This is a genomic window from Nocardia speluncae NBRC 108251 (genome assembly GCF_001613245.1).
Taxonomy (GTDB): Bacteria; Actinomycetota; Actinomycetes; order Mycobacteriales; family Mycobacteriaceae; genus Nocardia; species Nocardia speluncae.
The window spans coordinates 1-228,375 of sequence record NZ_BDBZ01000036.1; the positions used below are offsets into that span (position 1 = coordinate 1).

At 67.2% G+C, this 228,375-nt stretch carries 225 protein-coding genes, 3 pseudogenes and 1 riboswitch (1 of these 229 only partly in view); of the genes and pseudogenes, 140 read left to right on the forward strand and 88 right to left on the reverse strand.

What is annotated here, in order from left to right; all coding sequences use genetic code 11:
- Nucleotides 1-412 precede the first annotated feature (412 nt).
- The 7 genes and pseudogenes from NS6_RS36500 to NS6_RS26490 form a co-directional block, all read left to right on the forward strand.
- Nucleotides 413-1,579, forward strand: a pseudogene (locus tag NS6_RS36500) (tetratricopeptide repeat protein); the annotation flags it as partial.
- An 832-nt stretch (nt 1,580-2,411) separates the two neighbouring features.
- Complete coding sequence (locus NS6_RS26465; RefSeq protein ID WP_068047074.1) at nt 2,412-3,293, forward strand: HAD-IIA family hydrolase; 882 nt, start codon at nt 2,412-2,414, stop codon at nt 3,291-3,293.
- Nucleotides 3,294-3,306: 13 nt separating this feature from the next.
- A complete protein-coding gene (locus tag NS6_RS26470) occupies nt 3,307-3,570 on the forward strand; it encodes a hypothetical protein (RefSeq protein WP_068047077.1) in 264 nt (87 codons plus the stop codon).
- A 1-nt stretch (nt 3,571) separates the two neighbouring features.
- On the forward strand, nt 3,572-4,393 hold the full coding sequence (locus tag NS6_RS26475) for a TlyA family RNA methyltransferase (RefSeq protein ID WP_068047088.1): 822 nt from the start codon (nt 3,572-3,574) through the stop codon (nt 4,391-4,393).
- Nucleotides 4,390-5,364 (forward strand): NAD kinase, encoded by a 975-nt coding sequence (locus NS6_RS26480; protein WP_068047683.1) that lies wholly within the window; start codon nt 4,390-4,392, stop codon nt 5,362-5,364. Before NS6_RS26475 ends, NS6_RS26480 begins: the two co-directional genes overlap by 4 nt.
- Nucleotides 5,342-7,114 carry a DNA repair protein RecN gene (recN, locus tag NS6_RS26485; RefSeq protein WP_068047091.1) on the forward strand — a complete coding sequence of 591 codons (1,773 nt, stop codon included), beginning with the start codon at nt 5,342-5,344 and terminating at the stop codon, nt 7,112-7,114. The genes NS6_RS26480 and recN overlap by 23 nt, the downstream gene beginning before the upstream one ends.
- Before the next feature lie 159 nt (nt 7,115-7,273).
- Complete coding sequence (locus NS6_RS26490) at nt 7,274-7,948, forward strand: hypothetical protein (protein WP_157112962.1); 675 nt, start codon at nt 7,274-7,276, stop codon at nt 7,946-7,948.
- Nucleotides 7,949-8,049: 101 nt separating this feature from the next.
- On the opposite strand, the gene NS6_RS26495 is transcribed toward NS6_RS26490, so the two are convergent.
- Entirely contained in the window at nt 8,050-8,469 is a 420-nt protein-coding gene (locus NS6_RS26495) for an SRPBCC family protein (protein WP_068047094.1), read from the reverse strand.
- Nucleotides 8,470-8,650: 181 nt separating this feature from the next.
- Here NS6_RS26495 and steA point away from each other — a divergent pair, with 181 nt between their 5' ends.
- The 10 genes and pseudogenes from steA (at nt 8,651) to der (ending at nt 19,961) form a co-directional block, all read left to right on the forward strand.
- Nucleotides 8,651-9,862 carry a putative cytokinetic ring protein SteA gene (steA, locus tag NS6_RS26500; RefSeq protein ID WP_068047097.1) on the forward strand — a complete coding sequence of 404 codons (1,212 nt, stop codon included), beginning with the start codon at nt 8,651-8,653 and terminating at the stop codon, nt 9,860-9,862.
- A 395-nt stretch (nt 9,863-10,257) separates the two neighbouring features.
- On the forward strand, nt 10,258-11,991 hold the full coding sequence (pyrG, locus tag NS6_RS26505; protein ID WP_068047102.1) for a CTP synthase: 1,734 nt from the start codon (nt 10,258-10,260) through the stop codon (nt 11,989-11,991).
- The gene (locus NS6_RS26510) at nt 11,988-12,644 is read left to right on the forward strand and encodes an NUDIX domain-containing protein (protein WP_068047105.1); all 657 of its coding nucleotides are present in this window, start codon (nt 11,988-11,990) and stop codon (nt 12,642-12,644) included. Before pyrG ends, NS6_RS26510 begins: the two co-directional genes overlap by 4 nt.
- Nucleotides 12,645-12,656: 12 nt before the next feature.
- Nucleotides 12,657-13,604 carry a site-specific tyrosine recombinase XerD gene (locus NS6_RS26515; protein WP_068047112.1) on the forward strand — a complete coding sequence of 316 codons (948 nt, stop codon included), beginning with the start codon at nt 12,657-12,659 and terminating at the stop codon, nt 13,602-13,604.
- A gap of 248 nt (nt 13,605-13,852) precedes the next feature.
- Entirely contained in the window at nt 13,853-14,728 is an 876-nt protein-coding gene (locus tag NS6_RS26520; protein ID WP_068047689.1) for a ParA family protein, read from the forward strand.
- Nucleotides 14,725-15,618, forward strand: a complete 894-nt coding sequence (locus tag NS6_RS26525; protein ID WP_068047114.1) for a segregation and condensation protein A — start codon at nt 14,725-14,727, stop codon at nt 15,616-15,618. Before NS6_RS26520 ends, NS6_RS26525 begins: the two co-directional genes overlap by 4 nt.
- Before the next feature lie 40 nt (nt 15,619-15,658).
- Nucleotides 15,659-16,315: an SMC-Scp complex subunit ScpB gene (gene scpB, locus NS6_RS26530; protein WP_068047117.1), complete on the forward strand. Its 657-nt coding sequence runs from the start codon at nt 15,659-15,661 to the stop codon at nt 16,313-16,315.
- A gap of 402 nt (nt 16,316-16,717) precedes the next feature.
- Nucleotides 16,718-17,758, forward strand: a pseudogene (locus tag NS6_RS36370) (pseudouridine synthase); the annotation flags it as partial.
- Between the two features lie 80 nt (nt 17,759-17,838).
- On the forward strand, nt 17,839-18,537 hold the full coding sequence (gene cmk, locus NS6_RS26540; RefSeq protein WP_068047694.1) for a (d)CMP kinase: 699 nt from the start codon (nt 17,839-17,841) through the stop codon (nt 18,535-18,537).
- Between the two features lie 11 nt (nt 18,538-18,548).
- Nucleotides 18,549-19,961: a ribosome biogenesis GTPase Der gene (gene der, locus NS6_RS26545; protein ID WP_168443420.1), complete on the forward strand. Its 1,413-nt coding sequence runs from the start codon at nt 18,549-18,551 to the stop codon at nt 19,959-19,961.
- Nucleotides 19,962-20,094: 133 nt separating this feature from the next.
- Here the strand turns inward: der and NS6_RS35495 are convergent, their stop codons facing one another.
- Nucleotides 20,095-20,463 carry a hypothetical protein gene (locus NS6_RS35495; protein WP_210746827.1) on the reverse strand — a complete coding sequence of 123 codons (369 nt, stop codon included), beginning with the start codon at nt 20,461-20,463 and terminating at the stop codon, nt 20,095-20,097.
- 92 nt (nt 20,464-20,555) lie between these two features.
- Here NS6_RS35495 and NS6_RS26555 point away from each other — a divergent pair, with 92 nt between their 5' ends.
- From NS6_RS26555 to mbp1, 5 genes are all read left to right on the forward strand, one after another.
- Nucleotides 20,556-21,467 carry an alpha/beta hydrolase fold domain-containing protein gene (locus NS6_RS26555; protein ID WP_068047124.1) on the forward strand — a complete coding sequence of 304 codons (912 nt, stop codon included), beginning with the start codon at nt 20,556-20,558 and terminating at the stop codon, nt 21,465-21,467.
- Between the two features lie 147 nt (nt 21,468-21,614).
- Entirely contained in the window at nt 21,615-22,982 is a 1,368-nt protein-coding gene (locus NS6_RS26560) for a hypothetical protein (protein WP_068047127.1), read from the forward strand.
- Nucleotides 22,983-23,075: 93 nt separating this feature from the next.
- The gene (locus NS6_RS26565) at nt 23,076-23,594 is read left to right on the forward strand and encodes a DnaJ family domain-containing protein (protein WP_068047129.1); all 519 of its coding nucleotides are present in this window, start codon (nt 23,076-23,078) and stop codon (nt 23,592-23,594) included.
- 45 nt (nt 23,595-23,639) lie between these two features.
- A complete protein-coding gene (locus NS6_RS26570; protein WP_068047132.1) occupies nt 23,640-24,065 on the forward strand; it encodes a nuclear transport factor 2 family protein in 426 nt (141 codons plus the stop codon).
- Nucleotides 24,066-24,177: 112 nt separating this feature from the next.
- Nucleotides 24,178-24,456, forward strand: a complete 279-nt coding sequence (mbp1, locus tag NS6_RS36050; protein WP_068047697.1) for a microaggregate-binding protein 1 — start codon at nt 24,178-24,180, stop codon at nt 24,454-24,456.
- 132 nt (nt 24,457-24,588) lie between these two features.
- On the opposite strand, the gene NS6_RS26580 is transcribed toward mbp1, so the two are convergent.
- The 7 genes from NS6_RS26580 to NS6_RS26610 form a co-directional block, all read right to left on the reverse strand.
- A complete protein-coding gene (locus NS6_RS26580) occupies nt 24,589-25,344 on the reverse strand; it encodes a metallophosphoesterase family protein (RefSeq protein ID WP_068047135.1) in 756 nt (251 codons plus the stop codon).
- Between the two features lie 48 nt (nt 25,345-25,392).
- Nucleotides 25,393-25,671, reverse strand: a complete 279-nt coding sequence (locus tag NS6_RS36505; protein ID WP_068047138.1) for a BON domain-containing protein — start codon at nt 25,669-25,671, stop codon at nt 25,393-25,395.
- On the reverse strand, nt 25,672-26,256 hold the full coding sequence (locus NS6_RS26590; RefSeq protein ID WP_068047141.1) for a nucleotidyltransferase family protein: 585 nt from the start codon (nt 26,254-26,256) through the stop codon (nt 25,672-25,674). It abuts the gene before it with no gap.
- 119 nt (nt 26,257-26,375) lie between these two features.
- On the reverse strand, nt 26,376-26,606 hold the full coding sequence (locus NS6_RS26595) for a DUF6480 family protein (RefSeq protein WP_068047143.1): 231 nt from the start codon (nt 26,604-26,606) through the stop codon (nt 26,376-26,378).
- A 182-nt stretch (nt 26,607-26,788) separates the two neighbouring features.
- Nucleotides 26,789-27,055 carry a CDGSH iron-sulfur domain-containing protein gene (locus NS6_RS26600; protein ID WP_157112963.1) on the reverse strand — a complete coding sequence of 89 codons (267 nt, stop codon included), beginning with the start codon at nt 27,053-27,055 and terminating at the stop codon, nt 26,789-26,791.
- Nucleotides 27,036-27,686, reverse strand: coding sequence for a HemK2/MTQ2 family protein methyltransferase (locus NS6_RS26605; protein ID WP_174552638.1), 651 nt, complete (start codon nt 27,684-27,686; stop codon nt 27,036-27,038). The genes NS6_RS26600 and NS6_RS26605 overlap by 20 nt, the downstream gene beginning before the upstream one ends.
- A gap of 2 nt (nt 27,687-27,688) precedes the next feature.
- Nucleotides 27,689-28,699, reverse strand: coding sequence for an iron-containing redox enzyme family protein (locus NS6_RS26610; protein WP_068047706.1), 1,011 nt, complete (start codon nt 28,697-28,699; stop codon nt 27,689-27,691).
- Between the two features lie 405 nt (nt 28,700-29,104).
- Between NS6_RS26610 and NS6_RS26615 the strand changes: the two genes are divergently transcribed.
- The 3 genes from NS6_RS26615 (at nt 29,105) to NS6_RS26625 (ending at nt 31,094) form a co-directional block, all read left to right on the forward strand.
- Nucleotides 29,105-29,512 carry an STAS domain-containing protein gene (locus NS6_RS26615; protein WP_068047146.1) on the forward strand — a complete coding sequence of 136 codons (408 nt, stop codon included), beginning with the start codon at nt 29,105-29,107 and terminating at the stop codon, nt 29,510-29,512.
- 321 nt (nt 29,513-29,833) lie between these two features.
- A complete protein-coding gene (locus NS6_RS26620) occupies nt 29,834-30,289 on the forward strand; it encodes an anti-sigma factor (protein ID WP_307648511.1) in 456 nt (151 codons plus the stop codon).
- Nucleotides 30,279-31,094 (forward strand): SigB/SigF/SigG family RNA polymerase sigma factor, encoded by an 816-nt coding sequence (locus NS6_RS26625; RefSeq protein WP_068047152.1) that lies wholly within the window; start codon nt 30,279-30,281, stop codon nt 31,092-31,094. Before NS6_RS26620 ends, NS6_RS26625 begins: the two co-directional genes overlap by 11 nt.
- Before the next feature lie 54 nt (nt 31,095-31,148).
- On the opposite strand, the gene NS6_RS26630 is transcribed toward NS6_RS26625, so the two are convergent.
- Nucleotides 31,149-31,679: a mycothiol transferase gene (locus NS6_RS26630; protein ID WP_068047153.1), complete on the reverse strand. Its 531-nt coding sequence runs from the start codon at nt 31,677-31,679 to the stop codon at nt 31,149-31,151.
- Between the two features lie 128 nt (nt 31,680-31,807).
- Nucleotides 31,808-32,422 (reverse strand): TetR/AcrR family transcriptional regulator, encoded by a 615-nt coding sequence (locus tag NS6_RS26635; protein ID WP_210746826.1) that lies wholly within the window; start codon nt 32,420-32,422, stop codon nt 31,808-31,810.
- Between the two features lie 140 nt (nt 32,423-32,562).
- Here NS6_RS26635 and NS6_RS26640 point away from each other — a divergent pair, with 140 nt between their 5' ends.
- Nucleotides 32,563-34,791, forward strand: a complete 2,229-nt coding sequence (locus NS6_RS26640; RefSeq protein WP_068047158.1) for an MMPL family transporter — start codon at nt 32,563-32,565, stop codon at nt 34,789-34,791.
- Between the two features lie 94 nt (nt 34,792-34,885).
- Nucleotides 34,886-35,368, forward strand: coding sequence for a nuclear transport factor 2 family protein (locus tag NS6_RS26645; protein ID WP_068047161.1), 483 nt, complete (start codon nt 34,886-34,888; stop codon nt 35,366-35,368).
- Between the two features lie 3 nt (nt 35,369-35,371).
- Here the strand turns inward: NS6_RS26645 and NS6_RS26650 are convergent, their stop codons facing one another.
- Nucleotides 35,372-36,412, reverse strand: a complete 1,041-nt coding sequence (locus NS6_RS26650; protein WP_068047164.1) for an NAD(P)-dependent alcohol dehydrogenase — start codon at nt 36,410-36,412, stop codon at nt 35,372-35,374.
- A gap of 173 nt (nt 36,413-36,585) precedes the next feature.
- Here NS6_RS26650 and NS6_RS26655 point away from each other — a divergent pair, with 173 nt between their 5' ends.
- The 6 genes from NS6_RS26655 (at nt 36,586) to NS6_RS26680 (ending at nt 42,101) form a co-directional block, all read left to right on the forward strand.
- Nucleotides 36,586-37,929 carry a flavin-containing monooxygenase gene (locus tag NS6_RS26655; protein ID WP_068047167.1) on the forward strand — a complete coding sequence of 448 codons (1,344 nt, stop codon included), beginning with the start codon at nt 36,586-36,588 and terminating at the stop codon, nt 37,927-37,929.
- Nucleotides 37,929-38,588, forward strand: a complete 660-nt coding sequence (locus tag NS6_RS26660; RefSeq protein ID WP_068047170.1) for a TetR/AcrR family transcriptional regulator — start codon at nt 37,929-37,931, stop codon at nt 38,586-38,588. Before NS6_RS26655 ends, NS6_RS26660 begins: the two co-directional genes overlap by 1 nt.
- Entirely contained in the window at nt 38,566-39,561 is a 996-nt protein-coding gene (locus NS6_RS26665; RefSeq protein ID WP_068047175.1) for an alpha/beta hydrolase, read from the forward strand. Before NS6_RS26660 ends, NS6_RS26665 begins: the two co-directional genes overlap by 23 nt.
- Before the next feature lie 348 nt (nt 39,562-39,909).
- Nucleotides 39,910-40,134 (forward strand): hypothetical protein, encoded by a 225-nt coding sequence (locus tag NS6_RS26670; RefSeq protein ID WP_068047178.1) that lies wholly within the window; start codon nt 39,910-39,912, stop codon nt 40,132-40,134.
- Nucleotides 40,131-41,429: a hypothetical protein gene (locus NS6_RS26675; RefSeq protein ID WP_068047181.1), complete on the forward strand. Its 1,299-nt coding sequence runs from the start codon at nt 40,131-40,133 to the stop codon at nt 41,427-41,429. Before NS6_RS26670 ends, NS6_RS26675 begins: the two co-directional genes overlap by 4 nt.
- A 171-nt stretch (nt 41,430-41,600) precedes the next feature.
- Nucleotides 41,601-42,101: a L,D-transpeptidase gene (locus NS6_RS26680; protein WP_068047711.1), complete on the forward strand. Its 501-nt coding sequence runs from the start codon at nt 41,601-41,603 to the stop codon at nt 42,099-42,101.
- 238 nt (nt 42,102-42,339) lie between these two features.
- Here NS6_RS26680 and NS6_RS26685 read toward each other — a convergent pair whose 3' ends face one another.
- Complete coding sequence (locus tag NS6_RS26685) at nt 42,340-42,591, reverse strand: hypothetical protein (protein WP_068047184.1); 252 nt, start codon at nt 42,589-42,591, stop codon at nt 42,340-42,342.
- A gap of 10 nt (nt 42,592-42,601) precedes the next feature.
- Nucleotides 42,602-44,332 carry a sodium:solute symporter family protein gene (locus NS6_RS26690; protein WP_068047187.1) on the reverse strand — a complete coding sequence of 577 codons (1,731 nt, stop codon included), beginning with the start codon at nt 44,330-44,332 and terminating at the stop codon, nt 42,602-42,604.
- Nucleotides 44,333-44,689: 357 nt separating this feature from the next.
- On the opposite strand from NS6_RS26690, the gene NS6_RS26695 reads away from it, so the two are divergent.
- Nucleotides 44,690-47,260: a hypothetical protein gene (locus NS6_RS26695; protein ID WP_157112964.1), complete on the forward strand. Its 2,571-nt coding sequence runs from the start codon at nt 44,690-44,692 to the stop codon at nt 47,258-47,260.
- Between the two features lie 29 nt (nt 47,261-47,289).
- Here the strand turns inward: NS6_RS26695 and NS6_RS26700 are convergent, their stop codons facing one another.
- The gene (locus NS6_RS26700) at nt 47,290-48,171 is read right to left on the reverse strand and encodes an alpha/beta fold hydrolase (protein WP_068047196.1); all 882 of its coding nucleotides are present in this window, start codon (nt 48,169-48,171) and stop codon (nt 47,290-47,292) included.
- Nucleotides 48,172-48,355: 184 nt separating this feature from the next.
- On the opposite strand from NS6_RS26700, the gene NS6_RS26705 reads away from it, so the two are divergent.
- Nucleotides 48,356-49,111: an SDR family oxidoreductase gene (locus tag NS6_RS26705; protein ID WP_068047714.1), complete on the forward strand. Its 756-nt coding sequence runs from the start codon at nt 48,356-48,358 to the stop codon at nt 49,109-49,111.
- Nucleotides 49,112-49,135: 24 nt separating this feature from the next.
- Here the strand turns inward: NS6_RS26705 and NS6_RS26710 are convergent, their stop codons facing one another.
- Nucleotides 49,136-49,957, reverse strand: a complete 822-nt coding sequence (locus NS6_RS26710) for an alpha/beta fold hydrolase (protein WP_068047198.1) — start codon at nt 49,955-49,957, stop codon at nt 49,136-49,138.
- Between the two features lie 57 nt (nt 49,958-50,014).
- Here NS6_RS26710 and NS6_RS26715 point away from each other — a divergent pair, with 57 nt between their 5' ends.
- The gene (locus NS6_RS26715) at nt 50,015-50,380 is read left to right on the forward strand and encodes a MerR family transcriptional regulator (RefSeq protein ID WP_068047717.1); all 366 of its coding nucleotides are present in this window, start codon (nt 50,015-50,017) and stop codon (nt 50,378-50,380) included.
- A gap of 69 nt (nt 50,381-50,449) precedes the next feature.
- Here the strand turns inward: NS6_RS26715 and NS6_RS26720 are convergent, their stop codons facing one another.
- The 7 genes from NS6_RS26720 to NS6_RS26750 form a co-directional block, all read right to left on the reverse strand.
- Nucleotides 50,450-50,908 (reverse strand): MarR family winged helix-turn-helix transcriptional regulator, encoded by a 459-nt coding sequence (locus tag NS6_RS26720; protein ID WP_068047201.1) that lies wholly within the window; start codon nt 50,906-50,908, stop codon nt 50,450-50,452.
- 14 nt (nt 50,909-50,922) lie between these two features.
- Complete coding sequence (locus NS6_RS26725) at nt 50,923-51,558, reverse strand: type 1 glutamine amidotransferase family protein (RefSeq protein WP_068047204.1); 636 nt, start codon at nt 51,556-51,558, stop codon at nt 50,923-50,925.
- Nucleotides 51,559-51,598: 40 nt separating this feature from the next.
- Entirely contained in the window at nt 51,599-54,067 is a 2,469-nt protein-coding gene (locus NS6_RS26730) for a CaiB/BaiF CoA-transferase family protein (protein WP_245669521.1), read from the reverse strand.
- A gap of 65 nt (nt 54,068-54,132) precedes the next feature.
- The gene (locus tag NS6_RS26735) at nt 54,133-55,158 is read right to left on the reverse strand and encodes an enoyl-CoA hydratase/isomerase family protein (RefSeq protein ID WP_084471471.1); all 1,026 of its coding nucleotides are present in this window, start codon (nt 55,156-55,158) and stop codon (nt 54,133-54,135) included.
- A gap of 53 nt (nt 55,159-55,211) precedes the next feature.
- Nucleotides 55,212-56,336 carry a M24 family metallopeptidase gene (locus NS6_RS26740; protein WP_068047207.1) on the reverse strand — a complete coding sequence of 375 codons (1,125 nt, stop codon included), beginning with the start codon at nt 56,334-56,336 and terminating at the stop codon, nt 55,212-55,214.
- The gene (locus NS6_RS26745) at nt 56,326-57,561 is read right to left on the reverse strand and encodes a M24 family metallopeptidase (RefSeq protein WP_068047210.1); all 1,236 of its coding nucleotides are present in this window, start codon (nt 57,559-57,561) and stop codon (nt 56,326-56,328) included. Before NS6_RS26745 ends, NS6_RS26740 begins: the two co-directional genes overlap by 11 nt.
- 31 nt (nt 57,562-57,592) lie before the next feature.
- Complete coding sequence (locus tag NS6_RS26750) at nt 57,593-58,762, reverse strand: amidohydrolase family protein (protein ID WP_068047213.1); 1,170 nt, start codon at nt 58,760-58,762, stop codon at nt 57,593-57,595.
- Nucleotides 58,763-59,195: 433 nt separating this feature from the next.
- Here NS6_RS26750 and NS6_RS26755 point away from each other — a divergent pair, with 433 nt between their 5' ends.
- From NS6_RS26755 to NS6_RS26805, 11 genes are all read left to right on the forward strand, one after another.
- A complete protein-coding gene (locus tag NS6_RS26755; protein WP_068047215.1) occupies nt 59,196-59,798 on the forward strand; it encodes a TetR/AcrR family transcriptional regulator in 603 nt (200 codons plus the stop codon).
- The gene (locus tag NS6_RS26760; protein WP_068047727.1) at nt 59,798-60,304 is read left to right on the forward strand and encodes a hypothetical protein; all 507 of its coding nucleotides are present in this window, start codon (nt 59,798-59,800) and stop codon (nt 60,302-60,304) included. The genes NS6_RS26755 and NS6_RS26760 overlap by 1 nt, the downstream gene beginning before the upstream one ends.
- Nucleotides 60,305-61,070: 766 nt before the next feature.
- The gene (locus tag NS6_RS26765) at nt 61,071-61,865 is read left to right on the forward strand and encodes an MlaE family ABC transporter permease (protein ID WP_068047217.1); all 795 of its coding nucleotides are present in this window, start codon (nt 61,071-61,073) and stop codon (nt 61,863-61,865) included.
- 13 nt (nt 61,866-61,878) lie between these two features.
- Complete coding sequence (locus NS6_RS26770) at nt 61,879-62,736, forward strand: MlaE family ABC transporter permease (protein WP_068047219.1); 858 nt, start codon at nt 61,879-61,881, stop codon at nt 62,734-62,736.
- A gap of 11 nt (nt 62,737-62,747) precedes the next feature.
- Entirely contained in the window at nt 62,748-63,989 is a 1,242-nt protein-coding gene (locus NS6_RS26775) for an MCE family protein (RefSeq protein WP_245669522.1), read from the forward strand.
- Complete coding sequence (locus NS6_RS26780) at nt 63,986-65,002, forward strand: MCE family protein (RefSeq protein ID WP_068047227.1); 1,017 nt, start codon at nt 63,986-63,988, stop codon at nt 65,000-65,002. The genes NS6_RS26775 and NS6_RS26780 overlap by 4 nt, the downstream gene beginning before the upstream one ends.
- Nucleotide 65,003: 1 nt before the next feature.
- Nucleotides 65,004-66,038 (forward strand): MCE family protein, encoded by a 1,035-nt coding sequence (locus NS6_RS26785; protein ID WP_068047229.1) that lies wholly within the window; start codon nt 65,004-65,006, stop codon nt 66,036-66,038.
- Nucleotides 66,035-67,282 (forward strand): MCE family protein, encoded by a 1,248-nt coding sequence (locus NS6_RS26790; RefSeq protein WP_068047231.1) that lies wholly within the window; start codon nt 66,035-66,037, stop codon nt 67,280-67,282. Before NS6_RS26785 ends, NS6_RS26790 begins: the two co-directional genes overlap by 4 nt.
- A gap of 4 nt (nt 67,283-67,286) precedes the next feature.
- The gene (locus NS6_RS26795; protein WP_068047233.1) at nt 67,287-68,549 is read left to right on the forward strand and encodes an MCE family protein; all 1,263 of its coding nucleotides are present in this window, start codon (nt 67,287-67,289) and stop codon (nt 68,547-68,549) included.
- A 2-nt stretch (nt 68,550-68,551) separates the two neighbouring features.
- Nucleotides 68,552-70,003, forward strand: a complete 1,452-nt coding sequence (locus tag NS6_RS26800; RefSeq protein ID WP_068047732.1) for an MCE family protein — start codon at nt 68,552-68,554, stop codon at nt 70,001-70,003.
- 417 nt (nt 70,004-70,420) lie between these two features.
- On the forward strand, nt 70,421-71,422 hold the full coding sequence (locus tag NS6_RS26805) for a hypothetical protein (RefSeq protein WP_157112965.1): 1,002 nt from the start codon (nt 70,421-70,423) through the stop codon (nt 71,420-71,422).
- Between the two features lie 52 nt (nt 71,423-71,474).
- Here NS6_RS26805 and NS6_RS26810 read toward each other — a convergent pair whose 3' ends face one another.
- On the reverse strand, nt 71,475-72,650 hold the full coding sequence (locus NS6_RS26810; RefSeq protein ID WP_068047237.1) for an acyl-CoA dehydrogenase family protein: 1,176 nt from the start codon (nt 72,648-72,650) through the stop codon (nt 71,475-71,477).
- Between the two features lie 186 nt (nt 72,651-72,836).
- Here NS6_RS26810 and NS6_RS26815 point away from each other — a divergent pair, with 186 nt between their 5' ends.
- From NS6_RS26815 to NS6_RS26845, 7 genes are all read left to right on the forward strand, one after another.
- Nucleotides 72,837-73,496, forward strand: coding sequence for a TetR/AcrR family transcriptional regulator (locus NS6_RS26815; protein ID WP_068047734.1), 660 nt, complete (start codon nt 72,837-72,839; stop codon nt 73,494-73,496).
- Between the two features lie 133 nt (nt 73,497-73,629).
- Nucleotides 73,630-75,132: a class I adenylate-forming enzyme family protein gene (locus NS6_RS26820; protein ID WP_068047251.1), complete on the forward strand. Its 1,503-nt coding sequence runs from the start codon at nt 73,630-73,632 to the stop codon at nt 75,130-75,132.
- Nucleotides 75,133-75,158: 26 nt separating this feature from the next.
- Nucleotides 75,159-75,464, forward strand: a complete 306-nt coding sequence (locus NS6_RS26825; protein ID WP_068047253.1) for a hypothetical protein — start codon at nt 75,159-75,161, stop codon at nt 75,462-75,464.
- Between the two features lie 20 nt (nt 75,465-75,484).
- Complete coding sequence (locus tag NS6_RS26830) at nt 75,485-76,591, forward strand: Rv1363c family protein (protein ID WP_068047255.1); 1,107 nt, start codon at nt 75,485-75,487, stop codon at nt 76,589-76,591.
- Nucleotides 76,588-77,097: a twin-arginine translocation pathway signal gene (locus tag NS6_RS26835; protein WP_068047257.1), complete on the forward strand. Its 510-nt coding sequence runs from the start codon at nt 76,588-76,590 to the stop codon at nt 77,095-77,097. Before NS6_RS26830 ends, NS6_RS26835 begins: the two co-directional genes overlap by 4 nt.
- Complete coding sequence (locus NS6_RS26840) at nt 77,067-77,309, forward strand: hypothetical protein (RefSeq protein WP_068047260.1); 243 nt, start codon at nt 77,067-77,069, stop codon at nt 77,307-77,309. Before NS6_RS26835 ends, NS6_RS26840 begins: the two co-directional genes overlap by 31 nt.
- A gap of 233 nt (nt 77,310-77,542) precedes the next feature.
- Nucleotides 77,543-78,712: a macrolide family glycosyltransferase gene (locus NS6_RS26845; protein ID WP_068047264.1), complete on the forward strand. Its 1,170-nt coding sequence runs from the start codon at nt 77,543-77,545 to the stop codon at nt 78,710-78,712.
- Nucleotides 78,713-78,748: 36 nt separating this feature from the next.
- On the opposite strand, the gene NS6_RS26850 is transcribed toward NS6_RS26845, so the two are convergent.
- Nucleotides 78,749-79,702 carry a TetR/AcrR family transcriptional regulator C-terminal domain-containing protein gene (locus NS6_RS26850; protein ID WP_068047266.1) on the reverse strand — a complete coding sequence of 318 codons (954 nt, stop codon included), beginning with the start codon at nt 79,700-79,702 and terminating at the stop codon, nt 78,749-78,751.
- Nucleotides 79,703-79,936: 234 nt separating this feature from the next.
- Here NS6_RS26850 and NS6_RS26855 point away from each other — a divergent pair, with 234 nt between their 5' ends.
- The gene (locus NS6_RS26855; RefSeq protein ID WP_210746825.1) at nt 79,937-81,256 is read left to right on the forward strand and encodes a carotenoid oxygenase family protein; all 1,320 of its coding nucleotides are present in this window, start codon (nt 79,937-79,939) and stop codon (nt 81,254-81,256) included.
- 222 nt (nt 81,257-81,478) lie between these two features.
- Here NS6_RS26855 and NS6_RS26860 read toward each other — a convergent pair whose 3' ends face one another.
- Nucleotides 81,479-82,246 carry an SDR family oxidoreductase gene (locus NS6_RS26860; protein ID WP_068047737.1) on the reverse strand — a complete coding sequence of 256 codons (768 nt, stop codon included), beginning with the start codon at nt 82,244-82,246 and terminating at the stop codon, nt 81,479-81,481.
- Nucleotides 82,247-82,420: 174 nt separating this feature from the next.
- On the opposite strand from NS6_RS26860, the gene NS6_RS26865 reads away from it, so the two are divergent.
- Entirely contained in the window at nt 82,421-83,311 is an 891-nt protein-coding gene (locus NS6_RS26865) for an RNA polymerase sigma-70 factor (protein ID WP_084471450.1), read from the forward strand.
- Between the two features lie 97 nt (nt 83,312-83,408).
- Here the strand turns inward: NS6_RS26865 and NS6_RS26870 are convergent, their stop codons facing one another.
- Together NS6_RS26870 and NS6_RS26875 are read right to left on the reverse strand one after the other, a co-directional pair.
- Complete coding sequence (locus NS6_RS26870; RefSeq protein WP_068047273.1) at nt 83,409-83,675, reverse strand: ferredoxin; 267 nt, start codon at nt 83,673-83,675, stop codon at nt 83,409-83,411.
- Nucleotides 83,672-85,000, reverse strand: a complete 1,329-nt coding sequence (locus NS6_RS26875; protein WP_068047275.1) for an NADH-ubiquinone oxidoreductase-F iron-sulfur binding region domain-containing protein — start codon at nt 84,998-85,000, stop codon at nt 83,672-83,674. Before NS6_RS26875 ends, NS6_RS26870 begins: the two co-directional genes overlap by 4 nt.
- A 133-nt stretch (nt 85,001-85,133) precedes the next feature.
- Here NS6_RS26875 and NS6_RS26880 point away from each other — a divergent pair, with 133 nt between their 5' ends.
- Nucleotides 85,134-85,607, forward strand: a complete 474-nt coding sequence (locus tag NS6_RS26880) for a hypothetical protein (RefSeq protein ID WP_068047277.1) — start codon at nt 85,134-85,136, stop codon at nt 85,605-85,607.
- A 17-nt stretch (nt 85,608-85,624) separates the two neighbouring features.
- Here the strand turns inward: NS6_RS26880 and NS6_RS26885 are convergent, their stop codons facing one another.
- The 7 genes and pseudogenes from NS6_RS26885 to NS6_RS26910 form a co-directional block, all read right to left on the reverse strand.
- Nucleotides 85,625-86,494, reverse strand: coding sequence for an alpha/beta fold hydrolase (locus NS6_RS26885; RefSeq protein ID WP_068047280.1), 870 nt, complete (start codon nt 86,492-86,494; stop codon nt 85,625-85,627).
- Nucleotides 86,495-86,587: 93 nt separating this feature from the next.
- Nucleotides 86,588-87,001, reverse strand: a complete 414-nt coding sequence (locus tag NS6_RS26890; protein ID WP_068047286.1) for a Rieske (2Fe-2S) protein — start codon at nt 86,999-87,001, stop codon at nt 86,588-86,590.
- Nucleotides 87,001-88,146 carry an amidohydrolase family protein gene (locus tag NS6_RS26895; protein ID WP_068047289.1) on the reverse strand — a complete coding sequence of 382 codons (1,146 nt, stop codon included), beginning with the start codon at nt 88,144-88,146 and terminating at the stop codon, nt 87,001-87,003. The genes NS6_RS26890 and NS6_RS26895 overlap by 1 nt, the downstream gene beginning before the upstream one ends.
- A 57-nt stretch (nt 88,147-88,203) precedes the next feature.
- A pseudogene (locus tag NS6_RS34275) lies at nt 88,204-88,357 on the reverse strand (IS200/IS605 family transposase); the annotation flags it as partial.
- Between the two features lie 6 nt (nt 88,358-88,363).
- On the reverse strand, nt 88,364-89,455 hold the full coding sequence (locus NS6_RS26900; protein WP_068047297.1) for an amidohydrolase family protein: 1,092 nt from the start codon (nt 89,453-89,455) through the stop codon (nt 88,364-88,366).
- A gap of 64 nt (nt 89,456-89,519) precedes the next feature.
- Nucleotides 89,520-90,884, reverse strand: a complete 1,365-nt coding sequence (locus tag NS6_RS26905; RefSeq protein WP_068047740.1) for a cytochrome P450 — start codon at nt 90,882-90,884, stop codon at nt 89,520-89,522.
- 165 nt (nt 90,885-91,049) lie between these two features.
- Nucleotides 91,050-91,910 (reverse strand): mycofactocin-coupled SDR family oxidoreductase, encoded by an 861-nt coding sequence (locus tag NS6_RS26910; protein WP_068047301.1) that lies wholly within the window; start codon nt 91,908-91,910, stop codon nt 91,050-91,052.
- An 865-nt stretch (nt 91,911-92,775) separates the two neighbouring features.
- Between NS6_RS26910 and NS6_RS26920 the strand changes: the two genes are divergently transcribed.
- The 14 genes from NS6_RS26920 to NS6_RS26985 all read left to right on the forward strand — a co-directional run bounded on the left by NS6_RS26920 (nt 92,776) and on the right by NS6_RS26985 (nt 107,911).
- The gene (locus NS6_RS26920; protein ID WP_371859365.1) at nt 92,776-94,425 is read left to right on the forward strand and encodes an FAD-dependent oxidoreductase; all 1,650 of its coding nucleotides are present in this window, start codon (nt 92,776-92,778) and stop codon (nt 94,423-94,425) included.
- Between the two features lie 79 nt (nt 94,426-94,504).
- Nucleotides 94,505-95,368, forward strand: a complete 864-nt coding sequence (locus NS6_RS26925; protein WP_068047746.1) for an alpha/beta fold hydrolase — start codon at nt 94,505-94,507, stop codon at nt 95,366-95,368.
- 1 nt (nt 95,369) lies between these two features.
- Nucleotides 95,370-97,040 carry a bifunctional 3-(3-hydroxy-phenyl)propionate/3-hydroxycinnamic acid hydroxylase gene (locus NS6_RS26930; RefSeq protein ID WP_068047310.1) on the forward strand — a complete coding sequence of 557 codons (1,671 nt, stop codon included), beginning with the start codon at nt 95,370-95,372 and terminating at the stop codon, nt 97,038-97,040.
- Nucleotides 96,997-97,944: a 3-carboxyethylcatechol 2,3-dioxygenase gene (locus NS6_RS26935; protein WP_068047312.1), complete on the forward strand. Its 948-nt coding sequence runs from the start codon at nt 96,997-96,999 to the stop codon at nt 97,942-97,944. Before NS6_RS26930 ends, NS6_RS26935 begins: the two co-directional genes overlap by 44 nt.
- A gap of 48 nt (nt 97,945-97,992) precedes the next feature.
- Complete coding sequence (locus NS6_RS26940; protein WP_068047314.1) at nt 97,993-99,774, forward strand: FAD-binding protein; 1,782 nt, start codon at nt 97,993-97,995, stop codon at nt 99,772-99,774.
- Nucleotides 99,771-101,072, forward strand: a complete 1,302-nt coding sequence (locus NS6_RS26945; protein WP_068047317.1) for an LLM class flavin-dependent oxidoreductase — start codon at nt 99,771-99,773, stop codon at nt 101,070-101,072. Before NS6_RS26940 ends, NS6_RS26945 begins: the two co-directional genes overlap by 4 nt.
- A gap of 28 nt (nt 101,073-101,100) precedes the next feature.
- Complete coding sequence (locus tag NS6_RS26950; protein WP_068047320.1) at nt 101,101-101,985, forward strand: coniferyl-alcohol dehydrogenase; 885 nt, start codon at nt 101,101-101,103, stop codon at nt 101,983-101,985.
- A 22-nt stretch (nt 101,986-102,007) separates the two neighbouring features.
- Complete coding sequence (locus NS6_RS26955; RefSeq protein WP_068047322.1) at nt 102,008-102,997, forward strand: cyclase family protein; 990 nt, start codon at nt 102,008-102,010, stop codon at nt 102,995-102,997.
- 10 nt (nt 102,998-103,007) lie between these two features.
- Nucleotides 103,008-103,421 (forward strand): NADPH-dependent FMN reductase, encoded by a 414-nt coding sequence (locus tag NS6_RS26960; protein ID WP_084471451.1) that lies wholly within the window; start codon nt 103,008-103,010, stop codon nt 103,419-103,421.
- Nucleotides 103,418-104,308, forward strand: a complete 891-nt coding sequence (locus NS6_RS26965; RefSeq protein ID WP_068047325.1) for an alpha/beta fold hydrolase — start codon at nt 103,418-103,420, stop codon at nt 104,306-104,308. The genes NS6_RS26960 and NS6_RS26965 overlap by 4 nt, the downstream gene beginning before the upstream one ends.
- Before the next feature lie 51 nt (nt 104,309-104,359).
- Nucleotides 104,360-105,187 carry an SDR family NAD(P)-dependent oxidoreductase gene (locus NS6_RS26970; RefSeq protein ID WP_068047326.1) on the forward strand — a complete coding sequence of 276 codons (828 nt, stop codon included), beginning with the start codon at nt 104,360-104,362 and terminating at the stop codon, nt 105,185-105,187.
- Between the two features lie 43 nt (nt 105,188-105,230).
- Complete coding sequence (locus NS6_RS26975; RefSeq protein WP_068047327.1) at nt 105,231-105,428, forward strand: ferredoxin; 198 nt, start codon at nt 105,231-105,233, stop codon at nt 105,426-105,428.
- A gap of 68 nt (nt 105,429-105,496) precedes the next feature.
- On the forward strand, nt 105,497-106,678 hold the full coding sequence (locus NS6_RS26980) for a cytochrome P450 (protein WP_068047752.1): 1,182 nt from the start codon (nt 105,497-105,499) through the stop codon (nt 106,676-106,678).
- Between the two features lie 105 nt (nt 106,679-106,783).
- The gene (locus NS6_RS26985; RefSeq protein WP_157112981.1) at nt 106,784-107,911 is read left to right on the forward strand and encodes a cytochrome P450; all 1,128 of its coding nucleotides are present in this window, start codon (nt 106,784-106,786) and stop codon (nt 107,909-107,911) included.
- 83 nt (nt 107,912-107,994) lie between these two features.
- On the opposite strand, the gene NS6_RS26990 is transcribed toward NS6_RS26985, so the two are convergent.
- Nucleotides 107,995-108,372, reverse strand: a complete 378-nt coding sequence (locus NS6_RS26990; RefSeq protein ID WP_068047331.1) for a hypothetical protein — start codon at nt 108,370-108,372, stop codon at nt 107,995-107,997.
- A complete protein-coding gene (locus NS6_RS26995; RefSeq protein WP_157112966.1) occupies nt 108,369-108,836 on the reverse strand; it encodes a hypothetical protein in 468 nt (155 codons plus the stop codon). Before NS6_RS26995 ends, NS6_RS26990 begins: the two co-directional genes overlap by 4 nt.
- A 68-nt stretch (nt 108,837-108,904) precedes the next feature.
- On the opposite strand from NS6_RS26995, the gene NS6_RS27000 reads away from it, so the two are divergent.
- Nucleotides 108,905-109,111: a zinc-ribbon domain-containing protein gene (locus NS6_RS27000; RefSeq protein WP_068047333.1), complete on the forward strand. Its 207-nt coding sequence runs from the start codon at nt 108,905-108,907 to the stop codon at nt 109,109-109,111.
- Between the two features lie 93 nt (nt 109,112-109,204).
- Here the strand turns inward: NS6_RS27000 and NS6_RS27005 are convergent, their stop codons facing one another.
- Complete coding sequence (locus NS6_RS27005; protein ID WP_068047336.1) at nt 109,205-109,783, reverse strand: TetR/AcrR family transcriptional regulator; 579 nt, start codon at nt 109,781-109,783, stop codon at nt 109,205-109,207.
- A gap of 90 nt (nt 109,784-109,873) precedes the next feature.
- Between NS6_RS27005 and NS6_RS27010 the strand changes: the two genes are divergently transcribed.
- A complete protein-coding gene (locus tag NS6_RS27010; protein ID WP_068047339.1) occupies nt 109,874-110,710 on the forward strand; it encodes a class I SAM-dependent methyltransferase in 837 nt (278 codons plus the stop codon).
- A 109-nt stretch (nt 110,711-110,819) separates the two neighbouring features.
- On the opposite strand, the gene NS6_RS27015 is transcribed toward NS6_RS27010, so the two are convergent.
- A complete protein-coding gene (locus NS6_RS27015; protein ID WP_068047342.1) occupies nt 110,820-111,650 on the reverse strand; it encodes an SDR family oxidoreductase in 831 nt (276 codons plus the stop codon).
- Between the two features lie 75 nt (nt 111,651-111,725).
- On the opposite strand from NS6_RS27015, the gene NS6_RS27020 reads away from it, so the two are divergent.
- The 4 genes from NS6_RS27020 (at nt 111,726) to NS6_RS27035 (ending at nt 115,943) form a co-directional block, all read left to right on the forward strand.
- Nucleotides 111,726-113,303 (forward strand): methylmalonyl-CoA mutase family protein, encoded by a 1,578-nt coding sequence (locus tag NS6_RS27020; RefSeq protein WP_068047347.1) that lies wholly within the window; start codon nt 111,726-111,728, stop codon nt 113,301-113,303.
- Nucleotides 113,303-113,704: a cobalamin B12-binding domain-containing protein gene (locus NS6_RS27025; protein WP_068047348.1), complete on the forward strand. Its 402-nt coding sequence runs from the start codon at nt 113,303-113,305 to the stop codon at nt 113,702-113,704. The genes NS6_RS27020 and NS6_RS27025 overlap by 1 nt, the downstream gene beginning before the upstream one ends.
- Nucleotides 113,705-113,792: 88 nt before the next feature.
- Nucleotides 113,793-114,749, forward strand: a complete 957-nt coding sequence (locus NS6_RS27030) for a TIGR03564 family F420-dependent LLM class oxidoreductase (protein WP_068047757.1) — start codon at nt 113,793-113,795, stop codon at nt 114,747-114,749.
- 132 nt (nt 114,750-114,881) lie between these two features.
- Nucleotides 114,882-115,943, forward strand: coding sequence for a CaiB/BaiF CoA transferase family protein (locus NS6_RS27035; protein ID WP_371859366.1), 1,062 nt, complete (start codon nt 114,882-114,884; stop codon nt 115,941-115,943).
- Between the two features lie 39 nt (nt 115,944-115,982).
- Here NS6_RS27035 and NS6_RS27040 read toward each other — a convergent pair whose 3' ends face one another.
- The 3 genes from NS6_RS27040 to NS6_RS27050 form a co-directional block, all read right to left on the reverse strand.
- Nucleotides 115,983-116,381, reverse strand: coding sequence for a type II toxin-antitoxin system VapC family toxin (locus tag NS6_RS27040; protein ID WP_068047350.1), 399 nt, complete (start codon nt 116,379-116,381; stop codon nt 115,983-115,985).
- On the reverse strand, nt 116,378-116,653 hold the full coding sequence (locus NS6_RS27045; protein WP_068047354.1) for a hypothetical protein: 276 nt from the start codon (nt 116,651-116,653) through the stop codon (nt 116,378-116,380). The genes NS6_RS27040 and NS6_RS27045 overlap by 4 nt, the downstream gene beginning before the upstream one ends.
- A gap of 74 nt (nt 116,654-116,727) precedes the next feature.
- Complete coding sequence (locus tag NS6_RS27050) at nt 116,728-117,411, reverse strand: TetR/AcrR family transcriptional regulator (protein ID WP_068047359.1); 684 nt, start codon at nt 117,409-117,411, stop codon at nt 116,728-116,730.
- 89 nt (nt 117,412-117,500) lie between these two features.
- Between NS6_RS27050 and NS6_RS27055 the strand changes: the two genes are divergently transcribed.
- Nucleotides 117,501-119,006, forward strand: coding sequence for an MFS transporter (locus tag NS6_RS27055; protein WP_068047362.1), 1,506 nt, complete (start codon nt 117,501-117,503; stop codon nt 119,004-119,006).
- Between the two features lie 40 nt (nt 119,007-119,046).
- Here the strand turns inward: NS6_RS27055 and NS6_RS27060 are convergent, their stop codons facing one another.
- Nucleotides 119,047-119,787 carry a FadR/GntR family transcriptional regulator gene (locus NS6_RS27060; RefSeq protein ID WP_068047365.1) on the reverse strand — a complete coding sequence of 247 codons (741 nt, stop codon included), beginning with the start codon at nt 119,785-119,787 and terminating at the stop codon, nt 119,047-119,049.
- A gap of 312 nt (nt 119,788-120,099) precedes the next feature.
- On the opposite strand from NS6_RS27060, the gene NS6_RS27065 reads away from it, so the two are divergent.
- The 8 genes from NS6_RS27065 to NS6_RS27100 all read left to right on the forward strand — a co-directional run bounded on the left by NS6_RS27065 (nt 120,100) and on the right by NS6_RS27100 (nt 130,487).
- Complete coding sequence (locus NS6_RS27065; RefSeq protein ID WP_068047368.1) at nt 120,100-122,181, forward strand: hydantoinase/oxoprolinase family protein; 2,082 nt, start codon at nt 120,100-120,102, stop codon at nt 122,179-122,181.
- On the forward strand, nt 122,178-123,995 hold the full coding sequence (locus NS6_RS27070; RefSeq protein WP_084471453.1) for a hydantoinase B/oxoprolinase family protein: 1,818 nt from the start codon (nt 122,178-122,180) through the stop codon (nt 123,993-123,995). Before NS6_RS27065 ends, NS6_RS27070 begins: the two co-directional genes overlap by 4 nt.
- Nucleotides 123,996-124,066: 71 nt before the next feature.
- Nucleotides 124,067-125,260, forward strand: a complete 1,194-nt coding sequence (locus tag NS6_RS27075) for an amidase (RefSeq protein ID WP_245669523.1) — start codon at nt 124,067-124,069, stop codon at nt 125,258-125,260.
- Between the two features lie 366 nt (nt 125,261-125,626).
- Nucleotides 125,627-127,096 carry a serine/threonine-protein kinase gene (locus tag NS6_RS27080; protein ID WP_068047370.1) on the forward strand — a complete coding sequence of 490 codons (1,470 nt, stop codon included), beginning with the start codon at nt 125,627-125,629 and terminating at the stop codon, nt 127,094-127,096.
- Nucleotides 127,097-127,306: 210 nt separating this feature from the next.
- On the forward strand, nt 127,307-127,876 hold the full coding sequence (locus NS6_RS27085) for a DUF3558 domain-containing protein (protein WP_068047372.1): 570 nt from the start codon (nt 127,307-127,309) through the stop codon (nt 127,874-127,876).
- A 51-nt stretch (nt 127,877-127,927) separates the two neighbouring features.
- Nucleotides 127,928-128,422: a hypothetical protein gene (locus NS6_RS27090; protein WP_068047379.1), complete on the forward strand. Its 495-nt coding sequence runs from the start codon at nt 127,928-127,930 to the stop codon at nt 128,420-128,422.
- 40 nt (nt 128,423-128,462) lie between these two features.
- Complete coding sequence (locus NS6_RS27095) at nt 128,463-129,638, forward strand: hypothetical protein (protein ID WP_068047381.1); 1,176 nt, start codon at nt 128,463-128,465, stop codon at nt 129,636-129,638.
- Nucleotides 129,639-129,725: 87 nt separating this feature from the next.
- Nucleotides 129,726-130,487: an ESX secretion-associated protein EspG gene (locus tag NS6_RS27100; protein WP_068047383.1), complete on the forward strand. Its 762-nt coding sequence runs from the start codon at nt 129,726-129,728 to the stop codon at nt 130,485-130,487.
- A gap of 295 nt (nt 130,488-130,782) precedes the next feature.
- Here NS6_RS27100 and NS6_RS27105 read toward each other — a convergent pair whose 3' ends face one another.
- Together NS6_RS27105 and NS6_RS27110 are read right to left on the reverse strand one after the other, a co-directional pair.
- Complete coding sequence (locus tag NS6_RS27105; RefSeq protein WP_068047385.1) at nt 130,783-130,971, reverse strand: hypothetical protein; 189 nt, start codon at nt 130,969-130,971, stop codon at nt 130,783-130,785.
- Nucleotides 130,972-131,136: 165 nt separating this feature from the next.
- Nucleotides 131,137-131,280, reverse strand: a complete 144-nt coding sequence (locus NS6_RS27110; protein ID WP_245669524.1) for a hypothetical protein — start codon at nt 131,278-131,280, stop codon at nt 131,137-131,139.
- A gap of 340 nt (nt 131,281-131,620) precedes the next feature.
- Here NS6_RS27110 and NS6_RS27115 point away from each other — a divergent pair, with 340 nt between their 5' ends.
- The 3 genes from NS6_RS27115 to NS6_RS27125 all read left to right on the forward strand — a co-directional run bounded on the left by NS6_RS27115 (nt 131,621) and on the right by NS6_RS27125 (nt 133,747).
- Entirely contained in the window at nt 131,621-132,505 is an 885-nt protein-coding gene (locus tag NS6_RS27115; RefSeq protein WP_068047396.1) for a helix-turn-helix domain-containing protein, read from the forward strand.
- Nucleotides 132,502-132,708, forward strand: coding sequence for a DUF397 domain-containing protein (locus NS6_RS27120; RefSeq protein WP_068047398.1), 207 nt, complete (start codon nt 132,502-132,504; stop codon nt 132,706-132,708). The genes NS6_RS27115 and NS6_RS27120 overlap by 4 nt, the downstream gene beginning before the upstream one ends.
- A 142-nt stretch (nt 132,709-132,850) precedes the next feature.
- Nucleotides 132,851-133,747 (forward strand): aldo/keto reductase, encoded by an 897-nt coding sequence (locus NS6_RS27125; protein ID WP_281211467.1) that lies wholly within the window; start codon nt 132,851-132,853, stop codon nt 133,745-133,747.
- A gap of 210 nt (nt 133,748-133,957) precedes the next feature.
- On the opposite strand, the gene NS6_RS27130 is transcribed toward NS6_RS27125, so the two are convergent.
- The 6 genes from NS6_RS27130 to NS6_RS27155 form a co-directional block, all read right to left on the reverse strand.
- The gene (locus NS6_RS27130; RefSeq protein WP_068047400.1) at nt 133,958-134,797 is read right to left on the reverse strand and encodes an alpha/beta fold hydrolase; all 840 of its coding nucleotides are present in this window, start codon (nt 134,795-134,797) and stop codon (nt 133,958-133,960) included.
- Nucleotides 134,794-135,765, reverse strand: coding sequence for a DODA-type extradiol aromatic ring-opening family dioxygenase (locus NS6_RS27135; protein ID WP_068047402.1), 972 nt, complete (start codon nt 135,763-135,765; stop codon nt 134,794-134,796). The genes NS6_RS27130 and NS6_RS27135 overlap by 4 nt, the downstream gene beginning before the upstream one ends.
- A complete protein-coding gene (locus NS6_RS27140; RefSeq protein WP_068047404.1) occupies nt 135,762-137,078 on the reverse strand; it encodes a M20 family metallopeptidase in 1,317 nt (438 codons plus the stop codon). The genes NS6_RS27135 and NS6_RS27140 overlap by 4 nt, the downstream gene beginning before the upstream one ends.
- Before the next feature lie 136 nt (nt 137,079-137,214).
- Nucleotides 137,215-138,027 (reverse strand): alpha/beta fold hydrolase, encoded by an 813-nt coding sequence (locus tag NS6_RS27145; RefSeq protein WP_068047407.1) that lies wholly within the window; start codon nt 138,025-138,027, stop codon nt 137,215-137,217.
- A gap of 10 nt (nt 138,028-138,037) precedes the next feature.
- Nucleotides 138,038-139,273: a Rieske 2Fe-2S domain-containing protein gene (locus NS6_RS27150; protein WP_084471456.1), complete on the reverse strand. Its 1,236-nt coding sequence runs from the start codon at nt 139,271-139,273 to the stop codon at nt 138,038-138,040.
- Nucleotides 139,274-139,337: 64 nt separating this feature from the next.
- Nucleotides 139,338-140,279 (reverse strand): PDR/VanB family oxidoreductase, encoded by a 942-nt coding sequence (locus NS6_RS27155; RefSeq protein WP_245669525.1) that lies wholly within the window; start codon nt 140,277-140,279, stop codon nt 139,338-139,340.
- A gap of 153 nt (nt 140,280-140,432) precedes the next feature.
- Between NS6_RS27155 and NS6_RS27160 the strand changes: the two genes are divergently transcribed.
- The 3 genes from NS6_RS27160 (at nt 140,433) to NS6_RS27170 (ending at nt 143,706) form a co-directional block, all read left to right on the forward strand.
- A complete protein-coding gene (locus NS6_RS27160) occupies nt 140,433-141,125 on the forward strand; it encodes a TetR/AcrR family transcriptional regulator (protein ID WP_068047414.1) in 693 nt (230 codons plus the stop codon).
- Nucleotides 141,126-141,455: 330 nt separating this feature from the next.
- Nucleotides 141,456-142,793 carry an MFS transporter gene (locus NS6_RS27165; RefSeq protein WP_068047772.1) on the forward strand — a complete coding sequence of 446 codons (1,338 nt, stop codon included), beginning with the start codon at nt 141,456-141,458 and terminating at the stop codon, nt 142,791-142,793.
- A 100-nt stretch (nt 142,794-142,893) separates the two neighbouring features.
- Complete coding sequence (locus tag NS6_RS27170; RefSeq protein WP_068047417.1) at nt 142,894-143,706, forward strand: alpha/beta fold hydrolase; 813 nt, start codon at nt 142,894-142,896, stop codon at nt 143,704-143,706.
- A gap of 5 nt (nt 143,707-143,711) precedes the next feature.
- Here the strand turns inward: NS6_RS27170 and NS6_RS27175 are convergent, their stop codons facing one another.
- On the reverse strand, nt 143,712-144,599 hold the full coding sequence (locus NS6_RS27175) for a MerR family transcriptional regulator (RefSeq protein WP_068047420.1): 888 nt from the start codon (nt 144,597-144,599) through the stop codon (nt 143,712-143,714).
- A gap of 82 nt (nt 144,600-144,681) precedes the next feature.
- On the reverse strand, nt 144,682-145,287 hold the full coding sequence (locus tag NS6_RS27180) for a TetR/AcrR family transcriptional regulator (protein ID WP_068047422.1): 606 nt from the start codon (nt 145,285-145,287) through the stop codon (nt 144,682-144,684).
- Nucleotides 145,288-145,316: 29 nt separating this feature from the next.
- Between NS6_RS27180 and NS6_RS27185 the strand changes: the two genes are divergently transcribed.
- Nucleotides 145,317-145,664: a DUF6463 family protein gene (locus NS6_RS27185; protein WP_068047425.1), complete on the forward strand. Its 348-nt coding sequence runs from the start codon at nt 145,317-145,319 to the stop codon at nt 145,662-145,664.
- Nucleotides 145,665-146,259: 595 nt separating this feature from the next.
- On the opposite strand, the gene NS6_RS27190 is transcribed toward NS6_RS27185, so the two are convergent.
- The 3 genes from NS6_RS27190 to NS6_RS27200 all read right to left on the reverse strand — a co-directional run bounded on the left by NS6_RS27190 (nt 146,260) and on the right by NS6_RS27200 (nt 148,646).
- Nucleotides 146,260-146,910 (reverse strand): Uma2 family endonuclease, encoded by a 651-nt coding sequence (locus tag NS6_RS27190; protein WP_068047428.1) that lies wholly within the window; start codon nt 146,908-146,910, stop codon nt 146,260-146,262.
- 70 nt (nt 146,911-146,980) lie between these two features.
- Nucleotides 146,981-147,640, reverse strand: a complete 660-nt coding sequence (locus tag NS6_RS27195; RefSeq protein ID WP_068047431.1) for a GAP family protein — start codon at nt 147,638-147,640, stop codon at nt 146,981-146,983.
- Between the two features lie 28 nt (nt 147,641-147,668).
- Nucleotides 147,669-148,646 carry a sigma-70 family RNA polymerase sigma factor gene (locus tag NS6_RS27200; protein WP_084471475.1) on the reverse strand — a complete coding sequence of 326 codons (978 nt, stop codon included), beginning with the start codon at nt 148,644-148,646 and terminating at the stop codon, nt 147,669-147,671.
- A 283-nt stretch (nt 148,647-148,929) separates the two neighbouring features.
- Between NS6_RS27200 and NS6_RS27205 the strand changes: the two genes are divergently transcribed.
- From NS6_RS27205 to NS6_RS27225, 4 genes are all read left to right on the forward strand, one after another.
- Complete coding sequence (locus tag NS6_RS27205; protein ID WP_068047434.1) at nt 148,930-150,102, forward strand: serine hydrolase domain-containing protein; 1,173 nt, start codon at nt 148,930-148,932, stop codon at nt 150,100-150,102.
- A gap of 39 nt (nt 150,103-150,141) precedes the next feature.
- A complete protein-coding gene (locus tag NS6_RS27210) occupies nt 150,142-150,585 on the forward strand; it encodes a DoxX family protein (RefSeq protein WP_068047437.1) in 444 nt (147 codons plus the stop codon).
- 261 nt (nt 150,586-150,846) lie between these two features.
- The gene (locus NS6_RS36375; protein ID WP_068047444.1) at nt 150,847-151,137 is read left to right on the forward strand and encodes a hypothetical protein; all 291 of its coding nucleotides are present in this window, start codon (nt 150,847-150,849) and stop codon (nt 151,135-151,137) included.
- A gap of 237 nt (nt 151,138-151,374) precedes the next feature.
- Nucleotides 151,375-151,893 carry an anthrone oxygenase family protein gene (locus NS6_RS27225; protein WP_068047447.1) on the forward strand — a complete coding sequence of 173 codons (519 nt, stop codon included), beginning with the start codon at nt 151,375-151,377 and terminating at the stop codon, nt 151,891-151,893.
- 109 nt (nt 151,894-152,002) lie between these two features.
- Here NS6_RS27225 and NS6_RS27230 read toward each other — a convergent pair whose 3' ends face one another.
- Nucleotides 152,003-153,070: a ferredoxin--NADP reductase gene (locus NS6_RS27230; protein ID WP_068047449.1), complete on the reverse strand. Its 1,068-nt coding sequence runs from the start codon at nt 153,068-153,070 to the stop codon at nt 152,003-152,005.
- Nucleotides 153,071-153,321: 251 nt separating this feature from the next.
- On the opposite strand from NS6_RS27230, the gene NS6_RS27235 reads away from it, so the two are divergent.
- The 5 genes from NS6_RS27235 (at nt 153,322) to NS6_RS27255 (ending at nt 157,918) form a co-directional block, all read left to right on the forward strand.
- Entirely contained in the window at nt 153,322-154,710 is a 1,389-nt protein-coding gene (locus NS6_RS27235) for a class I adenylate-forming enzyme family protein (protein WP_068047453.1), read from the forward strand.
- Nucleotides 154,688-155,593 (forward strand): acyl-CoA dehydrogenase family protein, encoded by a 906-nt coding sequence (locus NS6_RS27240; RefSeq protein ID WP_068047456.1) that lies wholly within the window; start codon nt 154,688-154,690, stop codon nt 155,591-155,593. Before NS6_RS27235 ends, NS6_RS27240 begins: the two co-directional genes overlap by 23 nt.
- Entirely contained in the window at nt 155,580-156,668 is a 1,089-nt protein-coding gene (locus NS6_RS27245; protein ID WP_068047459.1) for an acyl-CoA dehydrogenase family protein, read from the forward strand. Before NS6_RS27240 ends, NS6_RS27245 begins: the two co-directional genes overlap by 14 nt.
- 1 nt (nt 156,669) lies before the next feature.
- Entirely contained in the window at nt 156,670-157,437 is a 768-nt protein-coding gene (locus tag NS6_RS27250; RefSeq protein WP_068047462.1) for an enoyl-CoA hydratase/isomerase family protein, read from the forward strand.
- An 82-nt stretch (nt 157,438-157,519) separates the two neighbouring features.
- On the forward strand, nt 157,520-157,918 hold the full coding sequence (locus NS6_RS27255; RefSeq protein WP_068047465.1) for a RidA family protein: 399 nt from the start codon (nt 157,520-157,522) through the stop codon (nt 157,916-157,918).
- 103 nt (nt 157,919-158,021) lie between these two features.
- Here the strand turns inward: NS6_RS27255 and NS6_RS27260 are convergent, their stop codons facing one another.
- Both NS6_RS27260 and NS6_RS27265 read right to left on the reverse strand, forming a co-directional pair.
- Nucleotides 158,022-158,819 carry an SDR family NAD(P)-dependent oxidoreductase gene (locus NS6_RS27260; protein ID WP_068047467.1) on the reverse strand — a complete coding sequence of 266 codons (798 nt, stop codon included), beginning with the start codon at nt 158,817-158,819 and terminating at the stop codon, nt 158,022-158,024.
- Entirely contained in the window at nt 158,816-159,580 is a 765-nt protein-coding gene (locus NS6_RS27265) for an SDR family NAD(P)-dependent oxidoreductase (protein ID WP_068047470.1), read from the reverse strand. Before NS6_RS27265 ends, NS6_RS27260 begins: the two co-directional genes overlap by 4 nt.
- Before the next feature lie 100 nt (nt 159,581-159,680).
- Here NS6_RS27265 and NS6_RS27270 point away from each other — a divergent pair, with 100 nt between their 5' ends.
- Both NS6_RS27270 and meaB read left to right on the forward strand, forming a co-directional pair.
- Nucleotides 159,681-160,829, forward strand: a complete 1,149-nt coding sequence (locus NS6_RS27270) for a thiolase family protein (RefSeq protein ID WP_068047473.1) — start codon at nt 159,681-159,683, stop codon at nt 160,827-160,829.
- A gap of 265 nt (nt 160,830-161,094) precedes the next feature.
- A complete protein-coding gene (meaB, locus tag NS6_RS27275) occupies nt 161,095-161,994 on the forward strand; it encodes a methylmalonyl Co-A mutase-associated GTPase MeaB (RefSeq protein WP_068047775.1) in 900 nt (299 codons plus the stop codon).
- Nucleotides 161,995-162,093: 99 nt separating this feature from the next.
- Here meaB and NS6_RS27280 read toward each other — a convergent pair whose 3' ends face one another.
- Genes NS6_RS27280 through NS6_RS27295 form a run of 4 tightly spaced genes read right to left on the reverse strand, consistent with a single transcriptional unit; the run spans nt 162,094 to nt 165,185 of the window.
- Nucleotides 162,094-162,528: a nuclear transport factor 2 family protein gene (locus tag NS6_RS27280; RefSeq protein WP_068047476.1), complete on the reverse strand. Its 435-nt coding sequence runs from the start codon at nt 162,526-162,528 to the stop codon at nt 162,094-162,096.
- Nucleotides 162,529-162,531: 3 nt separating this feature from the next.
- The gene (locus NS6_RS27285; RefSeq protein ID WP_068047479.1) at nt 162,532-163,593 is read right to left on the reverse strand and encodes an NAD(P)H-dependent amine dehydrogenase family protein; all 1,062 of its coding nucleotides are present in this window, start codon (nt 163,591-163,593) and stop codon (nt 162,532-162,534) included.
- A gap of 32 nt (nt 163,594-163,625) precedes the next feature.
- Nucleotides 163,626-164,480: an acyl-CoA thioesterase gene (locus NS6_RS27290; protein ID WP_068047482.1), complete on the reverse strand. Its 855-nt coding sequence runs from the start codon at nt 164,478-164,480 to the stop codon at nt 163,626-163,628.
- A gap of 48 nt (nt 164,481-164,528) precedes the next feature.
- Complete coding sequence (locus NS6_RS27295; RefSeq protein ID WP_068047486.1) at nt 164,529-165,185, reverse strand: TetR/AcrR family transcriptional regulator; 657 nt, start codon at nt 165,183-165,185, stop codon at nt 164,529-164,531.
- Nucleotides 165,186-165,370: 185 nt separating this feature from the next.
- Between NS6_RS27295 and NS6_RS27300 the strand changes: the two genes are divergently transcribed.
- From NS6_RS27300 to NS6_RS27310, 3 genes are all read left to right on the forward strand, one after another.
- On the forward strand, nt 165,371-166,369 hold the full coding sequence (locus NS6_RS27300; RefSeq protein WP_068047489.1) for an acyl-CoA dehydrogenase family protein: 999 nt from the start codon (nt 165,371-165,373) through the stop codon (nt 166,367-166,369).
- Between the two features lie 141 nt (nt 166,370-166,510).
- Complete coding sequence (locus tag NS6_RS27305) at nt 166,511-167,299, forward strand: enoyl-CoA hydratase (protein WP_068047778.1); 789 nt, start codon at nt 166,511-166,513, stop codon at nt 167,297-167,299.
- Nucleotides 167,300-167,583: 284 nt separating this feature from the next.
- On the forward strand, nt 167,584-168,135 hold the full coding sequence (locus NS6_RS27310) for an MTB12 C-terminal domain-containing protein (protein WP_068047492.1): 552 nt from the start codon (nt 167,584-167,586) through the stop codon (nt 168,133-168,135).
- A gap of 18 nt (nt 168,136-168,153) precedes the next feature.
- Here the strand turns inward: NS6_RS27310 and NS6_RS27315 are convergent, their stop codons facing one another.
- The 7 genes from NS6_RS27315 to NS6_RS27345 all read right to left on the reverse strand — a co-directional run bounded on the left by NS6_RS27315 (nt 168,154) and on the right by NS6_RS27345 (nt 174,058).
- Nucleotides 168,154-168,999 (reverse strand): acyl-CoA dehydrogenase family protein, encoded by an 846-nt coding sequence (locus NS6_RS27315; RefSeq protein WP_157112983.1) that lies wholly within the window; start codon nt 168,997-168,999, stop codon nt 168,154-168,156.
- Nucleotides 169,000-169,050: 51 nt separating this feature from the next.
- On the reverse strand, nt 169,051-170,166 hold the full coding sequence (locus NS6_RS27320; protein WP_157112968.1) for an acyl-CoA dehydrogenase family protein: 1,116 nt from the start codon (nt 170,164-170,166) through the stop codon (nt 169,051-169,053).
- A 146-nt stretch (nt 170,167-170,312) separates the two neighbouring features.
- Nucleotides 170,313-170,729, reverse strand: a complete 417-nt coding sequence (locus NS6_RS27325) for a nuclear transport factor 2 family protein (RefSeq protein WP_068047499.1) — start codon at nt 170,727-170,729, stop codon at nt 170,313-170,315.
- Nucleotides 170,713-171,927 (reverse strand): metal-dependent hydrolase family protein, encoded by a 1,215-nt coding sequence (locus NS6_RS27330; RefSeq protein WP_068047503.1) that lies wholly within the window; start codon nt 171,925-171,927, stop codon nt 170,713-170,715. The genes NS6_RS27325 and NS6_RS27330 overlap by 17 nt, the downstream gene beginning before the upstream one ends.
- A 2-nt stretch (nt 171,928-171,929) precedes the next feature.
- Nucleotides 171,930-172,271, reverse strand: coding sequence for a hypothetical protein (locus NS6_RS27335; protein WP_068047506.1), 342 nt, complete (start codon nt 172,269-172,271; stop codon nt 171,930-171,932).
- Nucleotides 172,261-173,523: an aromatic ring-hydroxylating oxygenase subunit alpha gene (locus NS6_RS27340; protein WP_068047509.1), complete on the reverse strand. Its 1,263-nt coding sequence runs from the start codon at nt 173,521-173,523 to the stop codon at nt 172,261-172,263. The genes NS6_RS27335 and NS6_RS27340 overlap by 11 nt, the downstream gene beginning before the upstream one ends.
- Before the next feature lie 4 nt (nt 173,524-173,527).
- Entirely contained in the window at nt 173,528-174,058 is a 531-nt protein-coding gene (locus tag NS6_RS27345) for a carboxymuconolactone decarboxylase family protein (RefSeq protein WP_068047512.1), read from the reverse strand.
- A gap of 346 nt (nt 174,059-174,404) precedes the next feature.
- Here NS6_RS27345 and NS6_RS27350 point away from each other — a divergent pair, with 346 nt between their 5' ends.
- From NS6_RS27350 to NS6_RS27405, 12 genes are all read left to right on the forward strand, one after another.
- Nucleotides 174,405-175,769: an ABC transporter substrate-binding protein gene (locus tag NS6_RS27350; protein ID WP_068047515.1), complete on the forward strand. Its 1,365-nt coding sequence runs from the start codon at nt 174,405-174,407 to the stop codon at nt 175,767-175,769.
- A gap of 6 nt (nt 175,770-175,775) precedes the next feature.
- Nucleotides 175,776-177,902, forward strand: coding sequence for a branched-chain amino acid ABC transporter permease (locus tag NS6_RS27355; RefSeq protein ID WP_068047518.1), 2,127 nt, complete (start codon nt 175,776-175,778; stop codon nt 177,900-177,902).
- Nucleotides 177,880-178,593, forward strand: coding sequence for an ABC transporter ATP-binding protein (locus NS6_RS27360; protein ID WP_068047520.1), 714 nt, complete (start codon nt 177,880-177,882; stop codon nt 178,591-178,593). Before NS6_RS27355 ends, NS6_RS27360 begins: the two co-directional genes overlap by 23 nt.
- Nucleotides 178,590-179,297: an ABC transporter ATP-binding protein gene (locus NS6_RS27365; RefSeq protein ID WP_068047523.1), complete on the forward strand. Its 708-nt coding sequence runs from the start codon at nt 178,590-178,592 to the stop codon at nt 179,295-179,297. The genes NS6_RS27360 and NS6_RS27365 overlap by 4 nt, the downstream gene beginning before the upstream one ends.
- A complete protein-coding gene (locus tag NS6_RS27370; RefSeq protein WP_068047526.1) occupies nt 179,294-179,671 on the forward strand; it encodes a hypothetical protein in 378 nt (125 codons plus the stop codon). Before NS6_RS27365 ends, NS6_RS27370 begins: the two co-directional genes overlap by 4 nt.
- A 147-nt stretch (nt 179,672-179,818) precedes the next feature.
- A complete protein-coding gene (locus NS6_RS27375; RefSeq protein WP_068047529.1) occupies nt 179,819-180,985 on the forward strand; it encodes an acyl-CoA dehydrogenase family protein in 1,167 nt (388 codons plus the stop codon).
- Nucleotides 180,985-181,752 (forward strand): SDR family NAD(P)-dependent oxidoreductase, encoded by a 768-nt coding sequence (locus tag NS6_RS27380; RefSeq protein ID WP_068047532.1) that lies wholly within the window; start codon nt 180,985-180,987, stop codon nt 181,750-181,752. The genes NS6_RS27375 and NS6_RS27380 overlap by 1 nt, the downstream gene beginning before the upstream one ends.
- Complete coding sequence (locus NS6_RS27385) at nt 181,752-182,987, forward strand: CaiB/BaiF CoA transferase family protein (RefSeq protein WP_068047535.1); 1,236 nt, start codon at nt 181,752-181,754, stop codon at nt 182,985-182,987. Before NS6_RS27380 ends, NS6_RS27385 begins: the two co-directional genes overlap by 1 nt.
- Nucleotides 182,984-183,841, forward strand: a complete 858-nt coding sequence (locus tag NS6_RS27390) for an enoyl-CoA hydratase/isomerase family protein (RefSeq protein ID WP_084471461.1) — start codon at nt 182,984-182,986, stop codon at nt 183,839-183,841. Before NS6_RS27385 ends, NS6_RS27390 begins: the two co-directional genes overlap by 4 nt.
- A 379-nt stretch (nt 183,842-184,220) precedes the next feature.
- The gene (locus tag NS6_RS27395; protein WP_068047538.1) at nt 184,221-185,384 is read left to right on the forward strand and encodes a thiolase family protein; all 1,164 of its coding nucleotides are present in this window, start codon (nt 184,221-184,223) and stop codon (nt 185,382-185,384) included.
- A gap of 9 nt (nt 185,385-185,393) precedes the next feature.
- Nucleotides 185,394-186,542, forward strand: a complete 1,149-nt coding sequence (locus NS6_RS27400; RefSeq protein WP_068047541.1) for an acyl-CoA dehydrogenase family protein — start codon at nt 185,394-185,396, stop codon at nt 186,540-186,542.
- 94 nt (nt 186,543-186,636) lie between these two features.
- The gene (locus NS6_RS27405; protein ID WP_084471462.1) at nt 186,637-187,260 is read left to right on the forward strand and encodes a hypothetical protein; all 624 of its coding nucleotides are present in this window, start codon (nt 186,637-186,639) and stop codon (nt 187,258-187,260) included.
- Nucleotides 187,261-187,330: 70 nt separating this feature from the next.
- Here the strand turns inward: NS6_RS27405 and NS6_RS27410 are convergent, their stop codons facing one another.
- The 3 genes from NS6_RS27410 to poxB all read right to left on the reverse strand — a co-directional run bounded on the left by NS6_RS27410 (nt 187,331) and on the right by poxB (nt 190,949).
- Entirely contained in the window at nt 187,331-188,191 is an 861-nt protein-coding gene (locus tag NS6_RS27410) for a TIGR03619 family F420-dependent LLM class oxidoreductase (RefSeq protein ID WP_068047544.1), read from the reverse strand.
- 241 nt (nt 188,192-188,432) lie between these two features.
- Complete coding sequence (locus tag NS6_RS27415; protein WP_068047547.1) at nt 188,433-189,023, reverse strand: dihydrofolate reductase family protein; 591 nt, start codon at nt 189,021-189,023, stop codon at nt 188,433-188,435.
- Between the two features lie 186 nt (nt 189,024-189,209).
- Nucleotides 189,210-190,949: a ubiquinone-dependent pyruvate dehydrogenase gene (gene poxB / locus NS6_RS27420; RefSeq protein WP_068047550.1), complete on the reverse strand. Its 1,740-nt coding sequence runs from the start codon at nt 190,947-190,949 to the stop codon at nt 189,210-189,212.
- A gap of 185 nt (nt 190,950-191,134) precedes the next feature.
- Here poxB and NS6_RS27425 point away from each other — a divergent pair, with 185 nt between their 5' ends.
- The 7 genes from NS6_RS27425 to NS6_RS27450 all read left to right on the forward strand — a co-directional run bounded on the left by NS6_RS27425 (nt 191,135) and on the right by NS6_RS27450 (nt 198,713).
- A complete protein-coding gene (locus NS6_RS27425) occupies nt 191,135-192,715 on the forward strand; it encodes an adenylate/guanylate cyclase domain-containing protein (RefSeq protein WP_068047554.1) in 1,581 nt (526 codons plus the stop codon).
- Between the two features lie 344 nt (nt 192,716-193,059).
- Nucleotides 193,060-193,524, forward strand: a complete 465-nt coding sequence (locus NS6_RS27430; RefSeq protein WP_157112969.1) for a MarR family winged helix-turn-helix transcriptional regulator — start codon at nt 193,060-193,062, stop codon at nt 193,522-193,524.
- 148 nt (nt 193,525-193,672) lie between these two features.
- Nucleotides 193,673-194,518, forward strand: a complete 846-nt coding sequence (locus NS6_RS27435) for an ABC transporter permease (protein WP_210746822.1) — start codon at nt 193,673-193,675, stop codon at nt 194,516-194,518.
- On the forward strand, nt 194,515-195,243 hold the full coding sequence (locus NS6_RS27440; RefSeq protein WP_068047560.1) for an ABC transporter ATP-binding protein: 729 nt from the start codon (nt 194,515-194,517) through the stop codon (nt 195,241-195,243). The genes NS6_RS27435 and NS6_RS27440 overlap by 4 nt, the downstream gene beginning before the upstream one ends.
- A gap of 29 nt (nt 195,244-195,272) precedes the next feature.
- Nucleotides 195,273-196,340 (forward strand): ABC transporter substrate-binding protein, encoded by a 1,068-nt coding sequence (locus NS6_RS34955; protein ID WP_068047563.1) that lies wholly within the window; start codon nt 195,273-195,275, stop codon nt 196,338-196,340.
- Entirely contained in the window at nt 196,337-197,911 is a 1,575-nt protein-coding gene (locus NS6_RS34280) for an MFS transporter (protein WP_168443419.1), read from the forward strand. Before NS6_RS34955 ends, NS6_RS34280 begins: the two co-directional genes overlap by 4 nt.
- Entirely contained in the window at nt 197,793-198,713 is a 921-nt protein-coding gene (locus NS6_RS27450; protein ID WP_068047566.1) for an ABC transporter substrate-binding protein, read from the forward strand. The genes NS6_RS34280 and NS6_RS27450 overlap by 119 nt, the downstream gene beginning before the upstream one ends.
- A gap of 154 nt (nt 198,714-198,867) precedes the next feature.
- Here NS6_RS27450 and NS6_RS27455 read toward each other — a convergent pair whose 3' ends face one another.
- Complete coding sequence (locus NS6_RS27455) at nt 198,868-199,314, reverse strand: 6,7-dimethyl-8-ribityllumazine synthase (protein WP_068047568.1); 447 nt, start codon at nt 199,312-199,314, stop codon at nt 198,868-198,870.
- A gap of 76 nt (nt 199,315-199,390) precedes the next feature.
- A riboswitch (FMN riboswitch) is annotated at nt 199,391-199,549 on the reverse strand.
- Between the two features lie 218 nt (nt 199,550-199,767).
- Between NS6_RS27455 and NS6_RS27460 the strand changes: the two genes are divergently transcribed.
- Nucleotides 199,768-200,655 carry a bile acid:sodium symporter family protein gene (locus tag NS6_RS27460; RefSeq protein ID WP_068047571.1) on the forward strand — a complete coding sequence of 296 codons (888 nt, stop codon included), beginning with the start codon at nt 199,768-199,770 and terminating at the stop codon, nt 200,653-200,655.
- Nucleotides 200,656-200,744: 89 nt separating this feature from the next.
- On the opposite strand, the gene NS6_RS27465 is transcribed toward NS6_RS27460, so the two are convergent.
- From NS6_RS27465 to NS6_RS27485, 6 genes are read right to left on the reverse strand one after another with little or no spacing between them, the layout of a single operon-like run.
- Entirely contained in the window at nt 200,745-201,431 is a 687-nt protein-coding gene (locus NS6_RS27465; protein ID WP_210746821.1) for a dihydrofolate reductase family protein, read from the reverse strand.
- The gene (locus NS6_RS34960) at nt 201,418-201,573 is read right to left on the reverse strand and encodes a hypothetical protein (RefSeq protein WP_157112971.1); all 156 of its coding nucleotides are present in this window, start codon (nt 201,571-201,573) and stop codon (nt 201,418-201,420) included. Before NS6_RS34960 ends, NS6_RS27465 begins: the two co-directional genes overlap by 14 nt.
- A gap of 60 nt (nt 201,574-201,633) precedes the next feature.
- A complete protein-coding gene (locus tag NS6_RS27470) occupies nt 201,634-202,620 on the reverse strand; it encodes an NADPH:quinone oxidoreductase family protein (protein ID WP_068047574.1) in 987 nt (328 codons plus the stop codon).
- Entirely contained in the window at nt 202,605-203,381 is a 777-nt protein-coding gene (locus NS6_RS27475) for an enoyl-CoA hydratase-related protein (RefSeq protein WP_068047576.1), read from the reverse strand. Before NS6_RS27475 ends, NS6_RS27470 begins: the two co-directional genes overlap by 16 nt.
- On the reverse strand, nt 203,378-204,364 hold the full coding sequence (locus NS6_RS27480; protein ID WP_068047794.1) for a phosphotransferase family protein: 987 nt from the start codon (nt 204,362-204,364) through the stop codon (nt 203,378-203,380). Before NS6_RS27480 ends, NS6_RS27475 begins: the two co-directional genes overlap by 4 nt.
- Before the next feature lie 26 nt (nt 204,365-204,390).
- Nucleotides 204,391-205,692 (reverse strand): acyl-CoA dehydrogenase family protein, encoded by a 1,302-nt coding sequence (locus NS6_RS27485; RefSeq protein ID WP_068047579.1) that lies wholly within the window; start codon nt 205,690-205,692, stop codon nt 204,391-204,393.
- A gap of 36 nt (nt 205,693-205,728) precedes the next feature.
- On the opposite strand from NS6_RS27485, the gene NS6_RS27490 reads away from it, so the two are divergent.
- From NS6_RS27490 to NS6_RS27520, 6 genes are all read left to right on the forward strand, one after another.
- A complete protein-coding gene (locus tag NS6_RS27490) occupies nt 205,729-206,412 on the forward strand; it encodes a TetR/AcrR family transcriptional regulator (protein WP_245669526.1) in 684 nt (227 codons plus the stop codon).
- A gap of 39 nt (nt 206,413-206,451) precedes the next feature.
- The gene (locus NS6_RS27495; protein WP_084471465.1) at nt 206,452-207,687 is read left to right on the forward strand and encodes an acyl-CoA dehydrogenase family protein; all 1,236 of its coding nucleotides are present in this window, start codon (nt 206,452-206,454) and stop codon (nt 207,685-207,687) included.
- 781 nt (nt 207,688-208,468) lie between these two features.
- Nucleotides 208,469-209,413, forward strand: a complete 945-nt coding sequence (locus tag NS6_RS27505) for an acyl-CoA dehydrogenase family protein (RefSeq protein WP_068047800.1) — start codon at nt 208,469-208,471, stop codon at nt 209,411-209,413.
- Nucleotides 209,414-209,418: 5 nt separating this feature from the next.
- Nucleotides 209,419-210,198: an enoyl-CoA hydratase/isomerase family protein gene (locus NS6_RS27510; protein ID WP_068047585.1), complete on the forward strand. Its 780-nt coding sequence runs from the start codon at nt 209,419-209,421 to the stop codon at nt 210,196-210,198.
- A 1-nt stretch (nt 210,199) separates the two neighbouring features.
- The gene (locus NS6_RS27515; protein ID WP_068047588.1) at nt 210,200-211,408 is read left to right on the forward strand and encodes an acyl-CoA dehydrogenase family protein; all 1,209 of its coding nucleotides are present in this window, start codon (nt 210,200-210,202) and stop codon (nt 211,406-211,408) included.
- Complete coding sequence (locus tag NS6_RS27520) at nt 211,405-212,514, forward strand: acyl-CoA dehydrogenase family protein (RefSeq protein ID WP_068047590.1); 1,110 nt, start codon at nt 211,405-211,407, stop codon at nt 212,512-212,514. The genes NS6_RS27515 and NS6_RS27520 overlap by 4 nt, the downstream gene beginning before the upstream one ends.
- Before the next feature lie 139 nt (nt 212,515-212,653).
- Here NS6_RS27520 and NS6_RS27525 read toward each other — a convergent pair whose 3' ends face one another.
- The 6 genes from NS6_RS27525 to NS6_RS27550 all read right to left on the reverse strand — a co-directional run bounded on the left by NS6_RS27525 (nt 212,654) and on the right by NS6_RS27550 (nt 220,094).
- The gene (locus NS6_RS27525) at nt 212,654-213,364 is read right to left on the reverse strand and encodes a histidine phosphatase family protein (protein WP_245669527.1); all 711 of its coding nucleotides are present in this window, start codon (nt 213,362-213,364) and stop codon (nt 212,654-212,656) included.
- Between the two features lie 226 nt (nt 213,365-213,590).
- Entirely contained in the window at nt 213,591-215,288 is a 1,698-nt protein-coding gene (locus NS6_RS27530) for a class I adenylate-forming enzyme family protein (protein ID WP_068047806.1), read from the reverse strand.
- A 132-nt stretch (nt 215,289-215,420) separates the two neighbouring features.
- The gene (locus tag NS6_RS27535) at nt 215,421-216,614 is read right to left on the reverse strand and encodes an FAS1-like dehydratase domain-containing protein (RefSeq protein WP_068047593.1); all 1,194 of its coding nucleotides are present in this window, start codon (nt 216,612-216,614) and stop codon (nt 215,421-215,423) included.
- 13 nt (nt 216,615-216,627) lie between these two features.
- A complete protein-coding gene (acuI, locus tag NS6_RS27540; protein WP_068047596.1) occupies nt 216,628-217,611 on the reverse strand; it encodes an acrylyl-CoA reductase (NADPH) in 984 nt (327 codons plus the stop codon).
- Nucleotides 217,612-217,698: 87 nt separating this feature from the next.
- Nucleotides 217,699-218,550, reverse strand: a complete 852-nt coding sequence (locus tag NS6_RS27545; RefSeq protein WP_084471466.1) for an SDR family NAD(P)-dependent oxidoreductase — start codon at nt 218,548-218,550, stop codon at nt 217,699-217,701.
- Nucleotides 218,547-220,094: a class I adenylate-forming enzyme family protein gene (locus NS6_RS27550; RefSeq protein ID WP_245669528.1), complete on the reverse strand. Its 1,548-nt coding sequence runs from the start codon at nt 220,092-220,094 to the stop codon at nt 218,547-218,549. The genes NS6_RS27545 and NS6_RS27550 overlap by 4 nt, the downstream gene beginning before the upstream one ends.
- 80 nt (nt 220,095-220,174) lie before the next feature.
- Between NS6_RS27550 and NS6_RS27555 the strand changes: the two genes are divergently transcribed.
- From NS6_RS27555 to NS6_RS27570, 4 genes are all read left to right on the forward strand, one after another.
- On the forward strand, nt 220,175-221,506 hold the full coding sequence (locus NS6_RS27555; RefSeq protein WP_084471467.1) for a CaiB/BaiF CoA transferase family protein: 1,332 nt from the start codon (nt 220,175-220,177) through the stop codon (nt 221,504-221,506).
- On the forward strand, nt 221,503-222,771 hold the full coding sequence (locus NS6_RS27560; protein ID WP_068047599.1) for an acetyl-CoA hydrolase/transferase family protein: 1,269 nt from the start codon (nt 221,503-221,505) through the stop codon (nt 222,769-222,771). Before NS6_RS27555 ends, NS6_RS27560 begins: the two co-directional genes overlap by 4 nt.
- Nucleotides 222,771-223,538: an enoyl-CoA hydratase/isomerase family protein gene (locus NS6_RS27565; RefSeq protein WP_068047603.1), complete on the forward strand. Its 768-nt coding sequence runs from the start codon at nt 222,771-222,773 to the stop codon at nt 223,536-223,538. The genes NS6_RS27560 and NS6_RS27565 overlap by 1 nt, the downstream gene beginning before the upstream one ends.
- Before the next feature lie 72 nt (nt 223,539-223,610).
- Complete coding sequence (locus NS6_RS27570; protein WP_068047606.1) at nt 223,611-224,039, forward strand: hypothetical protein; 429 nt, start codon at nt 223,611-223,613, stop codon at nt 224,037-224,039.
- A gap of 583 nt (nt 224,040-224,622) precedes the next feature.
- On the opposite strand, the gene NS6_RS27580 is transcribed toward NS6_RS27570, so the two are convergent.
- Both NS6_RS27580 and NS6_RS27585 read right to left on the reverse strand, forming a co-directional pair.
- Nucleotides 224,623-225,030, reverse strand: coding sequence for a hypothetical protein (locus tag NS6_RS27580; protein ID WP_068047612.1), 408 nt, complete (start codon nt 225,028-225,030; stop codon nt 224,623-224,625).
- 119 nt (nt 225,031-225,149) lie between these two features.
- A complete protein-coding gene (locus NS6_RS27585; RefSeq protein WP_307648559.1) occupies nt 225,150-226,079 on the reverse strand; it encodes a LysR family transcriptional regulator in 930 nt (309 codons plus the stop codon).
- Nucleotides 226,080-226,275: 196 nt separating this feature from the next.
- Here NS6_RS27585 and NS6_RS27590 point away from each other — a divergent pair, with 196 nt between their 5' ends.
- The 3 genes from NS6_RS27590 to NS6_RS27600 all read left to right on the forward strand — a co-directional run.
- A complete protein-coding gene (locus NS6_RS27590) occupies nt 226,276-227,346 on the forward strand; it encodes an LLM class flavin-dependent oxidoreductase (RefSeq protein WP_068047617.1) in 1,071 nt (356 codons plus the stop codon).
- A 77-nt stretch (nt 227,347-227,423) separates the two neighbouring features.
- Nucleotides 227,424-227,816 (forward strand): GNAT family N-acetyltransferase, encoded by a 393-nt coding sequence (locus tag NS6_RS27595; protein WP_068047620.1) that lies wholly within the window; start codon nt 227,424-227,426, stop codon nt 227,814-227,816.
- A gap of 122 nt (nt 227,817-227,938) precedes the next feature.
- Nucleotides 227,939-228,375 carry the 5' end (the start) of a glutaminase gene (locus tag NS6_RS27600; protein WP_068047623.1) on the forward strand. Its footprint extends 871 nt past the window's final position, so the window shows 437 of its 1,308 coding nt (coding positions 1-437); it begins with the start codon at nt 227,939-227,941; the stop codon falls past the right edge of the window.

Sequence of the window (228,375 nt, forward strand, 5' to 3'; positions counted from 1 at the left end):
TTCACGAAAGGGGACCCAGATACTGGGTCCCCTTTCGTCGTTTCTGGACGGGATTTCGACCCGTTAGACTTGGGCTGAGTACATGCTCACCAATATCGATTCACCTGATTTCCATTTGAGAAAGGGATCCGCCGTGCCGGAACAGAGCGATGGCCGGAAACCGTTCCGGCGCAATTCTTCCGGGGCGGGGAACGGGTTCCGGCGCGTCGGCGAGGGCGACGCCGCGCCTCGTGCCGACGGTGCGAAATCCGGGGACGGCCGATCGGCCGGAGGTGGACAAGGAACTTTCCGGCGTGAGGGTGGTACGTCCGGCGCATCCCGAGGTGATCGTGGCGCCGAGCCGCGGGACCGTCGCGACAGGCCCGGAGCCGGCGGCGGGGGCGAGGACAATCGCGGTTCATTCCGCTCCGATCGCGGTTTCCGTGGCGACCGGGGGCGCCCGGACCGGGCGGGATCGGCGGGAGAGCGCGGAAACAGGGCCGGCGGATCCGATGATCGCGGTCGTTCCCGTGCCGATGATTCGCGCGGTGGGAAATACGGCGAGAATTCGCGCGGCGGACGTGACGAACCGCGGGGTTTCGGGGCCCGCGGCTCCCGGCCGGGTGGAGAGAAGCCCGACCGGGGATATCGGGAGCGAAGCGATAACCGATCTCCGAACCGTTCCGGCACCGACAATGCCGGCGGCGATCGGGGCCGGCGCGACTTCGGCGGACGCGGCGGACCGCGGGCCGATTCCGATGATCGCAGGTTCGGATCCCGTGGCGGGGCAGACCGCGCTGACCGCGGAGCCGGCCGAGGTTACGAGACGAGCACGTCGTCGAACCCTTCCCGCCCCGGCGGGTCGGGCGATCCGCGCCGCCGGGGCGGTGAGGGCGCTGCCCGGGGAGCCGATCGGCGGCCACCGCGTCCGGACGAGCCGGACCTGCCCGAGAACGTCCAGGCCAGTGATCTGGATACGACCATCCGGCGCGACCTGCTGAGCCTCGACAAGGGCAATGCGGAAACCGTGGCACGCCATCTGGCCATGGCGGCACAACTACTCGACGACGATCCACGGTTGGCTCTGGCGCATGCGCGGGCCGCACGGCAACGGGCCGGACGGATCGCGGTGGTCCGAGAGACGGCCGGTGTGGTGGCTTATCACGCCGGTGAGTGGGCCGAGGCATTGTCGGAACTGCGTGCTGCGCGGCGGATGGCGGGCGGTGCCGGGCTGCTCGCAGTCATGGCCGACTGCGAACGCGGTCTGGGCCGCCCCGAGCGCGCGATCGAGATCGGCCGCAGTGACGAGGCCCGGTCGCTGACCGGGGACGACGCTATCGAGCTGCGCATTGTCGTCGCGGGTGCGCGGATGGACCTGGGAGAGTACGACCAGGCCGTAGTGACCCTGCAGGCCTCCGATCTCGATCCGGCCCGCACCGGGTCCGGGCCGGCGCGCCTGTTCTATGCCTACGCCGACGCACTGGTCGCGGCCGGGCGTACCGACGAAGGCCTGACCTGGTTCTTCAATGCCGCGGCGGCTGATCTCGATGGTGAAACCGATGCCGAAGAGCGTGCAGCGGAGTTGACCGGGGGTCCCTGACAACTGTGTGAGCGCAGCGCAGTGCTCGACCGTTGGGATTTCCGCACGCGGGAGCCTGCCGAACGAATGGCCGGATCGAGCAGCTGGGGGTGCAGTGCCGCTCAACTTTTCGGCACGGAGACGGCCTATCGACAGGGCGACGGCCGTTCAGCGTTCCTCCGCGTCGGGCGCGGGATCGTGCCCGTGTGATGGACCAGTTGAGTTCGGTGCGCAGATCGGCGCGGTTCATAGGGGGCGGCTCGGTGATGTAGATCTCCCACCTGGTGCTGCCCAGGGGGAGGTCTCGGGCAGTGATCCAGGAGTGCAGCCTGTCCCAGCTCTGGTCCAGGCAGTCGAAGGACCCACGGTGCACGAAACGAGCCGTTCGCCCGGGACGGGAGCACTCCGGACTACCTCTGCCTCCGGCTGAATCAGGCGGTCGACCGGGGCCGACGGTGATATCCATGGCTTGCTCGCAGGCGGTGCCGTAGGGCCGGTGATATTCGCACCCTGGGTATCGAGTACAGCGGCGAGCCGTTCGAATGAGGTATCGAAGAAGTGTGGATCTCATCCGGGGATACTCGGCCGTGGACCACCGCGAGATCCACCTCGGTGACGTCCAGAAGTTCCGGTTCGGTGCCCTGAGCAACGGGTTCGTCGACCACATCTCCTCCGCGCTGTGCGGCGGTCGCACGGATCGCGACCGCTTCGCTGGTCTCCGCGCATCTGTGCGGGACGCCGGATTTGCGCCCCGCGGGTATCCGTGCGTCCGTGCGTCCGTGCCTGTGGAGTGCCCGTTGGGGGCCGGAGTGGGACGACGACGTAGGGTCCGAGTGTGCGGGATGCGAGCGGAATGCGGTTGCGGGACGGGTACGAGGCGCTACTGCTGGATCTGGACGGGACGCTGTATCGCGGGTCCGTGGTGATCGAGGGCGGGCCCGCAGAACTTGCCGGTGGGGGGCAGCGGCTGGTTTACGTCACCAATAATGCGAGCCGCGCGGCGGGGGCGGTGGCCGCTCATCTCGCCGAAATGGGATACCCGGCTACGGAAGCCGAGGTGGTGACCAGTGCGCAGGCGGCGGTGCGGCTGCTCGCCGACCTGGTCGATCACGGGGCGGAGGTCATGGTCGTCGGTACCGACGATCTGGCGGCCGAGGTGAAGGCGGCGGGGTTGCAGCCGGTGCGGCGGGCCACGGTATCCGTGGCGGCGGTGGTGCAGGGTCATTCTCCGCAGACCGCGTGGCCCGATCTTGCCGAGGCTTCGTATGCACTGCGGGCAGGTGCAGTGTGGGTGGCTGCGAACACTGACCGGACCTTGCCGAACGAACGTGGTCTGGCGCCCGGTAACGGAGCCATGGTCGCGGCCTTGCGCGCCGCTACGGACCGGGAGCCGCTGGTGGCAGGTAAACCCTGTGCTCCGCTGCTGGAGAACGCCTTGGAGCGGGCTGGAACTCGGGCCGCGCTGGTGGTGGGTGACCGGCTCGACACCGATATCGACGGCGCGGCGAATGTGGCGGTGGACTCACTGCTGGTCCTGACCGGTGTCAGTACGATCGAGGAACTGACCGGGTTGCCCACGGACAGGTGGCCGACCTACATCGCCGGCAGCCTGGCCGCGCTGAACAGTGCGCCGGTCCCCTTCGATATCGACGACCCCGCAGCCGTTCGGCGGGAGCTGGAGGCACAACCGGGCCGGGCGCTCAGGGTACGCGCGCCCCGTTCGGAAATCCGATAGCGTTGACCGCACGATGACTACCCCGACTCCTCGCCCGAACCACCCCGGTGCCGCCCGGGTGCCGCTGCCCGGTCGGCATCTCCCCGGGGCCGCCGGCCACAGCGACCTCGCCGATCCGGACAGTATCCGCACCGAAGTTCGCGAACTGCTCGCCGAACTCGCCGGTGGCGCAGCGGGGGACGAATCCGCCGGAACCGACCTGGCCCGCCGGGCGCATATCCTGGAGCAGGCACACGAGGTGCTGGTCCAGGCTCTGGCGACGGTGGACAAGATCTGAGGTGGCCAGGCGGGCGCGGGTGGACGCGGAACTGGTCCGCCGCGGATTGGCGCGGTCACGCGACCATGCCGTGGAACTGATCGGTGCCGGGCGGGTGCTGATCAACGGTGCGGTGGCGGTGAAACCCGCGACCGCGGTGGAAACCGGGACACCCCTGGTGGTCAAGGAACAGGCCGACGAGGTGGCCTGGGCGTCCCGGGGGGCACATAAACTGTTGGGCGCACTGGAGGCTTTCGAATCTCGGGGCCTGGCGATCCAGGGCCGGCGCTGCCTGGATGCCGGGGCGTCCACCGGCGGGTTCACCGATGTGCTGCTCAGTCGTGGGGCGCGGGAAGTGGTGGCCGCCGATGTCGGCTACGGGCAGCTGGTGTGGCGATTGCGGACCGACGATCGGGTGCATGTACTCGACCGGACCAACGTTCGTTCACTGACCCCGGAAGGGATCGGGGGGCGGGTGGACCTGGTGGTCGCCGATCTGTCGTTCATTTCGCTGGCCCTGGTCCTGCCCGCGCTGGCGGCGTGCACTGCCCCCGGCGCCGATCTGGTGCCGATGGTGAAACCTCAGTTCGAGGTCGGTAAGGAACGCGTGGGTGCGGGCGGCGTGGTACGCGACCCGCAGTTGCGGGCGGAAGCAGTATGCGCGGTGGCCATGACGGCCGCCGAACTCGGGCTGCGGACGGTGGGGGTGGTAGCCAGCCCGCTACCGGGGCCCTCCGGGAATGTCGAATACTTTCTGTGGCTGCGCCGGGGGGAAATTCCCGGCGACCCGGCCGGTGAGGTGGCGGAGATGGTGCGGCTGGCGGTCGAAGAAGGTCCGCAATGAGCGTTGATACGCCCCGGACCAGGGAGATTCTGCTGGTATCGCATCCGGGTCGCGCCGAGATCAGCGAAACGGCGCATCGGGTGGCCAAGATCTGCGCGGAAGCCGGGATCGGGCTGCGGGTGCTCGCCGACGAGGCCTACAGCACCCGTTTCGAGTCCGGTGCCGCACCGGTCACCGAGCCCGGATGCTATCCGGCGCAGGTGGTGGCGCATGAGCCGGACGCGGCGCTGGGCTGCGAGATGGTGCTCGCACTCGGCGGTGACGGCACGCTGCTGCGGGCGGCGGAACTGGCCCGGCACGTCACGGTTGCGGTGCTCGGCATCAATCTGGGCCGCATCGGTTTTCTCACCGAGGCCGAGGCCGAACACCTCGACGAGGCGCTCGCGCAAGTGGTGCGTCGCGACTACCGCGTCGAGGAGCGGATGACCATCGATGTCAGCGTCCGGCTCGACGACGAGATCATCGAGCGCGGCTGGGCGTTGAACGAGGCCAGTATCGAGAACGCCGCGCGGATGGGCGTCCTCGAAGTGGTTCTGGAAGTCGACGGGCGGCCGGTGTCGTCCTACGGGTGTGACGGAATTCTTGTTGCGACCCCTACCGGTTCCACGGCCTACGCTTTCTCCGCCGGTGGGCCGGTGGTGTGGCCGGAACTGGAAGCGCTGCTGGTGATTCCGAGCAATGCGCATGCCCTGTTCGCTCGGCCGCTGGTGACCAGCCCGGACTCCAGAATCGCGGTCGAATCCGTTGCCACCGGCCCTGATGCGATAGTTTTCCTGGATGGCAGGCGCACCCTCGCCTTGCCGCGAGGTGGCCGGGTCGAAGCGATCCGTGGTGCCGAGCCGGTCCGGTGGGTGCGCCTGGATTCCGCGCCGTTCGCGGATCGGATGGTGCGCAAGTTCGAGCTGCCGGTAACTGGTTGGCGGGGCCGGCGGCGAACGGAGGGCACACGTGCTGACAGAGATACGAATTGACGGACTGGGCGTTATCTCCACGGCCACCGCACAATTCCACGAAGGGCTGACGGTGCTCACCGGCGAAACCGGTGCGGGCAAAACGATGGTGGTCACCAGTCTGCACCTGCTCAGCGGGGCACGGGCGGATGCCGGCCGGGTGCGGCTCGGCGCGAACCGCGCGGTGGTGGAGGGCCGGTTCACCCTCAACGAGGTGAACGCGACCGCACGCGGTGAAGCGGAACGGGTCCTGGAAGCGGCGGCGGCCGTTGCGGATGACGACGATACGGTGATCGCGATCCGCACGGTGGGCAGCGACGGCCGGTCCCGGGCGCATCTGGGTGGTCGCGGGGTTCCGGCGTCGGTGCTGGCGGATTTCACCGCACCGTTGCTGACCGTGCACGGGCAGAACGACCAACTGCGGTTGCAGCGGCCCGAACAGCAGTTGCGGGCGCTGGACCAGTTCACAGACGCGGCAGTGGGGCCGTTGCTGCGCGAATACACCGAGCAGCGGCGGGCCTGGCTGGATGCGCGGAACGCGTTGCTGGAACGTACAGCACGCAGCCGGGAGCTGGCAGCCGAAGCGGAACGTCTCACGCACGCGCTCGCGGAAATCGATGCGATCGCACCCGAACCGGGTGAGGACGAACGCCTGGTGGCGGAGATCCGCCGGCTCAGCGATCTGGATTCGCTGCGGGAAGCGGCGGCCACGGCGCACGAGGCGCTGGCCGGACCGGAGGACGACCCGGGGGAGAACGCCGGAGCCCTGGACGCGCTGGGGGTCGCACGATCGCGGGTCGAAGGCTCCGAGGATCCGGCGCTGGCGGCGCTGGGGCCGCGCCTGGCCGACGCTATCGCCGTGGTGGTGGACTTGACCACGGAATTGAGCGGGTACCTGTCGGATCTGCCGTCGGACCCCGGTGCGCTGGATTCCATGTTGACCCGGCAGGCCGAACTGAAATCGCTGACCCGCAAATACGCACCCGATATCGACGGGGTGCTCGCCTGGGCCGACGATGCGCGGAAGAAGCTGGAATCGCTGGATGTGTCGGAGGAGGCCCTGGCGGCGCTGGTCGCGGAGGCCGAGGCGGGCGCGGATCGGGTGCGGGCCGTGGCGGTGAAGCTATCGCAGGCGCGTACTACGGCGGCCGGTGAGCTGGCCGCGGCGGTGAGCGAGGAACTCGGCGGGCTGGCGATGGGGAAGGCGCGGCTGGACGTCGAGGTACGCCCGGTACCTGCCGGGCCGCAGGATTCGGCACCGCTGCTGATCGACGGCACCGAACTCCATGCCGGGCCCGCCGGGGTGGACGAGGTGGAGTTACGGCTGGCCGCACATTCCGGCGCGCAGTCGCTACCGTTGAACAAGAGCGCCTCCGGTGGTGAGCTTTCCCGGGTGATGCTGGCGCTCGAGGTGGTGCTGGCGGGTAACGAGCACGGGGTGACCATGGTGTTCGACGAGGTCGACGCCGGCGTCGGCGGCCGGGCGGCGGTCGAGATCGGGCGCCGGCTGGCCCGGTTGGCCCGCACCCATCAGGTGATCGTGGTGACCCATTTGGCGCAGGTCGCGGCGTTCGCCGATACGCATCTGGTGGTGAACAAATCCGACGACGGTGCGGGCGCCGTGGATTCGGGTGTCCGGGCGCTGACCCAGGACGAGCGGATCGTGGAACTCGCGCGGATGCTGGCCGGGCTCGACGACACCGAAACGGGTCGCGCACACGCTTGGGAACTGCTCAATATCGCCCGGGCCGAACGGATGGCGGCACGCTGATCCACCCGGCCGTCACGATCGGTGCCGGAGAGTGCGTGTGTCCGGCGCGGTAACAGCAATGAGGGGTGCTTCAGGCCGTCGGGTTCCGGTCTGTCGCACCGCAGTCCGGCGGGTGGATCCGATGTCGAACCGCGTGCGCGGTCGAGGTGATCTGCTTACGTGCACGACGTGGCCGGGGATAATTCGCTCGGCCGCCCACCGCTCGACAGGAACCGGGCGGCTGCCAGTAGGGGGCACGATTCGATGATCACCGCCAAACCCGATGACGGGCCGTGCCGGCGAGGTGAACCCGCTCGGACGGCGTCCCGGTGGTGGCGCGCGTCGATCGCGGTGATCACGCTGTCGGTAAGCGTGTGTTGCGTAGCGATGCTGTGGTTGCTGATGTCGGACGCCGGGTTTCCCGCTCTCGTTGTCACCGGCTGGGCACTGGTGCTGCTGGGGGCGCTGTGGCTGATGATCGGGCTGTTCGGTGCGATCCGCTACCGCCGCTACCGGTCGCTGCTGTTCGCGCCCGGCGCGGTCGTCCTGACCTGCGCGCTCGCGTGGGCCGGTATTCCCGGCAATCTCGGCTGGCGGATTTCCGGCGGCAGCCTCGAACGCCTCGCCGCCGGCTGCGAGGCTTCGGCCCCCGGACGGTACGGCGTCTACACCATTACTTCGGTGGTGAAACGCGCCGATGGTTGCCTGCTCTACACCGACGGTGGCCTCATCGATCCGGTCGGATTCGCCTATTTCCCGCGCGGTGCACCCGGGCAGGGCCCACCCCGCCACGACGGCGATATCGGCTACACGCCCCTCGAAGGCAGCTGGTACCGGTTCGTTCAACGGTTCTGAACCACCTCGACAACCGGGGCCTGCGCAGCCGGTTCGAGGACGGATCCGGTATCCGTGTCCGGCAGGTCGTGGTATCCGGTGCGGTCAGCTGCTGTGGCCGGTCAGCGGACGGCTTTGCGGGCGGCGGCGATGAACTGGTCGATCAGTCCCTTCAAGCCGATCTCGAGCGCCTTGGCGGGGACAGGCAAGGAGGGGTCGGAGGTCATGGTGTAGGTGACGCGGGTGCCGTCTCCGGCGTCGGCGAAGGTGATGACGCCGGTATGGCTTTTCACCGGAGCGCCCTTGACGATCTTGTATTCCACCCGTTCGTTCGGCACCAGGGCGGTGATCTCCTCGACCACGCCGACCGGTCCGGCACCGATCTTGTGCTGGGCACCCACACCCTCGCGTTCGGTCGTGCCCGGTCGTACGAGCGTGACGTTCACGGCGAGGTACGGGCTGATGCTCTCGCGGTCGGCGAACAGCCGGTACACGGTCGCCCGCGGGGCGGCGATCACGGTGTCGACGGTGGTGCTGGCCATGGCGTCTCCTCTTCGATTAGCTGTGCCCGGCAGCATACGGCGCGCCCGGCCCGGCTTCCGCGCGCAGCCGGCCGGTGGCCGCACCCGCGGGTAGCTGATCGATTGCTCGGGCGGGTGAATGGATGGCCGGTCAGCGGCGTGTCTCCACCGAAGGTTGAGGGTTTACCGACATCATCGCTACATGAGGATGCTGGCGCTGCTGTCGAAGAACTCCGAGGCACTGCCCGGTCGAACGGGGAACGCCCGGGTCGACCGTGATACCCGGCGGCTACTTGCCCGGATCGGGCCAGGTGATATAGCCGTTCTCGATGAAATGGATATCGATCAGCCCCTCGCCGACAAGCTCGTCGCCGCGGGGGTGACGGCGGTGGTGAACACCTCGCCTTCGATCTCCGGCCGGTACCCGAACGTCGGTCCCGAAGTTCTGGTCGCAGGAGGTGTGCTGCTGCTCGACACCGTGAGCTCGGATGCTTTCGGCCGTATCAAGGACGGCGCCCGGGTGCGGATCGCGGACGGTGTCGTCTACGCCGATCGGTTCACCCGCAAGGAACCCGAGGCGCTGGTCGAATGCCTCGAACTGGACGAGGACGCGATCGCCGAACGGATGCAGGAAGCGCGTAACGGGCTCGCCGAGCACCTGGAATCGTTCGCCGGTGACGCGCTGGAGTTCATCAGGACCGAATCCTCGCTGCTCATGGACGGTATCGGCGTACCGAAACCTGATCTGGAACTGAGCGGCCGGCAGGTCGTGGTGGTCGGAGTGGGGCCGGGGCACGCCGAGGACCTGAAGAAACTCGGGCCGTTCATCAAGGAGTACTCGCCGGTCTTGATCGGTGTGGGTGCCGGTGCCGAGACACTGCGGCGGTCGGGATACCGGCCGGACCTGATCGTCGGCAACCCCGACGAACTGACCACCAAGACGCTGACCTGCGGCGCCGAATTGATCATCCCGGCGGACCTCGACGGCCGGGCCGAGGGATTGGAGCGGGTGAAAGAACTGGGACTGGGGGCGATCACCTTCCCGGGCTCCGGGGCACCCGCCGATCTGGCGCTGCTGCTCGCCCACCATCATGGGGCGGCGCTGATCGTGACGGCGGGCGCGAGTGCCTCGCTGGAGGAATTCTTCGATCGTGGCCGGCGCGACAGCAACCCGGCGACATTCTTGACCCGGTTGAAGGTCGGCGAATCGATCATGGACGCATCCGCGGTGGCCACGCTGTACCGCAACCGTTTCTCGGGTGTGCTGGCGGCACTGCTGGTGCTGGCGGTGCTCGGCGCGGCGATTGTCGCGATCCTGGCGGTCGGGCAGGGCAGTGAAATGCTCGCGGGGGCGCAGGACATGCTGACCCGGGCCGAGCTCTGGGGCCGGGAGGTCCTCGGCCGGTCCGAATAGCCGGGTCGCGCCGGGCAGGCCGTGCTGCGACGGGGTCGCGGCGGCCGGCCCGAAGGTCCTCGGATGGTCGCGGCATGGTCCTACGGCTCGTGTAGGTGGCCGTTCAGGCAGCACTCCGGGGTCGGGGCTGTGTGTTGCCACGTAGGTGAGCAGTCCAGTGTTCGGGTGCGGTGCGCAACCCTCCAGCACTCGGGACACGCGTGGGTGCGGTGGGGTGGAAAACCCGGTGCGGGCCATTCGGTGGGGAGGAAGTGGCCGGTGGTGCCGCCGGGACGGGAGTGAGACCGCGTGGGTGCCGCGGGTGCGATATCCGAGTGGATCGGATGGGCGATCGGGTAGTTAACGGGGGAGTGGCGGTCGTTCGCCGGGGCGGTCTCGTGTTACTGTGAAGACCCGTGGGTCATACACGGATTCAGGCGCGCACAGCCACCAAGCACATCTTCGTGAGCGGTGGTGTCGCCTCTTCACTCGGTAAGGGTCTCACCGCCTCCAGCCTCGGTCAGTTGTTGACCGCGCGGGGACTACGAGTCACCATGCAGAAGCTCGACCCCTATTTGAACGTCGATCCCGGCACCATGAACCCGTTCCAGCACGGTGAGGTGTTCGTGACCGAGGACGGCGCCGAGACCGATCTCGATGTGGGGCATTACGAGCGGTTCCTCGACCGCGACCTGTCGAAGGACGCCAACGTCACCACCGGCCAGGTCTACTCTTCGGTGATCGCCAAGGAACGGCGCGGCGAGTATCTCGGCGATACGGTGCAGGTGATCCCGCATATCACCGACGAGATCAAGGCGCGTGTCCTGGCGATGCGCGGCCCCGACCTGCAGGGGCAGGAACCGGATGTGGTGATCACCGAGATCGGCGGCACGGTCGGCGATATCGAATCACAGCCGTTTCTCGAGGCCGCCCGGCAGATCCGGCACGATGTCGGCCGCGACAATGTCTTTTTCCTGCACGTTTCCCTCGTGCCGTATCTGGCGCCCTCGGGTGAGCTCAAGACCAAACCCACCCAGCATTCGGTGGCGGCGCTGCGCAGTATCGGTATCCAGCCCGACGCGCTGATCCTGCGCTGCGATCGCGAGGTGTCGGCCGGCCTGAAGAGCAAGATCGCGCTGATGTGCGATGTGGAGGTCGACGCGTGCATCTCCACCCCGGACGCGCCGTCGATCTACGACATCCCGAAGGTGTTGCACCGGGAAGGCCTCGACGCGTATGTAGTGCGCAAACTCGGGTTGCCGTTCCGCGATGTCGACTGGACCGTCTGGGGTGATCTGCTCGACCGCGTGCATACGCCGCGGGAAACGGTGGAGGTCGCGCTGGTCGGCAAGTACGTCGACCTGCCGGATGCGTATCTGTCGGTCACCGAGGCGCTGCGGGCGGGTGGTTTCGCGCACCGCGCGAAGGTGAAACTGCGCTGGGTGCAGTCCGATGATTGCGAAACCCCGGCGGGGGCGCAGGCCGCGCTGCGCGATGTGGACGCGGTGCTGATTCCGGGCGGATTCGGGATCCGCGGGATCGAGGGCAAGGTCGGTGCGATCCACCACGCCCGGACTCGAAAACTGCCGTTGCTCGGGTTGTGCCTGGGATTGCAGTGCATGGTGATCGAGGCCGCGCGTTCGGTGGGACTCGACGACGCCAACTCCGCCGAATTCGAACCCGAGACAGAACACCCGGTGATCTCCACGATGGCCGATCAGGAACAGGCCGTGGCAGGCGAGGCCGATTTGGGCGGCACCATGCGGCTCGGCGCCTACCCCGCGGTGCTGGAGAAGGGGTCGGTGGTGGCCCGGGCCTACCGCGCCGCCGAGGTTTCCGAGCGGCACCGGCACCGGTACGAAGTGAACAACAGCTACCGCGACAAGATCGCCACCAGCGGGCTGCGGTTCAGCGGTACGTCGCCGGACGGGCATCTGGTGGAGTTCGTCGAACTTCCCGGTGAGGTCCACCCGTTCTTCGTGGGCACCCAGGCGCATCCGGAACTGAAGAGCCGGCCCACCCGGCCGCATCCGCTGTTTGCCGAGCTGATCGCCGCCGCGCTGCGGTACAAACTGGCCGAACGGCTCCCCGTGGATATCCCCGGTGAGCAGGACGAGCAGGAAATGGCTGCTGCCGAGCAGGCCTCATGACCGGCGCGCAGCCGGCGCCGGGCAGCCACGCCTTCCGTACGGTCGACAGCCGGCTGGTCTACAACGGGGCTATCGTGGCGCTGCGGCTGGATCAGGTGGAGATGCCGGACGGCCGGGTCGTGGAACGCGAGGTGGTCGAACATCACGGTGCGGTCGCGGTGGTCGCGTTGGACGACGACGGGCAGGTCGTGCTGATCCGCCAGTACCGGCATCCACTCGGGGAGCGGCTGCTCGAACTGCCGGCCGGATTGATCGATATCGCTGGGGAGGATCCACTCGCGGCGGCGCAACGGGAACTGGCCGAGGAAACCGGGCTGGCCGCGCACGAATGGTCCGTACTGGTGGATGTGGCGTTGTCGCCGGGGTTCACCGACGAAGCGTTGCGGGTGTATCTGGCACGCGGGCTGACCGATACCGAACGGCCCGCACCCGAACACGAGGAAGCCGACCTGGAACTTGTGCGGATGCCGCTCGGTGTGGCTGTGCGGGCGGCCTTGGCAGGCGAGATCGTGAACGCGACCGCGGTCGCCGGACTGCTTGCGCTGAGCGCTGCCGACACCGCGGAACTGCCGCTGCGCCCGGCCGACGCGCCGTGGCCCGGACTACCGAGCGCGCTGTTACGGCGCCAGACGGCGCAACGGAACACGGACTGAGGGCGGGGTGCGGTGCGCGAGGCCGATGTCTACCTGGACCATCTCGCGGTGGAGCGGGGAGCCGCCCGCAGCACGCTGTCGGCGTATCGGCGCGACCTCGGGCGGTACCGTGAATATCTGAAAGACCGGGGCATCGCCGACCTCGAGGCGGTCCGCGAAACCGATATCGGAGAATTCGGGATCGCCCTGCGCGCGGGCGACGACCGGCATCCGCCGCTGGCACCGGGATCGGTCGCGCGGGCACTGATCGCGGTCCGCGGACTGCACCGATTCGCCGCCGCCGAGGCGATGATCAGCACCGATGTCGCCCATGCGGTGAAACCACCGATGGTGGGGCAGCGGCTGCCCAAGGCGCTGCCCGTGGATCAAGTGCTGCGGCTGCTGGATTCGGTCGGTGCGGATACGGGGGCCGGTGGCGACGCGGGTGCCCGCGGGCTTCGCGATCGGGCCCTGCTGGAGCTGCTGTATTCGACCGGCGCGCGGATCTCGGAAACCGTCGGCCTCGATCTCGACGATCTCGACCTCGAGGGGCGCGCCGTCGTACTGCGGGGGAAGGGCGGTAAACAGCGGATCGTCCCGGTGGGGCGGCCCGCTCTGTCGGCCGTGGACGCCTACCTGGTGCGCGGACGGCCGGTATTGGCGTCGCACGGTCGCGCCGGGGTGCGGGCCCCGGGTTCGGCGGCCGCGTTGTTCCTCAACGTGCGGGGCGGCCGGTTGTCCCGGCAGAGTGCCTGGCAGGTATTGCAGCGCGCGGCGGAGCAGGCCGGGATCACGGCGACGGTTTCACCGCACACCCTGCGGCATTCGTTCGCCACCCACCTACTCGACGGCGGCGCCGATGTGCGGGTGGTGCAGGAACTACTGGGGCACGCGTCGGTCACCACCACCCAGATCTACACAATGGTCACCGTGGGGACCTTACGAGAAGTCTGGGCCACCGCCCACCCCAGGGCACGATGAGCGGACCCTGATCCGCCGGTTCCGCAATATCACAGAACACGCCGGTTGACACACTGGGCACTGGAGTGCTGTCAACAGGTAGCGTCTAGAAGGAGCCGGACCGTGGCGAAAGCGAGACCGTGCCTTGATCGGCCTCGTTACGCTCTACGAGGTGACGGGCAGGAACGTATAAGGAGCAGCGGATCGTGACGACAGCCGGAGCGGCGGGACCGCCCAAGGGCGCCGAGAACGACGAGCGCGCCACATCCGTGTGGGGGGCGGGCCCCGAACCTCCCCCCGCCGACGCCGCATTGGGTCCGACGGGCCGTCCGCTACGCCCGGTACCGGATCCGACCGAACCGTCGGAGCGGGGCAACGCGCTCATCGTGGCGATGTGTAATCAGAAGGGCGGGGTCGGCAAGACCACCTCGACCATCAATCTGGGTGCCGCGCTGGCCGAATACGGCCGCCGGGTGCTGCTGGTGGATCTCGACCCGCAGGGCGCGTTGTCGGCGGGGCTGGGTGTTGCGCACCACGATCTGGATCTGACCGTGCACAACCTGCTGATCGGCGCACCGGTCGCGGTCGACGATGTGCTCGCGCAGACCAAGGTCGAGAACCTGGATCTGCTGCCGAGCAATATCGATCTGTCCGCGGCGGAGATCCAGTTGGTGAACGAGGTCGGCCGGGAGCAGTCGCTGGGGCGGGCGCTGGAACCGGTCCGCGACCGCTACGACTACATCCTCATCGATTGCCAGCCTTCGCTCGGCCTGCTCACGGTGAATGCGCTGGCGTGTGCGGACGGCGTGATCATTCCGATGGAATGCGAATACTTTTCGTTGCGCGGCCTCGCGTTGCTCAACGATACGGTGGAGAAGGTACGGGACCGGTTGAATCCTCGGCTGAGCCTCTACGGCATCGTGGTCACCATGTTCGATGCCCGGCTGTTGCATTCCCGTCAGGTGATGGCGCGTGTGGTGGAGGTGTTCGGGGAACTGGTGTACGACACGGCGATCGCGCGGACCGTCCGGTTCCCGGACGCGAGCGTTGCCGGTGAACCGATCACCACGTGGGCGCCGAAATCCAGTGGCGCCGAGGCGTATCGCGCGATGGCACGGGAAGTCATCCACCGGTCGGGTCGGTGAGCGCAGCAGCACCCGCACCTGCACCGTCGAGTACCAGCGAGCCCGGCGACACCGCGGACGCGGCTCGTGAGAAAACCGGTTTCCATCTGCGGCTCAGTAATTTCGAGGGCCCGTTCGACCTGCTGTTGCAGTTGATTTCGCAGCGCCGCCTGGATGTGACGGAGGTGGCGCTGCACCGGGTCACCGACGAATTCATCGCCTACACCAAGGCACTTACCGCCGGGCTGGCCCAGCCCGGGAATTCGCTGCGCACCGATAAGATCCTGGATCAGACCACCGAGTTCCTGGTGGTCGCCGCGACTCTGCTGGATCTGAAGGCGGCGCGGCTGCTGCCCTCGGGGGAAGTGACCGATCCCGACGATCTGGAACTCCTCGAAGCGCGGGATCTGCTGTTCGCCCGGTTACTGCAATACCGGGCGTTCAAACAGGTCGCCGAACTGCTCGGCGAACTCGAGGCCGCCGCGCTGCGCCGGTACCCGCGGGCGGTGGGCCTGGAGGAGCGGTTCGCCGGGCTGCTGCCGGAGGTCAGGCTCGGGGTGGATGCGGCCGGATTCGCGGAGATCGCCGCGGCCGCGTTCCGGCCGCGGCCGGTACCTACGGTGGGCCTGGACCATTTGCACGCGCACACGATATCGGTCGCCGAACAGGCCACGCTGGTGCTGGAACGCCTGCGCGCTCGTGGTGCCGGCACCTGGACCACGTTCGCCGAACTGGTGGCCGATTGCGCAGCCCCGATTCAGATCGTGGCGCGATTCCTGGCGCTGCTCGAGCTGTACCGGAGTAGGTCGATCGAGTTCGATCAGCCCGATCCGCTGGGGCCGCTCGCTGTCCGCTGGATCGGGGGCGAAGCCGAGGCCGCCCCTGTCGCTATCGAGGAGGACTACGGGTGAGGGACTACGAAGGGCCGCATTCGGCGGCGGAGGGAGCAGTATGAGCGAGAGTGTGACCGAATTCGCGCCCGAGCCGCTCGACGATGCCGAATTCCGGGCGGCGCTCGAGGCGATCCTGCTCGTGGTGGACACTCCCGCGCCGGTAGAGCAGTTGGCGACCACCTTGGACGAGCCCGCGAACCGGGTCGAACAAACCCTGCGGGAGATGTCGGCGGAGCTGGCCGCGCAGCGTAGTGGGATCGATCTGCGTTTCGCCGGGGACGGGTGGCGCTTCTATACTCGCAGCGAGTACGCACCGTATGTGGAGCGTATGTTGCTCGACGGCGCCCGGTCGAAGTTGACCCGGGCGGCACTGGAGACGCTGGCGGTGGTGGCATATCGGCAGCCGGTGACCCGGGCCCGGGTCAGCGCGGTGCGCGGTGTCAACGTCGACGGTGTGATGCGTACCCTGCTGGCCAGGGGACTGATCACCGAGGCCGGCACCGACCCGGAAACCAACGGCACGCTCTACGGCACCACCGAACTGTTCCTGGAACGTATCGGGCTGGCGTCGCTGAACGACCTGCCGGAACTGGCGCCGCTGCTGCCGGGCGTCGACCTGATCGATGAGATCAACGACAGTCTGGAGACGGACCCCCGCTACACCAGACTGCGCAAACCCGCCGAGGACGATCTGAACCTCGGCGCCGAGGATTGACAGGAAATCGTGAATACACCCGCTCGCCGAGATGGCACACCGGATCGTAGACAACGCGCAGACCAGCCCGCCCGGGCCGGTCGCGGACGCGGCGCCCCCCGAGGAGCGGGCGATACCCGCCGTGGCGGTGAATCCCCCCGCAACGGCCGTGGCAGTGAACCATCGCGGACCGGCCGTGGTGGCGGAACCCGCAGTACCGAGCGCGGGGCGCGCAGTGACCAGGCGCGGACCGGGCGGACCGGAGCTGCGGATGCGCCGGCGCGCAGGGGGGCGCGGCCCGTCGCCGGCCGGAGTGGCTTCGCTTCCGCCGGGGGGAGCGCCGCGGGCGGACGCAGCGGGGCCGGCGCCTCGGGTCGTACCGGCTCCGGCGCGTCGGGGCGCGGCGGATCGGCCCCGGCCGGTCGCGGCACGACTGCCGGGCGAGGCGGCTCTACTGCGGCAGGGCGCGGTGGTGCCGGTTCCACGGGGCGCGGCGGCCCCGCTGTCGCCGGGCGGCCCGGTTCCGCTGCCGCGGGGCGTGGTGGGCCGTCTACCGGACGCAGCGGTCCTGCCGGTGGCTCGCGGACAGGTGGGCGCCCCGGTGGCGGTACGCCGTCCCGCAAGACCCCGGCCGCTCGGTCCGGTGGTGCACCGCAGCTGAACAACGCCAAACCCGCTCGCCGTCAGCATGTGGAATCGGAGGAACCCGGCCACGAGAAGATGCCCTGGGGCGAAGGTGAACGCCTGCAGAAGGTGCTGGCCAAGGCCGGTGTCGCCTCCAGGCGCGCGGCCGAGGAGATGATCGACCGAGGACGGGTCGAGGTGGACGGCATCATCGTGCGCGAACAGGGGTTGCGTATCGACCCGGAGAACGCCGTGGTGCGGGTGGACGGTATCCGGGTGGTGGTGCGCGAGGAACTGGTGCATCTGGCGCTGAACAAACCCAAGGGCTGGCAGTCCACCATGTCCGACGATCTGGGCCGCCCGTGTGTGGGCGATATCGTCGCCGAGCGGGTCGCCGCGGGGCAGCGGTTGTTCCATGTCGGCCGGTTGGACGCCGATACCGAGGGATTGTTGCTGCTCACCAACGACGGCGATCTGGCGCATCGGTTGATGCACCCCTCCTACCAGGTGTCCAAGACCTATCTCGCGACCGTGCAGGGCGAGGTACACCGTTCCATCGGCAAGATTCTGCGCGACGGCGTAGAACTCGAGGACGGGCCCGCCGGCGTCGACAAATTCCAGGTCCTGGAAGTCGACGCGGGACGATCCCTGGTGAAGGTCGTGTTGCACGAGGGGCGCAAACATATCGTGCGGCGGTTGCTGGACGCGGTCGGTCACCCGGTGAGCCGGTTGGTCCGCACGCATGTCGGCCCGGTGGTCCTGGCCGATCAACGGCCGGGCACCCTGCGGGTACTGGGCCGCGACGAAATCGGCAAACTCTACGAGGCGGTGTCATTGTGAACGGGGCCGAGGTGTTCGGTAGGCAAGCTCCGGTCGGGGTCGTCGCGAACCCGGCGGGCGACCGGTCGCTGGTGGTGGCGATGGACGGGCCCTCGGGCACCGGTAAGTCCAGCGTTTCGCGTCGGCTGGCGACCCGGCTGTCGGCTCGTTACCTGGACACCGGCGCGATGTACCGGGCCGCGACTCTGCAAGTGTTGCGCGCCGGGACCGACCCGGACGATTCCGCCGCCGTGACCGCGACGGTCACCGATATGCCGCTGCGGATCGGCACCGACCCCGAGAGCGAACTGATCGAACTCGACGGTGACGATGTGCGCGCGGAGATCCGCGGCCCGGAGGTCACCGCCGCGGTATCGGCGGTATCGGCAGTACCGGAGGTCCGCGAACAACTGGTGGCGCTGCAGCGCGAAATCGCGGTGAGCGCCGGGCGCATCGTCGTCGAAGGGCGGGATATCGGTACCACGGTGCTGCCCGACGCCGATGCCAAGATCTACCTGACCGCCTCCGCGCCGGCGCGGGCGCACAGGCGTAATCAGCAGAACATCGCCGAGGGCCGCGGGGACGACTACGCCGGCGTACTCGCCGATGTCGAACGCCGCGACCGCCTCGACTCGACCCGGGCGGTTTCGCCGCTGCGGCGTGCCGAGGACGCGGTGCAGGTCGACACCAGCGAGCTGACCATGGACGAAACGATCGAGGAGTTGTACCGGGAAATCGCCCGGCAGCTGGATCGGTCGCATGAGCGGTCCGCGCTACGCCGTCGGGGCGCGGCCGGATGAGCGGGGAGACGATGAGTGACGTACTGGCCGGCGACGGCGTGTGGAACGACGAAACCGACTGGGAGATCACCGATCTGGCAGGCGACCCGGAGGCCGCCGACCACTCGCCGATGCCCACGCTGGCCGTGGTCGGCCGCCCGAACGTCGGGAAATCTACGCTGGTCAACCGGATCCTGGGGCGCCGCGAAGCGGTGGTCGAGGATGTACCCGGGGTGACCCGAGACCGTGTCTCCTACGACGCGAGCTGGGCGGGCCGCCGGTTCTGGGTGCAGGACACAGGCGGCTGGGAACCGGACGCCAAGGGGTTGCAGCAGTCGGTGGCCCGGCAGGCCGAGCTTGCGATGAATACCGCCGACGCGATCCTGCTCGTGGTGGACGCCGTGGTCGGCGCCACTGCCGGCGACGAGGCCGCGGTGAAGGTGCTGCGGCGCGCGAAAACGCCGGTGATCCTGGTGGCGAACAAGGTCGATGACCAGCGGGTCGAAGCCGATGCGTCCGCGCTGTGGTCACTGGGGCTGGGCGAGCCGCGGATGGTGTCGGCGGCGCACGGCCGCGGAACCGGCGATCTGCTCGACATTGTGCTCGAAGTGCTGCCCGAGACCCCGCGCGAGGGCACCGGCGGCACCGGTGGGCCGCGCCGGGTGGCGCTGGTCGGGAAACCGAACGTCGGCAAGTCCAGCCTGCTGAACAAGCTCGCGGGCGACGAACGGTCGGTGGTGCACGATATCGCCGGTACCACCGTCGACCCGGTGGACTCGCTGGTGGACCTGGGCGGCAAGGTGTGGCAGTTCGTCGACACCGCCGGACTGCGCCGTAAGGTCGCCAACGCGAGCGGTACCGAGTTCTATGCGTCGCTGCGCACGAAATCGGCGTTGGAGGCCTCCGAGGTCGCGATCATGCTGATCGATGCTTCCCAGCCGATCACCGAACAGGACCTGCGGGTGATCAGCCTGGTCGCCGATTCCGGGCGGGCACTGGTTCTGGCGTTCAACAAATGGGATCTGGTGGACGAGGACCGCCGCCTGCAAATCGAGCGCGAGGTGGACCGCGACCTGAACCGCGTGCCGTGGGCGCAGCGGGTGAACATCTCCGCACACACCGGGCGGGCGGTACAGAAACTGGTACCGGCCATGGAGACCGCGCTCGAATCCTGGGACAAACGGATCCCGACCGGCCGGTTGAACACCTGGCTGAAGGACGTGATCGCCGCGACCCCGCCGCCCATGCGCGGTGGCCGGCTGCCCCGGGTCCTGTTCGCCACCCAGGCGACCACCCGGCCGCCGACCTTCGTTCTGTTCACCACGGGCTTCCTGGAGGCCGGCTACCGGCGGTTCCTGGAGCGGCGGCTGCGCGAAGAATTCGGGTTCGACGGGTCGCCGGTGCGCATCTCGGTGCGAGTTCGGGAGAAGCGCCCCAAGAAGTGAAGCCGGTGCATGGCGCGTCGTCCGTGGAGCGGATGAGTGGTCCGCTCGGGTGCGGGGCCTGTCCTTCGGCGTGCCGGCCGCTGGAAAGATAGGTGGGCGGGCCCGCCTCTCCGCCGATGAGCACACCACAGCCTCACAGGTGGCGGGCCGACAGTGCCTCGGCCGGTGGGAGCTGGTGGCGGCCGGCGTGTTCACGCCGGTTGCGTACTTCGGCACGGGTGCGCGGCCGGAATTTCGGTTCGCGGCTACAGCCGCAGGGCTCGTAACCCTCGTAGCGCAGGCCGGCGGCCAGGACCGCCGCGACCACCGACCAGCCCGCGCTGTCGTGCTGTCGTGGGGCGGCGAAATCGTGGCCGGCGTTGCGCATCTCTGTCGAACAGCGGGGACAGCGGGGTGGATCGGTGTGGCCGTTGCGGGACCCGGGTGCCCACCGTTTCTGCGAAATCCGGCATGGCGGGCATACGTAGTGGGTGCGGTAGCGGTGGTCCCTGTTGTCGCACATGGGGTGACGGTAGCGTGGCCGGAGAGTGGGCCGCACCGCGCGATGAGGTCCGGCCGTTCGGGGAGTGCTGGTGCGCCGAGCGAGGAGAGTTGATGGTCGGTCGTCGTAGCCGGGCGGTGTCGGTATATCTGCGGCTCACCCGTAAGCGCGGGATGGGCTCTGCCGAGCGGGCGCGGGCGGCGATGGCCGGGCCGCCGGGAGATCACGCGCCGCCGCGAGGGCTGCGGAGACGTTACTCGATCGCCTGCCGTACGGTCGGCGATTTTCCGAGCTATACGGTGGTCCCGCGGCCGGGCCGGGAATCGGGCACCGTGGTGATCTATCTGCACGGTGGCAGTTTCTTCCGGGAGATCAGCTGGTGGCATTGGCGGTTCATCGGACGGCTGGCCGCAGCGGGGCATCGGGTGGAGGTGCCCATCTACCCGCTGGCTCCGCGCTACACCCACCGGGACGCACGCCCATACCTGACCGAGATCTACCGGGGTGTGCTGGGCGAATTCGATCCCGCGCGGGTGGCGGTCGCCGGGGATTCGGCCGGCGGGACCCTCGCACTCACGCTGGCCCAATCGCTGCCGGAGGCCGGGCTGCCGGCACCGGCGCGATTGATCCTGTTGTCGCCGTGCCTCGATATGCGGTTGTCGAACCCCGAGATCGATCGGGTCGAAGCCGCGGATCCGTGGTTGGCGCGCCCCGGCCTGCTGGAGGCGGGCCGGGTCTGGGCCGGCGGGGATGATCTCGGTCTCCCCGGGCTGAGCCCGATCAACGGCCCGCTGGACGGTCTACCACCGACCGATATCTTCATGGGCACGCACGACATCCTGCACCCCGATGCGCGGCTGTTCGCCGAACGTGCGGGTTCGGCAGTGCGTTTCACCGAGGTGACCGGTGCCTTCCACGTATATCCGCTCGTGCCGGTCCCCGAGGCAGGGCCCGCGGTGCGGGCGATCCTGGCCGCTGTGGCGCAATGTGACGGGCATTCGGCGGCCCCGGAGCCGGAACCGTGACCCCGCCACGGGAACTCGTGAACGGCCTGTGAACGACCATGGAAACCGGTTGTTTCGACCGTGACGGTGCATCGCGCGGCAAAGGGCGGTACCGTACCCCGGCGTGACTACTTGTCTGCCATCGAATCACCCGAGGCGGGAGCCGTAATGACTGTCGAGCCGCCGATCGAGGACGATGTCACGCAACTGGCCCAACGCGTCGAACACGCCCGCAACCGACTGGCCTACCAGTTCGATCCCGCGCTCACCGAGGCGCTGTCGGAAACGGAACTGCACGCCGAACGTGAACTCGCCGAGCGTATCCGCGAGCAGGAGCGCGGACAACGCTGGAAGGAGATCCAGGCGGCCGCCGGGGCGAACGACCGGGCCAGACAGACCACCGAGCAGATCGAGAAGGCGGATATGCGCGACCTCTTGCTCGCCCGTAAAGCCATCGCTGCGCAGCGCCGGGAATCCAGCCCGCACGCCAAGCTGGCCTCGCTGTACCGGCATCGGGCCTGGTCGTTGCGCGCACTGGCCGGTGTGGTCGGCGCGGGCATGTTGTGGTCGGCGGTCAACGTCCAGCAGAACATCGCGCCCACCGGTCCCAGCGACCCCCTGTTCTGGTTCAGCTACCTGCTGGAGGGGATGATCAGCGCCTGCCTGATCATCATCATGATCGGCACCAACAAGGTGGCCGAATGGGGTGTGGTCAACAACCGGCGCCAGACTGCGGCCGCCGAGGTGGCGCTGCTGGCCCTGACCGTCGGGCTCAACACGTATCCGTATCTGCGGGTGGGTAACTGGTACGACGTGGGTGTGCACGCCGTCGCGCCGGTGATGATCGGTGTCGCACTACTCATCCACGACGCGGCCAGCGCCCGCTACGGTATGGCGATTCTGCGGGCCACCGAACAGGTCCGGGGGCTGCCCGATCCGGCCGCGCAGATCCGCAACAGCCTCCCGCGGGTCAGTATGAAACTCGATCCCAATGCGGGGGAGCCGCGGGCTCTTCCGGTCGGCGATACCACCGCGGCGCAACCGGCGGCGCTGGAATCGGGCGCGAAGACTGCCGGTGCCGGGACGGCTTTTCGCGCGGAGGGCAAGTCCGGTGAGGCGGGAAAGAAGCGGGCGAGCGATCTCGCCGATGTGACCTCCGGCCTGATCGGGCGGACGAGTTCCCTGCTGGACGAGCTCGCCACGAATTCTCCGCTGTTCGACGAGTCCACGGCGAAGAACGCCGAGGTCACCGACAAACTGCCGATCAGCAATTCGGCCAGCGCTGCCGTCAAGAAGCTGGGCCAGGCCAAGCAGGCCGGCGTGGCGGGTAACGGCTCGGAATCGGGTGGTAAGGGAAAAATGTCGGGTGACAAGGAGACCGACGAGTTCCTCGAGGTCGTGCGGTCCTCCGACGGATACGACACCGGCCAGTTCCGAGTCGCCGACATCCTCGAGCAGGAACTCGCCGAGCTCCAGGCCGAACGGCGCAAGGCCCGGTCCGGGCGGGCTCGTAGCGGCTCCACCAACGGGGCCTGAGCGGGCCCGCACCGTGATCCTTGTGCGGCCGCCGCACGGGGGCGTCGCGCCGTGGGGTGCGCGCTACCGTGAAGGTGACGGTGAGGAGGTACGATGTCGGAGCGCAAACCCGCGGGAGTCGACTTCGAATCCTGGGTCGACCGTAAGATCCGCGAGGCCACCGAACGTGGCGAATTCCGGAATCTCCCCGGCGCCGGGAAACCACTGCCGGGCGCGGGGAGCCGGTACCATGACGAAAACGCCTGGTTGCGGGATTATCTGCGGCGTGAAGGGGTGAGCGGGGACGCGGCGCTGCCACCGTCGCTGCAACTGCGCCGCGAGGTGGAGCGGCTGCCCGAGAAGGTGCGTGAGCTCACCACCGAGGAGCAGGTGCGGGCCACCGTCGCCGAGCTCAACCGGCGCATCGTGGACTGGTTGCGGGTGCCGACCGGCCCGCAGTTGCCGGTCGCCCCGGTCGACGTCGAGGAAACGGTCGCCCGCTGGCGTGCTGCGGCCGGCGCCGCCGATCGGGAGACCGCGGCGCAACCATCCGCGCCGGAATCGGAGCGTGGCCGGGCGAGCCGGGCGGAGCCCCGGCGCCCGTGGTGGCGCCGGATCCGCCGGAACAGCTGAGTCGATCCCACCCGGCGCGCGGCCCCGGTGCGGTTGTATGGGGGTATGGATTCACGCACGCTCGCCGACCGGATCGAGATCACCGATCTGCTCACCCGCTACGCCACCGCCGTCGACGACAAGGACTGGCCGCTGTATCGCTCGGTGTTCACCGCCGACGCGCAGATCGACTACAGCACGGCCGGCGGGCCCACCGGGGACGTGGACGCGGTCGTCGCCGGGCTCACCGAACAGTTGGCGCTGTTCTCCCGGACCCAGCATTTCATTTCCAATATCGCGGTGGAACTGGATGGTGATATCGCGAAGGTCCGCGCCATGTTCTTCAATCCGATGATTGTCTCTCCGGGTAAGCAGTTCACCTGTGGTGGCTGGTACAACCACGATCTGGTGCGCACCCCGGACGGCTGGCGCAGCGCCCGGCTGGTCGAGGATGCGGCCTGGTTCGACGGGCTGGAGGCCGCTTTCACCTGACCGGCCCGGTGAGCAGGCGCACTCGATCGTGCGTTCCCGCCGGATTGAAGACTCCGGGGCCGGGTACGCGGCCGCTATCCGACCGAGCAACCGAGATTCGGAGGTGGATATCGTGGCCGAGCACAACACCGCACGTGAGGGCATAGAAGGTGCCGTCGAGGGCGTGAAGGGCAAGGTCAAGGAGGCCGCGGGAGCGGTTCTCGACAACGACTCCTTGCGCACCGAGGGCAAGGCACAGCAGGACAAGGGCGAATCGCAGCGGGCCGCCGCCGAGAAGGAGAACGAGGCGCGGCAGCAACGCCTCGAGGCCGCCGATGCCGAACAGCGGCAGCGGGCCCAGCAGGATCCGGGCCACGGGCAGACGGTGGCGCCGACGCCGCGCGACGTCTGAGCCCGATAATCCGGCGCGTGGTGCGCCGGGCCGGAATGGACTACGGCGACCTCACCGGAGGTCGCCGTAGTCTTGCGGGGTGGTTGCGAGGGCATGGGAGCCCCCCTCGCCAGGGCGGTTGGGCGGCCGATGTCAACCGGATACGGCGGTCCGGTCGCGGGTCGCCGTGCTGTCCGTGCCGGGCTGTAGTTCGTAGACCGCGAAAGCCTTACCGATCACCGGCTGGGCGACATTACGTACCCGGATACCGCCCGGTGTGCTGCCACGCTCGGTGCCGGCATGAGCATGGCCGTGTACGGCCAGATCGGCTCCGTGGGTGTCGATGGGTTCCCCCAGGAGATACGAGCCCAGGAACGGGTAGATCTCGCGCGGCTCCCCGTGCAGAGTGTCGCTGATGGGGGAGTAGTGCGTGAGCGCCACCGTGATATCGGTATCGAGTTCGGCCAGCGCGGTATCCAGCGTCGTCGCCAACTCGATGGTGTGGCCCGCGAATTCGCGCATCAGCCGCTCCCCGAACACGCTCGCGCATTTGCCGGCGAAACCCCCGCCGAAGCCCTTGGTTCCGGCGATACCGAGGGTCGTGCCGTCGATATCGAGCGTGGTGGCGCTGCCCTCCAGCACAGTGATTCCGCAGGCTTCCAGCAGATCGGTCATTTCGGCTGCGGCATCGCTGTGATGGTCATGGTTGCCCAGCACGGCCACCACCGGGACCCCCACATCGGCGAATTCGCGGGCGACCACCTCCGCTTCGGCCGGTGTCCCGTGCTTGGTCAGGTCGCCGGCCAGTAGTAGAACATCGGCCAGCGCGGGTAATTCGCGCAGCGCGGGCCGCAACAGTCCGCGTGAATCGGTTCCCAGATGGACGTCTCCGACAGCGGCGATCCGCATCTGCCCTCTCCCTTCTGTTCGGCGCCGGGCACCGAGCTCCGCTCGATATCAAGCACCGAGGTCTTCGCTTCCGCCCGGCCGGGCTGCCGCGGTGACGTGCACATCGTTGTGGATCGGCAGGTCCGGGGCGATATCGTGCACCACGTCCTCGAGCGTCCGCCGCCGCTGCGCGGTACTCACCTCCCCATCCAGAACGACAACATCGCCACGGATCCGGACCTGCACGCCCTGTTCGGCGGTGCGCGGATCCTCGGCAAGCGCCCGATGGAGTTCGGCGGCCAGATACTCCGGCGGCCGCTGCCGGGACGAGTGCGGGTTACCGGGCATCTACTGTGCCTTTCCGGAGGTGGGTGAGGGTGCGGTGGTTTCGGCGATACCGAGATCGTCGATCAACCCGAGGAATGCTTTCGCGTACGGCGAATGTTCGGTCTGTGCGCGCACCGCGGGCCAATCCACCTGTTCGCGGAGATCGCGGGAGATCCGCAGCAGCGGGCTGAGATCGAGGCGGTGCGCGTCGAAGACGAGCAGTTTGTCGACCAGCAGATCGGTGGCGCCGACTACAGGCGCCACGGCAGGACCCACCCGCATGATCTCGGCCCGGCCAAGCAGCGCATCGTCGACTTCCCGGTCGTTGGGGCGGTGGATGATATCGATCAGGGTGTCGCCGTCGTAGGCCTTCGTCAGCCAATCTTCGGCCGCATCCGCCAGCCGCAGCCCGGCGCGCGCCAGTTCGCTGCGCGCCCGGGAGCTGTCCTCGGGTTTGACGAACAGATCGACATCGTGGTCGGAGGGCGGTCCGCCCCGCGCGTACACGGCGCAACCACCCGCCACGGCGAAAGGTATGCCCTCCTGTTTCAGGGCGTTCGCGGCCCGGGTCAAAGCGTGCAGCAGCTGTTCCTCCGTCGGAACCATATTCGGCGGCTACCCGGGCATCGCGTTGCTAATCAGCCGGTGATCGGCTGATGCTGCCGGTGATCGGCTGATGCCGCCGGCTGTCACCGTGGCGGGAATCCATCGGACCCGCCGCCATCTCAGCCCAGGGACGCGATCAGCACAATCGCCACTATCGCGAACACGGCCACGAGAGCGATCACGGCGATCACCGCGGCGACACCGGTCGGCGGGAAACGATGGCTGGTCCGGGGTTCGGGTGCCGAAAGCCCGGAGGTCTGGGCGGTATCCGGCGGGGTGGAGCCCGCGGGCACCCCGCCACCGGCTTCCAGGTCCGGCGTGGCAGCCGGATCGGGGTCCATCGAACTCATGAGCGCTTCCCCACTTTCGGTTGCCGCCGGACGCGCCCGGCGGGGGTCGGGTCGCCTTCGGCCCGGTTCGTGGACAACAAGTGATGCGGGCCGATGAGACGGCGGCGCTGAACGTGCGTTCGCACCGTGGCGGCGCGTACCCGTTGCTCTGCCGCCCAATCGGGTTACGCAGGGGAAAAGGGTCAGCGGTCGCAGCGGCGGTGCCGGCGATGGCTCGTATCGCACAGTGGGTAGGTCCGCGACCGTTTGCACAGGCAGATCGCGACGAGAAATCGGTCCGCGCGGATTACCGCGCCGTCGGCGGTCACCAGCTCCACCGGGCCGTCGACCAGCGCGGGCCCGTCCTCGGTGAAAACAATCCGGGTCGATTCGGTTCCCGCCGGCTGAGCCGGGCGGTCGCGGACTGCTGCCGCGGGGGCGGCCGGTTTCTCATCGTGTTCGGTCGGCACGGATCACCACCAACTCCTCATGCTGCTGCCCGGGCCGGATCAGGCCGTGGTCGCGGAGCCAGCCGCTGCGGCGGGCCAGTACCGGACCGAAGGGGATCACCGTCCGCGCGACCACGGTCGCCTTCAGGCCGCCCCCGCGTAGTTGGCGCAGGCTGGTCGCGGTCCCGGAGAGTGCTGAATGGACCATCAGGGCCGTGCCGCCTGTTGCCAGCAGGCACGGCATCATCGCGCACAGCGGATCGAGCAGGGACCGCCCGCGCCGGCCGGCATCCCAGGCGCGGGCCGCCCGGCCGGTGGGCCGCGGTTCTTCGCTCGGCACATACGGCGGGTTGGCGACGATGACATCGAATGTCCGGCCGGAGACCACCTCGGTGACATCCCCGCACAACAGCTCCAGCCGCACCCCGTGCAGCCGGCTGTTCAACCAGGCCGAGGTCACCGCGGCCCGGGACAGGTCCACCGCGGTCACCGCCGCCGCACCTGTGCGGGCGGCGTGGATCGCCAGCGCGCCGGTCCCGGTGCACGCATCGAGCACCCTGGCTCCAGGCGGCAACGCCGCCTCGGTCATCGCGCGGGCCAGCAGCCAGGTATCGGGCTGCGGTCGATACACCCCTGGAGTGCGAACCAGCATGGTCACCGGACCTCGGACCGCAGCGAACTGTCACCTGCCCGCCAGCAGCTCAGCGTGGCCTCGGTACAGCGAGTTTCGAGCAGGTCGGTGGCCTGGATTCCGAATACCACCGATTCGGCGAGTTCGGGTTCGCGGGCGAGCAGATCGGCGAGTACATCGCGTCGTACGACCTGTTCGTGCACGGCATCCGCGGTGACGTGCTCGGCGTAGAACCGTACGCAGTCCGGGTGCGCCGAGAACCGTTGCAGTGCCTCGACCATGACGGTGGAAGCAGGCGAGGAGCTGATCTCCACGGCCGCGAAATGCCCGACCAGGGCCCCACGCAACGACCGGTGCAGCCCGAACAGTGACATCATGTCGACCAGCGTCAGCATGGGAGCCGGTACGGCGTCGAGATAGTGCAGGTAGCCGTCGGCCAGACCCGCGCCGCGCAGTAGGTCGGCGTAGAGGCGGGCATGGATCCGGTCGCCGTGACCGCCGCCGAATTCGTCGAACTCGACTGCCACCAGCGCGGCCTTGGCGCGGCCACGCAGGCGCGGGATCACCCAGGCGACCGGATCGGCTTCCTTGTGGTGGTAGATCGAGCGCTGGACGAAATACTCACGCACCTGTTCCCAGGTGCCCTGGTCGCGCAGCCAGGCCGGGGTACCGCCGGCCGCGGGCGCGGTCAGCAGCCGGTCCAGTTCGGCATCCACATCGTGGCCGCCGGAGACGTCGGCACGTAATGCGTCGGAGAACCGGCGTTCCAGGTCCCGGCGCAACCCGAGCAGGCCGCTGTCCCACTCCCAGTCAGGGTCTACATCGCGGAATCCCTGGTAGTGCAACTCGTAGCAGGTGTGCAGGGCCAGCTGAAGATCGTCGCCCAAGGGGTCGATCTCCGGCGGCGCCTGGGGTACGGGACTGCCGGGCTCGGCCGGCAGCAATGCCACCAGGTCGGCGGACAGCGGCCCTCGGGGCACGGGCAGGTGCATTCCCCGGGCGAGAGTTCCCGGGGCGGCGAGCGTTCCGGCCATGAATCCACCTTTCGTGGCGGGGGTGTCGTCGTCCGTGCGCACCGCGGAGGATCAGCGGTGGGTCAACCGGCTTCACTGTGCACACCAGCGCGACTGCGCTCAGAGAAGCCGTCGTCGTGTGAACCTCCGTTCCTGCCGTGGTGCCCGAGCCGGGGGCCCGGTCCCGTTGCCCCCGCAATAGCCGCACCGGCGCGAGGTAAACGTCTCTCGTCGCGACTGTGACCACGCCCGGTGTACAGGGGCATCGACTCGTGCCAGAATGAGGTCGAGGTTGAAACACGCAGCCGAACCCGGTACGGCGTATGTCGGTAGTCGGGCTCACCGGATGGGCACTCCCCATCCGGATGCTGGTCCCCGACCGGGTATGCCAACCGGAAATCCCCCTACGCAACGGACGGGATTCATATGTCGGTAACCACCGCCCTGCACCAGGTCGAGCAACACCGGGGAAACGATCCGCGCACCGCGGCCGCCGGCCGTATGTGGTCGCGCCGCAGTACCGAACATCCCGACTGCGTGATCGCCCGGGTAGAAGGTGAACTCGACGCCGTCGGACTCGACGACTTCCGTGCGTTGCTCGGGCGCTGCCGGCGCGACGGATGCCGGGTGGTCGTACTGGATCTGCGGGCTACGACGTTCCTGTGTATCCGTGCCGCATCGGCGTTGTCCGGTGCGAAGAGTGATGCCTGGCGTCACGGGGTCGAACTACGGCTGGTCAGCGGCCGGCACGATATCGAGAGAGCGCTCCAGATCACGGGCGCCCGCCACCAGTTCCGCTATTTTCCGACACTGCGCACTGCGCTGACAGGCTGAAACCCGGATTGCCGACCACCGCCGGAGGGTTCCGGCGGTGGTCGGTGCCCTGTCCGGAGGTCGTCGCCGCTCCGTGTCCGGAACAACGATTCCCCGTGGCGGTCCGGTGCCTTCTACTGATGCTGCGACCACATTTGCCGGCGGTCCACCAGCGTGAGGATCGGATCTGCGGCGAGCTTACGGTTTCGGCATCCCGATGCGGGGTACCAGCGCATGTGACAATCAGGCCGAGACAGACAGCCGCGGCGTCGCCGCAGGGCCAATGCCACTTGTGGCCCCGGCAGGCGCCCCGGCCCGCGGGCGGGCCGTAGGAACGAGGTGGTGGTGGTGCGCATGGTGGACAGCGTCTCCGACTCTGTGGAAACGACTTCACGGGATACGAGAACCGTCGGCGTGCGGGTCCGGGCAGAGCACGAGCAGTTGGTGATGCTGCGCGCGCTGGCCGAGACGGTGGCGCTGATAGCCGATTTCGGTTTGGACGAGGTAACCGATATCCGATTGGCCCTCGACGAGGTCGCCACCTCGTTGATTGCGGGCGCCGTTGCCGACTCGACACTGAGCTGCGACTTCGATTATGACGAGCACCGGATGACAGTGCGCGTAACCTCGACAGCGGCGACCGAATCGCTCCTCGATCAGGAAGGGTTCGGCTGGCATATAGTGCGGACCCTCACGCGTGGGGTCGGCGTCGTGCAGCATCCCTACGACGTGGCGAGGGGTGGATACCCGACCGATGTCGAATTCAGCTGGTACCGAGGGGGCGCCGATGGCGCCTGAGGCACCGCGTATCGATCCGGGGCCTTCACGTCGCCATCGTGGCACCGACAGCTACGACGATATTGAGCCGTTGTTCGGTGAAATGGACGCCGCGCCCGAGGATTCGGCGCAGCGGGTGGCGCTGCGCGCGGAAATCCTGAACCGATGCCTGCCGCTGGCCGAACATATCGCCCGAAAGTTCTCCGGACGCGGCGAGGCCTACGACGATCTGCTGCAAGTGGCCCGGCTCGGCCTGCTGAACGCCGTCGAACGATTCGATGTCACCCGGGGGTCGTCGTTCCTGTCGTTCGCCGTGCCGACGATCATGGGGGAGGTGCGCCGCCATTTCCGGGACAACACCTGGTCGGTGCGGGTGCCTCGGCGGGTCAAGGAGATCCAGCTGAGCCTGGGGCCCACGATCGAGATCCTGTCCCAGCGGCTCGGCCGGGTGCCACGGGCCCGGGAGATCGCCGGTGAACTCGAGATCGATCTGGTGGAAGTGACCCAGGCGCTGATCGCGGGGAACGCCTACCAAACTTCTTCGCTGGACGCCCCCGCCGGTGAGGACGGCGAATCCGCCGCGCGGGCGCTGGTGGATTCGCTGGGTAGCGAAGAAGCGTCGTACGGCCGGCTGGAGGACTATCTGGCGGTCGAACCGTTGCTGGGCGAGCTCTCGGACCGGGAGCGCCAGGTGCTGCGGATGCGTTTCTTCGAATCCAAAACGCAGTCCGAGATCGCTGAGCGGCTCGGTGTCTCGCAAATGCATATTTCCCGGATACTGTCGCGGACCCTGGGATGGTTACGGGAGGAAGCGCTGCGCGATTGACCCGCCTCGGCCCGCCGACGGCGGGTCGATCGCGCAGCACCGACTCCGCGACGATCAGTGCCCTGCCGCCGCGGAGTCGGTGGTGCGGGCATGTACACCGCGCAGGTAGGCGGCCTGCCCCGCATGCTGCAGGTCGTCGGAGATCACGCTGATCAGTCGCACGCCCATGGTCACCGGCGGATTCCAGGCTTCGTCCACCACTCTGTCCAGATCGCTGCCGGTGAGGCTGCCGACGAATCGCAGAGTGTGGGCGTGGACGGCGTCGTAGTAGCCGGTGAGCAGCTCTGCCGGGGCCTGGATCTCGGCGGCATCGGCTGGGGTGTCGCCGTAACCGGTGGCCGCGCGGTCGATGGGAAGGCCGAAACGTTCGAACCAGCCGTGGCCGGTCCACAACGATTCGCCGCCGGTCAGTTCCGCCAGATGTTCGTCCTGCACCCGGGTGAGATGCCAGATCAGCCAGGAGATCGAATTCGCTCCCGGGTCGGGCCGGTAGTTCAGGGCCTTGTCGTCGAGTCCGGCGACCGCCTCGTGCACGACCTCGCGGATCCGTTCGAAGGCATCGGTGAGCATATCGGCGCTGTTCATGGATTCTCCATCGCTCGGTGCGGGAGCAGCGCTCTGCTGCGGCGGGCCGCTTCCCACGGTCGGCTCTGTTGTGCGTTTTCTGTCGAGCAGTACCACCGCCCGTCGCCGGCAAACCGTGGGCCGCGCGGTCAGGTGGTTTCGAGTTCGGCGAGATAGCCGCGCAGGGCGCGTTTCGTTTCGGCCACCAGCGCGGCGCGATCCTGTTCGCCCGCCGCCACGATCGCCCCGGTCATCGCCCGCACGATCTGTACCGCGACGAGTGCGCTGCGGGAACGATCGGCGGCGGAGAGTTGCGGTGCCCGGACGCCGATCACGGAGTCCACCCGTCCGAGCAGGGCCGCTTGGAGCGGCCGGGTGCCCTCGGCGAGGCCGGCGGGCATATCGGTATCGGCGAACAGTGCTTTTGCGCCGGGATGGGCCACGTTGAAGGCTACGAGCGGATCGATCACGGCGTCGACCAGTTCGTCCAGGCCGATTTCGGCGAGGTCGGTGCGTTCGAAGGCCGAGGCGTGTGCGGCGCGGAAGGATTCCACCAGCCGCATCGACAATGCCTCGGCTATCGCTTCCTTGTTCGGGAAGAACTGGTAGAGCGATCCAGGGGAGATTCCCGCACGGGCCGCGATGGCATTCGTGGATACCGCCCGATAGCCCTGTTCGCCGAATAGTTCCAGGGCTGCGTCGAGGATCTGGGTCATTCGCTGTTTTCCCCGTTCCTGGCGGCGAACGGATCTGGTGTCGGGCACGGCTCCTCCATCAGCTGGAACAAACGGATGTTCAGCATTGCGCGCCCGGGACATCGTTGACAAATACGAGTACGTGCTCGTATTCTCAATTTGCGAGCATTCGCTCGTAAATTCACGTCAGCGGAGATCGCGGAGTTCTCATGTCCCCATTGAATTGGCTGGGTGTGCTGCTCACTGCCCGACCACGTCCGGTGCTGGTGGCCGGGCTCCTGCTCACCGTGCTCTCGGGGGTGGTCGGGGCCGGTGCGATGGGGGAGATGATCCTCAGCCGCTGGGAGGCCCCGGGTACCGAATCGGTACGCGCGCACGAGGTGCTGCAACGCGAATTCCACACCGGAAACGCGAACTTCATCCTGCTTGTTACGGCTGTCGGCGGCTCGGTCGATGCGGCCGGGGTCGCGGCCGCAGGCACCGCGCTGACCACAGAACTGCGTGACGACCGAGCCGTTACCGACGCATGGTCGTACTGGTCGGCGCACGGCGATCCCACGCTGCGCAGTACCGACGGCCGGCACGCGGTAGTGCTTGCCCACGTATCCGGTGACCCGACGACCGCGCGTGCGGAGATCATCGATCGGCTGTTGCCCGGGTCCACCCGCGCCGATGGCGCGGTGCAGGTCCGCGTTGCCGGTGCGGAAGCCGTATCCGGCCAGATCAGCGCCCAGGCCACCCAGGATTTCCTGCGCGCCGAGCTGATCATCATTCCGCTGATGCTGCTGTTGCTGCTCCTGCTGTACCGGCGGCTGCGGTTGGCGCTGTATACGCTGGTGATCGGGCTGTTCGCGGTCTTTGCCACGCTGGCCGCCCTGCGGGTGGTCGCCTCGTTCACCGAGGTATCGACGTTCGCCGCCAATATCACCCTGGTGATGGGTATCGGGCTGGGCGTCGACTACAGCCTTTTCGTCATCTCCCGCTTCCGGGAGGAACTGCTGGCCGGGGCGGCAGTACCGGACGCGGTGCGTACCGCCGTGGCGACCGCGGGCCGGACAGTGATCTTCAGCGGCCTGACGGTGGCCGCGGCGCTGTCGGTCCTGCTGGTCTTCCCGTATTCGTTCCTACGGTCGTTCGCCTACGCCGGCGTGCTCGTCGTCGTGGCGGCGGTGGCCGGGTCGCTGGTGTTGCTGCCTGCCGCCCTGGCCGTCACCGGTCACGGGGCGCTACCGCGCCGGGCCCGCGCAACCGCCCTTCCGGAGCAGGGCTTCTGGTACCGGTTCGGTGACGTGGTGATGCGGAATCCCGTGCGTTCCGCGACCGCCGCGCTCCTCCTGCTCGCAGTGCTCGCGGCACCGGCCGCCGGGTTGCGGATCGGCCTGCCCGACGACCGGGTCCTGCCGCCGAACGCCTCCACCCGCCAGGCCTACGACGAACTGCGGGCCGCCTTCGATGTCGAGGCCAACGACGCTGTGCATTTTGTGGCCCCCGCCGGCCGGGCGGTACCGGCCGGGGATATCGGACGGTATGCGGCGGCGCTGTCGCGGATCGACGGAGTCGCGCGGGTGAATTCGACCGCGGGGGTGTTCGTCGGTGGTGTGCTCGCCGGGCCGGCCCTGGACCCCGGCCGGCTGGTGAGCGATACCGGGACCCGCCTGGAGGCGATCCCGACCCGGCGGATACTGGCGAGTACCGACGTTCCCGCCTTCATCGGTGAATTGCGGGCCGTACCCCGGCCGTTCGACGAGGTGCTGGTGGGCGGGTATCCGGCCGAACTCACCGATTTCCGGGCCGTGCTCACCGAGCGGATTCCGGTCGTCGCCGTGCTGATCGCGCTGGTGACCTTCGTGGTGCTGCTGGCGATGTCCGGCAGTATCGTGCTCGCCGCGAAGGCGATCGTGCTGAACCTGCTGAGCCTGGCGGTGATGTTCGGCGTTCTCGTCTTCGTGTTCCAGAACGGTGCCTTCGCCGAGGTGCTCGGGTTCACGCCGATCGGCACACTCGACCCGGCCTTCCCGATTCTGCTCTTCTGTGTCGCCTACGGGTTGTCCATGGATTACGAGGTGTTCATGCTGTCCCGGATCGCCGAGCGCTACCGGATCACCGGCGATAACCGCCGGGCGGTGCTCGAGGGCCTCCAGCGTGGGGCTCCGCTCGTCACCTCGGCCGCGTTGGTGCTCGCCGTCTCCTTCTCGCTGTACGCCACCGGGCAGGTCATGTACCTGCAGATGCTCGGAGTGGGCATCGCGGTGGCGATCGTGGTGGACGCGACGGTGATCCGGGCGGTGCTGGTGCCCGCGTTCATGCGGTTGGCCGGGGCGGCGAACTGGTGGGCTCCGCCGGGTATGCGTCGCTGGGCGGTCCGTCCGAGCGGGCCGGATGCCGCGGCGGATTCCGCCGGGCGTTCCGACGAGGATCTACGCTCCGTCATGGGCTGAGTCCGAACGGGTACGCAGCGCACATGCGTACCCGGCCGGGCCGGAAGTGGAACATGTTCTTGTTATGGTCGACCGTTCATGTCAAGGTGACCCCATGGATCTGCAGGCAGTCGAACAAATCCGCACCCTCAAGTACCGATACTTCCGGACTCTGGACCTGAAACAGTGGGACGATTTCGCCGCCACCCTGGACCCGGAGATCGAGGCCCGCTACGGCACGCACGTGATGGGCAAGGAGCTCGCCTTCGACAGCCGCGAGGCGGTGGTCGAGTTCATGCGCAAGAACACCGGGCCGAGCATCGTGACCACCCATGTCGCCAACCATCCGGAGATCGTCGTCGACGGTGACACCGCGACAGGAAGCTGGCTGTTCGAGGATACGGTGATCGCCACCGAGTTCAATGTCCTGATCCGGGGCTCCGGGTACTACACCGACCGGTACCGCAAAGGCGAGGACGGTATCTGGCGGATCGCCGCGACGTCCTATGTCCGGATCTATGAATCCTCCCAATCGCTGGCCGATACGCCCAGTCACGCCCTGATCAGCAATATGTGGGCACCGGCCCGCGAAAAGTAAGGTTCACGGTACGAGGACCGCGCGTCCGCGGATACGTCCCTGCTCCAGCAGCACGTAGGCGTTTGCGCCGTCCTCCAGCGCGAACTGTTGCGTACGGACCTCGATACTGCCCGCCCGGGCGAGTGCGACGCTGTCGATGAGATCGCGTTTGGTGCCCCCGTAGGATTTGCGGACGGTCGCGCCCCACGGCAGCCCGGGGCCGCCCGCGGGACCGGCGGTGATTCCGGGATCCCCGTCGCCCAGGCCGATCATCCGGTATGCGCCGTTGGGGCCGACGCTGCGCACTGCGAGCTGGGCGGTGGCGTCCACCCCGACGAAATCGAATACCGCTTCGGCGCCACGCCCGCCGGTCAGCTCCAGGATCCGGTCGGCGGTATCGGCAGTCGCCGCCAGCACCTCGTGTGCCCCGCATTCGACGGCCAGGTCCCGTTTATCGGGGTCGGTATCCACCGCGACGATCCGGGTCGCGGTGAGGGCGCGCAGGATCTGGATTCCGACATGGCCCAGGCCGCCGGCGCCGATCACCACCGCGGTCGACCCGGGATACAGCTGATCGCGGGCGCCGCGGATGGCGTGATAACTGGTGAGCGCGGCATCGGCCAGCGGTGCCGCGGCCACGAAATCCATATCGCCGATGGGCACGAACGAACCGGCGGGGACGGCCACATATTCGGCCATACCGCCATCGGGGCCCAGGCCGGGGCAGGGCGGCATGGCGACCCGGCCCGCCGCCCGGCACACGTTCTCGTTCCCGCTCGCGCATTCCGGACATTTCCCGCACGACCAGCACAGATACACAATCCCGCGTTCGCCGGTCGTATGCCCTTCTGCCCGGTCGCCCAGCGCGGCGATCGTCCCCGCGATTTCGTGGCCGAGGATCAGCGGTTCATCGCGGACCTTGAACGGCAGGTGCAGGACGTGCAGGTCGGAATGGCAGATTCCCGAGGCGCCGACCCGGATCAGCAGCTCACCCGGGCCGGGTTCGGGTATCGGCACATCGCGTATCTCGAGCCGGCCGGGTTCGGTGAGTTGCAAGGCGCGCATGGGTTTTCCTTCGGCTCCGGCTGCTATGACGTGTCTCACAAAGTAGGCCCGACAGCGGGCGACTGACAAGGGTCGATATTTCTTGACACGCGTCAAATGTGACCCTACGGTTCGGGTGACCGGTGTCACTGTCGGCCGGTCTCCGTCGGGCGACGGAACATGCAGGAGGTGCCATGCCGAACCCCACCGTCGCGGTCATCGGGGCCGGAATCAGCGGTTTGACCACCGGAAAGATGCTCGGCGACTACGGGACCGCCTACACCTGCTTCGAATCCTCGGACCGGATCGGCGGCAACTGGGCCTTCGGTAATCCGAACGGGCATTCCAGCGCGTACCGATCCCTGCATATCGATACCTCGAAGTACCAGCTGTCGTTCCGGGACTATCCGATGCCGGGTTCCTATCCCGATTTCCCGCACCACAGTCTGATCAAGGAGTATCTCGAGGGCTATGCCACGGCCTTCGACCTGAAACGGTCCATCGAATTCGGCAACGGTGTCCGGCACGCCCGCCCCGTCGGTGACGGCTGGGAAATCGCGACCGAGACCGGCGAGAACCGGGCGTTCGACTTCCTGGTCGTCGCCAACGGCCACCATTGGGATCCCCGGTTCCCCGATTTTCCGGGCGAATTCACCGGGCAGGCCATCCATTCCCACGCCTACATCGACCCGCGGACCCCACTGGACCTCTACGGTAAGCGCATCCTGATCGTCGGCATCGGTAACAGCGCCGCCGATATCGTCGTCGAACTGTCCTCCCGGGCGATGGACAACGATGTCTGGCTGTCCACCCGGTCCAGTGCGTGGGTGGTGCCGAAGTATTTCGCCGGCACCCCAGCGGACCGCTATTTCCGCACCGTGCCTTATGTTCCGCTGTCCTGGCAGCGCAAACTCGTCCAGACCTTCACCCCCTATATCTCGGGCGACCCGGTGAAATACGGATTGCCCGCGCCGAACCACAAATTCTTCGAGGCCCACCCAACCCAATCCGTGGAACTGCCGCTGCGGCTGGGTTCCGGCGATGTGGTGGCCAAACCCGATGTGCGCCGACTCGACGGCGAGACCGTGCATTTCGCCGACGGGACGCACAAGGATTTCGACGTCATCATCTATTGCACCGGCTACAACATCACTTTCCCGTTCTTCGACCCCGAATTCATCAGCGCGCCGGACAACCGGATCGACCTGTACAAACGCATATTCAAACCCGGCGTGGACCGTCTCGCGTTCGCCGGTTTCGCGCAGCCTTTTCCCACCCTGTTCCCGTTCGTGGAATGCCAGGCCCGGCTGATCGCGGCCTACGCGGCCGGTTACTACCGGCCGCCGCCGCAGGAGGCGATGCTCCGGGGCATCGAAGAGGACCGGCGGCGCTTCACCGGGCATATCGTGGACCGCCCCCGGCATACCCAGCAGCTGGACTACTTCGTCTACGAACGCGATCTGCGGCTCACCGAGATACCCGCCGGCCTGCGCCGGGCCCGCGCGCACGACGGATACCCGGCCGGGCAGGCCGGCTGATGGCCCGCTCGCGTACCGACCGGCGCGGACCCCCGCGCGGCGAACAGCGCCGGGAGGCACTACTGGTGGCGCTGGACGAACTGTTGCGCGATAACGGGGGCCGGCTCGAAGCCGTCGATATCGCCGAGATCTCCCGGCGGGCCGGGCTGACCCGCTCGGCCTTCTACTTCTATTTCGAGAACAAGGCCGCCGCCGTGGGGGCCGCCCTGGAGGACATCTACCGGGAAGTGTTCGCGGTCAACGATATCCTCGTCGGCCCCGGGGAACCGGCGGATCGGATCGAACGCACGATCCGCGGTCTGGTGGATTTCTGGGACCGCCACCGGTATCTCTACAGCGCCGTCCTCGACGCGCGCAGCGCCTCGGCAGCGGTACGCGAGATCTGGGAATCCGAACGTCAGGCATTCATCCCCTCGATAGCGGCCATGATCGACGACGAACGCCGGGCGGGCCGTGCGCCCGCCGGTGGTGACGCGGCCACGCTTGCCGATGTCCTGCTCCTGCTCAACGAGCGCCTGCTCGAGCGTCTCACCCTGGGGGCCGAACTCGACCGGGAACGCTATATCGAATCGGTGGTCACGGTCTGGCTGCGCTCGATCTACGCACCCGCCGAACCCACCACCGCGAGGAATCGTTATGACTCTGCCCCATCCGCCTGAACCGGCCCCCGTAGCCGGTCCCGCCGAACTGACCTTCGTTTCCGGTAACGACCGGTGTCATGCCTGGTATTTCGCGGCTGATTCCACCGAGCTCGAGCGCCCGGCCGGACGGCCGGTTGCGGTGATGGCACACGGTTTCGGCGGTACCAAGGATTCCGGACTCGAACCGTTCGCCCGCGCCTATGCGTGCGCCGGGATCGACGTACTCGCCTTCGATTTCCGGTACTTCGGCGCCAGCGGCGGCTACCCGCGGCAGCGGGTCCGGATGGCGGACCAGCTCGCCGACTACCGGGCGGCGGTTGCCGCGGCCGCCGAACTTCCGGGGGTCGACGCGAGCCGGATCGTACTGTGGGGTGTCTCGCTCTCCGGGGGGCATGTCTTCGCTGCGGCCGCGGCGGCCCGGGCTACTCCGGAGAAATCGGCCACCGCGCGGACCGCGCTCGCCGCGGTCGTCTCGCTGACTCCGCTGGTGGACGGCCGCGCCGCGGCGGTGCTCGCGATCCGATCCGGTGGAGTGCCGGCAACCCTGCGGGGCGCCGGCGCCGCTGTGCGCCGGCAGTGGGGCGCGGTGACCGGCGGGCCGGGTCTGATCCCGCTGGTCGGCCGCCCCGGGGAGGCGGCGGCGCTGGCGCTGGCGGGCTGGTACGAGTCCTACCACGCCCTGGCCGGGCCCACCTGGCGTAACGAAATCGACGCGAGTGTGCTGCCACAGTTGGCCGGCTACCGCCCGGCCCGGGCGGCCGCCGGTGTGCAGCTGCCGGTTCTGGTTCAGATCGCCGATTTCGACCGTGGTGCGCCCCCGGATGCCGCGTCGAAGGCCGCGTTCGCCGCGCGCGCCGAGGTCCGGCACTACCCCTGCGACCATTTCGGGGTGTGGCCGGGGAACTCCTACTTCGAACCGGCCGTCCGCCATCAGCTGATGTTCCTGCGTCGCCACCTCACGTCCGACCCGCCGGAACCGGCGTCGACATAGATAGCCGAGTTTCCCGGACAGCGGGCGGCCAGGGGACAGTCCGGACGCCGGCTGGTCGGACAGGCGGCGGCCGGGGGTAATCGGCTGATTCCGGCGTGGATCTCGCGCAGGTCCGGCGACCCCGGAAGCGGATCCCGCAGCCGGCGGCGTTCACGCAGAGTGGCAACAAAGCCTGCGGTAGCGTCACGCGTACCCCACATGATGTGAGACACGACAAATTGCAGGCAGGTAACACCAGATGTGAATGCCCTTACGGTCATGAGGATTCGGCATATCGTCGTGCGGGTAATACACGGGACCGGCGGTGGTTTCGCGGCCGTCGGCCCGCGAGTGAGACACAGGAGCAGAATGAGTGCCAAAACCGAACTCGTCCGCGAACTGAACGGACCCACCGCAGCCTCGGAGATGCTCTCCGACCAGGAGATCGAGGATCTGCTCGGACTGTTCCGCAGCGCCCAGCAACAAGAAAAGGAACTGCTCATCGAGGCGGTCAACGGCATGATCCGCTTCTTCCCGCCACCGTTCAAAACGATCACGCGCCGGATCATGTTCGGGGATCTACTCGAGCGATGAGCGATCTGGTCACCCGCGCGCAGATGATCCTGCTCGCGCGCACACTTCATGTTCCTGTCGAACGGATCGCCTATCTGGAACGGCTCGGCTCCGAACACCTGCACGAACTCGAACAGCGAATTTCCGGGCGGATCTTCGAGTACCACGGCGAGATGTTCAAACGTATCGGCCGCCTGATCCCGATCATCCCCTTGCAGGTGTCGCTGCCCCTGGTGCAGCGCATCGTGCCACCCATGATGACCGGTCGCGCTGCCGGCGCCGTCGGCGTCGAGTACCCCGACGCCGCCGCCGATACGCTCACCATGCTCAAAACCGAGTACGCGGCGGACTGCACACCGTACGTGGACCCCAAGGCGCTCGGCGAACTGGGCGATATCATGGCGGCCGAGCCGCTGGTCGCAATCGTGAACGAGGTCCTGCGCCGCAAGGACCACATCACGGCCGGGCCGTTCCTCGAGTACGCCTCACCGAAGATGGTCGAAGCCGTCGAACGCGGGACTCTCGACGACGAAGGCATCATCTTCTCCGCCGCCTACGCCTACTCCACGTCCGCCGTCAGCAACATACTGCGCCAGTTGCTGGATGGCGGATCACAGCGGATTCCGCGGATGATGGAGAACGTCCTGGCCGGCTCGCCGGAACTGCAGGAGGCCGCGGTCTCGGTGATGTCGCGCGCGGAAGCGGATGTGGTCTTCCGGATCGGCGATATCCTGTTGTCCCTGGCCACTCCGGAAGCCCTGGGCAAACTCGCGGCGCACACCATCCAGCGGGGCGCAGCGCCGGAACTGATGACCTTCGTATCCAAATTCGGTCAGCCCGGGCTGCAGCGGATGGCGATGAACCCGATCTTCGCCAATACCGCCGCGCTCATCGCCATCGTCGAATCGTTGATCGTCGCGTTCAAACCCGGCCCGTGGAAAGGGCTGCTGCTGCTGGCCCAGCGAAGCCACCCCGATGTGCAACGGTATGTCGCCGGGCTGGTCGCCCGGATGCCGGTGGAGCAGATCTCCGAGCTGCCCTCGGTAGCCAACGCCGACGATCTGTGGCCCGAACTGCTGCGTTTGCTGGCCGTTGCCGAGGAGCCCGCGCAGCGCCGAATCGGCGTGGTGTGGGCGCAGCTGCCGGCGGAGCGGCGCGCCGGCCTGCATCGGCGAATAGCGGAGCTCGAGTTGGAAAGCCGGCTGGCCGGGATCGTCCACGAGGTCCCCAACGTCTCGGTGGAGGAGGTGTTCTACCAGCGTCGGCGGCGCATCCGGCGTCGTGGCGCGGCCTCCGACAGCTGGAGTGTGGCCTGATCGGTGGGCCGTATCCGCCGCGGATTTCCGCCTGGAGTCGGCGCGTCTCCGGCGAATGCGGCCCATGAATCATCGAACTTCAGTACCGTCGAATCGTTCTCTTTGATCTTCGCTCCGGATTTGCTGGCCCCGCCGGATCGGCGGCGGATCGAGAAAAGAGGTCGGTACGAGATGAGCAACGGAAATTTCCTCCCCCGGATGCGCCGGATGGCCGCGCTCGCCGGGGTCGCGGCGGCGGTCCTGGCCCCGGCGGCACCTGTCCTCGCCGAGCCGCTGTGGCCCAATGGGCCCAACGTCCCCGGGGTGCCGGCGATCATCCCGGGGCAAGCCCCCTGCTCAACGGCGGCGCGGGCCTGCCTGCGGCTGTCGACGAACGAGGTCTGGCTGATGGACAACGGCAAAGTGGCCTACGGGCCGACGCCGATGTCACACGGCATGGACGGCTATGAGACCCCGCCCGGCGTATTCGACGTGGACTTCAAACGCCCGTACCACTGGAGCACCATGCACCATGCCCCGATGCATTACGCGGTGTTCTTCAACGGCGATATCGCCTTCCACATCGGGCCGGTGGAACATAAATCGCACGGCTGCATCCGGCTGACCGAGCCGGGCGCGGTCGCGGTCTACCACTATCTGAACCCCGGTGACGTGGTCGAAGTGGTCCCCTGACCGGAGTGCCGACGCCGGGCGGGGCCCGGAGTATCCGACCCGGTCATCGATGTGCTCGCGCGATTTCGTACGCTTGGTCGATGTGGATCATCGTGGCTGTATCAATCGTCAGTTGTCTGCTCATCGCCGTCGGCTTCGCGCTCGGCCTGCCGGACTGACACCGATTCGGCCGGTCGGAAACGCTACCGGTTCGCTGCGCGCGGACCGGTAGCTGTCGTTCCGGCGTCGAATACCGGGATCAGTCCCGGCCGGGCGCCGATTCGCTCTCGGCTTCGAGTGCCGGCCGGTCGACGGCTACCGGGCGAAGCCGGGCCCATGCCAAGAAGGCGACGGCCACGGCGAGCATGCCCAGGCCTGCCCACAGGTTCACATTGATACCGCCGGTTTTGGCTTCTTCGGCGGCGGTGTCGTGGACCAGCCCGGTGATCACCAGGACAATGCCGTAGAGGCCGAGCAGGCCGCCCACGATGGTGCGGATATCGAAGAGCACGGTCGTTGTCCTATCGAGTCGCGATATTGAGGATGATCACGAGCACCAGCGCGATACCCGCCAGCAGCACCGGCCGCTGATACCAGGGCAGGGTGGCGGCTTCCGGGTCGGTGCGCAGTTCGCGCGGCGTCTCCGAATACACCAGCCCCACGAGTTCGGCGGCGGGTTTGGGCGCCGTCACCATGGTGACGGCCACACTGACCACGATATCCACCACGAAGGCGGCGCCGGCCGCGACGAAGCTGACACCCTGGCCGGACAGCGAGAACACGCCTGTCTCGTTCAGCACGAATATCGTGACCGCGACCGCGGTACCGGCCACCAGGCCTGTCCAACCGGCGGTCGGGGTCATCCGTTTCCAGAACATGCCGAGGATGAAGGTCGCGAACAAGGGTGCGTTGAAGAAGCTGAACAGGGTTTGCAGGTAGTCCATGATGTTGCTGAACCCGCCCGCGATGAACGCGGTGAAGATCGCCGCGACGGTGGCGCCCACGGTCGCCAGCCGGCCGACCGTCAGATAGTAGGAATCGGAACGGTCCTTGACCACGTACTGCTGCCACAGGTCGATACTGAACACCGTGTTGAAGGCCGAGACATTGGCCGCCATCCCGGCCATGAAGGCCGCCAGCAGACCGGCCAGACCCACACCCAGCAGGCCGTTGGGCAGTACTTCCTTCATCAGGTACAGCAACGCCTGGTTGTAGGTGACATCGCTGTCCACATCCGGGTTCGCGGTGACGGCCTGCTTGTATTCGGCCATCTGCGGGACCAGTACGGCGCTGATCATGCCGGGAATGATCACGATCAGCGGGATCAGGATCTTCGGGTAGGCGCCGATGATCGGTGTGCGGCGGGCGGCGGAGATGGAATGTGTTGCCAGCGCGCGCTGGACCTCGACGAAGTTGGTGGTCCAGTAACCGAAGGAGAGTACGAAACCCAGGCCGAAGACGATGCCGAGGATGGACAGGAAATCGTTGGCGAAACCGGACAGGGCGTTACCGGGCCAGGAATCCAGCTGCGCGGCGCCGCCGGGGGACGCCGTCACCTTGTCCTCCAGCCCGGACCAGCCGCCCACCCGGTGCAGACCGATCAGCGTGAGCGGCAGCAGGGCGGCCACGATGACGAAGAACTGCAGCACTTCGTTGTAGATCGCCGCCGACAGGCCACCGAGGGTGATGTAGGAGAGCACGATCACCGCCGCCGCGATCACCGCGACCCATAGCGGCCAGCCCAGCAGCACATTGAGAATGGTGCCGAGCAGATACAGGTTGACCCCGGCGATGAGCACCTGGGCGACCGCGAAACTCAGCGCGTTCACCAGATGTGCGCCGGTACCGAAGCGGCGCCGCATGAACTCCGGCACGCTGCGCACCTTGGAGCCGTAGTAGAACGGCATCATCACCACGCCCAGGAACAGCATGGCCGGCACCGCGCCGATCCAGAAGTAGTGGAAGGCGGGGAACCCGTACTCCGCGCCGTTGGCCGACATACCCATGATCTCGACGGCACCCAGATTGGCCGAGATGAACGCCAGGCCCGTCACCCAGGCGGGCAGGGACCGCCCGGACAGGAAGAAGTCCATACTCGAGGAGATGCGTTTGCGGGCCATTAGGCCGATACCGAGGACGAAGACGAAATAGAGCGCGACTATCGCGTAGTCGACGGCTTGGGCGTCGAGTCGCAGCACCTCACCTTCCGCGACAGTGGAGACGACTTCCTGGGAAACTTCGAACTGCGGCATACGACGTTCTCCTCGAAGCGGCCACGGGCAACCGCGTGCGTTCACCGCATCGGCACCACCGATGGCCGGCCGCACTACCAGATCGGCTCTGGTACCTGAAACGTACCGCGCGTGATGGCGGCTCGGGCCGTGTTGATCAAAGCTGGGCGTGTCCGTCGCGGGGCTGTATCCCGACGGCCCGGATGATATGCACAAATGCGTACGCATGCGTGCGGGTGCAGGCTCTCGTGCGCGGTGCCGCGTATTGCTACCATTGACGACGGCGCATCCAAACACGTTGTGCGCCAGAGGATTAGACCGTCCCCTGGCGCCGGTGTGGCGTGCGTGGGTTTCGTGGTCACCGAAGTAGGGGTTGCCGTGATTGTACGCGTGCAGAGCGCCGAATTGTCCGGCGTGCAGCGGTTCGTTCTCCGCCTGATCGGCGACTGGGGTGCAGGTTCCGAACGTGTCGGCGGTATCGCCCTGCTCGGTTGTCCGTTGCCGCGGCCGCGTCGCCGCTCCACCACGACGGCCGACCTGCTGATCTGGACCCCGTACGGGTGCACGCTGGTACTGCTGGCGGATTTCGGATCGGTCCAGCACGGCGTACTGGACACCCCATCGGCCGGTCGATGGCAGGTCGGTGAACGTGCCGCGGATCTTCGGACCGGATCCGGCGCTGTCAATCCGCTGCACCGGGCCCGCCGCCAGCGAGCCGAACTGGCGGCGGTGTTCCGCCGGGCCGGGGTGCCCGAACAGATCGAACTGCTCGTGGTCCTCATCCCGAAAACCGGATCGCGCATCACCTGGAACCGGCCGCCACAGGAGCCGGGCGAAGAAACGATCATGGTCCGGATCGGGCAATCGACGGGTTTCGCCGAGTATTTCCAGCGCCCGCCCGACCGGCCGGTGCGCTGGCGCGCCGCCGATATAGCCCAGGCATTCTCGGCACTCGGCGTACCGCTGTCCGCGCCCGATCCTGCGGAAGCAGCGGACGAAGGGTTTGTGGTGACGGCGGCCGATACCATGATCGGCGCGCCCACCCCGGCGCAGCCTGCGAGCCCGTCGCGGAAAGCGGGAGTTCCGCTGTTCGGAGGTGCCCGCCGCCGAGCGGCACAGCCGGACATCGTGTTTCCCGGACCGGTGGTCGACGGAGCGGCCGAACGTGCGGAATACGCCGAGGCCGCGCCCGGTCCCGGAGCAACCGGGATCCCCGAAAAACGAGCACTCCAGGGCACCGCCCCGAGCTATCGGGTCGACCGGGAACCGGCTTCCGGTCGTGCGGAGGCATCCGGTGAGCGGCCCCCAATGGCTTCCGTTCCGTGGCACGGCCATTCGGGTGCATCCGTGAGCGAGTTCGATACGACCGGCTTCGACGGGGCGGATGCGGACGCGGACATCCAGCAGAGCAGTTCGGCGGAGCGATCGGTGGTGCCCGGTCGCCCGGGGTCACAGGAGACCACGGGGGACTACGGCGAAACCGGTTCGGAGCGGCTGCCCGGGACACTATCGGAGCGCACGAGTCCACCGGTGTCCGAAGTGCTCTCACAAAGGCAGCCGGCAGCGCAGACAGCCGGTGGGCAGGAGCCCGCGGCAGCTGTGGCAGATCCGGCGGATGTGGTTGTTTCGGGCCCCCGCCCGGCGCCGGGGCCGCGGCACTCGGGCGCGCGGCTCGGCGCGGCGTCGCCGGTGGAGCGGCCACTGCCGGCCGCGGGGCCCCGGTCGTATTCCGAGGCAACGGACATCTTCGCGACGCGGGCTCCTATCGACGGGGCCCCTGTGGGTCATGCCCCCGTCGAGCACCCCGCGGAGCATGCCCCGGAGGGGCCGGGTTCTTGGGGGCGGTCGCCGGAGCGGTTCTCGGACCGGGCGCTGGGATCCACGGCAGCCGATAACCGGTCCCGGCGGAAGACGGGCGCAGTGCGGATGAGCGGCCTGCGCGACCGGCTGCTCCGGACCGCCGCGGGAGCGGAAGATGCTCCGCGTCCGTATCCTTTCGGCGCGGCGGTGCATGGGGAAGGCTCGGCAGAGGAGCCCCGAACCGGTGCGGGAACAGCCCGTGCAGGGGTTTCGACCGGCGGCCCGGCCGAACAGCCGGAGACCGGGGCTCCCGGGCCCGGAGTAAGCAGGTCCGCACAGGTTGCGGGACGTGTCGAGCGGGGGCTCACCGGCTTTCGGCAGGTACGGGACCGGAGGCGAGACCGCGGCATGGTCGCGCGAACGGCAGGCGGTCCGCGGCGGCCGGACCATGAGCAGGTAGCGGATCCGCAAGCATCGGTGCACCGTAGGCGGGGGGCCGTGGCCGGGAGACCGGGAGAGAAGGGCGGCGGTGGCCGTGGTGCGCGGTATGCGGCGGCGGTCGGGGCGACGGGAGCGGTGCTGGCGGTGGCGGCCGGAACGGTGTTCGCGGCCTCCGGGTTCGCCCGGTTCGAGGTGGCAGAATACGGGGCCCTCTGCCGGGGCGGGGGCGGTACGACGGTCGCCGCGCCGTATGCAGTGGCCGGGCCCAGCCCCGTGCATCTTGCCGGGAAGCTGTCCGAGATCAGCACGTTCGGGCCGTCCGCGGTGTGGCACCCCGTCGACGCGCGGTCGGTGCAGCTGGTGGCCTGCGTATCGGAGGGGCGGCTCGGGCAGCTCGTGCGGACCTGCCAGTACCCGCCCGCGCCCGATCAACCGGTCGGCCGGACGCTGAATCTGTTCACGATGGCGTACCGGCTCAGCGTGTACGAGGCCAGGACCGGGAACCGGCTGGCGGCAATCGACCTCACTGGTGAACAGTTCGCGGCGGATCCGGCGGTAACCGAACCGGACGAATGCCGGGCGGCCGGCGGAGCGCCGGAGGAGGGGCTGCCGGGCCGGCGGCACAGCCGGTTATCGCATCAGCAGATCCAGCGTGCACTTGCCCCGTTCGTGACTCCGGCGGCTCCTCACATCCAGGCGGCTCGCTGACCGGTCCACCGATCGGTCGGAGCGCGGTCTCAGGAGCTCCCGGGGCGATCGAGAACCGCGCGCAGGACGGCAGCGAACGCCTCGGGCTCGCCGGCCATCCCGAATTCGCCGCCGGTGAAGCCCGCGTGCCCACCCGGGAAGGCGACGGCCTCGCTGTCGAGGGCGGCGGCGAAGGCGACCGCGGCACGGGCACACAGTTCGCCAGCTGAAGCCCGGCCGGTACCGAGCACGATCCGGGTGGGTGCGGCGGTGAGTGCCGCGGGATCGTGTTCGTGGCCGCAGCAGGAGAGCAGATGCGGGCCCACCATCGGGTCATCGCGGGAACCGTCGTCGGCTGCGGGCAGGCCGAACTGGGCGGGGTCGGGCGCGGGCCGGTCGGTGTAGTCAGCGGGCAGCGGGCCTCGCTGCGAGATCAGGGTGATGAATTTCGCCATGGCGGGGCCGAGCCCGGCGCGCTTATAGGTGGCGGTGATATCGGTGGAGACGGCCAGTATCCGGTCGCGGTCGGGCAGGAACTGGGCGGCCGGCGGTTCGTGTGCCACCAGGGTGCGCACCAGCTCACCGTGCCGGGCCACCAGCGCGAGACCGTTGACCGCGCCGCCACTGCTGCCGAAGATATCCACCGGTCCGGCCGCCAGTGCTTCGATGATGCGACGGATATCGTCCGAGTGTTCCTCGGGCGTGCCGGAGCTGGTGCCGTCGTCACGGGTGCTGCGGCCGATACCGCGCGGGTCATAGGTCACCACCGGCCGGTCGGTGAAGTATTGCGCCAGGGAGCCGAAGCCGGTGGCCGCCATCGGGGAGCCCACCATCAGTAACGGCATCCGTTCACGTCCGTGCAGGTCGCCGCGGATATCGTAGGTGAGGGTTGTGCCGGAGGCGGCCAGCGTGCGGGTTTCGATATCGGTCATCGCAGTCCTTCGGGAGTCGGGACATCTATACAGACGATGCGGGCGGCGGGAAGTGATCGGTGGGTTGGCGGCGCCGGCCCGGTACGGTTTCGGGCGAGCCGAGTGATCGTCGCGCACTACGCTCGGACCTGTCGTCCACCGCCGCGCCGTGACCGGTACGGCCGACCCCGGGAGAGGCACCACCGTGGCTACAGGTTCGATTCTCATCACCGGCGCCAGTTCGGGTCTGGGGGCCGAGATGGCGCGCCAGTTCGCCGCCCTCGGCTATGAGCTGGCCCTGTGTGCCCGCCGGACCGAACGACTCGACGAACTCGCCGCCGAGATCACCGGCGTGTATCCGGCGGTGCGGGTCCGGACGGCTGCCCTGGACGTCACCGATTTCGATGCCGTACCTCGAGTGTTCGACGAGTTCGCCGCCGAGTTCGGTCGTCTGGACCGGGTGATCGTCAACGCCGGCCTGGGAAAGGGCGTGCCCTTCGGGAAAGGCGGTGAGCGGCCGAACCGGCAGACCGCGATCACCAATTTCCTCGGTGCCATGGCGCAGATGGAGGCCGCCATGAAGATTTTTCGCGCGCAGGGCGGGGGTCACCTCGTGGTGATTTCCTCGATTTCCGCGGTGCGCGGGATGCCCAAGACGATGACCAGTTACGCGGCGAGTAAGGCCGGTGTGGCGGCGATGGCCGAAGGTATTGCTGCGGAAGGTGTTCCGGGGGTGGATGTTTCCATTGTCTTCCCGGGGTATATCGCTTCGGAGATGAACGAGAAGGCCGCCCATCCGCCGAAATTTCTCGTCGATACCCCGACCGGGGTGCGTTCGATGGTGTCGGCGATCGAGAAGCGCCGGTTCAAGGCCTACACCCCCGCGTGGCCATGGGTTCCGTTCGGTTACGCAATGAAAGTACTGCCCCTGTCGATCGTGCGCCGGCTCGCCGGTATCTGACCGGCGCTCCGGCCGCGCCTCGAATCAGCGGTTCGTCCGATGGTGATCGCGCACGGTGGACAAGAATTCGACGATCGCGCCGGCCCATTCCGCGGGCTGCTCGGCGGCGAGCGCATGACCCGAATCCAGGACCACCAGTCCGGCTCCGGGAATGCCCGCCGCGAGCTGCTCGGTCAGCGTCGCTGAGATCACCTGATCATGCGCGCCGGCGACAAGCAGTACCGGGACGGTGATTTCGGTGAGGTCGGCACGGATATCGACTCTGGCCAGGAGGTCGAGTTGGGCATCGGCGCCCGGCGGCAGATGTGGCGGAATCCGGCCGGCGAGTGCGGTGAGTTCACTCGCGGACAGGGCGTCGAGCCAGGCCGCCTTCCAGCCGATCAGGAGGAGGTAGGCCGCGAGCGTGTGCTGATCGTCCGCCCGAGCCAGCCGCCGCCAGGTGTCGACGATCAAGTGCAGGCGGGGGTTCGGCCGAGCCAGTCCAGCGGAAAGGATGAGCGCGCTGACCCGTTCCGGATGCCGGGTCGCGGCGCGCACCGCGACCGCGGATCCGGTGGAGAAACCGAGGATTGCGACCTGGTCCGAACCGGACATGACGGCGGTGTGCACGAGCCGGTCGGCCAAGCTGTCCAGGGTGAGCGGCTCGAGGTCGGCCGGTGTCGCGCCGGACCCCGGATAGTCGGGCGCGATAACAGTATTCGTATCGGCCAAATGGTCGACGAGTGGGCCGAAGCTGTCCGCAATGTCGCTGCTCGCACCGTGTGCGAGCAGTAAAGCCGGCCCGCTGCCGCGGAGGAAACCGGTGAGAGGGGTACTGGCGAGTGGGGTGGTCGAATGCGCTGACATACGGATAAGCTAAAGGCTCACATGAATGTGAAGGTCAATAAGTATGAGCGAGGTCATATGCGCATCGGTGAGCTGTCCGCACGCACCGGGGTGAGCGCGCGGCTGCTGCGCTACTACGAGGAGCAGAGTCTCCTCACTGCGCCGCGGACTGCGGGCGGATATCGCGATTACGATGCGGATGCGCTGATTGTGGTGGCGCAGATCCGCGCGCTGCTGGACGCGGGGCTGTCCACCGCGGTGATCCGGGATATCCTGCCGTGCGCACACGGGCAGGCCCCGGACCTGGAGCCACATCCGGACATGATCGCTGTGCTACGACGCGAAGTGGACCGAGTCGAGGCGAAGATCGAGTGTCTGGCCGAGACGAGAGACCTACTCACCTGCTATCTGCGGACGACCGAGGCGCGCGAAGACCGGACCTGAGTATCCGACGGGCGGGGCCTGCGCGGTCGTGGCGCTTGCCCGCTTCTTCCATTCCGGCACCTCCGGCCGCTACCGGGACTCGCTGTCGATGTCCAGTAGATCGACAGCGGCCGAGAGGTCGGTGATGGCCTGGACGATCTCGGCCAGCCGGTCCTGGCCCATCTGCTTCGCGAGGCGGGTGGCGAATTCGGCGTGACGCGGGCCGATGCGGTCGATCGCCGCCCGCCCCGCATCGGTGACGGCGACCAGTTTCGCGCGCCGGTGTGCCGGATTGGGCCGGTATTCGGCGAGGTTGCGGGCCACGAGCAGGTCCGCGATCCGCTGTACGCTCTGGCGGGTTACGCCCATGGTGCGGGCGATACCGGCCACCGGGAGCGGTTCGCGTAGGACAGCGCCGAGAACCTGCCACCATGCGGCGGTGAGGCCGGCGGGTTCGGCCAGCTTTTCGGCGAGGGCGAGGAACTGGCCGTTGAGCCGGAACGAGGTGATGGCGGCGGTGCTGAACAACTGCTGTTCGGAGTTCTCCATCGTGGGCGCCGGGTTCAGGCCGCGGCCTGCCGGGCCTCGTATTCCGCCAGGACCGCGTAGCCGGCCGGGTCGCCCTGGCCGAACAGCCGGTACCAGCCGTCGAGTACGGCGGGTTCGTAGATGTCCAGGGCAGCAAGTACTTCGCGGGCGAATTCGAACGGTGCGGTCGAGTTGGCGGTGATGACGCCGCGGTCGGTGACGGCCGGTTCATCCGTGTAGCGGGCGCCGCCGGAATAGCCACAGGCGGCGAGGTATTCGGCGACGTTGCTGGTGTGTGCGCGGTCGTCGAGCAACCCGGCCGCGGCGAGCCCGTACGTTGCGCCGCAGATCGCCGCGACCGGTACCCCGGCGGCGGCGAATTCGCGGGCTTTATCCGCGAATTCGCCCAGATCGCCGCTGTCCCAGCCGTCGGCGCCGGGCAGGATGAGCATGGCGCTGTCGGTAGGGGACAGATCGGCGAGGGGCAGGTCGGGCAGGATGCGCATCCCACCCATCGTGGTGACCGGTTCGGTGCCGGCGCCGACCGTGCGGATGCGGTACCGGCCTGGTTCGCGGTGCCAGTTGCCATTGTTGATATGCGCGGTCGCCGCGCCGACCTCCCAGTCCGCGAGGGTGTTGTACACGGCCAGGTGAACGATCTTCGGATTCATGACAACATTCTGTCAATATGACAGTGTGTTGTCAATTGGTTCAGAAGCCGGGTTCCCCACCGATCACCCTGTCCTTTTCCAGGGCAGCGATCTCCTGCGCCGAGTACCCGAGTTCGCGCAGCACCGCGTCGTTGTCCTGTCCCAGCAACGGTGCGTGCGCGCGGTGATAGCGCGCAGGCCCGGCAGAGAAGCGAGCCGGCACCGTGCTGTGGCGCGCGGTCGGAGTGACCGGATGGGGGACCGGCTCGAAGAAATTCCGGTGGTCGAGCTGGGGAATCTCGGTCTGCCGGTGCGGTTGCCGGACTTCGGCGACGGGAACACCCGCGGTCCAGAGCACGTCGACGATCTCGCCGGCCGGGCGGCCGGCGCACCAGGCAGACAGGTGTGTGTCGATCTCGTCGTGATGGGCGCGGCGGCCCGCGGCTGTACGAAGGTATGGCACCTTTGCCCAGGCAGGCTCATCGAGTGCCGTAGTGAGCGCCACCCATTGCTCGTCGGTCGTGACGGCCAGGGCGACCCAATTGTCGGGCCGGCCGAATTCGTCGACCCCGGCCGCGCGGTACAGATTCTGCGGCGCCGCGTGCGGCCCCCGGTTGCCGTCGCGCCCGAGCAGTGTTCCGTAGGCGGAGTACTCGATGACCTGTTCGGCGGCGATGTTCAGGGCCGCGTCCACCATGGCTGCCTCCACGAGCACGCCCTCGCCGGTGCGCCTGCGGTGTTCGAGCGCGAGTAGTAGTCCGACAAGTGCGTGCACGCCCGCATTGGGGTCGCCGAGACTGTAGGGCTCGACGGGGTTCTGATCGGCGTAGCCGGTACGCCACGTCAGTCCGGCGGCGTCCTCGATCACGTACGCGAAGGCCGGATTGTCCCGCCACGGCCCGTCGAGCCCGAAACCCGGCATGCGGACCATGATCGCGTCGGGACGCAGGGTACGCACGGTGTCGAAGTCGAGGCCGATCTGCTCGATGACCCGCGGGGTGTAGTTCTCCACGAGCACATCGCAGGAGGCGACGAGGCGGCGCAGGATCTCGCGGCCGGCGTCGCTGCGGAAATCGACGGTGATCCCGCGCTTGTTCGTGTTGAGCCCGGAGAAGATCCCGGATTTCTCCCACCACCGGTCCTCGTCGGCCGGGACGCCCGCGATGAGCCGGGTGCCGTCGGGGCGCTGGGCCGACTCCACGTGGATCACTTCGGCGCCCTGTAGTGCCAGGTAGTGGGTGCAGGATGGACCGGCCCAGAAGGTGGTCATATCGAGCACCCGCAGACCTGCGAACGGAAGTGGGTTCGTGGTAGCCGTGGACGACCGGGTGCTCGCATGCGCATCGTGCCCGCGGGCAGTGCCTGCGGTTGTCGAGCGGTAGTGGTCCGTGTGTTCGCCGAGGGCGGGAGCCGGTTCGGGGGAGCGCAGCAGTGCGGGGGTGGTCCGAAACGGTGGCCCCGGCCGGGCGAATCCGGACCGGGGGTTCACGTCGAAGAACTTCCGGGCTCGGTGCTGGTCGAGTCCGGTCACATCGGCACCGGAGGCCACGGGGCTGTTCGGGATCCTGAACGCCGTGGCCAGTTCCCGGATCTCGTCCACCGTGCGCTCGGCGAACCAGGCGGCGATCTCGCCGGCCTTCTCGTTGGTGCGTTCGGTGATCGCGGGGGCCGGGTCCTCGTCGATCCATTCGGGATGACCCACCATGACGCACAGATCGAACCACTGCTGCGCGGTACCGCAGCCGACGGCGATGAGCCCGTCGGCTGCCGTGGCGACGCCGGGCCGGCTCAGCCGGCGCTGGGTGCGGAAGGGCCGGTTCACGGTGTCGTAGAACGACACCGGGTAGTACGACAGGCCCAGGATCTGGGTTTCCAGCATCGAGAGGTCGACGAGTTCACCGGTTCCGGTGCGCAGCGCGCGATGCCGGGCGGTGAGCGTCGCGGCCGCCGCGTGCGCGCCGGCGAACCATTCGCCCACCTCGCCGCCGATATGGACCGGTGCGCGCTCCGGTGCCCCGCGGCCGAGTCCGACAATGCCGCCCGACCATGCCTGCAGGGTGAATTCGGTGGCCGGCCGCCCGGCCCACGGGCCGTCGAGACCGAACGGGGTGATCGCGGTGACCACGAGATGCGGGTGGCGTTCCCGCAGCGCCGCGGGTGTGCAGCCGCGGTCGTCGGCGAGGGCGCTGCCGGGCGACCAGACGACCGCATCGGCGTCGGTGAGCAGCGAGTCGAGCAGAACGTGGTCGTCCGCCCGGGACGGATCGATGACGACACTGTGCCCGGCCCCGGCGAGGAACTGGAAGAGCGCGCCGTCGACGCCGGGCTCCGGCCTCGCGTCCGAGGATGTCCGGCAGCGTAGGGCGATACCCCGCGGTGGTTCCGCGAAGACGACCCGGGCACCGGCATCGGCGAGCAGTTTCGTGCAGTAGACGCCGGCGATACCTCCGGCCAGCGTGACGACGGTGTATCCGGTGAGTGCCCCGTTTCCGGTACGACCGTCGTGGGCTGCCACGTCCTGCTTCACCACGGTGTCACTGCTGCCAGGGGTGTGTGAGCCGTTCACCGGCGACTCGGCGGGGGGCTCCTGAGGCATTATTCGGCTTTCCGCCGGCCCGACCTGCTGAGCCGGAACTCCGGTGGGAAGCGGCTGTCGTTGTCCTTGACCGAGTTGTTCAAACCGTCGTCGAAGGCGTTGTCCAGCATCAGATCGTTGTCGTCGGCGTGGATATGACCGCCCATCGATTCGAAGAAACCGCTGAGCAGGCTGCCCATGTATTCGCCCTGCTGCTGTTTCATGATCTCGAAGAACACCTTCTGCATGAACACCGTGTCCGTGGGCCGGTTCCGGGCACAGGCCAGCGCGTACTTCGCGGTTTCGGTCTCGAGTTCCGCACGCGGGACCACGCTGTTGAGGAAGTTGCAGTCGGCCATTTCCGCCGCGGAGAACGGGCGGCCGGTGAACACCATCTCCTGGAATTTGCGCAACCCCATGGTCTGCGCCCACGTCCACATCCGCGGCCCCCACCCGTAGTACCGGAACGAGGGATGCCCGAACAGGGCATCGTCGGCGGAGATCACCAGATCGGCATCGGCGGCCTGGTAGAAGTGCCAGCCGTAGCAGTAGCCCTTCACCTCGACGATGCTGATCTTCTTGAATTCCTGCAGACTCCGGCAGCCGGCCTGGGCGTTGGCGTACCACTGGCTGATACTGGCGCCGTGCCGGAACGATTCCTTCGGCGGATAGCGCACCTCGTCGGGACCGATCTTGTATTCGCTGAGCCGCGGTCCCTGGTCGGGGTCGTTCTGCACGGCCATGAATTCCCCGAGATCGGCGCCCGAACCGAAATCGTCGCCGGCGCCGCGGATCACCAGGACTTTGACGTCGTCGTCGATACCGGCCCGGTGGATCAGGTCGCCGTAGCGTAGGCGCGCGGCCATGGTGGGGGCGTTGAGTTGATCGGGACGGTCGAAGGTGATGGTCGCGATACGCGTCGCCGGATCCTTCGAATACCGGATGATCTCCTCGGCGCCGGGCGGGTCCGGGTGCTGCCCGGCGTTCTCCGCACCTGAGTTCGCTGCCGCACCGCCGGTGTTGTTCCCGGCTCCGTCGTCGGCCATTGCGGCGGCTCCTCTGCTTCCGGCGTCCGCGCCCTCGGCCGGTTTCCGGGTGGTCATTGCTGCTTCCAGTGCGGGCTCGAGGTGAGTACCTGTGGTCCGTCGTCACCGATGAGCACGGCATCGCGGCCGAATACCGCACCGACACCCTCGGCCCAGACGTAACCGGTGACAGCCAGGACCATCCCGGGCTCGAGCTGTTCCGCGTCGGCGGTACCGCGCAGTGCCGGTGTCACCACCGGCGGGTCGAAGCCCATGCCGAGCCCGCGGGCGACGGGCACGGCGGGCAGGGGTTCACCCGCGTCGAGATAGGCATCCAGGAGCCCGGAGGCGGGCGCGCCGGGCCGGCACGCCTGTAGCAACTTCTCCCACACCCGGTTCCATCGGCCGTACAGTTTTTCGACTGCCGGGGTGGCCGGCCCGGCCGGCCAGGTCCGCCCGACCTCCCCGATATATCCGTCGCCGAGCACACCGGAGGAGAAGGCGACGAGATCGCCCTCCTGGACTTCCCGGTCCGCGCTCGCCCGCCGCCACGGATGGTCGCGGGCGGTCACCCACGCCGCATCCTGGGTGGCGGGCGTGCTCACCCCGCCGGCCGCGCAGGCCTCGAGCAGTACACCCGCGAGGCCCTGTTCGGTGGCCCCGGGCGCGAGCTGCGCCAGGGCCGCGGCCAGGCCCTGTTCCGCGACCCGCAGCCCGGCACGCATCGTCTCGATCTCGGGCGCGGTCTTGACCCGCCGCGCCGCCCGGAACGCCAGTTCGCCGTCGACGATCTCGGCATTCGGGAAGGCCACCGGCAGGAGCTCGGCGAATGCGGGCGACAAGGCGTCGGTGCCTACCCGGCGGGCCGTGGCCGCACCCTCGATATCGCGCAGGACCGCGATGAGATTGCGCGGATCCCACATGGTTTCGTACAGGTTCTCGTGCGGGATGTCTTCGGGCATCCCCTCGTCCCAGGTGCTGTGCAGGTGGACCGCGCCGGTCTGCCGCATGAGCAGTGCCACCGGGCCGAACGGCCGGGTCCCGGCGACCCACAGCTGGGGTGCCCCGGACAGATATCGGGCATTGGCCTGCCGTCCGGCGATCAGCACATCGAGATCATGGGCGTGCATCTGTGCCAGCACACGCTCGCGGCGCCCAGCCCGCAGTGCGCGATCGTCCGGCAGGATCTCAGTCGCCATAGGGGGCATAGGTGTAGTCGGTGAGAGGCATCCAGCCTCCGTCGGTTACCACCACGATCTCCTCACTGCGATAGCCGCCGGTCCCGTCCTCCCAGACCACGGGTTCGAGGACCAGCACCATGCCGGGGCGGAGCACGAAATTGTCGTCGAATTCGGCGCCGAGATCGGTGCCGATCATCGGCATCTCGGCGGCGCTCACGCCGATTCCGTGCGAAATATAGAAATGCGGCAGCCAGGGGCGTTGCCCACCGGCCGCTTCGGTTGCCGCCCGAGCGAGCTGCCCGGCGGTGGCTCCCGGACGGATCTGTGCGAGCACCGCTTCCAGGATGTGGCGCCACTGCTGGTACTGCGCCTGTTGTCGTGGCACCGGGTCCTGCCCGACGATCCAGGTGCGGCCGAAATCAGAGCAATAGCCGTTGTAGGTGATGCTGACGTCGGTCCACAGCACATCGCCGGCCTTCAGCTCACGTTCGGTGGTGAGCAGGGGGAGGGCGAGATCCCCGTGGGTCGTCCATACTCCGTCGGCTTTGCTGTCCGGCATGACCTGCCAGATGGCGTCGAGCATGGTAGCGGTGGCGCCCAGTTCGAACGCGCGCCGTACGAAGCTCGCGGACAGGTCGATCTGGCGGACCCCCGGCGCCAGCGATGCCTGGACGTCGACAATGGCTTCCTCGGTGATCCGGCAGGCCTTGCGGATACAGGACAGTTCGTCGGGGGTTTTGATCAACTTGGCGGGACCGAGCACCGTGGCGGCGTCCACGGGTACGGTGCCGGGGAAGAGCCGGTCCCGTGCGCGCAGCATGGCGCCGGTGAATTCGTCCACGGCGACGGTGGTGCCCGGTCGCACCAGTTCGGTCAGCGTCCGGCCGAAATCGGCTACGCCCTCGTCGAATTCGAGGTACACCGGCGGATGCAGGTGGTCTGCGGGGAGTTCGGATTCCGCCGCCGCCCCCGCCCGGAACGGCAGGAACAGATGTGGCCATTCGTCGTCGGCCGTCACCACCGCCACCGGCCGTTCGACATGGGCCAGGCCCGCATCGCCGAGCGGCCAGTTCGCTCCGGTGGCGTACACGACATTGTTGTTCAGCAGCAGGATCGCCGCATCGACCCCGCGTTCGGCCATGGCCGAACGTAGGCGGGCCCCGGTCTCCCGGCGCATCCGCGCACGGTCCGGGAGGTCGGGTATCTCGATCGCCGCGGTCGTCGCGGCGGGAAACGAAGTCATCGAATATGGTCCTTCTCGGCGTCGCGCGGGCCTAGACGCCCAGGAATTCCTTGATATTTCCGCTCACGATGCGCGCGGCCGCCTCGGGGCCGACGGCCTCGACAACCGAGGCCAGGGATTTCTCCGAGTAGCCGAAGGTGCTCTCGTTGTGGGGGTAGTCCGACGACCACATCACCCGGTCCAGGCCGATCCGGTCGATGATGGCCAGGCCCAGCGGGTCGACCATGAACGAGGCCCGCATATGGTTGTCCCAGTAGTGGCGGACCTCGTGGTCCAGCGGCCGGTTGTACATATGCCGGTAGGACGCGTGCATATGCTCGGCGTCCTGAAGTGCCGAGGCAACCCAGTTGATGCCGCCCTCGAACCAGCCGATCTGCAGACCGGGATGCCGGTCGATGATCCCGCTGAAGATGTACTTGGAGAACAGCTCCCGAAACGGGGCCACATTGTGCATCATTCCGACCACCACGCTGTTCACCTCGCACGGTGCGGACAGTGGGGATTCGCCGATATGGTGCGATACGGGTATCCCGGATTCCTCGATGGCGTCCCAGACGCCGATCATCGAGGTGCTGCCGTAGTCGATGACGGCGCCGTCGTCGTCCTTGCCGGCCGACAGCGGCAGCAGGAAAGTCGTGAGCCCCAGCGCTTTCAGCTCGGTGAGGGTCCGGCGGGCGCCGTCGGCATCCCACCAGTTGATCAGCCCGACCCCGTACAGTGCGCCGCCGGACCTTTCCTGCACTTCGGCGATGTATTCGTTGTAGATGCGGAAGCAGCGCTCGCGGACCGCCTTGTCCGGGTAGAACAGCAGTGCGAGCAGTGAATTGGGGAACGCCAGCTCCTTGTCGATCCCGTCGGCGCGCAGATCCGCGCCCCGAGCCTCGAGGTTGGTGCTGCCGGAGCCGTCGAGGGGGTCGTACTGCATCAGGACCCGGCTGAAATCACCGGGCAGGAACGATTTTCCCTTACGCCCGATCTGGTAGGCCCCCTCCTCGTACCATACCCGCGGCGCCTTGTCCCGGAGTTCTTCGGGAAAGCGTTCGTAGAAGATGTCGTCGGCGAGTGAGATGTGGTTGTCGGCGGAGAAGACCTCGGTGCCGGCGGGTAGTCCGAGGCTGCCCTCGGCCCGGCCCCGGCGGTCCTTGGGTGGGCCGAACCCCTGTGGGGGGTAGAGCGGGGCGCTGCTGGGCGAAGTCGGCATCGTGACCCTCCAATGGATCGTTTGATTCGCGAATTTGCCGTCGGCGGTCGAACCCGCGGCAGCCGGCCGGCGACGCGGCGGTCATGCCGAACCGCTATGTCACAACGTCCGCCGCCCCTGCGGAGCGGGCGGCCGGAAGCCGGGTGGCTGACCCGCCAAGCTGAAAACGACATTATCATATTGGGAGAGTGGCGTTCTACAGCTTGGGCTCGATTGCTTCATTCCATCCCGGTTCAATCGGGGAGAATGATATTTTCATCAGGGGCTCGTTACGGTCGCCGGCCGAGTCTCGGGAGGGGTCGATTTGCGCTCGCGCCGACCTCGGGCCGCAAGGGAAGCTCCATTGCGGAAGCAACTTCTTTGTAACCCTTGTCACAAGGTAGAAACCAACCTACTGTGTGTTCACTAGGTTTGTCAGATCGGGGTTCGGACCATGACAGCTCCTCGTCCCTATGCCTCACTCCTCGCCAAGGGGGAGGATCGCAGGCAGCGAATACTCGCCGTATCCCAACGCCTGCTCACCCGCAACGGCTGGCGCGGCACGACGCTGGCGCAGATCGCCGGTGAGGCCGGAGTGACCTCCGCGGGACTGCTGCACCACTTTTCCTCCAAAGAGCAGCTGCTGCACGCTGTCCTGGACGCCCGCGACGCCGAAGACCTGGAGGATGCCGATATCGGCGGTGATCTCATTGTGGAGATCCGCAAGGTCGTCACCAGGATGGAACGTTCTCCGGAGCTGGTCGGCACCTTCGTCGTCCTCCTCGTCGAGAACCTCATGCCCGAGGCGCCACTGCACGATCGGATGCTCGATCGGTGGCGCACGGCCGTCGAACTCGTCACCGGGGCGATTCGGCGGGGCCAGGACAGCGGCCGGTACCGGCGCGATATCGATCCGCGGATGCGCGCGGTCGAGATCGTCGCCTTTCTGAACGGAATGGAGATCTCGTGGCTGCTCGATCGTTCGATCCCGCTGGCCGAAGTTTTCAACGGTTACACCGAGTCGCTGGCCCGCGACTTGGCGGCGAAGGAGATGTGATGAGGTACCGGCTCGATGTGGTGGCGGCGACCGTGGCCGACGCGGTCCAGTTCGCCGGCGGATGGTTGTTCGACCGTTCGGTGGCCGGGTGGGAGGTGACGGTCCTGCTCGCGCAGCCGTCCGATATCCGCCCGTTGAAAATCCTCGGCGCCGAGGTCCGCGAGCTCGACTCCGTGCTGGCGACCGAGGTCCCGGGCCGGCTGCCGCAGGCACTGGCCGTGAATGCCGATGTCTGTAGTAGGGACGGCCGGGCGCGTAAAGGTGTCTTGCGGGCGCTGGAGGATCGCGGGATCGAGGTCGTCGTCTGGGGTGACGGCTGGCCGGCCGGGCAGGATCACGGTGTCGACCCGGTGCTGCACCGTCTGAGTTGTGCAGCGCGAGCGTTCAAGGCGCAAGCCTTGGTGGCGGCGGGACTCTCGGCTGCCGCGGTGACGCCCAGCGAGATATTCCGCAGTGGCGCCACGGAATACGCGCCGGTCTGCGCGGATCTCGTTCCGGCGGTCTGAGGCGCGCAGGCGCGGGAACGTACGGGAGAGGTATACGGGCACGGGTTCGCTCCGGTATCCATGAGATGAACGACGGCCGGCCGGGTCGGTAGGTGATGGGCTGACCCGGACACTGGCTGCGGGGGAGGCGATCGAGGCGGGTTTCGAGGGGCTTCGCCGTCGACGGTCATCGATTTTTGCGGTGTTGCCGAGGGGCTTTCCGCGGATTTATCCGTTGTGTTCCGATCCGGTCCGTACGCAATTGTGCGAATTCAACGGATCGGTGGGGTCCGGGCAATGCGGCGGGCAAATTTTGAAACGTTGATCTTCACGATTCTCCGGGGTGATGTGTGGCGGGATTTCCCATCCCGGAGCCGGTTTTGTGGGGTTATCATGCCTGATCGCAGGCTTTTCGGTCGATGGCTGCTGTGGGTGTGCCAGGCATTGCCGGTGGTTTCCGGAAACTTGCCCGCAAGTATTGTGTTCTCGACTATCGGATGTCATCCTATTCGAAATTGAGAATGACATTTCCGCACTGAAGGATGTGACATCAGCACCGGCTGGGACGGCGCAGCCAACGGATCGAAAACCCCGGCCGCAGGCCGCAATCGAACTCCGTCGCCGCAGACCGGAGCTGACCGTCATGCCGCGGTTCGTTCGCGAGCCGCCCCGACTCGGTGGAAGCGCGCGCCGGCGTGTTCCACCGAGCGTCGATCGTTCGACAGGAGTACTTCGATGACGAACCCCTCGGCATGTCGGCAACCGCATCCGATGTCGTGAGGCCGGTATGACCATCCGAACGCCCTATCTGGTCCGGCTCAAAGACCGGTTCGAGGGCCCACTGCAAACAGTGGGTGGCCTGTTCGCCATGACCGCCGACGCCGTGCGATTCGCCTTCCGCCGCCCGTTCCAGACCCGGGAATTCCTCGAACAGTCCTGGTTCATCGTGCGGGTCTCACTGGTTCCCACGCTGCTGGTCGCGATTCCGTTCACCGTGCTGGTGAGTTTCACCCTGAACATCCTCCTGCGCGAACTGGGCGCCGCGGACCTCTCCGGCGCCGGCGCCGCCTTCGGCGCGGTGACCCAGGTCGGCCCGATGGTCACGGTGCTGATCGTGGCAGGATCCGGTGCCACCGCGATGTGTGCCGATCTGGGATCGCGGACCATCCGCGAGGAGATCGCGGCCATGGAGGTACTCGGGATCGACCCGGTGCAACGGCTGGTTACGCCACGCATGCTGGCCTCCGGCCTGGTGGCGCTGCTGCTGAACAATCTGGTCTGCATCATCGGCGTGCTCGGCGGCTATGTGTTCTCGGTGTATGTGCAGGACGTGAATCCGGGCGCGTTCGTCGCCGGGATCACCCTGCTCACCGGCATCAACGAGGTGATCATCTCGTCGGTGAAAGCCCTCCTGTTCGGCCTGGTCGCCGGGATCGTCGCCTGCTACCGCGGGCTGATCGTCACCGGTGGCGCGAAATCGGTGGGTAACGCGGTCAACGAGACCGTGGTCTATGCGTTCATGTCGCTGTTCGTCATCAATGTGATGGTCACGGCGATCGGCATCCAGTTGACGACCGGATGAGGGGAGGGATTCGATGACAGCCTCCGAGGTTCTCACCACGCGGTACCCGGTGCTGATCCGCCGGCTGCGTAAACCGGTGGACGTACTCGGCCGGGTCGGCGACCACGCGATCTTCTATGTGAAGGCGCTGGCATTCGCGCCGATGGCGGCCTGGCGTTACAAACGCGAGACGGTCCGGTTGATCGCGGAGATCAGTATGGGCGCGGGCACTCTGGCAGCGTTCGGCGGCACGGTGGTGATCGTCAGCTTCCTGACCTTGGCCACCGGCGGCACCCTCGCCGTACAGGGGTACAGCTCGCTGGGCGATATCGGCATCGAGGCGCTCACCGGCTTCCTGTCCGCCTTCATCAACGTCCGGATCTCGGCGCCGGTGGTCGCAGGTATCGGCCTGGCGGCAACATTCGGGGCCGGTGTCACCGCGCAACTGGGCGCCATGCGGATCAACGAGGAAATCGACGCGCTGGAATCCATTGCGATAGAGCCGATCGCGTATCTGGTCGGCACCCGCATCATCGCCGGGATGATCGCGATCACTCCGCTCTACGCCATCGCGGTGATCGCCTCGTTCCTCGCCAGCCGGTTCACCACGGTGGTGATCCTGGGCCAGTCCTCAGGACTCTACGACCACTACTTCGCGACCTTCCTCAACCCGATCGACCTGCTCTGGTCGTTCCTACAGGCAATCCTGATGGCGATCACGATCCTGTTGATCCACACGTACTTCGGATTCTTCGCCGCCGGCGGGCCGTCGGGTGTAGGTACCGCGGTGGGCAATGCCGTGCGGACCTCGCTGATCGCGGTCGTCTCGGTGACATTGCTGGTCTCGCTGGCCGTGTACGGATCCAACGGAAACTTCGAGCTGTCGGGGTAGGGGTGGCGTTGGTGGGAAACGAAATACAACCGTGGACGGCTGCGCCGCCGCGGCGCGCGGCCGGACACCGGCGCTGGGCCGCTCGGCTGAAACCCCTGGCCCGCCCGGCCGCGGGGCTCACGGCGATCGCGGCCGGTATGGCGATCGTGGTACTCGCGGTGACCCTGTTCCGGGGCGGGTTCGCCGATACCGTCGCCGTGACCGTGCACGCCCCACGCGCCGGTCTGGTGATGTATCCCGACGCCGAGGTGAAATTGCGCGGCGTGACCGTCGGCGCCGTGGATTCCATCGTCGAACGGACCGACGGCACCGCGGAGATCGAATTGGCCATCGATCGGGGCAATCTCACTCGGATACCCGGCGATGTGACTGTGGATATCGCCAGCACCACAGTATTCGGGGCGAAGTACATCCAGCTGGTCCCACCCGAACAGCCTGCTTCGGGGCACCTCGAGGCGGGGCAGGTATTCGACGCCGGAAACGTGACGGTCGAGATCAATACGGTGTTCGAACAGCTCACCCGGGTGCTGGGCGAAATCCAGCCGGAAAAGCTCAACGAAACCCTGGGCGCGCTGGCCACCGCGATGCGCGGCCGCGGTGACCGGGTGGGCCGGATGATGGTGGACCTGGAGTTGTTCCTGGCGAAACTGGAACCCGGGTTGCCGGCCCTGCGCGCGGATCTGGCGATGGCGCCGGAGGTTACCCGGGCCTACGCGGACGCGGCGCCCGCGCTGCTGGAAACCGTGGGCAACGCCTCACAGTTGAGCCGGACTGTGGTGGAGGAACAGCAGCAACTCGATGTGCTGCTGATGAGCCTCATCGGGCTGGCCGATACCGGCAACCGGGTGGTGGGGGAGAGCGGCCCCGGCCTGGTGAGTGCCATGGATGTCCTGGCACCGACCACGGAGTTGACCAACCGGTACCACCAGGCGCTGACGTGCGCATTGGACGGACTGGGTTATCTGTCCTCGGTGACCCCCGTGCAGGTGCCGGGAATCGGACTGTCGGCAAATTTCCTCTGGGGTGTCGAACCGTACCGCTATCCGGAGCATCTGCCGAAGGTCGCGGCGTCCGGTGGCCCGCAGTGTTCGATGCTGCCCGTGGGTTACGAGGATTTCCCGCCGTTCGTGGTCGCCGATGTCGGGGCCAACCCCCAGGCCGGGCCGTTCCGGTCCGGGCTGACGCTGAACACGGCCTCGCTCGCCGAGGCACTGTTCGGACCCGCCGCCGCAGGGAAGGGGGCACCACGATGAACAACCGCAATATGCCGCTGCTGAAATTCGGTGTCTTCGCCGCGATCATGGTGGTCCTGTCGGCCTGCCTGATCACCGTTTTCGGCGAATACCGCAGTGGCTCCACCACCGAATACTCGGCGGTCTTCGAGGATTCGTCCGGACTGGGCACCGGGGATACGGTGCGGGTCGCGGGGGTCGTGGTCGGTTCGGTGCGCGGGGTGTCGCTGCGCGACGATCACCGGGTACAGGTGGAGTTCGATGCCGACCGATCGCTGCCGCTCACCAGCGGCACCGAGATCGCGGTCCGGTATCTGAACCTGGTCGGCGATCGCTACCTGGAAATCACCGACCGTCCCGGCAACGAACTGCCCGCCGGCGGCGAACTGCCGGTCGAGAACACCACCAGCGCACTGGATCTGGACCTGCTGCTGGGTGGCCTGAAACCGGTGATCCAGGGACTCAACGCCCGTGACGTGAACGCCCTGACCTGGTCGCTACTGGAAATCGTGCAGGGCAAGGAGGGCACCGTGAACTCCATCCTCGGCCGCACCGCCTCCTTCTCCGCGGCCCTGGCCGACAACAACGAGATCGTCGAGCAGTTGATCGACAACCTGAACACGGTGATGACCACCCTGGCCGACGAAGGCGGGCAGTTCTCGGGAATGGTGGACCGGCTCGAACAACTCATCACCCAGCTCAGCAACGAACGTGACCCCATCGCGGCCGCGATCGATTCGCTGGAGGCCGGCACCGCCACCGTCGCCGATCTGCTGAACCAGGGACGGGCACCGCTGGCGGGCACGATCCACCAGGTCAACCAGCTCGCCGCGAATATCGACGGCGATAAGGAAACGCTCGATACCGCCCTGCAGAAAGCGCCGGAGAACTTCCGGAAGCTGGTGCGCACCGGGGCCTACGGCAACTTCATCCAGTACTACCTGTGCGATTTGACGCTACGGGTCAACGATCTGTCCGGGCAGGTCGTGGAGATACCGGCCGCCGTACAGACCGACGGAAGGTGCGCTCCCTGAGATGTTTCGATACCGCGGAAAACACCTACTGCGGCACGGCCTGGTCGGGATCGTGCTCATTCTCTGCATCATCTCGCTGGGCCTGCAATCGCAGCAGGTGATTGCCTGGGGGACAGCGGTCCGCTACCAGGCGGTGTTCGAGGAAGCCGGCGGATTGGAGGCCGGCGACGAAGTTCATGTCTCGGGATTCAAGGTCGGCACCGTCACGGAGGTGGAGCTGGACCGCGGACAGGCGCGGGTGGTGTTCACCGCCGGCGATTCGGTCTCGCTCGGTGCGGACACCACCGCGCAGATAAAAACGGGATCGCTGCTGGGCAAACGGATCATGACGCTGGTCTCGCACGGTGACGAACGGCTGCGCCCCCTGGAGACGATCCCCGTCGAACGCACCTCTTCGCCGTACTCGCTCACCGACGCGCTCGGCGATCTGACCAGCACCAGCGCGGCTATGGACACCGATTCCCTCAACAGCTCACTGGATATGCTGTCCACCACGCTGGACGCGATCGCACCGCAACTCGGCCCGGCCTTCGACGGCCTGTCGGAGCTGTCGAAATCGATCAACAGCCGCAATACCGCACTCGGCGACCTGCTCACCGCCGCACAGGAGGTCACCGGGATCCTCGCCGATCGCAGCGGGCAGTTGAACACCATGCTGCTCAATGCGAACACCCTGGTCGGGGTGCTCGATGAGCGCCGCCGGGCGATCGCCACCCTGCTGGCCAATACGGCGGCCGTCGCCGATCAGCTCACGCAGCTGGTTGCCGACAACGAGGCCGAACTGGGACCCGCCCTCGACCGGTTGAACTCGGTGGCCGAAGTGCTGCAGCGCAATCGGGACAATATCGCCGAGGCGATTCCCGGTCTGGCGAAAACCTCGCTCACCCAGGGCGAAGCGGTCTCCGGCGGCCCGTTCTACAACGCCTACGTCGCCAACCTCATCCCGGCCCAATGGATCCGGCCGTTCGTCGACGCGGCGTTCGGTGGGTCGGTTCCGCAACCACAACCCGCACCGCAACCGGGGGCGCCACGATGAAGCGGACACTGATCATCCGGCTGGCCGCGGGGGCCTTGGCGGTCGTGGTGCTGGCCGCCGCGTTCGTGGTGGTGAACCGCACGCTGTTCGCGCCCGCCACCGTGCGCGCGATCTTCACCACCGCCACCGCGATCTACCCCGGCGACGATGTCCGTGTTTCGGGGGTGAAGGTCGGCACCATCGACGCCATCGAACCCCGCGGCGCCACCGTCGAAATGACGATGCATATCGACCGCGGTGTGGATATCCCGGCCGATGCCGGCGCGGTGATCGTCGCGCAGAGCCTGGTGGACTCCCGCTACGTCCAGCTCACCCCCGCCTATCGGGGCGAAGGCCCCGTCATGGCCGACGATACGGTGATTCCGCTGGAACGCACCGCGATCCCGGTCGAATGGGATCAGATCAAAACCCAGCTCACCAGGCTGGCCACCGAACTCGGGCCCGACGGCGACCAGACCTCCGGGCCGGCCGGGCGGTTCATCGGCAGCGCCGCCGACGCGCTCGCCGGTAACGGTGACAAACTGCGGCAGGTGCTGTCCCAGCTGTCGGGGGTCGGGCGAATCCTGGCCGACGGCAGCGGTGATATCGCGTCGACCATCGCGAACTTGCAGACCTTCGTCACCGCACTGCGCGACAGCAATGTGCAGATCGTGCAGTTCCAGAACCGGCTGGCGACCCTGACCAGTGTGCTGTCCGACAGCCGCTCCGATCTCGACGCGGCACTGGCCAATCTGTCCATCGCGGTGGGCGAGGTACAGCGGTTCGTCTCGGCGAACCGCGACAAGGCGGCCGAGCAGGTCGGGCGGTTGGCCGATGTCACCCAGAACCTGGTGAACAACCGCGGTGAACTCGAAGAACTACTGCATATCTTCCCGACCAGCCTGGCCAACTTCTACAACATCTACAACCCTGATACCGGCACCGAGGCAGGGGTTTTCGTGCTGAACAACTTCTCCAATCCGATCGAATTCGTTTGCGGCGGTATCGCCAGCGTGGAGAACATCGGCGCCGAGGAAGCGGCGCGAAAATGCCGCGACTACCTCGGGCCGGTCCTCGGGCTGTTGAACTTCAACTATCTGCCGGTCCCGGTGAATCCGGCCCTCGGGCCTTCGGCAGCCCCGGAGAATGTCATCTACAGCGAACCGCATCTGATTCCGCCGGCTCCTGCCGCCCCGGCCGCACCACCACGGACCAGCCTGCTCGTACCTTCGCTCGCCGACATCCTCTTCCCCGGCGGGCGGTGATCACATGGCGAAATCGGGACGCAGACAAAGAGTGCGCAACGCGGTGCTCGGTTGCGCGTGCATGGCGTTGACGGTCACCGGCTGCAACTGGGACGGCGTCAATTCGCTACCGCTGCCGGGTGCCACCGGCCGCGGGCCCGACGCCACCGTGCTGTACGTGGAGATGGCCGATGTCGGCACGCTGACACCGAATTCGCCGGTCCTGATCGACGATGTGGTGGTCGGCAGTATCGGCGATATCACGGTGGAGAACTGGCACGCCCTGGTGGAAGTGTCCATCCAGCCCGGTCAGGTGGTGCCGGCGAACGCGCAGGCCCGGGTCGGTCAGACGAGTCTGCTCGGTTCGATGCATCTGGCCCTGAATCCGCCCTCCGGGCAACCGCCGCAGGGACAGCTGGAGCCCGGGGCGCGGATCGAACTCGACGACACCGGCACCTACCCGTCGACGGAGCAGACGCTCGCCTCGCTGTCGGTGGTGGTCAACGGGGGCGGGCTCGGCCAGATCGGCGATATCGTCGGCAGCCTCGGCGCCGCCTTCGAAGGTCGTGAAACGAATATCCGGGCCCTGTTGGACCGCCTCGACGTCTTGCTGGGAACTCTCGACACCCAGCGCGCCGATATCGTCGCCACCATCGACGGGCTGAACCGGCTGGGCGGCACCTTCGCCGCCCAGCGCGATGTCCTCACCGAGGCCCTGCACAAGATCCCGCCCGCCCTGGACGTACTCATCGCCGAACGACCCGACCTGGTCACCGCGCTGGACCGGCTGCGCACCTTCAGCGATACCGCCAACGGGGTGCTGACCGCGGCGCACGACGATCTGCTCACCAACCTGCGCAACCTGGAACCCACGCTGAAGGCGCTCGCCGATGTGGGGCCGGATATCAACTCGGCGATCCAGTTCGCGACGGTGTTCCCGTATGGGCAATACCTGGTCGACAACGGGGTCCGGGGCGATTTCATCAACCTGTTCGCCACCGTGGACCTCACGATTCCCCGGTTGCGCCGGGAACTGTTGCTGGGCACGCCGTGGGGTGATCCGACCGCGGTCATCCAGGCCGCCGTCGGCGATCCGGGCTACGCCGAGCAAACCAGGAACCCGCTCGGTTTCGGCATCGCCCCGCCGCCGGCCGCAGCACCCGCCCCGTCTCCGCCGGCACCTGCCCCGGCTCCCGCGCCGCCGCCCGCCCCCGCCCCGCCGCCGGTGCCCGGCCTGCCGTTCCCGCTGCCGGAGCTACCCCGGATTCCCGGGATTGGAGGCGGCTGATGCTGCTGTCCCGTTTCGTCAAAGCCCAGCTGATCATCTTCAGTATTCTCTCGGTGATCGGGCTGGCGGTGATGTCGGTGATGTACATGCGCCTGCCGACCCTCGCCGGTGTCGGCACCATCGGTGTCACCGTGGACCTTCCGGAGGCCGGGGGCCTGTACCAGTTCGGCAATGTGACCTACCGGGGAATCCAGGTCGGCAAAGTCACCGGAGTAGACCTCGAGGGCGACGGTGTCCGCGCCACGCTCGCGATCGACGATTCGTACCGGATCCCCACCGACCTGACCGCCGAGGTGCGCAGTGTCTCGGCCGTCGGCGAACAGTACGTGGACCTGCTGCCGCGCACCGATTCCCCGCCCTACCTCTATGACGGCGCGACCATCGAACGCCGCGATACCGCGGTACCGCAGCCGGTGGGCCCGATGCTGGACAAACTCAGCGCCCTGGTGGACACGATCCCCAAGGACGATCTCCGGCGGCTCCTCGACGAGATGTTCGCCGGTGTCAACGGGGCGGGCTACGATCTCGATTCGCTGCTCACCTCCGCCGAGAAACTGACCGCCGAGATGAACGGCGTCGGCGATGCCACCAGAACCCTGGTACAGGACGCGCAACCGCTGCTCGACTCGCAGGTGCAGACGGCCGATGCGATCCGCATCTGGACCCGCGCCACCGCAGACGTCACCGGACAGCTGGTGGCCGACGACCCACAGATCCGCACCGTGCTGCATTCCGGACCGGCCTTCGCCGACGAGGTGTCCGCGCTGCTGGATTCGGTGGACCTGACACTGCCCGTCCTGCTGTCCAACCTGACCTCGGTCGGGCAGCTCGGCGTCACCTACAACGCCGGCCTCGAACAGCTACTGGTTCTGCTTCCGCCCGTGGTTTCGCTGGTCCAGGCCGTCCAGCCGACCAAGAACGCATCCGGGCTGGGTATCGGTGACTTCCGGGTGAGCGGCGTCTCCGACCCGCCGGCCTGCACCGTCGGCTTCCTCCCACCCTCGGAATGGCGGTCCCCGCAGGATGTCACCACCATCGACACCCCCGACAACCTGTACTGCAAACTGCCGCAGGACCATCCGGTCGCGGTCCGCGGTGCCCGCAATATCCCCTGCGCCCACGACCCGGCCAAACGCGCCCCGACCGCAGCCATCTGCAACAGCGACCAGGGGTATGTACCGGTCGGCCCGGAACAGCCGGTCGTCGGGCCGTATCCCCGCGATCCGGAGCTGGAAGAACAAGGCATCCCGCCGGATTCGCGTTTCGACCCGCCCCCGCCCGCCGATGCGCCCGCCGCCGCCACTACACCAGCTCCCGGTGCCGCTCCAGCCGTCGCGTACGCCCAGTACGACCCGCGCACCGGCGAATACCTCGCACCGGACGGTCAGCTGCACCGCCAGACGGACCTGGTGGCAGACAGCCACAGCAGCTGGGAGGAAATGCTCCCGCATTGAGCCTCGTCTGCTGCCACCTCAGCAACTGGAAAGCTGAGTGAGGGCGTGCTGGTTCTCGTGGCTGTGCCACGGCTTGTCGTCGGCGCGGCGTTCAGTTGCGCCTGAACTGTCCGCGGGACTTCCAGGTCCAACTCGGTGACGTAATCACGCTCGCCTTTCGCGAACACTTCGCCCGGTACAGCACTCGCCAGCAATGCAGCCCCTTCCGCGACCGCGGCGCGGGCAATCGTCAGCAGATCGGGGAGTTCGCTCACGTACCGAGATCCTTTCCTCGTGTCCAGGCATCATCGAAGACGCTCGGTGGCGTAGGTCTCTGCACGCCCTCGATACTCTGAACATATTGTCGGGGAGGACAATTCGGTAACAGTCCGGACCGATAACGCCGACATCCGGGCTCCGTTACTGCACAGTTGGTGGATGGCGGGAGATCCAGAAGAACACACCGCAACGCTGGCAATGCCGATAGCGCGTCTGATGACAACCGACCCGCCGGAGTACGTGCACGCCGAGGACATACCGACTCGCAAAGAGGCGTGGGGCGGAGCGCTGTGCTGTCGCTACTGTGCTGCGGTGGTCCATGCGGTGGATACCACGCCCAAAGAGCGGTCGCGGCCGTGCCGCCCGCATTTTCGGCGCCAGGGCACACTGAAAGCGGGCGTGGGCAACCCGCATGCCCAGGGGTGCCCCTACGATAAACCTGCACAGATCCAGGTGCTTCTGGACAGCAGTGCAGGTGCACTGGTACGCGAGCGTCGTCGGTCCGGGCCCCCGCGGTACCGGCTGGTGGTTCCCGAAGCCTTCGGCCCCGCTACCTCGCGGCAGAACCGCGCCGGTGTCCAGGTTGTCGCCGAGCGGCTCACCACTGTACTCAACACTGCCGCCAAGATTGCCGCACTGATCGAGAGCTATGCGGCGCACGGCGTCGACCCGAATGTCGAGTGGTACGCCGAATGTCGCGGCAAACGGGTCGAGTGGCTGAACTTCCTCTACTCTCCGCAACGCACCTGGGTCCTGCGGAAACGGTTGGAGGTGGAGCGGTCCGGGCTGACGCATCCGGTTGCTGTGCTCTTCGCTCCTTACACACTCGAGGTGCCGTGGCCGGAACGGATCGGCTTCTGGCGCCGGTCCGGCGTCGGCTACCGGGCGGCGGCCTACCCGCTGAGGCCGGAGTCCGGGCTGCGGATGACCGAAGAACTTGTCGTGGTCGGCGAACGCCAACTCGTCGAGAGTGTTTTCGCGGCGGGACCGGACAGATACCACATCGGCTACGGCATGTGGAAGCTCGATTCGCCCGCCCGGCGTGGGTTGTCGCGTCTGACATTGCGCATGGACAATGCCAGCCAAGTGGCGCCTGTCGCTGCCGATATCAGTGCAGCCGCGGGGTCGAGATGGCGATTCCGGGGTCCAGCACAGTCTTGAATGGGCGAGTAGAAGGCGTCGCCCGGTATTGCGGTGGGGCGGCGTAGGCGGGTCAGCTGCGGGGCAGGCCGAGGATGCGCTGGGCGATGATATTGCGCTGGATCTCGGAGGTGCCGCCCGCGATGGTCCCGGAGAAACTGCGCAGATATCGTTCGAACCAGCTCGGTGCGTGGTCTTCCAGATTGAGCAGGCTGTGCCGGGAGGTGACGGCGGGATGTTCGAGTCCGCCGGCGCCGGCGGCGTCGAGGGCGGCTTCCAGGCCGCGCTGCACGCTTTCGGAACCGAGCAGTTTCAGCACCGAGAGGGCGGCGACATCCGCTTCGCCGCGTGCTTCTTTGGCCAGCGCCGTCGAACCGAGCAATTCGAGGGCCTGTAGATCCATGACCACGGTGGCGAAACGGTCGATATCGAGTTCGGTGCGCGGCCGGAAATCCTGCACCAGCATGCGCAGGCGCTGCGCGAAACTCATCCACAGCAGGGTGCGTTCGTGGCCGAGCGAGCCGGTGGCCACCGTCCAGCCCCGGTTCAGTTCGCCGACCAGATTCTCCACCGGTACCCGGGCGTCTTCGAAGAAGACCTCGTTGAAGTCCAGGTCGTCGCCGGCGCAGGCCGAGGCGAACGGGCGGCGGCGGACGCCGGGGGTATCGGTGGGGATCAGTAGCACCGAGATGCCCTTGTGTTTGGGGGCGTCCGGGTCGGTGCGGACGAAGGTGAGGACGACATCGGAGTCGTGGGCGCCCGAGGTCCAGACCTTCTGGCCGTTGACGACGAAATGGTCGCCGTCGCGGACGGCGCGGGTCCGCAGGCCGGCCAGATCCGAACCGGCGCCGGGTTCGCTCATTCCGAGGGCGGCGGGCATTTCCCCGCGCAGGATCGGTACGGCCCAGCGTTGTTGCTGTTCAGGGGTGCCGAAGGTGATGAGGGAGGCGGCGATGATGCCCTGCCCCTGCGGGTTACAACTTTCGTAGATCTTGCGCCGGCCGAGTTCCTCACGGTGTACGTACTGTTGCAGAACCGTGGCATTGCGACCGCCGAATTCGGGCGGGTATCCGGGGACCAGCCAGCCGTGGTCGAACTGCGTGCTCTGCCAGGCGCGTGACCATGTGGGCACGTGGGAGCTCGACTGCGGGCGCTCGGTGGCGACCGCCTCGGGCGGCAGATGCTCGTCGAGGAACGCGATGAACTCGGTGCGGAAGTTTTCCACGTCCTCGTCGAAAGTCAGCTGCACTGTGTACCTCCTTTAGCCAAATATGAGAATATCATTCTCGTAACCGGATATTCTAGTTTCCGCGGTTGGTGGCCGGTCCGGGCGATGCCGTCCACTCCGGTGGCTCCCGCCGCGGCACGAGTGAGCGGCCGGCCGGTGTGGAATCGCGCGGGCCGGCCGGCGGATACGGCAATCGGAGGTACGGCCATGCGGAGTACCGGTAGCGGGCTGACCCTGCAGCAGCGGATCGATGCGCGTTCGGTGCGCACCACCAAGCTGTTCGGCAGTGCGCAGGTGCAGCGCTTCCTGGATGCGGCGCGCGCGCTGATCACCCAGCGGGGCAGTACCGATTTCACCATGCACGAGGTGGTCGACGAGGCGGGTCAATCGCTGCGCAGCTTCTATCTGCTCTTCGACGGTAAGCACGAATTGCTGCTGGCCCTCTACGAGGAGGCTATCGCCAAGGTGGCCGGTCAGATCCGCGAAGCCACCGGAAACGATGCCGATCCGCTGAACAAGCTGCGCACGGCGGTGGAACTGCTGTTCGAGTTCTGCCGGCCCGATCCCGGCGCGCATCGGCCGCTGTTCACCGAATTCGCGCCGCAGTTGCTTATGTCGGATCCGATCGAGATCCAGGTCGCACACGCATCGCTGTTCGAACTGCTCGCGGATCTGGTGGGTGCCGCCGACGTCGCGGGATACCTGCGTGCGGGGACGCGTCCGCGGCGGCTCGCGGCCATGACGCTGCAGACGGTGATGTTCGTGGCGCAGGGGGCCCGGTCCGATGACGGTGCCCATCCGATCACCGCGGCGGAGGTGTGGAACCTGTGCGCGTTCGGTGCGCTGAGCACGGGTGTCCGTAGGTGAGTGTGGTGCGAACCGGGTGGTTGGTCGATACCGGCTCCCAGGCAGCGGATATGATATTCTCGGTTTTCGAGAATATCGATATCACCACAGCCGGGGAGCCGGATTGCGGCGCCCGGATTCAGGAAGTAGGCGTATGAGTATTTCGCTACTGCTGGATATGGCGGCCTCGAACAATCCCGACCGGGCGGCCGTCGTATCGGGCGAATCGCGGTGGACCGGCGCCGAACTGGACGCCCTGGCCCACGGGGGAGCGGGCGCGATCGCCACCTCGGGGGCCCGCAGTGTCGCATACGTGGGTACCGGCGGAGCGCTCCTGCCGCTGCTGATCTTCGCCTCGGCCCGAGCCGGAGTGCCGTTCACGCCGCTGAACTACCGCCTCGGTGGCGGCAAACTCGCCGAACTGATCCACCGGCTCGACGCGCCCCTGGTGATCCACGACGACGCCTACACCGACGCCGTGACCGGCACCGCCGAACGGCTGTGGGATTCGGCGCGCTTCCTGGCAGCCGCGCGCGACGCCGAACCGGCCGGAGCCGAACCCGACCCCGATGCGCCCGCCGTCGTCCTGTTCACCTCCGGGACCACCTCGCAGCCCAAAGCGGTCGAACTTTCGCACAACAACCTGGTCAGCTATATCACCGGCACGGTAGAGTTCGCCTCCGCCGCGGACGACGACGTTTCGCTGATCTGCGTCCCGCCGTATCACGTTGCCGGGGTGAGTGCCGCACTGTCGAATCTCTACGCCGGCCGCACAATGGTCTACCTGCGCAGTTTCGACCCACGCGAATGGATCCGGCTCGTCGAGACCGAACGGGTCACTACCGCGACGGTGGTTCCGACCATGCTCGACCGGATCGTCCGTGCGTTGAAAGCCACCGGACCGGGGCTGCCGACCCTGCGCACGCTGGCCTACGGTGGCTCCAAAGTCGCGCTGCCACTGGTGCGGACCGCGCTGGAGCTGCTGCCGGAAGTCGGATTCGTCAATGCCTACGGGCTCACCGAAACCAGTTCGACCATCGCGGTTCTCGGCCCCGACGACCACCGGGCGGCGCTCGCCTCCGGCGACGAAAAGGTTGCGCGGCGGCTCGGTTCGGTCGGGCAACCGGTACCGGGAATCGAGGTGCAGATCCGCGACGACAGCGGTGCGGTCCTGCCGGCCGAGGTCGCCGGGGAACTGTTCGTCCGCGGTCCACAGGTATCCGGGCGGTACACCGGGGTCGGTTCGGTACTCGACGATGAGGGCTGGTTCCCGACCAAGGACCGTGCCGTACTCGATGCCGACGGCTACCTGTTCATCCACGGCCGCAGCGACGACACCATCATTCGCGGCGGTGAGAACATCGCCCCCGCCGAAATCGAGGACGTGCTGGTGGAACATCCGGCCGTGCACGATTGCGCGGTCGTGGGCGTCGAGGACGCCGAATGGGGGCAGATCATCGTCGCGGTCGTGGTCCCCGCCGAACCCGGCCGGAACCCGGACCCCGAAGAGTTGCGCGGCTATGTCCGCTCCGGACTACGCGGTTCCCGCACCCCCGACCGCGTGGTGTTCCGGCCCGAACTACCCGCCACCGCGACCGGGAAGATCCTGCGGCGCGAACTCGTCGCCGAACTGACCCGCGAAACCGCCGGCGCGTAGCCGCCGCACGCGAAAGGAAGCAGATCATGGCCAAAACCGGGACCCGGCTACGCAGTCAGGTGTGTACTACCGAAGTGATCATCGTCCGGGCCGCCGACAGCCTCGACGATCTGCGGGCGGGCGGAGCACCGATGGTGCCCATCGAGGGCGGCGCCGCCCCCTCGGATAGTGGTCCGCAGGAAGGTTTCGCCGCCGGCAACCTGATCGGTAAACGCTACGTCGACGACCAGGGCGCAGAGGTCCTGGTGACCAAGGCGGGTGCCGGCACCCTCAGCGTGGGGACCACACCGCTGACCATCAAGGAAGCAAAGCCGCTGCCCGCAAGCGACTGAGAATGATCGAGGTGGGATAGATGCCCGAAACCGCCACCGACCCGCTGATCCTGGCGGCCGAACACGCCGATGCCGAGGCTGCGGCGGCGGAAGCCGAGGCGCTGGCGGCGCAGGCGACCGCGACCGCGGCCCGGGCTCGGGCCCGCGCCGCGAAATTGCGCCGCGAGGCGGGAGAACACCGTGCCGCGGCAGCTGATGGGGAGTCCGGCACAGCCGGCGGCGCCGCGGTGCCGGGGGCATCGGACCCTGCGCCCACCGCGAACACTACGGACACGGTTGCGGATGACTCCGTACACGCCGCCGCATCGGGCCTCGCGGCGGCGACCTCCGGGTCGACGACAGCGGCCCTGTCGAAAAATCCTGGTACGGAGCCCACGGCCACGCACGAGGAGGCCGCTTCGAGTGTGAGCCCGTCCGCGGATACGTCGGAAGCGGCCGAGCCCGAAGGCAGCACCGCTACGGCTTCCGCCGGCGATACGTCGGAAAACGCTGGTTCCGGCAGCGATGCTGCGACGGGTTCCGGTTCGCGCGGCGGTGCTTCGAAAGGCTCTGATTCCGGCGCCGTCACGAAGACCCGCGCCTCGAAGGGCGTGGGAAAGGTCGCGGCCGCGGGGCGACGGGTGAAATCGGCGACGGTGCGGCGGCCGAGTGGCCGGATGGCTGCCCGGGTACTGGTGGCGGTGATCGTGCTCGTCTCCCTGGTGGCCGGCGGGTACTCGATGTGGAACCACCAGCAGATCGCCGCCGGCCAGGCGCGGGAGGACGAGTTCCTCAATGCCGCCCGGGAAGGTGTTATCGCACTCACCACGCTGGATTCCGGGCGCGCCACCGATGATGTGAAACGAGTCCTGGACCATTCCACGGGTGCTTTCCGCACCGATTTCCAGACCAGGTCGGAGGATTTCACCAAGGTCGTGGAGCAGTCCGAGGTCGCCACCCAGGGCGAGATCACCGCGGCCGCGGTCGAATCCATGACCGATGAATCCGCGGTTGTGCTGGTGTCGGCGGTCTCCCGGGTCACCAATACGGCGGGAGCGGAGCAGGAACCACGGGTGTGGCGGCTCAGCGTCACCGTTACCCGCGTGGGGCCGGAGTCGAAGATGTCGAAAGTGGAGTTCGTGCCGTGAGAATCCCCAATGTCGTCCGTACGGTCCGCCGGTCTCCGGAACCGGTTCTGCTCGCCTTGCTGGCCGTAGTGGCGGTGGCTCTCGCCGCCGCGCTGCTGATCTTCCAGTACCGGCCCGATTCCCGCGGTGACGCGGCGAAGAACGAAGTGCTCTCCGCCGCGACCGAGGGCACCGTCGCCTTGCTCTCGTATTCCCCCGAATCGCTGGACCGGGATTTCGCCTCCGCCAAATCCCGGATGACCGGTGATTTCCTCACCTACTACACCCAGTTCACCGAAAAGGTCATCGCGCCCGCCGCGAAGGAGAAATCGGTGAAAACCTCCGCGAGCGTCGTGCGCTCGGCGGTCGCCGAAATACATCCCGATTCGGCGGTCGCGCTGCTGTTCATCAACCAGTCCACCACCAGCGCCGAGAAACCTGATCCGGCACTGGCCGCCAGTAGCGTCCGGGTGACGCTGTCGAAGGTAGAAGACTCATGGCTGATCTCGTCGTTCGATCCCGTCTGAACACCGCCGGCCCGGGCCGCGCGGCCCGGGTCCGGCCCGAGGCGCCGGTACTCGTCACGGTCTACCCGGTGCTCGACTACTTCTCGGTCTGCCCGCGCTGCGGCTACACCGCCGAAGCGTCGACCACCGTACGCACCTTCGCCGACGGCACGGCCGACAGCGAAACGCATATCAGCTGCGGAATGCCCTGCGGCCGGCAGGAAACGCGCTGATCTATCAGAGCACATCATCGCCGGCCACGAACCCGCCGGGCTCCACACAGTGAGTCAGGTGTAGCTGTCCCTGAAGCCGGCTTTCGCGCCGCCGCGCGCCGCCAGAGACGCTGAACCGGCCACCCACCGTCCTGCGGGAAAACTCGGTGGCGTGCCACGGTTGCCATCCGGTAGAAGTGACGGTCGACCGTCGGCGCAGGACTCGGCCGGCCGCTACCCGATGAGGAGTTCCGATGAGCCACGTGCTGATGTCCACTGCGGCAGCACACGGACACGTTCACCCCAATCTCCCGGTGATGGCAGAGCTCGTTTCTCGTGGTCATCGCGTCACCTATCCCATCCCGGATCGATTCGCGGATGCGGTGGCATCGACCGGCGCCACGGTCCTGCCGATCCACACCGATCTGCCCGATCCCGCCCGGGGGGAGCAGTGGCCCGAAGGGGGTGTGGAGGCCATGCGCTTGTTCTCGAACGAGGCACGTAGCGCGTATGCGCAGATCACCGCGGCGATGGCCGGTGATCTGCCCGATATCGTCTGCTATGACGGCAGCGGCTGGGCCGGGCATGCGCTGTCTCGCGTCCATCACCTCCCGCGGGTCGAGCTTGCTCCGCATATGGTCGCCTGGGACACCTTCGAGGAGGATTTCGCCGAGGCCTACGCGTTCCTCGACGAACCGGTAGGGCTTGCGTGGCAGGCGGAGATGGATATGTGGCTCCACACGATCGGGGTCGATATGGGCAACAAGGAGTTCCTCGGGCCGCCGGACCGTTCCGTGGTGTTGATACCGGAGGCGATGCAACCCCACCGCGACCGGGTCGAATCGGGGCGCTACACATTTGTGGGGCCGGTGATCGACGACCGCTCGCACCAAGGCAGATGGCCGGTGCCGGACGGGCCGTTACTGCTCGTCTCGCTGGGCTCGGCCTACAACGACCGTCCGGTGTTCTGGCGGGATTGCCTCGCAGCGATGCACGGCACCGGATGGACTTCGGTACTCGCGGTAGGACCCCATGTGGATCCGGCCGACCTGGGCGAAATCCCCGGTGACGTCATTGTGCGGGAATGGGTGCCGCAGCTGGCGATACTCGAACATGCGACGGTGTTCGTCACGCATGCCGGCATGGGGGGCTGCTCGGAAGGACTCTGGCACGGTGTTCCGATGGTCGCGGTGCCGCAGGCAGCCGACCAGTTCGTCAACGGACCTCGGCTCGCCGAGCTGGGCGTCGGTGAGCATCTTCCGGCCGAGAACGTCACGCCGGAATCGCTGCGTGCCGCAGTGCTGCGGGTCTCCTCATCGCAGGACATTGCTCGCAACTGTGCCGAACAGCGGGCGGTAGCCCGCGCCGCAGGCGGTGCCGCGGCGGCTGCCGACGTGATCGAATCGCTTATCGACCGGGGCTGATTCGATTTCGCGCCTGCGCCATGTCCCGGCGCACAGCTACGCTCGGTGCTGCCGGCCGATTTGTACCGAGACCCCGTCCAGCAGGAGTCGCAGCCCGGCCTCGAAGAACGCGGTCAGGTCGAATTCCAGGCGGTCGTCGAGCTGGGGCGCGCCGGAGAGCTCGGCACGAAAGGCCGGTAGGTGGAGGTCGTACCACTGGTCGGGTGTGAGCCCCGTGTGCTGCTCCATGGCGTGCTGGGTTTCCAGGTTGGTGGCCGTTCCCTGGACGTGATTGACCACCGCCCACCACACGGTTCGCGCCGCCGCAGGGTCGAGCCCACAGACGTGTACGACGCTCATGCCCCAGCTGCCGAACTCGAGCATGTTGGGCGACGGCTCCGGGTGGGTGAGCGACGTGATCCGGGTCAACCAGGGGTGGTTCACGTAGAGGCGCCACAGGAGACGTGCTGCCAGTTCCAGCCTGGCCCGCCAGCTTGCCGGGGGCTCCTGTGGCAGTTCCAGTTCACCGAACACGGTGTCGGCCATGAGCGCTGCCAGCTCCTGTTTGCCGCGTATGAGACCGTACAGCGACATGGTGGGTATGCCGAGCGAGGCAGCGATGCCGCGCATCGAGACCGCTTCGAAACCGTGCGCGTCCGCGAGGGTGATCGCGGCGCGCACGATCCGTTCTCGCTCCGAGTTGCGGTCTTTCACCGCCGCCGTACTCGGCGCCCGAACTGTTCGGCCTGCGTGGCCGGCCCGGGGCTCGGGCCGGGGGAGTGCGGGCGGTCCGGCCACAACAAATCCGATTCGCGGTACGGCCACCACCCGCCCTCGTCGGCGAAGTGTGTCCAGGGCCTTGGTTGCGGTAGCGGTGGCCACGCCCCATTGCGCGGCGACCTGCCTGATGGAGGGCACCCGGTCGCCTTGCCGGAACGCGCCCGTGTCGATGCGATGCTCGATCTCCCGTGCGATCCGCAGGTACGGGGGCTTGTTCCCGGATCGGCGCATGTTCGACCGCCTCCTGCTCCTGTACTAGGACAGTTGCGCCGCGATCGCCACTGTCTCATATCTCGGTATCAACGCAGGTAAATGGCTGTTTATCTGCGCTAGCGCATCGGACTGGACAGGGCTTCGCCTGGCCGGATACGGCGTACCGTTCGGGACAGCATACAGCGTCGATATCGGAGGGAAATGGGAGATATGGTCCACAACGATCGTTACCGGGAGGGAGCATTCGCTCCCGTGAAAGACGAAGTCACGGCCTATGACCTGCCCGTGACCGGCCGTCTGCCCACCGACCTCGACGGCCGTTACCTACGGGTCGGGCCCAACCCGCTGGGCATCGAGGTTCCCGATACGCACTTCTGGGCCTTCGGTGCAGGCATGGTGCACGGGGTACGTATCCGTGGCGGACGGGCCGAGTGGTACCGCAACCGCTGGGTCCGCTCGGCGGAGGTTTCCGGCGCATTGGACAGGATGCGGCGCGGGCTGGAGCCGCCCGCGTTCCTACCACCCTCCCCGAATATTCACGTGCTCCGTCATGCCGGGAGAACTGTGGCACTGACGGAGGCCGGCGGGCTGCCGCATGAGCTCGGCCACGAACTCGACACGCTCGGGGAGTTCCCCTTGGCCGCCACACCGGAAGGATCCAGCGCCAACGCGCATTCGAAGGTCGACCCGCGCACTGGTGACCTGCATTCGGTGGCGTACGTACTGGGACGTCCCTTCGCACAGTATGTCGTCACCGATTCGGCGGGAGCGATCACCCGGACCGCCGATATAGCGTTGCCCGGTGCTCTGCCGTTCCTGCACGATTTCGCGCTGTCGGAGAACTTCGTAGTCGTCTTCGACATTCCACTGATCTTCGATATGGATGCGATGCGTTTCCGCTGGGACGCAACGCATCAGGCTCAGGTGGGCGTACTGCCGCGAGCCGGCGGGCCGGTCCGCTGGTTTCCGGTGGAATCGTATTACCTCAGCCATGTCCTCAACGCCTATGACGACGGCTCGACCATCACCGTGGACCTGATTGCCGCCGAGGGGCCGGTGGATGTCGCCGACCCCGGTGCCATCGAGCCCAGGCTCGACCGCTGGACGATCGACCTGCGCACCGGCAGGTTGGACCAGCAGTGCACGGACGACCGCGCCCAGGACTTCCCGCGGGTGAACGACGCCTACGCTTCTCGCCCATATCGCTATGGCTACTCGGCGGTGAGTCCCGTATATGGTCTGCGGGCCGGCTCCGACGGTCCGCGATCCGGCAAAGCGCCGATCAATGTGCTGATAAAGCACGACCTACTGAGGGGCACAGCAGAAGAGCACAGGTTCGGGAACGACGCCGCCGTCGGCGAAGCCGCTTTCGCCGCAGACCCGGGCGGCAACCGGAACGAGGACGCCGGCTACCTGATGGCCTATGTCGCCGACCCCGATAGAGGCGCCTCGGATCTGGTGATTCTTTCTGCCCAGGACTTCGCCGGGCCGCCCGTGGCCCGGATCCACCTGCCGGTCCGCGTGCCACTCGGATTCCACGGCAACTGGATTCCGGAGACGACGGCCACCTGAGGCGGCGAGCGGTCCGGAGCCCGGATAGCCGGCCGGGTGATCGCCGCCGAGTTCGAGGGGAGGACAGTTCGTCCGCTCACCCGGGATCGCGACGAGATACCGCTCACCCCCGTGTTCGCGATGGCGGCCCTGCGGTGCTCGACTACTTCCGGTCTGCCCACGCTGCGGCTAGGGCATTTCACCTGCGGAATGCCCTGCGGCCGACAGGAAACGCACTGACCTTCACCAAGGCAGGGGTCCGTCCTCGGCGAAGAATCCGCCGGTCGGCCCGTCCGCGCCGAGAGTGGCCAGACGCACCAGGATCGCGGCGCCCTGGGCCGGTGTCAGGAAACCGGTGTGGTTGTTGCTGTCGGTATCGACATAGCCGGGCGCCACGGCGTTGACCAGAATGCCCTCTTTGCGCAACTCGTTCGCGTAGTTCACGGTCAGCGCGTTGAGTGCCGTCTTCGACGGTGAATACGCCGCCGAGGGCAGTAGTCCGGCGAAAGGACCGTCCGGGTCGCCGATGAGGGCCAGTGAGCCGGCGTGGCTGCCGACATTGACGATGCGCGGTGCCGGCGACCGCCGCAGCAGCGGGAGGAAGGCGTTGGTCACCGCGATCACGCCGAAGACATTCGTTTCGAATACCGCCCGGACCATATCCAGATCCACGGTGCTCGGGACCTGGTCATAGGCCTTGTCGGGGTCGACCTGCCGGTAGCCCGTCATCCCGGCATTGTTGACCAGGATGTCCAGATGCCCGAACTGTTCCGCTATATGCTCTGCGGCTTCCTGGATGGTGGCCGGATGGGTGACATCCAGGGTTATCGCGTGCGCCTCACCCCCCGATTCGCGGATTGCTGCGGCAGCCGCCTCGCCGCGTTCCGGATCCCGGGCGCCGATCACGACAGTGCCGCCCTGAGCGGCGAGCAGTTCGGCCGCGCCTCGGCCGATGCCCTTGTTGGCGCCGGTGATCAATGCGATCGTGCCGGTGGTGCGATGAGTGTTCACGGTGTCCTCACTTGTGGTCGCTGTGCGCTGTACGACCACAAGACGCGGTGACCCCTGCCCCTGTGACAGCCGTGCCGGTGTGATGTGAACCACTGCCGGTAGATGTCACAGAACGCGATCGGCCGGCGACTCGTGTGTGGTCTCCGAATACACGATGAACGGACGGGAGTCACCATGAGCGAGCGCACGGACCCGGCCACCGAGGCATTCGTCGCCCACCGCAACCTGCTCTTCACGGTCGCCTACGAAATGCTGAGTTCGGCCGCCGACGCCGAGGACGTGCTGCAGGAGACCTGGCTGAAATGGGTAGGAGTCGACCTCGGTGAGGTGCGTGACCCGCGCGCGTACCTGGTGCGGATCACGACCCGCCAGGCGCTGACCCGGCTGCGGATGCTCGGGCGGCGCCGGGAGTCCTACGTCGGCCCGTGGCTACCGGAACCGCTCCTGACAACTCCCGACGTCGCGGAGGACGTCGAATTGGCCGAGAACCTGTCGATGGCGATGCTGCTGGTACTGGAAACCCTCGCACCCACCGAGCGCGCGGTCTTCGTGCTGCGCGAAGTGTTCGCTCTGGGGTACGACGAGATCGCCGCTGCCGTGGACAAGACCCCGTCCGCCGTCCGCCAGGTCGCCCACCGGGCGCGCGTCCACGTCGCCGCCCGCCGGCCCCGCGGAATGGTTTCTCCGGGCGAAACCCGTGATGCGCTCGCAGCCTTCCGGCGCGCGATCGAAACCGGCGATCTACAGGGCCTGTTGGACCTGCTGGCCCCGGATGTGGTGCTACTGGGGGACGGCGGCGGAGTGAAGGAGGCGGCTCCGCAGCCGATCGTGGGAGCCGGCGCGGTGGCGCGACTGCTGCGGGTCGGCCTGCCACGGTTCGGCGATACGCTCACGGCCGAACCGGTGCACATCAACGGCTCCCCCGCGCTGATCGTCCGATCCGATGGGCAGATCGACGATGTCGTGGCGATACGAATCGACAACGGCAGGGTGAGCGGGCTCTACATCGTGCGCAATCCGCAGAAGCTGGCGCGGGTGCAGGAGGAGACCTCGTTGAGCCGGTGAGTTCCGACAAGCTCCGCGCCCTCCATCTCAGGTCGGCGCCGGGGCCCGGCAAGCCGGAGACACTGCCGAGACCGGCTCCGGCGTCGCGACCACCCGATCAGGGGACGATACGACGTTGGGGAGCCGTTCCGCCTGCCACGGTCGCGTTTTCGCCGGCCGGAGGACTCGGCTCGGGCAGCGTGGTGATGGCGTGTACGGGGCAGTCGAGTAGTGCGCGCGTGACCGCGGGTTCGTCCTGCGGTGCGATGGCCGGGTCGCCGGCGAGCGAGGCATAGCCCCAGTCGTCGAGCGGGAAGTGTTCGGGGGCGTGTTTGGCGCAGACGCCGAAACCGTCGCAGCGGGTGCGGTCCAGTTTGATCTTCACAGCAGGGCCTCGGTTTCGACGCGGTAGGGCGCTCGGTCGGTGGCGGTGCCACCCGCGCAGTCCGGGCAGTGGTTGCCGAGATGTGCGGCGACCTCCTGCGGGAAGCGGTCCAGCAGGCTTGCCGCGGTATTGCAGGCGGCATCGAGGGTGCCGCAGGCGCCGCGACCGCGCAGGACCGTCGACCAGCGGCGCAGGCGCTCGACATCGTCCTCGGCGGCGCGCCCCTCGGTCAGTGCGGTGGTGGCGGCGGCCATGGCCGCGGTGCCGTTGAAGCAGGAGCCGCACTGGCCGGCGTTCTCCCGGTCGAAATAGTTCAGGACCGCCGCCGCGACGCCGACCGGGCATTCCTCGGTGAGGAGGGCGAGCGCGCCGCAGCCGAGGCCTGAGCCGGCGCGGCGCAGCGTTTCATGGTCGAGGGTCAGGCCGGTGAACGTATGGTCGAGCAGGCCCGTGAAGTATCCGCCGACCAGGGCGCCGCGCACCGAATCCGCCGGGATCCCGTGCAGGGCGAGCAGATCGGTGACCGGCAGACCGTAGGGAAGTTCGTACAGGACAGGTGCCCGGTTCGCGCTGGTGACGGTGGCCAGGAAAGTGCCGGGGGAGAGCGCGGTGCCCGCGGCACGGTACGCGTCGGCGCCCCAGCGGTCCAGGAAGGGCAGGTTGGCGAGGGTTTCGACATTGCTGACCAGCGTGGGTAACCCGGCCACACCGGCTTCGTACGGCCGGGGCGGCTTATCGGTGGGTACGGCGCGACCGCCGTTGATCGCCTGCACCGCGGCAGTTTCCTCACCGGCGACATACCCGGGATCGACCCGGACGACAGCGAGTTCCGGGCCACCGCGCACCGTGCCGCCGAGTTCGTCGAGCGCCGCCCGCACCGACTGCTCGGCTTCCGGATCCGATACGTAGAGGTAGCCGCGCCGGGCGCTCACCAGCGCGGCGGCCAGCCGCAGTCCGTCGAGCACCAGATGCGGGCGGTTGCGCAGCAGCCAGCGATCCTTGAAGGAAGCGGGCTCGCCCTCCTCGCCATTGGCGACGACAACGGTTTCCGGCCGGCCGGCGGGCGCGCCGGCACCGGCCGGGCTTCCGGCACGCACACTGTTCACCTTCACCGCAAACGGGAACCCGGCGCCGCCGCGCCCCCGCAACCCGCTGCGTTCGACGGCATCGGCCAGCGCGGTGACCGCCCCGGTCGGCCGGTAACCGCCGCCGTCGCGGTACTCGTAGGCGGTCTCGACCCCGCCGCCGAGCCGCAGGAGTCGCGGTTCGCTACCGGGGTACGGAACCACCGTCAGGTCCCCGGCCGATGAGAAGGTGTGCTGCATAGTGCCTCCTGAATGGACGCGGCACCGGGCCGCTCTATCGTGCCTACGGCCGCATTCGCTGCGCCTGTGCGCGTACGGATCGGTGGTGTCGAGGACTGGGCCGCGCCCGTACGCGCCGGTTAGGCTCGTCGGCATGCGAACTGCGGTGTTGCGGGTGAATATTGATCCGGCCGGTGAGCTCACCGGCGAATCGCTGGCCCGCGGTGTGGAGGAGCTGGCCGCCGCGCTCGCCGGATCCGGCGGCGAAGTTCTGGAGAAGGATCTCGGCGCGGCCCCGCGGACCCGGCGCGAGGTGCAGGTGTTGCTCGATACCGCGGACGCGCAAGCGGATACGGCGCGGGTGATCGAAATCTGCGCTCGGGTGTTCGGTACCGAACCGGTTGCGGGTGTCGTCACCTATGTCAGTCGCGGGACCGATGCCGACGCGTACGGGGTGCTGGCCGGGTTCGGGCTCACCGGAGAGGTCGTGCGGCTGCCGGGGACCGACGGCTACGACATCCTGCAGGTGCGTGTGCGTGAGGCCGATCTCGAGCGAGTACCGGAGAGCCGGATCCACACCGCGCTCGAGGCCTCGACCAATTGCGAGGTCCGGATCAGCACGGTGTGACGCCGCGGGGCGCCCGGTCATCGGTCGCCCAGGAATTTCAGGATCTCCGGGGCGGCCAGCACCCAGGTGTCGAACATGTTGTAATGCTGCGCCCGGCCCTGCGCGCGGTCCTCCATGGCGCGTTCCCACGCGTCCTCGGGCCACGGCGGGTCGATCAGCCGCGACCCTTCGATCAGGCAGTGCACCTCGAGCGAGGTGCGTTTCGGATGGTCCATATCCTTTGCGCCACCGCGGATGATCAGCGTGGGGACCTGGATCCGTTCGAACATCTCGTCGTCCACCCCGGGGATCGTCTGACCCGGTTTCGGTACGTAGGCGTTGAGCCAGCGCAGTGAGAGTTTCACGAACTCGTCGGCGTCCAGGGCGCGCAACCGCTGCTCGTTGTCCGGGTTCTCCGCGATCAGCTCCCGCCATTCCTTCATCCGCAGCAGGCCCTCGGTTCCGAGGGCCCGCACGGTTTGCAGGCTGGGCAGGACGTAATAGGCGCCGAGGTTGAAGGTGCCGTAGACGCCGCCGACGATATTCCACAGCACCAGATCGGTGACGAGCTCCGGGTACAGCATCGTGGTGAGCATCGAATCCCGCGCCCCACCCGACCCACCGGCCAGGATCACCGGCCCCGTCCCCAGTTCGGTCAGCAGTCCGTGCAGGGTTTCGGCGCGCATATGCGATTCGGTCTGCCCGTAGAACTGCACATCGGAGGCGCCGCAGTTGGGCCGGTCCCACAGCAGCGCCCGGTAGCCGCCGGCGACCAAGCCCTCGGCCAGCGGTCGCAGACCGGGTATCTCCTTGCCGTACCGGCCACCGGGTGTCAGCACGATGAGATCGCCGGAGTCACCGAGGATCTCGTAGACCACCTTGCCGCCGTTGACCGTTACCGCGGGCATAGCACACTCCTGCCAAGGGTTCGGGGGAGCCGCCCGGGGCGGAAGCTCCCGCGGCCTGCCGTGTGGGCGGCGGGCCGGGATCTGCTGTTCGGGTCAGGCGGTGACCAGTACGTCGTCGCCGAGCACCCGCACCGGGTAGGTGCGGATACTCCATTCGGGTTTCACCGCGGTGGTACCGGTGGCGAGTTCGAAGCCCCACTGATGCCACGGGCAGTAGATGAACTCGTTGTCCCGCACCATCACCGAATCACCGGGCACCGATTCGTCCACCACGGTGCGGCCGCGTGCGCGGCCGGAGCACAGTGGGCCGCCCTCGTGCGGGCAGTAGTTGGCGATGGCGTAGAAGGTGCCGTTGACGTTGTAGACGCCCACCCCGTGTCGCCCGATCGGCACCACTTTCGACGCTCCGGGCGGGATCTCGTCCACCGTGGCGACGATATGCTCCCGCCCCTGGGCCAGCCGCGGCGAAGCCTCGGGCGGGCTCGGCGAATCGTTTCCGTCCGGCATCAGTGCACCCGTACCTGTCCGGGCAGCGCCGGAACGGTTTCCGGCAGGTGGTAGGTCTCGATACCGTTGCGGAACATCACCTTTTCGCGTGCCGCGGGCGGGAGGTGCTTCACCAGCCAGCGGGGGTCGTCGAAGGTCCAGTGCGGGTAGTCCGAGGAGTACAGCAGGATCTTGTCCGCCTCCATCCATTCGAACGCCCGGGTGAGTTCTGTCTTGTCTTCCGGGTAGTCCAGCGGCTGGGTGGTGAACTTGATGTGTTCCTTTACGTATTCCGAAGGTTTCCGCTTGATCGACATATACGAGCGGCGGGCCGCGTAGACGGCGTCCATCCGCCACATCAGCGGCAGGATCCAGGTGAAGGCGTGTTCCACGAAGACGATGCGCAACGCCGGGAACCGGTCGAAGACTCCGTCGAAGATCAGGCTCATCACCTGATTCGCGGCGAGCAGCGAATAGGTGACCATGAAATCGTGGTTGTAGCTGGGGAATCCGACCGGCGGCATGGGCATGGTCTCAAAGGCGCCGCGGCTGAGATGACAGCTCACGGGCAGGTCGTGTTTCACCGCGGTGGCCCAGATCGGGTCGTATCGGGCGTCGCCCCAGGAGGGGCGCGGCTCGGCTTTGATGAGGATCTGTGCCATATAGGGATGCCCGGCCCAGTGTTCGATCTCGGCGACCGCGGAGTTCGGATCGTCGATCGCCACGCAGATCGATCCGCGCCAGCGTTGATGCCAGTTGTTGTGCGAATCCAGCCACTGCGCGTCGAGCCAGCCGTTGACTCCGGTCGCCATGGCGGCGGTGGCCTCGGGCAGGCGGGTCGCCTTCACGCTGGGCTCGAGGATCACGATATCGGATCCGGCGTCCATGATGAGCTGCCGGAAGGCCATATCCGGGTCGCTACCGGGGAATTCGCCGTCCGCCGGGAACGTATCGACCCGCATCGCCTTCGAATGTGCATAGTCGGGCGCGTCGTAGACGATGGTGTCGCCTACGCGGTGACCGAGAAAGAACGATGTGCGCCACGGCTCCGGTATATGTTCCACCAGATCGCCCCGGCGGGGGACGGGGTGGACATCGGAGTCGACGACGCGTACCGGGACCAGTTCTGTGGAAGGAACCCGTGCCCGGTCCTGAGCCATAGTCATCACGAACGCTCCGAGGAAGCCCCCGCCTTCAGGCGTGGGGAGGAATCGAAGCGCCGTTCACGCATTCCGCTGGTTCTCGACATAGTTCTTGACCACCTCCGAGGTCGCGCCGCCGATTGTGGCGACGAAGTAGCTGTTGGTCCACTGCGTCGGGAGTTTGGATCTGAGCCCGCGGGAACTCGTAGCGAAGCGTCCGCGACGAGCGGCCCTTGAAACATCACCCGACCGCCGTCACGGCGCCTACATCGATGCTGTACAGGCGTGCGGCATTTCGCCAGTACAATTTTTCGCGCTGGTCGGTGGTCAGTGCGACCGGCAGGGCGTCGGCATCGCCGGAATGCCAGTGCGGATAGCTGGATCCGAACATCACCATCTCGTCCTTGCCGGTGAAGTCCAGCCACTCTGCCGCGAACGGCGCATCGCCGGGGCCGTCGATCGTGGCGTGGACGAAATACACATGCCCGGGCAGGTAATCGCTGGGTATCCGGGGTGCCCACGGCGTCTGTTCCAGGTGGGGCCGGCCGAAGGTGTCCATCCGCCAGGTGAACGGAGTGAGTAGATCGGCGCCCCCGTCGCCCCAGACGAATTTCAGGTCCGGGTATCGCTCGAAAACGCCCTCGGCGATCATGTTCATCAGGTGATAGATGTAGTTCAGCCCCATGAACCCGTAGTACTGCTCATAGGTGCGCGGATGGCCGGACGGTGTCGGTGGCAGTCCGATACTCTCCCCGGTCTCGATATGGGTGGCCACCGGCAGATTCGCCGCCGCGGCGGCCTCCCACAGCGGCCAGAACTGCGGTTTTCCGTACACTTCGCGCGATTGCAGCGGGATACCGAGCTGGACGATGCGGGGATGATCACCCAGCCGTTCTATTTCGCGCAGTGCGCCGCTGATGTCCTCGGGATTGACGCGCAGCGTGCCCCGGAAGCGCTGGTGATAGGTGCCGTTGTCGAGCCAGCGCGACACCATCATGTCGTTGTGGGCGGACAGTACCGCCGTGGTGAGGTGCCGATCGGGCAGGATGCCGCGGGTCATCGGATGCAGGACGGCCACATCGACACCACGGTCGCCGAACAACTGCTGCCCCACGAACTCCGGGTCCGAACCCGGGTAACCGCGATGCGGTCCGCGGGCACCTTTGAGATATTCGCCGCCGGGGGCGCCGTACCAGTCCATCTCGGGGTCGGGTATTCCGCGGCTCTTGAACGGCTCGCGCAGGTGGTCGCGCATATCGTCGTTGGAGCGGAAGAAAATATGCACGCTGGTATCGATCACCGGGGTGCGGGTGCCGTTGGGCAGATCCTTCATCGCGGTCCTCGTCGGGAAATCTGGAGTGCCGGCCGAACCCCGCGGTATCGGCCGGCACCGGAGGTCAGTACTGGAAGTCGATCACCGCGGCGTCGGGCCGCTCGGTCACCGGCGCGGCCAGGCCCTGCTCGTCGCAGATCCGCTGGAGGTGGTCGAGGGTTTCGTCCAGGCCGGGGCCGCGGCGTGCCCCGGGGGTGAAGGTGGCCGGCAGATTCCGCATCCCCTGGATCACACCGATGGTGTCGTAGTGCACCGTGCCCTTCGGATCGCAGGTGTAGTCCGGTATCCGGTCGAGCACCGCCAGCAGCATGGACTTGAACACCGTGCGGGCCACATTGGATCCGATGCACCGGTGCACACCCAACCCGAAGCTGAAGTGCCGGTTGCCCTTACGGTCCATGACGATATCGTCGGCGTCGGGGAAGATGGTCTGGTCGCGGTTGGCCATCGCCCAGGAAAGCCACAGCCGGTCGCCCTCTTTGAAATCGATGCCCTGATAAGTGCAGTCGTCGGCGATGGTGCGACCGTCGCCCGGCGCGGGGGTGAAATACCGCAGGAACTCCTCGGTGGCCGGATCGAGCAGTTCGTCGCGGTCGCGGCTCAGTTCCGCACGCTTGTCCGGGTTCTCCGACAACCATTCGAGCGAATGAGCGGTGAGCGCTGTGGTGGTGTCGAAACCGCCGCCGATCAGCAGGCCGATCATGCCGAGCAGTTCCATATCGGGAGCCGGTTCGCCATCGATCCGCAGTTCGGTGAGTGCCTTGATCAGGCCCGGTCGCGGATCGCTCTTGGCGTCGTTGAGGCTGGTCAAGATATCGATACCCATGGTGCGGTGCATTTCCGCGACCCGGCCGGCATCCGGCGAATCCTCGGGTGTGTAGACCGAGGCGTGCACCGGATCGCTGTACACCGACCATTTCTTCAGCGGAATGCCCAGCATGGCCAGGGTCAGTACGGCGGGCACGATATTGGCCAGATCGTCGACGAAATCGATACGGCCGGTGCCGATCTTCTCGTCGAGGCAGGCGCGGACGATTTCGTCGATGAAGGGCTGCCAGCGTTTGACTGCGGCGGGCGACAGGTACGGGTTGAGCACCGACCGGTAGGTGCGATGCTCGGGGTCGTCCATCTCCAGCATTCCGCCGCGCACCATGGCGGCGCGGCGCGGAGTGGGAATGGAGATGCCCACGTAGCCTCGGCGTTCGTTGTGCACGTCGTGGTCGACCGAGACCTCCGGGCAGCGGGCCATTTCGAAGACCGCGTTACCGCTCGCGGCGACCCAGTGCCCGTTATAGGTATCGGTCCAGGCCATCGGGCATTTCGCGTGCATTTCGCGGGTGATCTCGGTGAACTGTTCGCGGTATTCGGGGGTGTGCCGATCGAAATGGAACCGGTTCGCTTTGCGCTGGTCGTTATCCGTAGATGCCACGGTCTGTTGTCCCTTGCTGGTCACTGGCCGGCGAACCTTCGCCGGGGGCCCGGAACTCTGCGCCGCTCCGGGAGTCGTCGGATTGCCGGCCTGCCACCGGGCCGGCGGCGTGCGCGTCGATCGCCTGCGATGCGCGCGCCGCCTGCGCCGGTGGCCGGGTACGGCTCAGAGCTTGTGGTCGTACCACTTCAGGTAGCCGCCGCCGTCGACGCGCATCTGCATACCGGTGACGAAGCGGGCCTCGTCGGAGACGAGATACAGGATGGCGTTGGAGATATCGACCGGCTCGATCCACGGCGTCTTCATGGCCTGCTGGACGTGGAAGGCGGGTTCGGCGTCGGCGCGGGTCGGGTTCTCCAGATCCGGCCGGAACGAGCGGTACATGGGCTCGCTCTGCAGCATGTCGGTGTTGCAGTTGGTCGGATGCACCGCGTTGGCGCGGATACCGCGGGGCGCCAAGTGCCGGGCGATATCGAAGATGTAGTAGGACAGTGCGCGCTTGGAGTGCACGTAGGCCATACCGCCGAGGTCCGCGCCCGGGTTGTCCATCTTGCCGGTGTCGATCATCGCGGCGGTGGAACCGGTGGCGATGATGGATGCGCCCTCACCGAGGTGAGGGAGTGCGGCCTGGATGGCGTTGATGGTGCCGACGAGGTTCGTATTGATGACATCGATCCACGCCTGGATATCGGGCTGTCCCTTCATACCGGCGACACCGGCCTGGGCGATGACGATATCGAGCTTGCCGAATTCGGCGACACCGGCGTCCAATGCTGCCTTCAGCGCGACGGCGTCGCGGACATCGGTCTGCGTCGCGACGATACGGCGGCCGGTCTTCTCGACGAGGCGCACGGTTTCCTCGAGGTCTTCGGGTGTGGCCAGCGGGTACCCGATGGTCGACATGTTCTGGCACAGGTCGACGGCGATGATATCGGCGCCTTCCTCCGCCAGTCGTACGGCGTGGCTGCGGCCCTGACCGCGCGCGGCGCCCGTGATGAATGCGACCTTGCCCTCAACACGTCCCACAGCATTCCCTTTCGATCTGTTTTCGAGACTCCTGCCCGGGTGTGCCGGACCGCCGGAAGTGGTGGCACGGGGCAGGGTGCGCGGCGAATGCCGCGCGTCGATCCGGCCGCGGCCCCGATGCGGTGTCGACCCAGCACCGTCGGGTACCGGTTGCGGACATACGGCTGTTCTCGTATGCGAAAAGAACTACGTTTTCGCATACGAGAACGGTACTCTACCCGTGGGGTCGGCGGCAAGGTTTTGCGAGAAGCCTGATCGGCTGCGGCGATTCGGATCGAAGTGCTGATTGTGGCGCTCTACCTCGCGTGATGGTTTTCGTTCGGGTGGCCCGGATGGTGGGCCGGCAACTCCGGCGGTGCGAAAAGGGGGAACGGCCATGGTCATCCGGGGCGTAAGAGGTGAACCGCGATGGGTCGAAAGGCCGATGTGATCATCCGTGGTGGCGGAGAGCGTCCGCCCGCGCGAGGTCCAGGTTGTGCTGAATGCGATGCCGCAGGTCGCCGAATAGGTGGTGATCGCTCTGTCCGGTAGCCGCTTCGGTGGGGAGGTGGGGCTGCGCGGCGCCTGAATCCGGGTTGTGCGCTGCCATCGCGGGGTGAGGTGTGCGCGGCTTTTCGAGCGGGTGGGGGTTCGCGCGGCGGAAGTTGTCGGCGCGGTTGTACGAGGCCACGGACTTCCCGCGGACCCCCAGCGGCAAGATCCGGAAACATTTGACCCGGAGGGTATTGCGGCATCCGTCCTGCGAGAATAATATTCTCCAAAAGGGAGATTAGCGTTTTACGCGAGTCGGTCCGGTTCGTGCCCTGCGCGACAGCCCGCCGGACCGGCGCCCCCGACTCCGCCTGCTCGCCGAAAGGACAGCGCAGTGCCATCGCACCAGACGCCGGTTGCCGAATCCGATCCAACGATCTGGGACGAACAGACCGATATCGTCGTCCTGGGCACCGGTGCCGCCGGACTCACCGCGGCGCTCACCGCCGCGATCGAAGGTGCCGCGGTGGCACTGTTCGAGAAGGCGCCCACGGTCGGCGGCACCAGCGCGGTCTCCGGCGGACTGGCTTGGATTCCCGCGCATTCCCGGGCCGAGCGCGAGCTCACGGTCGCCGACGCACTGGCCTATCTCGGTGCGCAGTCACTGGATTCGATGGATGACGAACTGGTCGAGGTATTCGTCCGCACGGGCGCCCGGATGCTCGATTACGTCGAACTGCACAGCGGCGTGAAATTCGAAGTGGCCGAAGGATTTCCCGACTACAAACCGGAACTGCCCGGAGGGCGGCCCGCCGGTGGCCGGTCGATCGGCCCGGCCGCCTACGACCTGGCCCGGCTCGGTGAATGGCGAGAGCGCCTCACCACCTTCCCGCTGGACTGGAGCAATGTCGGATTCGACGCCGAAACCCGGGCCCGGCTGCGTGCTGTCCTGGGTGATGCCTCCGCCGATGTCTGCGTCGCCGGTCAGGCGCTGGTGGCCGGGCTGCTCGAGGGCGTGCTGGCGGCGGGGATCACGCCGCGTACCGGCGCACGCGGGGTGGAGCTGATCGCGGAGAACGGGGCGATCACCGGCGTACGGATCACCATCGACGGCCGGGAGACCGCGGTCCGCGCGCACCGCGGCGTCGTCTTGGCGACCGGTGGTTTCGAATGGGATGCCGGATTGGTCAAAGCGTTTCTGCGGGGGCCGATGACCGGGCCGGTATCGCCACCGAACAACACCGGCGACGGACTGCGGATGGCCATGGCGCACGGCGCCGACCTCGGCAATATGGGTGAAGCCTGGTGGGTACCGGTGGTGCAGCTGCCGGGCGACATCATCGACGGGCGTCAGCGCAGCCGCAGTGTGCGGCTGGAACGGACCCGCCCGCGCAGCATCATCGTGAACCGGGCCGGAAAACGGTTCGTCAACGAAGCCGCCGAATACAACTCGATGGCGGGTGCCTTCCATTACCTCGATCCCCGCGGCGGTTACGTCAACAATCCCGGCTGGATGGTGTTCGACGCCGAACACCTGCGCCGGTACGGATTCCTCGGGGTGGAACCGGGTGGCGTGGCACCGGACTGGTTCTGCGAATCGGCCGATCTCGCCGAACTCGGCGCCCGGACCGGTATCGATCCGGAAGGTCTGCGGCGCACCGTGGCCGGCTGGAACCGGGCGGTGGCCGCCGGGGCCGATCCCGACTTCGGTCGCGGCGCCAGCGAATACGACGGCTACTGGGGCGATCCCGATGCCGCAACCGTTGCGGGCCGCACGCTGGGTCCCCTCGAGACCGGCCCGTACTACGCCGTTCCGGTGACAGTCGGCGCCATGGGTACCAAAGGCGGGCCGCGTACGGATCGCGACGCCCGGGTCCGGCATATCGGCGGCGCGGTGATTCCGGGGTTGTACGCGGTCGGCAATGCGATGGCCGGCGTGACCGGGCGGGCCTACGGCGGCGCCGGCGGAACCATCGGACCGGGAATGGTTTTCGGCTTCCGGGCCGGATACAACGCGGCCACCGGGGAGTCGGCGAAGTGCTGAACCCTTCCTCGTGGCCGGGCGCACCGGGCACGAGCAGCAGGCGGTAGGCGTGGGCGAACGGATAGAGCGGAAGGCAGCAGTGTCGGAATACGAAAGCGTGTGGTGCGACCTGCAGGGGGTCGCGTTCAGCCAGGGATACCTGGATGTGGCGGGAGTGCGGACGCGCTACCTGCACGCCGGTGACCGGAACAAACCGGCATTGGTCTTCCTGCACGGGTCCGGCGGTCACGCCGAGGCCTATGTCCGGAACCTGGGGGCGCATGCCGAGCATTTCTCGACCTGGTCGATCGATATGCTCGGGCACGGTTACACCGACAAACCCGGCCATCCGCTCGAGATCGATCACTACGTGCGGCATCTGATCGCCGTCCTCGATACCATCGGCGCTCCCTGCGCACATATCAGCGGCGAATCCCTGGGCGGGTGGGTGGCGGCCCGCGCGGCCTGCGACCATCCCGGCCGGATCGACCGGCTGGTCCTCAACACCGCGGGCGGTTCCCAGGCCGATCCCGAGGTCATGGCGCGGATCGTGACCCTGTCCATGGCCGCGGCCGCCGATCCCACCTGGGAGACGGTGCAGGCCCGCATCAAATGGCTGATGGCGGATAAATCCAAGGATTACGACGATATCGTCGCGAGCCGGCAGCGAATCTACCGCCAACCCGGATTCGTCGACGCCATGCGCGACATCATGGCGCTCCAGGATCCGCAGATCCGGGCCCGGAACCTGCTGGGGCCGAAGGAATACGGCGCGATCACCGCGCCGACGCTGGTGGTGTGGACCAGCGACGACCCCACCGCCGATGTCGCCGAGGGCACAAGGATCGCCGCCATGATCCCCGGTGCCCGGTTCGAAGTGCTCCCGGACTGCGGGCATTGGCCGCAATACGAGGCGCCGGCGACGTTCAACGCCCTCCATCTCGAATTCCTGCTGGGTGGTTGATATGGATACCGGTAACGGCAGCGCCACCGCCCGCTACGACGTTGTCGTCGTCGGCGCGGGCCCGGTCGGGCTGACCATCTCCAACATGCTGGGCCGCTACGGCGTGCGGACACTGCTGGTGGAAGAACGGCCCGCCCTCATCGACTACCCGCGCGGTGTCGGTATCGACGACGAATCGCTGCGCACCCTGCAATCCACCGGCCTGGTGGAGCAAATCCTGCCGCATACCAACCCGAACCAGATCATGCGGTTCGTCGACGGCGACCGGCGGCTGCTGGCCGAGATCGCGCCCACCGATCAGCAGTTCGGGTGGCCGAAGCGGAGCGGTTTCATCCAGCCGCTGGTCGATGCCGAACTGCTGCGCGGCCTGGACCGGTTCGACTGCGTCGATATCCGCTGGGCCGCCGCGATGACCGACTGCCACGACACCGGCGACCAGGTCCGGGTGCGGCTGGAAACGGCCGACGGTCCGGAAACCGTCCCTGCCCGCTACGTGGTGGGCAGCGACGGCGGGCGCAGCGTGACCCGGCACACCATGGGTGTGAGTTTCGAGGGCACCACCTCGTCGACCCGCTGGCTGGTGGTCGATATCGACGGCGATCCGCTCGGGCACCCGAACGTCGAGGTGGGCGCGGATCCCGTGCGGCCGAATGTATCCATCTCGCTGGCACACGGGATCCGGCGCTTCGAATTCCTGCTGCATCCCGGCGAAACCGATGAGGAGGCCGAAACCCGGGAATTCCTGGCCCGGCTGCTCGCACCGTTCGTCCCGCACCCGGAGCGGCTGGATGTGATCCGGCGGCGCGTCTACACCCACCACTCCCGGATCGCCGGTGAATTCCGGCGGGGCCGGTTGCTACTGGCCGGGGATGCTGCCCATCTGATGCCGGTCTGGCAAGGACAGGGCTACAACAGCGGCATCCGGGACGCGGCAAACCTGGGGTGGAAGCTCGCGGCCGTGGCCACGGGCCTGGCCGGCGATGCCCTTCTCGACAGCTACGACCAGGAGCGGCGTAAACACGCGCGCGCGATGATCGACCTGTCGACGATGGTCGGGCGGGTCATCTCGCCGACGAACCAGCGGGTCGCCGCGGCCCGGGATGTGGCGGTGCGTGCGCTGGCCGCGGTGCCGCCCTTGAAACGCTACGTCCTGGGGATGCGGTTCAAACCCATGCCGCGCTACGACCGCGGGGCGGTGGTACACGGCTGGTCCCGATCACCGAATTCGGCGGTCGGCACCTTGTTCGTCCAGCCGCGGGTGGCCACCCGGACCCGGCACGATGTGCTGCTGGACGAAACTCTCGGCCCCTGGTTCGCGGTGCTGTGCTGGAACAATCAGCCGCGAAAGGTGCTGGGGGATATCGAGTTCGCGCGCTGGAAGGCGCTGGGCGCCCGGTTCGTGGAGGCCCGGCCCGCCACCCAGCTGCACTGGACCGGTCACGACGACCCCGATGTGCTGGTGGTCGGCGACCACACCGGCGCGCTGAAGAAGTGGTTCGACGGACAGCTCGATTCCGTCCTGTTCCTGCGTCCGGACCGGTTCGTGGCCGGCGCCTGTATCGCGCAGCACGCCCCCGAACTCGGTGCGGCACTGCGGGACACGCTCACCTTGACTCCGGGAGGTACCGATGCCGCTGGCCGTATGCTGCGTCTCGCACAGCCCGCTCCTTGAACTCCCCGGCCCGAGCCGGGAACTGCTGAACGAGATCGACGGCGCCCTCGATCAGGCCCGGGAATTCGTGCGGGACTTCGATCCCGACCTGGTGGTGCTGTTCGCCCCGGATCATTACAACGGGTTCTTCTACAAACTCATGCCTCCGTTCTGCCTGGGCACCGCGGCGGCCGGTGTCGGCGACTACGGCACCCACTCCGGTCCGCTGAATGTTCCCGAGGAACATGCGCTGGCACTGGCCGAGGCGCTGCTCGAGGCCGGAATCGATATAGCCACCTCGGCCGAGATGGTGGTCGACCACGGCACCGTGCAACCACTACAGCAGCTGTTCGGAGAGGTCACCTACCGGCCGGTGATCCCGATCTTCCTGAACTCGGTCGCGGCCCCGCTCGGCCCGCTGCGCCGGGTGCGGGCTCTCGGGGCCGCGGCCGGGCAGCACCTGGCGACCCTCGGAAAACGTGTGCTGATACTCGGATCCGGAGGGCTGTCGCACGACCCGCCGGTGCCGCAGCGCGCCACCGCGCCGCCACCGGTGCTGGAGCGGATCGTGCACGGCCGGCCCATGACCACCGAACAGCGACAGGCCCGGCAGACCGCGGTCATGGCGGCCGCAGCAGAATTCGCGGCCGGGGACGGACCGCTGAAACCGCTCAATCCGGGCTGGGACCGGGAATTCCTGGAACTGGTCGACACCGGACGGCTCGCGGCCGTCGACAGCTGGTCCAACAGCGAGATCACCCGTACCGCCGGTAATTCCGCGCACGAGATCCGCACCTGGGTGGCGGCTTTCGCCGCGCTCGCGGCGCAGGGCGCGTATCGGACCACTGTCCGGTACTACCGGCCCTCGCCCGAACTGATCGCCGGATTCGCGATCCGCACCGCACGTACGACCTATCTCGGATAGCCCGCTCCCGGCACCCGCCTCGACCACCCGAAGAAAGGTAAGGACATCGTGACCACGGAGGAACCGGATACCGCCGGCGCACCCGATTCCGGCGCCGGCTACGACGAAACCGTCGATGTGCTGGTGGTGGGGTCCGGCGGCGGCGGGTTGTCGGCCGCCTTGAAGGCCGACGCCGATGGCCTCGAGGTCCTGATCGTCGAGAAGGGCGCGAAGTACGGTGGCTCCACCGCGCTGTCCGGCGGCGGCATCTGGGTACCGAACGCCCCTGCCCAGCGACGGGCCGGTGTCGAATTGAACCCGGACGAAGTGGTCGCCTACCTGAAGACGATCACCGGGGGACTGGTCACCGAACAGCGGCTGCGGATGTATGTCGAGAAGGCTCCGGAAATGATGGCCTTCCTCGAAGAGCGCAGCGACTGGATGCAATTCATCTGGAAGCCCGGTTACGCCGATTACTATCCGGAACTCGAAGGCGGCTCCGGGCAGGGCAGCACCATCAACGTTCCACCGATGGACACCCGTGCGCTGGGGCCCGAAGAGAACGAACTTCTCGAACCACTGGCGTTGGCGCCCAAGGGAATCTGGCTGGGGCCCATGGATCTGCGGCTGTTCTATCAGGTGCGGCAGAACTGGCGTGGTAAAGCGGTGCTGCTGAAACTGATCTGGCGGATGGTGCGGGCCCGGATCTTCGGCGATCGGATCGTCACCATCGGGCAGTCGCTGATCGCCCGGCTGCGGCTCGCGCTCAAGGAGCGCAATATCCGGCTCTGGCTCGACGCGCCGATGCACATGCTGCTCACCGACCCGGACGGCCGGGTGACCGGTGCCGTGGTCGAACGCGACGGTGCGCAACTGCGGATCGAGGCCCGCCGCGGGGTAATTCTGGCGACCGGCGGTTTCGAACGCGATATGGACCGGCGGCGTGCGGAACTACCGGAGGTGGCGACCGACTGGAGTTTCGGTAACCCGTTGAATGTCGGCGACGGTATCCGCGCCGGTGAAAAGGTCGGCGCCGCGACCGATCTGATGGACGAGTCCTGGTGGTTCCCGGCTGTGCAGTGGCCGGACGGCCGGATGCAGTTCATGCTCAACGAACGGATGATGCCCGCCCAGTTCATCGTCAACGGGGCGGGGGAGCGGTTCATCAACGAAGCCGCACCCTATATGGACTTCGGTCACGCCATGATCGAAGGCCAGCGGGCCGGCACCGTTCATATCCCGTGCTGGCTGATCACCGATGAGCGGTCCTGGCATCGGTACGTGATCTGCGGGCATCTGCCGATCCCCAAGGTGCCGTTCGCGCCGGTGCCGACCGGTGGGAAGGTTCCGCGGACCTGGCTGGAATCGGGGGTTGTCGTCGAAGCCGGATCCTGGGACGAGCTTGCCGCAAAGATCGATGTGCCCGCCGGCACGCTGAAAGCCACCGCGGAGCGGTTCGGCGAACTGGCCCGTAAGGGGCACGACGACGATTTCGGGCGTGGCGACAGCGTCTACGACAACTACTACGGCGACCCCACTCTGCCGAACCCGAATCTGTATCCGATCGGGAAACCGCCCTACTACGCCTTCCGGATCGTGCTCGGCGATCTCGGCACCTCGGGCGGGCTGCGTACCGACGAATACGCCCGGGTGCTGCGTGCCGACGACACGGTGATCGACGGTTTGTATGCGACCGGAAATGCCTCGGCGGCGGTGATGGGCCGCAGCTACGCCGGTGCGGGCGCCACCATCGGGCCGGCGATGACCTTCGGATACGTCGCGGCGCAGCACTGCGCGCAGCGGGAGCCGTCCGAAACAGAAACGATCGAATCCACCGGAGGTAATCGATGAAAATTTCCCTCTTCTACGAGTTCGCGCTGCCGCGGCCGTGGACGGACGACGACGAGTTCCAGATGTTCCAGGACGGACTGGACGAAGTAGAAGCGGCGGATAGAGCCGGGTTCTCCACGGTCTGGCTCACCGAGCACCACTTCCTGGAGGAGTACTGCCACGCCACCGCGCCCGAGATGTTCCTCGCCGCGGCGAGCCAGCGCACGAAGAACATCCGGCTCGGTTTCGGTGTCATGCATCTGCCGCCGGGAATCAACCATCCCGCTCGCGCCGCGGAACGCGTGGCAACACTGGATCATCTGTCCGGCGGCCGGGTGGAATTCGGGACCGGTGAATCGTCGTCGGTGGCCGAGCTCGGCGGGTTCGGTATCGACCCGGCGGATAAACGCGCCCAGTGGGAGGAAGCCCTCGAAGTCACCGTCCGTGCGATGACCGAGACCCCCTTCCGCGGGTTCAAGGGCGAGCACATCGCCATGCCGCCCCGCAATGTCATCCCGAAACCGCGGCAGGCCCCGCACCCGCCGCTGTGGGTGGCCTGTACCCGGCCTTCGTCGGTGCAGATGGCGGCCCAGAAAGGAATCGGCGCACTGAGTTTCGCCTACACCGGCCCGGAGGCGCTCGGTGAACGCGTGCGTGGCTATTACGAGGAGTTCGAGAACGCCGCAGCGCCCTCGGTGCCCCAGATGAATCCGAACATCCTGGCCATCGGCGGTGATCTGTCGATGATGGTCGCCAAGACCGACGAGGAGGCGGTGAAACGTCTCGGCCTGGGCGGCGGGTTCTTCTCGTTCGGGATCATGCATTACTACATGACCGGTATGCACACCCCCGGCCGCACCGGCGTGTGGGACAGCTACCTGGATGCGGTGAAGGAAGACGAAACCCTCGCCTACGGTCCCGGCCGCGGCGCCATCGGCGGCCCGGAAACGGTCCGCGAATTCCTGCGCGGCTACGAGGCCAGTGGCGTCGACGAGATCATCCTGCTGCTGAACCCACGCAGCCACGAAGCAACGATGGAATCCATCGAGATCATGGGCAAAGAGATCCTGCCGGAATTCATCGAACGCGATGAGGTGGCCCGGGCCGCGAAGGCCGAGCGGCTCGAGCCGGTCCTGGAGAAGGCCGAGGCACGGCGGCGGCCCTGGGCGGTCCCGGAATTCGACGAGAACTATTCGATCGGCGGCCTGCCCACCGGCCGCGGCGGCAAGTTCACCGCCAGCGAGATCCCCGAGGCTATGGCCGAGATCAACGAGGGCCGGGTGAAGGCCGCTCAGGCGTTGAAGGACCAGCAGGGCTGAGCGGCAGCAGCGGAGAGAGGAGAGCGCGGTGCCCGAGGCGGATTCGATCGGCCGGCGATGGCGTTACGACGGTAAGCGGGTGGTGGTGACCGGCTGCGCCTCCGGTATCGGCGCCTGTTTGGTGACGCAGTTGCGGGATCTGGGCGCCGAGATCGTCGGCCTCGACCGGCTGCGGCCGGGCACCGAACTCGACGAGTTCCACGAGATGGACCAGGCGGACCCGTCGTCCATCGACCGGGCTGTGCGCTTGATCGGTACCGAGGTGGATGCCCTGTTCAATATCGCCGGTGTTTCCTCGGGTATCGGCGACCCGTTGCGCGTCGCCACCATCAATTTCCTCGGGATGCGGCATTTCACCGAAGCGCTCGTCCCGCATATGGAACCGGGTTCGGCGGTGGTCAGCGTCTCCTCGCTGGCCGCGTCCGGATACCTGGAAAACCGCTGGGCGGTCAACGGGTTCCTGGAGACCTCCTCGATGCAGGAGGGAATCGACTGGTGCACCGCAAATCCCGAGGCCATCGCGGACGGCGGCTACCGGCTGTCCAAAGAGGCGATCATTCTCTACACCGTGCGCAGATCGGTGGAGCTCGCGCGCCGCGGTATCCGGATGAACTGCACCGGCCCCGGCGTCACCGAAACCCCCATCCTGGACCAGCTGCGCTCGGCATACGGCCAGGACTATCTGGACGGGATCCCCAAACCGCTGGGCCGGTCCGCCGATCCCGTCGAACAGGCGTCCGCACTGCTGTTCCTGGGCAGCCGCGCCGCCGGATACATCACCGGCCAGGTGCTGTGGGTCGACGGCGGCAACCTCGCCGCGCACCTGGCCGGCGAACTGGCCGGTCCGCCCCCGCAGACCACCGTGACGGGTTCGCCCGAATCCGCCGGGGCCGTCCCGGGCGAGCGGAATTAGGCAGCTGGAAGGAAAAATCGACGTGGCAACTCTGACCGATTTCTACAGACTCGGTGACACCGTGCGCAACTGGGGCCGCTGGGGCGCCGACGACGAACTGGGCACGCTGAATTTCATCACCCCGCAGAAGGTCGCCGCCGCGGCCGGACTGGTCCGGCACGGAAAGGTGTTCCCGCTGGGGATCGACTTCGGTTCCAACGGCCCGCAGGGCGCGTTCAAATTCCGGGCGAATCCCACCCATGTGATGACCGTCGACGGCGGCGATGCCGAAACCCTGACCGAGTACGGACCGAAATGGTTGCAGAATTCGGTGGCCGGCGAATTGGCCGGATTCTTCGCCGACAACCCGTTCCGGTTCAACGACGATATGCTCATCATGCCGTTGCAGGCCGCCACCCAGTGGGACGCCTTCTCCCATGTCTACTACGAGGACAAGCTCTACAACGGTTTCCCGGCCGATTCGGTCACCAGTATGGGCGCTTTCCACTGCGGTATCGAAAAGGTGGACAGCAAGGGGATCACCAGCCGCGGCGTCCTGCTGGACCTGGTGAAATACCGTGGCGCGGAAACCTTTCTCGAGGTCGGCGAGCCGATCACCGGCGACGAACTCGACGAATGCGCGAAACGCCAGGGCGTGACCATCGGATCCGGCGATATCGTGCTGGTCCGCACCGGCTGGTGGAACCGGTTCCTCGAGGCCGGCGACGGTGCCGAACCCTATTCGGGCCTGGACTGGACCTGCGCGAAATGGTTGCACGAACACGAGATCGCGGCCGTGGCAGCGGATAACCTCATGGTCGAGAATCCCGTTTCGGGAGTCGAGGGCACGGTCCTGCCGATGCATATGCTGTGCCTTCGCGATATGGGCCTGATGCTCGGCGAATACTGGGATTTCACCGCTCTGGCCGCCGACTGCGCCGCCGACGGCGTCTACGAATTCCAGCTCATCGCCCCGCCGCTGCGGGTGGTCGGCGCGGTGGGGTCACCGATCAACCCCATCGCCATCAAGTAGGAGACCGGCTATGACCGTGGGAAGCACAATGATGGATCGCCCGGCATCCGAAACCGGTGCGCGCCCGTTCGTCGTCGGGCTCGGCGGCACGCTACGCGCCGACTCGTCGACGGAGCGGGTGCTGCGGCACTGCCTCGACGCCGTCGAGCAGCGCGGTGGCCGCACCGCATTGTTCAGCGGCGAACAGATCAATCTGCCGATGTACAACCCGCACGATCCGGCGCGCACCCCACAAGCCAAGGCACTGGTGGAGGCGTTACGCGCCGCCGACGCGGTGATCGTCGGTTCGCCCGGGGTCGCGATCAATTCGGCCGACAAGATCTGGGACGACACCGGCGCCCTGATCGACACCGGCGTGCAGGGGCAGCTCGATATGCTCGCCGCGCAGGTGCTCACGAGCGCCGAACCGATTGCCACGGCATGAGCGACTCGGGGCGCCCGGGGGCGGTGGCTGCCGGATATGAGCATCGTTCGATCGAAGTCGACGGTCTGCGTACCCACTTCCTCGAAGCGGGCGCGGGCGAGCCGGTGGTATTGCTGCACGGGGGCGAGTTCGGTGCGTGTGCCGAACTGGGCTGGGAACACGTCGTTCCCGCGCTCGCGCAGCGTTTCCGCGTACTCGCCCCCGATATGCTCGGATACGGCGAATCCGCGAAGGTCGTCGATTTCACCGACGGCCGCGGAATGCGGATCCGGCATCTCGCCCGTTTCTGCGCGGTACTCGGAATCGAATCCGCTTTCTTCGTGGGTAATTCGATGGGCGCAGTGAATCTGCTCGCCGATACCACCGCCGCGAATCCGCGGCTGCCGGTACGGGCCATGGTGACGATCTGCGGTGGCGGGCAGATCCAGGCGAACGAGCATATGCGCGCCCTTTACGATTTCGACGCCACCCTGCCCGCCATGCGTGCGATTGTCACCGCGCTGTTCGCCTCGCCCGCGTACCCCGCCGACGAGGACTATGTGCGGCGCCGATTCGATTCCGCGACCGAGCCCGGCGCTTGGGAGGCCATCGCGGCCGCCCGGTTCCGCCGTCCCGGCGCGCAGTCGCCGCCGGCACCGGGCGACCGGCCGTTCGAACGGATCCGGGTACCGACCCTTGTGCTCGAGGGGGGCGCAGACAAACTTCTGCCCCGCGGCTGGGCCGCCGAGGTCGCCGCCCGGATCCCGGATGCCGAATCCGCGGTGATCGCCGACGCCGGGCACTGCCCGCAGATCGAACGCCCGGACGCGGTGAACCCGCGCCTCCTGGATTTCCTGGATCGGCAGACGCGAACCGGAACGGCAGCGCAGTACGCACACAGCGGATGAGCCGGCGCCCGAGGAGGAGCAAGGGGCTCGTGACGAAAGGATATGCAGCGCATGGGTAACGAATTGGCGGGCAAGATCGCGGTGGTCACCGGGGGCGCGTCCGGGCTGGGCAGTGCCATGGTCGAACGGTTCGTTGCCGAAGGCGCCCGCGTGGTCGTCGGTGATATCGACGCCGAGAAGGGGCAGGCATTGGCCGCCCGCTGCGGTGCCGCTGCGCTGTTCCGCGTTATCGACGCCGGTGATCCCGGCCGGCTCGAGCAGCTCGTCGACCTTGCGGTCCAGGAGTTCGGCGGCCTGCACATCATGTGCAACAACGCCGGTATCTCCGGGAAGATGCACAAAAGCATCCTGGACGATGATTTCGCCGACTTCCAGCACGTGATGTCGGTGAATGTCCTCGGCGTCATGGCCGGTACCCGGCTGGCGGCCCGGCATATGGCGGACAACGGCGGCGGGTCGATCATCAATCTGTCGTCGGTGGGTGGCGTGCAGGCCGGCGGCGGGGTGATGACCTACCGTGCCTCCAAGGCCGCGGTCATCCACTTCACGAAATCCGCGGCGATCGAACTCGCCCGGTACGACGTGCGGGTGAACTGTATCGCCCCGGGGAATATCCCTACCGATCTGCTGGCGAAAGCGTCCGGCACCATGTCGCCGGAGAAAGCCGGGCGGCTGACCCGCGCTATGCGCGACATGATGAACCGCGACCGCCCACTGCCGCGCGAGGGCACGCCCGAGGATGTCGCCGAGGCCGCGGTCTACTTCGCCGGCGATCGGTCCCGCTATCTGACCGGCACGGTCCTGGCCGTGGACGGCGGCACCACCGCCGGCAAACCCGTGATGCGACGCAGTACCGACGCGGCCGACGGTAAACCCTGAGCGGCTCCAGCCCCGACCACCCGCACCCGAGAAAGAGGGCGTCATGAAAGTGACTGTCGAGCAAGGGAAATGCATTGCCGCCGGGCACTGCGTGATGGCGGCCGACGCGGTATTCGATCAGCGCGAGGACGACGGCGTCGTCGTCCTGCTGGACGAGAACCCCCCGGACGATCTCGCCGACGAGGTGCGCGAAGCCGCCGCCGTCTGCCCCGCCATGGCCATCCACGTCCACGAGGAGTGACATTGACGAACACGTCCGGGTCCGAGACCCACGCCGCGTCCGATACCGGAGCGATCCTGGAGTACCCGATGGAACGGGCCGCCGGTTGCCCGTTCGCGCCCCCGCCGGAAGTGCTCGGTCTGGTGACCGAACGTCCGCTGTCCCGCGTCCGGATCTGGGACGGCAGCACCCCGTGGCTGGTCACCGGTTACGCCGAACTCAAAGCGCTGATGTCGGACCCACGGATCAGCACCGACGATCACCAGCCCGGTTTCCCGCACTGGAACGAGGGCATGCTCGATATGGTGAATCACCGGGCCCGCTCGGTATTCAATACCGACGGCGAGGAACACAGCCGTTTCCGCCGGATGATGACCAAACCGTTCACGGTGAAACGGGTCGACGCACTGCGCCCGGCGATCCAGCAGATCACCGACGATCATATCGACGCCATCCTGGCCGGTCCGCAGCCCGCCGATCTGGTCGAAGCGCTCGCCTTGCCGGTGCCGTCGCTGGTGATCAGCGAAATGCTGGGCGTGCCCTATGAAGACCACGAGTTCTTCCAGCAGCATGCGACGACCGGAGTGTCCCGTTTTGCCACCGCAGAGGAATCGGCGAAGGGCCGAGTGGGGCTGGCCCGCTATCTGATCGATCTGATCAAATCGAAAATGGAGAACCCGGCCGAGGATATGGTCACCGAACTCGCCGAACGGGTCACCGCCGGTGAGATCTCCATGAAGGAAGCCGCGCAGATCGGCACCGGTGTGCTGATTGCCGGTCACGAGACCAGCGCGAATATGATCTCGCTCGGCACGCTCGCGCTCCTGGAGAACCCGGACCAGCTCGCCCTGCTGCGCGATACCGAGGACCCGAAGGTCGTCGCGAACGCGATCGAGGAACTGCTGCGGTATCTGAGCATCATCCAGAACGGGCAGCGCCGGGTCGCCCTCGACGATATCGAGATCGGCGGGCACACCATCAAGGCCGGCGAGGGCGTGATCATCGATCTCGCGCCCGCGAACTGGGACCCGAATCAATTCCCGGGCCCCGACACACTCGATCTGTCCCGTCCCGCCCGCCTGCATGTCGGTTTCGGTTTCGGCCCGCACCAGTGCGTGGGACAGCAGCTGGCTCGTGTGGAATTGCAGATCGTTTTCACAACCTTGTTGAAGCGGATCCCGGGCATGCGGCTCGCGATACCGCTCGATGAAGTCGAATTCAAACACGACAAACTGGCCTACGGACTGTACCGCTTGCCGGTGACGTGGTGATCCCGAACAACTGCGCCGAAAGGAGACTCAGCTGTGACGACCACCGTGCCCACTGATGTCTACTACGACCCTTACGATGTCGAGCTGAATGCCGACCCGTACCCCATGTTCAAGCGGATCCGCGAGGAAAAACCGCTGTACTACAACGAAACCCACGATTTCTACGCGCTGAGCCGGTTCGCCGACGTGAATGCCGCGTTGATCGACAAGGACACTTTCAGCTCGGCCCGCGGTGCGATCATCGAACTGATCAAGGCGAATATCGAAATACCGCCGGGCGTCCTCATTTTCGAAGACCCGCCGATCCACACCATGCACCGCAAACTGCTTTCGCGGATGTTCACCCCGCGCAAGATCTCCGCACTCGAGGCGAAGGTCCGCGAATTCTGCTGCCAGAGCCTGGATCCGCTGATCGGCACCGGAAAAATCGACTTCATCGCCGATCTGGGCGCCCAGATGCCCATGCGCACCATCGGTATGCTGCTCGGTATTCCGGAAGAGGATCAGGAAGCGGTCCGCGATTTCGCCAACGAGCAGATGCGCACCGAAGAAGGTAAACCGATGAAAGCCTCCACGGAGGGCATGGTCAGCGGTGAACTCTTCGAGAAGTATGTCGACTGGCGCACCGAAAACCCCTCCGACGACATCATCTCCGAACTGCTGAACGTCGAATTCGAAGACGAAACCGGCACCTTGCGCCACCTCACCCGCGACGAGATCCTCACCTACATCAATGTCGTCTCCGGCGCCGGTAACGAAACCACTACGCGGCTGATCGGCTGGGCCGGAAAAGTCCTCGCCGAACACCCCGACCAGCGCCGCGAACTGGTCCGGAACCCCGCTTTGATTCCGGCTGCCGTCGAAGAACTACTCCGCTTCGAGCCCCCGGCGCCGCATGTCGCGCGCTACGTCACCCGCGATATCGAATACCACGGGCAGACGGTTCCCGAAGGCAGTGCCATGATGCTGCTCGTCGGTGCAGCCAACCGCGACCACCGGCAATTTACCCCCGACGGCGATATTTTCGATATCCACCGCGAAAGCAAACCCCACCTCGCCTTCAGTGTCGGCACCCATTTCTGCATGGGTTCCGCTCTGGCGAGGTTGGAAGGCCGGGTCGCTCTGGAAGAAATCCTCGAGCGCTTCCCTGAATGGGATACGGATCTCACGAACGCCAAACTTTCTCCCACCTCGACGGTGCGTGGCTGGGAAAGCATGCCGGCATCGTTCTGACCGGACCGACATCGGGGCGGAGTGGACGACAGTTCCGTTTTCCGGTGGTCGTAACGCCGCCCGTATACGCCGGGCGGAGTTGGCTACCGTATGCGGCGGCCGCCGCCTTTGCCCCGATCGGTTATCCCCGGATGCCCGGTTTCGGCCTTCGTGACCCCCAACGTTCGTTGCTGGTCGTCGATCGCATACCAAATTCGTGCCCCGCTGGTGACTTCGTACTGCCACTGCTCCAGCTCGGTACCGCCGATCTTCACTGCGCTCAGAGTGGCCTTGAGTCGGTGCTGGCGGCCCGGGTTCTGAACACTGCGAGGTTCGGACGTAATGGCGACCCATGCTCGATCCAGCGCGTCGACCGCTTGGCGTTCCAGTTCGGACCATCCACGCGCGGACTCGGTGTTGTGTAGTAGTACCCGCCACGGTTTGGGGCGAGGAACGTCGTCGCCTCGCTTGTGACGGATCATGTACGTCCGTCCGGACGGTCGACCTCCACGAAGTCGGAGGCGTCGAACGGACCGCTCAGTTGCGCCACCAGTGCCGGGTCGGTGTAGACCTCGGCGGTGTGTTTCCAAGCGATCAGATCCCGCAGGAAAGGAAGATAATAGCCGGTATCTGCTCCGGCGAGCAGATCATCGAGAAGTTCTCCGATTGCTTCTGGCCGGTGCTCGGCCGGTAGCCAGCGTAGCCAAGGTAGCTCTTCGGCCAGAACGTCCTCGGCCAATTGGCGATTTGCTTTCGCCACCAGGCCGAGCGACCGTGCGGCAAGCTGCAGGGCGCCGTCCATGGCGCGATACCGTTCATCACGCATCAGGACGACGTTTTCGGCATCTCTGCGCTCCAAAAGCACATCGGCGTCCGCGAGTAGCGGGAAAACCGACGTCTGCTTCCGTATCAACTCGCTGAACGGCAGGCTCTTCATCGCGCTCATCAGTTCAGTGTAACACCGCGCTGAATTAGTTCAGTACTCCAGCGAGGGTTGATGCCGTTTACTCTGGGCTGGTGTTCTTCATCTTCGGTTTCGGAACCAAGCGGCAGAACCTCGGCTCCGGGCAGACCCGGACCTGCCCGCGCTGCCACAACACGACTCAGTGGCAGCGGGTGCGGGAGTTCAAGCAGTTCACGTTGTTCTTCATTCCGGTCGCCCGCTGGAAGCGGCATCAGCTGGAGGTCTGTGGTATTTGCGGCGCTGCGATCGAAGCGTGAAGAAAGCCGTCGGCGAGGGTCGTCCGTGGCCCTGTTCGAGTGCGGCGCACATGCGGGATCGGTATCGCCGGTGTGCCGGTAACCCGCACGGGATCAGAGTGTCGCAACGTGCTGTTCCAGTACGGCGCGAATCGTGGCGCGGTCGACCGAGCCGTGTGGGGTGACGGCGTCCAGGGATAGGCCCGAGATGAGGGCGGCCAGGTGGACGGCTTGATGTTCGGGGGCGGGGGTGCCGGTGGCGGCCAGGGCGCCGGCGAGGACCTGGCGTAGGTCCGCCGCCATCCGGCGGACGACCGGTTCGAATGCGGGCTCGAGGCGCGAGGCAGCGATGATCTCCATGAGGATGATTGCTTCGCGCTGTCGTTCGTCGTCCAAGGGGACCAATTCTTCGAGCACCCGCAGTAGGTGCCGTTTGGCCGCGTGGCGGTCCCCGGCCGGCGCGGTGGGGTGGCGGGTGAGGCGCCCGGCCATCCGGTCGCCGACCTCGGTGGCCACCGCGATGACCAGGGTTTCGTGGTCGGCGAAGTAGTGGCGTACCGAGCCGATGTTCAACTGGGCCTCGGCGGCCACCTTGCGGAAAGTCGCGGCGGAGGACCCGCCACCCACGATGAGGCGCAGGGCGGCGTCGACGATATGGCGTCGTCGCGCATCGGCATCTATCCGGATAGGCACGGTGCTCAGTCTAGGAAACTGTTGTCGGGATATATCACATGTGTGATATAAAATCGGCGCACCGAATCCCGCAGCCGAGGAGACCCGACCATGGACGAAACCGAAGCCATCGCCGCCAACCGGGCGAACTGGGACGAACGAGCCGATGTGCACCGCCGGTCGGAGATGTACGAAGTCGATGCCTTCCTGGCCGACCGTGATGCCGTCTCGTCGGTAGTGCGCAACGACCTTTCGGTGCTGTCTGCGCACCTGCCGGAAACCGGTATCCAGGGCAAATCGCTGCTACACCTGCAATGCCATATCGGCACGGACACGCTGTCCTGGGCCCGCCTCGGCGCGGTAGATGTGCACGGACTCGACCTCTCGCCCAATTCGCTGCGTCATGCCGACCGGATCGCGCGGGCCGACGGGCGCGAACTCACCTGGGTCGAGGGTGATGCGCGGTACGCGTCCGCGCTGATCGACCGGCAGTTCGATCTCATCGTCACGAGCGCCGGCACCATCGTATGGCTGCCCGACCTCGACGGCTGGGCGCGCTCGATCAACGACCTCCTCGCCCCCGGCGCGGTGTTCGTGATCCGCGACGACCACCCGATTCTCGGCGCGATGGACTTCGAACCGTGGCAGATCACCGACGACTACCTCGGCGGAACCGGCCCTCGGACCTACACCGATTCGGGTAGCTACACCGACAACTCGGCCGGGCAGATCACCCAGGCCACGGTGCACGAATGGCGCCACGATCTGGGCGAGATCATCGGTTCGCTGCTGAGTGCCGGCCTGCGGATCGAAGCGGTGCACGAGCTGCCGTACATGGATTGGCGCGCCTTCCCCGATCTCGTTTCATGTCCGCAGGGCTGGACGCTGCCCACCGCGGCGCCCAGGATTCCGCTGAACTTCGCCGTGGTGGCCCGGCGTCCCTCCTGAGGCGCGCTCGCTGGATAGCCTGTTTGCCCGGCTTTCGCGGTTGTGCGAGATCAGAGAGAATCGCGGCTCGCCGCGGACGCGTGCTCGGTGCGGTTGCCGACCGGAGGTCTCAGTCGAGGAACATATCGGGGATCGGATTCGCGCCGCCGCCGTATTCCGACAGGTCGGTGCGGCCCGACTCGAGGAGCGTCGTGGCATCGATATAGGTGTTCCCGGTGTTGAACTTGGCTTCGCGGGACAGGATTTCGGTGGCGGCGTCGCCCATGATCTGCGGGCTGCGGGAGGATTCCAGCAGGTTCGTGCCGTCGGGCAGGTTCGCGACCGCGGAGGTCGCGATATAGGTCTGGGGCCACAGGCAGTTCGCGGCGATCCCGGCGTCGGCGTATTCCGCGGCCCAGCCGAGTGTCAGTAACGTCATACCGTATTTCGACAGCGTGTAGGAGGGGTGGGCGCCCAGCCAGCGCGGGCTGGCGTTCAGCGGCGGCGCAATGGTGAGGACATGCGGATTCGGGGCTCGGCGCAGAGACGGTAGGCAGGCTCGGGTCAGTAGGAAGGTGCCACGCAGGTTGACCTGCTGCATCAGATCGAATTTCTTGGCCGAGAGTTTCTCGGTGGGGTCGGTGGCGATGGCGCTGGCGTTGTTCACGCAGTAGTCGATACGGCCGAAACGTTCCAGCGCGGTCTCCACGGCCCGTGCCACATCGGCTTCCTCTCGTACATCGCCCACGACGGCCGCGGCCTTTCCGCCGGCGGCCTCGATGTCGGCGACCGCGGTATGCACGGTGCCCGGCAGTCTCGGGTGAGTCTGTGCGGTCTTGGCCAGAATCACCACGTTCGCGCCCCGGCGTGCGGCGGACAGTGCGATGGCCAGTCCGATACCGCGGCTGGCGCCGGACACCACCAGGGTGCGGTCGGTGAAGTTCTGCTGCTCGGTCGACATATCACTCCTGGTCGATTACGCGTTCCCGCGAAGCGGTATTGGCATTCTCATTTTCTGCAAGTATCGTATTCAACGATGAACGATGCAGTCCATACCTCCTCGGGTATCCCGCTCGAACCGGTCTACGGGCCGGCCGACCGGCATACCGAACCACCCGCGCCCGGCGCGTTTCCGTTCACCCGGGGCAACTACGCCACCGGCTACCGGGGACGGCTGTGGACCTTCCGGCAATACTCGGGATTCGGCACAGCCGAAGAATCCAACCGGCGCTATCGCTATCTACTCGACCAGGGCGGTACCGGTCTGTCGGTCGCGCTGGACCTGCCCACGCAATGCGGCTACGACTCCGACGACCCCGAGGTCGGGGAGGAGGTCGGACGGGTCGGTGTCGCGGTCGACACCCTCGCCGACGCCGAGATCCTGTTCGACAGCATCCCGCTGGACAAGATCAGCACCAGCTTCACCATCAACGGCACGGCGGCGATCCTGCTCGCCTTCTATGTGGCGGCGGCGGAGAAGAAAGGCGTACCCCGGGAGAAGCTCACCGGCACCATCCAGAACGACATCCTCAAGGAGTACGCCTCCCGCGGCACCTGGATATGGCCACCGCAGCCCTCACTGCGGTTGATCGCCGACACCATCGAGTTCTGCGCCGCGGAGGTGCCGCGGTTCAACGCGATTTCGGTGGCAGGCGCGCATTTCCGCGATGCCGGCGCGACCGCGGTCCAGGAGATGGCCTTCACCCTCGCCGACGGCGTCACCTACTGCGATACCGTCGTCGAACGCGGGCGGATGAGTATCGAGAAGTTCGCCCCGCAGATCTCGTTCTTCTTCTACACCCACGGCGATTTCTTCGAAGAGGTCGCGAAGTATCGCGCCGGTCGCCGGCGCTGGGCGACCATCGTGCGCGAACGATACGGTGCCACCACGGATAAGGCGTCGATGTTCCGCTTCGGCTGTGTCGCCGGCGGCGCCTCCCTCTATGCCCCGCAGGCACAGAACAACCTGGTCCGCATCGCCTACGAGGCGATGGCGGCAGTACTCGGCGGGGTACAGTCGATGTTCACCGCCGCCTGGGATGAACCGTTCGCACTGCCCAGCGAGGAGTCCGCGACCATGGCGTTGCGCACCCAGCAGATCCTGGCCTACGAAACCGGTGTCACCCGGGTGGCCGACCCGCTGGGCGGTTCCTACTTCGTCGAGGCCCTCACGGACAAAACCGAGGAGGCGATCAAGGAGATCATGACCGACCTGGAGAACCGGGGTGGGATGGTCCGCGCGATCGAAGACGGGTATTTGCAGGGCCTGATCGCCGACGAAGCGTACAAACTGCACCAGGAGATCGAATCCGGCGCGAAACCTGTGGTGGGCGTGAACACCTTCGTCTCCGACGAACCGGCGCCGGAGATCTCCACCTACGAACTGGACGCCGAGGGTCGAGAAACCCAGCTGAAGCGGCTGGCCAAGGTGAAGGCTGAACGGGATTCCGCCGCGGTACGTGACGCTCTGGCCGCGTTGTCGCGGGCCGCCGAAGGAGACGACAATCTCATGCATCGCCTGATCGACTGTGCCAACGCCTACTGCACGGTCGGCGAGATGACCGCGGCCCTCAAATCGGTGTGGGGCGAATTCCAGCAGCCGGTGGTGTTCTGATGACGGCGCGGGTACTGGTCGCGAAACCCGGCCTGGACGGCCATGACCGGGGCGCGAAGATCGTCGCACGTTCGCTGCGTGACGCCGGATTCGAGGTGGTCTACACCGGGATCCGGCAGCGTATCGAGGACATCGTCTCGATCGCGGTGCAGGAAGACGTGGCCGTGGTGGGTTTGAGCATCCTGTCCGGCGCCCATGTGGCTCTGACGAAACGGGTGGTCGACGCCCTGCGTGCTGCCGACGCCGGGGATATCGCGGTGGTCGTCGGCGGCACCATCCCGCAGGGCGATATCGAGAAGTTGCAGGAGGCAGGTGCCGCCGCCGTCTTCCCGACCGGTACCCCACTGGAGGTCCTGGTCGCCGAAATGCGGAAACTCACCGGCACCACGGCCCCGTCCTGATCTCCCGGACGCCCGGCGTCCGGGTCCGGAGCTGCCGCCTCGACGGTGGGCGGTTCCTCTGATTTCGTTTGTGAGAGTGGAGGATTACGTGCGTATCGGTGTGATGATCGGACCGGAGCGCGGCGATACCGCGCGTAAGGCCGCCCGGATGGTCGACGACATCGAATGGGCCGAAGCGGCCGGAATGGATACCGCCTGGATTCCGCAGATACCCACGGATTTCGACGCGCTGGTGACAGTCGCGCTGCTCGGCGCCGTGACCGAGCGAATCGAACTCGGTACGGCGGTGGTGCCACTGCAGGCACAGCATCCCATCGCCCTGGCCCGGCAGGCGTTGTCCGCGCACGCCGTGGCCGGCGGCCGGCTCGCGCTCGGGGTGGGGCCTTCGCACCACTGGATCGTGCAGGACATGCTCGGTCTTCCCTACGAGAAGCCGGCCGCGTACTCCCGCGACTATCTCGAGGTGCTGAACCCGGCGTTGAACGGCCCGGGGACAGTGCGGGTCTCGAACGGCAGCTTCACCGTGAACAACCCGCTGGATCTCGGTCCGACCGCCCCGTTGCCGGTGCTGATCGCGGCGCTCGGCCCGGTGATGCTGCGGATCGCGGGCGAACACACCGACGGCACCATTCTGTGGATGGCCGATGAACGTGCCGTCGCCGACCACGTCGTTCCGCGGATCACCAAAGCCGCCGCCGATGCCGGTCGGGCCGCCCCGCGTATCGTCGCCGGGCTACCCATCTGCCTGTGTGCTTCCGGTGAGATCGACACCGCCCGCGAACGCGCCAACCGCATTCTGGGGGAAGCCGAGGTTTCCCCGAATTACCAGCGGCTCCTCGAAAAGGGGGAGGCCAAGGATATCGGTGATATCTGCCTCGCCGGCGACGAGGAAGCCATCGCCGCGGGTCTGCGACGCTATGCGGACGCCGGTGCGACCGATCTGTCCGTGCGCCTGCTGCCCATCGGCGACAACCGCGACGAACTGATCGCTTCCAAACGCCGCACCCGCGAAATGATCGCGCAGATCGCCCGGGACCTCCGATGATGCGCAACCTCCGCCTGCGCTGCGGCTGCCGTGGATCGCATGCGCCCGTTCCGAAGGAGCTTCGATGATGCGCAATCTCCCCCAGCGCCGCGACCCCCGCGGACCGTACGCACCTGCCCCGGAGGAGCTTCGATGGCAACGGGGCCGATGACCGGTGGGCCCTTGGCCGGGATCCGGGTGCTCGAAGTGGGCACCATGCTGGCCGGCCCCTACGCCACCATGATGCTGGCCGATCTCGGCGCCGAGGTCACCAAACTCGAACCCTCCGGCGGTGATATCTCCCGCAAGGTCGGCGACTCCTACTTCGCCAGCCTCAACCGCGGCAAACGCAGTATCTGCCTGGACCTGGCCTCGGCTGCGGGTCAACAGCAATTGGGGGAGTTGGCTGCCGAATCCCATGCGCTACTGGTGAACCTGAAGCCGTCGGCGATCCGCAAACTCGGACTCACCTATGACGCCCTCCGCCACCACAACGACCGCATCGTCTGCGTAGCCCTGACCGGTTTCGGGCTCGGCAACGGCGACGACCCCGCCTTCGACTACGTGGTCCAGGCCGCCACCGGCGTAGCCGCGCTCACCGGCGACCCGGCCGGCCCGCCCACCCTGCCCGGCTATTCCTCGGCCGACAACTCCACCGGCCTCACCGCCGCGCTCGGCCTGCTCGCCCAGATCGTCTCCGGGCAGGGCGGCCAGATCGACGTTTCCCTGCGCGATGTGATGCTTTCCCAGCTGAACTACCATGCCGCCGCATACCTCGACAACGGCGTCGAACCGCAACGCAGGCCGTACGGCGCGCATTCGTATTACGTTCCCGCCCAACTGTTCCCGACTGAAGAAGGTCATCTGGCGCTGTTCATCACCCACGACGGCTTCTGGCGATCGTTCGCGAAGGAAGCCGGGCTCACCGGTTTCGAAACGATGGCCGAACGAGCTGCCCATCGCGACGAAATCCTCGCTCTGGTCTCCACAGCCCTCGCCACCGACACCGCCGACTCCTGGGAATCGCGCCTTCGCCCCCTCGGCATCCCCGCCGCCGCCGTCCGCACCCTCCCGCAAGCTCTCGACGCCACTCCCGACGTGGTAGTCCGGGCCGGTGACCACCGTCTGGTGGCCTCGCCCATCCGAGTATCCGGCTGGACTCCCGACTATCGCCCGCCACCCCGCCTCGGCGAGCACGGCGGCTCCGCGGCATAGCGCCGCCCACGTCGGCGGTGTCGCTGTCGGGCCGGACGGTCAGATCTTCTTGGCGGCGATCCGAGGGTGAGCAGCGGTAAGTGTGCCGATATCGTCGGTATCGGAGGTCAGGATTGTGACGCGGCCGGGCTGATTCAGCGCAGTCGCGCAGAGCATGGCGTCGATCGCGTACTTGTGGCCGTGTAAGCCGGTCTCGCGCAACAGCAGAGTGGCGGATTGGGCAATGGCCGGGGTTACCGGCTCGACCCGCAGGCGTGACAGGGTCCATTTCAAGGCGGAGTGGTTGATTCTGGGGTGAACGACTTCGACCAGTACGGCAGCCGACGTGACGACAGGGATATCGGTATCACGGGCGGCGGTCAGCCATTCGTGGATCTCGCGACCGCGTTGCACGGCTTTGGCGAGGCCCTCGCTGTCGAGTACGAGCGCTCCGCTCACGCGGCACTCCCCGCCTGTGGCTCGTCGGCGCCGGTCAATTCGGCGCGCTTGGCGGCCACAGCTGCGGCATCGGCCGGGCCATTGTGTTCGTCGAAGGCGTCGATCAGTTCGTCGAGATTGTCGCGCTCTATCTGGCGCTGCGCTGCCTGCTCCAGATAAGCGGATACGCCGCGTTTGCCGACCCGCTCCCGGATCGCCTGCAATGTTCCGGCGGTCAGGCTGACAGAGATACCGCTGCTGGGCCCGTCGCCGGGGGGGAAACCAGTATCCATGACGCCAATTTAGCATTTCAAATGCTAATCAGGTGGAATTGAGGCCGAGCCGGTGCCGGAACGCGGCTGTGCGGTCATTCGGGGCCGAGGAAGGGGGTTCGCCCTGCGCGCAGGGCGAAGCCGTCGCACAGGGCGGTCAGGCCGAGGCGTAGCAGGTTCAGCTGGGCGAATTTGTCGCCGGTGCCGTGGAGGTCCGACAGTGCGGGCGGGGTCGGGTGGATCGGGTATCCGGCCAGCAGGGAACGTAGCCCGTTCTCTTCGGTTTCGTCGGCTCCCTTACGGGTCACCAGCGAGGAGCTGATGTGGGGGAGGGTGGCGCCGGAGATGTAGTTCCAGACTGCGAACGACATTTCGGTGGCCTCGTGGGTGGTGACCCCGAGTTCGCGGAAACCTTCGACGAGCCAGGCCAGACAGGCGAGGCTGCTGGGTCCGAAGCTGTAGCGGGGGGTGGCGAAGGCCAGGAGCACCCACGGATGTCGCTGGTACAGTTCCCAGTCGATATCGCCGGCGATCCTGACCCGGTCTCGCCAGGTCCAGTTCTTGCCCTCGACCGCCGGGTAGGGGTAGCGGCCTGCCACCTCGTCGGCCATGGCGGCGATCAGGACGTCCTTGTTCGCGATGTGCCGGTACAGCGACATCGCTCCTGCCCCCATCCGGTCGGCGATCCGCCGCATGGACAGTGCGTCGAGTCCATCGGTATCGGCAAGTGAGATGGCGGTATCGACGATGGCGGCTCGGGTGAGCTTCGGTTCGGTCATCGGATACCTGGCTTCGGTAGCGGGTCTGGCATGCGTACACTGTACCCCGGATTATGCGTACGCCGTACGCCCGGGAAAGGGGATCGTTGATGACGAACGTGGAGGCAGTGCACGCCGCGCCGGCGGCGGGCGGCTCGCGGCGGGCCTGGCTCGGTTTGGCCGTCCTGGTACTGCCGGTACTGCTGGTGTCGATGGATATGTCCGTGCTTTTCCTGACCCTGCCGACACTGACCGTCGACCTGGACCCATCGGCCGCCGAACAGCTGTGGATCCTCGATATCTACGGGTTCCTCATCGCCGGTCTGCTCATCACCATGGGCAACCTGGGCGACCGGATCGGCCGGCGGCGCATCCTGCTCGCGGGTGCCGTCGTATTCGGGATCGCCTCGGTGCTGGCGGCGTTCGCGCCGAGTGCCGGGGTACTGATCGCGGCGCGGGCCCTCATGGGTATCGGCGGGGCGACCCTGTTGCCGTCCAGCCTGTCGCTGATCACCACTCTTTTCCCGGATGCCCGGCAGCGTGCCACCGCGATCGGTGTCTGGACGGCGTTCTTCGCGGGCGGTTCGGCCGTCGGCCCGATCATCGGCGGGGTGCTGTTGCATCACTTCTGGTGGGGGTCGGTATTCCTGATCAACGTTCCGGTGCTGCTTGTGCTGCTGGTATTCGGGTGGACGCTGTTGCCCGAACATCGATCCATTGCCCTGGGGCCGCTGGACCTGCCGAGCGTGGCACTGTCCATCGGCGGCATTCTGCCGGTCGTATACGCGGTCAAACATGCCGCCGAGTACGGCATCGACGCGGTGACGGTGGTATCGGCGCTTGTCGGCGGCGCGCTGCTGACCTTCTTCGTGCGCCGGCAGCGGCGGATCGGTGAGCCGTTGCTGGATCTGCGGTTGTTCGGGAACGGTCCGTTCTCGGTTGCGATCGGGTCCAGCCTGGCCGGGATGATGTCGCTGGCGGGGTTGAGCTATCTGTCCAGCATCTACCTGCAGTCGGTCACCGGCCGTGACCCGCTCGCGGCCGCCCTGCTCGGCATCCCGATGGCGGTCACGGTCTTCGTGTTCTCGATGACGGGGTCGCGGGTGGCGCAGTGGCTCGGTGTCCGGGGCGCGTTCGCGTCCGCGCTCGTGGCGGCTGCGATCGGCAACCTGATGCTGCTCGGTATCGGCGTGGACGGTGGAGTCGGCTGGTACGTGGCGGGGTCGGCGCTCGCCGGTGCCGGCTACGGGATCGTGTTCACGCTGGTGTCGGAAGTGGCCGTTTCGTCGGTGCCGCCGGAGCGGGCCGGCTCCGCGGTGGGTATCTCGGAAACCAGTTTCGAACTCGGCAACGCCCTCGGGCTGGCATTGCTGGGATCGCTGGCGGCGGTGATCTTCCGGTCCGGCGGTGATTTCGCCCCGACCATCGGCGAGACCGTCCACTTAGCGCAGGACGACCCGGCGTTGGTGCATGCGGCGCGCGAATCGTTCGTCGGCGGAATGCACGTGGCGACCACGGTGGGCGCGGCTGTACTGCTGGTAATGGCGGTGGTCGTGCTGGTCGGCCTTCCGCGCCGGTCCCGCTCCGCCGGGCACGTATCTGCCGAGCACGTATAACCGGCAGTTCCAGCAGATATTCGAGGTTCGTCCGGTGCCGTTATTCGGTTCGGAGGCGATCCATCTGCCGGTAGGAATCACCCAGGTGATCGAGGTGTCTGCGCATGAGATCGATGGCGGCCATCGAATCGCCCGCGGTCACGACTTCCAGGAGTGCGCGATGATCGTGATCGACACACCGCCAGAAGCCGCCGGGTGCGTCGTCGCGCCCGAACCTGGTGGACAGCACCCGGAACACCGGCGCGGTGATCAGCTCCAGCATCGGGTTGCCGGTCGCGCGGAGCAGGACGAGATGGAACTGCTGATTCTGGGCGAAGGTCGCCGGACCCTGCACGCCGTCGGGATCGAAAATCGCCGCACGCAGTTCGGTGAGGTGCTCCTCGGTGCGCCGGAACGCGGCGATGCCCGCCGCCGGCACCTCCATGAGGTTGCGGACCTCCATCAGCTGGTCCACGGTGACGGCTTCGGCGGCGGCCATCAGTGCGACCCCGGTTTCGAGGCTCGCGCTGATATGGCCGACGCTCGGGGCGGCCACGAAACTACCGCCGGTGACCCCGCGGGTGGTGGTGATCAGGTTCTGGCTCGCGAGTGAGCGCAGCGCTTCGCGGATCGTGCTGCGTCCAACGCCGAACTCTGCGGTGAGTTCGGCGTCGCTGGGCAGGCGGGCGCCTTGCGGGAGTTCTCCCGAGAGGATGCGGCTGCGGAGCTGCTCGGCCAGGACCGCGTATGCGGGTGTGGATCTGGTGGCCGCCACGCCTGTCGTCGATTCGCTCACCGGCATCGGCCCTTCTGCTTCGATCGGTTGGAGACGCGCCCGAGCTTAGCGTCCGCGCCCGGCCCTGCAGTGCTGCCACTGTCGACCCGGCTGTTGGAAAACATCCGCTAATTAAGCCATCGATTGCGGGTGGTTCGTGGCCGTTCTCGAGTGTTACCTCAAATTTACTCCGAAAACATCTGAGGTATTGCATTCTCTGGCTCGCTGACGCACGATGGCTCCCAACACCTCGCGCGGTGGTCCCCGCCTTCGCGGACGGCATCCCCAGTCGGCCGTCCCGATCCGCTCCCTCGTGGGCGCCGGAAGAATGGAATCTTGATGAAAAGAATCGGAGTCGACGTCGGCGGCACGTTCACCGACCTCGTGCTGTGGGACGACGACGGCACGGCGGTGGTCCACAAGACTCCGTCGACCAACCACGATCCGTCGATCGGCACCATGGACGGCATCGCGGTGCTCGCCGAACGCGCCGGGATCGACCCCGCCGAAATAGCAATGTTCTTCCACGGCACCACGGTCGCGACCAATATCGTGCTCGAACACAACGGCTGTGACGTCGGCATGATCACCACCGAGGGTTTCCGCGATCTGCTGCATATCGCCAGGAAGAAGCGACCGCTCAACTACTCCAACTACCAGGACCTGCCGTGGCAGAAGTGGCAGCTGGTACCGCGCCGCAACCGCCGGGTCGTGGCCGAACGTATCGACGCGGCGGGTAACGTGCTCGTCCCGCTGGATGAGGACGCGGTGCGCGCGCAGGTCCGGCTGCTGCGCGAACGCGGTGTCGACGCCATCGCCGTCGCGTTCTTGCACTCCTACCGGAACCCGGCGCACGAGATCCAGGTCAAGGAGATCATCGGCCAGGAATACCCGGAGGTATTCGTTTCGCTGTCCAGCGAAGTCGCTCCGCAGTACCGCGAGTACGAGCGGTTCTCCACGGCGGCGCTGAACGCCTTCATCGGCCCCAAGACCTCCGGTTATATCGAGAACCTCGCCGCGAAGGCTGCCGCGGCACAGGTCGGCGACGATGTCCATCTGATGACCTCCGCCGGCGGCCTGATCACCTCGCGTAGTGCGAGCGAGACGCCGGTGTCCCTGCTGACCAGTGGTGTCGTGGCCGGGCTGCTCGGCGGCTGCGCCATCGGCAAGGCCTCGGGCTTCCCGAGTGTGATCACCCTTGACGTGGGGGGCACCTCTGCCGATATCGGCGTGGCACCCGACGGCGCGCTGCGGATGAAACATCTGCTCGATACCCGCATCGGTGACTACCACGCGATGGTGCCGATGGCCGAGGTGGACACCATCGGCGCCGGCGGCGGCTCGATTGCGGTGGTCGACGAGGGCGGGATGTTCCGGGTCGGGCCGCGCAGCGCCGGGGCCGTACCGGGCCCGGCCTGCTACGCCCGCGGCGGCGTCGAACCGACCTCCACCGACGCGATGGTGACGATGGGCTGGCTGCGTGAAGACAGCTTCCTGTCCGGAACGATGGAGGTCCGGCCGGAACTGGCCCGTACCGCCATCCAGACCAATATCGCCGATAAGCTCGGCACCTCACTCGACGCGGCCGCGATGGGTATCTTCAAGATCCTCGCTCATTCGATGACAGAGGCGATCAGCCTGCACTCGGTGCGTAAGGGCTACGATCCGCGCGAGTTCTCGCTGATCGCCGAAGGCGGCGCCGGCCCGTTGTTCGCCTGGCAGATCGCCGATCAGCTCGGTATCCCGCGGGTGATCGTGCCCGGCCATCCCGGCATCACCTCCGCGGTCGGGCTGCTCACCACCGATATCCGGTACGAGGTGCCCACCACGGTGTGGACCTCCTCCGCCGATCCCGATATGCCCCTGCTCACCGAGCAGATGGCGCGGTTGTCGCGCGAGGCGGTGGGCCGGCTCGAAGCCGACGGCGTCGCCGCCCAGAACATCACGCTCGAACGCAGCGTGGACTGCCGCTACGTCGGCCAGGGCTACGAACTGCGGGTGCCCGCGCCGGACGGTGCTATCGACGATGTCTGGGTGAAAACCGTCGCCGACGAGTTCCACCGCGTCCACGGCCGGACCTACTCCCAGCGCTTCGACGACAAACCGGTGCAGCTGGTCAATATCCGCGTCACCGGTGTCGGCGCCGTACCGCATGTGCGGATCGCCGAGATCGAGAAAGGTACCGCCGACGCCTCCGCCGCGATCAAGACCACCACACAGGCACTGTTCTGGCGAGACGATACGGCCGAACCCGAATGGGCCGACACCCCCGTATACGACCGGGCCCTGCTGCTCGCGGGTAACACGTTCGTCGGTCCCGCGATCGTCGAACAGTTCGACTCCACCACCATCATCGGCATGGGCCAGCACGCCACAGTCGATGCTGTCGGCCACATCATCATCGAGAGGAAATCCGCATGAGCAAGGTGCTGATGCCCACGACCGGAGTATCCCTCGCGGGCGAATCCGCCCGGACCTGGAACGATGTCGAGGTCGACCCGATCACCCTGCGGGTCATCGGCGGCGCCCTGCAGTCGATGGCCAAGGAGATGGCGCAGGTCCTCTACCGCATGGCGTATTCGAGCCTGATCCGCGAATCCGAGGATCTGGGCGCGGGAATCTTCGATGTCAACGGCCGCGAATTGTGTGAATCGGATTCGACGCCGATGCACTGCGGCTCGATTCCGGCCTATATCCGCGGTGTCAACCGCCGGTTGGCGGGCACCTACCGGCCCGGCGATGTCGTCCTGCACAACCACCCGTACCACGGCGCCGCGCATTCACCCGACTACGGCGTGATCATCCCGATCTTCTGGGAGGGCGAGCACATCGGTTTCGCCGGCTGCACCGGGCACGTCTCCGATGTCGGCGGCAACTTCCCCGGTTTGTGCATGGATGTCGTGGATGTCTGGGCCGAAGGCAAGCTCATGGACTCGATGAAGATCTACGACGCCGGTGTCCGCAACGATTACCTGATCCAGCACATCCTCGACAACGTCCGCACGCCGGAACAGAACCGCGGCGACCTCGAGGCGTTGATCGCGTGCTCGCGGATCGGGGAGAAACGGTTCCTCGAACTGCTCGGCAAGTACGGCCTGGACACCGTGATGAGCGCCGCGGAACGGTGGATGGACTATTCGGAGAACATGCTGCGCAGCCGGATCCGGGAGATCCCGGACGGTAGCTACGAGGCGCCCATCGGCTACCTCGACGACGACGGCAAGAATCGTGGCGTTCCACTGAAAGTTGCCGTCCGGGTGCAGGTGGAGGGTGAGGACATCCTCATCGACCTCACCGGGTCCAACGATCAGGTGCCCACGGCCTTCAATGTCCCGTTCGAAGGGTCGGTGCTGCCGGTGGCGGTATCGGCGATCCGCACCATCCTGCTCGACGAGGATGTGGTGGAGGATTTCGTTCCGCAGAACGACGGCTGTTTCCGTCCGGTGAAGGCCTATGCCCCCGAGGGCACTATCTTCAACCCCGACTTCCCGGCCTCGTGTTTTGCGCGGTTCTCCCAAGTGAACCGGGTGTTCGATTCGATCAACCTGGCGTTGGCGCCGGTGCTTCCCGATCACGCGGTGGCGGGCTCGTCGGCGGCGCTGTGCGCGATCGCCTACTCCGGCCTGGCCGCCGACGGCGAATCCTATTGGGTCTACATCGAGATCAACGAGGGGTCTTACGGCGGCCGCAACGGCAAGGACGGTATGGATGCCGTCGACGCGTTGATGGCCAACACCCGCAACAACCCCATCGAAGAACTCGAACTCAACCACGCCATGCGGGCACTTCGCTACGAGCTGCGCGATGAACCGCCGGCACCCGGCCAGTGGCGCGGCGGTATCGGCAGCGTGCGGAAATGGCTGATGGAAACCGACACCTTCCTCGGTTCCGAGGCCGACAACCGGTCCGATCCGCCCGCGGGCGCACTCGGCGGCCGCGACGGTGTCGCCGGTTCGTTCACCCGCAACGCCGGTACCGATCGGGAGGAACTGCTGTTCTCGAAGGTTACGCAGGAAACCATCCGGACCGGTGAGACGCTCGAGATCAAACTGCCCTCCGGCGGCGGGTTCGGCGATCCGTTCGCCCGCGACCCGTTCCAGGTTCTCAGCGATGTCTGGGACGAGTACCTCACCGCCGACGATGCCCGCCGCGATTACGGGGTCGTCGTGAACACCGCCGATTGGACCGTGGACGAGACGGCGACCGCCGCGCTGCGCGCCGGGAGCAGGTCCTGAATGAGACCGGGGGCCGGGCCGCGGACAACCGCGGCCCGGCCCCGCGGGCAGGTGTGGATACGTTCGGCAGCGTGATCACCTGGATCGATCCGCCGGCGCGCGGCGCGAACGATGGTCCGCTGCACGGGCTGCGGATCGGGGTCAAGGACAATATCGACGTTGCGGGTGTGGCCTGCACGTGCGCGTCGGCGTTCTTCGCCGACCGGGTGGCCGGCGAACACGCGGAGGTCGTCCGCAGGCTGCTCGCCGCGGGCGCCCAGGTGACCGCGAAACTGAATATGGCCGAGTTCGCGGTCGGCGTGACCTCCCAGAACTCCGCGGCCGGGCCGACCCGCAATCCGTGGGACCCGGCCCGCGTCCCCGGCGGTTCGAGCGGCGGCTCCGGTGCGGCGGTCGCCGCCGGTCTGGTGGATGCCTCGCTCGGCACCGATACCGGCGGTTCGATCCGCTTACCTGCCTCGGCCTGCGGGATCACCGGCCTGCGCCCAACCGTGGGGTCGGTGTCCAACGCCGGTGTCTACCCGGTCAGTGACCTGTTCGACACCGTCGGTCCCATGGCCCGCGCGGTCACCGATATCGCACGTATTCACGCGGTACTCCGTGGCGAAACTCCGGCGCCTGCACCCGCTGCCCGGCGGATCGGTGTGCCCGGGGTTTTCCTCACCGAGGATGTCGACCCGGCCGTCGCCGCCGCCGTGCGCACCGCCGCGGGCGTGTTCGACATGCTCGGCTACGAGGTGGTCCCGATCGATATCCCCGGCGCCGGCACCGCCCAGGACGTCGTCTATACGCTGGTCTACTCCGACCTCGCCGAACGGCACCGCGACCGCATCCGGTGCGCATCCGAACTGTTCCAGCCCGCGACTCTCGAACGTGTGTCGCTGGGGCTGCGGATCGGGGCCTCCGAACGCGCCGCGGCGTTGGTCCGGCGCGACGAATTCCGGCAGGCGCTCACGGCGGTGTTCGACCGGGTGGACGCCGTGCTCACCCCGGCGATGCCCATCGATGTGCCGCTGCTCGAGGGCGGGGCCGATGTGATCGCCCAGTCGCGCCGGATGGGGCAGTTCAGCTACCCGTGGTCGCTGCACGAAGGCCCCACGCTCGCCTTCCCCGTCGGTTTCCATCCTGCTTCGGGTATGCCGATCGGTGCGCAACTCACGGCGGCGGCGCACCATGAGTCGACGCTGTTCGACATCGGCGCGAAGTACCAGGGTGTGACGGGATGGCACGCCGTCCGGCCGCACGTACGAACTCCGAACCAGTGAATCGAGTTGATCACGGTCTATCCCGCAGAACACGGCACCGCCACCTCGTCATAGGGGATCACAGCCGCTGTAATTCGCCGCGGCGGAACCGAAGTTCACGTTCCAACGCGGCGCAAGGGAGACCCGGCGAAGGGGAGGCGGCCGAAGTCGACTGCTTCGGTCACGCGTAGTGCGATAGCACCGCGGTCCGGCAGCCCGATTTTCGGCCGCGAATGCCGGCCGGTCGAGGGTCTTCGGGTACCCCGGAGATGCGGAACCGTTCCCGCCCCCTCGGCGCCTCGAGCATCGGCTCCGCTACATGGAATCGCCCATCCGGTGCATGCGGTAACGTCTGGGTGTTCGATCGGCGACGAGGTGGGAGCGGCAGTGCTGGGGGTGGGTGCGACCTTCGCCGGATATCGGATCGAGGGAATCCTCGGACAAGGCGGGATGGGGACCGTCTATCTGGCCCGGCACCCGCGACTGCCACGTAGCGTTGCGCTGAAACTGCTGAACCGCGAGGTCTCCACCGACCCCGAACTGTCTCGCCGCTTCGAACGCGAAGCCGACGTCATCGCACGCCTGGAACATCCGGCGATCGTCGGAATCTACGACCGCGGCACCGACGACGGTCATCTGTGGATCGCCATGCAATACGTCCGCGGCACCGATGCCTCCGCATGGGACGCCGCCGCACACCCCGCCATGACCACGGTCCGTCTCATCACCGAAACCGCTGTCGCTCTCGACTACGCACACAGTCGCGGCGTCCTGCACCGTGACGTGAAACCCGCCAACATCCTCATCGCCGACAGTGACGATTTCCGCGAAAACCATGCCGTACTCACCGATTTCGGTATCGCCCGGCTCACCGACGCCGACAACACCAAAGTAACGGCCACCGGCACGTTCACCGCGACTCTCGCCTACGGTTCCCCCGAGCAACTCTCGGGTGAGCCGGTCGACCACCGCTCCGACCAGTATTCGCTGGCCTGCACCCTGTTCGCCGTGTTCGCGGGTCATCCGCCCTATGCGTCGACGAATCCGGGGCAGGTCGTCATGGGGCATATCTCCAAGCCACCCCCGCGGCTCACCGAATCCCGCCCGGACCTCCCGGCGGGCATCGACGGGGTTCTCGCGCGTGCCATGGCCAAACATCGTGACGACCGCTTCGCCACCTGCACCGAGTTCGTCGACGCCGTCCGTGACGCGTTCGCCGGCCGGCCGATCGCGGCCGATCCCGCACGCTCCGCTCCGACTGTTCACAACGCTGCACCGGGTGGCTATGCGACTCCGGTGGTCCGGAACGGCAACGGGATGGTTGCCGCGCCTCAGCGCGATGCCCGGTTGTGGGCTCCGGGCGATCCCCGAGCGGCGCCGAACGCACATCCGGCAGTGGGCGGCCCGGGAAAATGGCGCGAGCCGACACCCCCGAAGGCGACACCGATCACCATGGGGATCCTCACCCTGCTCTTCGGACTGCTGTTCGCTGCCGTATTCGTCGGGGGCCTCGCGAGGTCCATGACGAGCGCGAACAGCGGCGATGTGGGGTCGAAGGTGGCAGTCGTTGTCTTCCTGCTGCTCACGCTTCTGTGGAACAGTGCGGCGATACTGTTGCTCGCAGGCAGACATGCGGGCCGGATCCTGACAGCAATCTGCTGGGGTATCGGCGTGGCAGTCTGCGTCGCCGCACTTATCTGGATGGTGCTGGAGGGGTCTGCCGAACGCGGGCCGGTGACATTGTACCTGTGGCTGCTGGTGCTGTCCGGGAGTGCATTGGCGGGCGCCGCGGGGCGTGCCACGAAGCGCTGGGTCGAATACCGCACGCGGCTTCGGCTCCGTACTTACAGGTTTTGATGTTCCGGTGCAGGCGCGGGGCCGGTTTCGAAATGTGCTGCGGGCCTGGCCGGGCGGCTGGCCGAAACCCCTGGGACCTGGTTCGGTGGGTAGCTCTGCGTGGGCTGGGAACCGGTTCGATCTTCCCGGGGAGTGATAGGGTCGCCGGGACGCGGGGGGCCGGCCGGTTCCCGTTCGATGTACTGGACTACCGGTGCCGGGAGGTGTGAGATGACCGCTGTTCGGTCGATTCGGGCGATGGTGTGCGGCGCGGGTATTGCGCTGTTGGTCGCGGGGTGCGGGACCGATAGTGAGGGCGCGGCTACGACGGTGACTACAACGACGGGGTTGCCGATTGCGGCGGAGGCGCCGACTTCGTTCGATCCGTGCACCGATATTCCGCAGGAGGTCTTGGCGTCGGAGAGTCTGGTGCCGGACACTCTCGACTCCAACGTTGATGGCGGCCAGGGAATCAAATGGCGTGGCTGCGGCTACGTGGCGCCGGACAGCTACGCAGTGGGGATCACGACCACAAATCTGACATTGCCCGTGGTACGGGACAACGACGAGTTCGTGGTGCGGCAGGAGTACACGGTTGATGGCCGGGCGGCGATGGCAGTCGATGCAGCGGACGAACCCGATTTGCGGGCGTCTTGCACGTTCTATGTGGAAATGGCCGGGGGCAGCCTTGAACTATCGATGAGTAATCCGGCGTCCAATGACAAGACCGGGCACCTGGATACGTGTGGCTTGGCGCTGGCCCTGGCGGAGAAAGTGGTCCCATTGATCCCGGATGCGTGAGCGCAGGATTCGGCGGTATGGAATTGATTGGAACGACGGACGGAGTGGGCGGTGAGTGAGGATCGGCCGCATCCGCTGGAGGGTTTGCTGACGGAAGTACTGGAGGGCCGGCTATCGGTGAACATGGGTGCCGGGTCGTCTGAGGCAATCCGGGTCAACGCTGAAGAGTTCGTGTACATGGAGCGGGACTGTGAGGGTTTCAAACTTCTCATCCGTTCGCTTCAGCGAACTGCGGATGAGATCTGGAAGCGTGAGCAGTGGGACATCGGTGAGAACAGCAAAGGCCTTTCCTCCGCGGATGTATTGGTGAGTCGCTTCCGCACCAAAGCGAAGAACTCGGATGACGGCAACGATGTTCATGCGATCCTGGAGCAGCATTTTCAAATCGTCGAGGATATTCAAGAGCTGCACCGGGCAATCGCCCAACGGTATATGGAGACCGATGGGGAGTTCGCCGCACGATACAACGAGTTGATGGCGGGCGCACCGCCTTCGGTGCCGTTGCAGATGCCGCCGGCGTTCCCTACCTCGCCGGACCTGGGATGAAACCGCGCATCAGTTCAGTTTGTTCGATTCAGGGGGCAGGATGACCTTCCAAAACGAGGGCCCGAGGATCGGTGATCCCGAGGAACCCAACGGATTCTCCCACCCGGAGATCAACGGGGCGTTCAAGCCGCTGATGCCGGGTGACCATGGCTGGACTGCGTCGGAACAGTACGGGCAGATCGCCACGCAGTGGGAGAGCGGTGTCAGGGTGTTCGCCTCGCGGATCCGCCGGTCCAGCGCCGCGGCCTGGGAAGGAGCGGCCGCGGAGCAAGCTCGCCAGGCCATCGACAACTACGCCACCCGAGCCGAGGATCTGGTGCCCGTGCTGCACGCCCTGTCCGTTCAGGTCGAGAATGCCGTGGTATCGATCATGCGTACCCAGACGAACCTTCCCGAAGCGATCGAGAAGAAGAGTGGGTGGCACCCGGACGAGTGGACCCTCCTCTGGTTCGACAACGAACGCACCGATACCGAGGAGGTGGCTCGGCAAGTGATGCGGGATGACTACATATCGGGATTTGTGCAGGCAGACGGCCTGATTCCCGTACTTCCGGTGCCCGTGAACCCAACCCAGCCACTGCATACCGACCTGCCGACCGGAAACGGTGACCATCCTGGACCGGGCGGTACGACCACCGGCCCGGGCGGCAACCCCGGCGGGCCGGATGCCGGTCGGCCGGCCGGAGAGAACCCGGCCGGGGAAGATCCCGGTTCGGAACAGCCCGGCGAGGAGCCGGGAACAGAGCAGCCGGCGGGCACCGAGCAGCCAGGTGAGACGACGCCCGCGAATACGACACCGTCCACCACTGAGAGCCCGGCACCTACGACGCCGAGTACCACTACCGTGCCCAGCGGGACCACTCCCGGACTGGGCACCCCGGGGGCGCCGGGCTCGCCCAGCGGTAGTCCGGTGACCACAGGAGAACCAGGACGGACGGTGCCCGGGACGCCGAATACCGCAGGCGCGCCAGTTCCGGCGGGGTCGACTGCGGCCGCGCCGAATGCCGGCGCCCCGCGTAGCGGTATGCCCGGCATGATGTCGCCGGGCGGAGCCGGTCGTGGGCAGCAGGGGCAGGACGATGACAGCCGCCGAACCCCCGACTACCTGATCAACGCCGAGAACGCCGAAGAGCTTCTCGGCGAACAGGCACCCACGATTCCCGGGGGCGTGCTGGGTGGCGAAGCGCCGGCCGCGCAACCCCCGCGGGACGCCTGATTCATCCGCTACTGCGCCTTTTCCGGAGGACTCCGCCGGGCGCTGGGCGTCCATCGCCGTGACAGATCGAGGAAACCCGCACCGACAATGAGCAAATGGATTTGGGAGCCGGACGATTTCGCCGCGCTCTGGTATCGCGACGGAATCGACCGGTTTCCGCGCCCCCTGCGTTATCTGAGCCGATACAAGACCCGAAATCCGTACGAGGCGCACGCCGCCGCGGTGCGGGCGCGGTACGACCGCGACGAGCACGAGCTGATCCGGCTCGCCCTGCACACCTTGTCCGACGGTGATCTGCGGATCGAGATCCTGGGCGGGTCGACCGTGACAGACAGGGGCGGGGTGCGCGAATACCGGGTGGTCGGTGCGCAGACCACACGTCATGGGGTGGTGCTGGCGCAGTCGGCGATCGACGGGGTCGACGGTTCGGTGCACGCCCAGTTGTTCGCTGCCGACCAACTCCCTAAACGGCTGGCGGGGCTGCTGCCGAAGTGTGCGCCGGGCCGAGAGGCGCCGGGCACCTTTCATATCGACGATCTCACGCCGGGCCGCGAGGAGCAGCAGTCGATGCGGCGGGGGCCCGGCGAGCAGTATCGGCGCCTGGCGATGCGTCCCGCCGACGGTGGCGGGAATGCCGGATTGCGGGTGGGTTCGATCCTGGATCGGCCGAAGCCGTGGTACGGGTTCCGGTGGTACGACATCACCGGCGACGGGCGTTATCTGGAAAAACGGACCCGCGAACATGTCAGCGTGCGTCCGGCCGGGCCCCAGGATTTCGCGGCCGGATTCGCCGAATGGATCGACCGTTCCCGGCATCGCCTCCGTGAGGAGGAAGCAGACGTCTGTTGACTCGCCTCCGGTGCGCCGGACGGTGACCGTCGGTATTTCGGCACCGAACGGGGGAGGGCGCCGTCGTAGCGGTTCACGCACTGCCGGCTCATCGTGGCGGGTTCGGGACGGAAGTGGCCGAATGTAGTTGGTGCTATGCAGCTGTAGGCTGCCGGTCGTTGGGTGCTCCGCGGGTCCCTGCAACTCCCGGCGTGCGTCGAGGAGCAGGGTTTCGGCGGCGGCATGCACGGGGCCCGTGAGGGCAGCGGCAAAGGCCGGAGACTGGAGTTCTCGTAGATGTTCACCAGGGGTCGGGTCAGTCATCGAGGTGCCGCGCGATCTCCTCGAGAGTTGGTGCAGTGTGTAGGTATTCGCCGTCTACGGCATCGAGCAGGGCCCAGTTCGGTGGCGCGTGGCGCTCGCGGATCAGCCGGTAGCCGGCTTTGCGGGCGCGGTTCGCGAGTGCGTCGAACGACAGGGAGCGGTACTCCGGTTTATCGATCACGGTGCCTCCGTTCGGGTGGTTGCCATTGGTGCAGGGCGTGGGCGATTCGGATTAGGGAGGAAATATCGACCGGGGCGTTGCCTATCGGATCATCCGGAATGGGAATTCGGCCGGGAATGCGGTGCGGGAGTGTTTCTTTCATCGGAGGTCTCTCGACGGATTCGTTCAATAGCCCAGAAACTCCCGGTCTCCGGGAACGAGGCGGCGTTCCTCGATCAACCGATCCCTGGCCTGCTTTTTCAGTGGGCATGTGGTGAGTGGGCAGTCGATATGCGTTTGCATGACGAGATGGGCGTGGGAAATGGTCATCACCGGTATGTTCCGGTGGTCTGTCACCGGTAGGCCGAATATCATGAGCGCCTCGCAAGTTCGGGGTCTGGTGGTCGGTTCGCGGGTTATTTCGGGGTGGCTTTCCGGAAAACACTGACTCGTTTGAGACAGTCCGTCCGGGTGGAAACGTCCGGGGTGGAGGTTTCCTCCGGGGCGGGGGCATGTTCAGTAGAACATCCACTTCCGAAATTGTGGATACCTTCGTAAGATTCAGGTACACAATGGATTTGATCCGAATGGATCGGTAATTTTAAGCTGTTCGACTGTTCCATTCGACATGACATAACCCCGAGTAACGCTAACGAAAGGTGACACCCCTATGTCGATCGAACCGAACCCACCGACCCTGCCGCGCCGCGTACTCGGCCGCCGCCTGCGAGAGATGCGCGAAATGGCCGGGCTGACCCGTGCGCACGCGGCTCGCAGGTGCGAGATGGGGGCGCAAACCTTGTGGCGGTTGGAGACCGGGCGCAACAGTGAGACGAAGAAGATGGTCATCAACGCGCTCTGCGATACCTATGAAGCGAGCGCCGATGACCGCCGTGAACTTCTGTGGCTCGTCGACGAATCCCGGAAGGACGGGTGGTGGCATTCGATGACCGACGCAGTGGTCCCTGAAGCGCAGATGTACCTGGGCCTGGAACAGGCAGCGCGCAAGGTCTTCGCCTGGCAGACCATGATTGTGCCGGGTCTGCTTCAGACCCCGGCCTACCGACGTGCACTGTGGGAGATTGCGGAGCCGCTCGGAAGGTCGATCGATATCGGCAGTGAGCTCGCCCTGCTTCAGCGACGTCAGGAGAGATTGCAGGACGCCTCGGAATTCAGCGTGGAGTTCGCGCTGAGTGAGTCGGTACTCCGGCAGCCCGTTGGGGGCCCCGACGTCATGACAGATCAGCTGGGCCATCTCGCTGAGATATGTGCGCTGCCGCAGGTTTCGCTGAAGGTCGTACCGTTCGGTGCCCCGGGGCACCTCGGATTGACTGCGAAGCATTTCGTCTACTTGGTCTTTCCCGATCACGTGAATCCGGTGCTGACCGAACCTCCCGTGGTGTACGTCGAGGGGTTCACCGGGGCGTTGTACTTGGATAAGCCGAGCGAGATTACTCAGTATCAGGCGGCTCGGTCGTCCATTCTGCAAGTAGCATTGGATGAGCGAGACACACAGCGCCTCATCGAGGCGACGGCGAGGGAGTACCGGTCATGAGTATCGACCTATCCGGAGCAGCGTGGTTCAAGAGCACCCGTAGCGCCAGTGGCAACGAATGCGTCGAGGTTGCCCACCTGCGCAGCGGAATGGTCGGTGTGCGGGATTCGAAGAATCCGACCGGCCCGGCCTTGGTGTTCGGGCCGGATGCGTGGGATGCGTTCACGGCCGCTGTCGACGACGGGCTCGAGCCGACTTCCTGAGAGCCCCATCTGCGACATGACCCCGCCCCGGGGATACCTTCCGGGGCGGGGTTCGTCATTCTGTCCAGGACGCATATAGCAGAACTGCGAATAGGAGAACGTGATCGTGGAATATCGCCAGTTCGGGCGCAGTGGGCTGACCGTGTCGGCACTCGGTCTTGGATGCAACAACTTCGGGATGCGTATCGATCGACGGCAGTCGGCCGCGGTGGTGCACCGGGCGCTCGACGTGGGCGTCACACTGTTCGATACCGCGCAGATGTACGGGCAGGGCACCTCGGAGGAGTATCTCGGGGCGGCACTAGGCGCTCGACGGTCGGAGGTGGTTCTCGCGACGAAATTCGGTGGTCCGAAACCGGCCGGGCCCGATCAGGCGACGGGGTCACGACGTAATGTCGTTCGCGAGTGTGAGGAGAGTCTGCGGCGGCTCGATACCGACTATATCGACCTGTACTACCTGCATTTTCCCGATTCTCGAACGCCGATCGAGGAGACTCTTACGGCGTTGGACGATCTGGTGCATCAGGGCAAGGTTCGCTATATCGCCTCCTCGAACCTCGCCGGCTGGCAGATCGCGGATGCCCATCACATCGCGGCGAACCTCGGCGGGACCCGCTTCAGCGGTAGTCAGGTGGAATGGAGCCTGCTGAAGCGGGCCGTCGAGGACGAAATCGTCCCGGCTTGCGAGCGGTTCGGCCTGGGCATCATCCCGTACTTCCCCCTCGCGTCCGGACTACTGACGGGAAAGTACACCGCGGGCACGGATTTTCCGGCCGGCACACGCTTGGCCGAGGTGCCGCGCCTCGCCGGTGACGCAACCGATGCCAATTTCGCCCTGGTCGACCGGTTGAGCGCGATAGCGAAGGACCAGGGACATACCCTCTTGGAGCTGGCCATCTGCTGGCTGCTCTCACAACCCCGTGTGTCGTCGGTCATCACCGGTGCGACCTCACCGGAGCAGATCGTGGCGAACGTCGATGCCGCCACCTGGCGCCTGACTGCTGAGGAACTCGCCGCGGTCGAGAGTGCATTCGTGTAGCGGTCGGCGAACCACGCTCGGCGTCATCGAGTGCCGGTATTGCCCAAGGACGCGTGGTCGACCCGGACCTGGGCCGCGAGATCTATGGCCGCAGTGTGCTGGGCATTGCCGAGTAGCCGACCGACATCGTCTGAACCGGCCCCGGGAATCGAGGACCCCGCCGGCACCGGCGCGAGACATCGCTTGTGCCGGCGGGGTGGGGGCCGCCCGTCACATGAGGAACTTCAGTGCCAGTTCGTTGAAGCGTTGCGAATGTTCGTGCTGGGGCCAGTGCCCGCACTCGGGGAAGATTTCCAGGTTCGAACCGGGGATCGACTCGCGCATCCGCTGCGCCTCCGGCACATCGCCGAACGGGTTCTGCGCACCCCAGATGATGAGCGTGGGGGCGGTGATACGTGCCATCTGCTCGGGGCTGAGCAGATCCTCCACGCGGTTGTCCATATTCTGCAGGCACAGCAGGTGGTCGATGCCGGCGACGAACTGCGGGCGGTGGTAGATGGTGTGGCGCACATCCACCAGCTCCTCGCTCACATTCGCCGAATCGTGCATGAGCAGTTCGAGCCGCTGCCGGGTGAGTGCGCGGTCATCACTTGCCACCGCGGCCTTCGTGCTGGTGCGGATACGTTCCATGACCTGCGGGTTGGCCACGGTTCCGCCGGGTGCGACCAGGACCAGCCGGCCGACCCGGTCGGGGTGATCGGCAGCCAGTCGCCCCGATACCCAGCCGCCGAGCGATTCACCGATGAAGTGGGCTTTCTCGATACCGCGACTGTCGAGGTAGTCGAGCACATGCTGCACGTAGCGGGGGATACGCAGGTCGCCGCCGGGGTTGTCGGTGTAGCCGTGCCCCAGCATATCCAGGGCGTGTACCGCGAAGTGCTCGGAGAAGGCGGGCACATTGCGGACAAAGGCCTCGAGATGGCCGCTGGTGCCGTGCAACATCACCACGGCCTCACCCTCGCCGGCGCGCAGCGCGCGGGTGCGGGCGCCGTTCACCGGCTCGTGGGACATCTCGAAAGTGGTCCCGGCCAGATCGGTCCAGATGGTCATGCGGAAATCTCCTCGTCGGTGGGGGTGAGCAGGCTGACACCCATGCCGGTCAGCCAATTGGGGACAGCGCCGTAGGCGAGTGTGCGTCCGGTGACACGTCGTGGTGCAGAGCCCGCCGAGGCCAGCGCCGCGGACATCGCGACCCAGGCGCGCAGTTCGGCGGCGCCGTTACCGGCCTCCTTCTCGATCTGCTCGTCGCTCATGGCCAGCAGCGGGTCGAGGTCGCCGGACTCGAGCAGGCCGAGGAACCACTGATCGAATTCGGTATTGATATCGGGTTCGGCGGCCCGGATGATCTGGCGGCGCCGTACTTCGTATTCGCTCCAGGAGGTGCGGCCGTTGAGCCAGGCCTGCACCAGGAACCGGTCGTCCTCCGACAGGGCGTCGAACCATTTGGGCCATGGCAGCCGATGCGACAGGCCACCGGAGGCGATGATCGCCACGCGCTTTTTCGCGCCGTCACCTGCTGTCGCCGCGCCGATGGCTGCGCCGAGAGCACGGCAGCGCTGTAGCGACGGCAGCGGTGGCGCGAACATATTGATCACGACGGGCACGATCGGGATATCGAGTGCGGGCACCAGATGCTGCAAAGAGTGCGTGATCCCGTGGTCGACGGTCATTCGCAGCGAGAACGCCGGATCGAAGCCGGCACCGACGAGTCCGTCGACGAGAGTGCGGGCGAGGGCGGTATCCACCGGCAGTGGTCCGCCCGGAGTCTGGGCCTCACCGGCCCCGTTGACCTCGCCGACGCCGATGGTGAAGGCGGGCATCAGATCCAGGAACATACCGCGGAAATGATTGGAACCGATCACGATCAGGGCATCGGGCCGCTGTTCGGCGAGCGCTGCCCGGGCCGCACCGAGACCGTCGCGGAATCGGTGCGCCGCGTCGAGATCGTCCACCTCCGCCCAGTGCGTATTCATCAGGGTGCTGTGCGAGGCACCCACACCCACTACGAGTTCACTCACGAGATACTCCGTTCCCGGGTACACAAACTGATCGCGGTGTACACGATCGTCCGGGTCAGCCGGACTGCCTCCCGGATGTCGACAACATTCATTCCGGACGGAAAGTCGAGTGCCAGAGGAGCATCCGGCCCGATCCGGTCCATGCCGATCCGGGCCGTCGGCAACCCTCGCGCGCGCAGGATATTCGCGTCGGTGGCGCCGCTGGTGGCGGCGATCGGTTCGTGTGACCGCCCGGACTCTGCCTCCCAGGCCGCAATGGTGGCGGCGACAACCGGGCTGTCGGGCGGGGTATGCGTGCCCGGAATCGCCAGCACCATATCCCACTCCACTTCGATATCCGGATGTTCGGCAGTGATCGCGGATACGGCGGCACCGAACTCGCGCCGTACCTGTGCGGGAGTCGAGCGCGGGCTGGTGCGCAGGTCGACCATGAACCGGCACAGCGCCGGTGCGACGGCGGCCATCCGCGGCCAGCCGCCCTCGATCGAGGAGACGATGCCCTGTGGTGCGACGAGGCCGTCGGTGTGCCGGGCCGCGTATTCGGGGAACCAGCGTTCCAGACCGGCGATCACCGTGGCCGCGCTGGCGATCGAGTTGCGGTAGGGCATCCGGTGGCGGCTGCCGACATAGGTGTAGGTGCCGCGCACTCGGACCTCGAACCAGCACAGCCCCACTTCTTCCCAGGCCACCGCCCAGCCGGGCTTGGCGATCAGTGCGTGATCGGCCCACCAGCCTTGTTCGAGGAGGAAGGAACAGCCGACGCCCTGACCGGTATTGCGCCGGGTGAGGCCGCGGGTCGCGCGGCCGTTGGTGGGCATACCACCGGCACCGAGGCCGACCATCAGATCGCCACGCAACGGAATACCGGCCTCGGCGATGACTTCCGCGGCGGCGACGATCGCGGCCGCGTGTCCCTTGGGGTTGCTGGCGCCGAGTCCGAGAACATGGTGGCCGTGCACCTGGGCGCGGGGCCGCATATCCGCCCGCAGTTCGGGGCCGATCCAGGGCACATCCTCGTCGGGATCGCCGACGGTGAGAGTGTCGGTGGGAGCGTAGAGCAGCAGATCCGCACCGCTGCCGTCGCCACGCAACCGGCCGACGGCATTGGCTTGCCGGTCGTCGATTTCCTGGTAGTGGGCCTCGAGTCCGGCATCGTCGAGGGTCGCGGTCAGCCAGCGGGCGAGTTCGGCCTCCTCACCGGTAGGACTCGCAATATCGACCATGCCGACGACGAGATCGGTGAGCCGTTTCGGATCCACCAGCTCAGCGGCGGTGTCGAACCACCCGCGCTGCTCCGCGCTGAGGCCGCTCATCGCGCTCCCGGCTGGAAAGACCGGACCGTGGTGGCGCCGAAGAGCCGGGCGAACAGGCGCGGTCGCCGGGCGGCGACAACAGCACCGGCAGTTACGGCGCCGAGGGTGATCAGAACGATTGCGCGAGACACAGGTATCAACTCCAGTCGGTAAAGAACGCTTCGGCGAGGGCCGCGACGGTGGCGGGGCGCTCGGCCTGGGGGTGGTGGGCGGTGCGCCCGATGACCGCGAGATCGCCGCGGGGCAAGGCATCGGCGAGCGCATTCGCGTAATCGGGGCCGCCGAACGGGTCGTGGCTGCCCCACACCACCAGGGTCGGGGCTGCTACCGCACCCGGATCCGTGCCGGGATCGCTGGCGAGCGCGGGAGCGGTAGCAGCGGCCGGCACCGTGGGTGTGGTGCTGGCCAGGTATCGGGCCGCGACGGTGGCCTCCGGGACGAGATCCGCGTTGTACCACTCCAGTTCGGTGAGCAGTGCGCGCATCTTGTCCGGGCTGGGGCCGGTACCGCCGTAGTACTGTGCTCGCGCTCGCCCGCCGAGGCCCGGATCACGGCGTACGCCGGATCGCCCGGCCGGGGCGGGGGTGGGCTGGCTCCCGATCACGACCAGCCGTCCCAGCCGTTCGGGCCGTTCGGCTGCCAGGCGCAGCGCGACGGTGCCTCCCAGCGACTGGGCCAGGACGTCGACAGGGCCGCAACCCAGCCGCGTGAGCAATTCGTCGAGTGCGTGGGCTGCCACCGCCGGCTGCGATGCCGGCTCGCCGTCGCGGGCCGGTGAACCTCCGTAACCGGGAAGGTCCACCCACAGCCAGCGTCGTTCGGGACGCAGCGCCATGAGCGCGGCGAAATCGGAGGCCGCATGGCAGCCCGGACCGCCGCCGTGCAGCACCACGGTGACCGGGCCGCTCCTGGCGCCGGCCCAGCCGTGTGTCAGCTCTGTCGTCGACATGGCGGCGCGCTCAGTGGCCGATTCGTTTTTCGGTCGGCTGAACTCGGGGCCCGACCTGCTCGACATGCCGGCGCCACGCGGTGATCGACAGGTCGGGACGGTACAGGCGCTCCGGCGGGGCATCGGTCACGTTCACCATCCAGGCGTCCTGGCGAGTGAACTGACCGTGGAACAACCAGCGGAACGCAGCCATGTACTTGGCCTTGAACGCCAGTGCGGTGAGCCCGGTTTCGAATCGCACCATCAGCTGCACATACCGCACGTGATCGGCGTCGACCGGGACATACCATTCGTAGTGGATGAACTTCGGGTAGGCCACCCGCAGCAGGCCCGGCATCCGGACCGAGACGAAGCCCGGAATGTCCATGGCGTCGATGACCGGGTTGGCGTCGCCGTTCTTACCCGGGTGGTCCGGCAGCGGGATCCGCTTCCACCACCGCTTGTTGGTGAACGTGCCGACGCCGGGAAAATCGGCCTCCCAATAGAGTTCGTCCTGCACGCGGACCAGCCAGCCGTCCTTTTCGACGATCCGGGTCTTGTTCCAGGTCGGCATGACCTTGAACAGCCGCCACAGGGCTGTGTTGTGCAGGTACTTCGCGTGCCCCTCGTCGAATCCGTTCTCGGTGGCGAAGCGCCAGTTGCCCTCGCGGACGTCGTTGCGGCCACCCAGTACCAACGTGTTCTCGATCAGTTCGGCGGGGATATCACGCTCGACGGGCGGGGGCTGGGTGCCCGGCTCCACATCGCCGATGTACACCCACAGCAGGCCCAGCCGTTCTTCGACCGGATACGTAGCGACACCGAGCTTGCCGCAGATGGGGCTCTCGGGTCCGTCGGTGATGACCGCGTCGAGCTTGCCGGTCTCCAGGCCGAAGGTCCAGCCGTGATACGCGCAGCTGATGGTGCCGGGGAATTCGCGGCGGCCGTGTGACAGCGGTACACCGCGGTGCGGGCACCGGTCGTGCAGGCCGCGTACGACCTCGCCGTCGCGGATCAGCACGATGCGTTCACCCGCGAGCGTGATCGGCACCGGCTTCTCGCCGACCTCATGCGCCCAGATGGTCGGATACCAGTAGTCACGGAAGCCGTGGGCGGCCGAGTCGTAGGTGGGCCAGCCGGACCAGTCCGCCCCGTCCTGCACGGGAGGGCCGGGCTCGGTGGCAGTGGTGGACGCCGGGCCGGACTTGCGGGAACGCGGGGCGCGGCGCGGGGCGGCTTCGGGTGTCGGCGAGCTCGGGGCGCTCATATCTTCTCCAGCGGGTTTCTCGGGGTTGTCGGACGTGTGGTGACGGACGCGAGGGGCGTCATGGTCACAGGTCGAGTACTAGTTCCGCGCTCTGCGCACGTGATACGCACGGATAGATCACATCGGTGCAGCCGGGGGCGGCCAATGCGTCCCGGTGTAGCGGTACCCCCGAGACCACGCGGGTTTCGCAGCTGCCGCATACCCCGTCCCGGCAGGCATTGGGCAGCTCGATACCCGCCGCGTCCAGGACGTCGAGGGCCGTGCTGTCGGCGGGCACCGTGAGTCGCCTGCCCGATTTGGCGAGTACGAGGTCGAAAGCTTTCAGGTCGGCCTCGTCGTCGCGGGGGCGGGCGGCGAATCGTTCGACATGCAGAGTGCCCGCGGGCCACGACTCGCAGCGCTGTTCCACCGCGGCGATGAGTCCCTCCGGACCGCAGCAGTAGACGGCGGTGCCCTCGGCCGGTGTGCCCAAGGCCGTATCCAGATCGAGGTGGCCGTCCTCGTCGAACGGATGTATCCGGACGCGCTCGTCGCCGAGTAGATCGGCCAGGAATGCCATCGATCGGCGCGAGCGTCCGCCGTAGAGCAGCTGCCACGGCTTGCCCTCGGCCTGTAGCTGCCGAATCATCGGCAGTAGCGGTGTGATGCCGATTCCGCCCGCGATCATGAGGTATGTGTCCGCCGCGACCAGCGGAAAGTTGTTGCGCGGCCCGCCGACCTCGACCAGCTCTCCGGGGCGGAGAATCGCATGGACGTAGCTGGATCCGCCTGCGGACTCCGGTTCGCGGAGCACGGCGATCCGGTAGTGGTCGCGCGCGGCCGGATCTCCCATCAGCGAGTACTGCCGCACGTGCTCCGGTAGCCCGAGATCGATGTGTGCGCCGGGCTCCCAGGCAGGCAACAGGCGCCGCACGGGATCGGCGAGCTCCACGCTGAGCACGCAATCCGATTCTTGCCGTAAAGCGGTGACCTCGAGTTCCAGGACACCCGCATCGCCGTCGGTCATGTTCACCTCCATGTGCCGTACTAAGTACGATACTTAATACCCCCTCTGGTGAACAAGAGGCAATTCCGCAGCGGTAGCGGGGGTGGGGCAAATGGGTACGAAGTACCGGATAGCGTCCGATACGCTGCAAGGACAGTCGCTACGAGGAGTTGTATGCCCGCGCAACCGAATCGGTCCCGGCGTCGCGAGACGTCGCTGTCCGCCGAGCGGATCATCGAGGCCGCCCTGCGTATCTCCGACGCGGAAGCGGATCTGGATCGTTTGACGATGCGGCGGATCGCTGCCGAGCTGGGGGTCGGGGCGATGACGCTCTACAGCTACTTCCGCAGCAAGGACGAGATCTTGGACGGTATGGCCGACCACGTGCTGGGGGGTATGCAACTTCCACCGGGGCCGGACGCCGGACCGGCCGATGCCATTCGCGCCATGGGGTACGCATTACTGGCGATGATGCGGGAGCATCCGAGCATCGTCCGGCTGTTCGCTACGCGCGTCACGGACAGCCCGGCCGCCCTTCGCGGCGCCTGGGAGGCGGTCATTCAGCGGTTGGTCGACTCCGGCATTCCGGGGCCGCAGGCCGTGCGTTGCTACGGCTTCCTCATTACCTATGCGATCGGCTTCGCCAGCTATCAGATGCCGCGGCAGTGGGGGCGGTCGTCCGACGGTGAAGGCGCCGAACAGCGGCGGCAGCGCACTCACTTCTATGCCGGATTGCCGATCGAGGAGTTCCCGCAGCTCGTCGGGCATCCCGAAGAGGTAGCCGATCTGCCCTCCGATTCGCAGTTCGCGGACGGGCTCGAGGCCTATATCGACGCCACTGTGCGCGCCTTGGTCATCCGTTCCTGACTTGCTGCCCGGTTGCCGGCGTTTCCTCTCCGTCGTGGGTGGCATCACATCTTCGGCGAAAAATCAATCTCGGTTAAATCCGTATTTCGAGTCTTGACACGCCGTCGTGGTCCGTACATAGTACGAGTCAACGTACGGCCAACGGTCGTCACACGGACCGCCCTCGTGCCGACTACGGACCCTTCTGCCCAGTAAAAACATGCCGCGCATCCGGCTCCCCGTGATGTGGATCTTGCCCTCGGATGCGGGGGACGTCGACATCCGTCGATGTTCGTCCTGTCATCCTTGTTCGCACGGTCGAGCATCATGACCTGTTTCCCGGAGGAGACCATGTCCCCCACAACGCAGTCGTCCAGTAAACAACGCGCAAAGGCCACCTTCGCGAGCTGGATCGGCACGACGATCGAGTACTACGACTTCTCCGCCTACGGGTTGGCGGCATCGCTGATCTTCCCGAAGCTGTTCTTCTCCTCGGACGACCCGGCGCTGGCGACGGTGTTGTCGCTGGCCACCTTCGCGGTCGCCTTCATCGCCCGCCCGGTCGGGGCTGTCGTCTTCGGGCACTTCGGCGACCGTATCGGCCGCAAAACCGCCCTCGTGCTGACGCTGCTCCTGATGGGTGCCGCCACCTTCCTGATCGGGCTCATGCCCACCTACGACCAGATCGGCGCGACGGCTCCGGTGCTGTTGGTATTGGCCCGGCTGTTCCAGGGATTCTCCGTCGGTGGCGAATACGGCGGCGCCGTGCTGATGACCGTCGAGCATGCCGGCAAAAAAGGCGGATTCTTCGGTTCACTGGTCAATACTGGTGCCACCGCCGGGCTGATCGTGGCCAATCTCGCCTTCCTTGCCGTCGTCCAGCTGCCCGACGATGCCCTGTACTCGTGGGGCTGGCGAATTCCCTTCCTGCTCAGCGGAATTCTCGTGATCGTAGGACTGATCGCGCGCACCACGCTCGAAGAGACCCCCGAATTCGAGAAAGCCGAGCAGAAGGGCGTGGTCCAGCAAGTGCCGGTCGTCGACGTTCTGCGCAACCATATGCGCACCGTATTCCTGGTGGCGCTGGGCATCCTCGCCGCGGGGACCGCATTCACGATGACGACGGTGTACTCGCTGAGCTACGGCGAGAACACGCTCGAGCTCAGCAACAGTACGGTGCTCACGACACTGCTGACCGCCACCCTCGCCATCCTGATCTGCCTGCCGCTGTTCGGTGCGCTCGGCGACCGCTTCGGGGTCCGCCGGGTGTTCCTCGGCGGCGCGGTATCGCTCATATTCTTGCCGTTTTGCTGGTTCGCCCTCATGGACACCCGCCACGGGGGGTGGATGATTCTGGGATTCGTACTGATCTTCGTCGGCTATTCGGCCAACTATGCGGTCGTGCCGTCCTACTTCTCCCAGGTGTTCCCACCCGCCGTCCGATTCACCGGCATGTCCGTCGGAATCACGATCGGTCTCATCGCCGGAAATGCGATCGCTCCCTCGGTCTCCTCGATGATCCTGAACTCCACCGGTAATTGGCTGATCATCGCGTTCTACATGTCGGGCACCGCCGTGATCTCATTGCTGGCCGGCTTGGCGCTGCGCCTGCCGTCCACGCCGGGCGAACCTCGCGATATGCCGGAGGGCGAACCCGGACCCGCGCCGGCGGAGACCGTGGCGCGCTGAACGCCCCCGTGTCCTCGGAGGCCACGGCCGCGCCGAGGGGCCACGCGGCCACCACTCACGTGGCTTCGCCGTACATCAGAACTTCCCGAAGGAATTCGATATGCAAATCGACAGGCACACAATATCTTTGGGTGCAGCGCCGCTGGACTATCAGGTGACCGGATCGGCCTCTTCCGGTATCCCGACCGTATTCCTGCACCCGTGGTTCGGCTGCTGGCAGTTCTGGACCTCGACCATGGAGGCTTTCGCGCAACGCCCGTGCTACGCGGTCGATTTCTACTCCCCGTCCGCGGGTGACGACTGGTCTTCGGTAGCCACCCCGGCCGGGCTGGCCGAAGCCGTCCTGGCCGTGCTCGACGCCGAACAACTCGACCGGGTGGACCTGGTGGGCAACTCGGTCGGCGGTATCGTCGCCCAGGTCATCGCCTCCGCCGCGCCCCAGCGAGTACGACGGCTCGTCCTCGTCGGCACCGGAGCGAGCACGGCCGGAACCCTGCCGGGCTTTGCCGCCGCCGTGGATCGCTGGACCGCCGGTATCCGCAACGGCGACGAAGCCTCCCGCGCCGCCGTCGAGGACACCGTCGGGATGCTGTTCAGTACGCGGCCGCCCAGCGCGGACTGGGAAACCTACATTCAGGCAGTATTGCGGACCGACCCCGCGTATCTGGGTGCGGTTCTCGGCGCGGCCCGTGCGCTCGACCTCACCTCCCGGCTGCCGGCCATCACCGCGCCGACACTGATCGTCCGCGGCAGTGTGGACTGCGCACGTACCACCGAACATGTGGCGGTACTCGAATCGGGTATCCCGAACGCTCGGGCGGTCGAGATACCCGGTGCCGGCCATTCGCCGATGGTCGATCATCCGGCGGAGTTCATCCGCCTGATCGCCGACCACCTCGAAACCGCCGGATGAGACCGTTATACGTGCGCCCGCAGCGCGGCGATCAGCCATTCGGCGCCCGGGACCATCGGGGTCCGTGCCGGCCAGCCGTTGATGATGCCGAGCAGCGACCAGTAGCGCTCGACCCGGCGATCGGTGAATGTGGCCAGTTGATCCGCGAGGGCGGCCCGGTCGGTGCCCGCCGGAACCGCGCGGTCGAGGATACCGGCCGCCTCCGTGGAATCGGGTGCGATACCGGCCTCGACGGCAGTGGCCCCGGCGCTCATTTCGACCTCCGGGACCTGCGCTTCGTCGCGCGCGCCGGTGACAGCCATTTCCCGGCAGCGGTCCCGGAAGCCCTGATCGCGGACCAGTTCGGCCAGTTCGATCCAGGCGTCGACCTGTTCGGGTGACGGATCGTCGGGCAGCGTCGCGGGCATAGACCGCATGCCGGTGGCGATCTGGGCGCCGGGGGCTTCCGGCTCGATTCCCGCGAATGCTTCGTCGACGAAGTCGTCGATGATCCGCTGGCGTTCGGCGGCGGACAGGGTGGCGAGTTCGTGCATGATTCTCAACTCCTCGGTGGTGCTGTTGCGGTGTGCGACCGACCGCAGGATCGCGCGCCGGACCCGTAGCGTGCGGATCTCGGCGTCCAGGGCACGCGCGTGGGCGGCCGCGACATCCGCCAAACCGGTTTGCCGTTCCACCACCGCGCGCACGGTGGCTGTATCGAGTCCCAGCTCACGCAGGGTGTGCACCAGTTCGAGCCGGGCGACGGCTTCGGTGTCGTACAGCCGGTACCCGGCAGGGCTGCGGGCGGTGGGCGGCACCAGACCCGCATCCGACCAGAACCGGATGGTTCTGGCGTCGAGGCCGGTGCGCTGTGCCAGCTGTCCGATGGTGAACAAGGTGTCGCGGTCGGTCACGAGTACAGCGTGAACCTTCCAGCGGGTGGAAGGTCAAGTCCGAGGGGGGTCTGGCTCTGGTAGCCGCAAGAGGGTTGCGGAATCAGAGTTGGATGGTGGCGGTTCGCCGGCCGAATTCGCGCACCACGGCGGTCGAGGCGGTGGCAGCGATATCGTCGACCCATAGCGGGATCGGGGCGGCGCGCGCGATGTAGTCGCGGACCAGGCCGTAGGGGATGGCTTTGATCGCGGCGGCGGCGACCGCCATACCGAGTTCATCGGCGACGCCGAACTCCGCGGCCACGGCATCGCGTATCGCGGTATTCATCTCGTCGTTGACGGTGGTGATCGCGGCGCGCAGATCGTCCGGTCCGGTGTCGAGCAGTTCGTCGCGGTGGAACATTTTCATCGCCCGTGCCTCGGTGGGGTGCTCGCGGCAATACCGCGGCAGGTATGCCGAGGCGGCGAGCAGGGGGTCCGGACCGGACAGGGCGTCGATGAGGCCGGTCTGGAAGCGGCGGATCGAGCGAAGCCACAGGCGGGCCAGCAGTTCGTCGCGGGAGGCGAAGCGTACGTAGATCGATCCGGTGTGCACGCCGGAGGCGGCGCTGATGGCGGCGATTCCCGGCCGGGTGATCGCGGGGTCGGTGAGCAGGTCGCGGGCCGCGTCGAGGACCTGATCATCGGTGAAACGCCGGGGTCTTGCCACCGGGACAGTTTAGGACATAGTTTTAGAATATGGATTCAAAAACTGGGGTGCCGGTCGTCGGGGGCCTGCTCACGTTCATCGGGGCGGTCCATACCGTGATGGGTATCGTCGTCTGGGCGACGCAAGAGCAGGACAGCGAATTATCGTTCTGGTTCACCGCATTCGGTGTCGTCGCCGTCGGGATGGGGATAGCGGTCATCGAGGTCGAGCGGGCCCGTGGATTCGTCACGGTGCCGATCCTCGCCGCGATCGTGGTACTCGCCGCCTTCGGGCTGCTCTACATGCCCGTGTCGGGTTTCCTCAGCCTTCTCCTGCCACTCGCATTCGGTGTGGTCGGCCGGGTCAAGAGCCGCACGGTGGGCGCCGCCGCGACCTGATGCTGCGATGCGCAGGCCGGCCCACCGAGCACGATGCGGAGTTCGGGCCGGGGCCGGGATTTCGAGTAGACGCCGGGAAGAGGCGGCGGCTATCGTCCCGGGCGTGATGCAGCAGTTCTTCTTCCGTCTCGTTTGACGACCGCAGCGCCGCCTCCGCGGCTCTGAACGACTTCGGCGCGTACTTTGCCGAAGCGCTCCGTCGTATGCGAAACACAAAGAAGCAACCTCATGCTGTTGCTTGTCTCCGGCGCCTCGGGCGTCGGAAAAACCACCGCCCGACTCGTGGCCGCACCCCTGCTGGGCGATACCGTCGAAACGGCCGAACTGTTCACGCTCGGCCCTATTCCCGATGTGCCGACGATTGCCGGGCACCATCCGCCGACCGGATCGATATCGCGGTCTGCCCACTCGACGCGGACGAATCCGCGCAGACCGCACGCCTGCGGGCCAGGCAGGAGCCGCCGGAACTGCTGCCCCTGCATCTGGGATTCGCCGAGTGGATGCGCCGGCATGCCACTGAAGCGGGCGGTCGTTCCTTCTGCTCGGGATCGGGGCATAGGGAACGACCCGCCGGTGCCAGGAAAGCAACGGTCGCTCAGAAGGCGAGGGCAACCCAGGGGATATCGATCGGGAACGGATATCCGAACGAGACTCCTGCTTCGCCTGCGGGCGTCCATTCGCCGACCAGTCGGTAGTCGGATCGATGGAGCGGACGGACGCCTTCGGGCAGAGTGGCGACGCCGGTTTCCAGCCCATACGCTCGAATCTTCGCGATGGCGCTGACGTCCGATTGCAGGGTCACCTCCCAGTACCAGGGGATTCCCGCCGCGGCGTACCGGCCCTTCTTCGCCTCTACATCGGATTGGGTATTGGACGGCGACAGCACTTCACCGACCAGGACCGTATCGTGCGCCCGTACATCCTGGTAGGGAGGGAGACAACGGAAAACAAGGAAATCTGGGGTGAGAAAGTTGGATTTGCCGCTCGTCCCGAGGAACACGTTGGTTTCGAGATCGACCTCCCAACACGTATCGGTCCGCACCGAGGTGCTATCTCGCGCGCATCGTTCGATCTCGTGGACTACGCGGCGAGTGAACCGCTGATGCTCTCGTGGGCCGCGCCGCAGCCACACCACGCGGCCCTCCCAGAGCTCGATCCGATCGGCGATCTCGTCGGGTAGACGCTCCAGTTCCTCCCAGGTCATGTATTCGGGGAGGTCGGGCTTCTCGATCCGAGGCGAGGACATAGGTCAATCGTATGCGGATAACAGCCCGCCGAGCAGCTGAGTAGCGACTAGACCACCGGCCACGTCTTGTTCACAGTCCGCCGATTCCGTTTCCGACAACGACTGCGCCCATGACGACCAGAACGATCGCCATCATCACATGGTTGTTGTCCTGCAACCACGCCCGGACTCGATCCAGCGGACCGCGCAGCCGGTCGGCGGCCAGGATGTAGCCGAGGATCACGAACAGCACGCTGGATGCGGCCAGCACCGTGAACACGATGACGGCGACCACCTGGCCGCCGACACTGGTGCCGCTGGACCCGATCACCACACCGGCCGACAGGCACAGCAGCAGGTTCTTCGGGTTCACCGCGGAGAGCAGCGCACCCAATCCGGCGGCCCGCCGCACCGTCAGTGTGTCGATGGCGCGCATCCAGCCGGGTATCGCGGTATCGGCGCGAGACCGCCACTGAGCCGCGGCCAATCCCAGCAACAGTAGCCCGAGTACGATCTTCACCCACGCGCCCGCCGCCGACGGTTCCCTGTCACCTCCTCCGCCCAGCGGACCGGCCAGCAACACCACGATCACGGTGGCGGCCGCGATACCGGTGATCCAGCCGAGCGCGAACCCGCGCCCGGCTCCGCCGGCGTCGGCCGACAGGATCATCAGGATCGCAGCGATGATCGGGATGGGAGAGAGCGCCACCCCGACCGCCAGCGGGAGCAGATCACCGATCACAGTGCCCATCTGCTGGACAGTAGGACATGACCGCAGCTCACAGCCCCTGCTGCACCGGTGCGATCTCGTGTCGTTGACGCATCGTGACCCAGGGAGCTGCGCCGGGCCCGGTGTCCTCGCTGTCGGTTTGGGGATCGCAGTCGTCGAGGTCGAGGTCGAGGTCGAGGTCGAGGGAGCGGGCGGGGGCGGAGAGGATGTCGATGGCGGTGATGCGGTCGTCGGTGACGGTGAAACCGAGCACCGAGAACGGGGTGCCGCCGAGGGTGTTGACCAGGCCCGCGCCGCCGTTGACGACGGCTGGGTGGATGGTGCAGGTGGTGGCCATGCGCCGGAAGGTCTCGGCCTGGCCGGCGACTGCGGTGGCGCCGCGGATCACGCGCATCGCCTCGCCCGCGTCGGCGCGCAAGACGACCTCGGGGTCGAGCAGGCGGAGCAGTTCGTCGAAATCGCCACCGCGGGCGGCGGTGAGGAAGGCATCCACGACGCGGCGTTGCCGGGGTAGGTCCGGGTCCGGGGTGGCGCCCTGGACCCGGCGGCGCGCCTGGCTGGCGAGTTTCTTCGCGGTTTGCGGAGTGCGGTCCACGATGGGCGCGATCTGCTCGTAGGGCAGGGCGAACATATCGTGCAGGACGAAGGCGAGTCGTTCGGCGGGGCTCAGCGATTCCAGTACCACCAGCAGCGCCAGACCGACCGAATCCGCCAGTAGTGCTTCGTGTTCCGGGTCGGATGTGGTTTGGCTGACGATCACCGGATCGGGGAGGTGCCCGGCTTCGAGGGGTTCCTCGTGACGGGTCTTGCGGGTGCGCAACATATCCAGGCAGACCCGTCCGACGACCGTGGTCAGCCAGCCGCCCAGGTTGCCGATACCGGAGGTGTCGGTACGGGCCAGCCGTAGCCAGGCCTCCTGTACCGCGTCGTCGGCTTCGGTGAGCGAGCCGAGCATGCGGTAGGCGACGGCCCGCAGGTGGGTGCGGTGCTCTTCGAAACGGTCGGCCAGGAACTGGACGTCGTGCACGGGATCCTCCTCGATTCGTTCTGTACCGATGACGGATCGGCGGCGGCGAATGTGACCGCATGGTTTCGCGGGCCGGCCGCCGGACATCGGAGCGCGGATCAGCCGCCCTCCGGATCCGCCGCCGACCGCCGTGTCAACCCGCAACAGGGCTTCTACCAGCGTTTTTTCCGAGGCGGTCACGTTGCCGTTCCGCCGTACGTCAATGCGGCAGACCACGAACCGCGGCGGCCGAACGCTCGGCGGTACGCGGTCCGCCCAGCAGCCACCGAAGGGAACGAAAACCATGGAGCCGATCGAAGTGCACGGAACCGTCGCCGACGGATACGAAGATGTGCGCCGCGAGTTCGCCGCTGTCGTCGCCGAGGAGAACGGGGAATCCGGCGCGCAGTTGGCCGCCTGTGTCCGCGGCCGCCGGGTCGTGGACCTGTGGGCGGGCCCGGAGGTCACCGCCGCGACACTGACCGGCCTGCACTCGACATCCAAGGGGGCCGCCGGCCTGGTGATCGCCTTGCTCATCCAGGACGGTGTGCTCGATATCGACCGCCCCGTTGCCCACTATTGGACGCGGTTCGCCGCCGCGGGTAAGGAGCGCATCACGGTCCGCGATGTCCTCGTACACCGATCCGGCATCATCGGGGCCGATGGCGGTTTCACCGTCGCCGAACTGGCCGACGACCAGGTCATCGCCGAACGGCTGGTGGGGCAGCGGCCGTATTTCGAACCGGGCACGGTGCACGGTTACGGCGGGTTCGTCACTTACGCCATCGTCGGCCGGGTGGTGCGCGCGGTGACCGGCAGTACCGTCCAGGAGCTGTTCGAACAGCGCATCCGCACCCCGTACGGGGTGGACGTGTATCTGGGTCTGTCCGCGGAACTGGATCACCGCTACCTGCCGATCCAGCCCTGGCGGGCGAGCCCGGAGAGGGCAGCCGCGTTCGCCGCGAACTCACCGAATCCGCATGGTATGGCGGGGATCTCCTACAACCTCAACGCTCGCGGATTCACCCCCGCCGACGTGATGGCACTACCCAACGACCCGACCGTGCGCCGGCTCGGCCAAGGCTCGGCCGGCGGCGTCGGCAGCGCGAACGGGCTGGCCGCGATGTACGCGGCGGCCGTCACCGGTATCGGCGGCCGGGAACCGCTGCTGACCCTGGAAACCATCGCCACCATCTCTGCGATCCATTCCAGCGGAACCGATCTGGTACGAGGCGACCGGGCACCGTACGCGCTGGGATTCGAGGCCAAGAGCCTGCTGTATCCCTTCCTCGGTGCGCATTCGTTCGGGCACACCGGATCCGCGGGGTCGGACGGATTCGCCGACCCGCACAGCGGTCTCACCTACGGTTACACCCGCCGCCGCGCTGCCTTCGCCTTCGACGCACCCGAAAACGCCAGGCTGGCCGCGGTCATCCACCGCGCGGCGACCGAAACCGGTCTCGTAGCGGCCGCCTGACATTTTCATCCATCCCCGACTCCGAGGAGTAATACAACCATGTCCGCTCGCACCACCTCGCTGCTCCGATCGCGCGGCCTGAAAGCGGCGCGCTGGGTTCCCGTGGCGGCCGTCCTGGCCGAAACCGCGCTCGGCGCCTACTGGGATCTCGCCCGGATCTCCTACGTCCGAGACTCGTTCGACCACCTCGGCTACCCCATGTACTTCGCCACCATGCTCGGCGTCGCCAAAACCGCCGCGCTCGCCGCGATCCTCGTCCCCGGACACTCCCGTGCCAAGGAATGGGCCTACGCCGGACTGGCTTTCGTGTACGGCGGAGCCGCGACCTCACATGTGGCCGCAGGCGACGGCCCGGACAAATGGGCCATGCCGCTGTTCTTCGTCGCCTGCACCTTCGCCGCCCGCGCCTGGCTGCCGCGGGGCGGCTCCACCAGGGTCGCGCCGCGCATGTTCGGCGCCACCCGGCGCCCGCTACCCGCCTGACCGACCCACCACCCCGGATTCACCACAACAGACAAGGAAACGAACAGTCATGAACGCGAACACCACATGGCAGACCGGCACCTCCCGCCTGCCGAATCCGCAGCAGCTCGTCCCGGCGCTGGGCGAAGTCGGCGCCGCGCTGTTCAAAGCCACCGGCAACGGTGCGATCCGCAGCGAGGTGCAGCCGGTGGGCACGGAGGTCTTCCGGATCCGCCACACGGCGCAGACGGGCGGAAAAGGGCGGGACCGGGAAGAACATGCGTGTGGAACGGTCCATCCGCAGGCGGCTGGAATGGATCAGGTGGGCTCGAACGCTTCGAACTCACCGGAGAGCCCGGCAGTCTCGGCCTCGGCGCCCGCGAAACCCTGCTGGACGGCATCGCGGCCGCGAGGTTCCACAACGGCGGGCGGATCGCGTTCGGCCCGGACGGGATGCTGTATGTCACCGTCGCCCCCGACGGTTTGCTGTGGGTGCTGACCAACAATACCGACGGTCGCGGCGACCCCGCCCCCGGCGACGACCGTATCCTGCGCGTGGAGCTCGGCGCCTGACCCCGGCTGCGCGCATGGGTGCGGTCGAGCTCACCTCGTCCGGGCGACCGGCTGTCAGTGTCTCCGATACCGAAGCCACTTCGCCCTGTGACCGCCGCCGGGCACGGGACGGGTGCGCTCGGACTCCGGTAGGAGACGGCCCTGGATGTCGGGGGAGTCCGGTACGGTAGCCCTTGTCCACCTGCGGATCTCGTAGGGGTCTGCCTCCGGCGAGGCACCGGGCTACTCGGACGAGGTATGGGAATGCTGGACGGGGTACGAGCGACGGTGCTGGTGGCGGCGACCGTGGCCACCGGTTTCATGGCGGGTGTGTTCGGCACCTACGCGCTGGCGGTCATGCCCGGGCTGCGGTCTACGGACGACCGGACGTTCATCGGATCATTTCAGGCCATGGATCGGGCGATCGTGAGCCCCCTGTTCCTGGCGACCTTCATGGGTGCACTCGTCCTGTCGGTGGCGGCGGCGCTACTGCAACTCGGCGAGGGGCGAACGTCGGTTCTCGTGTGGACGGCGGCCGCGGCGGTGCTCTACCTGGTGGCGGTCGTGGTCACCGTGGCGGTGCATCTGCCGCTCAACGACGCGCTGAAAGCTGCCGGTGCACCGGCGGAGATGGCGGATCCGGCGGCTGTGCGGGCGGCGTTCGACGAGGCGCGGTGGGTTACTTGGAACTATGTCCGGGTGGTGACGAGTGGAGTGGCGTTCGTCTTCTTGACGTGGGCGCTGGTCCAGTGGGGGCGGGCCCAGGTTCCCGGCTGAGCGTCGGCCGCTGCGCGCGAGTTCGCCGCACACCCGGTCGGGGCCGGTCCAGTCGCGCAAGCATGCCCGGTAGTCGGATCCAGCCCGGCTTCCGGGGCGCGGAGTCGGATCATTCGTAGCGCACCGTCACCGACGGGGTATCGGGTACGGCCTGGCAGGTGAGGATGTAGCCCGCCTCGAGGTCGTCGTCGGTGAGGGCGTCGTTGACGCGCATGGTGGCCTTGCCTTCGGTGAGTTTGGCCATGCAGGTGGCGCAGTTGCCGGATTCGCAGGAGAACGGGGGTGTCAGGCCGGCTCGGCGGGCGCTTTCGAGGAGGGTTTCGCCGTCGCGGCGGGGCACGGATTTCTTCTTCCGGTTGATGAAGATGGTGACTGTGCCTTCTTCGGTGGCCGCGGGATCCGGTGACTGGGTAGCCGGGTACGCAACCGCCTGTGTGGCCGGGGGATCGGCAGCTGGTGCCGAGGTGGGTGGTGCGGGTTTCGCGGGGGCAGCGCCACCGAAGCGTTCCGAGAAGATCCGGCCCGGCCCGGGGAGCGCGTTCTCCACTAGTTCCATGAACGGTTCGGGGCCGCAGATATAGGCGTCGCCCGCGGTGTTCTCGCCGACGAATTCCACGATCTTCGCTGCGCCCACGTACCCGTGTTCGTCGTCGCGGTGCCGGACGACGGTCAACCGGTCCGGATACTTCGCCACCAGTTCGTCCAGCGCGGCTTCGAAGATCGCCGACGGCCGGTTGCGGTCGGCGCACAGCAGCCGGACTGTGCGGTCGGTGCTCGCCAGCGTGCTCTTGGCCAGCGAGATGATCGGGGTGATACCGCTACCGCCGGAGAATCCGAGTACCGGGGTATCGCCGTCGCGCAGGCAGAACCGGCCGGTGGGCACAGTCAACTCGACCTCGTCGCCCTCGCTGAGGTTGTCGTGCATCCAGTTCGACACTGCCCCGCCCGGGACCCGTTTCACCGTGGTCATGAACTCGGTATCGGTTTCGGGGGCGCTGGACATCGAGTACGACCGGAACAGCGGTTTGCCGTCGACGGTGACCTTGAAGGTGCAGAACTGTCCTGCTCGATAGGAGAACGGCCCGTCTTCCGGTTCCAGCACGAAGGTGCGGGTATCGGGTGTTTCCTTGACGATCCGGATCACCTTCGCGCGCCGGAACAATGGTGGTCTCGCCATGGTCGCCTCCTTCTGGTATTAAGATTCTATCCAGGCGAGAATGATATTCTCAAATTCGGATAGGAACAGCGAATGAAGTGCGATCGGACCGGGGGCGGCAGATGAGTGAGGCCACAGTGCCTGCGGGGGTTCCCGAGCCCACAGCGGCCGACGATGCGCGGCAGCCTGTGGCGACCGCAGGCGGAGCGGCGACTGCGGCGCCCGCGAGGGGGCCGGAGACGGCGGCCTCGGCAAGGCGGAACGAGCGCAGCGTGCTCGCGTTCGAGGAAAACGAGTACACCCGCACCGAACTGGACGCCATGGCCGACGGCCTGGCCGAGGCGCTGGCCACCTGCGGGGTCCGGTCCGGCGCGCGGGTGGCGTTGATGTCGTCCAACCGGCCCGAATTCGTGACCGCAGTGCTGGCGATCTGGCGGCTGGGGGCCGCAGTGGTGCTGCTCAGCCCGGCCTGGAAAGAGGCCGAGGCCGCGCACGCGCTGGAGATCACCGGCACCCGGCACGCCGTCGGCGATCACCCGGTGCTCGCCGGTCTCACCGACATGGTGTCGCTGGACGATCCGCTACCCGCCGTCACGCGCACTTTCGTCCCCCCCGATCCGGCCGCCGACGCCGTCCTGGTGTTCAGTTCGGGCACTACCGGACTGCCCAAAGCGGTGCGTCATACGCACAGATCCTTCGCGGCGGCGGTGCGACACTGGCAGGACGCGCTCGGGCTGAGCCCCGACGATCGGATCCAGGTCGCGACCCCGCCCTCGCATATCCTCGGCATCCTCAATATCGTCACCGCCCTCGAAACCGGCTGCTGGGTGCGATTGCATCGCCGGTTCGATCTGCAGAAGGTGCTCGCGCATATCCAATCCGACCGGATCACCATCGAGATGGCGGTCGCGCCGATCGCCTTGGCCATGGCGCAATATCCGGATCTGGAGTCCTACGACCTGTCCTCGCTGCGTTACATCATGTGGGGTGCGACGCCGGTGACGGCCAGCATCGCCGAAACCGTGACCCGGCGTGCCGGAGTCACCTGGCTGCCCGCATACGGGGCGAGCGAACTGCCGGTGATCGCGTGCAGTCCACTCGACGACCCACGACTGGACAGTGTGGGCAAGGCCGTCGCCGGTGTCGAGGTGCGGGTGGTTTCGCTGGACGACGGGAAGCCGGTCGCCCCGGGCGAAGACGGCGAAATCCAGCTGCGCGCGGCGTCGCTGATGGCCGGGTATCTGCCCGAATCCGCGACCGCGGCCGCATTCGACAACGGCTGGTACCGCACCGGTGATGTCGGGAATCTGGACGCCTCCGGCTGGTTGCGGCTCACCGACCGGTCCAAGGAAATGATCAAGGTCCGCGGTTTCCAGGTGGCGCCCGCGGAGATCGAGACCGTCCTGCACGGCCACGACGCGGTGTCGGACTGCGCGGTATTCGGTGTGCCCGACGGCGCGAACGGGGAGGCCATCGTGGCCGCTGTTGCGACCGTCGCGCCCGTGACGGCCGACGAGCTGAAGGCCACGGTCGAACAGCGGCTGGCCGGCTACAAGCGGTTGCGGCAGGTGCTGTTCGTGGCCGAAATCCCGCGCCTGCCGTCCGGCAAGGTGCTGCGGCGAGTGCTGAAGGAGCGTTATGGACGTCCGGCTGACGAGTGAACAGCGGCAACTCCGGGACGCGGCCGCGAAACTGGCCGACGAGCTTGGGCCCGGATCGGTCCTGGACCTGGCGGATGACAAACGCGGGGCCCGGCTCGAGGACGCGGTGGCCGCGACCGGGTTCCGGGATCTGCGCTCCGACGGCGCCTCCGGGGTCGAGGTGGCGCTGGTCGCCGAGGAATTCGGGCGCGGACTGGTGGATGTCGCGCTGCTCGGGCCGGTACTCGCCGATGATCTGCACGGCCGGCCCGACGGTGATACGTCGCGGTGGACGATCGCGGTGGAGGGGAACGCGATCGACGCCCGCGGTAGCGGCCGGGTGTTGAAACTGGAAGGCGGCCGGCTGCTGGCAGGGTCGGTCGGTGACTCTCTCCCCAGCGCCGATCTCACCCGCGGTACCGCGGCCGCCGTAGGTCCCTGGGAACCGCGCGGGGATATCTCCGGCGCACACCGCGACCGCTGGCAGGCGCTGGCGCTCACCGTCACCTGTGCCGACCTGGTCGGGACGGCACGCGGTGCGCAACGGCTCGCGGTGGAGTACGCGAAGATGCGTGCGCAGTACGGCAATTCGATCGGGTCCTATCAGGCGGTGGCGCATCTGCTGGCCGAAAGCGAGGCCCTGATCGAAGGATCGATCAGCGTGCTGTGGCATGCCGCCTGGGCCGTCGACGAACTCGACCCCACCGAGGCGCTGCGCGCGGCCCGCATCGCCAAGATCTACGCCGCCCGCGCCACCCGCACCGTCTGCGAAACCGCCATCCAGGTGCACGGCGGAATCGGCAACACCTGGGAATGCCTGGCCCACGTGTATTTACGTCGGGCCCTGGTGTCCACCGAACTGTTTCCCGTACGCCTGGAGGAGGCCGGCCTTGGACTATCGTGATTCCCCGGAAGAAGCAGCGTTCCGGCAGCGGCTGCGCGACTGGCTCGCCGGTGTGGCGGGCAAATACCCCACCTCCGGCGACGAATACTGGGCCCGGCAGGGCGAATGGCATGCCGAGCTGTACCGGGCCGGTTTCTTCGGATTGTCCTGGCCACGCGAGTACGGCGGACAGGATCTGCCCCCGGTTTTCGACGTGATCCTGGACGAGGAACTCGCTATCGCCGGCGCACCGCCACGGCCGAGCCTGGGCTATCTGATCCAGGGACTGGGCCGGCACGCGAGCCCCGAACTGTGCCGCCGGTTCCTGCCCGGCATGATCGACGGCAGCGGGCGCTGGTGCCAGGGATTCAGCGAACCGGGCGCCGGATCGGACCTGGCCTCGCTCACCACCACCGCCACCCGAGAGGGTGACGAGTACGTGATCCACGGGCACAAGATCTGGACCAGCTATTCGGATGTCGCCGACTGGTGCCTGCTGCTGGCCCGCACCGACCCGGAAGCGCCCCGGCACAAAGGGATCTCGGCATTCGCCATCGCCATGAAACAGCCCGGTGTCCAGCAGCGGCCGCTGGAAATGATGAGCGGTGTGACGACCGAGTTCGGCCAGGTGCTGTTCGACGGCGCACGAGTTCCCGCCGACCAGATGGTGGGTGCGCCCGGCGAAGGCTGGAAACTCGCGATGACCGTGGTCGGGCACGAACGCGAACCCTCCACCCTGGGCTATGCCGCGCGATACGAAAAGCTGGTGCGGCAGTTGGCAGCCCGGGTGGAAGGCCGGGCGCCCGACGAACTGGCCTGGGCCGCGGTGCAATCGGAAATGCTGCGGCTACACGTGCGCCGCCGTTTGTCCGAACAGCTCGACGGCGTCACCCACGGACCGCAGGGATCCCTGGACAAACTGCTCATGACCTGGGTCGACCAAGCGGTCGGGCATGCCGCCCTCACCGTCGCCGGAACCGGGGACCAGGAGATGTTCGGTTCCTACCTGTACAGCCGCGCGCAGAGCGTGATGGGCGGGACCTCGCAGATCCAGAAGAACATCATCGCCGGCCGCATCCTCGGATTGGGAGTCTGAAATGTACGATATGCCACAGGAAATCGATGTCCGCGCCGACGGCGCGCTGCGAATCGTCACCTTGAACCGGCCGGACGCGCTCAACGCCGTGAACGACGCCCTGCACACCGGGCTGGCCCGGTTGTGGCCACGGCTGTCCGAGGATCCCGAAGTGCGCGCCGTGGTGCTCACCGGTGCCGGAAAGGCGTTCTCGGCGGGTGGAGATTTCACCTATCTCGAAGAGCTCGGCCGGGATACGGCGCTGCGCGAGAAGACCATCGCGCACGGCCGCGATATCGTCCTCGGAATGGCGCGCTGCCGGGTCCCGGTAGTGGCCGCGATCAACGGTCCCGCCGTCGGTCTGGGCTGCAGTCTGGTCTCGCTCAGCGATATCGTCTACCTGGCCGAAAACGCCTATCTCGCCGACCCGCACGTCCAGGTAGGGCTGGTCGCCGCCGATGGAGGCCCGCTGACCTGGCCGCTGCACACCAGCCTGTTGCTGGCGAAGGAATACGCGCTCACCGGTGCCCGTATCCCCGCCGAACGTGCCCGGGATATGGGCCTGGCCAATCACGTGGTCACCGATCCGATGGCCGAGGCGCTGGCCTGCGCGAAACGGATCGCGGAAATGCCCCGTCAAGCTGTCGAGGCCACCAAGCGGGTGTTGAACATGCAGCTTGAGAAGGCCGTACTCACCTCGCTGGACTACGCGCTCACCGCGGAGTACCAGTCCTTCCAGACCGACGATTTCCACGCCACGATCACCCGGCTCACCTCGGGAAAGAAATAAGCTGTCGCTCCCGCGTCACAGTTGTGGCTGCTGTTCCGTCGACTCGATGAAGTGATCCTCGACAGGAACGGAGCGCCACCCCATGGCGATCGACATCATCAACCCGCCGCAACTGCACAACCCGGTGCCCTTCGGGTACAGCCATATCGCCCGCGCCCAGGGCGAACTGGTATTCGTTGCCGGTCAATACGATTCCGGCGCCGACGGGCAGTCCACCAGCGACGATTTCGCCACGCAGGTCGAAGTGGCCTTCGTCAACCTGGGAAAGGCGCTGGCCGCCGTGGGCCTCGGGTACGCCGATGTTGCCGTATTGCGCACCTTCGTCGTCGGTCACGATCTGGACAAACTCGGGGTGCTGGGCAGCAAGATCGCCGAGCTCTGGGGCGATAAGCCACCGGCTCAGACATTGCTCGGAGTTGCCGCTCTCGCGCTGCCGGCGATGCAGTTCGAAGTGGATGCGGTGGCGATAGGACCACGGTGACCGGGCCGAGGTGCCCGGATGAGCTCATGGGGCCGAAAGCGTCGCCCCGTGCCTCGACCCGGCCGGTCGTTTGCCCGCCACGGTGCAGCGCGCACGAATACCGTCAACGCGGACACTGTTCGGCGAGTAGCGATTCCGAACGCTGGATCGTGCCGGTGATTCCGGTGGCGTCCTGCGCGGCGAGCAGGGCCGCGGCCTGTCCCATCGTTTCGGGCGGCTCCACCATCTCGGCCGGGATATCGCCGCCGCCGGAGGCGCGCCAGCCCTCGGTGAGTACGACGCGGGACGGGCTGAGGCAGTTCACCGCAATATTGTCCGGCCGGAGATCGGCGGCCAGACCCAGGTAGAGGCGTTCCACCGCGGCTTTGGACACCCAGTAGGCGTTGGCGCCGCGGTCGGCCATATCGACGCCCGTGGTGGTGACGGCGACCAGTGCGCCGCCTCCGCGGGCGCGCAGATGCGGGATCACCTCGCGGGTTACCAGGAAGACTCCGGTGAGGTTGACGTCCAGGCACAACTGCCAGCGTTTGAGCGGGGTGTTTTCCACCGGGCCCAGCCACAGCACACCGGCGTTCGCGACGAGGATATCGATCCCGCCGAATTCGGCGACGGTCGCGGATACCGCCTCGCGTACCGAATCCTCCCTGGTCACATCGCAGGGCACCGCGAGCGCCCGCCCGCCCGCGGCGCCGATTCGCGCGGCCACCTCGTGGATCGTCCCCGCGACCCGTCCGGCCGCCTCCGACCGAGCCGCCACGGCGACGGCCGCGCCCTGCTGTGCCAGGGTCTGCGCGATCGCGGCGCCTATGCCGCGGCTTGCCCCGGCTACGAACGCGACCTTGCCGGTGAGCGGGCCGTTGTCCGCGCCGGTACGGCCGCGCTCCGATCGTGCGGAACTCATTTCGGGGGGAACCGCAGTGCGCCGTCGAGGCGGATGACCTCACCGTTGAGATAGTCGTTCTCCACGATCGACTGCACCAGCTGCCCGTACTCCGGCGAGCGGCCCATGCGCTTCGGGAACGGGATCTGCGGCGACCAGTACTGTTCCAGCTGGTCGGCGGCCTTGCCGTAGGCAGGGGTGTTGAAGGTGCCCGGGGCGATGGTCACCACCCGGATGCCCAGTGGGGACAGATCGCGGGCCGCAACCAGGGTCATCCCGATGACGCCACCTTTGGCGGCCGAGTAGGGGAGCTGCCCGATCTGGCCTTCGTAGCCGGCGACAGAGGCGGTGTTGACGATGACGCCGCGGGAACCTTCCTCGGTGGGGGCGGATTCGGCGATCGCCGCGGCGGACAGGCGCATGACGTTGAAGACCGCGGTCAGATAGAACTCGATGGTGGTGCGGAATCCGTCGAGCGCCAAGGGGGAGCCGTCCTTGCCCACCAGTCGCCCGCCGCTGGCCGGGCCGCCGTGGGTATCGACGGAGATGCGCAGCGGGCCGAGGGATTGTGCTTCCTCGATGGCCGCCCGGACCGACTCCTCGCTGGTCGCGTCGGTATGTAGGTATCGGATGCCGAGCTCGTCGGCGAGTTCCTTGCCCTTGTCGTCGGCGACATCGGCGACCACGATTTTGGCCCCGGCGGTGTGGAGTCGCCGGACGGTCGCCTCGCCGAGTCCGCCCGTACCGCCGACGACAATCGCCGAACTTCCCTGGATCTGCATAACGCTACCCTCTCTTGCGATTATCACTCTCAGATTGAGAGAATACTATTCTCATGTATATCGGCAAGATCGTCGACGTGGCGGAAACTGGAGAGAACTGATGCCCGAAGCCGTGATCGTATCCGCGCTGCGCACCCCGATCGGTACCGCCGTGAAGGGAACCCTGCGCGAAACCACCGCCTTCGACCTCGCCCATCACGTGGTCGAAGCGACGACAAAACAGCTGGAAACCGATGCACCCGTCGACGACCTGATCCTCGGCGAGGGCCGCTACGGCGGCGGTGTGATCGCCCGTCACGCCGCGATCACCGCCGGGCTCACCGGCGTCCCGGGCCTGGCGCACAACCGGCACTGCGCGGCCGGGATGGCGGCCGTGCAGACCGCGGCGGCAGGAATCCGGTCCGGAATGGACCGTTTGGTGCTGGCAGGCGGGGTCAATGCCGACTCCACCGGGCCCAAGGCACGGTTCCGGGTGGGCCCGGACGAATGGGTGGATCCGTGGACCTCACCCTCGCATCCGGATCGCACCGACGCACCGAATCTCGATATGTCGATCACCGTGGGCTGGAACGCCGCGGTGAAATCCGGGATCACCCGCGAGGAGCTGGATGCCTGGGCGCTGCGTTCCCACCGCAACGCCGTCGCGGCAATCGACGAGGGCCGTTTCGACGACGAAGTCGTGCCGATCGACACCCCGTTCGGTCGATTCGCCGTGGACGAGCATCCTCGTCGCAGCACGACCATGGAGAAGCTGGCCTCGCTGAAGGTCCTGCATCCCGAAATCGAGGGTTTCTCGATCACCGCGGGCAATGCGGCCGGCGCCAACGACGGTGCCGCCCTGCTCACCGTCGCCAGCGACGAACTGGGTCTGCCGGCCCTGGCCACCATCCGGTCCTGGGCCTCGGTGGGCGTCGACCCCGCCGATACCGGCCTCGCCCCGATCGAAGCGATCACCAAGGCCGCGCGAAAGGCCGGGATCTCGTTGAGCGATGTGAAACTCTTCGAGATCAACGAGGCCTTCGCCTCGGTGCCCATCGCGACCGTCCGTGCCCTGGACCTGAATCCGGATCTGGTGAACGTGAACGGTAGCGGTTGCTCCCTGGGGCATCCGGTGGCCGCCACGGGCGCCCGGATGATCGTCACGACCGTCCACGAATTGCGCCGCCGCGGTGGCGGACTCGCGATCGTGGCGATGTGTGCCGGTGGTGGTATGGGTTCGGCAACGGTGCTCGAGGTCGCCGCTCCGTGACGGTTCGGCTCCGGATCGCGGCACCGCGGTCCCGAATGGGGACATTGCGGTCCGGCGTCGGCCGGTCCGCGGGCCGGTGCCCGCTCGCTGTCGGGCGCGACAACGCGAGTGGGCAATGGTGGACCACGGTCGGCGCAGAACCGTGCCGATCCGGGCGGCGCCGTGACACGGTGGCCGAGCGATATAGAGGAGCGGCGTGACGAGCCGAGACCGCGAGGGCGCCGAACCTCGCGACGCCGGAGTAGGTGCCAAGGAACCGGCGCAGTTGATCGCCGTCGCGCGGAGCGGGTCGGTGCGGGCGGCGGGCCGATTGCTCACCCTGATCGAGGGGGAGCGGCGCGACGAGGTGCTGGGGCTGCTGGAGCCGGCGACGGTGCGGGTGGTCGGGTTCACCGGGCCCCCGGGCGCCGGTAAATCCACCACCATCGCCGCAGTGGTCACGGCCTACCGATCGCAAGGGTTGCGGGTGGCCGTGCTGGCCGTGGACCCGTCCTCCCCGTACAGCGGCGGCGCCCTGCTCGGTGACCGGATCCGGATGGCCGCCCATATCGACGATTCCGAGGTGCTCATCCGCTCGATGGCCACGCGCGGTCATCTGGGCGGACTTTCGGCGGCGGTACCGGCGGCCGTCCGATTGCTGGCCGCGCTGGCCTACGACCTCGTGGTCATCGAATCGGTCGGCGTCGGCCAATCGGAGATCGAGATCGCCGCCGTGGCCGACCCGGCCGTCGTGGTCCTCACCCCGGGTGCCGGTGATGCGGTGCAGGCGGCGAAGGCCGGGCTGCTCGAGGTCGCCGATCTGCTGGTGGTGAACAAGGCCGACCGCCCCGGCGCCGATCAAACGGTGCGCGAATTGCGCGCCGAATCCGCTGCACCCATCCTCACCGCCGTCGCGGCGGACGGCACCGGGATACCGGAACTGGTCGCGGCCATCGACGCTCACCACCGCGCCGATACCGGCGACCGGCGGGCCGCGCGGGCCCGATCACAGATCCTGTCGCTGGTCTACACACGACTGCGTTCCCATCCGCACCTCACCGCCCTCGCCGAGGCCGTCGCCTCCGGGCGCTGTGATCCCTACACCGCCGCGGAACTCCTCTCCCCTCGGGGCACGGAGCGACCGGACGAGTCGGCGGCGCGCGTGGAAGACGTTGCGTCGGGCTGAGGGCCGCAGGAAGTTTTTCGAACCCATCTGGTGAACGGGATCCAGCTGCTCGAACCCCAGAGGTGGTAGTTGGTCAGCGTGCGAGCGCAGCACGGCCGCTCACTCGGTGGCTCCGAACGGTGGATTGTCCGGCGCGGGAGTGACATCCATATGCAGCCGGGTCAGGCGCTGAGAGCGGATACGCCATCGGCCGTCGGTTTTGGTGTAGGTCTCGTGATAGTGGCCGAAGCCGTGGAGCCGGGTGCCGTCGGGGAAGGTGAGCCGGTCTTCCATGGCCCAGATACCGGTGGCCTCGGTCGCGGAGAGCAGTTCGATCTCCGGGGTGTGGCCCTGATGGATTGTGATCGCGTCGCCGATCCGGGGAGTGAGAAAGGCCAGGAATTCGTCGGCGCCGGTAATCACCTCGCCACCCGAGCCGGAGACGTCGATGACGACATCGTCACAGAACAGTTCTCGAAAGCCGGCCCAGTCCTTCGTGTCCATCAGCCGGAAGTAACGAGCTTTGAGGGCGTGGATCGCTTCGTAATCGTTCACGGGTCATCCCAGGGTCGCGGTGATCGGCGGCAGGTCGAGGACGGTGCGGATACCCGGGGTGGCTGCGCAGACGTAGCGGACGGCGTTGACGGCTCGATTCGCGGTGTAGGCGGGGGAATGCTCGGCCATCCGGTCGAGCGGGAACGGGAAGACCATATCGATCTCGAGGGGTGCGTCGCCTTGCACGCTGAGGTGCCAGCCCGTGGGGCGGATCTCCCAGCCGGTTTCGGCCTGCGCGCCGCAATGCCAGATGGCCTGGAAGCGCAGGACGGTCCGGCCCTTGTGTATGCCGGAGATCGTGATGCGCTGTGCGGCGACCGTTCCCCGTCCGATCGTGCCGGCGGCGATATCGAAGGTGCGCGCGGCGGTGGCGACCTCGCCCGTGGCGGTCACCTCGTCGAGCGCAAGCCCGAGTCCGTCGGCGAGCAACCGCAGGGACGGACCGAAGCTGTTGCGCAGATGATTCAGGCGTACCTGGGCGAAATCGCCCGGGGCCCCACCGAAACCCATGACATCGAACAGGATTGCCGGCGAGTTCCGCTGGGACAGATCGGCATATTCCTGGATGGTGAGCACGTCGAGGTGTCGCTGGATCGACGCCAGCACAAGGGGAACGGCTTCGGTGATGAACCCTGGACTGCTGCCTGTGCTGTGGATCGAGGTGCCGCCGGCTGCGCACGCCGCCTCCACCTGCGCCCGGATATCGGGATCCATACTGCCGGGATGGTGGAAGACGCCGGCGGTCGTCACGATATTCACACCGGCGGCGAGTATCCGGCAGACGTCATCGATATCGCAGGTTTGTGGCATGTAGAGCACGCAGTCCGGCGTGTCGCGCAGAATTTCGCCGATATCGCCGGTCGCGCGGATATCGGTGGGGGCCGGTGATCCGCACAATTCGGCCGCATCACGACCCTGTTTGGCAGGGCTGTGCGAATACACCCCTGCCAGGGCCAGTTCCGGGTGGTCGATGATCGCGCGCAGGGCGCGGGCGCCGATGGTGCCGGTGGACCATTGGGCGACCCGCAACTGTCCGGCCGGGGCGGAAAGGGGAGAGGGGTGCATCGATTGCCTATCGGTCGTGCGGGCCGGATGATTCAGGGCCGGAAACGCAGCAGGGCTTCCTGCGCGAAGGAGGCCACCAGGGTGCCGTCCGTCGCGAGGACATCACCGCGACCGTAGGCGCGGCCGTGCGCCATGACCAGGCCCGCGTGCCGCAGCAGCAACCAGTCGTCGCTACGGAACGGGCGGTGGAACCACAGTGTGTGCGAGGTGGTGGCGGAGGTGAATTCGGTGCCGTTGCCGCTGTGGTCGACACCTTCGATCGGGCGCAGAACGGTGCCGATGACATTGAGATCGGTGGCGTAGGACACCAGGGCGGGTGCGAGTTCGGCGCCGACCTCGGGGGTGCGCATCCACAGGTCGTACTCGGCCGGGCCGGCGGCCTTGTCGCCGAGGTCGGTGAGGGAACGGGTCTCCCAGGGGATCAATCCGATGCCGACGGTGTATTCAGGGCCCGGAACCGGTGGTACCGCACCGACCTCCTGGTTTTCCCGCCCTTCCTCGAATGCGGTCATCGACAGCAGTGCGGTGGCGATCACATCGCCCTTCTGCCGGGCGACGATCGTCAGAGTGGCGAAAGAACGCCCGCGATGCTGCGGCTGCACCACGTAGTAGACGGGGGCGTCGCTCTTACCCTCGCGGGCGAAGATCACGTGGATCGATTTCACCGTCTTGTCCGGGCAGGCGAAAACCGCGGCACGCAGGAACTGGGCCAGCAGCTGACCACCGAAGAGCCGATGGTATTCCAGCTGCTGATTGGGGCCCTCGAATACCGAGAGGGTGGCCTGCGGATCGGGTGCGGGCGCGTCGGTGTCGTCGTCGGTCTGCGGTGCGGTGGGGCGCAGGCGCAGATCCATACAGGCGAGAAGGTCGGTCCAGAGATCGGGCATACACCGAGTGTAAACCCGTATCTCTGATTTGGAGAACGCTATTCTCGGCTAGATTTCGCGGGCGAATCCCTTGGCGCAGAACTCCCAGATCTCCTCGGCCGAGATCGGGTAGGCCGTTTCGTCATCGATTCCGCCGTTGGACTGGGCGGTGAACATCACCGTCTGCATCACCATGGCGGCCATCCGGCGTGGATTGAGCTCCTCGCGCAGCAAGCCGTCCTTGTCGGCGTCGAGCATGAGCTCGGTGAACAGCGCCAGCAGTGGCGTATGCGCGACCTTGACCTGGGCCGGATGGCTGACCAGCAGCTGCGGGGCGAAGTCGGTGAACAGTGGGCGTTGTGCGGTGGGGTCCGGGCGGCACAGTTCGTAGAGGAGTTCCACGGCGAGCTGCAATCGGTCCAGGGAATCTTCTTTGCCCGCGGCCGCGGCGCGGATCTGGTCCGCGGTGCGGCTCAGGGCGTCCTCGAACAGTGCCAGCAGCAGTTCGTGCTTCCCGTCGAACTGCAGGTAGAAGCTGCGCAGCGACTGCTTCGACCGATCCACGACCTCCTGGACCGTGAAGTCGGTGGTGCCCTTCTCGGTGATGATCGCCTGCGCGGCATCGAGAAACCGCTGTACGCGTTGTTCGGCCCGCAGCTTCGCGGTGCGGATCGAACGCTCTACCGCGCGCTGCTTCCAGGCCGGCTCTTCGCTGGGGCTGGTCACCGGCCGGCCCGTCCGATCCCATCGATCCCATATGAGGAGAACATGGGTGCACTGTACCGGAGAACGTCCCATGTCCGGGCAGGCACGTCCGGTGCTCGTACTGTTGAGGAGACTATTAATTTCATTTCAAGAGAATGCTATTCTCCTGAATGTAACGCAACCCCGCCCAACAGGAGGCAGCCCGGATGCTCTTCGAGTTCGATGCCGACCAGCGGCTGCTGCGCGATACGGTCCGCGAGGTCGCCACCAAGGAATGCCCCGCCTCGGTGATCAGGGAGATCGTGGACGCTGGGGCCGATCCGGGCCGGTTGTGGAAAACCTATGTCGAACTCGGCTGGACCGAACTCGTGGAGCCGGAAGCGACCGTGGAGCTCGGGATCGTGCTCGAGGGGCTGGGCCGGGCGACCGACCCGACGCCCTACCTCGCCACGATGACCCAGTTCACCCCGCTGGCGGGTGCTTTCGGCACCCCCGAAGGAACCGGCGCCGCGATCTTCGACGGCGTCACGGCGGTTCGCGACGGTGCAGGGTGGCTGCTGCACGGGACCGCTCGCCAGGTTCTCGACGGCGACCGCTGCGACAGGCTCGCAGTGGTCACGACGGCCGGGGTGTTCGTCGTTCCCGCACATACCGTCACCACCCGGCGCGTCGAGGTTTTCGATCCGGTACTGCACATCGCGGAAATCACCGTCGACGGGGTGCGGGTCACCGATGCCGACCGCACCGGTGCAGACCCCGAACGCGCCCGGCAACTGGCGCTGACCGGTCTCGCACTGACGACCGTGGGCGCCTGCCAGCGCATCCTCGATCTGGTCCTCGACCACGTGCGTACCCGCCGGCAATTCGATACCGCCATCGGGGCGTTCCAGGCGGTTCAGCACAAGGCCGCCGATATGCACCTGGCCGTCGAACGGGCGCGAGCCCTAGGGTACTTCGCGGCCCTCTGCCTGGCAGAGGACGATCCGCGCCGCAAGATGGCGGCGGCGATGGCCAAGGCGTCGGCAGGGGAGTGTCAGTCGGTGGTGTTCCGGCACGGTGTGCAGCTGTTCGGTGCCATGGGATTCACCTGGGAGAACGATCTGCAGTTCGCGATCAAACGGGCCAAGGCCGGCGAACTGCTGTTCGGCGGTGCGGCCGGACATCGGGCGGTGGTGGCACACGAATTTCTCGCGGGCCACCGCTGACCCGCGACATCATGAGAGCGCGCGCCCGGATGCCGGTCGTCGGCGCGGCCGGGTGGCCCAGCAGGCAGCCGGATGGCGCAGAAAACGGAATACGAGCACCGGGTGCGCGCCCGGTGCACCCCGGAACCGAGGAGCACTGTTTTGTCTTATATCGACTATTCCGTCGCCGATAAGATCGCGACGATCACGCTGAACCGGCCCGAAGCGGCGAATGCCCAGAATTCTGCGTTGCTGGACGAATTGGATGCTGCGTGGACTCGTGCCGCCGACGACGACGATGCCGTGGTGATCGTCTTGAATGCGGCCGGAAAACATTTCTCGGCGGGGCACGACCTCAAAGACGACAGCTGGCCCAAACCGGAAAAGATCACCCTCGACTGGATCTACCGGACCGAGAGCCGCCGGTATCTGGAATACACACTGCGGTGGCGTAATGTGCCCAAACCCTCGATCGCGGCCGTCCAGGGCCGCTGTATCGCCGGCGGGCTCATGCTGTGCTGGCCGTGCGATCTGATCGTCGCCGCGGACAATGCGCTGTTCTCCGACCCGGTGGCGATGATGGGGATCGGTGGCGTCGAATATCACGGCCATACCTGGGAACTCGGTCACCGCAAGGCCAAGGAGATCCTGTTCACCGGCCGTCCGGTAACGGCGCAGGAGGCCGAACAGGCCGGGATGGTCAATATGGTGGTGCCGCTGGCGGAGTTACCGGCCAAGACCACGGAACTCGCGGGCCAGATCGCGAAGATGCCGCCGTTCGGTTTGCGCCAGGCCAAGCGGGCGGTGAACCAGACAATGGATGTGCAGGGCTTCTACGCTGCGATCCAATCGGTATTCGATATCCATTCGACCGGACACGGGAACGCACTGAGTGTGAGTGGTTACCCGATCCTGGTGGATCTGGACCAGATGAAGACGAATATGAAGTAGTGAAGTGGGGCCCTCGAGGGAATGGCGGCCGACCCGCGCGCCCAGGGGACGAGAGTGACCGTGTCGGCTGTGGAGGTCGCCGCCGGCAAGACCGCCGACGTGACCTACACCCTGCTGCTGGGCGGAACACGAGTGCCACCTGGGCGGCGATTTAACCGGATAATAGCCCGGTAAAATCGACGAAACCGGCTTTGGGTGAGGTGGTGTCGGGCTAAGCTCCCCGCGGCATCCGTAGAACATGGTTTCCATGGGCGCCGATCATCACTCTCCAGAAAGACGAACCGATGTCACGAAGACACCGGGTAGCGCGAACTGCCGCTGCCTGTGGAATCGCGCTCTCGCTGAGCGCGATCACGGGCTGCGGCAATTTCTTCGGGCCCGACAACTGTTATGTCCTACCGGCGACGGAGGCGCCCGCCACCGAAGTCTCCGCCGGAAGCCCCGGGGCGGCGAACCCCGGAGCGGGCGTCGCCATCTCGGACTCGCCGGCCGCCGCTGCCGCCGCGATAACCGGTGTCTACCAAGCGTTCTTCGCGCCCGCGACCGCCACCGAGGATCGGATGGCGCTGGTAGAACGCGGGACGGATTTCGACACCGAGATCGCCGGGATGGCGAACCATATCCGCACTGCGCTCACCACGGTGGAGATCGCCGATGTGGTGGTACTCGACCCGGCCCACGCCGAATTGCGATTCACCTTGAATATCTCCGGTAATCCGGTGGTGAGCAACCAGATCGGCCATGCAGTGCGGGAGCCGAACGGCTGGAAGATCTCCGCCACCACGATGTGCGGCCTTGTCACGATTTCGGGGGGAATGTCGCAGGCCTGCGCATAGCGAGCGCTGCATCTGCGGCTAGAGCTGCGCCAGCCGGGGGGCGTAGCCGAGCTCGCGCAGCGTCGCCCCGGCCTCACGGGTGAGATCGCGGGAGCTGCCGAGCAATCCGTCCAGCACCAGGACCCGCCGGTAATGGTGGTGGAATTCGTGCTCGGCGGTGAAACCGATCCCGCCCAGCACCTGCTGGCAGTGGCGCGCGGTCACCAGCGCCGCGCGACCGGCGGCGGCCTTCGCGAGCGCGGCGGCGAGGCTGTCGTACTGCTGCGGTACGGCGGACTCGGGATGGGCCCGATGGTGCGCATCGGACGGTCCCACCGCCAGTGCTGCCTCGGCGCCTTCGATGGCGACCAGGGTTTCGGCCAGCCGGTGCCGGATGGCCTGGAAACCCGCGACCGGTTTGCCGAACTGCACCCGCTCGAGCGCGTGGCGGCGAGCCAGCGCGAGCATGGCACGCGCCGAGCCGGTCAGCCACCAGGCCAGTGCGCGGCGCGCCTGGGCGAGTGGAACAGGTTCGGCGGCAGGAGATTCGGTGGGCCGACCGACGGTGATCAGCGGCAGTTCGGGGTCGAGGAGGACGACCGGCCCGTTTTGCTGGGCCTCGTCCGGGGTGCCGCCATGGGCGGGGCCGGTATCGTCTCGCCAGAGCACCCAGCGGCCGCCGGTGAACGGCAGCGGTATCGATTCGCCGAACGGGTGGCCTGCCGCATGCGCCAGCACATCGTTGATCAACGGTGCGTGGGCCCCGGCCTCGCCGAGTAGCCGGAAGGCGAGGGGCACGGCGATATCGGCGCTGTCGGTGAGCAGCTCGTACCAGCCGAGGTCACGCAGCGCCGAATGGAGTTCGGCACCGGTGGCCGCGGCCATTGTTCCGCGCAGCGTATCGGTGAGCAGAATCTGTTCGGCGGCGTCCACCACTCACTCCTTTCCCAGGTCGAGCAGGCGGCGGGCAATGATGTTGCGCTGGATCTCGGCGGTGCCGCCGTAGATGGTCGCCGCGCGGGAGTACAGGAATTCCGGACGCCATCCGGAATCGGCGAGTTCGATTTCGCCGGGCAGCAGATCGCGGGCGGTATCGAAGAGCTGTTGTTCGGCGGTGGCCAGCAGCACTTTGTCGATCGAGGTGTCCGGGCCCAATGCGGCCCCGCCCCCCAGGCGCTGCTGGGTGCCGCGCGACCGGCAGCGCACGGTGTGCAACGCCAGATAGGCGGCGCCGAGAGCGGTGTCGTCTGCCTCCGCGGTCTGGTCGAGGAGGCGGTCGAGCCGGGTGAACAGATGCGCTATCCGATGCCAGAAACAGGTGGACCGCTCGTAGGGCAGCAGATCCATCGCGACCCGCCAGCCGTCGCCGGGCCGGCCCAGCATCCGCGATTCGCCGATCACCACATCGTCGAAGTACACCTCGGCGAATTCGTCGACCCCGTGCATGGTGCGCAGCGGCCGGACAGTGATCCCCGGGGAGTCCATATCGACGAAGAACGCGGTGATTCCGTCGTGGCCCGGACCGGTGCGGGTCAGCAGGACACAGCGGGACGCGAACTGCGCGAGGCTGGTCCATACCTTCTGCCCGTTGATCACCCACCGGTCGCCGCGTTGTTCGGCGCGGGTCCGCAAAGAGGCCAGGTCCGAGCCCGAACCCGGCTCGGAGAAACCCTGGCACCACTGTTCACTACCGTCCAGCAGTCGTGGCACCATTTCGGCGGCCAGCTCCGGGCGGGCATAGGAGATCATGGTGGGGGCCAGCACCTCCACCATGGAGTAGATCCCCGGCTCGGCCAGGCCACGGCTCGCGACCTCTTCACCGAGCACCGCCCGCAGCAGCGCCGGACCGCCCAGCCCGCCGACTGCCTCGGGCCACCCGTAACGCATCCAACCGGCCTCGAACAGCGCCCGCCGGACCCGGCCCAGCTGCGCGACCTGCGCGTCGAAACCGGGTGCGGGCCCGGGGGAGAGGTTGTTCTCGTCGAGCCAGGCGCGCACCCGAGTCCGGAACTCCCCGACCTCCGCTACCGCCTCCGGGCCTGACTCGCTCATGCTGTGTCGATCGGGCATGGGCGAGGGCCCTGCGTGGTGACGCTTCGCTACCGCCTCCGGGCCTGACTCGCTCATGCTGTGTCGATCGGGCATGGGCGAGGGCCCTGCGTGGTGACGCTTCGCTACCGCCTCCGGGCCTGACTCGCTCATGCCGAGGGCCGCTCGAAGGCGTGTGGGATACCGGAATCGTGGATACCGCTGCGCCGGATGAAGGTCATCGCGCGGGTGGCCAGGCGCCAGCCCCGGTCGGTGCGCCGGTAGGTGTCGGTGTAGTACCCGATCCGCATATCGTGGGTCGACTGCTCCACGAAACACAGCGGCTGCGTGCCGGTGCCGGTATCGCCGTCCAGTTCGATCAGCGGGGTCCCGGTGAGGAACAGGCCCTTCGGCGCGGCGTCGACGAGTTCGGGGAACACGTCGAGGGTGTAGGTGTCGCCGAACGCGCTGTAGCTGCCGTCGGGAGTGAATACGCCGACCAGGCCGTCGATATCGCCCTTGGTGATGGTCACCGCGTAGCGGGCGAGCAGCTGCTGGATTTCGATCAGGTCATCGTGTGCTGCCATAGACCTTTCCGCCTTTCATCACGAACCGCACCTGCTGGGTGACGGTGATATCGGCCAGCGGATCACCGGGTACCCCGATCACATCCGCCAGCAGGCCCTCGGCGAGCCGGCCGCGGTCGGAGACCTGGATGAGCTCGGCGGCGACGACCGTCGCCGCCCGCAGCACCGACAGCGGATCGAGTCCCCGCTCGACCAGAGCCACCAGCTCGTCGGCATTGCGGCCGTGTGGGATCGCCGGCGCGTCGGTGCCTACGGCGATCTTCACCCCCGCGTCGAAGGCGGCTTTCACCGATGTCCGGGCGCGCGGGAACATTTCGGCCGCCTTGGCCTGGAGTTCCGGTGCCGCCTTGGAGACATCCATGGCATCGGCCAAGCGTGTGGTCGGCACCATATAGGTGCCTTCCCGGACCATGAGGGCGATGGCTTCGTCGTCGATCAGGAAACCGTGTTCGATACAGTCGATTCCGGCCCCGACCGCTTCTTTCACCGCCTCCGCGCCGTGGGTGTGCGCGGCCACCCGCATGCCGCGGCGATGCGCCTCGTCCACGATCGCCCGCAGTTCCTCGGTCGAATAATGCTGTGCGCCCGGCGCTCCCGTCATCGACATCACGCCACCGGAGACACAGACCTTGATCAGCTGGGCGCCGTGTTTGATCTGGTACCGCACCGCTTTGCGTACCTCGTCGACACCGTTGGCGATGCCTTCTTCGAGGGTCAGCTTCAGCACATCGGGGGCGAAGGCCGAGAACATTGTGGGGTCCAGATGTCCGCCGGTGGGGGTGATGGCATGGCCGGCCGGCACGATGCGCGGACCGTCGATCCAGCCGGCATCTATCGCCTTTCCCAGCGCGACATCCAGCAGATATCCGCCGGTTTTGACGAACAACCCGAGGTTGCGCACGGTGGTGAACCCCGCACGCAGCGTGCGCCGGGCATTTCCGACCGCGCGCAGCATCCGCAGCGGCGGGTCGTCCTGTACCGAGGAACTCAGTCCGGTTTCGCCCCGTCCGCCCATCAGGAGGTTCACTTCCATATCCATCAACCCCGGCAGCAGGACGAGATCGCCGAGGTCGATGATCTCGCCCTCCGGTTCGCCGCCGACGCCGACGATCCGGTCCCCTTCGATGCGCAGGATGCCGGGCCGGACGATTTCGCCGGAGTCCACATCGAGCAGCCCGGCGGCCCGCAGTGTCAACATGGCTACACCACCGGTTCGCGCACGATGTCCAGGTAGGCCGCGCCGCTGTCGGGCACCCGCGGCTGTTTCCAGACCTCTACCGGGAACGATGCCATCACCAGCGACTGCATCAGGTGGAACAGGTTGCGGGCGTCGTCGGGCAGGTCGTCGAGGTCGTACCGGTCGCAGTAGGCGATGGCATCCTCGAGCCGCGCCATAGCGGCGTCGTAGAAGTCCTGCATCTCCGGCATCGTGGAGGCCAGCCGTTTGGCGTACCGCTCGGGTTCGGTGGGCAGGATCCAGTCCGCGAATTGCGCCAGATCGGCGAATTCGGTGGGCAACGCTGTCGTGTCCTCAGTTGCCATTGCGGTATTCCTCGACTTTCTTCTGCGCGGTCTTGTGCAGGTGGCGGAGCAGGATCTCCTGGTCGTTGAGCGGGAAATCGGTCACCGTGCGGGTCGCGATCATCGTCTGGGTCGCCTCGAGGGTGTTCGCGTCCTGCAGCGCGTATTCCTTGAAGGTCACGCCGGCCAGCTCCTGGGCCAGCCGCTCCCGAGCCGTTTTCGCCGGCACGAAATACAGGTTGGCCTCGAAGATGTGCCTGTCCACGGCGGTCGGCCAGTAGTGGTAAGTGAGGTACCAGCCCGGCGCCCAGAACAGCAGCGAGAAGTTCGGCCAGATCTCGAATTCATCCACCCCCCAGGCCCGGTGGCCGGCCGGGTTGATCCCCACGGGCAGCGGGTCCAGGCCGTCGATATCGGGGCGGTCCCACGGTCCGAACAGTCCGCTGCGCAGGATGCGCTCGATCGGTTTGACCATGTTCAGGTCCTTGGGCGGCGCCATCCCGCCCCACGACGAGATCATCGAATGCGGCGGCTGCAATTCGTAGTGCAGGGCCTCGTAGCCGTAACCGGCGAGCTTGTCGGCCTCGTCCTTGACCGCCTGCTTCATATGCAGGATCGGCGCGTGATAGAACTCGGCGAACGCGTCGATGAACAGTTTCCAGTTGCTGCCGACCTCGGCCTTGTAACTGAACACCTCGGTCATCTCGTGGAACGGATAACCCTCCAGCCCCTTGATCATCGGGCCGAGGAAGGTGGTCAGCGGTTCGGCGTCCTGATCGAGGTTGATGAAGATGAACCCCTCCCACACCTCGCACCGCACGTCCTTGAGCCCGTAGTCGGCGCGGTCCAGGCCGAAGAATTCCTTCTCCTGCTGGACGAAGGTCAGTTCGCCCTCGAGGCTGTAGCGCCAGGCGTGGTACTTGCAGGTGAACTGTTTGCAGAAGCCCGAGGTCTCCTCGTTGGGGTAATCGTCCCAGACGAGTTTGTTGCCGCGGTGGCGGCAGACGTTGTGGTAGGCGTGGATCTCGTTGTCGTTACCGCGCACGATGATCAGCGAGGTGCCGGCGGCGGAGAGTTCCTTGGTGAAGTAACTCCCCTTGCGCGGCAGCCGTTCCACGCGGCCGACATTGAGCCAGGTCTTCTTGAAGATCGCCTCGCGCTCGTCCTCATAGAACTGCGGATCGATGGAATCGGAGTAGTCGACAGGCTCGGTGCCCAGATCCGGGTAGTGTTCGGTCCAGCTACCCGCCGCCGGTTTGTTGAAGTGTGCCAAGGGATTACCTCTCGTACTCGGATCGTGTGCCGAAGGTGTTGAAGGCCGCGGCAAGTGTGTTGTAGGTGCCGATGGTGAAGATCAGGTCCATCCGCTGGTGTTCGTCGAGATGCGCGCACAGTCCGTCCCAGGTGGCGTCGGACAGGTTCGATTTCTCCTCGAGTTCGTCGACGGTGCGCAGGATCAGCTGATCGACCGCGTCGGCGGCCTCGCCCCGGGCGACCCCGGCGATCTCGTCGTCGGTGATTCCCTCCGTGCGCGCGGCTTCGCGATGGTGGTTCCACTCGTAGACACAGTCCCGCAGGTGCGCGACGCGCAGGATGGCGATCTCGCGCAGCCGGGCCGGGAGCGGTGACCGGAACAGTAGGTGGACGTTCAGAGTGAGGAACGCCTTGGTCAGCGCGGGGTGCCGGGCGAGTGTCGACAGGGCGTTGCTCGCCGACTCCGGGTTGCGCAACCTACGCGGCAGCATGACCCGCAGCGCGTCGTCGACGTCCTCGTCCCACCGGTCCGCGGGTAGCGGTGGTACTCGCATCGCGCCTCCTCTCGATGAGAATGATATTCTCGCTTTCGGATAACAGGTTTCCATGAGCCGACCGGATAGTCAACGTGAAGGTGTATCGACAGGTGGTGAGGCTGTCGTCGTGACCTTTGCGGCCGACCGGGTCGCGGCAGGTGTGGTCGCCCGCAGTGAGGTGTACCCGAAAAATAGGATATTGATTCTCGATAAGTGAGAAGCTAGTTTTCATTCACCGAGAGCTGGGTACGGCGGTCAATCGGCCAGGGTGTCCGACTCGAACTCGGTGTACGGGCGGGTCGCTCGCCCGATCACGATCGGCTGACCGATGGGGGTCAGCTCAGAAAGGACCATCGTGAGACCGATGAGAACAGCCACCGTCCTGATAGCGGTGGCGTTACTCGCCACCGCCGGCTGCTCAGGCCGCAGTGGCAGCGAAACCGAGAGTCCCTCCTCCGGTGACAAGGTCGTGGCCGATTTCGGCGACCTGGCCGGTGTCTGCGGCGAGGGTGACGCCTCGGGCTCGCCCACCCAGGGTGTTACCGACAGCGAGATCACCGCCGGTGTCTTCACCGATGTCGGCTACTCCAAGAACCCCGAATTCGTCGATGCCGCGACAGTGTTCACCTCCTGGTGCAACGCGGCCGGTGGTATCAACGGTCGCACGATCACCACCGAAATCCACGATTCGAAGGTGATGGCGGTCCGGCAGAAGATGGTGGAAGCCTGCCGCACCGATTTCGCGCTCGTCGGCGGCGGCGCGGGACTGGACGGGCTCGGCGTGAAGGAACGGCTGGAATGCACCCTGCCGGACTTTCCCGCACAGATCTCCCAGCAGCCCAATCTCGGCACGGACCTGCAGGTGATCGCCTCGCAGAGCACCTACGCCCACTACGACCCCTACAACGCATCCCGTCAGTGGCTGACCAAAGAGGCGTATCCGGAATCGGCCGGGGCGATCGGGATCATCAACGGCGACTCGCCGGTGACCAAGGTGCTCGGCGACAAGGCCGTCGAATCGCTGAACGCGATGGGCGCGAAGGTGGTCTACAACCAGCTGTATCCGGTGGGCGGGGTGACCGACTGGACACCCTACGCACAGGCGATCAAGAACAGCGGGGTGCGTGGCCTCATATTCATCGGTGAGGACGGGCCGCTGGCCAAACTCGAGGAGAAACTGACCTCGATGGATTACAAGCTCGACTGGATCGACCCCACCAACAACGCTTTCCGGCCCGATTACATCGAACTGCTGGGACGCTCGGCGAGCTTCCAGAACAATATCGTCGATCTCGGCGGGGTGGTGCCGCCGCAGCTGGCCGGCGAATCGCCCGCCGTGCAGCAGTTGCAGAAGCTGTACGAGCAGTACGCGCCGGACGCGGTGATCAGTCTGCCCGCGATCCGCGCGTTCTCGGCCTGGCTGCTGTTCGCGAAAGCCGCGAGTGCCTGCGGCTCCGAACTCACCCGCACCTGCGTGGTGGATACGGCGAAGAAGGAGACCGAATGGACCGGTGGCGGGCTGCACAGCCCGAACGATCTGGCCGCAGAAGACCCCGCGCCCAACTGCTTCAACGTCATGCAGGCCACACCCGAGGGCTGGACGGCACCCGAGTTCGGTGCGAACGAGGGCCTGTTCCGCTGCGGTACCCCGCCCTACCGGTACACCGGTGACTACGGCGAGCCGATGACGCTCGCCGATGTCGGCAAGACCATGGCGGACGTCGAGTAACCGACCATGGATCAATTCCTCGCTTTCGGGATCGTCGGGCTGAGCACCGCGGCCGTCTACGCCGTGATCGGCAGCGGCCTGGTGCTCACCCATACGACCACCGGAATCTTCAATTTCGCGCACGGCGCGGCCGGGATGATGGCCGCCTTCTCCTACTGGCAGCTCACGGCCGGCTGGGGTGTACCCGTACCGGTCGCCCTGGCGATCGTGCTGCTGGTGCTGGCACCGCTGTCCGGGCTACTCGTCGAACGAGCACTGCGGGCCGTGCAGGGATTGGGTGACGCGGAAAAACTGGTGATGACGGTCGCGCTGCTCAGCGGCCTCATCGCCACCGCGCGCTGGATCTGGGATCCGATGCAAGCGCGCACGCTACCCACCTTCTTCGCCGATGCCGAACCGATCCGGCTCGGTGCCGCTACCGTCACCTGGCATCAGGCATTGACCATGCTGGTGGCGATCGCGGTCGCAGTGGTGCTGCGGGTGCTGCTGTTCAACACCCGGACGGGTGCGGAAATGCGGGCCACCGTCGACGACCGGGCCCTGGCCGGGCTCACCGGCGCCGATCCGGTCCGCGCCAACCGGGTCGCCTGGATCCTGGGTATCGAATTGGCCGCGGTGGGCGGCATTCTCATCGCGCCCACGGTGTCACTGGACGCGTCCACGCTGTCGCTGCTGATCGTCAGCGCCTACACCGCGGCGATCTTCGGGCGGTTGCGCAGCCTGCCCATGACCTTCCTCGGCGCGATCGTGGTGGGTCTGATGGAGAGCTATCTGACCGGGTATCTGCCGCAGAACGAATACCTGCCGGGCCTGCGGCTCGCCGCACCGGCGCTGCTGTTGTTCGCGGCGCTGCTGTTGTTCCCGCACGGGCGGTTACGCGGCCGCGACCGCAGACTGAGCCCGGTGCCCACACCGTCGCGTAGCGGTGCGGTGTTCTTCGCGGTGGTGATCGTGATCCTCGGTTCGATCGTCGCCACCACGCTCGGGGAAAGCGATCTGATCGCCTACGGGCCGATGTTCGCCTTCGGTGTCATCGCCTTGTCGTTCGTACCGCTGTCCGGGTACGCCGGTCAGATATCGCTGTGCCAGCTGAGCATGGCGGGTATCGGGGCGATCGCCTACGGGCAACTCGCACCGGACGGCGAACTGTGGGGTCTGCTCGCGGCTGTCGCGATCGCGGCGCTGGCGGGTACCTTGATTGCGCTTCCGGCACTACGCCTTTCGGGTGTGTATCTGGCGCTGGGAACCGCGGCATTCGCAGTGGTGCTCGATCGGTGGATCTTCACCCTCCCGTCCTTCGACATCGCGGGTGTGGAGATCTCGTTCTTCGATCAGGGTTCGGTGGAGGTGTTCGGGCCGAACCTGTTCGGGCTGCGCCTCGATACCGCCCAGAGCATCACCATATTCGCGGCGGTCTGCCTGGCGGTGGCCACGCTCGGTGTGGCCGCCTTGCGGCGCGGCCGGTTCGGCCGCCGGCTCATCGCGTTACGCGACAGCGAAGCCGCCTACGCCACACTCGGCGGTAACCTGCTGCGAGCCAAGGTGGCGGTTTTCGCGTTGAGCGCCGGCCTGGCCGGGCTCGGTGGTGCGCTGTTCGGGATGCAGATGGGCTCGGTCACCCCCGAACAGTTCAATTTCGTGGCCGGTCTGCCGCTCTTCCTGGTGGCCGTGTTCGCCGGGCTCGGCGCGCTGGGCAACGGCCTGTTCGTGGGCGTCGCGCTCTACGGGCCGATGCTCGCGATTCCGGTGCTGTTCCCCTCGACCGAGAACCTCATCCACGTCCTTCCGGCGCTGGCCGGTATCGCCTTCGGCGGCGGTGTGGTGAGCCACGGTGCGGTCGCCCGTATCCGGGAGGGATTCGAGGCGGCGATCCGCAACCGGGTGACCCTGGTGCTGATGGTCGCCGTACCGGTGGCGCTGTGGCTGGTGCGGCTGGCCGGAGTGATCGACGGCTGGATGTTCTTCTGGGGCTCGCTGCTCGCGGTGTTCGCGATCCGCATCCTGGCGAACAACCGCGAACAGCGCGCCGCCGCCGGAGAACCGGATGTGGCTGTCGAATGGTGGGGCGTGAAACGGCCGTGGCGGCCCGAGGACAAGGAGGTGCTCGATCATGCCATCACTGCTGGACGTTAGCGATATCACCGTCACCTTCGGCGGCCGGCGCGCCCTCGACGGCGCCGGATTACAGGCCGAAGCGGGCGCGGTCACCGGATTGATCGGGCCGAACGGAGCCGGGAAGAGCACGCTGTTCGACGTGATCTGCGGATTGCGCCGGCCCGCGGGCGGTCGGGTCCTGTTGGCGGGCCGCGATATCACCCGGCTCGACCCGGCGCGCCGGGCCCGGCGCGGAATGGCGCGAACCTTCCAGCGGCTGGAACTCTTCGGCCGTCTCTCGGTGCGCGACAACCTGCTCGTCGCCGCGGAACTCGGCCCGCGGCGACGCCAGGCGGAGAAGGTCGTCGACGGGATCGTCGAGCGGTTGGGTCTCGGTGACCGCGCCGGTGATCTGGCCGATTCGCTGCCCACCGGGCTGGCGCGGCTGGTCGAGGTCGGTCGCGCTCTTGCGGTACGGCCCACCCTGCTGCTGCTCGACGAGCCCGCGGCCGGACAGGACAGTGCGGAAACGGATCGATTCGCCGAACTGCTGCGTTCGGTGGCCGCGGACGGTACCGCGGTGGTGCTGGTCGAACACGATATGGGTCTGGTGATGAGCGTTTGTGACCAGGTTTATGTCCTCGACCTCGGCAGTGTGATCGCCGGCGGACCACCCGAGGTGATCCGCCGCGACGAACAGGTCCTGGCGGCGTATCTGGGGGACTCGTGACCGCACTCCTCGAATTGACCGCAATCCGCGCCGCCTACGACGCGATCACCGTCCTGCACGGTGTCGACCTGAGTGTGCGGGCCGGGGAAGTGGTCGCGCTGCTGGGACCCAACGGCGCCGGAAAAACCACCACGCTGAAGGTGGCGGCCGGGGTGCATCCGATCGCCGACGGCGAACTCCGGCTCGGCGGGCGCACAGTCAACGGAGCCGACCCGCGCGACCTCGCCCGCGCCGGTGTCTGCCTGATCCCCGAGGGCCGGGGCATCTTCCCCAACCTCACCGTCCGCGACAACCTGCTGATGATGTCGTTCACCGGCCGCCCGGTCGCCGAGATCGAAGATATCGCGTTCGCGCGGTTTCCGATCCTGGCGCAGCGGGCCGGGCAGACCGCGGGCACGCTCTCCGGCGGCGAACAGCAGATGCTGGCATTGGCCCGCGGCCTGGTCACCGACCCGGCCGTGCTGCTGCTCGACGAACTGTCGATGGGACTCGCGCCGCTGGTCGTGGGACGGCTCTACGAACAGGTCGCCGAAATCGCCCGCCAGGGTGTGGCGGTACTGATCGTCGAGCAGTTCGCCGCCGCGGTACTCGATATCGCCGATACCGCCGCGGTACTGGTCCGCGGCCGCATCGAACATCAGGGCCCGCCCGATCTCGGGCTCCGTAATCAATTGGCCACTCTCTATCTAGGAAGTCCCTCATGACCGAATCCACACGCGCGGACCGCTTCGTCGCCGAACTCGCGGAGCTGAAGATCCCCGACCCCGCTGCGGGCCGCGGTGGTCTGTGGCTGCGGGTCGGTGTCGCCCTGCTCATCCTGGGCCCGGTGGTGATCGTGCTCGGCTATCTGATGTCCAACAACACCTCCGACGCACTGGTGCAGCGCGACGCGATCATCATCGCCCTGGCCGGTGTCGCGGTGAGCATCGTGGGCGCGACGCTGTTCCTGCGATATTCGCTGACCGGGGTGCTGCGGTACTGGATGGCGCGGCAGTCGTATGACCTGGCCCAGCTCGCCGGCCGTCTGCCCGGTGGGCCGGGCCAGGAACTCGGGGAGGTCGCAGTGCCACAGCGGTGAACACCGGCGGTGGTGCCTGCCCGGTCCGGCGGCGATGAACCTACGCCAGGTGGGTCGATGTGAATGACGGCGGTGGCCTGCTCGAATGCGAACAGGCGCTCCCCGGCCGCACGGCGGCGAACGAGAGGAGTTGATGTGTCCGACGGTATGAGTTTCGAACTGTCCGAGGATCAGCGGCTGATCCGGGATTCGGTGGCCGAACTGGCCCGCAAATTCGACGATCAGTACTGGATGGAAAAAGACCGGGATCACCAGTTCCCCACCGAGTTCTATCGCGCCGTCGCCGACGGCGGCTGGCTGGGTATCTGCATCCCCGAGGAGTACGGCGGGAACGGCCTCGGGATCACCGAGGCTTCGATCCTGGCCGAGCAGGTCTCGCGGTCCGGCGGGGGCATGAACGCCGCCACCGCGATTCACCTGTCCCTGTTCGGTATGCAGCCGGTGATCGTGCACGGTTCGGACGAACTGAAACAGCGCACCCTGCCGCGGGTCGCGCGTGGTGAACTGCACGTCTGCTTCGGCGTCACCGAACCCGGCGCGGGCCTGGACACCAGCCGGATCACCACCTTCGCCCGCCGCGACGGCGACCACTACGTGGTCAACGGCCGCAAGGTATGGATCTCCAAAGCGCTGGAATCCGAGAAGATCCTGCTGCTCACCCGCACCCAGAAGTACGACGACGTCGAGAAGAAGACCAGCGGTATGACGCTGTTCCTCACCGATCTCGACCGCGACCACGTCGATATCCGGCCGATTCCGAAGATGGGCCGCAATGCGGTCTCGTCGAACGAATTGTTCATCGACGATCTGCGGATCCCGGTGAAAGACAGGGTCGGTGAGGAGGGCCGCGGATTCGAATATCTGCTCGACGGCCTGAATCCCGAGCGGATGCTGATCGCGGCCGAAGCGCTCGGGATCGGGCGGGTCGCGTTGGATCGCGCGGTGCGCTACGCGAACGAGCGCGAAGTTTTCGGGCGGCCCATCGGCAAGAACCAGGGAATCCAGTTCCCGCTGGCCGATTCGCTGGCCCGGCTGGACGCGGCAGAACTGGTGCTGCGGAAAGCGACCTGGTTGTACGACCAGGGTAAACCCTGCGGCCGGGAGGCCAATACTGCCAAATATTTGTGCGCCGAAGCCGGTTTCGAGGCCGCCGACCGCGCGATGCAGACGCACGGCGGTATGGGGTATTCGGAGGAGTATCACATCTCCCGGTACTTCCGGGAGTCACGCGTGATGCGGATCGCGCCGATCAGTCAGGAAATGATCCTCAATTATCTGGGGTCGCACGTGTTGGGAATGCCGAGGAGTTACTGATGGCAGCGAAGAACGGACTATTCGATCTGACCGGCCGCGCGGCGCTGGTCACCGGTGCCGCCGGCGGTATCGGTTCGGCCGTGGCGCGGGCACTGGCCGCCCACGGTGCGGCGGTACTGGTCACCGATCTCGACGGCGCCGCGGCGGGAACGGTCGCGGAGAAGATCACCGCCGACGGCGGTACCGCGCGGGCCTGCGCGCTGAATGTCGCGGACCCGGAATCCGCGGTCGCGGCCGCCGAACAGGCCGCCGAACTGGGTGGCGGGAAAGTGCATATCGTAGTGAACAATGCCGGGATCACCGCGCCGGCCATGTTCCCGAAAACGACCCCGGAATCGATGCGCAAGATCTTCGATGTGCATGTGCTGGGAACCTTCAACTGCAGTCAGGCTGCACTGCCGTACCTCGCCACGGACGGCACGGGGCGCATCATCAATGTCACCTCCTCGGCGGGGCTCACCGGGACTTTGGGGCAGGTGAATTATTCCGCCGCCAAGGCCGGGATCATCGGGGTCACCAAATCGCTGGCCCGCGAACTCGCCCGCAAGAACATCCTGGTGAACGCGCTGGCACCGCTGGCTGCCACGCCGATGACCGAAACCATCCGCACCGACGAGAAATTCGCGGAACAGATGATCAACCGCATCCCGCTGCGCCGCTGGGCCGAACCCGACGAAGTGGCCGGGGCATTCGTGTTCCTGGCCTCCGATGCGGCGTCCTTCGTCACCGGCCAGGTGCTGCCGGTCGACGGCGGCATGGTGATCTGATGCAGCCCGCCGGTCCGCTGGCCGGGGTGCTGGTGGTGGCGCTGGAACAGGCCGTTTCGGCGCCCATGTGCACCCGTACACTCGCCGACTTCGGGGCTCGGGTGATCAAGGTGGAGAACCCGGCGGGCGGGGATTTCGCCCGGCACTACGACGATGTGGTGGCGGGGCAGGCCGCGCATTTCGTGTGGGTGAACCGAGGCAAGGAATCGGTGACCCTGGACCTGAAATCCGAACGCGGCCTCCAGATCCTGCACGAGCTGCTCGCCCGCGCCGATGTCCTGGTATCGAACCTCGCGCCCGGGGCCACCGCTCGCCTCGGCGTGGACCGGGCCGCACTCGCCGAACGGTATCCTCGGCTGATCGCCCTGGAAATCGACGGCTTCGGTGCCGGGGGGCCGCTCTCGCACAAACGCGCCTACGATCTGCTCGTCCAGGCCGAGTCCGGAGTGTGCGCGGTGACCGGCCGGCCCGGCGAACCCGCGAAACCGGGGCCGGCGGTGGCCGATGTGACCACGGGATTGTATGCGGCGCTGTCGATCCTGGCGACCCTGTGCGGGCGCTACCGCGACACCGGCCCGGCCGGCGGCGCCATCAGCCTCAGCCTGTTCGACACGATGGCCGAGATGATGGGTTATCACCTGAACTACACGCGGCATTGCGGTGTCGAACAGCAGCCGCTCGGGATGAGTTCCCCCGCGGTCGCCCCGTACGGCGCCTACCCCACGGGCGACCGGCAGACGGTCGTCCTGGGCACCACCAACGACCGCGAATGGCAACGGCTTGCGCGCGATGTCCTCGGCCGGCCCGATCTGGCCGAGGACTACCGGTTCGGCACGAATTCGGATCGGGTAAGGCATCGCCGGGACCTCGACGAAGCGATCGGCGCCTGGTGTGCCGGACACACCCTCGCCGAGGTGCAGAAGGCCGCCGACGACGCCGGAATCGGGAACTCCCGCTACAACACCACCACCGACGTTCTCGACCACCCGCAGCTTTCCGCCCGCGATCGCTGGCGCGAGATCGACAGTCCCGGCGGACCGATCCCGGCGCTGCTACCGCCGGCCGTAGTCGACGGTTTCGAACCGCCGATGGGGGCGGTACCGGGACTCGGCGAACACACCGACGCGGTGCTGGAGGAGCTGGGCCGGACAGCGGCGCATATCGCCGAATTGCGGGTGGCGAAGGTGATCGGTCCCGAATACCGCGCCGCGGCGGCCGATCGGAATCAGTCGTGAACGCCGTAGCCGACGGCGCCGGTGAACTGCTCGTCGCCGACCGCGACGGCATCCGGACCGTCACTCTCAACCGTCCCCATCGCAAGAACGCGATGACCTGGGCCATATGGCGTGAGCTGGCGGATGTCCTACGCGATACCGGTATGGATCGGTCGGTGCGCGCCCTGGTGCTCACCGGTGCGGGCGGTGCCTTCTGCTCGGGCGCCGATATCTCGGTGCCCGATGCCCGGCACCCGATGGACAAGATGCGGATCTTCAGCGATCTGGCACTGCAACTGCACGAACTGCCGACCCCGACCATCGCCAAGGTGACCGGGGTGGCGGTCGGCGCCGGCTGGAATCTGGCACTGGGCTGCGATCTGGTGGTGGCCACCCCGGACGCGACATTCGCGCAGATCTTCGCCCGGCGCGGCCTCTCGCTCGACCTGGGCGGCTCTTGGCTGCTGCCGAAACTGGTCGGGTTACAGCAGGCGAAACGCCTCGCTCTGCTGGCCGAAACCATCGACGCCGCCCGCGCCGAAACGCTCGGGTTGGTCACCTGGATCGTCGCCGCCGACGAGATCGACGGGTTCACCGATGATCTCGCCGCCCGGCTGGCGGCCGGACCGCCGGTCGCGCTCGCGCAGACGAAAGCACTGCTCAACGAAGGTGCCGACGCCACGCTTCGGGAGGCGCTCGCAGGTGAATCCCGAGCCCAAGGTGTCAATTTCGCCACCGCCGACGCACCCGAGGCTTACACCGCCTTTGCCGAGAAACGCGCACCCCGGTTCACCGGAGCATGGTCTCTGCCGCCCGCCGGGAACAGTCGTCACGCGGAGGGGTCGAAGGCTGTCGGGAGCCGAGAGCATGAGTAGTAGCCGGGTTGTGCCATCGACTGCCGGAGATACCTGGATCCCGCAGGAGCCGATCGTCCGGGTGAACCCGGCCTGCGCCGGCCGAATTCGGCGCGAACCGGGGGCAGTGGTACGTGGTGGGCAGGCTGCAGGTGACCGCAGGATGGCCCGCGCGCACCCGGTGGCGGCGGCCCGGGAGGCATCGGCACTCGGTCGAGTGCCGGGTCGGAACCTGCGATCAGCAGGTGGCGTTCGAGCTGTCCCGGAGAAGGTGCGGGTGTGGGGCTCGCCGGTTCGCGATGATGGGGACAGCGGCGAACAAGCCGGTCGACAGCAACGTCTCGTAAGTGCGCTGGGTATGGACGGCAACGGCGGGGGCGTCTCGGAACGGAGTGGGTAGATGCGGGAAGTAGTGATCGCCGGTGCGGTGCGTACACCGGTCGGCAAACGGAAAGGCGGGCTGTCCGCGATGCACGCCGCGGACCTGTCCGCGGTGGTGCTGCGGGAACTGGTCGAGCGGACCGGGGTGAGCACGCAGCTCATCGACGATGTCGTGTGGGGTTGTGTGTCTCAGGTCGGCGATCAGTCGAGCAATATCGGCCGGTATGCCGTACTGGCGGCAGGGTGGCCGGAAACCATCCCGGGAACAACGGTGAACCGGGCGTGCGGGTCGAGTCAGCAGGCACTGGACTTCGCGGCGCAGACCGTCATGTCGGGGCAGCAGGATGTGGTCGTCGCCGGGGGAGTCGAGGTGATGAGCCGGGTGCCGCTCGGCGCCGCTCGCGCCACCGGTCAGCCGTACGGTCCGGCGGTCTTGTCGCGATACGACGATTTCTCTTTCAACCAGGGCATATCCGCCGAACTGATCTCCGCGAAATGGGGATTGAGCCGCACTGTCGTCGACGAATACTCGGCGCGGTCGCATGAGCTGGCCGCCGCGGCGCAGGACCGGGGGGCATTCGACGAGCAGATCGTCGAGGTCACCGCCCCGGCCGGCGAATTCACCGAGGGCGGTGTGGTCACCGCCGATGAAGGGATCCGGCGCGGCACCAGCGCGGAGAAACTGGCGAAACTGACGCCGGCGTTCCAGGACGACGGCGTGATCCACGCCGGTAACTCCTCCCAGATCTCCGACGGCGCCGCCGCCCTGCTGATCACCACGGCCGATCTGGCGACGCAGCTGGGCCTGCGCCCGTTGGCCCGCTATCGCGCCGGCGCGGTGGCCGGTGCCGACCCGGTGCTGATGCTCACCGGCCCGATTCCGGCCACCGAGAAGGTGCTGCGCAAGGCCGGCCTGTCACTTGCCGATATCGGGGCTTTCGAAGTGAACGAGGCCTTCGCCCCCGTTCCACTGGCCTGGCTCACCGAAACGGGGGCCGACCCGAACCTGGTCAATCCGCTCGGTGGCGCGATCGCATTGGGGCACCCACTCGGTGCCTCCGGTGCCGTGCTGATGACACGGATGCTGCACCACATGCGCGACAACGACATTCGCTACGGACTGCAAACCATGTGTGAAGGCGGCGGCACGGCGAACGCCACCGTCGTGGAATTGATTACCTAGGAAGAAAATATGCGCCGCGATCTGTTCACCCCCGCCCACGAGGCCTTCCGGGATCTCGCGCGGGAGTTCATCGAAAAGGAAGTCGTCCCGAACTATCCCGCATGGGAGAAGCAGGGGCAGATGCCGCGTGAGGTGTTCCGTCAACTCGGCGGACTCGGATTGCTCGGTACCGCCGTCCCCGAGGAATACGGCGGTATGGGCACCCGGGACTACCGGTACAACGTGGTGCTGCAGGAGGAGGCACAGCGAGCACTGGTCACTCTCAGTACGGTCCGCACCCAGTTGGATGTGATCCTGCCGTACTTCCTCGAATACGCGGACCGTGACCAGCGGGCCCGCTGGTTTCCCGGCCTGGCCGACGGCAGCCTGCTCACGGCCATCGCCATGACCGAACCCGGCACCGGCTCCGACCTGGCCGGTATCCGCACCACCGCCGTCCGCGACGGCGACCACTACATCCTCAACGGTGCGAAAACCTTCATCACCGGCGGACTGCTCGCCGATCTGGTGATCGTGGTCGCCCGGACGGCCACCGACCCTGCCAACCGGCGCGCCGGGCTCACCCTGCTCGTCGTCGAGGACGGGATGGCGGGCTTCGACCGTGGCCGGGTGCTGGACAAGATGGGCTGCAAGGTCCAGGACACGGTGGAACTGTCGTTCACCGATGTCCGGGTGCCGGTGGCCAACCGGCTGGGGGAGGAAGGCGTCGCCTTCGGCTATCTGGGCCACAATCTGCCGCAGGAACGGATGACAGTGGCCGTGGGCTCGGTGGCGCAGGCCCGCGCCGCGGTAGCCGCGACCATCGACTATGTGCGCGAACGCAAGGCTTTCGGGACACCCGTGGCATCGTTCCAGAACACCAAATTCGAGCTCGCCGCCATGTCCGCGGAAGTCGAGGCCGCGCAGACCATGGTCGACCGGGCGGTGCGGGATCTGGTGGACCGCAAGCTTTCGGGCGCCGACGCTGCCCGCGTGAAATTGTTCACCACCGAAACTCAGGCCCGTATCGTGGATCGCTGCCTGCAATTGTTCGGCGGTTACGGCTACATGATGGAGTATCCGATCGCCCGGCTCTACACCGATGCCCGGGTGGCCCGCATCTACGCGGGTACCAGCGAGGTCATGAAAGTTATCATTGCCAAAGACCTCGATTTGTGATGCACGGCACACTGAGTATTTCGGTGAGATACACATCACAACTGCGCGTTCGACCCTACTGTTTCAGCAGTTGGTTTATCGAACGGAGTACCCGGTGATCGGTCCATGGGATGAGCAGGTTGATTGCCTCTTCGACACCGGGTGCGGAATCCGCGCGGGCCTCTATCCGGTCCACCTCGTGCGCGCGCATGCCCGGCGCCACCCGCTGCGGCACCGGCTCGCGATCGTCGCCCCGAACACCGTGGACGTGGTGCAGTACGCGGGCGGTTTCATCGTCGACCGGATGATGGGCGGCTGGGAAGTGGTCGCCGTACTCACCGAACACGACGACGTCCGCCCCCTGGAGATTCTCGGCGCCACCGTTCTGGACCTGACCACCGCCCTCGCCGCCCCGGTACATGCCACCTGGCCGGAGAGCGTGCTGCTGGCTCCCGATGTCTTCGCCTCCAACGAATGGGTCCGCCGAGGAGCCATCGACTGTCTCGACAAAGGGCTGTCCGAACTGGCGGTCTGGGGTGACGATCTGCCCGACGAACTCGCCTGCCGGGTTTTCTCGGCGCATCACCGGTTGAGCACCGCTGCCCGGGCGTTCAAACGCTGCGCGCTCGGCGCGGCAGGGATCCCGGAGCGCGCGGACGAAGATCTCGAGACCTTCCACAGCGGCGAGGTTCTCCTGGCGGACCTGCGGGGGCGCCAGGCGCTGGTCCGCGCGGTCTGACCCGCGGATCGGCGAGGCGACCGCTGCCCGGTCCAGCACCTCTCGGGCCCGCGGCGCGGTTACGGCCGGCTCACCGGTCTGCGCCGAGGAACCGTTCGGCGAACTGCGACAGTTCGTCGCGCTGTTCCTCCGGGTCCGCGGAGCCGGCGCTCATCACCACCCGATCCACGCCCTGCGCGGTGAAAGCCGCGAGTCGCTCGTCGGTCATATCGAATCCACTCCAGCGGGTGTACTCGAGCCGGTCCGGCTCCCGGCCGGCGTCCGCGGCGGTTGTCCGCGCCAGCTCCCACTGGGCTGCGCGTTGGTCCGGGAGCAGCGCACCGCCTGCGAAGTATCCGTCCCCGCGCTGTCCGGCGCGGCGGGCGGCCGGTGCGCTCGAGCCGCCGATATGAATCGGGAGCGTGGTGTCGCGATAGGGCTTCGGGAATTGGACGAGGTGGTCGAATGCGAAGAACTCACCGTGGAAGGACACGCCGTTCTCGTCGCCGGACCACAGCAGCCGCAAGATATCGATCGCCTCGTCGGCCCGGCGGCCCCGGGTACGGAAATCGACCCCCGTGGCCGCGGCTTCGGCCGGGACAGCGCCCAGCCCCACGGTCAGCAAGCGCATCCGCCCTTTGGACAGGACGTCGATGGTGGCAAGCTGTTTGGCCAGTACGACGGGGTGGCGGTAGGGCAGCAGTAGAACACCCGTCCCCAACAGGAGCCGGTCTGTGGCCGCCGCGACGTAGGCGAGCGTATCGAGCGGATCGAGGAACGGCAGCGTGGGTGGGACCTCGAAACCGTGCAGCTGGGCGCCCGGGTGCAGCACCAGGTGTTCGGGCAGGTACAGCCCCTCGAATCCGCAGGCTTCGGCATGTTGCGCGTAGTCCACGATGCGATCCGGATCGGTCCCGAGATGGGCAGTGCTGTAACTGACGGCGAATTTCATTGTCTACCTTCCGGTCGGGCCGGTCGGTCCGCGTGTATCCGGCCCTTCACCGACTCCGGAATCAACCGGGTTCGCGCACAGAAATTCCCGGCGACACACCGGCACACGGCTCAGGTGTACGACCGCCCGGCGCAGGACACCAACCGCTGTGGCTGCGGTTTCGTCGCCGGCAGGGGTGAGTGCAGCATTGGCAACAGGTCACCGAGCTGCCTGGCTGGGTGACCTCGACCGATGTCTCCGGTCAGGAGTAGGTGAGCACGAGAGCGCCGGACTGGAACTGCTTGACGTCGTCGAGTTTCAGGCGGATCTCCGGCAGGCCTCGAGCGAACAGCGCAGTACCCGTGCCGAGCACGACGGGATTGACCACGAGCCGGTAGGAGTCGATCAGTCCGAGCTTCATGAACGACTGCGCGACCCGCGCGCCGGCGAAGAGAGCGAGGTCCCTGTCGTGTTCACGCTTCAACCGGGCAATCTCGGTGGCGAGCTCACCGTCCAGGATGTGCGAGTTTGCCCAGGTGCTCTGGTACCGACCGTCGGACACCACGTACTTCGGTAGCTCGTTCATCATCCGCACGGCCTCCAAATGTTGGGTGGTTACGCTTTGCCTCGGAGCCTGTGCACGGTCGCCGCCGCCTGTCCCGGCGTTCGGCCAGTACTCGGAAAGCTTCTCGTGGGCGGTGCGGCCGAAAATCATTCCCCCGATCGATGCCAGCACGTCGTTGATGTAGGTCTCCCATTCGTCGTCTGCGAAGGCCCAGTCGATGTCGTGGTCGGCTCGTTCGATGTAGCCGTCGAGCGATACGGCGATGTGAAGGAACACCTCGGCAGGCATGGCGGCTCTCCTCTCGCCCGGCACTGGAGGCCGGCTAACCGATTGTAAATCGCAATCAGTCGAAGACTACGACGGTCCGGTTGTAGAATGCAATCGGTATGGTCGGCAGACTCCGCTCCGGATGCCCGATCAACCTCGCGATCGAGGTCGGCCGTCTGCCTCAGCCGATGTCTCCGGCCAGTACACCTAGTCGAGGATGCGCCGGGCGACGTTGGTGGTGACCAGATCGAGCAGTTCGTCGCCCCGGCCGGCGAGGATGGTGCGGATGGCGTAGAGGGTGAAACCCTTGGCCTGCTCCGCCGAGACGGCCGGCGGGATCGTCAGTTCCTGCCGCGCGACGACGATATCGACGAGTGCGGGTCCGTCGTGGGCCAATGCTTCCGCGATCGCCGGCTCCAGGTCGCCGGGCTGCTCGACCCGGCGGCCCCATATCCCCATCGCGCGGGCGACGGCACCGAAGTCCGGATTGTCCAGGCCGGTACCGAAGTTCACCACCCCGGCCGCCTTCATCTCCAGCTCCACGAAGTTCAGCGACGAGTTGTTGAACACGATTACCTTGACCGGTAGGTCGTTCTGCACCAGCGTGAGCAGCTCGCCGAACAGCATGGTCAATCCACCGTCCCCGGCGAGGGCGATCACCTGCCGCCCGGGGTAGGCGGTCTGCGCGCCGATCGCATGCGGCAGGGCGCAGGCCATCGTGCCGTGGGTGAACGAACCGGTCAGTCGTCGCTGCCCGTTCATGGTCAGGTAGCGCGCGGCCCAGGTCGTCGGGGACCCCACATCGAAGGTGAACACGGCGTCGTCGTCGGCGGACCGGTTCACCACGCCGGCAACGTATTCCGGCCGGATAGGGGTGCGGCCCCGGTCGTCGACCGCGAGTTCGTCCAGCGATGTGCGGGTGCGCCGATAATGCCGCAGCGACCGTTCCAGGTGTGCCCGATCGGTTTTCCGGGTGAGCAGCGGCAGCAGCGCCTCGGCGGTGTCGCGCACACTGCCCACCATGCCCACGTCCACCGGAGTGCGCCGCCCGAGATGGCTGCCGCGGATATCGACCTGGATGACCGCGGCGTCTTCGGGATAGAACTGCGTATACGGGAAATCGGTACCCAGCATCAGCAGTACATCGGCTTCCTTGATCGCCTTGTATCCCGAGGCGTATCCGAGCAGCCCGGTCATTCCCACGTCGTACGGGTTGCCGTACTCCAGGTATTCCTTGCCGCGGAATGCGTGTACGACCGGAGATTGCAGTGCCGCGGCCAGCTCCATGACCTCGTCGTGGGCGCCCGCGGTCCCGGCCCCGCCGAGGATCGTCACCCGCGACCCGGTATTCAGGAGGTCGGCCGCCCGGCGCAGTGTGGTGTCGTCGGGCCGGACCACCGACCGGGACGGCAGTACCGGCCTGGCGCTCCAGCGATCGTCGGACAGCCGGCTCTGGAACACCTCTCCGGGGATCACCACCACGGCGACCCCGCGTTCTTCTACGGCCGCCCGCATCGCCATCTCCACGATCCGTGGGGCCGATTGTGGGCTGCTGACCAGCTCGCAGTAGACGCTGCACTCACGGAACAACTTTTCCGGGTGGGTTTCCTGGAAATAACCGGATCCGATCTCGGCGATCGGGATATGCGCGGCGACAGCCAGTACCGGGACCCGGGTGCGCTGCGCGTCGTAGAGCCCGTTGACGAGATGGAGATTGCCGGGTCCGCAACTCCCGGCGCAGACGGCGAGCCGGCCGGTGAGCGCGGCTTCTGCTGTCGCGGCGAACGCGGCGGCCTCCTCGTGCCGGACATGCTCCCAGGTGATAGTGCCGTCCGATCGCCGTATCGCGTCGGTGAATCCGTTCAAGCTGTCACCGGGTAACCCGTACACGCGGCCGACCCCGCTGACCTGCAAGGCAGAGATCATGTGTTGAGCAACAGTCGCCATGGCGCGACCCTACGCGCGCCGGGCGCGATCGTCGGTGAGGTCGCCGCCTCGCCATTCCTGCAGCGTATAGAAATCGCTACGTCGGAAGATCGTAAAGAGTGCAGGGCGCGTGGTATGCCTGAGCCGGGTGCCGTATCGGTCTACCGGCACTCGGTACGCGTGGATCCGGAAAGGGCGGGCAGAGCATGCCGCGGAGCAACGACCCACTCGCGGCGGCACCATGGGGGTCGCGACTACTCGGGCGTGCGGAGGAGGCCGCGGGAATTCGGCGGCTTCGTATCCAATTGCTGTTGACGGTGCCGATCGTGCTGGCCAACCTGGCCGGTGTCTTCGTATCGATCACGCTGATCGGTTTCGTGCTGCCCGGACCTTCCGTATTCACCGAGAAGATGATCCTGATCGATGCGGTCGCGGCTCCGGTGTACGCGGCGGTCGCCGTCCTGATCGGTGTGTGGTGGGGCACCGCCCGCGGGCTGGGTGCACTGGGCTGGGCCCTCCATCCCGAGACGGTGCCCACCGAGGAGCAGCAGGCCGCCGCCGCGGCAGTGCCGCGGCGGCTGGTGCGTATGCAGGCGTTGCTGTGGTTCGGGGGAGTGGTCGTGCTCACGCTGCTGGCCGGGGTCGCCGATCCCCGGTTGATCCCCAAAGTGGCGTTCGGTATCACCTTCAGCGCGATCGTGGTGTGTGCGAGTACCTATCTGATCATCGAGTTCGCGCTGCGGCCGGTGACCTCGCGAGTGCTGTCGGCGAGAACCTCTCGCGCCCGCAGCGGAATCGGTGTCTTCGGGCGATCGCTGTTGATGTGGCTGGTCGGTTCGGGTCTGCCGGTGGCGGGTCTGATGGTGGTGGCAGTGGTCGCACTCACCACCGATGATGTGAGCACCACACGGCTGGCGGTGTGCGTACTGTCGCTCGGCGGTGCGGCCCTCATAATCGGCTTCCTACTGATGACCCAGACATTGGCCGCGACCGTTGCCCCGATCAGTGGTGTGCGCCGGGCGATGCGTGAGGTGGAGCGAGGCGAATTCGATCTCACGCTCGCCGTCTACGACGGCACCGAACTGGGCGAACTACAGAGCGGTTTCAACAACATGGTCGGCGGTCTTCGCGAACGTGAAGAGATCAGGGATCTGTTCGGCAGGCATGTCGGGCACGAGGTCGCCAACGCCGCATTGGCCGGGAAGCCGGTGCTCGGCGGTGCCGAGGTCGAGGCCGCGGCACTGTTCATCGATATCGTCGGCTCCACCACCATGGCCGCGACCCTGACCGCACCCGAGATGGTCGCGATCCTCAACCGGTTCTTCGACGTGGTGGTGGACGAGGTGGAAAAGCACGGCGGCCTGCTCAACAAATTCGAAGGCGACGCGGCGCTGGCCGTGTTCGGCACCCCCGCACAGCTGTCCGACACCGCAGGCGCGGCATTGGCCTGTGGCCGTGCCATCCGCGCCCGGCTCGATACCGGCGGCACGGAATTCGAGGCAGCGATCGGCATTGCCGAGGGCCGGGTGGTCGCGGGTAATGTCGGCGCTCGGCAACGCTACGAATTCACGGTGATCGGCGACGCCGTCAACGAAGCCGCCCGGCTCTGCGAACTGGCAAAGCAGGATTCTCTGCTGCTCACCTCGGAGCGGACGGTCACCGCGGCCGCACCCACCGAAGCCGGCCACTGGCAGCTCGGCGAATCTGTGACACTGCGGGGCCGGCCGACTCCGACCCGGCTCGCCCGCCCGGTGCTGCGGCCCGGAATGCCGGAGCGGGACAACTGAGGACGGGACACATGGGGTTCGCCGCTCGGCACCGGTACCTTTCGGCAGCGTTTCCGGAAGCTCGAACATTTCGATCGCTGCGATCCGAAAGGGTCGCCCGTGCGCCCGGAGTTTCCCCGAACGGTGTCTCGACCTGGGATGGCAGTGGTTTTCTGCGCTGTCTCACCGAGGGGCTCGCCGTCTCGGTGTCGGGTTTGTTCCGAGGGGCGATACTTGATCGTTGTTAACCTTCTGTTGTCGGTTCGAGCCGGGGCGCCGGCCACCTACGAGAGAAGGGACCCGCACAATGACAACACTGTGCCGGGTCGTCCCCGCCGGGACCAGTCTGTGTGGAGGAACCGCCGATGACCCTGTCCGATTCGCCGACCACCACCGAGGAACTCGTGGCGGCCGTGGAGCGGGTGCAGGTCGCGCTCATCCAGGCGGCCCGGCAGTTCCGGACGATGGACCGGGCCGGAGCCAGCCAGTCCGCACGCAGCGCGCTCGCGGCGATCGTGAAATTCGGGCCATTGTCGATGTCGGAGCTCGCGGCACACGAGGGCGTGGACCCGGCCAGCGTTTCCCGGACGGTGCGCAGGCTGGAGGAATCCGGGGATGTCGCCCGCCGGACCTCGGATATGGACGGACGGGTGAATCTGATCGAGGTGACCGAGTCGGGCCTGGAGTTGTTCCTGCGCAGCAGGCGCCAGCTGACCGAGATCATCGTGGACCGGATTGCGACGCTGCCTGCCGAGGACATCGGCGCCATCGTCGCTCTCGGCGACGGGCTGGAACTGCTGGTCTCCGCGACGGGCTCACGCTCCGCGTAGCGGCCCCGCACGGGTGTCGCCACCTCTCGGCACCCGCCATAGGCTCCGATCCGGCCTCCTGATTTGCCGGCCGCGGATCGGCCACCTCTACCCACACACCATTCTCCGCCGGTGACGCGCGCGCCACCGGCCGATCGAACGGATTCTCATGACCGTGCTGAGTGCCGAGCCCGCAGCCGAACAGGCGGGCCGAACACAGCCGATTCGCCGCCCGGCCACGGGCTCGCGGCTCCGCTCCCTGCTGGGAGTGGCCGCTCCGCCCCTGGCCCTGGTCCTCCTGCTGGCGACCGGCTGGAACGTGATGGCCGCCCGGATGGACAGTCCGCTGGTCCCGTCGCTGGGCGAGATCGCCGGCGAACTGGTGACACTGTCCACCAGCGGCACGCTCTGGACCAACCTCGAGGTGACGCTGACCCGGGTACTCCTGGGCTTCGCAGCGGCTTTCGTGGTGGCGGTGGTGCTCGGTATCGCCATGGGACGCCACACCTATGTGCGGCGGTTCCTCGAACCGGCCGTCCTGCTGGGGCTGGTGACCCCCGGTCTGGTGAAGGCGCTGCTGTGTGTCATCTGGTTCGGGATCAGCATGGTCAATCCGATTCTGGCGGTGGCGCTCGCGGCCGCCCCCGTGCTCATCGTGAACATCACCCAGGGAGTCCGTGAGGTCGATCCGCATCTGCACGAGATGGCCCATGTGTACCGGTTCAGCGCCTGGACCCGGCTGCGCCGCATCTGGATTCCGGCCCTGGCGCCCTCGCTGTTCACCGGTGCGCGGCTGGGGATCGCGATGTCGTGGAAGGTGATCGTCCTGGTCGAGATCTTCGGGCTGGCCAGCGGGGTCGGATACCAGCTCAACCTCGAATTCGCCAATCACAACGTCGCGGGTGTGCTCGCCTGGACCGTCGCCTTCGCACTGGTGATGACGGGAATCGAATACGGCATTCTGCAAACACTCGAGCGGCGGGTCTCGCGCTGGCGTAAGGAGTCCTCGGTATGAGCGCGGGTATCGAACTACGTGATGTCGGCAAAGCTTTCGTGAGCAAGAAGGACGGCAGCGTCCAGACCGTTCTCGACCGTTTCTCGCTGGAAGCGGCGCCGGGGGAGCTCGTGGCCCTGGTGGGCGCGTCGGGGACCGGGAAGACCACCCTGTTGCATCTGGTCGCCGGGCTCGAAACAGCGGATTCCGGTGTGGTCCGCGTAGGCGCGGATACCGGGCCCATCCGGACGGGAATGGTGTTCCAGCAACCCCGGCTGCTCGACTGGGTCAGCGTTGCCGACAATATCGAGATCGCCGCGAAATCGGCGGGACGCACCGGAGTGGATATCCCGGAACTCCTGGACGCGGTGGGGCTGAGCGATTACGCCGATGCCTACCCTTCGGTCCTGTCCGGCGGCCAGCGACAGCGGGTGGCGGTCGCCCGCGCGTTCGCTGTCGACCCCGATGTGGTGCTGTTCGACGAACCCTTCAGTGCGCTGGACGAACTCACCGGCCGCAAACTGCGCCTGCTGTTGCAGACCCTGCTCGTCGAACGTTCCGTCACCGGGCTGCTCGTCACCCACAACGCGCTCGAGGCGGCATTTCTGGCCGACCGGGTCGTGGTGCTCGCCGGCCGTCCGGCGAGCATCGTCGGGGATCTCCGCGTCGATCTGCCGCGTCCGCGATCCACCGAGGACGCCACCCTGTTCGATCTGCACCGCGAGATCATCGCGCAGATCGCCTGATACCGAAACGATCCAGAAACGGAGCTTCCGTGCCCACCCCACGTGGCGATATCTTCTCTCGCGAATCCGTCCTCGGCCCGGCCGTGACCCGACGGCAGGCCCTGCGGGCCGGTGCCGCGCTCTTCGGCGCGGCCGGTGCCGCCGCACTGCTCGCCGCCTGCGGTGAGCCCACCGCGGCTGTCGACGCGAACGGTAATCCACTGCGGCCCATCAAGATCGGCGCGGTCCATCCGGGCACGGCGGGTTCGGTGATCGATCCGATCACCGAACAGTTCGGCCTGGATGTCAAACACGGTCTGGCGCTGAACCGCGACGGTGGGGGCGGTGTCGGCACCGGTCAGGAGAACCTGCTGACCGGACTGCTCGATACCTTCGCCTTCGGCCCGCTCGGCGCCACCGATGCCACGCTCGCCGGGCACGATGTGGTGATCGTCGGACCCCAGCTGTGGAATCACGGCCGCTGGCTGGTTCCGGCGGACAGCGATATCGACTCGGTCGAACAGTTGCGCGGCAAACGAGTCGGCGTGCAGCCGGCGAGCTCGGATACCTACAAGGCGGCAGCGCTGGCGCTGGCGGTCAACGGGATCGATTTCGAAGGCGAATACCAGCTGTTTCCCGGCCAGCCGCTCGCCGGTCTGGCCCTGTACGAGCGTGGCGACCTGGACGCGATCATCGCGATCGAACCCAACGCCACCCGGCTCGTCGCACAGGGCAGTCGGCAGATCGCGACGGTCTCCGAACTGTGGCAGAAGGGAACAGGCGACTCGAACCCGCTGTTCCTCAACGGCGCCGCGTTCAACCGGCCGTGGCTCGAACAGAACCGGGAGACCGCCGCCGGGTTCGTGGCCCTGCGCACCGAGGCGAACGCGTTGATCGCCGGTGACCCGGCACTGCTGTCCCGGCACTACGAGGCATTCGGGATACCCGGCCACGAAGAGGCCGCCATCGCCCTGCTGCCCGAGCGGCTCCGCGAAATCTACCCGACCACCTGGGATACAGGCGTATTCGCCAATATGGACCGGCAGATCGAGGTGGCCATCGATATCGGCCTGCTTCCGCGCGCCGCGGACCGGCCGGTCTACGAAAGCCTGAGTTGACCGGCCCGAAGGCCACGCAGTCCGTCCGGTATCCGCGGATCGCCTTGCTGGCATGCTGCGCGAGCCTGTTCCTCTCCTCCCTCGACACCTCCGCGCTCGTGGTCGCCCTGCCGTCACTACAGGCCGATCTCGGCCTCGACGTGGCAGGACTGCAATGGGTTGTCGTGGCCAACGCCCTGGCGCGCGGCAGCACCCTGTTCCTGGCCGGTTCGCTGGCCGACCGTTACGGTCCCCGCCGAGTATTCCGGGTCGGCGTCGTCGTTTTCGGCTGCGCCTCGCTGCTGTGCTTCCTCTCCTCCGGATTCGCCGAACTCATCCTGTGGCGGGTCCTGCAGGGCGTCGGCGGATCGTTGATGACGCCTGCCTCCATTTCGCTGCTCACCGGGGTCTTCCAGGACCCGGTCGCGCGCAGCAGAGCGCTGGGCACCTGGAGTGCCACCGCCGGCGTCTCGACCGCGCTCGGGCCGGTGATCGGCGGAGTGCTCGTGGCGACCGTCGGCTGGCGCAGCGTGTTCCTGCTCTGCCTGCCGTTCGCGGCGCTCGTCGTCATCAGTCTGCGGTGGGTGCCCGAATCCCCGGTTCCGCTGCGGCGGCGGGGTATCGATCTCGCCGGTCATCTGTCCATTGCGGCAGCACTGTTCTTCCTGACCTTCGCACTGTCCGGCGGCGCCCGCGACGGCTGGCTGTCGGCACCCACCGTGTTTGCGCTTTTGGCGGCCGCGGTTTCGGTGGCGGTAGTGGCCGGAGTGGAACGGCGGGCCGCTGATCCGGTCCTCGATCTCACGGTGTTCCGTCGGCCGCAACTGCGTGGCGCGGTGCTGACCGCGGGATTCTCCTACTTCTGCCTGACCGGGATGAACTTCGTCAATGCGCTCTACCTGCAGCAGGTGCGTGGATACAGTCCTTGGGAAGCCGGGCTGATGGCGTTACCGCTCACCGCCGGCACCCTGGTCGCGGCGCACGTATCCGGCCGTCTGCTCGGCCGGCACGGTCCGCGCAAACCCGTGCTCCTCGCCTACGGGTTCCTGATCGCCGCCATGGCACTACTCGCGCTCACGGCCTCGACCACCTCGTCGATCGGCTGGGTGCTGCTGGCTTTCGCGCTGCTCGGCACCGGTATGGGCATGGCGAATCCACCCGCGACCTCCTCGGCTGTGGCGGCGCTGCCACCGGAACGTGCCGGTTCGGCCAGTGCGATCACCAGCACCTCGCGGCAGGTCGGTATGAACCTGGGCACGGCCGCTCTCGGCGCGGTCACGGTCTCCGTCGCGGGATTGCTCGCCCGGTCCGAACCAGCCGACGCCCACGATTTCACCTCCGGTATGCGGATCGCGTACCTGGCCACCGCGGCGGCCGCCGTCCTCGCCCTGATCGCCGCGAAGCGGTGGTTCCCGGCGACCCCGAACTCGACCGGAATCCAGGTCGACGACACCCCACGAAAGGAACGAAACGATGACCGACGACACGAAGGCGAACCTGCCGAAGATCACCAGCGTGCGCACGGGAGCGATCTTCACGCTGCCCTACCTGGTCGGGCTCGAGAAGGGCTACTTTCTCGACGAGGGCGTTGATCTGGAACTCGCGGCACCCGGCGCCTACAACGTCAGTGTCAAACCGATCGAAGATCACCATCTGGTGAGCTCGTTCGGCGGGATCTCCCGCGGTTTCGAAGACGGTGATGTCGCGCTCTACCGGGCCTGCGAATGGGGCCAGGTCCGGCGGGCCCAGGATTCGGGGCGCGGCGGGCAGATCGTGACCCAGCGCGCCGCGATCGCCAGCCAGGCGATCTTCGTCCGTCCCGATTCCGAGGTCCTGCACCCGCAGAGCCTGCGCAACAAGCAGGTCGCGGTGAACTTCCACCACGGCTCCCACTATCTCGCCATCCAGACACTGGAAGGGTTCGTCGAGCCCGACGAATTGAAGGTCGTGCATGTCGGCGGCCCCGCCGACCGCTTCAAGGCCCTGCGCGACGGCACCGTGGACGCGGTTGCCTTGATGGAGCCCTATATCAGCCTGGCACTCAAGCAGGGATACCGGTTGATCGCGGAGGCGTTCTACACCGGTGCGGAGATCGCCGACGAAACCGTGGACCCCGAGGTCTACGCGGCCATCGACCGTGGCGTCCGCCGGGCGGTCGCCGATATCAACGCTGATGTCACGCCGTACCTGCACTATTTCACCGCGGAGATCCCGGCCGAACTGGGCACCCTGGACGAATCCGATATCAGCCCGTGGCGGCTGCGTTTCGCCGATCCGCAGCCGTACGCGCCCGAGCAGTTCGACCAGACCTATCGCTGGCTGCTCAAGTGGGGACTGATCGAATCGGGTTCCGATTTCAAGAAATTGGTCGACAACCGGGCGTTGTCTTCATAAGCCGGTCAACCCGGGGTGGTGTATCCGTATCGGCATATACACCACCCCGGCGACCATTCCGGTAGGTACAGGGCTGAAAGACTCCGGTCACGCGGAATCGGCCGCCGTTCCTACGGTCACCGTCCGGCCGGTCACGGGCAGGCCCGGCCGCGGCCTACTGCGCCGGCACCTCGAACTGCACAGTGGCCGCGATGGCGTCGGCCAGCTCCGCCCCCTTGGTCTCGAAATGCCCTGCGAAATACGTCAGATGTTCACTGTGCTCGTGGAAGTGATGCGGGGTGAGGACCGCCGAGAACACCGGGACATCGGCCTCGAGCTGGATCCGCATGAGCGCGTCCACCACGGTGGAGGCAACGAAATCGTGCCGGTAGATACCGCCGTCGACCACCAGTGCGCAGCCGGCGAGCGCAGCGTAACCGCCCGTGGCGGCCAGCCGTTTGATACGCAGCGGGATCTCGAACGCCCCGGGGACTTCGAACAGGTCGACCTCGGTGAACCCGTGTCCGGCGAGCCCGGCCCGGCAGGACTGCACCGCCCGGTCGACGATATCGGCGTGCCACCGCGCGGCGACGAGAGCGATGCGGTTCGAGGTGGGCGACATAATTTACTCCTCTTCGCTATGTCACCCAGGGCATGGCAACGCGAACAGGAGCGGCCCGCGACCGGGCACTCCGCTGCCGCGTTCTCTTTCATCCGGACTGTGACCGTCGGCTCCGGGATCGCACCGGAATCTGCTCGACCCACCACGGGTGGTGGCGCTCGCGGGCTCGTGCCCCCGGATCGGTCCGGATGCCATTACCGCCGGTGGGGAATTCCACCCCGCCCTGAGAACGTGTACAGCGCGGACTCTAACAACGCCGCGTGGTTGCGGCGACAGCACCCCTGACGATCGCGCGCCCCCCGAGGTTCTACGGCTTGCACCGGCTGAGGGGATCGACAAGATATAAGGCGACCGTATCGATGATCGTCTCGGACCCGGATACTGCTGCCGGGGCCGGGCCCAGGTCGATGCTGCCCGCGGCCCGGGTATGCCTCGACCGCCGGAAGGACGCATATGGGTTCCACCCTCTTCGCAGTAGCGTTGCCGCTCGCGCTCGGAATCGTGATGTTCGGTCTGGGGCTGACCTTGACGACCGACGACTTCACCCGGGTCGCGAAGTACCCGAAAACCGCCGTGATCGCGCTGACCTGTCAGCTCGTCGTCCTACCGCTGATCTGTTTCGGTTTGATACACCTGTTCGGTGTCGACGGGGTGCTCGCGGTGGGAATGATGCTGCTGGTCGCTTCGCCCGGCGGTACCTCGGCGAACCTGTTCAGCCATATCGCGGGCGGTAACGTCGCCCTGAACATCACCCTGACGGCGATCAACTCCGTACTCGCCGTGATCACCCTGCCCCTCGTGGTCGCCGTCTCCTATGCGGTGTTCCTGGACGACAGCGCGGCGATTGTCTTCCATCCCGCAAAGTTCGCTCAGGTCTTCGCCCTGGTGCTGGTTCCGGTGGCGGTGGGTATGTGGGTGCGCCGCCGCTACCCGGACTGGGCCGGCCGGAGGCAGTCGACGGTGAAAATCGCCGCGGCCGGCGTACTCGTGTTCGTGGTGGCCGCCGCGCTGTTCTCGGAATTCGATACCGTCACCGATAATTTCGGCGACCTGGGCCTAATTGCTTTGCTTCTCTGTGTCTGCAGCCTGCTCGTCGGCTATCTGGTCCCCCGGGCCTTCGGTGTGGAACGTGCCGACGCCGTGGCTGCCGGAATGGAGATCGGCGTGCACAACGCCGCGTTGGCCATCACCATTGCGACCACCGTGCTCGGCAACGAAACAATGGCCGTTCCGGCCGGCCTGTACGGATTCCTCATGAACATTCCCGCGTCGATCGCCGCCTTCCTGTTTGCCAGGTCCCACCGTGCCGCGGCCTCCGCTGAGGCCGTGTCTCCTCGATAGCGTCGCCCCGGGTTCAAACAGTGCCTGTTATCGGCGCCGTCGGCTCCGGGCCGGCGAGATGCCCTCCGGCCTGTTGCCGCATACCGGGGTCAGCGCTTTTTCGGGCGGTAGGCGCGGCCGAAGCTGCGCGGGCTGTGGTCGTAGATTTCGGCCAGTTCCCAGTCGATCCGCCGACCGCCGGGGACGTCGAAGATCCGGATGCCGTCGCCGAGGAAGACCGGGGCGACGAAAACCTGCAACTCGTCGATGAGGTCGTGTTCGAGTGCCTGGCGGGCGATATCGGCGCTGATGATCTGGATGTCCCGGTCGCCGGCGATTTCCTGGGCGTGGCGGACGGCTTGCTCGATATCGCAGTTCAGGGCGAGGACGGATGGATCATCGGCCAGTTCTTCCGGGCGGTGTGTGAGGATGATTTCGGTCCCCGACCACGCGCCGCCGTAGGCCGCTGAGGTCAGCTCGTCGCGTTCATCGCGCTGGGCGATCGCTGCGTCGTAGCCTGCCCGGCCGGAGATGATCACGCCGACCTCGGCGGCCAAGTGTTCGGTGGTATCGGGCGCGGACGGTTCCGTAGCCGACAGCCAGCTCATATCGTGCCCCGGTCCGGCGATGAACCCGTCGATCGAACACGTGAATCCCCAGGCGACCTTGCCCATCTCCACTCCAGCGCCCCGCATCGGTCGCCCGGCGAGCGTCGTCGAGGCCCGTGCCGCCGGCTCGGAAGGATGGCCTTCCTCCCATTCGGACGACGCGGGGGAGCCGAACTCATCGGTCTTCACACGGCCGGGCCGGATCATCGCCGGCACCACCCCGCCGGCCGGATCCGCCGGTCCGGTCGCGAGAGCGGTCGAAGAAGGCGAGCGCGGCCCAGACGAGCAGGAACAGCGCTGCGCCCAGTATGGAGTAGATCGCTGTCAGCACGGTCCACGGGATCGCGGGCGAGGGCGGTTGATGATCGGGGATATTCGGAAAGCGACGAGGTCAGGCGTCCGGGTCGAGGAGGACCTTGCCGACCGCTCGGCCGGCGGCGACCTCGCCGAGCGCCGCGACCGACTGCTCGAGGGGGAATACAGCGCCGATATGGGGGGATACGCGGCCGGAGGTCAGCAGGCCGGTGAGTTCTCTTTCGTTGCGCGCGAATTCGTCCGGATCGATGTCCTGGAACTGGAAGCCGAGGATTCGCAGACCTTTCACCAGCACCAGATTCAGTGGGATGCGGGGCACGGTTCCGGAGGCGTAGCCGATGGTGACGAATCGTCCGCCCCGGCCCAGCGAACGCATGGCGGGATCGGACAGGTCACCGCCGACCGGGTCGAGGACCGCGGCGGCGCCGGCGGGCACGGCGGCGCGGAGTTGCTCGCGCAGCGTGCCGTCGCGGTGGTCGATCAGGTGGGTCGCGCCGTAGGAGTGGGCGGTGGCCAGTTTGGCGGCCGAGGACGCCACCGCCACCACTTCCGCGCCGAGCGCGACCGCCAGCTGCACGGCTGCCAGCCCCACACCACCACCCGCGCCGAGCACGATCACGGTCTCGCCCCGGCCGACCCGGGCCACCGACCGCAATGAGTGATAGGCGGTGCGGTAGGCGACACCGAACGCGGCCGCCGTGTGATCGTCCACGCCGTCCGGAATGGGCGTGAGATTCGCGGCCGGGGAGAGGATCTGGTCGGCGAAGGCGCCGTAGAGCCCGGTGCCGGTGACCCGGTCCCCGACCGCGCGACCCACGCACCCGGGCCCCAATTCGACGATCTCCCCGGCGAACTCACTGCCGGGCACGAACGGGGGTGGCACGGTGATCTGGTACCTGCCGCCGATCAACAGCACATCGGGGAAATTGACGGCCGCGGCGCGCACCCGTACCCGTGCCTGCCCCTGTCCGGGCACGGGTACGGGCTGCTTCTCGATTCGCAGGACGTCCGGTGTCCCGTATTCGGGACAGACCACCGCCCGGACGGTTACTTCCCCTGCCACACCGGTTCTCGCTTCTCCATGAATGCCGTGGCGCCTTCTTCGGCGTCGGCGCTCGCGAACACCACGCCTTGCCAGTGCCGCAACCGATCGGTGGCCTTGCCGGGGTCGGTGACCGACAATCGCACCAGTTCCTTACACGCCGCGACACCCAACGGGCCGTTGGCGGCGATCCGTTCGGCGAACGCGATGGCGGTGTCGAGTACCTGGTCCGCGGGGGTCACCGCGTTGAACAGGCCGATCTCGTATCCGCGGGCCGCGGTGAAATAGTCGCCGGTCAAGGTGAGCTGCAGGGCGATCCCGAGAGGAATCCGCTCGGCGATGTAGGTACCGCCCCCACCGGGGAACAGTCCGCGCTGCACCTCCGGCAGCCCGAATTTCGCGGTGTCGGCGGCGACGATCAGATCGCAGCCCAGCAGTAGTTCCAGGCCGCCACCCACCGCGGTGCCGTTGGCGGCGCCGATCACCGGGACCTCCACCTTCCCGCGGGTGAGGCGCTGGAAGGCGCGGTTCTCCGGGGTATCGCTGAACCCCACGTCTTCGCCGCCGGCGAACGCCCGCAGATCCATACCCGAGCAGAATGCCTTATCACCGGCCGCGGTGAGTACCAGTGCCCGGATCTCGGGATCCTGTTCGGCGGCCAGCACGGTGGCACCGATACCGGCGATGAGGTTCCCGTTCAGCGCATTACGGGCCTGCGGCCGGTTCAGGGTGAGGACGGTGAGCGCGCCGCGGGATTCGACCAGGAATTCTTCGTCACTCACGAGCGGTACTCCGTTGTTTCGGCGAGTTCGGCTGCCGCCCGCATCAGTTCGGGGACGATCGGGCCGAAGGATTGCAGTTTCACATCATCGCCCGCGCGCTGGAAGCCCTGCTCCAGCACGATGGCGAGCTTCCATTTGGCGAGCACCAGGTAGTAGTCGAGATCATCGACCTGGCGTCCGGACACCTCCGAATAATGCGCCACCACCTGATCGCGCGAGGGCATATCGCGCATATCCACATAACCGGAATCGTCCGGCGCGGAGGTGTCGGCGGGCCAGCTCTGCACCATCCACGCCAGATCCAGTTTCGGATCGCCGACGGTCCCCATCTCCCAGTCCACGATTGCCGCCAGCCGGGCGGGTGCGCCGTCGCGGTACATGACATTGGCGAACTGGTAGTCGCCGTGCATGAGCCCCGGACGATAGTCCAGGGGGCGGTGTTCGCGCAGCCAGCGGGTCGCGGTGTCCATACCGTCGAGTTCACGCCCGTTGATCCGGTCGAAGAAGCCGGTCCATCGGGCAACCTGGCGTTCATGGAACCCGTCCGGCCGGCCCAGGTCGTGCAGGCCCCGGTCGCGCCAATCCACGGTGGACAGCAGGGCGATTCCCTCGGCCAGCTGGTAGGCCAGGCCGGCGCGGGCGGCGGGGTCGGCATCGAAGGGCGCCGGCCAGACTCGGCGATGGTCCATCGGCGACCAGCCGTCCACGAATCCCATCAGGTAGAAGGTGCGGCCGAGGACGGCGGCATCGGTGCATACGGCCACGGCGGGGGTGTGTGGTACATCAGTGCCGTCCAGAGCTTCGATGATCCGCCATTCCCGCAGGATGCCCTTGTCCCGGTCGGCGGGCGCGTGTACGGGCGGAATGCGCAGTGCGCACCGGTGTTCGCCGCGGGTGATCTCGTAGATCTCGTTCTGTGTACCGCCGGACAGCAATCGGGTCTGCATCGGTTCGCCTTTGCCGGGAAGCCCGGATTCGTCCATCCAGTTCGCCAGTGGCGCGAAGTCGATCACAGGTTGCCTGCCTTGTTGTCCAGGTATTCGGCGTATTTGGCGCGGGCCGCGTCGAGTCGCCGGGGAATCCATTCGGTCGGCCAGTCGTCGTCGCTGGGCCGATAGTTGCGTAGCACCTGTTTGGCGACGGTCATTTTGTGTACCTCGGTGGGCCCGTCGGCGAGCCCCATCACGCCGGCGCCGTGGATCATCGTGAAGAACGGCATTTCGTTGGTGGTGCCGAGGGCGCCGTGTACCTGCATCGCCCGCCAGGCGATATCGTGCAGGACGGTCGGCATCACGACCTTCACCGCGGCGATATCTTTCCGGACCTTCTTGTAGTCGTTGTATTTGTCTATCTCCCACGCCGTGTGGAGCACCAGCAGCCGGAACTGTTTCAGCTGAGCGTAGGAATCGGCGATATAGCCCTGCACGAACTGCTTGTCCGAGAGCCGGCTCCCGGCGGTTTCCCGGCTCAGTGCCCGTTCGCACATCATGTCGACGGCCTTCTGCGCCAGCCCGATCGTGCGCATGGCGTGATGGATCCGGCCGCCGCCCAGCCGGGTCTGTGCGATCACGAATGCCTGGCCTTCGCCGCCGAGCAGGGCTTCGGCGGGGACTCGGACATTGTCGTATCGGATCAGGGCGTGGGAGCCGTCGTTCAGTGGTTCACCGGCGAGCCCGATATTGCGTTCGATCTGGATACCGGGCGTATCGGCCGGGACCAGGAACATCGACATTCCCTGGTAGGGGCTTACGCCGGGATTCGTGACCGCCATGACGATCAGGAACGATGCGGTACGGGCGTTGGAGGAGAAGAACTTCCGGCCGTTGAGTACCCAGTCGTCACCGTCGCGTTCGGCGCGGGTGCGGAAAAGTGTGGGATCCGCGCCCGCGTGCGGTTCGGTCATCGAATAGCAGGAGAACAGTTCGCCGTCGAGCAGCGGCTGTAGATACTGCTGCTTCTGGGCTTCGGTGCCGTAGTGGGCGATGATCTCGGCATTACCGGTATCGGGGGCCTGGCAACCGAACACGATCGGTGCCCAGGAACTGCGGCCCAGGATCTCGTTGAGCAGCGCCAGTTTCAGCTGGCCATACCCCTGACCACCCAGTTCCGGGCCGAGGTGGGTCGCCCACAGGCCATGTTCGCGCACGCGCTGTTTGAGCGGATCCACAGCTGCTCGGCGGGCGCCCTCGAGTGGGACGAACTGTTGATGCGGCCACACCAGGTCCAGGGGTTCGACCTCGTCCCGGACGAAGGTATCGGCCCAGTCCAGCTGTGCCTGGAAGTCGGGTTCGGTCTCGAAATCCCATGCCATTTGCGACTCCTCTCGTTTGGTGAGAATATCCTTCTTGTGGACAAGAATGCAATTCTTTCGGAGTCCGGGCTGGTGGGGCGGATCGCCCGGAAGGCGGTGGCCGAACGGGAGGCCGAATACGCCGGCGAAATCCGCCGGCTCCTCGACGCGGCGCTCGACCAGGTGCGGCGGGGTGGCCCGCATGCGCGGCCCCGGGTCGCCGATATCGTGGCCGCCGCCGGGTTGTCCAACGACGCCTTCTATCGGCATTTCCGGTCGAAGGACGCGCTGATGGCGGCCGTGCTGGCGGACGGGGTGGAACGGCTCGCGGACTATGTCGCGCACCGGATGTCGAAACAAGCGCGGCCGGAGCGGCGGGTGCGGAGCTGGGTGGCGGCGATCCTCGCGCAGGCCGAGCCGGCGAGTGCGGCCGATACCCGGGCGGTGCTGTGCCAGACCGGTGCGCTCGGTGTGGACCTGGTGTCGGGGCAGGCCGGGTCGGCGCCCCAGCGGCTCGCCGCCCTGCTGTACGAACCGTTCGGGCAGCTCGGAGTGCGGGAGCCGGAGCACTGTGCGGGGCTGGTTGCCTATGCGGTCGTCGGGAAATTGTCGGAGTACCTCTGGTCGAATGTCGAGCCGGCCTCGGAGGAAGTCGAGCGATTGGCCGGATTCTGTCTCTCTGTGGCCGCCGTTGAGGCCGGTGCGGGCTCCGGCGCGCTGCCGCCCCGTCCAATACGGTAAACATTGCAATCCTTGTTAGGATTGAAGTAATGTGCGCCCATGGACTTCACGATGGGTGCGACCGCCGAGGAGCTCCGCGGCGAGCTACGCCGGTTGATCGCCGACGAGGTCCCCGCCGACTACCTCGGTGCCTTCACCGATGATCCCGCGGATCTCGCTGTCGCTCAGCACTTCTGCGCGACTCTGGCCGAACACGGCCTGCTGTGCCCGGCCTGGCCGCAGGAGTTCGGCGGGCGCGGCGCCTCGATCTGGGAGCAGACCGTGGTGCGTGAGGAGATGTGGGCGCAGCACGAACCGCGGGGCGCGCAATACATGGGCGTGAACTGGGTCGGGCCGACCATCATGCGGCACGGAACGCCCGAACAGCAGCGCAAACACCTGCCGCCGATCGCCCGCGGGGAGATCATCTGGTGCCAGGGTTTCAGCGAGCCCGAGGCCGGATCCGATCTCGCGTCGCTGCGCACCACCGCCCGGCGCGACGGCGACGGCTGGTCCATCTCCGGGCAGAAGATCTGGACCTCCTACGCCACCATGGCGCAATGGTGCTTCCTGCTTGCCCGGACCTCGCACGAAGGACGTAAACAACAGGGGCTCACGGTTTTCCTGCTGCCGATATCCGATCCGGGGATCACCGTCCGGCCCATCGACGCAATGCTCGGGCCACATCACCTCAACGAAGTATTCTTCGACGGCGTCCGGGCGACCGAGGCCGATGTGCTGGGCGAAGTGGGTAACGGCTGGTCGGTGGTCCAGGAGGTACTGGCCTTCGAGCGGGTCGGTATCGCCCGCTACGCCCGCTGTGAACGGCTCCTGCACACCGCGCCCGAAGTGCTCGGTGAATACTGGGACGAAACCCCGGAGACCTTACGTGGCCGCTGGGCGCGCATGCTGATGCGCTGCCGGCGGGCCCGGCTGCTGGCCTACCAGGTGCTCTCGTTGCAGAGTGCGGGCACGGTCGCGCCGGGCGACGCGGCGGCCTACCGGATCGCGGTGACCCGGCTGGACCAGGAAAGTGCCGAAGTGCTGGTGGAACTGGCCGCGACCGTACCCGGCGATACAGCCGGCCGGCGCCGGTTCCGGCGCGCCGTCCACGATCACTGGCGCTACGCCAATGCCGCCACCGTGGCCTCCGGCAGTATCGAGGTGCAGCACATTCTGCTGGCGCGGGAACTGCTCGCGGACCCGGGGACGGGTACTGCCGCGGGCCGGCCCGGCCGGGCGGTGTCCGGTAGCGCGGACAACCGCGGGCCGCTCACCGGGCGGATCCGGTCGTGAGCGCGGCAACCGCCGCGCACTCCGATAGCTCGGCGCGGCCACCGGAGTGCGCGGACTCGGTCCGGGTGGCCGGGCCGTCGACCGGCGCGGCCACGCGTGTGGCCATTCCGGGTTCGGTCGGCGGGCGGCCTCGGTCCACCGAATACTTTCCGCCGCACTCTCGCCCGGCCGCGCCCGCCATGAGCTCCGGCGCGGCGGGAACGTCACGGCCCGCGCCGTCGCAGGGGAATGCGATCACGGGCGGCCCGGTCGAGGCAGCCGGACGCGGAACAAGCGGTGCCGGGGTGCCGGAATCCTGTGGCGCTCCGGTCGAGCGATATGGCAACGCATCCCTGGTGGAGCGCGACAAGTCGTCGTCCCACGGGAGCGTGGTCGACCGGATTCGTGGTGACGGGTCTGTGTCGGGGCGCGGCGACGAATGGTCGTCCCACGGGGGCGTGGTCGACCGGGATCGTGGTGAGCGGTGCGCCCCGGGGCGGTGCGATATGCAGACGGTGCGCGGTGCGATGGCCGGCCGGAACTCGGGGGACTCGGGGGCCGGATCCGGGCGATCGAGCCGCCGCAGGGTCCCGGCTCGCGGCGGGGCGGACGAACGTTCCCGGGCCGGGCGGGTGCGAACAGTGCAGGAGGATGCGCGTGCTGCCCACAACCGGCAGGGCTACCGCATTCGGCGGAGGAGGACAGCGTGAGTACACCCAGTCCACGGGATCGGCACTCGGGCGCCACCCGGTCCGCGGCCGGAGGCATCGCAGCCCGCAACTCGGTGCCCGACGTTCACGAGCTGCGCCTCGAACCCGCCGCGGAAGCACAGGAATTCGGACGCGAGGTGGCGCGGGCGCTCGCCGCGGCCGGCGGCGACGAACTCGTGCAGCGGGCCGAACGGTCGCCGGGCACCCGGCGACAGCTGGTGGAGCCGGTACTCGGTGAACTCGGTGCCTGGGACCTCGCACCGCGGCGGGACCCGGTGGAGCTGGAGGCCGCCGCCGCGGTATGCCGGGCCGGCGGGTACTGGGCGGCACCGTATCCGGTGGCAGAGCGGCTGGCCCGGCCCGACAATCCGGGGTACGACGGGCTGATCGTGGTGTCCGGGCCGGAACCCGCGGGGGCGGTCGCGGATACCGATCTGCGCTGGGCGACCGTATCCATGGCAGGGGTACGCGGGTTGGCGGCTCCGTCCGAGACCGCGGCGTCCGCGCGGGAGTCGGCATTCGTCGTTCCGCTGACCATCCGGCCCGAGCCGGGCGACGGCACCGCGGACCTGGCGCTGGCGCTGACACTGCCCTGCTGGACCCTGCTGGGCATGCTGGACCGGGCCCTCGAACTGACCCGCGCCCACGTGCAGATCCGCGAACAGTTCGGGCGCCCCCTGGCCGAATTCCAGGGTGTCCAATTCCAGCTCACCGATGCCGAGGTCGAGCGGCGAGGAGTCGATCTGCTGGCCCGGTACGCGCTGTGGAGCATTCAATGCGGGCGTCCCGAAGCGCTCGACGATGCCCTCGCTCTGCGCCTCGCCGCGATCGAAGCCGCCGATATCGTGTTCCGGGTGGCACATCAGCTGCACGGGGCGGCCGGGTTCTGTGATGAGACCACGCTGTCCTGGCTGTCGCGCTACAGTCTTCCGTTGCGGCGCCTGCCGTTCGCCGCCGTCGGCACCGAGCAGGCGTTGACCGGCCGGATCGGCCGACGCGGGCTGGCGGGCCTGTTCTCCGACCCGATGGGGGCATGAGGCCGATGCGATACGACCTACCGGAGGTCCTCACCGTCACCGGTGCCGGACCGATCCGCACCGTCACCATCAACCGGCCCGACGAGCTGAACGCGGTGAACGCGGACCTGCATCGAGCGCTGGCGCAGGTGTGGCGGCAACTGGCGGCCGATACCGAGGCGCGGGTCGTGATCCTGACCGGTGCGGGCCGCGCGTTCAGTGCCGGCGGCGACCTGGACTGGATCACCTCGTTCCTCGACGATCCGGTGGCCCGCGACGAGAGCATCCGCGAAGGCGCGGAGATCATCGAGGAACTGCTGCGCTGCCCGCTGCCGGTGATCGCCGCGGTCAACGGCCCGGCGGTCGGGTTGGGCGCCAGTATCGCCATCCTCTGCGATATCGTCCTCATCTCCGAGGGCGCCCATCTCGCCGACCCGCATGTGGCGGTCGGCCTGGTGGCCGGCGACGGCGGCGCCGCGTTCTGGCCATTGCTGACCCCGATTCTGCGCACCCGCGAATACCTCTACACCGGTGATCGCATCGAAGCCGCCACGGCGGTGGAACTCGGGCTGGCCAGCCGGATGGTTGCCGCCGATGAGCTGCCCGCAGCCGCGAACCGTCTCGCCGAGCGGTTGGCCAAACAACCGCAGAACGCGCTGAGCAGTACCAAACGAGTGGTGAACATGCACCTCTCGCAGGCCCTGGCCGGCCCGCTGCAAGCCGGATTCGCGGCCGAGGTGGTCACCATGCAATCCCCGGAACACCGCGAACGTCTCCAAGTCCTCCGGGAACGGGCGCGGCGATAGCATGGGCGCCGAAATTATCACCGGTATCGCGGAGTTCCGTGCCACCGTGCGGGATTGGTGCCGCGCACACGTCCCCGCCGAGTGGCGCGCCACGCAGACAGGCGCCACCGACGCCGAATTCGTGAACTTCCAGCAGAGCTGGTTCCAGGAGCTGCGCACCGCCGGCTACGCCGTACCGCACTGGCCACGCGAATACGGCGGCGGAATGCCGATCCCCGAACAGATCGTCCTGTACCAGGAACTCGCTGCGCACGACGCGCCGCGGCTCGTACTGCCGTTCGTCGCCATCCACCATGCGGCCGCCACCCTGCTGGCCGGCGGGACCGCGGAGCAGCGGCAGCGGCATCTGCCCGCGATCCTCGACGGTGAACTGTGGGTGCAGGGATTTTCCGAACCGGACGCGGGCTCCGATCTGGCCGCGCTGCGCACCGCTGGCCGCCGTGACGGCGACGACTACCTGGTCACCGGCCAGAAAGTATGGGCCAGCGGCGCCCAATACGCCGACTGGTGCCTGCTGCTGGCCCGCACCGACCCGGAAGCCGCCGAACGCAAGGGCATCTCCTATTTCCTGATGGATATGCGCAGCCCCGGCATCGACGTCCGGCCCATCCGGCAGGCCACCGGTGAATCACATTTCTGCGAGATCTTCCTCGACGAAGTGCGGATCCCCGGCGCGAACCTGCTCGGCACCGAGAACCGGGGCTGGCAGCTGGCGCAACAGACGCTCGGCGCCGAACGCGGCCTCACCATGCTGGAACTGGCGGAACGCCTCGGCAACGCGGGGTTCCGCTGGTTGGTCGAGGAATGCCGGAAACCCGGCGCCCTCGGCCGGCCCGCCCTCGACGATCCCCGCACGACCGACCGGCTGGCCCGGCTGGAAACCGAGCTGACCGGCCTCCGCGCCTTGTGCCGCGACCTGGTCGAACGCCATGACGCGGGCACCGCCGGTCCCGCCGACGCCTCCATCGTCAAGCTGTACTACAGCGAACTCTTGCAGCGGATGACCGATTTCGGTGCCGAAATCAGTGGGCTGCCCGGCCAGACCGTGCTGCGCAAACCGATGTCGGGCGGCTGGGAATCCGGCACCTGGGTCCTGGATTTCGTCGGCTCCTGGGAATGGACGATCCCCGGTGGCAGCAGTGAAATCCAGCGCACGATCATCGGTGAACGCGGACTCGGCCTGCCCAGAGAACCGGCGGGAGCACGATGAGCAACGATTTCGCCGAATTCCACGACGAACTGCGCACCGTGGCGCGGGAGTTGCTCGGCAAGGCCGGCGATACGGCGGTCGAATGGTCTGCCCTGGCCGGCGCCGGGTGGACGGGACTCGAGGTCCCGGACGAATTCGACGGAACCGCAGCAACATTCGCCGAGGTGGCCATCCTGCTCGAAGAGATCGGCAGGGCGACGGCCCGCACCCCTTATCCTGCCGTCGCCGCGACGGGTATCGGCGTCCTGTGCTCATTGGAACCGACTACCCGCCGCGACGTCGTACTGTGCGAAACCGTCGCGGGAACTGCGCGCCCTGTGGCGGTACTCGCGGGAAATATGGTGCCGGCGGCCGGCGGCGAAACGGCTTGTGCCGGCACCGGAGACATAGTACCCACCTTCGAATCGGTCCAAACCGGTGAGGCGATCCGGCTGTCGGGATCAGCGGATTTCGTCCCCGACGCCCCCTCGGCCACGGTGTTGCTGATCCCCGCTCGTGCCGCCGACGGAGCCCTCGGTGTCGCCCTGGTCGAACCCGGTACCGCCGGATTGCAGATCACCGGACAGCCGGTCGTCGACGAGACCCGCTCACTCGGCAGGGTCACCGCCCTGGACGTGGCCCTGGCGCCGCAGTCGTTCGTCCCGTTCACTCCCGGCGCGGTGCACCCCCTGCGCCATCTCTACGACCGCGCCGCCCTCGCGGTGGCCTGCGACAGCCTGGGCCTCGCTGCCGCCATGCTGGATGCGACTGTCGACTACACCCGGGTCCGCGAACAGTTCGGCCGCCCCGTCGGTTCCTTCCAAGCGGTGAAACATGCCTGCGCCGACATGCTGGTGGAGTCGGCCATCGCCCGGCAACTGGTCACTGCCGCCCTGACCGCCATGGTCACCGGCGCCCCGGACAGCAGCCGGTCGGTGAGTATGGCGAAATCGTTCACCGGCGAAGCGGCGGTCCGGATCGCCGGTGACGCGATGCAGCTGCACGGCGGAATCGGCTACACCTGGGAAAGCGGAATCCACCGCTATCTCAAACGCGCCACCCTCAACCGGTCCCTGTACGGTTCACCCGCCGACCACCGCCGCGAGCTCGGCGCCGGTTATCGGTGACGCCGCCGGGGCACGACGGAACAGGATGCCGAAAACACGCGCGCCCAATAGATTCGGTTCTCCGCGCCTTGGTTGGCACGGGCTCCCGGCGGTGCCCCCGACCGCCCGCGCAGGAGGGGCGGGGAACACCTGTAGGGGGTCAGCCGGCCGGGGTCCCGTCCCACGAGACGAGCCGCCAGCCCTTCTCCGGGGTGCCTTTCACAACCACCCGGCCGGTGTTCTGCAGCGGGTCGTTCTGCAGCTTGCTCAGGTCCGGGTCGGCGACGGAGAGCAGTGTCCAGATCATGATGGCACCGCCGTGCGAGAAGATCATCGGGCGCTTGCTGCCGCGGTTCTGGATGTCCTGGATGGAATCGTCCATCCGCTTCTTGAACTCGTGGCCGTTGATCGAGCCGGGAATGCGGGCGTCGAGGTTGCCTTGTATCCACTGGAGAGGCGCTTCGAAGTAGCCCCTGCCGGCCTCGTGCTCCGGCCGGCCCTCGTAGATACCTGCCTCGATCTCGTGAATTCCCGGTTCGACGGTAACCGGCCGCCGGCACTGATCCGAGGTCGGCTTCGCGGTCTGCTGGGTGCGGACCATCTTCGACGCGTAGATAGCGTCGAATGTGCAATCGGCCAGGTGCCCGGCTACCGCGTCGGCTTCGGCCCGGCCCTTGTCGGTCAGCTCGGGACCAGGGGTGGATGTGTCGATCAGACCGGAAGCATTGCCGGCCGATTCGCCGTGACGGATGAAGGTGACGAACATTTCACCGGTGTGCGGCGCGGCGAGTGCGCTGCCGCTTCCGGCCGCCAGGATCGCCATCGCCGCGATGATCGCTGCGATCATCGCGGACAGGTGGGATTCGATCACATGCACAGGGATTCCTCCTGGATAGATGCGGGCGGCGCTGGAACGTCGACGCGCCCGGAACAGGCACGCTAAGGGCAGCGCGGGAGAATTCCAAGATCCCTCTCCCACTGAATCGGTCATCTCCGTGTAAGCGAGCCGGTGCTGTTGTCCTCGATCGGTGCGGCGTGATCACCGGAAGAGCGCAGTAGTCGGCGCTGCTGCTCGTCCGGGGGACGACGTCGCTGTTCTACTCCCCGGCGAGTCGTCGAACCGTCAGCGCACGGAGGTCACTGGATTTGATCTTGGCACTCGAGCTGAGCGCGAGATCGGCCTCGGTGAAGAACAGGATTTCGCGGGGGACCTTGTAGCCGGCGAGCTGCGCACGCAGATGGTCGCGGATCGCGGCGGCGGCGAGGATCCGGCCGGTGTGCGGGACCACGCAGGCCACCACCATTTCGCCCAGGGTCTCGTGGGGGACACCCACGGTGCGGCCGATCTTCACACCGGGGTACCGGGCGAGTACCTCGTCCACCTCGAGCGGGGAGACGTTCGCGCCGCCGGTTTTGATGATGTCGGTGAGCCGGCCCTTCCAGTAGAGGCGCCCTTCGTCGTCGAGATATCCGCCGTCGCCGGTGTGGAAATAGCCTGCTTCGTCGAGGGTTTCGTCGAGCGGCGTGCCCACATAGCCGAGCATGAGGGTGGGGCCTTTGACGCAGATCTCGCCCTGCTCGCCCCTGCCCAGGATTGCGCCGGTGAGGGGGTCGATGATCTTCACTGTTACCCCCGGGAGAGGCACACCGCTGCTGCCCGCGATCGTCTCCTCGGGAGTGCACGCCGGGAAACACGTGGTGATGGTGAAGGTTTCGGTATTGCCGTAGGCGTGACCGGGTTCGGTCCAGTCGGTATCGACGGTGGGGTGGGCCGCCAGCGGGAGGTCGCGGTCGACGTAACGCAGGCTGCTCAGGTCCACGGTGTGCCAGTTCGGCGCGCCCTGGAGCTGGGCGTGCTGGTGCGGCCAGGAAACCGGGAACGTCACCCGCTGCGATTGCATCAGTTCGAGGGCTTGCTCGGCATGGAACATCGACTGCAGGATCAGGGTGCCGCCGGCGGCGAGGGTGGCGCCCAGTGCCTGGCCGAAATTACCGGACCAGAAGAAGCCGTTGGCGGTCCAGCAGCGCACCTCGTCGTCCGGGCCGAAACCGAACATCCGCCGGAACCGCCACAGCTGGATCGTGACCCCGCGGTGCGCGCTACGGATACCTTTGGGTTTGCTGGTGGTTCCGGAGGAGAAGAACAGGACGGCGGTATCGCTCGGTTGCACGCTCGCGGCGGACGCGGCGATGAGTGCGGGATCGGTGTCCGCGCCGCGTGCCAGGAAATCCTCCCAGCTCTCGACAGCCGCCGCGGGAAGCGGTTCCCCGACCGCCGCGAGATAGCGCAGGAAGGGATATTCCGTCGAGGCGACCGCATCGGGACCGGCGGTGCCGAGCTGCGGCTCCAGACCGGTGAGCACCTCGCCGAAATCTGTTTTCGCGACGCGACGTTCGAACAGCAGCACCGATATCCCCGAGATCCGGAGCAGATGATCGAGCTCGGGTGCCGTGGAGAACGTACTCAGCGCCACCGCGACCCCACCCGCCAGCGAGGTACCGAAAACCGCCGCGAGCCATTCGGCGCGGTTGGTCATGAGTATGCCCACGCGGCTGTCCTTCCCGGCCCCGCACGCCCGCAGCGCTCGCGCCACCTCGTTCGCCCGGTCCCACAGATCGGCGTAGGTCCATTCGACGCCGTCGGCGGGAGAGATCAGCGCGGTGCGATCGGGGTAGGAGCCGGTGACCTCCCGGAGGAATCCCGGGAGAGTGAGCGTGCCCAGGCCGGGTTCTTCCGCGAGGGGCGGCCCCGCGGCGATCGCCGGGGCAGGAGTGTGCTGGGTCCCGGTGCTCATACCGGTGTCCTCTCTGAGGGTGCGCCGCATGCGGCGCACGGATGGTGCTGGGAGGACCGGCGCCCGGATCGCGGCGGCCCGTCGTGGTGTTTCCGCGGAGCGCTGGAGTCGGTACGCCCCGCGGTGGCCGAGCTACAGCGGTAGCTCGACCTCGGCAGTGCAGGAGACCAGTACACCGCCGTCCTGGTTGGTGAGCTTCAACTTCACCTGGACCAACGGCACCCCCCAGCTCGATTCCGCCGTCTTGTCCACGATTTCGGCGTCGAAAAAGGTGACATCGCCTTCGAACGCCGGACCCCGGAAGTCGGCTTTGGTGTGCCGGACCATGCCGTCGTTACCTGCCCAGTAGGCCAGATAGTCCGTGCACCAGGCGCCCATGGTGGCCCCGTAGCCGTAGGCGCGCGCCATCCCCACATCACCGGCCTTGTCGGCGTCGATATGGCCGCGCGAGGGGCCGACGTACAGTCCGTCACGCAATCGCGGATCGATTTTCGCGCCTTCTTCGTCGAAGCCGAACCCCTCGGTCCAGCCGGGATCCTGGTAGACCCACGGATCCTCGATTCTCTCGGGCGCTGTCCACCGGAAGGTGCCCCAGATGTTGAACAGGAAGGCCCGGTATTCGGTGGTGAAACTGGCGATACTGTGCGGTCCGAGCACCCGTCGCGGCAGTTTGTCGCCGACCTTCACCTCGTCGAAATGCGGTGAGACACCGAGCCGGTTGGACATGAGCCATTCGGTGCGCAGCGCGTCGACCTCGGCGAGTTCGGTGGCCGTCCACTTCTTGATCTCGCCGAGCTGGTTCTCGTACATCCCGCGTTTGTTCGCTTCCTCGGCGAGGTAGCGAATCGCGGTCGACCGTTCCTTGGCGACGAGCGCCCCGTGCTGGTTGCGGTGGACGGTATCGCCGCGGGAGAACATGGTGGGCCCGGCGAATTTCGTCTCGGTCACCTTGTAGTCGTGGAAACGCCGATCCTGGAACAGCTGATCGCCGGGCCGCACGGGGCAACCGTAGAACCACCACTCCTCGCCGCCGAAGATCAGGTGGCTGTTCGGAATACGTCCCACACAGGCCGGCGCCGCACCGTGACCGTAATCGAGGGCGACCGCGATCGACTGCGGCGCGACGAGCCCGCCGTAACGGGATTCACGGGCGAACTCCTGATCCCAGTGCAGCGGGTTCGGGTAATCCATTGCCATCACCCAGCGGCGGATATCGGAGGTACTGCACGGATCCCACAGCTGGCCGCCGCCGATGGGTTTGCCGACACGGTGGCCGACATCGCTCAGATCGAGTTCGACGGTCGGTTCGGGGGCCTTCTTTGTCACGAGAAACTCCTGATCAGCGGTTTACATCGACGACTATGCGGCCGCGGACGGTGCCCGCCAGGAAACCACCGGCTGCCTCGATCGCTTCGCCGAGGGCGATCTCCCGGGCGATCGCATCGAGCACGGCGGGGTCCAGATCGCGGGCCAGGCGCCCCCAGGCATCGAGTCGTTTCCGGAGGGGCGCCATCACACTGTCCACACCCAGCAGCGAAATGCCGCGCAGGATGAACGGTGCCACCGATGCCGGGAAATCCATGCCCTGGGCGAGGCCGCAGGCGGCTACGGCGCCGCCGTAGCGGGTTTGCGCGGCGGCATTGGCGAGGGTGTGACTACCGGCGGTATCCACGACACCGGCCCAGCGCTCCTTCTGGAGCGGTTTGCCTTTTTCGGTGAGCTCGGCGCGATCCACCACCGTGGTGGCACCGAGCTGCTCGAGATAGGCATGCTCGCCGGCTTTGCCGGTGGCGGCGGTGACGGTGAATCCGGCCTTGGTGAGCAGGGCGATCGCCACACTGCCGACCCCGCCCGTCGCGCCGGTCACCAGGATGTCGCCGGCGTCCGGGGTGATGCGGTGGTTCAGCAGCGCGTCCACGCACAGCGCGGCGGTGTATCCCGCGGTGCCGATCGCCATGGCCTGGCGTTCGGTGAATTCGTCGGGTAGCGGAATCAGCCAGTCGCCGTCCAGCCGGGCACGCTGGGCGAGGCCGCCCCAATGGGTTTCGCCGACACCCCATCCGTTCAGAACGACCTTGTCACCGGCGGACCAGCGGGAGTGGCTGCTCGCTGTCACCGTGCCCGCCAGGTCGATACCGGGAACCATCGGGAACTTGCGCACCACGGGGGAGGCGCCGGTGATCGCGAGGGCGTCCTTGTAGTTGAGGGTGGAGTAGGCCACCTCGATGTGGACGTCGCCTTCGGGCAACCGGTCCTCGTCCACACTGGCGAGTTCGACCCGGGGGCCGGTTTCGCCCTTGTCGATGACAACTGCGGAGAACATCGGTGATGTGATCCTTCCTCGATCCGTTCGGGATATGTGCCGTTCCATCAGCTCGAACGGCAATGCGCGGTGGACGGGTACCGGTGGTCAATGCGCCGTCCACCCGCCGTCGACGACGATGGTCTGCCCGGTGACATACCGGCCCGCATCGCCGGCCAGCCAGACGACCGCACCGACCATGTCCTCGGCGGTCCCTTCGACGGGCAACGGAATATTGCGCCGCAGATATTCGGCACCCCGGTCGCTGTCGTACAGGCTGCCGGTGATCTCGCTGCGGAAGAACCCCGGCGCCACCGTGTTCACCCGGATCGAATGCCGGGCCCATTGCACGGCGAGTTCCGAGGTGAGCCCGGACAATCCGGCTTTGCCGGCGGCATAGGACGCCTGCGGAATGCCCGGCACCCCCACCCGCCCGCTGATCGAGGAAATATTCACGATCGATCCGCGGCCGAGTGCACGCATGTGCGGGAAAACCTGCTGAGCCAGCAATAACGGCGCGATCAGGTTGAGGTCGAGAGTGCGCCGGATATCGTCGAGCGGTTCGGATTCCGCGCGTTCGGTGCCGAAACGGTTTCCCGCGGCATTGATCAGGATCTCCGGTGGCCCCAGCCGCTCGGCGATGTGCGGGACGATTTCCGTGATCGCAGCCGGATCCGCAAGGTCTGCGCTCAGGGCGAGTCCCCCGATTTCCCCGGCCAGCGCATCGAGCCGGTCGCGGCGGCGCGCCACTACCGCGACGCGCGCGCCCAGCCCGGCCAGCGCCCGGCTCACCGCGGCCCCGAGCCCGGACGAGGCGCCGGTCACGATGGCGACGCGCCCACTCAGCTCGAACGAGGGCAGTGCCGCGGTGTACCCGCCGGCAGTGCTGTTTTCGCCGGATATCGGTGCGTGCCCCGTCCGGTCGCCCGGCTCGGCCGGTTCCGGTCGTGGCCCGCTCATGCCGTACCCGCGCGGGAGAGCAGATCGGGCAGTTGCGTGCGCACGACCTTGCCCATGGCGTTGGTGGGCAGCGCTTCGACCGCCGCCCACGCCTCGGGCACCTTGTACCCGGCGAGTTCGCGCCGGCAGTATTCGGCGAGCTCGGTGAAATCCACGGCGGCCCCGTTCGTCTGGATCACTGCCGCTACCTGCTGGCCGAGTCGTTCGTGCGGTACCCCGCAGACCGCGGACCGGCCGACCGCGGGATGGGTGTCCAGCACCCGCTCCACCTCGAGCGGGTAGATATTCGCACCCCCGCGGATGATCACCATTTTCTTACGGTCCAGCAGTGTGAGCCGGCCGTCCGAATCGACCGTGCCGATATCGCCGGTGGCGACCGGCTCCTCGGGCGGCGGTTCGATCCGTCCGCCGGTCCAATGTCCGAGCAGCGGCCGCCACAGGTTCGCCCACGGTCCGTCCGTGCGGCCCGACAGCCGAAGTTCGCCGATACGGCCTGGTGGCAGCCGGTTCCCGTGGTCGTCGTAGGTCGCGATGTCGTAGTGCGGCAGCACCGTGCCGCTCGTCCGGGGAGTCCAGTCCGTACCGGGTGGGTCGATCGAGACGACGGTCGGTGCTTCGGTGAGTCCGTAGGTCACCCGCGGGACCAGGCCGTGCGCGGCGGCGAATGCCGCACGGAGCCGGTCCGGGGTGTCGCTGCCGCCGCTCCACACCTCGCGCAGCGAACTCAGATCCAGTTCCGGGTGGGCGGCCAGATCGTGCAGCTGTGCGGGTGCCCCGTTCCAGACCGTCACTCTGCGGGTGGCGATCCACTCGGCGACCCCGGCGGCGTCCCGGCGATCCATGATCACCGCGCAGCCGCCCGCCTGGGCGGTGAGCAGCGTCGACAGTGTGATCATGTTGAGGATGGTCAGCGGGAAGCTGTCGCCCTTGCGCAGATCCGGGCCCCATTCGCGGGTGGCGACGAGGACGGCGCCGGGCAGCAGCATATTGCGCTGACTGTGCACCACCGCCTTCGGTCGCCCGGACGTCCCGCTGGTGAACGCGATCCCGGCGGGTGCGTCGAGCCCGGTGTCGATATCGGGCGCGGCGGGTGCCCGCTGGGCTGCCGCCCAGTGGGCGGTGTCGACTCGTGCCGGTGTGTCGACCAGGCAGCGGGGGCCGGCCAGGACGATCTTCGGTTCGATCAGGTCGTGCAGGTACTGCTGTTCGGCGGCCGCCATCGCTTCACCGATACCCGCCCAGATCGCTCCAATTCGCTGGGCGCCGTGGAAGGCGGCGACGATACCGAGGTCGTTGGGCAGGCAGGCGGCCACGCGGTCGCCGGGACGCACGCCGAGTGACCACCAGGCCGCAGCGGCGGCATCGGCGTGCTCATCGAGTTCACGGTAGGTCCAGATGCCCGACGCCGCCTCGATCGCGGGGGCGTCCGGGTTCGCGGTGAGTGCCGGGCGCAGCACCGCCGCGATGGATGCGGGCAGGACCGCCGCGCCGCGGGCGGCGCCTCCCTCGCCGGAAACGTCGTTCTCGCCATTGAAAATGGGCACCTATACTTGATATCACTATCCTTGCAAAGATTCATCAGATAGCCGTCGATTTTTTCGCGCGGCCGGTGAAGGTAGGGCGTATGCAGCACACAGGACCGCTGGCCGGTATCCGGGTCGTCGACCTGACCGCGATGGTGATGGGTCCCTACTGCACCCAGATCATGGCCGATATGGGTGCCGATGTGATCAAAGTGGAACCCCCGGCCGGAGACAACACCCGCTACATCTCGGCGGGCCCCGAGGAGGGGATGGGCGGGGTCTTCGTGAACGTGAACCGCGGTAAACGCAGCGTGGTCCTCGACCTGCGCGAGGAATCCGACAAGGCGGTACTACGCGAACTGATCGCCGAAGCCGACGTTTTCATCCACTCCATGCGCGGAAAAGCCGTCACCGCACTGGGCTTCGGCTACGAACAGGTGGCCGAGGTGAACCCCGCCATCGTCTACACCAACTGCTACGGCTACGGCCGCCGCGGCCCCGACGCCGACCGCACCGCCTACGACGACACCATCCAGGCCGAATGCGGACTGCCCTACGTACAACAGCTGCTCACAGGGGAACCCGGTTACGTCGGCACCATCATGGCCGACAAGGTTGCCGGAATGACCGCCCTCTACGCGACGACGATGGCACTGTTCCATCGCGAACGCACCGGCGAAGGGCAGGAGGTCGAGGTGGCCATGTTCGAGACGATGGCCGCGTTCATGCTGGTGGAACACGCCAACGGCGCCCTGTTCGAGCCACCGCTCGGCACCGCCGCCTACCCGCGCGCGGTCACGAGTGAGCGCACCCCGTACCGCACCGCAGACGGCTACCTCTCCGCGCTGGTCTACAACGACAAACAGTGGAACGCCTTCATCGGTGCGGTGACCCCACCGTGGGCGGGCCCGGAATTCGCGACACTCGCGCAGCGTGCCGCCCGGATCGGCACCGTGTACGCACATCTCCGCGAAACCTTTCGCGGCCGGACCACCGCCGAATGGCTGGAACTGCTGAACTCTCTGGATATCCCGGCCGCGCCCGTGCGGACACTCGACGATCTCCTCGACAACCCCCAGCTCACCGCCACCGGATTCTTCGAAACCATCGAAACCCCCACCGGACCCGTCCGCTTCCCGGGACCACCGACCTGGTTCTCCCGGACCCCCGGCCGGGTCGCGGGACCGGCGCCCCGGCTCGGCGCGCACACCACCGAGGTGCTGAGCGATATCGGCGGCGGGGCAACCACTGCTCGGCCGGTGGGGACCGTGTCGCGACCCCCGGCGTTCGGGCCGGCGCAAGACGACTCGGCGCCCGCCGGCGCACGGGAGACCGGGCCGGAGCGCGGAGGGGCGGATACAGACGGATCGGCCGCGGATCGTCGACCTGCCGGCGCTCGGATCACCAGCGGGAAGCCGGGCGATCGCCGATGAGCATAATCGAGCCCGCCGACCTGGACCTGCGCCGATTCCTGCGGCCCGGAGACCGGATCGTGATCGGGCAGGCATGTGGGGAGCCGACCACGCTGATAGAGGCGCTGATCGCGCAAGGCCGCGATATCGGTGGACTCTCGGCATTCGTTGCCACCAGCTTTTCCGGGATCTTCACCCTGGAAGCCACCGAATCGTTCGCGCTATCGAGTATGGGAGCGATCGGTTCGCTGCGCACGCTCACCGGGGCGCACCGGCTGGGGATCATCCCCTGCCATGTCAGCCGGGTGGGACCGATGATCGAGGACGGAACACTCGGCTGCGATGTGGCTTTCGTCCAGGTGAGCGCGGAAGACGAGAACGGCCGGCACAGTTTCGGGTTGATCGGCGATCACACTCGGGCCGCGGTGGACCGGGCCCGGGTGGTGATCGCCGAGGTCAACGATCAGGTGCCGTACACGCCCGGCGAAGGGGTGGGTGCCGAGGAGATCGACTGCGCGGTCCGTGTTTCGCGCCGCCCGGTCCAGGTGCCGCCCGCCGCGATCGGCGCCACCGACGAAGCGATCGCGAAAAACGTCACCTCCTACATCGAAGACGGTGCCGTTCTGCAGGTCGGGGTCGGCGCGGTCCCCGACGCGGTACTGCGCCTGCTCGGTGATCGCCGGGATATGAGCGTGCATTCCGGGATGATCGGCGACGGCCTGGTCGACCTCATCGAAGCGGGGGCGATCACCAACGCCCGCAAACAGATCGACCCGGGCGTTACCGTCACCGGTGCGCTCATCGGCACCGACCGGCTGTACCGATTCGCCGACCGCAACCCGCAACTGCGGCTGTGCGCAACCTCCTACACCCACGACGCGGCGGTGCTCGCGCAACTCGACCGGCTGGTCACCCTCAATTCCGCGATGGAAGTCGACCTCACCGGCCAGGTGAATGCCGAGCAGAGCGGTCCGGCCTACCTCGGTGGCACCGGCGGCCAGGTCGATTTCGTCCGCGCCGGGGCCCGCTCGCGTGGTGGGCACGCTGTGATCGCGCTGCCCGCCACCGCGAAAGGCGGCACAGTCAGCCGGATCACCGGCCGGCTGTCCGGTCCGGTCACCACCGCCCGCAGCGATGTGGATGTGATCGTCACCGAATTCGGTGCTGCCGAACTCACCGGCTGCCCGCTCGCCGAACGCACCCGCCGCCTGATCGCCATCGCCCATCCGGATTTCCGGGAAGACCTGGACCGGTCCGCTTTCGAGATTCGGCGAAGAGGATTCTGATGGCCGGCGCTGTACTGTTCGACGCCCGTCCCGACGGGATCGCGATCATCACCCTGAACCGCCCGGATCGCCGCAATTGCCTGGACAAAGAGGTCCGGGACGGTCTGTTCGACGCCTGGGACCGGTTCGAACGCGACCCGTCCCTGCGGATCGCGATCCTCACCGGTGCGGGCCGTAAAGCCTTCTGCGCGGGCGGGGACCTCACCGAGATGGTGCAGACCCGGATGACCGAACCGCCCCGAGATATGTTCCCGCTGCCCTACGACACCATCGAACTGTCCAAACCCACCATCGCCGCGGTCAACGGCGCCGCCTTCGCAGGCGGGTGGATGATCGCCCAGGCGTGCGATCTGTGCGTGGCCAGCACCACCGCTACCTTTGCGATCACCGAGGTGAAGGTGGGCCGCAGCTCGCCCTGGGCTGCCCCTCTGATCCATATGATTCCGCAGCGGATCATGATGGAAATCCTGCTCACCGGCGATCCGATCACCGCGCGGCGTGCCTACGAGATAGGGCTGGTGAACCGGCTCGCCGATCCCGGCGATCTGCTGGATACGGCTCTCGATCTGGCCGGCCGGATCCTGGCCGGTGCGCCACTGTCGGTGCGCGCGGCCCGCGAAACCGTCATGCTGGCGACCGAGATGGGCCGCTCGGCGGCCGCGGCGGCGGCCCGGCATGCCGCGTCCCGCGCCTACCGCAGCCGGGATGCCCAGGAAGGCCCCGCCGCGTTCGCGCAGAAACGCCCGCCACGATGGACGGGAGGATGACCGGTACCGGACTCGCCCCCGATCTGGTGAATTTTATTGTGCCCGAAGCTCATTTCGAGCAGTATTCCAGGCATGACGATCAGACGAGTTCATCGGACAATCCTGCTGACCGCCGTCGCCGCCGCGACATTCCTGCCCTTCTCCGTGGCCCCGGCCGTGGCAGACGCGCCGTTCGTCGCCCCGGAGGTCACCTTCGCCGGTACGGCACCGGGAACGGTGACCGCGACTCTGCACAACCCCAACGACCGCGGCCAGTGCTGGGCCGAGGCGGGTGTCGGGCCGGAGAACAACCACGTCTTCTTCGGTGAGTCCAAACCGGAGTCGCTGGCGAATCCCGGCCAGACGGTGGAGACCTCGCTGACCGGGTTGGAGCCCGGATCGACGATCACCGCACGCGGCGGATGCGCCGATACCGGCCCTGCCGGTGGTTACGTGCTGGGTGAAACGGTGACGGTCGCCGTCCCCGGCGTGGCCCCCGCCACCGGCAGCTTCGGCGGCTAGCGGATTCGACGTCGCCCCGGGCCCTTCCGTGGGTCCACAGCGGATCCGGCCGTACGACCACTGCGTGTCATCACCGCGGCCGGCTCCAGGTGGACGGCCGGCGCGGTCCAGCAGTCGGTTTGTTCCGTGGCGACTTCGGAACCGCAGACCACGCAGACGAGGTTGGGCCCGTACGTGCCGGATGGCCGGCAGCAACCGGATCGCCGGAGGTAGTCGGTGTGCGCCTTCGTGCCGCGGATATCTCCCGGGTTGAGGATGACGGTCCCACGAGTAGCGGCGCAACGTATATCCGAGGGGCCGAACGGTTCCGGGTCCACAGCGAAGGTGCCCGGGAGCATACGCGGGATGTACTGGTACAACAGGGTGGGATCATCGATCAGGTCGTATCCGGGTGCGGGCACCCGGCGTAAATTCGGAGTCAGGCGGCTGCCGCAGCGGGCACAGGCGAAGACTGTCATCGTCGTCGCCCGGCACGGAGTCGCAGGTGCCCGGCCGGCCGGCGGCTCATCGGCCGGGGCGGATACCGCCCTTTCTGCTGGTGATCATGGCGGAATTGTAGTGCGCGATCCGAGGTCCGGCGAATTCAGAAGATATCGGCCGAGTATCCGCCGGGATCGCGGACCTGGAGGACGTCGCGGAGCACGGTGGTGATGATGTGCATGATCTGCTCGCGATCGAGTCCGGCCTCGTCCGGGCGTAATTCGTAGTTGGGCTCGCCCGCGACGAAACCCAGTTCGGCCAGTAGTGCGAGCTCCCGCTCGGTGAACCCGGCCGGGCCGGTGGGGTTGTGGCGGCGCAACCGCTGTACCAGCGTTCGGCGTCGCGGCCCCGCGGGATCGGCGACTTCGATATGGAATACGCCCCGGGGCTCGGCGAGCCATTGGACGATACCGAGTCCGGCGCTGATCACTACCGTGGTGTGCCCGGAGCTGCTGCCGCTCTCGATCGAACGATCCACCAGGTCCCGGATTGCCGCGTGTAACGAATGCATCGTTCGAGTATGGATCGCCGCGGCGAAACGTGGATCGGGAAAACTACTCGACCCCGGCGTCGGGACGGTTACACCGGCGCGGGGATCGCACTCGATCCCCCGGCGATTCGGTGGTGCTGTCATGTGATGGCGCTGTGCAGCCATCCGTTGAGTTCAGCGCATCGCCGCGCGGTGGCGAGGACGCCGGCAACAGCGGGCGAGGGATCGTTCGCGGGCCACAGGACCGAGAGTGCTGCCAGGATCGGCGGGTGGACGACGTCGCGATGGAGGATCCCGGCTCGGGCGTTCGCGGCGTGCTCGGCGAACGACGCCGGAGCCAGGCTGACCTCGCGTCCGCCGGCGAGTCGCGCGAGCATCGCGTTCACCGGTGGTTCCTCGAACGCGCAGATATCGGGTGCGAAGCCCGCTTCCCGGCATGCGGCGACGATCCCGTCGTAGTACACCGGCGCGAGGCGGCGCGGGAACAGCAGCAGCGTTTCGTCGCGGAGGGCCGCCACCGGGATCGGCGATACTGCTGCGAGGCGGTGGCGGGTGCTGAGCAGTGCGGACACGGGCTCTTCGCGGAGGATCTCGGCTCCCACGCCGTGGATGGGCTGCGGCGAGAGCGCGAGGCCGATGTCCAGGTCGCCGGCGCAGAGACGTTCGGGGATTTCGGCGCTGAAGATCTCCCGGGCGTCGACCGTCAGTCCGGGGTGGTCGTCGTGCAGCGCGTCCAGCAGCGTCATGAGCGTATCGAAGCTCGTGACCGGGGTGTATCCCAGCCGGATCGTCGTCGTGATCCCCGACCCGGCCAGCCGGGTGAGCTCTACGGCCCGCTCCAGCGCGGCCAGCGCTATCGGCGCCTCGCGAACCAGGGTCCGGCCCGCGGCGGTGAGCTGCACCCGGCGGTTCGAGCGTACGAACAGCGAGGTTCCCAAGGTCTGCTCGAGTTTGCGGATCTGCTGGCTCAGGGACGGCTGGGCGATGTAGAGACGCGTAGCTGCGCGGCCGAAGTGTAGTTCTTCGGCTACGGCGAGGAAGTAACGGAGCAGACGGGGGCTGATATCGATAGACGAATCCTATCGTTTCGCCGCCGAACTGGTCTTGGACGCCCGTGCGAAGCCCGCCGTACAGTCGACCGGAAGCCACGGGAGGCGTTCCCACCTGCACGGGCGAACCTGCCCGGCGCCGGTTCTGTTCGACATGACCGGCCTGCATAGCCTGTCGGCGCGGCAAGGGAGTCGTGAGGTATTAGGGAGTTACCTGATGGATGTTTCGAAGATCGAGTTCGGTATCGACAGCTTCGGTGACCGGCCCCGCAACGAGCGGGGGGAGATCGTCTCGCACGCGCAGGCGATCCGCGCCGCGGTGACCGAGGCGGTCCTGGCCGATCGGATCGGCATAGATGTGATCACGCTGGGTGAGCACCACCGGCCGGAGTACGCGATCTCCAGCCCGGAGACGGTGCTGGCCGGTATCGCGACCGTCACCGAGCGCATCCGGCTCGCCTCGGGGGTGACGGTGCTGTCCTCGGACGACCCGGTGCGGGTCTTCCAACGGTTCGCCACCGTGGACGCGCTCTCCAGCGGTCGGGCGGAGGTGATCCTCGGCCGGGGTTCGTTCACCGAGTCGTTCCCGCTGTTCGGGTACGACTTGAAGGATTACGAGGTGCTGTTCGAGGAGAAGATCGACCTGTTCCACCGGCTCCTGGACGAGACGCCGGTTACCTGGGAGGGCACCACCCGTGCCGCCCTGCGCGATGCGGACGTGTACCCGAAGACCGAATCGGGTCGTCTGAATACCTGGGTCGGGGTCGGCGGGACACCTGAGTCGGTGCTGCGCACCGCTCGCTACGGATTCCGGCTCATGCTTGCTGTCATCGGCGGCTCTCCGGGGCGTTTCGCCCCCTATGTGGACCTGTACCGGCGGGCGAGTCAGGAGTTCGGCACGGCAGCGCAGCCGGTCGGGATGCATTCGCCCGGCTTCGTCGCCGCGACCGACGAGGAGGCGAAGGAGCTGTTCTATCCCGGGTACCGGGACATCCACGACCGCATCGGTGCATTGCGCGGCTGGCCACCGCTGACCCGGGAACAATTCGACGCCGAGGTGGACCGCGGGTCGCTGTATGTCGGTTCGGTGGAGACGGTCTCGACCAAGATCGCCCAGGCGATCCGGGCGTTGGATGTCGGCCGGTTCGACATGATCTACTCCGCCGCCGGTACCGTTTCCGCCGCTGCCCGGCTACGTTCGGTCGAGCTGTACGGCACCGCGGTCATCCCCCGGGTCCGCGAGATTCTGGCCGGACAGCCCACGGCCACGGTGGCGCCGACCCGGTGACCGTTGGCAATACGATGACTCGGCACCCTTCGCATCCTTGTCCGAGCCGCAACTGCCTCCTATGAAAGGACACTCAGATGGCCGAGAAATTGATCGACAACACCGGTGCGTCTGTGACGGTCGAGCTCGATACCGCCGATCCGATCAGCTCCTACATCGTGAAGCTCGACGCAGGATCACCCGCCGGCAGGGCCGATTTCCTCGACTCCGCCGGAGCAGATGCCGAGCGGATCTTCTTCCACACCGAAGTCGACGAGGAGTTCGGTGGACGAGGTCTGGCCGGGCTGCTGGTGCGGGCGGCGCTGGCAGACAGTATTCGCGACAACGTCACCGTCGTGCCGGTGTGCCCGCTGTTCGCTCGCCATCTGCGGATGCACGGCGATGAATTCGTCGCGGCCGGTGGCGTTTTCCGGCGGCCGACCCCCACGGATATCGCACTGGTGACGCGCGCTACCGGAAACGGGGCCTGAGATCCGCTCGTTTACGCACGCCGTGCTGCGGTGCGGCGCCGGTAAATGCCAGGAAGCCACACCACGACCTCGGCGCTGACGCTACAGCGCAGAATGTTGCACATCGGCACGGAGGAGCACGAATGCGCTCGGTTGTTCCCGACTACCTGAGAGAGGCACTCTCAGATGTTGAGCCGGACACCTCAGGAGAGCCGGCGGGCTACATCCCCGAACTCGCCGCAGCAGACCCAGACCGTCTCGGCGCAGTCTTTGCCACCACCGACGGCGAGGTCTACGGTGCCGGCGATATCGATACCGAATTCACGATCCAGTCGATCTCCAAGCCGTTCACGTACGCGCTGGCACTGGCCGATCGAGGTTTCGGCCCGGTGCTCGCCAAAGTCGGTGTCGAGCCGTCGGGAGAGGCGTTCAACCAGATCTCCCTCGAAAGCGATACCGGTCGCCCCTACAATCCGATGATCAACGCCGGTGCGATCACCGTCCATGCGCTGGCCGGCCCGCCGGAACTGACTCCGGTGGAGCGGGTGGAGCGGGTGGTCGAGGGCCTTTCGGCGTTTGC

Bases quoted from the DNA above. Each gene is read 5' to 3' on its own strand.
- NS6_RS26465 (WP_068047074.1), top strand. From the start codon at position 2,412: ATGCGGTTGCGGGACGGGTACGAGGCGCTACTGCTGGATCTGGACGGG.
- NS6_RS26470 (WP_068047077.1), top strand. From the start codon at position 3,307: ATGACTACCCCGACTCCTCGCCCGAACCACCCCGGTGCCGCCCGGGTG.
- NS6_RS26480 (WP_068047683.1), top strand. From the start codon at position 4,390: ATGAGCGTTGATACGCCCCGGACCAGGGAGATTCTGCTGGTATCGCAT.
- NS6_RS26495 (WP_068047094.1), bottom strand. From the start codon at position 8,469: ATGGCCAGCACCACCGTCGACACCGTGATCGCCGCCCCGCGGGCGACC.
- steA (WP_068047097.1), top strand. From the start codon at position 8,651: ATGAGGATGCTGGCGCTGCTGTCGAAGAACTCCGAGGCACTGCCCGGT.
- NS6_RS26510 (WP_068047105.1), top strand. From the start codon at position 11,988: ATGACCGGCGCGCAGCCGGCGCCGGGCAGCCACGCCTTCCGTACGGTC.
- scpB (WP_068047117.1), top strand. From the start codon at position 15,659: ATGAGCGAGAGTGTGACCGAATTCGCGCCCGAGCCGCTCGACGATGCC.
- cmk (WP_068047694.1), top strand. From the start codon at position 17,839: ATGGACGGGCCCTCGGGCACCGGTAAGTCCAGCGTTTCGCGTCGGCTG.
- der (WP_168443420.1), top strand. From the start codon at position 18,549: ATGAGTGACGTACTGGCCGGCGACGGCGTGTGGAACGACGAAACCGAC.
- NS6_RS35495 (WP_210746827.1), bottom strand. From the start codon at position 20,463: ATGTGCGACAACAGGGACCACCGCTACCGCACCCACTACGTATGCCCG.
- NS6_RS26555 (WP_068047124.1), top strand. From the start codon at position 20,556: ATGGTCGGTCGTCGTAGCCGGGCGGTGTCGGTATATCTGCGGCTCACC.
- NS6_RS26560 (WP_068047127.1), top strand. From the start codon at position 21,615: ATGACTGTCGAGCCGCCGATCGAGGACGATGTCACGCAACTGGCCCAA.
- NS6_RS26565 (WP_068047129.1), top strand. From the start codon at position 23,076: ATGTCGGAGCGCAAACCCGCGGGAGTCGACTTCGAATCCTGGGTCGAC.
- NS6_RS26570 (WP_068047132.1), top strand. From the start codon at position 23,640: ATGGATTCACGCACGCTCGCCGACCGGATCGAGATCACCGATCTGCTC.
- NS6_RS26580 (WP_068047135.1), bottom strand. From the start codon at position 25,344: ATGCGGATCGCCGCTGTCGGAGACGTCCATCTGGGAACCGATTCACGC.
- NS6_RS36505 (WP_068047138.1), bottom strand. From the start codon at position 25,671: ATGCCCGGTAACCCGCACTCGTCCCGGCAGCGGCCGCCGGAGTATCTG.
- NS6_RS26590 (WP_068047141.1), bottom strand. From the start codon at position 26,256: ATGGTTCCGACGGAGGAACAGCTGCTGCACGCTTTGACCCGGGCCGCG.
- NS6_RS26595 (WP_068047143.1), bottom strand. From the start codon at position 26,606: ATGAGTTCGATGGACCCCGATCCGGCTGCCACGCCGGACCTGGAAGCC.
- NS6_RS26605 (WP_174552638.1), bottom strand. From the start codon at position 27,686: ATGCTGGTTCGCACTCCAGGGGTGTATCGACCGCAGCCCGATACCTGG.
- NS6_RS26610 (WP_068047706.1), bottom strand. From the start codon at position 28,699: ATGGCCGGAACGCTCGCCGCCCCGGGAACTCTCGCCCGGGGAATGCAC.
- NS6_RS26615 (WP_068047146.1), top strand. From the start codon at position 29,105: ATGTCGGTAACCACCGCCCTGCACCAGGTCGAGCAACACCGGGGAAAC.
- NS6_RS26625 (WP_068047152.1), top strand. From the start codon at position 30,279: ATGGCGCCTGAGGCACCGCGTATCGATCCGGGGCCTTCACGTCGCCAT.
- NS6_RS26630 (WP_068047153.1), bottom strand. From the start codon at position 31,679: ATGAACAGCGCCGATATGCTCACCGATGCCTTCGAACGGATCCGCGAG.
- NS6_RS26640 (WP_068047158.1), top strand. From the start codon at position 32,563: ATGTCCCCATTGAATTGGCTGGGTGTGCTGCTCACTGCCCGACCACGT.
- NS6_RS26645 (WP_068047161.1), top strand. From the start codon at position 34,886: ATGGATCTGCAGGCAGTCGAACAAATCCGCACCCTCAAGTACCGATAC.
- NS6_RS26650 (WP_068047164.1), bottom strand. From the start codon at position 36,412: ATGCGCGCCTTGCAACTCACCGAACCCGGCCGGCTCGAGATACGCGAT.
- NS6_RS26655 (WP_068047167.1), top strand. From the start codon at position 36,586: ATGCCGAACCCCACCGTCGCGGTCATCGGGGCCGGAATCAGCGGTTTG.
- NS6_RS26660 (WP_068047170.1), top strand. From the start codon at position 37,929: ATGGCCCGCTCGCGTACCGACCGGCGCGGACCCCCGCGCGGCGAACAG.
- NS6_RS26665 (WP_068047175.1), top strand. From the start codon at position 38,566: ATGACTCTGCCCCATCCGCCTGAACCGGCCCCCGTAGCCGGTCCCGCC.
- NS6_RS26670 (WP_068047178.1), top strand. From the start codon at position 39,910: ATGAGTGCCAAAACCGAACTCGTCCGCGAACTGAACGGACCCACCGCA.
- NS6_RS26675 (WP_068047181.1), top strand. From the start codon at position 40,131: ATGAGCGATCTGGTCACCCGCGCGCAGATGATCCTGCTCGCGCGCACA.
- NS6_RS26680 (WP_068047711.1), top strand. From the start codon at position 41,601: ATGAGCAACGGAAATTTCCTCCCCCGGATGCGCCGGATGGCCGCGCTC.
- NS6_RS26690 (WP_068047187.1), bottom strand. From the start codon at position 44,332: ATGCCGCAGTTCGAAGTTTCCCAGGAAGTCGTCTCCACTGTCGCGGAA.
- NS6_RS26700 (WP_068047196.1), bottom strand. From the start codon at position 48,171: ATGACCGATATCGAAACCCGCACGCTGGCCGCCTCCGGCACAACCCTC.
- NS6_RS26710 (WP_068047198.1), bottom strand. From the start codon at position 49,957: ATGTCAGCGCATTCGACCACCCCACTCGCCAGTACCCCTCTCACCGGT.
- NS6_RS26715 (WP_068047717.1), top strand. From the start codon at position 50,015: ATGCGCATCGGTGAGCTGTCCGCACGCACCGGGGTGAGCGCGCGGCTG.
- NS6_RS26720 (WP_068047201.1), bottom strand. From the start codon at position 50,908: ATGGAGAACTCCGAACAGCAGTTGTTCAGCACCGCCGCCATCACCTCG.
- NS6_RS26725 (WP_068047204.1), bottom strand. From the start codon at position 51,558: ATGAATCCGAAGATCGTTCACCTGGCCGTGTACAACACCCTCGCGGAC.
- NS6_RS26735 (WP_084471471.1), bottom strand. From the start codon at position 55,158: ATGGCCGACGACGGAGCCGGGAACAACACCGGCGGTGCGGCAGCGAAC.
- NS6_RS26740 (WP_068047207.1), bottom strand. From the start codon at position 56,336: ATGGCGACTGAGATCCTGCCGGACGATCGCGCACTGCGGGCTGGGCGC.
- NS6_RS26745 (WP_068047210.1), bottom strand. From the start codon at position 57,561: ATGACTTCGTTTCCCGCCGCGACGACCGCGGCGATCGAGATACCCGAC.
- NS6_RS26750 (WP_068047213.1), bottom strand. From the start codon at position 58,762: ATGCCGACTTCGCCCAGCAGCGCCCCGCTCTACCCCCCACAGGGGTTC.
- NS6_RS26755 (WP_068047215.1), top strand. From the start codon at position 59,196: ATGACAGCTCCTCGTCCCTATGCCTCACTCCTCGCCAAGGGGGAGGAT.
- NS6_RS26760 (WP_068047727.1), top strand. From the start codon at position 59,798: ATGAGGTACCGGCTCGATGTGGTGGCGGCGACCGTGGCCGACGCGGTC.
- NS6_RS26765 (WP_068047217.1), top strand. From the start codon at position 61,071: ATGACCATCCGAACGCCCTATCTGGTCCGGCTCAAAGACCGGTTCGAG.
- NS6_RS26770 (WP_068047219.1), top strand. From the start codon at position 61,879: ATGACAGCCTCCGAGGTTCTCACCACGCGGTACCCGGTGCTGATCCGC.
- NS6_RS26780 (WP_068047227.1), top strand. From the start codon at position 63,986: ATGAACAACCGCAATATGCCGCTGCTGAAATTCGGTGTCTTCGCCGCG.
- NS6_RS26785 (WP_068047229.1), top strand. From the start codon at position 65,004: ATGTTTCGATACCGCGGAAAACACCTACTGCGGCACGGCCTGGTCGGG.
- NS6_RS26790 (WP_068047231.1), top strand. From the start codon at position 66,035: ATGAAGCGGACACTGATCATCCGGCTGGCCGCGGGGGCCTTGGCGGTC.
- NS6_RS26795 (WP_068047233.1), top strand. From the start codon at position 67,287: ATGGCGAAATCGGGACGCAGACAAAGAGTGCGCAACGCGGTGCTCGGT.
- NS6_RS26805 (WP_157112965.1), top strand. From the start codon at position 70,421: ATGGCGGGAGATCCAGAAGAACACACCGCAACGCTGGCAATGCCGATA.
- NS6_RS26815 (WP_068047734.1), top strand. From the start codon at position 72,837: ATGCGGAGTACCGGTAGCGGGCTGACCCTGCAGCAGCGGATCGATGCG.
- NS6_RS26820 (WP_068047251.1), top strand. From the start codon at position 73,630: ATGAGTATTTCGCTACTGCTGGATATGGCGGCCTCGAACAATCCCGAC.
- NS6_RS26825 (WP_068047253.1), top strand. From the start codon at position 75,159: ATGGCCAAAACCGGGACCCGGCTACGCAGTCAGGTGTGTACTACCGAA.
- NS6_RS26830 (WP_068047255.1), top strand. From the start codon at position 75,485: ATGCCCGAAACCGCCACCGACCCGCTGATCCTGGCGGCCGAACACGCC.
- NS6_RS26840 (WP_068047260.1), top strand. From the start codon at position 77,067: ATGGCTGATCTCGTCGTTCGATCCCGTCTGAACACCGCCGGCCCGGGC.
- NS6_RS26845 (WP_068047264.1), top strand. From the start codon at position 77,543: ATGAGCCACGTGCTGATGTCCACTGCGGCAGCACACGGACACGTTCAC.
- NS6_RS26850 (WP_068047266.1), bottom strand. From the start codon at position 79,702: ATGCGCCGATCCGGGAACAAGCCCCCGTACCTGCGGATCGCACGGGAG.
- NS6_RS26865 (WP_084471450.1), top strand. From the start codon at position 82,421: ATGAGCGAGCGCACGGACCCGGCCACCGAGGCATTCGTCGCCCACCGC.
- NS6_RS26875 (WP_068047275.1), bottom strand. From the start codon at position 85,000: ATGCAGCACACCTTCTCATCGGCCGGGGACCTGACGGTGGTTCCGTAC.
- NS6_RS26880 (WP_068047277.1), top strand. From the start codon at position 85,134: ATGCGAACTGCGGTGTTGCGGGTGAATATTGATCCGGCCGGTGAGCTC.
- NS6_RS26885 (WP_068047280.1), bottom strand. From the start codon at position 86,494: ATGCCCGCGGTAACGGTCAACGGCGGCAAGGTGGTCTACGAGATCCTC.
- NS6_RS26890 (WP_068047286.1), bottom strand. From the start codon at position 87,001: ATGCCGGACGGAAACGATTCGCCGAGCCCGCCCGAGGCTTCGCCGCGG.
- NS6_RS26895 (WP_068047289.1), bottom strand. From the start codon at position 88,146: ATGACTATGGCTCAGGACCGGGCACGGGTTCCTTCCACAGAACTGGTC.
- NS6_RS26900 (WP_068047297.1), bottom strand. From the start codon at position 89,455: ATGAAGGATCTGCCCAACGGCACCCGCACCCCGGTGATCGATACCAGC.
- NS6_RS26930 (WP_068047310.1), top strand. From the start codon at position 95,370: ATGGATACCGGTAACGGCAGCGCCACCGCCCGCTACGACGTTGTCGTC.
- NS6_RS26935 (WP_068047312.1), top strand. From the start codon at position 96,997: ATGCCGCTGGCCGTATGCTGCGTCTCGCACAGCCCGCTCCTTGAACTC.
- NS6_RS26945 (WP_068047317.1), top strand. From the start codon at position 99,771: ATGAAAATTTCCCTCTTCTACGAGTTCGCGCTGCCGCGGCCGTGGACG.
- NS6_RS26960 (WP_084471451.1), top strand. From the start codon at position 103,008: ATGACCGTGGGAAGCACAATGATGGATCGCCCGGCATCCGAAACCGGT.
- NS6_RS26965 (WP_068047325.1), top strand. From the start codon at position 103,418: ATGAGCGACTCGGGGCGCCCGGGGGCGGTGGCTGCCGGATATGAGCAT.
- NS6_RS26970 (WP_068047326.1), top strand. From the start codon at position 104,360: ATGGGTAACGAATTGGCGGGCAAGATCGCGGTGGTCACCGGGGGCGCG.
- NS6_RS26975 (WP_068047327.1), top strand. From the start codon at position 105,231: ATGAAAGTGACTGTCGAGCAAGGGAAATGCATTGCCGCCGGGCACTGC.
- NS6_RS26980 (WP_068047752.1), top strand. From the start codon at position 105,497: ATGGAACGGGCCGCCGGTTGCCCGTTCGCGCCCCCGCCGGAAGTGCTC.
- NS6_RS26985 (WP_157112981.1), top strand. From the start codon at position 106,784: ATGTTCAAGCGGATCCGCGAGGAAAAACCGCTGTACTACAACGAAACC.
- NS6_RS26990 (WP_068047331.1), bottom strand. From the start codon at position 108,372: ATGATCCGTCACAAGCGAGGCGACGACGTTCCTCGCCCCAAACCGTGG.
- NS6_RS26995 (WP_157112966.1), bottom strand. From the start codon at position 108,836: ATGAGCGCGATGAAGAGCCTGCCGTTCAGCGAGTTGATACGGAAGCAG.
- NS6_RS27010 (WP_068047339.1), top strand. From the start codon at position 109,874: ATGGACGAAACCGAAGCCATCGCCGCCAACCGGGCGAACTGGGACGAA.
- NS6_RS27015 (WP_068047342.1), bottom strand. From the start codon at position 111,650: ATGTCGACCGAGCAGCAGAACTTCACCGACCGCACCCTGGTGGTGTCC.
- NS6_RS27020 (WP_068047347.1), top strand. From the start codon at position 111,726: ATGAACGATGCAGTCCATACCTCCTCGGGTATCCCGCTCGAACCGGTC.
- NS6_RS27025 (WP_068047348.1), top strand. From the start codon at position 113,303: ATGACGGCGCGGGTACTGGTCGCGAAACCCGGCCTGGACGGCCATGAC.
- NS6_RS27035 (WP_371859366.1), top strand. From the start codon at position 114,882: ATGGCAACGGGGCCGATGACCGGTGGGCCCTTGGCCGGGATCCGGGTG.
- NS6_RS27045 (WP_068047354.1), bottom strand. From the start codon at position 116,653: ATGGATACTGGTTTCCCCCCCGGCGACGGGCCCAGCAGCGGTATCTCT.
- NS6_RS27050 (WP_068047359.1), bottom strand. From the start codon at position 117,411: ATGACCGAACCGAAGCTCACCCGAGCCGCCATCGTCGATACCGCCATC.
- NS6_RS27055 (WP_068047362.1), top strand. From the start codon at position 117,501: ATGACGAACGTGGAGGCAGTGCACGCCGCGCCGGCGGCGGGCGGCTCG.
- NS6_RS27060 (WP_068047365.1), bottom strand. From the start codon at position 119,787: ATGCCGGTGAGCGAATCGACGACAGGCGTGGCGGCCACCAGATCCACA.
- NS6_RS27065 (WP_068047368.1), top strand. From the start codon at position 120,100: ATGAAAAGAATCGGAGTCGACGTCGGCGGCACGTTCACCGACCTCGTG.
- NS6_RS27070 (WP_084471453.1), top strand. From the start codon at position 122,178: ATGAGCAAGGTGCTGATGCCCACGACCGGAGTATCCCTCGCGGGCGAA.
- NS6_RS27085 (WP_068047372.1), top strand. From the start codon at position 127,307: ATGACCGCTGTTCGGTCGATTCGGGCGATGGTGTGCGGCGCGGGTATT.
- NS6_RS27095 (WP_068047381.1), top strand. From the start codon at position 128,463: ATGACCTTCCAAAACGAGGGCCCGAGGATCGGTGATCCCGAGGAACCC.
- NS6_RS27100 (WP_068047383.1), top strand. From the start codon at position 129,726: ATGAGCAAATGGATTTGGGAGCCGGACGATTTCGCCGCGCTCTGGTAT.
- NS6_RS27110 (WP_245669524.1), bottom strand. From the start codon at position 131,280: ATGACCATTTCCCACGCCCATCTCGTCATGCAAACGCATATCGACTGC.
- NS6_RS27115 (WP_068047396.1), top strand. From the start codon at position 131,621: ATGTCGATCGAACCGAACCCACCGACCCTGCCGCGCCGCGTACTCGGC.
- NS6_RS27120 (WP_068047398.1), top strand. From the start codon at position 132,502: ATGAGTATCGACCTATCCGGAGCAGCGTGGTTCAAGAGCACCCGTAGC.
- NS6_RS27130 (WP_068047400.1), bottom strand. From the start codon at position 134,797: ATGACCATCTGGACCGATCTGGCCGGGACCACTTTCGAGATGTCCCAC.
- NS6_RS27140 (WP_068047404.1), bottom strand. From the start codon at position 137,078: ATGAGCGGCCTCAGCGCGGAGCAGCGCGGGTGGTTCGACACCGCCGCT.
- NS6_RS27145 (WP_068047407.1), bottom strand. From the start codon at position 138,027: ATGTCGACGACAGAGCTGACACACGGCTGGGCCGGCGCCAGGAGCGGC.
- NS6_RS27150 (WP_084471456.1), bottom strand. From the start codon at position 139,273: ATGAGCGCCCCGAGCTCGCCGACACCCGAAGCCGCCCCGCGCCGCGCC.
- NS6_RS27155 (WP_245669525.1), bottom strand. From the start codon at position 140,279: ATGACCGACGGCGATGCGGGTGTCCTGGAACTCGAGGTCACCGCTTTA.
- NS6_RS27160 (WP_068047414.1), top strand. From the start codon at position 140,433: ATGCCCGCGCAACCGAATCGGTCCCGGCGTCGCGAGACGTCGCTGTCC.
- NS6_RS27165 (WP_068047772.1), top strand. From the start codon at position 141,456: ATGTCCCCCACAACGCAGTCGTCCAGTAAACAACGCGCAAAGGCCACC.
- NS6_RS27170 (WP_068047417.1), top strand. From the start codon at position 142,894: ATGCAAATCGACAGGCACACAATATCTTTGGGTGCAGCGCCGCTGGAC.
- NS6_RS27185 (WP_068047425.1), top strand. From the start codon at position 145,317: ATGGATTCAAAAACTGGGGTGCCGGTCGTCGGGGGCCTGCTCACGTTC.
- NS6_RS27190 (WP_068047428.1), bottom strand. From the start codon at position 146,910: ATGTCCTCGCCTCGGATCGAGAAGCCCGACCTCCCCGAATACATGACC.
- NS6_RS27195 (WP_068047431.1), bottom strand. From the start codon at position 147,640: ATGGGCACTGTGATCGGTGATCTGCTCCCGCTGGCGGTCGGGGTGGCG.
- NS6_RS27205 (WP_068047434.1), top strand. From the start codon at position 148,930: ATGGAGCCGATCGAAGTGCACGGAACCGTCGCCGACGGATACGAAGAT.
- NS6_RS27210 (WP_068047437.1), top strand. From the start codon at position 150,142: ATGTCCGCTCGCACCACCTCGCTGCTCCGATCGCGCGGCCTGAAAGCG.
- NS6_RS27225 (WP_068047447.1), top strand. From the start codon at position 151,375: ATGGGAATGCTGGACGGGGTACGAGCGACGGTGCTGGTGGCGGCGACC.
- NS6_RS27230 (WP_068047449.1), bottom strand. From the start codon at position 153,070: ATGGCGAGACCACCATTGTTCCGGCGCGCGAAGGTGATCCGGATCGTC.
- NS6_RS27240 (WP_068047456.1), top strand. From the start codon at position 154,688: ATGGACGTCCGGCTGACGAGTGAACAGCGGCAACTCCGGGACGCGGCC.
- NS6_RS27250 (WP_068047462.1), top strand. From the start codon at position 156,670: ATGTACGATATGCCACAGGAAATCGATGTCCGCGCCGACGGCGCGCTG.
- NS6_RS27255 (WP_068047465.1), top strand. From the start codon at position 157,520: ATGGCGATCGACATCATCAACCCGCCGCAACTGCACAACCCGGTGCCC.
- NS6_RS27260 (WP_068047467.1), bottom strand. From the start codon at position 158,819: ATGAGTTCCGCACGATCGGAGCGCGGCCGTACCGGCGCGGACAACGGC.
- NS6_RS27265 (WP_068047470.1), bottom strand. From the start codon at position 159,580: ATGCAGATCCAGGGAAGTTCGGCGATTGTCGTCGGCGGTACGGGCGGA.
- NS6_RS27270 (WP_068047473.1), top strand. From the start codon at position 159,681: ATGCCCGAAGCCGTGATCGTATCCGCGCTGCGCACCCCGATCGGTACC.
- NS6_RS27285 (WP_068047479.1), bottom strand. From the start codon at position 163,593: ATGCACCCCTCTCCCCTTTCCGCCCCGGCCGGACAGTTGCGGGTCGCC.
- NS6_RS27290 (WP_068047482.1), bottom strand. From the start codon at position 164,480: ATGCCCGATCTCTGGACCGACCTTCTCGCCTGTATGGATCTGCGCCTG.
- NS6_RS27300 (WP_068047489.1), top strand. From the start codon at position 165,371: ATGCTCTTCGAGTTCGATGCCGACCAGCGGCTGCTGCGCGATACGGTC.
- NS6_RS27310 (WP_068047492.1), top strand. From the start codon at position 167,584: ATGTCACGAAGACACCGGGTAGCGCGAACTGCCGCTGCCTGTGGAATC.
- NS6_RS27315 (WP_157112983.1), bottom strand. From the start codon at position 168,999: ATGGCCGCGGCCACCGGTGCCGAACTCCATTCGGCGCTGCGTGACCTC.
- NS6_RS27320 (WP_157112968.1), bottom strand. From the start codon at position 170,166: ATGAGCGAGTCAGGCCCGGAGGCGGTAGCGGAGGTCGGGGAGTTCCGG.
- NS6_RS27325 (WP_068047499.1), bottom strand. From the start codon at position 170,729: ATGGCAGCACACGATGACCTGATCGAAATCCAGCAGCTGCTCGCCCGC.
- NS6_RS27330 (WP_068047503.1), bottom strand. From the start codon at position 171,927: ATGTTGACACTGCGGGCCGCCGGGCTGCTCGATGTGGACTCCGGCGAA.
- NS6_RS27335 (WP_068047506.1), bottom strand. From the start codon at position 172,271: ATGGCAACTGAGGACACGACAGCGTTGCCCACCGAATTCGCCGATCTG.
- NS6_RS27345 (WP_068047512.1), bottom strand. From the start codon at position 174,058: ATGCGAGTACCACCGCTACCCGCGGACCGGTGGGACGAGGACGTCGAC.
- NS6_RS27350 (WP_068047515.1), top strand. From the start codon at position 174,405: ATGAGAACAGCCACCGTCCTGATAGCGGTGGCGTTACTCGCCACCGCC.
- NS6_RS27355 (WP_068047518.1), top strand. From the start codon at position 175,776: ATGGATCAATTCCTCGCTTTCGGGATCGTCGGGCTGAGCACCGCGGCC.
- NS6_RS27360 (WP_068047520.1), top strand. From the start codon at position 177,880: ATGCCATCACTGCTGGACGTTAGCGATATCACCGTCACCTTCGGCGGC.
- NS6_RS27370 (WP_068047526.1), top strand. From the start codon at position 179,294: ATGACCGAATCCACACGCGCGGACCGCTTCGTCGCCGAACTCGCGGAG.
- NS6_RS27375 (WP_068047529.1), top strand. From the start codon at position 179,819: ATGAGTTTCGAACTGTCCGAGGATCAGCGGCTGATCCGGGATTCGGTG.
- NS6_RS27380 (WP_068047532.1), top strand. From the start codon at position 180,985: ATGGCAGCGAAGAACGGACTATTCGATCTGACCGGCCGCGCGGCGCTG.
- NS6_RS27385 (WP_068047535.1), top strand. From the start codon at position 181,752: ATGCAGCCCGCCGGTCCGCTGGCCGGGGTGCTGGTGGTGGCGCTGGAA.
- NS6_RS27395 (WP_068047538.1), top strand. From the start codon at position 184,221: ATGCGGGAAGTAGTGATCGCCGGTGCGGTGCGTACACCGGTCGGCAAA.
- NS6_RS27400 (WP_068047541.1), top strand. From the start codon at position 185,394: ATGCGCCGCGATCTGTTCACCCCCGCCCACGAGGCCTTCCGGGATCTC.
- NS6_RS27410 (WP_068047544.1), bottom strand. From the start codon at position 188,191: ATGAAATTCGCCGTCAGTTACAGCACTGCCCATCTCGGGACCGATCCG.
- NS6_RS27415 (WP_068047547.1), bottom strand. From the start codon at position 189,023: ATGCCTGCCGAGGTGTTCCTTCACATCGCCGTATCGCTCGACGGCTAC.
- poxB (WP_068047550.1), bottom strand. From the start codon at position 190,949: ATGGCGACTGTTGCTCAACACATGATCTCTGCCTTGCAGGTCAGCGGG.
- NS6_RS27425 (WP_068047554.1), top strand. From the start codon at position 191,135: ATGCCGCGGAGCAACGACCCACTCGCGGCGGCACCATGGGGGTCGCGA.
- NS6_RS27430 (WP_157112969.1), top strand. From the start codon at position 193,060: ATGACCCTGTCCGATTCGCCGACCACCACCGAGGAACTCGTGGCGGCC.
- NS6_RS27435 (WP_210746822.1), top strand. From the start codon at position 193,673: ATGACCGTGCTGAGTGCCGAGCCCGCAGCCGAACAGGCGGGCCGAACA.
- NS6_RS27440 (WP_068047560.1), top strand. From the start codon at position 194,515: ATGAGCGCGGGTATCGAACTACGTGATGTCGGCAAAGCTTTCGTGAGC.
- NS6_RS27450 (WP_068047566.1), top strand. From the start codon at position 197,793: ATGACCGACGACACGAAGGCGAACCTGCCGAAGATCACCAGCGTGCGC.
- NS6_RS27455 (WP_068047568.1), bottom strand. From the start codon at position 199,314: ATGTCGCCCACCTCGAACCGCATCGCTCTCGTCGCCGCGCGGTGGCAC.
- NS6_RS27460 (WP_068047571.1), top strand. From the start codon at position 199,768: ATGGGTTCCACCCTCTTCGCAGTAGCGTTGCCGCTCGCGCTCGGAATC.
- NS6_RS27480 (WP_068047794.1), bottom strand. From the start codon at position 204,364: ATGGACGAATCCGGGCTTCCCGGCAAAGGCGAACCGATGCAGACCCGA.
- NS6_RS27485 (WP_068047579.1), bottom strand. From the start codon at position 205,692: ATGGCATGGGATTTCGAGACCGAACCCGACTTCCAGGCACAGCTGGAC.
- NS6_RS27495 (WP_084471465.1), top strand. From the start codon at position 206,452: ATGGACTTCACGATGGGTGCGACCGCCGAGGAGCTCCGCGGCGAGCTA.
- NS6_RS27510 (WP_068047585.1), top strand. From the start codon at position 209,419: ATGCGATACGACCTACCGGAGGTCCTCACCGTCACCGGTGCCGGACCG.
- NS6_RS27515 (WP_068047588.1), top strand. From the start codon at position 210,200: ATGGGCGCCGAAATTATCACCGGTATCGCGGAGTTCCGTGCCACCGTG.
- NS6_RS27520 (WP_068047590.1), top strand. From the start codon at position 211,405: ATGAGCAACGATTTCGCCGAATTCCACGACGAACTGCGCACCGTGGCG.
- NS6_RS27530 (WP_068047806.1), bottom strand. From the start codon at position 215,288: ATGAGCACCGGGACCCAGCACACTCCTGCCCCGGCGATCGCCGCGGGG.
- acuI (WP_068047596.1), bottom strand. From the start codon at position 217,611: ATGTTCTCCGCAGTTGTCATCGACAAGGGCGAAACCGGCCCCCGGGTC.
- NS6_RS27545 (WP_084471466.1), bottom strand. From the start codon at position 218,550: ATGAGCGGGCCACGACCGGAACCGGCCGAGCCGGGCGACCGGACGGGG.
- NS6_RS27555 (WP_084471467.1), top strand. From the start codon at position 220,175: ATGCAGCACACAGGACCGCTGGCCGGTATCCGGGTCGTCGACCTGACC.
- NS6_RS27560 (WP_068047599.1), top strand. From the start codon at position 221,503: ATGAGCATAATCGAGCCCGCCGACCTGGACCTGCGCCGATTCCTGCGG.
- NS6_RS27565 (WP_068047603.1), top strand. From the start codon at position 222,771: ATGGCCGGCGCTGTACTGTTCGACGCCCGTCCCGACGGGATCGCGATC.
- NS6_RS27570 (WP_068047606.1), top strand. From the start codon at position 223,611: ATGACGATCAGACGAGTTCATCGGACAATCCTGCTGACCGCCGTCGCC.
- NS6_RS27580 (WP_068047612.1), bottom strand. From the start codon at position 225,030: ATGCATTCGTTACACGCGGCAATCCGGGACCTGGTGGATCGTTCGATC.
- NS6_RS27590 (WP_068047617.1), top strand. From the start codon at position 226,276: ATGGATGTTTCGAAGATCGAGTTCGGTATCGACAGCTTCGGTGACCGG.
- NS6_RS27595 (WP_068047620.1), top strand. From the start codon at position 227,424: ATGGCCGAGAAATTGATCGACAACACCGGTGCGTCTGTGACGGTCGAG.